Below are 230,686 nucleotides of genomic sequence, written 5' to 3' on the forward strand. Positions count from 1 at the left end.
AATAATCCTGCAATACGACAGAATAAGTATTGGGTAAAATACATGTAGACTGATGATCTTTATATTTAAAATTTATGATGATGAAAAATATATTACTCATAGCATGTGTATTTATAGGTTTGAGTGCCTGTGATACGCAACAAGACGTGATTGATACGGGGGTAGCGTCTCCTTATTTTGAAGGAACGATTATGGATTTTCTCCGTGCGGATTCGTATAACTGGGAGTTAACCGTGAAGATGATCGAACGTGCCGGATTGACGGATCTTTTCGAGGGAAAAGATGAAAATATACCTGAAATCACTTTCTGGGGGGTGAAAAGTTATTCTATTCAACGTTATATTTGGGACCAACAGATTAAGAAAGGAAAGAATGTTCAGTCGGTAAATGATATCTCGGTGGAAGATTGCCGGGCATTTATTTTACGTTATGTTTCTAAGGGGAAATTATTGAAGAAAGATATTGCCTATCGAAATACGGAATATCAAATTAGTGATGAGCGACAAGAAGGGAAAACGACAGTGATTTGCCTTGCCGGTAATCGCTTTTATGCCTATTTGGAAACATCTCCTTATGGTGGCGTTGCTGATGGTGGTGCGGTGACGTTGAAGTTGTATTCTTCGGTGTACGGGAAAATCCCGATGGCAACACCTGACATACAACCCATGAATGGGGTTGTTCATGCCTTGAATTACGGGCACGCTTTTGGAGAAATTTAAACTGTTGAAAATTTGGGATTATGAAGACTGAAATTAGAATAGGATTAATAGCGTTATTTATTTGGCTGACAACGCTCGGGTGTCAGGATGTGACCGTGGGCTACCTTTCTCTTGATTATGCCAGTTATTCGGTGGATTCTATGGTAGTAAAAAAAGAACTGGATATTACGCCTCCCGTGGAGGTGCCCAATCCCACGTTTGATATGTTTGTAAACGTATTTGGGATGGATCCGGGGGAGGTTATTGGAATGGGAATATATCCGACGAACAAAATTGGGGGAGGTGAGGATTATACTCGGAATTTGTATGATATTCCTTGGACATCTACTCCAGTGGAAGGTGTGGACGGGACGGCACCGGTCGAGGTGTATATCAAGAATGTTACAACGGACATGGGAGATGTAGAGCTTTTATTGGCGGAGGTTACTCTCTTTTCCACGGGGGTGTTTAGCCTTCCGTTGCATAATAGTGTCCCGAAAGGGCGGTATAAAATATCTTTGACATTTTCGAACGAAGGTTATTCCAAGGATTTAGATGACTGTTTCACGATTATAGTGAAATAAATATAGTGTAGTGTGTTAAGAAGAGAGGTGCCCGGTGTCTTCGGGTGCCTCTTTCGTTTTGAATGAAGAATTCTGTCCTTGTCTATAGCGCGATTGAACGATTAATTTTTATCTTTGTATTATTAAATGGAAAATTGGATGAAATGGGTGTGTCCGATTCGGAAATATTAACTGCCTTTCAGAGGAATATGAATGAGGGCGGGAAATTGCTATTTCAACGCTATTATAAGCCGTTGGTGCTATTTTCCGGCTCGATGCTTGATGATTGCAGTTTTCCGGAGGATATCGTGCAGGAGGTATTTTACCAGTTTATCAAGAATAACGCTTACCGGCACTTGACTCCGGAGGCTTTGAGTACTTATTTGTTCCGGTGCGTGAAAAACGCTTGTTTGAACAGGATTCGGGACCAGAAGGAGTTCGCGCAAGCGGAATTATTGAAGTATGATGCCATCGAGGAGGAAGCGACGACCGTTTCTTTGGAATTGATCGAGGCTATTCGCCAAGCGATAGAGAGGTTGCCGCAAAAGACCCGAATGGTGGTCATGTCTATTGTCGTTGAAGGAAAAAAATACAAGGAAACAGCTGAAGAGTTGGGGGTGTCCGTGAATACCGTGAAGACGTTGTTAAGTGGTGGTTTGAAACAATTGCGGCAGCAATTCCCTAATTCGCTATTACTGTTTTTCATCTTGGAGAAAAATAATTTCTAAAAAAACTTTCAAAATTGATTCACCCATTTTTTGATTCTTGTGTTTGTCTTATAAAATAAGTAGACGAATACGACACGATGAATAAGGATGAAAAAGAAATGCGAATCCGGGAGTATCTTTCGGGAGAATTAAGCAAGGCGGAAGAACGGGAGTTCAACGAGTGGCTTGCCGGGGATATGGACGCTCAACGAATTTTCGCGGAACGGGTGAAAGAGTTTCATTTGGTCCGTTGGGCGAAACGGTGGGAAGCGATAGATAATGATGAGGCTCGAAAACAGGTTGTGGGGCGGGTGCGCCGCCATCGCTTGCGGGTAGGAATTGTAAGGTATGCCGCCGTGATTGCCGTGATTCTGGTTTCCGGGTTGACGGTTTGGAATTGGCAACAACGGTCGCCGGAACCCGCTGCTTTGACTGTCGTTTCTGTTCCCGCCGCAAACGTGCCGATACTGAAACTGGCTGATGGCAAGGAGATACCTATTTCTCCCCGAAACACGGAGATCATTCGTTCCACCCGGAGGGTAGATATTCAACTGGCTGACTCCGGGAGATTGGAGTACGTGGCGAAGTCGGATTCGATTGCCGGACAGGTGGAGTACAATACTCTTGTTGTACCCCGGGGATGCGAGTTTAATCTCGTCTTGGCTGACGGTAGCCGGGTGTGGCTGAATGCGGGAAGTTCGTTGAAGTATCCCGAAACTTTTTCAAATGGGGAACGAAGGGTTTACTTGAACGGGGAGGCCTATTTCGAGGTGGAGCATGATGCGGAGGCCCCTTTTATCGTGAACACGGAATCCATGGATTTGCGGGTACTCGGGACGAGTTTTAATATAAAGGCTTACGATGACGAAAGCATGGTGATTACCACTCTCGTCACCGGGAAGATCAGACAGGAATTTCCGGAAGTGGGTAAGGATATCACGTTGACGCCCTCACGTCAATCGATATTTGACCGTGTTTCCGGGAAATTAGAAACGAAACAAGCCGATGTCCGGGAAACCCTCGCTTGGAAAGAAGGCAAGATTATCGCTAACGACGAGCGTCTGGAAGATATTTTCCGGCAATTGTCCCGTTGGTATGATTTTAAAGTGGTGTACACTCGGCCCTCACTGAAAGATGTCCGCTTTTATCTTCATTCCAACCGGTACGCGGAGGTGAAAACGATATTGGAATATCTCCAGACAACGAAAGGGATTCGTTTCACTTACGCGGATAAGACGATTTACGTGAGTCAATAAAATAAGGAGATGCCCTCACATCCCCTTACCTGTTAGCCCCTCAGCTAACATCTGTATTAATTTAATAATAAGCTAAACAAAGTTATGGGAAAAAAACGAAAAATTCAACAAACGCTAAGAAAAATGAGGACATTTGCATTATTTATGCTTTTGGGATTCTGCACTTGTCACGCTACCATTCGCGGGCAAGAAGCGCGTATCGATTTGAAATTGTCCGATGTAACATTGAGTCAGGTGTTCAAGAATATAGAACGGTTGACCGATTACATGTTTATTTACAAGTCGGAAGATGTACAATCCATTCAGAAAGTGTCTGTGGACGTGCAGCAAACTATGGTACGGGATATTTTGGGTATGTGCTTGAAAAATACCGGTTTATCGTACACGTTTAAAGGGGACGTGATTGTTATCCAGAACTCGAAAGAGCCGGAAAAGAAAGAGCTCCGGATAGTGGGACGGGTGACGGATGATAAAAAAGAACCTTTGCCGGGAGTGACCGTCAGTGTCAAAGGATTGTCACTGGGCACGGCGACGGATGGTGACGGAAAGTACGTGTTAAAACTCCCGGAAATGGAAAAGTTGTCGCTGGTATTCTCTTTTGTCGGGATGAAAACACAAGAGATAAAATACTCGGGACAGGATACGATTAACGTGGTGATGCAAGAGGACGTGGGACAGATGGAGGAAGTCGTCGTGACGGGTTACCAACAGATTGACAAGCGTCATTTGACGAGTGCGGTTAATTCCGTGAGAATGGAGGATATTGATGTCCCGGGAGCCAACCGGATCGATATGATGTTGGAGGGACGTATTCCGGGATTGCTGGTCATGCAGAACACGGGACAAGTCGGGGCCGCACCTAAATTACGTATTCGCGGAACTTCTACTATTCTGGGAAGTCAGGAGCCGCTTTGGGTGGTGGACGGGATTATTCAGCAAGACCCGGTGAACGTGGATCCGGCACAGTTGAATGATCTGGATTTCGTGAACGTGTTGGGGAATGCTATTTCCGGGTTGAACCCGAATGATATCGAACGAATTGACGTGTTGAAAGATGCTTCGGCAACGGCTCTTTACGGTGCGAAAGCGGCAAATGGTGTAATCGTGATCACCACCAAAGTGGGTAAAGTGGGGGCTCCCACGGTCACTTATTCTATGGACGGAACGTTTACACAGCGTCCCCGTTATTCCGATAGAGGGTTCTACATGATGAATTCCAAGGAACGGATAGATGTTTCGAGAGAGTTGATGGAGATGGGTGTACGTTATTCGGGGGTGTATAACGGTACGGATAATTGGATTGGTTATGAAAAGGCGTATCTTGATCATTACAAGGATGGAGTAATCGGTTTCGATGAGTTTACCCGACAGGCGCGAAGGTATGAAACGATGAATACCGATTGGTTGAAGATTTTGACGAAAGATGTCTTTTCTCACAATCATTCTTTGAGTATAAGCGGGGGAACGGAAAATATCCGTTATTACGCGTCCTTCGGGTATGCCGACGAGAGGGGAAACGTGAGGGGAGAGGAAAATGAACGTTATTCTTCCAGCGTGAAACTCACGGCTATGTATGAAAAATTCACGGCTCAAATCGGGGTAAGCGGTAGCGTGACGAACAAGAAATATAACCCGGACGAGTTGAACGTGATGAGTTATGCTCATAGTATGAGCCGGGCTATCCCGCTTCGCGCAGAGGATGGCGAATTGTGGTATTATAAGAAGGATGCGAGTCAATATTCCAAGTTTAATATCGTGAGCGAGATGGACAATTCCAGTAGGGATATTAATCAGAATACCGTGAATTTGACGGGGCAAGTGCGTTACAATTTCACGAAAGATTTGAAGTTGATCGCCACGGGTTCTTACTCGTTCAGTAACACGAGAGAGGAACTCTGGTTTGGGGAAAATTCAAATAAAGTGACCGTGATGAGAGGAAATCAGGATATGCTTTCGTCTTGTCCTTTCGGGGGAGTTTTAACGGAAACGGATACCCGTAGTAACGCGTACACGTTACGCGCACAGGTAGATTATAGTAAATACTTGGGTGAATCCGGTAAGCATTTCGTGAACGCGATGGGCGGTTATGAACTTTCTTCTACCAAATACTATAAAGAATCGCAGGAATTGCGCGGATATTATAAAGACCGCGGTAAAACATTCCCGTCATTCTCTATCACGAGCCGCGACGCTTCGGATTTTGGGAAATATCAGACATATTACATGTGGTTGATTAATAATTACCCGACTTACACGGATCAGTTGACAAATATGATGTCCGGTTTGGTAACTTTGACTTACGGGTATGACGATCGTTATATTATTAACGTGAATGCCCGCGCAGACTGGTCGAATGCTTTCGGGAGCCGGAGCAACGAGAAGTTCTTTCCCGTGTGGTCGGTATCCGGGCGTTGGAATGTATCGAACGATATCCTGAAGGGTGTATCTTGGATAGAGAATCTGGCCGTGCGTTTGTCTTACGGGTTACAGGGAAATATCCTGAACACGCAGCCGTCTCGTTTGATCATCAAGAAGGGCGATTATGACGATGCGTTGGGCGGATATGTTTCCACGGTTGACAAGTTCCCGAATCCCAATTTGAAGTGGGAAAAGACTCATTCGTATAACGTGGGTGTGGATTTTAGTTTCTTGAGTGGAAAAATCACGGGTTCATTCGCCTATTTCTATAAAAAGACGAAGGATGCTTTTCTCGAGAAGAGAGTGGCAAGCCAGAACGGTTTGACCAGCTACGTGGTGAATGCCGGGAGCGTGGAAAATAAAGGTGTTGAATTGGCATTGAATTTTACCCCGATAAACAACGCGTTGTCCAGCAATGGGAAACGGGGTTTCGTGTGGCGTATCGATCCGCAATTGGGACAAACGTTGAACACGTTGATTAATAATAAGATTAATCAAAACAATAGTGTGTTGCAGGATGAAATCACGGTAACGGATTTATTGAACGGTAATGCTTATGTTGCCGGGACACCGTTGAATACGTTCTATTCTTATCGTTTTAACGGTTTGGATAACACGGGAAGACCTACTTTCAAGGGATTGGAAGATAGCCAAAGAGAAGAATTGGCAGAGAGATACACGGATATGGCGAAGGCAGATAAGAAGGACGTGTGGATGGCGGTATTGGGTGAATCGGGAACGCGGGTGCCCGAGTTGCAGGGAGGAATTAACAACTATTTCGCTTATCGCAATTTCAGTTTGTCGTTTAATCTGACGTATAGTATTGGAAATAAAGTACGCTTGTTCAAGCTTTGTTCCGGGCAGTACGGTGCCATTAATCCCACTCCACACAATAATTTGCGGAAAGAGTTCGTGAACCGGTGGAGATACCCGGGGGACGAGAAGCACACGAATATTCCGGGTATCCGTACGGGGTTGGTAGCCCAAGGGAATACGGCGGATGTGGATGCCGATTATGGCTGGTGGCGTAACTACGCGGCGTGGTCGCCCGCGGCAACGAGGAATACTTCCAAATATGAATTGTATGATTATTCCGATTTGCGTGTGGTGCGCGGCGATTACTTGCGGTTGCAATCGTTGAGTTTTCGTTACGTGTTTGACGAGAGTTTGATTAAGAAGTGTGGAATGTCGAGTGCTTATATCTCTTTATCGGCGACGAATTTGTTCACGATTTGCGATAAAAAGTTGAAAGGACAGAATCCGGAACAATCGGGTACAAGCGATCTGGTGAATATTTCCGTGCGTCCGACTTATTCTATTAGTTTGAATGTTAGTTTTTAAATGGAGAAGAGATGAAAAAAATACTATATTATCCCTTGGTTTTATTGCTTTTCTTGTGTTCCGCTTGTGGAAACTTTTTGGAAGAGTATTCTCAGAATTCCTCGTATGTCGAGTCGGTGGATGATTTGGAAGAGTTGTTGTTAGGCGAAGTCTACATGAGGCGGGATATAAACAAGGTTACTATTGACGGCTCGATGTTGTATTTGCATATTTTGGCGGATGAATCGCAAGAGATGCCTTTACCGAGTACTTCGTATAGTGTGTCGCCTAAAACATGGGAAGAAATGTTCGGTTTTTTTACATACGCGGAAAATCCTTTTGTAAATAGTACCGGAACGGCTCGTGTTGATAAGGATTGGGCTTTGTTATACAGACGTATATCCGTGATTAACTCTATTCTTGTCGCGGCTCCGGATTTCGTGAGTGATGACGAGGAGATCGAGGCGCAACGTTTGCGGGTGACAGGCGAGTGTTATTATTTGAGGGCATGGAACTATTTCATGTTGGCAAATTTATACGGGGCTGCCTATGACACACAAAACCCGAATGACGGGGCAAGCGTGACGTTGAAACTGGAGCCGGCCGTGGAGGATACTAAGTTCGGGAGAGCAAACACGGGACGGGTGTACGAGCAAATTGTTGAGGATTTGAAGTCGGCAATCGAGCTTTTGGAGAAAGGTTCCGTGGTAGATTCTAAGGTACACGTGACGGTGGCTGCCGCTAACGCCCTTTTGAGCCGGGTATATCTTTACATGGAGCAATATGAACTGGCAGTGAAGGCGGCTGATGCGGTGAAAGGTTATGGTTTGTATGACTTAGTGAATGCTTATACCCCCGGAAGTGGAAATACATTTTTGACCGATGCGCTGCCCGAGGTGATTTATGCCCAAGGGAATTACGGCATGAATTATATACATGCCGGTACGGGGGCTGTCAATGGAAGCACTCCGTTAACTTTTAGCCATTCTTATGTCGTGTCGGATGAATTGGAAAGGTTATTTGATGATAATGACGTGCGGTACAGTGCATTTTTTACTCGTTCTTATGGTGTCGAGCGTTTGGTTTGTCGTAAATATCATCCTTTGTTGCAAACGGCGGTGACGGAAACCGATCCGATAACCGGAGCGAAGGTTTCTCCCGTCACCTCCGGGCAGGATATGAATGAAATAGGTTCTATCCGTTATGCAGAGGTCGTTTTGAATAAGGCGGAAGCACAGGCTTGTGCCGGGGATGCCGGGGCAACGGAAACTATCCGTCAATTTCTGCAGACCCGTTATTACACGATTCCTGCAATTCCTGCTTCCAAAGGGGAGTTGATCGAGTTCATTCGTCAGGAACGTAACAAGGAACTTTGCTTCGAAGGACATCGTTGGTTCGATTTACGTCGTTATGCCGTGAACTCTGTTCACCCGCAGGCGATTTCCGTGAAACACGTGTGGCATACCGCAACGCAGACAGAGGCGACTGTCGCCGGAAGCTATACGTTGAAGGGGTACGATAACACGACTAAAGGAAGCTGGATGTTGCCGGTGCCGGAGGACGTGATTAATTATTGTTTCCCAGTGTTATCTAATTTCGATCGTTTGAGTGGTGTAACAAAGAATTAAAGAGTGTACAATGAAAAAGTTGATATTATTATACAGCATGATGTTATTCTTGTTCGGGGCATGTTCCGATGAGGATAACCTGACTCCTACCGAGATTAAAAATTGGTTCGAGATTGTTGAGAAGGAAAATATGGATGTCGTGGATCAAAAGATTTATGATATCTACAAAAAGTTTGGCGTTGGTATATTCTATAATGACACCTTGGGTATGGAAGACCGCGGACGTCGGGATTCCGTGGGGAATATCATTTATTATTACGAGGTACTGAATTTGAGTTTTGACATGACGGGTACTATGGGGTCTGTCATCTGGACTCCGGTGGATGCGAGTTCTTTGGAAAACAAGAAACAGCTATTGCCGTTATTGGATTTCTTGGATGCCACGCTGTTACCTTTCGCGAAGGAGTCTAATATCCGTATTCCTGCCGTCATGATCACGGAAACCTACCGTGTTGCCAATAATGATAAAAACGTGTACCGCGGGTTTAATTATCTGGGGATTTCTATGGCTAATTTTAGCGAGGACCCGGATGATAAAAGAACTTATTTGGCAGATTTTATCAGCCAGACTTCCGCCAGCAAGATAGAAAATTCGCTTGATGAGTACTATGCCATCGCGGAAGCCGAGTTCAAACATTTGACTCCTACCCCGTGGAATATACAATACACGGGTCATTCAAGGACATTATGTCCGGAATTTAGGGAGTTTGATGAGAAAACGTACTATCTTGAAACTTATGACGAAGATTATCCCACTTGGAAACAAGAGAAAGAAAAATACGATGCCATGATCGAGGAGGGAGAAGAGTTGACGGAGGAGGATGAGGCTGCTTATTCTACTGCTATATGGTGGGTGGAAACGTACGAGGATGCAAAAGCAAATGAAGAAGAGATTCGGGAGAATTATGATCTTTATTGTCCCGAAGCACACGGAATAATAGGATTGACGGGTTATTATATGGTACCGTCAAAAGAGGGAGATTTAGCCCTGTATATGTCAGCCGTGTTCGCTTATTCCGTGGAAGAATTTAAAGGACTTTATGCTAAATTCCCGTTAGTGGTTGAACGTTTTGTCCTGTTGAGGGAAATATTGGAGGAAGCCGGTTTTGACGTGGACGGAGTGAGAGAATCAATGTAGTGTGTTCAAAGAGGTATGAGTCAAAAATGAGATTTATTTTTTGACTCATCCTTTATCTCGGGAGGATGTATAAAACAACCTCTTGTGCTATTCGTGTGCTTGTAAATTAGTATTGTATGTAATATAAAGCAATTTGAAAATGTCAGATTCTATTGTAAAAGTGGAGAAATTGTATCACCGTTACACGACACAATGGGCGGTACAGGATTTAAGTTTTGAAATACGGAAACAGGGTGTATTGGGATTATTGGGAGCCAACGGGGCTGGAAAGTCTACCACGATGAATATCATGTGTGGCGTGTTGAACCAAACTTCCGGTAATATTTTTATAAACGGGATTAATTTGCGGGAGAACCCGATAGAGGCGAAAAAGTATATCGGTTTCTTGCCCCAGAAACCGCCCTTGAACCCGGATATGACGGTGGATGAATATTTACATTTTTGTGCTCATTTGAGGCGGATGGACGGGAAGAAAGTCCCGGGAGCCGTGGAAGCCGCCAAGGAACGATGCGGGATCACGCATTTTAGCCGTCGCCTGTTGAGAAATCTTTCGGGAGGATACCAGCAAAGGGTCGGGATAGCCCAAGCGATTATCCATAACCCGAAGATCGTGGTGTTTGATGAGCCCACGAACGGGTTGGACCCTTTACAGATCGTGGAAATCCGTAATCTGATAAAAGAGATTGCCACGGATCGGGCGGTCATCCTGTCCACGCATATTTTGCCGGAAGTGCAGGTCAGTTGTGATGATATTATTATGATCACGCAAGGGAAGTGTGTTTTTTCGGGTAGTATCGGAGAGTTTGATAATTATATAGAACCCAATTCTCTGGTGGTTTCCTTGGATGCCGCACCGACGATAGATGCTTTGTTGGCAATACCGGCTATTACTCATGTCGAGAAATTGACGGAAAGACGTTACCGTTTGTTTTTCTCGGATGCGACGGATATCGCGGATCACGTGGTACACGCCGCTGTTGCGGGGGATTGGAAACTGACGGAGATTAATCTGGAACGGGGATCTTTGGATGAGGTATTTGCCCAATTGTCCGGGAAAAGCCGGGTGAGTAAACTGTAAGGCGTATGAGAGTTATTTGGAAAATAGCGAAAGCGGAACTACAAACGCTTTTCTTCTCACCGTTGGCATGGCTAATGCTGGTGGTGTTCGGTATCATGGTGTTCGGAGCTTTTAATGATCGGTTTGATATGTTGGTTCGGACGCAGGAGTTGGGAGATTGGATTGGACACGCGACACGACAACTGTATATAGACCGGGAAGGAATTTACGCGTCCGTGTTGGAGATACTGTATTTCTTTTTCCCTTTGTTGACGATGGGATTGATTAGTCGGGAACTGGGAAGCGGTAGTATAAAGTTACTGGATTCCTCCCCGGTAAGTACCTTTCAAGTGGTGCTGGGGAAATACCTGTCGATGTGTATATTTTCACTGTTAATGGTGGCTATATTATTTATTCCCGTCGTGTTGGGTATTTTTACGGTAGAGCATCTGGAGATGAAAGCTATCTTCACCGGGTTGTTGGGGATGTATCTGTTGATGTGTACGTATTCGGCGATCGGGCTTTATATGTCGTCCCTCTCCACCTACCCGATCGTGGCGGCAGTGGGAACGTTGGGAGTGCTTGCCGTTTTGAATCTGGTCGGGAGCGTGTGGCAGGAGTATGATTTCATGCGGGATATCACGTATTGGCTTTCTATCGGTAGCCGTATCGTGAGTTTTCTGGCCGGAATTATCGCCAGTGCCGACGTGATCTACTATTTGTTGATTATCTGTTTCTGTCTGGTATTAACATGGTTGAAATTGCGTTTTAAGAAGTTGACATGGCCGTATTGGAAACGGGGTGTTGTTTATGCGGGGCTTGTCGTGGTTGTATTGGCATTGGGATACATGTCTTCCCGCCCGAAGATGAGATTCTATGCCGATGGAACCGAAGATAAGCGGAACACGCTTTCGGAAGCCAGTCAAAAGGTGATGAATAATATAGAGGGCAAAGTGAAAGTCACTACTTACGTGAACGTGTTGCATAAAAACAGTGCTTTTATGATGCCGATTTCGATAAATGCGGATAAAGCCCGTTTTGAACAATATATGCGCTTTCACCCGGAAATGGAATTGGAATACGTTTATTATTACGGGAACACGAGATTCCCGAGTCAGGCGGCAAATGTATACGGGAATGCCGGGAATATATCAATGGATTCTCTTGCAAGATATATCTGCCGGATAAACAGGTTGAGCGAAGAAATACTTTTGTCCCCGGAAGAGGTGAGTAAGCTGAGTCCTATAGATTTGGCTCAGGAGGATTATCCTGTAATAAAAGTGATTGAAGTTGCGGGAAAAGGGATTAGACCGTTGCGCTTGTTCGAGGATATGCAGGTGTTGCCCTCGGAGGCGGAGATTTCCGCGGCGTTTAAAGGAATGAGTACGGAGTTGCCTTTGGTTACGTTTTTGGCGGGACGTGGCTCTCAAGATATAACCTCTCGCCTGCGGACGGGATATGACGGAATATTTAAAACGCATTATATCAGAGGGTCTTTGATTAATCAAGGTTTCCGGGTGGAGGAGGTGTCCGTCCGGGAGGGGCGGCTACCGGAAAATACATCGGTATTGGTTATCGTTAATCCTTTGGAATCTTATAGTGACGAAGAATTGAAGATGGTACACGAGTATATCGCTGGCGGGGGAAATCTTTTGTTGCTGGGCGATGCCGGGAATGAAAAGATCATGAACAGAATAGCGGCGCCCTTGGGGATTACTTTTACAGAAGGGTATTTGGTTGAGCCTCATGGTGATAATAGTGAAACACTTCCCCATATTGCCGTGTGTGAAGTGCAGGATGATGCTTTTAAAATTAACCCGAATTTCAGGGCGTGGAGGAAAGATCATATTCTGTTGCCCTTGAAAATGACGACAACCATTCGAGTAGATGAGTCCGGTGACACGGGATTTGAATTTCTACCGATGTTTACTTCGGCTCCTAACAGTTGGATAAAACGAGAAAAAGTGAATCTGCTGGAGGGAGAATTGAAACCCGACACGTCAAAAGGAGAGATACAGGCTCCCCGCGTGACGGTAGCCGCTCTGAGGCGTATGGTCGGAAATAAGGAGCAACGGGTACTGGTTACGGGGGATGCCGAATGGTTATCGAATATCGGCTTGTCTACCCAATACCCCGGTATCGATATAAATCCTTCCGGGTTGGCGATGACGGGAATGAGTTGGTTGGTTTACGAGGAAGCGCCGATAATACCTAAGCGGGGTTATGTTGCCGATTCGAGAATAAATTACCGGGATGTACATTTGGAGTGGATTTATTACCTGTACGTGTGGTTGTTGCCTCTGCTCATGGTGTTATTGGGTTTCATGTTGTATTATCGTCGTAACAAACAATAGATTTTTATGAAACAAGTTTATTATATAATGAAGGCAGAACTTCAGTCCCTGTTCTATTCTCCGGTCGCGTGGCTGATTCTGGTCGTTTTTTCAGTACAATGTGCCGTTTCTTTTTGCGATACGCTTGACCTCGTGACCAAAGCGACGGCGGAAGGGATGCAATTGCCCGGTCTGACTCGTTGGTTTTTCAACCGGGACTGGCAGGGGTTAGGTGTTTTTAAAGCCGGAATGCGTTACTTGTACATCTTTTTTCCCCTGTTGACCATGGGATTGATTAGTCGGGAAATAGCCAACGGTTCAATCAAACTGCTGGATTCATCTCCGGTAAGCGCGGTACAGGTTGTGATGGGCAAATTTTTGTCTATGCTCGTGTACTCGTTCATTTTGATTGCCGTGTTAATGATTTTCGTGATTTTTGGAATTTTCTCGATAGATAATTTCAGTTTCCCGGTGATTCTGGTGATGTTGTTGGGAATGATATTGACGATGGCAACTTATTCTGCTATCGGTCTGTTCATGTCTTCTTTGACCTGCTATTCGGTGGTGGCGGCAATCGGTTCTTTCGTGGTATTCTTCGTGTTGGAACGTGTCGGGAGTTTCGGGCAGAGTTGGGATGGAGTTCGGGATATCACTTCGTGGTTATCCCTCGCCGGACGAACAGATGCTTTCCTGAACGGTTTGTTCGTGAGCCAGAACGTGATCTATTTTCTGGGGATAACGACCCTTTTCGTGAGTTTTACAATATTGAAATTGTGGCTGTCCCATTTCCATTATAGTTTGTGGAGGCAGAGTGCTTGTTATCTCGGAATACTGGTGGCAATCGTGGGTATAGGATGGGTCACTTCGTTGCCTTCGCTGCGTTTCTACCGGGATGTGACGGAAAACGAGGCGAATACGATAGCCCCGGAAAGTCAGGCAATCTTAAAAGCATTGAAAGACAAGGGAAAATTAACGATCACCACTTACGTGAATTTGATGGATCGTTATCGCAATATCGGGTTGCCTGCTTCTATCACGAAAGATAAAGCCGGTTTTGATAAATATGTCCGTTTTAAGCCGGATATCGAGTTTAAGTACGTGTACTATTACGCACCGACAGATTTGCCTCATAATATACAGAGAATGAAGCCGAATCTGACTTTCGAGGAAACGGCGAGGGAAATCGCCCGTTTGAGCCGGGTAAATTTCAATATCTTTATGAACAAGGAAGAGATTGACCGGGTGGTTGATCTTGCCCCGGAACACTATCGTTTCGTGCGTTTCTTTGAACTGGAGGACGGCACTAGAAGCGTGTTACGTATTTACGATGATATACCCCCTTTGCCGGAAGAGAAAGAATATATGGTCGCTTTTAAACGCTTGTTGGGTGGTATGCCTGTTATCGGGGTGGTTGCCGGACACGGGGAACGTTCCATCTGGGACGGTAGCAATCGGGGGTATGAACGGGTGTCATCCAGTGTCTTTAATCGTTATTCATGGATAAACCAAGGGATGGACACGAGGGAGGTGACTTTGGATAATGACGTTCCGGATGATGTGCGGGTTTTGTTGATTGCCGATCCTAAAACGAATTACCCAGAGGAGGAGTTGGAACGGTTGGATAAATACATAGCCGGGGGAGGGAATTTGATTCTTATGGTCGAACCGGAAAGCCATGCGGAGACTCATCCCCTGTTGGAGCGTTTCGGTGTTGAATTGATGCCGGGATGTCTGGCTCAGAAACCTAATATCGAACTGGCGAATGTCGTGGAAACCTGTATAACGGATAAGGCATTTCGCTTTTTTGATGCCCGGCAGTTCTCGTGGGGAAAAATCGTCGTGGCTATGAATGGGGTAGCGGGTTTGCAATGGAATGAGAACAAGGGATATTCCGTGACTCCTTTTATGGAAACTTTTCCGAATGCATGGAATAAGGTCGGTAAAGTGGATTGGATTCTGGGACCTGTCGAGGCTGACCCGAAACAGGGTGAACACGTGGGAACTTATGCAACGGCATTGGCATTAACCCGAATGGTCGGGGGAAAAGAACAACGAATTTTTATTTCGGGGGATGCCGATTGGCTCGATAACCGGGAACTTCAACCGGGAGGGCGCCAAGGATTCAGAAGTCATTCTCCCGCCAGATTGAACGATATGCTTAGCGGGTGGATAACCGATGGGGTGGCTCCATTGAAACTTAGCCGCTTGCCGGAAACGGATACTTCCGTTTCTGTTTCACAGGCAGGAGCCGTGTGGGCACGCTGGTGTCTGGTATGGGGTGGTCCGTTGCTACTTGTTGCTATCGGGTGTTTTGTCTGCATTCGAAGGAACCGTTTTTAAAATATAAACATCAGTTGCATGAAGGCGATAGGTCATAACGTTGCCGGCTTTTGTCCGGAAGGGTGACCTTTCGCTTTCTCTTTTGGCGGGAGGTATAGGAAAAGCTAAGAGTAGTTTTCAAAAAGCAGGAGCAGGATAAGTAAATAATGTTTGCCGAGGATTTTCCGTAGTGATTTATAGGCGTTTTTCTTTAGGGTTTTTACCGAATTGACAGAAATACCAAGGGTTTCGGCTATTTCGTTGTTATTTTTGCCTTCGAGGCTGACGAGAATGACTTCCCGTGTTTGCGAGGGAAGTTGGTCGATGGCGGCACGTAGGATGCGTAGAGTTTCTTGATAGGTGACCTCTTCGAGGTAAAACTGTTCTTCTGCTTCCTCTTCTTCGGTTTTTATGATTTGGGCGTATTGAAATTCTATCTTTCTGTGTTTCAGGTGATCTAAACAAAGATTACGTGTGGTGATGTAAACAAAAGATTTTGCTTTCTCCATGGCGTCGAAGTCTGCACGCTTCTCATATAATCTGATAAAAGCATCTTGGGCGATATCCCGGGCAATGGCTTCATCTTCCGTGTATTTTCGGGCAAATTGAAATACCGGTTCAAAATATTCTTGGAAGAAGAACTTGAAATTGTTACTATTAGTCAACATTTTTATCCACCACTCGTGTTTTTACGCTTACAAATGTATAATTTTTTTGTGATTTTATTCACCCACTTAAAAAAGTCGGTCGTTATAGGGAAAATTAAGTGAAAGTTTATGGATCAGTTGACCGAACGTTATAAAATTGCCCGATTGATAGCCCGAAAGGTTTCCGGTACGCTTACAAGAGAAGAAGCTGAGGCTCTGGAGGCATGGATAAAGGTATCCGAGAAATATCGGGAAGAGATGATTCGCATCGAGAAACGACTGAAGGAAGATATACGACGGGGGAGAGAAGTGGATGCGGAGGCGGAATGGAAAGTCTTTCAACAGAGATTGCCCCGGAAGAGTTCTATACGTTGGTGGTGGTATTCTGCCGCTGCCGTGGTGGTCGGGGCGTGTGTGGTAGTGGGGGCTTTGCAATTATGGGATACAAAAGTTCCCATGCAGTTGGTTCAATCTGTGGAGAATAATATCAAAGAGTACAAGGCAAGACTGATTTTGGATGACGGGAGAGCGGTAAATATTACTGATACGATTTCCCAAATCATTGCCGTATCGGAAGGGGTGAATATAACGACTTCCGGGAGCGGGTTGAAGTATGAAATGAAAAAAGATTCACTCGCAAGTCCGGCTCGAGTGAAATACAATACGTTGCTCGTTCCCCGGGGAGGAGAGTATGAGTTGTTGTTACCTGACGGTACACGGGTGTGGATGAATTCGGAGTCGAAGTTGGTTTACCCGGTGCATTTTAGCGGGGACTTCCGGGAGGTGCAAATGGAAGGGGAGGTTTGTTTCAAAGTGGCGAAAAATGAGCGGCAGCCTTTTATCGTGAAGACACAAGGGATATCGGTAGAGGTGTTAGGTACGTTCTTTAACGTGGAGGCTTACCCGACGGATGAGGCGATAACGACTACTTTGGTAGAGGGGCGGGTAAACGTGTCGAACGGCAAACAGGATTACATCATGTCACCGAATCAGCAAGTGATTGCAGATGGTGGACAATTGGTCGTTCGTGAAGTGGATGCAGCTGAGGTGGTGCGTTGGATAGAGGGTGTGTGCTATTTTTCCGAGACTTCTTTGGAAGATATCATGGATAAGTTGGCACGTTGGTATGATGTCGAAATATTTTTTGCCAACGCATCAGCAAAAGAAGCTCATTTTTCGTTGGAGATCGAGCGCTATGATAATATAGCGGCAGTGCTGTCGAAGATAGAAAAAACCGGACGTGTGAAATTTAAAATTAATGGTCGAACTGTAATCGTGGAAGAATAAAAAAACAGAATGTACTGGCATACATTCCGTTTTTTGCTAATCAACCTCCATGGCGATGGAGAATATTGTTTAACGTTATCAACAAAAGTATGAAAAAAAAATGGAGAAGCAGTAATTTCTGTCGAAGGAAATTATTTAGAATCTTATTTATTATGAAGACGTGGATTGTTTTATTATTTGTTTGTACGATGCATCTGAATGCATTAAACCTTTACTCGCAACAGAAGAAGATGGATATCTCCATGAAAAATGTTTCTCTCGTGGAGATATTCCGGTATATCCGTCAGAATAGCGATTACACTTTCGTGTATGATAGTGATGCGGTGAAGCGGGTAAATGCTATCTCGCTGGATATGAAAAATGCGGCGGTGGAGGAAATCTTGGAGCAATGTTTCAAAGGAAGTTCTTTTGTCTATTTGATCGAGGGGAATTTGGTGATCGTTAAGGAACAGAAGGGGAGACAACAACAAACAAAAAGCATTCAGGTAAAAGGATTTGTTCAAGACACGAAGAAACAACCTTTGCCGGGAGTGACTATCAGTGTCAAAGGATTGTCTGTGGGCACGACGACGGATGTTAAAGGAAAGTATGTGTTGAAGCTCCCGGAAATGGAAAAGTTGTCTTTGGTATTTTCTTTTGTCGGGATGAAAACACAAGAGATAAAGTACTCGGGACAGGATACGATTAACGTGGTGATGGAGGAGGATGTTTCGGAAGTGGAGGAAGTTGTCGTGACGGGTTATCAAACTATTAATAAGACTCGAATGACGGGGGCTGTGGAGGTTGTCACGGCAAAAGATATAGCTAATAAAGGGTACGTTTCGGTCGGGGATGTTTTGAGGGGCTCTTTGGCGGGAATCAGTACTCGTAACACGTCCGGGAAGCCGGGAGCATACCCCGAGATTCGTATCCGGGGATTAAATTCTTTATACGGTGATATGAATCCGACTTGGATTGTCGATGGGGTTCCTTTTTACGGTAACTTGAATGATTTGATTCCTGAGGATATCGAGAGCATCACGGTGTTGAAGGATGCTGCCGCTACTGCTATTTACGGTTCTCAGGCAGCTAACGGGGTGATAGTGGTGAAGCGGAAGCAGGGGAGAGAAGAAGTCCCGATGATTCGCGTAACTTCGAGTTTCTCAATAGAGGCGGCTCCAAAGTCTAAATTGGATTTAATGAATTCGAAAGAGAAGATTGCTTTTGAACGTAGCGTGTACGAGGATTTTCCTAATCAAGCGGTGGGGGGAAGAGTAATCATGTTGTTGAAAAATGCGGATATGGGAAAAATTTCCCGTGAAGAGGCTGAAGAGGAAATCACTCGTTTGAGTAAGATTAACACGAATTGGTACGATGTGATATTTCGGACGCCTTTTTCTCACAATCATAATATCTCGTTTTCGGGTGGGAACGAGAAGTTGAAGTATTACGCGAGTTTGAGCGTGCAACAACGTCAAGGGTTAATCCCTTCCAATGATTACAGTAACTGGAACGCGATGTTGCGATTGTCCCGCGATTTTAATAAACGGCTGTATTTTTCCTTGAATCTTTCTTCTAATATTAGAAAAGATAAAGACGCGGATGCCGGGGTGAATATATTGCATTATGCGACTTTTGCCAATCCTTATGAACGTCCTTACGACGAGGAGGGAAATATGGAGTACGACCGCTCTTATTCTTATCAATTGAGTTCTTTGAAAGACGGTTATAAATCTGATTTTAATATCCTGAACGAGCTTTATAATAATACCTCGTGCACGAACGCTTTGAGTAATAATGTTTCTTTGGATATTGAGGTCAAGATATTGGATAATCTGAAATTTATCACCACGGGTTCTATTAATACTTATTTTGATAACACGGAGGTGGTGTATAAACCGGGAACTTACGTTGCACAAAATAACGCTTGGATGCGTACTTTATTCAGTGAATTGCCCGATAACTTGAACAACGGTTCGCTTCGACATAGGAATGTCAGAAATCATAGTTATACTTGGTCCAATCGCTTGGAGTATGTACAGGGGTTTAAGGAGAATCATTTTTTGAATTTGTTTTTGGGATATGAAATGTCTGAAGCCTCGGGTTATAGTAATTCTGTGCGTTTCCCGGAGTATGATCCCGAGAAGGGGTTGACGAATATACCGGAAATAGGGGCGGATAAGATTGCTTACGTGCAGCAAATGATTAAAAATTTGATGGACCAGAGTGAAGGGCGTAATCGTAGAGTGTCTTTTTTCGCATCACTGGGGTATAGTTTTAAAGATCGTTATGTTTTTTCTGCCAGTGCTAGGATGGATGGAGCTGACGTTATAGGAACTAAGAATCGATTTTCTCCCTTGTGGAATGCCAGTTTGAAATATAATCTTCATAAAGAGGATTTTATGACAAGGTTCGGGTGGATTAACGAATTGGCGTTTCGTGTTTCTTACGGGTACACGGGGAGTATCGATAAAACGGCGTTACCGTTTAACGTGCTTTCTTATTTGATGTCTTCGAAGTTTCTTGATATGGATATCCCTTCGTACATTTCTCCCAAGAATCCTTCTATTAAGTGGCAGAAGAAGCAGGACCGCAGTTTTGGTGTGGATATGGCATTTTTTAGGAACAGGATTCGGGCAACGGTGAATTATTATAATAACGTGACTCGCGATTTGTTGGATTCTAAAACATTACCTGTATCGGTGGGGATTAGTACGATTCGGTATAATAGTTCTTCCGTTCGAAATTATGGTGTGGAAGTTAGTTTGCACACGGTAAATATTCGTAAGCGGGATTTCACGTGGACGACATCTCTTAATTTCGCGAATAACAAGAGTAGAATAATAGAGTCGTTTTATAAAAACGTGCAGGATGTTCCTAAGGGGTACGGGCGCACGGAACCGGTGGAGGGGACTTCAACCAATTCGTGGATTGGCTACCGGTTTGCCGGTATTGACCCGTTGACCGGACACACGTTGGCTTTGGTGGATAATTCGAATCGTGAAAACCCGATTGGCTTCCAAAGAGAAGACGGGACTTGGGTGCTGGATATGGATGATGCGTTAAACGAGAAGGATAAGCGGCGTATTAAAAAGACTTTAGGTGATAGTTATCCACCGATATCCGGGGGATTCGGGACGGCTTTGAATTGGCAACAATGGACGTTGAGTACCCGGTTTACTTTTATGGCAGGGCATAAAATAACATCGGCTTATTATTCCGTGGCTAACGGGGGTAGTTTTTCATCGGCTTCTCAAAACGTGTTGAAGCAAGAGTTCAATCGTTGGAGGAAACCCGGAGATATAACCGATATGCCGGGGTATAGCACAACGGGAAACGTTGCTTCATTACAAACCGATTGGTATGATAGAAAATTGGAAAGTGGAGATTTTCTGAAGTGTACGGAGATTTCTCTGGGGTATTTTCTTTCTTCCAAAATCTGCAAGAAGTTGTTGCTCTCTTCTTGTCGGGTGAACTTGAATATTCGGGATATATTTACGATATCGAAATATAAAGGATTGGACCCGGAAAACTTTGGGGGATTTACTTATCCTAATTCCAGAAAATATATGCTTTCGTTGAGTGTCGGTTTTTAAATATAGAGATTATGAAATTACGCGTGAAAAGAATAAGTATGTTATCCTTGTGTCTGATCGGTTTCATGATGACCGCTTGCAAGGATTACCTGAATCTTATACCTAAGAATCAAAAAATCGTGTCTAACGTGGAAGACGTGAAAGCGGAATTGTTGTCGTATTGGGCGGCAACGACTTATTCCACGTTGTTGAAGACTTCCTATGGTAATTCTGCGCCGTTATCCTTGCCTATATTTAATGATGTCAATATTCAATTGGCTCTTTACGAGGATAATATGGATATGCTCGCTTTTAAAGAGCATTCGGATATAAATGACGGGTGTATGACATATTATTATCAGGATATCGATTGGAAAGGAACTAGTTTGGCTTCTTCTCTCTGGCAAAATTGTTATGTTTCTATCGGGTTTATGAACGCGATACTTGATGATTTGGATAAAGTGACGGCAACTCAAGCCGAGAGGGAAACGATAGGGGGTGAGGCTCGGGTAATTCGTGCTTGGAATATTTTGAAATTGATTCAGTTTTTCGCTCCCTATAAGGATAATAAGTTGGGTGTACCTTTAAATCTGGATTCGGAAAATGTGACACCGGGAGATAGGCGCACGCAAACGGAGATTTATGGGATTATTGAACGGGAGTTGAAGGAAGTCTTGGAATATACTACGCCAAGGGAAAAATGGAATTTCTTTTATTCTCCGAGCTTTGTTAAATCTTGTTTGGCCGAGATGTATATGTTTAGAGCGGGTTCTGCCGCAGCAAAAGATAAGGATTGGGAGATGGCCGAGAAGTATTCGGGAGAAGTGATTGCTACTTATGTTCCGGAGAATCGTGTTGAATTATTGATGGATATGTTTTCCGGCGAGAGTGTGTCTTATACTGTTGAGCATCCTTATTGCGCGTTGAAACTGGCAACTAGCCGTATGTTTAATATCGGAAGCCAGTATACGGGTATATGGGGGTCTAACAATGCCCAACAAGTAAGTTCGGAGCTTTGGTTGATGTACGAACCTGAGGATATTCGAAGAAAAGCTTGGTTCCGGGAGAATGAAGATGAAGGTAGAGTAAGACGTTGTATTTCCAAACCGGTTGTTTATTATTATGGTCCGGTTTGTGATATTTTGGTGTTATATCGTAAAGCAGATCTTTTCTTGATAAACGCGGAAGCGAAATGTCGTTTGGGGCAAGAGTCCGAGGCTGCACGCATGATTGAGGACTTTAGGAGGGCTCGCATCCCGGGATACAATACTTCTGTTACCGGTGATATATTGGCGGAGGTGTTGAAAGAACGGCGCTTGGAATTGTGTTTTGAAAATGGTTCGCGTTGGTTGGATATGAAACGTTTAGGGATTAGTTGTACTCGTTCGGGGTTTGATAAGGAAAGTAGCGGGACTAAAGAGTATACCCTTGATGCGAATGATTATCGTTATGCTTTGCCCATTCCCACCGATATCGAATTGGATTATAATGATATCAGTCAGAATCCGGGATGGACGAATTTCAACTAGTGAAAATTTATAATAGGTCGTTTATGAAAAAGATATTTTATTTGATACTGATTTCCTTGTTTATCGGGGGGTGTGAAAAGGATGACGATTTCTTTTTTGAAAATCCCGTTACGGAAGGAAATATTAAACTGGTTCGGTTGCGTGCTGACCACAATACTTTGCTGCCGGACGGAAAAGCCACGATGAAGTTTTACGCGGAGGCTTACAATATATTGGAATTACCTGATTATACACCAACTTACGAGGGGGATAGTGCGATTTACATACCGGGAATTGTTCGGGATACTTCGTTGATTCCGGCAGATCTTTTGCCGACAGGATTGTTTCGTTTGCTGGATGATTCCGGGAATGAGTATTCCGATTTTAGTTTTTCCACTACCGATACGCGGGAACGTACGATTCGTTTTCGCGTGGAAGCGGGGGAATTGACGAGCGAAGAAGTGGAAATTCGGGTAAGGCCCTTACCGCGGGAGAAGTACGAGGAAATAGAAATCCCCGTGATCTTTCATGTTTTGCATCCTGCTAAAAATCCGAGTATAGCACCTATTGATATTACCCCGGAAACTGTGGAGAAAAATGTAAAGCGATTGAATGACGTTTTTAATGGTGAAGCCACGACTGACCCTAACGGGGGGAATGCCAGAATTATTTTTAGATTGGCGGAATATGATAATAACGGGGTTAAATTAGAGAATCCGGGGATACATTATTACGAGATCGAGAGTTCTGTCGTTTTTAAAGAAAGCGATGATTATCAGATTTATGTTATGTCTAAGGGGAGCACGTTAATGTATGATTACCGGAACTATTTGAATATTTGGTTAATTAATGATCCTAGAGGGTCGTCTTTTATCGTGAGAGGACCTAACGTGATAGATCAGCCTGAAAATCCTATTCCCGGATTGAATGCCGGAGCCCTGTCGGCAACTTTTCCAGAGCGTCCCACGGATATTGGTTTCTTTGTCAACATGTCTCATTTCTTGAATCCGTTGCAATCCGCCGATTATTTTGAAATTTCAACGGCGATGGCTCAATATTTAGGATTGCTTACGACTCGGGGTGTGGAAGCATACGGGGAAACGAATTTCGTGAATGGCGATACTGATTATTGTTCGGACACTCCTTATTATTGGAATGATTTTTCTTCTGTTTTTAAAAATAATAGCAAGGGAAATAGCACGGATAAAAATACGTTATACTTTACCTCGTATAATGTGATGGATAGTTACAGTTACAAGAATTCCATTACGGTTGATCAAGTTGCTCGCGTTCGTTTGCATTTAGAGCGTTGTCCTTCTCGCTGGATGTATAAATCTAAATTCGCTTTTACCGGAAAGTTAGAGGATCGGAAATAATGATTAAAGATTAAATATAAAAAATAATACTATGAAAACATTTTTACTTATATTGATTTTGCTACTTGTTACTTGTTCTTCTCGTTTGTTCGCACAAGAAACCAAATTGACAATTGATTTGAGCCAATATTTTCAGAGGCCGAAGGTTAGTTTGTCCGGTCCGAATTTTAATGAAGTGCTGACTTACGATTCGTCTCGGAAAAGTGTGATATCCTTATCACTAAAAGAAGCTGCTTATTTCACTTTGAGTATTGATCTTAGTGCTAATACTCTCTATTTGGAACCGGGAAAAGATCTGATGATAAGCGTGGTCCCGAATGAAAAAGGAGAGTTTATTGCCATACATTTGGATCTTCGTTTTGAAGGAGAGAACGCAGATATTAATACTTATTTGAACACGTGTAAACTGGGCTCTATGGAGGATAAAGATTTTCTTTTAGATGAAACGACTTATCTTCGGAAAATAGAGCAACTTCTAAAACAAAATAAGAAAACAATTCACAAGTATAAATTGAATAAACAATTTGAAGAAAAAGAATTAATGCGTGCCCGTTATCAAGTGCTGGAAGGCGTGACGAGTTATCCGATTCAACATTTTTGGGAAGGGGGAAATAAAACAAGTGCTGTTTTTAAGGGAGGAGAAACTCCTATTGTAAAAGAATACATAGCTCGACAATTAATTGATGATGAAAAAGCGTGGCAAGTTTCTGCTTATAGAAAGTATGTGAAGTCAGCTGTAGCTATGTTGGCATTTACCGATTTTGGAGCTTCTTGGGAATCGATAATACAGGAGCGGTTGAGGGTATTGACACAATATTTTAAGAGTCCTCGAATCTTGGAAGATATGGTGCAAAATATGGCTCTCGTGTATGTCGAAAGCACAAGAGGTGATTCTTTGATGGGTTTCCAAACGGCTTATGATAAATATGTGTCTAAACCGGAATATAGGCAGGAGCTTGAAAAGGTGTATGCCATGTGGAATAAATTGAAAAAAGGGCAACACGTTGTTTCCAGTGGTGCGGTTTATGAGGATGTGGAAGGAAATACCGTCAGTTTGGATGATTTGAAAGGAAAGTATATTTACATTGATGTATGGGCAACGTGGTGTGGACCTTGTCGGGCAGAGATTCCTTTCTTGAAAAAATTGGAAGAAGAATTTCATGGTAAAAATATTCATTTCGTGAGTATTTCTATGGATGAACGGAAACGGAATTGGATTAAAATGGTGGAACAGGAGAAATTGGGAGGCATCCAATTATGGGGAGGACCGAGTGCTCAGATAGCGATTGACTATAAAATAAAGGGGATTCCTCGTTTTATATTGCTTGATAGGGAAGGAAAAGTGATTGATAATAATATGAGTCGTCCCTCTGAGGCTGTAACTAAGAAAGTATTGGAAGAATTAGAGGGAATTTAAATCGTGGAATTATGAATGTAAGATGGTTAATTGTCTTGTGTCTGTCGGTGGTCGGGGCGGCATGTGTACATACGATAGATGCGGAGGTGGAAAGTACACCTCGGGAAATTCATTTTAAAGTTCAGGCTTCAGCGCTTGCCCGTTCCAGCAAAGAGGTGTTCGCCGTGGGAGATTCTATCGGGATTTACGCGGTGAAACGTACGGAGGACGGGATTTCGGCGATACCCGCTCAAACGGGTAATCAAGCGCATAATGCTAAATGGGTAAAAACGGAGGACGGTTGGCAACCGGCTTCCCCGATAGATAAAGTACTTTGGAGTCAAGATAATGCACCCCTTGATTTTTATGCTTATTACCCGTACCAAAGAGAGGCTTTTGACCCTGCTGCAATAAATGTTCGTGTAAATTCGAAACAAAACTCGGAGGTGGCTGTTGAGGAATCGGATGTCTTGCGTGCGGCAAATACCCGAGGATTGAGCGAAGGTGAGGTGGAGCTTCAGTTTGAGCATATATTTTCTTTGGTTGAGGTGAAACTGGTGGGAGATAGAATCGTGGCAGGTTCTCCCGTGAAAGTAACCGCTAATGAGATAGCGACTAATATGCAACTTAATTTAGGGACAGGGGAACTGTCCCCCTTAACGACGGGAAGCGTGGCATTGTATTGTGTCGATTTGGAGCAAATGTTGTATAAAGCAGTGCTTCCCGCTCAGCAGGTGGAAGAAGGGTGTGCGTTTTTGCAATGTGAATTTGACGGTATCACGTGTATATATCGTTCTCCCGGGATAAGATTGGAACCGGCTTGTTTGCAGGAATTTGAAATTGAAGTGAAATAAGGGTTGTAAGTAAAATTCAGATAATAAAATGAAACGACAATATTATATATGGCTTTCCATGTTATTCTGTTTTTGGTTCGTGGAAGGATGTAATGATGATGATAGCACGTGTAATGATACTTCAGGAGCCGAACTTCATCTGTCAGCCTTGATAGACGGGATGACGGCGGAGGAAACTGCTTATCGGTTTCAAGGAGGGCAGGAAGTAGGTATTTGGTTATCAACTACCGATGTTTCTGGAAAATTGGCTAATGCCGATGGGGTACATAATATGCGTTTTTCTCAAAGTGCGGGAGGTTTGGTTGCTGAACCTCGTGCCACTTGGAACAATCGTTCAACAATTAACGTGTACGCTTACGCTCCGTATGATCGAGAGGCTCAAGATGCGCCTCATGCTTATCCTTTTCAGCTTAACTTGCGGCAAGATACCGTTTCGTTGACTCCGGATGGGAATCGGCAAAGTGATTTTTTATGGACGAAACATGCGGCAACTTACACGAGTGAACCGCTTTTGTTGTCATTTCACCACTTGATGAGTAAAATAATCCTGCACGTGAAAAGTAATACTTCCATGCCCGGGAGTTTGATAGGTGGGCAACTATCCGTTTGCAATACTCAAACCGCTGCCAATATAGATTTGGGAACGGGAACCGTATCTCCGGTAGGAGCAAAAGGTAATGTTGTTGCCCGGGAGCTTCAAGATATACCGAGCGGGTATGAAATGGCCCGGGAGGTTATTATCGTGCCCCAGACGATACATGTCGGGGAACAATTTTTGGATATCTTTACGCTCGGTAATTATTCTTGTGTTTGGAACGCGGACAAGGAGTTGGTTTTTGAATCCGGTAAACAGATTGTCATGGAGGTCGTGATTGACGAGGGAGAGTGTCATGTTCGGATAAAGGATATTTCTCCTTGGAAAGAGGGACAATCTCCAATCTTGGGCGAGGCTGTCGAAGATCTGCCAACATTTAAAGTGCTCGATTTTTATGACCGTCATGGAGTACAAGGAATTGTTATTGATGTGGACGAAACGGGAACACACGGATGGATAGTTTCCATGGATGAAGTGGAGTTAGCTTGGGGAACGGCTCCTATGGGCACTTACTTCCCGAATGCGTATGATAATAATAACGCACAAGCTAATTTGAATGCAGTCTTGGCGGTAGATCCTGATTTAAAGAATTATCCCGCTATGAAGTGGTGTAATGATAAGAACGTGGATGGGGTAACCGGTTGGGTGCTTCCAGCTCATAACGTGGTGAAAAAATTCGCACGATTAATTAGTAATCCAGATACATGGGCGCAATTTAATCAAGCAATTAGGAATTCTTCAGTCGCTAATTCGTCCCCGGTAAACATTGATTGGAATAGTTGGAATGATTATTATTATGCTTCATCTACATTGTCTATGACTGATAATGTGAGGAATGCGGGATGTTCAATGACGAATAATTATTGGTGGGGTACTTATTATGTCGATGCTAATCTTTTTCCTCAGGAAGCAATATTCTATGTCAGGGCATTTCGGGAGTTTTGAAATAGAATGTGATTAGTCCTTGGTGGCTTATTTATGTGGATGCGTTGTCATTTTCTGGAATTGTTGCATTTGATTTCTGGAAATGACAACGTGTTTTGTTATGGATACGGGTAGTAATATCTTTTTATGGACCGAATATGTTTAATGATTGAAAAGTTGTAACTTTGTGATGATTAAAATATCAGGTTATGGCAACGAAGAAACTTCCTTATGGTTTAAGTGATTTCCGTTTATTGCAAACGGATGATTATTATTACGTGGACAAAACTCGTTTTATCGAGGAGGTGGAGAATTCTCCTCGATTTTTATTTATGATACGTCCTCGTCGTTTCGGGAAGTCGTTGTGGTTGTCGATACTGGAAAGTTATTATGACGTGGCGTTCGAGGAGCGTTTCGAGGAGTTGTTCGGGAAATATTACATCGGGCAACACCCGACACCGGAGCGGAATAAATATTTGATATTGAGTTTTAATTTTGCCGGAGTGAGCCCGGATATCGATCGTTTGGAACAATCTTTCTGGGGGCATTTGGATCTTCGATTGATGGCGTTTAACCTGAAATACGCCCATTTGTTCCCCGCGGATTACATGGAGGGGTATCACCAATGCGTGAATGCGGAACAGCGCTTCGGTTACGTTATGCTTCGCTGCCAATTTGCGAAATTTTCTGTTTATTTGATTATTGATGAATATGATAACTTCACGAACGTGGTGTTATCGAAACATGGGCATGAACGTTATCACGAGTTGACGCACGCTGCCGGATTTTATCGGGCGTTTTTTAATAAATTGAAAGAGGCGACAACAGGTGGTGATGCCGCGGTAAAGCGGATGTTTATCACGGGAGTTTCTCCGGTGACGCTGGACGACGTGACCAGCGGTTTCAATATAGCACATCAAGCTAGTATGGAGGCTCGGTTCAACGAATTCCTAGGGTTCACGGAGAATGAGGTGCGGGAAATGTTGGAATACTACAAGAGCGAGGGGTGTCCGGTGGGGAATGTGGAGGAGCGTTTGGAGATAATCCGTGAATGGTATGATAATTATTGTTTCTCGAAATCTTGTTGCAATGTAAGGATGTATAATTCGGACATGGTGTTATATTTCGTGAATAGTTTAATCACGTCTGGTAGCACTCCCGATAGTCTGGTTGACCCGAACGTGAAAACGGATTACGCGAAGTTACGTTACCTGATTATTTTGGATAAAAAGTTAAATGGTAATTTTTCCCGGATTAAGCAAATTGCAGAGGATGGGGAAATTGTGTCGGATATATACCGGGATTTCCCGCAGAGGAATTGGTGAAACCGGCGAATTTCGTGTCGTTGCTCTTTTATTTCGGAATATTGACGATAGACCGGGCGGAGAGGGGAAAGGTTGTACTGAAAGTTCCCAATTTGGCGATACGGCAGATGTTGTTCTCGTATCTTGAACGAGGATACTTGGAGGCGGGTGTATTCGAGGTTAAGATGATGGAATTGAGTGATATGATGAGTGATATGGCTTATGACGGGAGTTGGCGTCCGGTATTCGAGTATTTCGGGAAAGAATTGCGAAATCAAACGTCTATCCGGGATTATATCGAGGGAGAGAAAGCCGTGCAAACACTCCATTTAGTGTATATGGGGTTGACGAATCATTTTACTATCTGGCCGGAGCAAGAATTGGGAAAGGGATATTGCGAGCTGTGGATGGCGCCGAATTTGGTGAATCATCCCGGAATGAAGTACAGTTACGTGGTGGAGTTCAAGTATCTGAAGCATGGAGCCACAGACCAAGAAGTTGCCAATAAACTGGAAGAGGCAAAAGAGCAATTGCGCCGATATGCCAATGACAAAAAAATAAAAGCCCAAGCCGGACTCACGGAAATACGTTATATCGCTGTCGTTTACCGGGCTTGGGAATTGGTTAAGTTGGAAGAGGTTTCTATGGCAAATATCGATACCCCGTGTGGTTGTTAATTTCAGAGTTATTGTTGATCGGGATGATCATAACACTCCAATAGTAATCACGGTTCGCAGAGAGCGTGTACTGCGGGTAGGGTCGGGAACCCCAACTATCGTCGCCCGCGACACCCATCATCCGATGGTCAAGACATACTTCCACGAAGTTACGGGGTAGGATCTCGTTGACGTGGGTTTGCTTGCGCTTGTGGTTTTGTGCCATTAGCGGATCATGGGATTCGGCTTTCGTGAAGTTTTGCCATTGGTAAGGGCTGGTGGATTCTTCACTATCGAAGTCCTCTATCCGATTGCGGGATACGTTGAATTCCATTAGATTCGAATCGGCTATAAAGAGGAGTCCTTTACCTGTTTTGTCTGTTAGGGCTAACCAACGGACATCTGTTTTGTGCCCGTTCTCCTGCGGACGAACGTAAGGCACGTACTGTTGCTCGGCGGTACTCTTGTAATGCCCGACGAGTGTCCCATGGTTGCGGTCGCGATAGTTCTCCTCGGGACCTCGTCCGAAATATTCCATTTGGTTGAGGTCTGACGGGACACGGAAGCGTGTACCTATTCTGGGTATTTCCGGGGCATTGGGATTAGCTTCCAGATGACAGGCCACGTTCAGGTAACCGAAGGGATAAATCGTGTAGGACACGTGGTAACGGGTGTTACTTTCCTGCAACCGATACGTGATTGTCAGATTCGTACTTATTGTCGAGGCAGAAGTCCAGATTCCGGCGATTTTAAAATTCTTGCCGGCTTGTTTCCACGCTTGCAGGCGATGGGGCATACCGTTGCCGTAGTCATTATCGGTGGGTCCCCGCCAGAAGTTGGGTTGGAAGCCGAAATCATCCGCTATATACTGTACGCCTTTCACCCGGTAAGAAGTAACGTACCCTTTTTGCTTGTGGAAGACAAATTCCATGTCCGGGTTGGAAATACGAATTTCCGGTCCGTTCTCTTCCATGGAAAGCACTGGTTCTGGGGCGGCTTGATAAACGGGTTTAGGTGTCGTTACCGGGATTTGGAATTGTTCGGAAGCCACGATGTAGCCTGCGGGAGCGAATAAGGCGGGCTTTTTGGTTTTCACGTGTAGATTCAAGAAATATTCCACGCCGGGTTTTATCTTTAGATTCCTAAGCGGGATGGTTACTTGACGGTCTTTACCCGGAGCGATATTTTGCGAGGGAAGAGTTCCCGAATGTAGAATTTCCGTGTCGCCGATCAACGTGTATTCAATGGCGAACTGGTTGAGGTTGGTGAAGTCATAACGGTTTTCTATTTTCACGACGCCTTTGCTGATATCGACCGCCTGAAACCAAACGTACTGATAGGCTTTTTTTACTTCCGTGAGTCCGGGGTGCGGTTCCCGGTCGGGACAGACAAGACCGTTACACAGGAAATTGCCGTCGGATGGAGCGTCTTTCCCGAAATCTCCCCCGTAAGCCCAGAATGGTGTATCGTTTTCATCTTTCACGAGTATGCCTTGGTCTATCCAGTCCCAGATAAATCCGCCTTGGAGATTGGGATAGCGATAGATCACGTTCCATAAATCCATGAAGTTTCCGGTACTATTGCCCATGGCGTGAGCGTATTCGGACATGATATACGGTCGGTCTGTTTGTGAATTACCCCACCGTTCGAGAGCGTCGGCACCCGGGTACTGGGGACAATAAATATCCGTGTTCCACTCGAGTCCGGCTCGTTCGTATTGTATCGGGCGAGAAGTATCCTGCGCTTTCAACCAATTGTAAGTCACGTAGAAATTGTACCCGTTCCCGGCTTCGTTACCGAGAGACCAGAACGTGATACAGGGATAGTTTTTGCTTGTTTCGTACATGTTCACGGTGCGATCCATGTGGGCATTCAGCCAGCGTGGGTTATTACCGAGCGTGCGACCTTTGCGAAGGTCATATCCCATGCCGTGGGATTCGATATTCGCCTCGTTGCACACGTAGAAACCGTACTCGTTACAGAGTTCATAGAAACGACGTTGTTGAGGGTAATGACAACAACGGATAGCATTGATATTATGGCGTTTCATCGTTTTGAAATCTTTTCGCATATCGGCTTCGCCGAGTACATGCCCCGTGTGTTCGTTATGCTCGTGGTAATTGACACCTTTGATGAGTACGGGACGCCCGTTCACAAGGAATTGGTTGCCCCGGATTTCAAATTTGCGGAATCCGACCCGAAAAGGAATAATTTCGGTTTGTTTGCCCGATTGTTCGATTTGAATAAAAAGTTGGTAGAGATGGGGTGTTTCCGCTGTCCATGCCTCTACTTGTGGAATCGTGGTGTCGAAATGAACACGGGCGATAGAATCGACGTTGACTATTTTCTGCCCTTCCGCTACTCGTGTACCCGACGGACTTTCCAATTGATAACGCACGGTGATTTGTCCCGGTTGTTTCGGATTTTTGTTTACCAAGGTTAGGTCAAGCCCGAAAAGTCCATTGGTATAACTGCTGTCCAAGTCCTGTCGGATGGAGAAATCCCAAGGATGAACGGGAGATTGCGCGAAGAGATAGACATCTCTTTCAATCCCGCTGATACGCCAGAAATCCTGACATTCAAGATAACTGCCCGTTGACCAGCGATAGACTTCAAGAGCGATCAGATTCTGCCCCGGTTTCAAGTAACGGGTGATATTGTATTCCACGGGATCTTTGGAATCTTCGCTGTATCCCACTTTTGTCCCGTTCACGTAAAGGTAACAACCGGACTTCACCGCCCCGATGTGCAGGAATATTTCTTTCCCGTCCCATTGTTCCGGCAATTCGAAGTATTTGCGATATGATCCTACCGGATTTTCTTCCGGCAGAAGTGGCGGTTGCGGGTTGCGGGGGCAAAACTCGTACGGGTGATTCGTATACAAGGCGACCCCGTACCCGTTGACTTCCCAGTTTGCCGGAACCTCGATTTCTTCCCAACCGGAATCATTAAAATCCGTTTTGTAAAAGTTTATCGGTCGTTTCTTGTAGGTAGAAACCCAGAGGAATTTCCATTTACCGTTCAAAGACTTGTAGTCTGCGGAAGCCTTGAAATCGTTATCTCGGGCTTTGTCAATATCCCCGTAAGTCATAAACGGGGTTCTCGGGTATTCTTTCCCGACAAAAGGGATCGTTTCGTCCTGCCATTCCGGCTTGTCCTGCATATAGGCTGTAAGACAAATGAAACAACAAAGAATAGTGAAGAATAGTCTTTTCATCTTTCGTGTGGTTTGTAGGTTACAAATGTAAAGATAGTACATTTTTGTTAAAAGATGACACGAAGGATGTAAAGTCGTAAGATTTTTAATAATATACCCCTTCATCTCTCCTTTGTACGGGGGATGAAGGGGCGTGGTTGTATCTGAACGTGTGTGCTAACGTTTAATCCCTTCAAAAATACTTGCTTTTTCCTGTGGCAAAAGTTTGCCCATCATTGTAAGGGTATTTGAATTGAAGGAGGGCGAAATCCTTGCCGAAACGTTATTAGAGCCGGGGGAGAGAGAAATAGTCACATACGCGGAAATACTCACTCCTTGGACATAAAAACTATAAATAACGCTTCCGTTCTTGTCCGTTTTCATTTTGACGTCCGATACATTCCCTTCGACCGTGAAACCGCCTAACCCGTTTTGAAGCGGACGGGGGGTATCGAAACTTACTTGTACGGTAGCTTTTTTATTTGCCATAGAAATGAAATTTCTCGTGGCACTTACGCTTGTTGATCTACCTCTTTTGAAGATCAAATGGTGGGCTTCCAGTACAAAATTATTGTTTTCCAGAGCCCGGATCGCTTCCTTGTACAATCGTTCATTTTCTTTTTGTTGAGCGATTTTACGTTCTTGTCTGGTTAGTTTGCGTTGCTCTTTAGCCGTCATGTTTTGTGCGGTTAGCGACGCGAAGGTGCCTAGCACGAGGGCCAGCATCATGAATAATGTAGTGATGTGTCTCATAATATAGTGTATTTTGAGATTTTTACGTGAAAGAAACAAGAAAGTTATTCCCCTGCACCCGGGAAAACCTGTTACGAGAGGGCGTTACTATTTCTTCATTATTCTGAAATCTATTGGTAACATCGGGTACATACATTTGTGACGCAAAATTTAATCAATGAAACTTTGAAAACATGAAAAACAATTTATTATTATCACTCGCGCTCGTTGTAGCTTTATTCTCGGCTTGTAATGAAAACTCCGATCCGGAAATCGGAGGTGGAGGCAATGAAGAAGAAAAACCGGTATTCGGAACGTATCTGACAGGAGATTTTCACCAACACACGGCTTACTCGGATGGTACGAATCCAATTAAATTTGTCTATTCTCAAGCTAAAAAATATGACCTTGATTTCTCCGTGAATAGCGAACACGGGGGTGCTTTCGGGGGTGATGCCAGTGAGGGGGATTTCGAGGGAGAATGCCCGAGATGGAGTGAAACAACCGTATTTAAAGGGGATGCAAACGGTAGAAACATGTGGCGTTGGCAATCGATAAAAGATTATAGTTGGTTACAGACAAAGGCTTTCGGGGATGCAAACAAAGATATGATTATCATGCAAGGTTTGGAATGGAACCCTGCGGGACACGAACATGCGAGTACGTGCATTATCACGGGACAATTTGATGGTCCCGATGCTTCGAGAAATGCTGATGCGATGGCACAGTTTGAATATATGTTTGATAACAATGACAAGGATCAGACTGGCGGCAATGAATACGGTTGGGTTAAGTCCTCGAAAGCAGGTCACGAAAAAACAATGGAAGCCGCGGCTTGGTTGCAGGCTAATCACCGGAAAACAAGTTGGATAGTACCTGCACACCCGGAACGCCAGAACAAATGGTCTATATCCGATTTCCGGGATTTGAATGATGTCGCACCGGATGTATTTGTTGCTTTTGAAAGTACTCCGGGGCATCAAGCATCCGCGAACCGTGGAGGAATAGGTAATTCATCTTCATTCAAAAAGAGTTATACTTACGGCGGTACCGGTATCATGGCAGCACAAGTCGGAGGACTCTGGGATGCGATGTTGTCCGAAGGGCGGAATTTTTGGTTAGTTGCCAATTCCGATTTTCATAAGCATGTCAGCAAGGGGGCGGATGATTTTTATCCCGGTGAATACCAGAAAACATATGTGTCTGTCAAAGAAAAAACGGCACAAGGTATTGTTGACGGTCTTCGCTCCGGCAATATATTTACGGTTCATGGTGATCTGATTGATAAACTTGAATTTTCTATCGGCTCGGCAACCATGGGACAAACGTATACTGCAAAAACAGAAAAAATCAAGATTAGTATTGTTGTTCGGGACCCTGAAACAAACAATAATAACATGTACACGTCGCTGACAAATCCAAAACTTGATCATATCGATTTAATCGCCGGCGAAATGCGTTCTAAAATAACTAAAGGTTCTGCGGAATACAGTATCGACAATTACGATAAAACGAAAGTTATCGCTCGTTTCGATGCAGTCGGTGGTGTAACTGACGCGAATGGTATCGTGAGCCAGAAATGGACAACCCGAGAAGGGGGAGTTAAAGTGATCGAGTACGAGGTGGAACTTACCAAGGATACGTATTTTAGGTTACGCGGAACAAATCATGGCTTGAATAAAGCAGGTGAAACCGATGCTAACGGAAATCCGTTAGTCGATACTCCCACGGCAAATAATGAAGCCGCAGCAAAAGTCTCTTTCGAGGATTTATGGTTTTACTCGAATCCTATCTTCGTGAAGAAAAATTAAGTAGTTAATAATCTACAAGGTACCCACTTGACTTTTCTATAGTTAGGTGGGTATTTACTTCCTATAAAAAAACCACCTACTTTCGTAAGTGGCTTATCTTCGGTGACCTCGGTGGGACTCGAACCCACTCTGTATAACATTAAAATACAACATATTAGATGCTTGCTGAATGTGATATGCACCTGTAAGGATACCAGATATAGATTAAACAATATTTTTCTTACAAATCATATTCTCTTTATTCTTCCCATCATAATGGAAATGTAGAGGCTGAATAAGTATCATGTTACTGTGTTCATAATTCAATCATTAATTTCTAGTTTATTAAAGTCAATAATCCATTTGTGCTTTTTGAGAAAGTTTGTTCCTAGTACCCCAGAAAACATCTTCTCTTTGGATGTGCAATAGGAGCATAGGCTTTGGTCAATGTAAAATAGTTCAGAATAAGTCTTTCCATTATATTCAAATTTGAGTATAGTAGATTCACATCCCATTATAACCCCATTTTTACATCTAACCTTCTTGATACCTTCTCTCTTCTGGAAAACATCTATAAACAAGTACAAAGGGGCTTTTATGGGGGCTTCTGGAGAGGGAAAATTTAAATTCAACCACTCATGAGATTTAAGCCTTTCCTGTGAAGCTGGATATTCCTCGTGAAAGAAGTCAACAAAGCAAGGAGCAAGTAGATTGTACTTACAACTAGTATCCACCAAGAAAGTGAATCCTATACCCTTGACTTGAATTAATATCATAGGTTGAGCCTTAAATTTTTCCATTGCTTCTCACTTCAAGTTTTTCAAAATCTACAATCCATTTATTCTCTATAAAGAATTGTACTCCAAGTACTCCATGAATTTGTATTCCAGTTTCTTCCTGCACTTGTTTAATAGCTTCAGAAGCATCCAATACAGAAAAAGTTGAAGTATAATCTTTTCCTTCAAAATTGAATGTGGCTTCAATGATAGGAGTTTCTTTGTAGTGTCCTTCTATTCCCATTGTTCTATATGTTCCCTCAAGCAGCTTTAACTCACTCTTGAAATGTTCATATACAAAATCAAATAAGGTGTTATGAGTAGCACCAGTATCAATCAAAAAACAAAGGTTATTTGTTTTTCTTGACATCAATATCAGTGGTAAACCTGCTTTTTGTAGACCAAATGTTAGTGGAAATTCCATTTTTTTCATTTATAATTAATCATTGTTCCATCTTGCATCTAAATCACCCTCATAAGCATCAGATAATCCACTTTCTATATCTTCTCTACTCCAACCATCATAATAAGCTTGCTCATCTCCATAAGGGTCACTCCAATTATCCACATCATTCATCCTCTCTTCTTCATAATCCCCAAAAGAAGTTCTGTGGGAATATATTTTTGGAGAAACTTTTTTAGGAATCACCTTAGCAATAGGCAATGTTGTTTTTCCTATGTCTGACTTTTCCATCAGTAAAGGGAATATCTTACCACTACTATTTACAACAATGGCTATTACAGGCTCTTTAGGAATCCCTGTTACTGCTACAAATCCTATATTACACCCATAGGTGAAAAGTACTTGATTTATATTGGAGAATGCTTTAACGTATAATGCTTCACAATTTGTCAATTGTTTGAATGCTTCCACTGAATAGGTATTGATATAGGTTAATCCATCAAAGATGACCTTATTTGTTAATTTATAAAGGTTTAGTTTCTCTTCTTTATCACCAATAAATGCCTTGATGGAAAAAAGATATTTTTCTTTTATTGCCCATATCCTATCATATTTGAATGGAACAACAATATTACCTAATGTATCTATGATTCCCCATTTATTATTTCCTTCTAAATAATGGTATTCTGTTACACGGGTAAAACCACAAGTAAACTGCGGGTCACACCAAGAATATCTCCCAAATGGTACAATTTGCTTATTCATATAATTGATGTAAGCATATTGATATTGAGAGTTTCTAACTAATGCCAAACCACAACTGAATGGCTGAATCTCTTTATATTGAGGAGGTATGACAATTTCACCCACTTGGTTCTTTACTCCAAACAAGTCCTCTTCTTGGAAAATGTGCAAGTTATTATCCATCTGATACTCTTTTTGTAGCCATAGCACAAAAAGAAGGTGTGAGCCAAGCCTCAATTGCAAGTCCAAGGTATTACCACACACCTATAATCACACAATATAAGGGAAGCCCACACCATATGGTATGAGTATCCACTACTTACTGTTGTGATTATTAGTCTTCAAGGTGGTAATTTTAGGACTATCACGAGTAAGAAGCAAACACTTCTTTTTCTAGTATGTCTTGATTAAACTTCTATTTCATTAGCAATCATTTAACTGTTACTACCGCAAAGTTATGACTTTTCAGCAATAAACAATCATTTAAAAGCTATTTTAGAAGGTTTTCAATCCATGCTAGTACCACGGGCATGAGCTTGTATCCTTGTTTGTGTTCAATACACTCCAGAAGAGGAAAGAAGTACTTCAATCCTTCATTCTTGATGGCAAATGTACCACATTTCTATCATTTGTCCCTGATTCTCATATCAATTCAATTTAAAAGCCCCAATCTTTACCAGAAAGGGGCTTGAAACAACAATAAAAACAATCACACGAGGGATACCCTCATTCATTCTTCGCTATAACACATATCATTATTATCCAGATAATAACATGAACAATAGCCTCGATAATCATATTCATTAGACCATATTTATCTTGTACAACTTTAAGCCTGTTATTTAAAAGCTACTCCAGAATAGGGTATTGTTAATAAACAGGGATACATCACCCCTTCTAGGCTCTATAAACCACCTTCAATGCGTAATCACGTCTTTTAATTCCAGTGACAGGTTGTATTCACTTCTCCTTTATTAGACAATGGAAGTGAATACATGGCTCACTTTAATGATACAATGTATTATTATATACCCAAGTGAGCAATGTCGAATTTTTCCAGTTTAACCTTATACGGTGTAACATCAATTTTTTCGACACTATAAAATTTCCCATCATAATGGATAAAATGTAACTGGTAGTTCCAGAAGTTGAGTTATGGTGAAGAGAGTTACTGGATAAACCATGAATACTCGTTTCTTTCATTTAGAGCCTTGTTTAGCCCTTCTGTCAATTGGGTGGCATTAAGAGCCCTATCAATGAAATTATCAATGTAGGATGACTTGTTAGCCCCTGTAAGAAGGTTGTAGACTCTCCACATGCTGATTTCCCTGTTACCTTCTTGAATGGCAAAGTTTTCATCATTGTAATATGCCTTGGCTACAAGTCCTATCTGGGTATCAGTCATAAGCATTGAAGGTAGCCTCTTCTTCTGTTCACTGGGTAGGAATTGATACATCCTGCTCTTTCCCAAGAACTGTGCAAACTGGCTTTCAGTCATGTAACAATCCTTGTAAGTAGCCATGTTGTGAAGGTGTTGGGCTGCATTATACTCGTGAATTAGCCTTATTGTGGCATTAAACAGGTCTGCAACACTCGTCACCTTCAACTCTGACTTGTACCCGTCGGTTGAAACACACATGTTGCAGCAAACCATGTTCTTGAAGCCAATAAACACCTTGAACTTCTCGATGCCCTTCTTGCTGTAAAGATTTTCATGATTGTAAGCCCTAACCCCTCCAACAGTGAGATTGAGCCTGTTGCCTTCTATATCCTCGTGAATGGAGGGGATTTGAATACAAAACATCATTCTTTCATAGTAGATGGTCTTGTCTTCTTCCAGCAAGTCTTTCACTGGTTTGTGAATGGCATCCGGTGTTCTACCTTTAATAACATGGCTAACCCTGATGGAGGGTTCTTCAATCTCTTCCCTTGGAAATGCTTGATTGGCAGCTTTCCAGACAGTTTCAATGAAAGAAGGGTGAGAGATGGTCACTTCATTATCCTTGCTGAATACGGGCACCACGCAATCATTTTTCAAGTGTTGCATGGTGGCTTCTCTAGTGTTTGCCTCGATGAAAGGTAGTTGCCCCTCTATTAATATAGCATCTTCTGGAGTCCCTTTCATTATTCCAGTTTCAGGAGCAACAGGTGAAGTGCTTGCTCCAGAATTGTAGGTAGTGATGATGCTTGGATAAATATTAGTTCTGACGGGCTGTAATAGCATTGTTTCCATATCTTGTAAAATTAGGTTGGTAATTGATACCGGGTTGTTTCATGGCTTCTTGTAGTTTGACTCTCCTCGTGGTGAAGTCACTTGATAATTGAATGTTCCATTCAGGGTAGGCATGGTAAATAGTGGTCAGTTCTTCAATGGTTCTGGCTTGGTTAATCTTGCTTTTAACTATCTCCATGCTTACCCCTTCATTGCACCAGTCTAAAATAGCCTGTCCTGTAGTGGGGGTAATGATAAACTCTGGTTTATTTACAAACAGTGCTGTTCTATCCTTTGATGCAATAACTTGATGCTTCATGTTGATATCAAACACTATGGTAAACTCGTAATCTATCCCATCTCTCATGACAGCTTTTAATCCTACCTTTTCAGGTACCATTTTACCATTCTTTTCACTCAAAACATAATCTTGTTTACACCTCATGGTGCAAATAACATGGCTTCGAGATTGTAGAATCTTTTGCATGAAGGCATTGATTCTTGGAGTTACTTTCTGCCAGTTAGTGAATGAGTTACCTTGCAGGTTGGCATGGTATTCAAGCAAGTAATCCCAGCATTGAGAGATTGAGTCAATTATAATCACTTCTATCCCTGCATCTTCACACGCTTTTATAGCCTCAATATAAGTTTCTGGGGTGAAGTTTTCACTTAGATTCAATACATTATAAGTTCCCAAGTGAGCGTATAAATCAGCACTTCCATTTTCACTATCAATAACTGCAATTTTAGTCCAGTCATTGCATAAGCCATAGGCTAATAGCAAGGCAGAATAGGTCTTTCCTGAGCCTGCACAGCCTTGAAGGGCAAGCTTTATCTTGGCTTGCTTCTTTGATGATACTCTTAAATTTAGCATATTCAAATACTATTAATGATTAACAATTTAGAAAAATAAAAGAGCAGCCAGACATTCATCCAACTGCCCTTCTGGAGTGTATTCATTAGCTATTACAAGGTAGTCAATGTAGTAGCCCCTCCTTCTCCTTTCTGGTGCAACAAGAAGAACATCTCTCCAGTTGTAGCGGAGCATACTTCAGAAATTACTGGTACTGTTAGTTCTCCTGTTTCTACCTTCCTTGAACAAGCACCAGTTTCAAAGCCATAGACAAAGAAACATTTGCCAGTGTGCTCATTCCTTTTCACTTCAATCTTTTCTACATTGTGGTGTGCTTTAAACTCTGCTACACTCATTGTTTTCACGAACTTTAAATCTCTTTCCATGATTGTGAATTTATTATTGTTGTAGGGGGGACTATCCCCACCTGAGTGATGGGGAGGGTGGATTGGTTGGAGTATATAGCATTCATGACTCCAGAATAGAAAAAAAATAATTTTGGACAGGTCTTTTTAATCAGTAAAAACAGCTATACATTACCATGTTCTATATATAATAATCCCCCTCTCTCTGGTTGAAAACAGGGGATTATTTGTACTTATCAATACATGGTACTAAGAATCTCGTATCCTTTAGTTTTTATCCCGTCAATATATCTACTTGTATCATTAATATTGTACCAGTATTTGAGGTCAGAACCTTTGGCAGTACTTGTGATTCCTACTTGCTTGTATATCTTTTCTAGGATAGCTTTTGCTTCTTTAGCTGGAATAAAATCTTTGCTTTCAAGTTCTTCCTTGAGAATGGGAAATACTTTATTCTTTAAGAGAATATTTTCACATTCAATTTTGAGTTTACTTTCCTTGAAGTTTAGAGCTTTAATTTTTGAAGCACCTAAAGTCGAGTAATACACCTCCAAACTAGGGTCAGCTGATCTCATTGATGCAATTATCAGCTTATCAGGCATGGAATTACTTTCTTTATGAAGACAATATTCTTCCATTTTTTCCTTGAATGAACCTTTAACTATCGCTTGTTTTAATTGTGTATCATATACTTTCCACTCTTGTTTACTTATAATCTTGAATCCACTATCTTCCAGTTGTCTCTTTACCATAATACCATTTTCATATCCGTGTTTCTATACCTTGTAACAATACTCTTCATTTAACTTGGCTAAATCATTGAACCTAAATGTATCTGTATTGGAATCATACATGGTGTAAGACTTCGAGTACTTGTCAATTTTTTGTAATTTAACAATATCATCAATCTTTTTAGGTCTCAACAGGTGAGAAGCCTTGTTGCACTCTTCGATTTCCTCTTTTGTTAGATCAGTTTTTTTTCTCATGTACTATTCAAACGTTGTATCATCAATATCTTCAATTCCAGTGTTGTATATGAAATACAATCTTTTTCTGAATGGATTACTTTCCAACCTTTGTCTTCCCGCTATTTGTACAAGATCAGTGCCTATATCAATGGTTGTATTCAATTTCCTGTTATCACTGATAACAAAAGTCGAAGCACATTCAGAGTAGAAATCACATCCTGCATAAGAGGTAGAAGTACAAAAGGTGAACATTTTGTGTTTTTCTCCTCTCAAGGGGATTCTACCCTTGTTAAACCCCTCTCCTAGTTCCTTTATTAACTTGTTATTATCTTCTGAAGCCCCGACAATGATGTTTACCTCCTCTGGTGATAACTCGCATTGTTTGATTATATTCAGAATGTTAGTAACAGAGTTTAAAAAGATGATGCATTCTTTTGAATATACTTGTTTCCCGTCAACAAGCAAGACAGGATAATCACCTCTTTTATACATTGAAACAATACCAACTCCAGCAGCCATAGGGGTAGGGGATTTTTCCCTGATAACTTCTACAGTTTCTTTTTCTTCCCATTTCAGTTGATAGTATACAACACCCTTTAATACATCTAGTTGTTCAATAAATTGGTCTAGTATTGGTGTTGCAGACAGGTAAGTAATGTGTGGATATTCCTTTAGGCTATCTAATAGCCTGAGGTTCACTTCTGACTTGAAAGAAGCATCTCCTAAAATGTAATGAAACTCATCCACCACCACTCTCCATGGCTTCTTGTTAGGAATGCACTCCCCAATCTTCTAAAAAGAATCATAGGAAACAAGAATCTTTGGTATAGTAGCCTGCTTGATATAATCTTCAATTTCTTTCTTGTGCACCCCTCCAATAACAAGCAAAGCATTAGGATATTGGGAGTTTTTGTTTTTTAATAGTTCATTCCTTGGGCTACAAATAATAGTGGGATGCTTGTCTGTTAATGCAATAGTGGTAGCACCACATCCAGTTACTTCTTTGTTAAGGATACCATTGGGTAATTCAAACCCTTCTATTTCACTGAGGTACTTGATACCTTTTTTAATAGAAATAATTTTTTTCTACATAAAAAATATGTTTTAAGTGGAACTTTTTTGCACTAAAAAACAAATTTATTAAAGGTGATCTCGGTAAAAAAAAGTTCCATCAAACTACCCATCACCTTAATTGATATACAAATATACGCAAAAAAGATGAGATGTCCAAATTTATGGTATTAAAAATCAATACATTAAAACATAAAATATTGAAGTAAGTCATTTTCGGATTTATTCAACCTGTTCTTGTGTGATGAGAATTTAGACTCTTTTAGGATTATGTATTCCTTCTTGGGTCTGGTGGTTTTGAAAAAACACCTGAATAAAGTGATAAGCTTTCTCCCTTTCTCTTTAAAGTCCTTATGGAGGTGGTAGTATATGATAGGCTGCATTTTAGCTTCAATTTCCTCGTTTGTGTATTTATTGCCTACTTTGAAAGTTTCGTGAACAGATAACTTCAATGGGTGCTCTTCATCCAGAGCCCAGAATACAACTGAATTATTGAGATTCTTGAAGCCTATATTATTACCACTTTTTAGCTCTTTCAATAGCTGGATGGCTTCCTCCATGTTGATATACTTGTACAGGGAGAGAACTTGCTTGTAAACTTTTCTTTGGGCACTATTCCCGTGGTAACTTTTCCTTGATAAAACTTTTTCATCTACTTGTTGGTTGTTATGTAGTTCCAGAATCTCATCCAGTACTTTTACTCGTTCTTTCTGGGTTAGTTCTTTCTGTTGTTTCTTTTCTTCCTCCTCTATCTCTAGTTGTTTCTTTGGTTTCTCGTTTGTATCATCAGGAATAGAGGTTACGTCATAATAGCTCTTTAATGCTGTTTCAAGAAATTTGGGTACTTTGTAGTGGTTTCTGTAAAGGTTAATTCTTAATAACAAGTAGTCAAGATTCATATAAGCTACTTCCCACGTGTTTTCAATATTCTTTCTTACAAGGGACACCGGAGAGAACCTTCCTTGTAACCTTCCTGTAACCTTCTCCTTTATCACGTTTTGTACTATTGCAAATAGTTTGGTTAAGCTCTTATCACCATCACTTAATTCATCAGCCACGTTGAGTAGTTTAACAATTTTACTTCCTCTTTCAATCATCAATGCAATTTCATTAAGCCAAGTTTCTTTATAGTACATAGTGTTGTGAACTAGATGATTACTAAGTGTTTCTTCTTTGGTTAGATTGATTATTTGCTTTAATGAAAAAAGGGTATTCCATTGTTTCGTGTCAGAAACAATAATCAAGTGAGCCTTTTCTGTTATCTCTTTCTTGAGTTTGTTAAAGCACCAAAAGATGATTCTTTTAGGAGAGCTTGGAGTTTCCCCTTCTTGTTCCACGTGGTATTTGCCTGCTTCTAATTGCTTGTTGGGAGAACATATGATGCCACATTCTTTTTGATATCTCTCTTCTAAATTCAATATACATAATTTGGATTGTCTTACAGAGGGGTATATCAGGATAACCTTATCCTGAACGGGTAATTTCTCTATGATAGTCTTAATTCTACCCGTGATATTCACGCAAGGATACAAGGTTACATTCTTGTGTAGAGGTTGTTGCCAGTGAATGATATGCCTTTTTTCTTCCTTCAAGAGGGGATGGGTGAATGCCAAATGATCTGTCGTGTAAATACATCTATTGGTAGGTGGAAACTTGATATAATAATCCAGAACTTCTGCATTCAATTGATTGCTAGTTGCTTGAAGTTCCTCCATGTTTCTAATCATGAAAAAATAATTGATTATTTCATCCTTGAGTAAAAATACTAATGTCTTTAAAGTGAATGATGAAATAATGAATTTTTTCCATTCTACATTGGCTTTATAACAGATAATTTCTTCTTTTATATTTCCGTGCAGACTATCTATACAAAGGCTACTCGTTGTCACTTGGGAATGTTGTAGGGCTTCTTCTGGTGTGGAGAATAGTATGATGGAGTTTCTTTGAGTGTGGAGTTCTAGGTAGGTTGCTCCTATATTGGGTACAGGGCACTCTATAATACCACAAGGAGTTTCATTTAATCTTTCAGATAAGTGAGAAGTGGTAGGGGTACATTCAATAACTATAGCCTCTTGTTCTTTTAGAATATTATCTGGAGTTTCCTGTTTTTCAATAGTATCTTGAATAATGATGTTATTACTGGATTCTATAGAGTATAATGTTTCTTCTTCATTAGAGAGAATTATATCATTATTACTTGTGATGTTTTCTTCTTCTCTTAATGTATAAATAGTTGAACTCTCTTCTATGTCTTCTGGAGTAAGATCAAAAATATCACTATATTGATAATCTGTATCATTAGTATCTATGTTTGTCATGTCTCACTTGTATTTAATTATAAAATATATAATACTAAGTGCGCAAATATACGCAAAAATTGAAGAATTAAAAGAGAAAGAATCCCTATAACCCAATCAACTACAGGGATTCTTTTTTAATCTCACTTCTGGAGCCTATAATGGTTCCTTGTGCTCTTGTTTGCTCTCTAGTTGCTTGGATAGCTGGAGCATATGGTTGCTGACATTTTTGTTTACTACTTCGGCATAAGATTTTTGAGTGATACTAATATTAGCGTGTCCCAACAATTTACTCACTATTTCGATAGGAACATTGTTATAGAGGAGGATAGTTGAAGCAAAGGTTTTTCTTGCCGTGTGATGCGTGAGTTTTTTCTTTATTCCCACTATCTCGGCTATTTCCTTCAAGTAGCTGTTCATCTTTTGGTTGCTGATAGTTGGTAATATGTACCCTTGCTCTCCCGCTTGATGATACTTTTGGATGATTTTTAATGCTTGTGGTAACAGGGGAATGTTAATCTCCCTTTGTGTTTTCAGTCTTATCATCTTTATCCATAGTTGATTATCAAACCCTTTTATGATATGTTCCTCTTTTAGCTCGAAAGCTTCATTGTAAGCCAGTCCAGTATACACGGAGAACATGTAATAATCCCTAACCCTTTCTAATCTCTCTTGAGCAAATTGGAAGTCTTCAAGAAGTTTTATTTCTTCCTCTGTTAGGTATATCAATTGCTTGACCTCTTTAAGAGGTTTATAGTTCCTGAAAGGGTATTTTGCACCATCATAATTAACTCCTATCCAAACTATTTGACAAACTCTTTGAATGATTTTATTGATTGTTGCAGGTTTATGATTCTTATTGACAAGTAGATATTCCTGAAAACCTTGGATAAAGTCATTATTCAGGTGTGTAAAAGCAATATCTTTAATGTTATGAATTTCTATCAGATAATCAAGTGTATGTGCGAATACCTCTTTGAATTTTGTTAGAGTACCTTTGCTATAACTTTTACCTATCAGCTTCTCCATTGAATCAATCTTCTTTTTGAACACCTGTATGAGTGTGACTGCTGACTCTTGATTTGCACCAGTGAATTTGGAATAAATATCATGCAGCGTGTAGTTTTCTTTCTTCTCTACCATAAACAGTGCTTCAATGTCTAATAGCTTACTTTTGATACTATTGAGATGAAGGTTGATGGTTTCTGCTGTTGGAGATGAACCTTTAGCTTGTTGTTTGATTTTATTCCATTGGTTATGGATTAAATACATTCCAGTAGAGTATTGCTGCCTTTCATTACCTATTGATATTCTACAATAAATAGGTGCTTCTCCTTTGATATTCATTTTTGAGGATAGTAAATAGAATGAAATCTTCAATTTTTGTATCATTTTTCATGTGATGTTACTATCTGGTATATAGTAAGATATATCACTTCTAGGTGTAATTTATTATGTTCACTATAATTACACCTGATTGTGTACCTAGCATATTCATATTTTATCTATTCTTAGAAGAAAGATGTTAAGAATTTATCAATAGACTAGATTAGCAATTAATCTTATATTATTGATTGTCAATGTATTTAATAGATATGAGGATAAAAAGAAAACCACCTACTTTCGTAAGTGGTTCATTTTCGGTGACCTCGGTGGGACTCGAACCCACGGCCCATTGATTAAGAGTCAATTGCTCTACCAGCTGAGCTACGAAGTCTTCCTTGTTGCGAGCGGTTTTAACCGTTTTGCGGGTGCAAATATGCAACAATATTTTTTAATCTGCAAGAAAATTATTCTTTAATGTTGTGATAAACGTTGGTTACGTCATCATCTTCTTCTAATTTTTCCAGCAATTTGTCGACGGTTTCTCTTTGTTCCTCGGTTAATTCTTTTGTATCGAGAGGGATACGTTCGAATTCTCCACTGGTAATCTCGTATTTGCTATCTTCCAGATATTTTTGGATAGCACCGAATGATTCGAATGCACCGTAGATAATCACGTGGTTTTCCTCGTCTTCAAAGATTTCGTCGGCACCGTAGTCAATCATTTCCAACTCGAACTCTTCGAGGTCGAAGTTTTCGGGGCGGGAGATTTTGAACACGCATTTGCGGTCGAACAAGAAGTCCAGACTTCCGGTTGTTCCCAGTGAGCCGCCGTATTTGGAGAAGCAGTGGCGCACGTTGGCAACGGTACGCGTATGGTTATCGGTAGCGGTTTCCACGACAACGGCGATACCGAAAGGTGCATACCCCTCGTACACGATTTCCTTGTAATCTGAAGTGTCTTTTGAAATGGCGCGTTTGATGGCACGTTCCACGTTTTCCTTCGGCATATTTTCCGCTTTTGCGTTTTGGATAAGGATACGCAAACGAGTATTATTTGCTGGGTCTGGTCCTCCTGCTTTTACGGCAATATCAATTTCTTTTCCTATTCTCGTGAACGTGCGGGCCATGTTGCCCCATCTTTTTAGCTTCCGTGCTTTACGGTATTCGAACGCTCTTCCCATATTATTGTGAATATAATTTATTATACGATTTGGAACGCGAATTTAGTTTTTATACTGAAAACTTAAAAGGAATTCCATGATTTTCTGGTATGAAAGTATCTCATTCGACGAGTTCTACGCTAAAATCATCAATATAAATACCCTCGTCGGGGACAATAGCCTTACCATAGGTGCGGATTTCCACCCGCAAATATTTTGCTCCTTCCGGGGCGGTGAATGTTTTGCCGTTGAAGACATTAATCCACCCGTCAGTTTGCTTCAGATAAGTTTGTGCTTGAATCGGTTTGTTGTATTCCGACGGGAGAGCCGTACTTTTGTTCTTTCGCCAGTAACAGTAATATTTCCACGAGAAATTAGCGGACGGGGCATTCACGAACATTTTAATCTCGTAGCGGGTGAGGGCTTCGACGGGAACATCTTGGTATAGATAAGTCTTTCCTTGCAGGAATACCGCTTGTTTTCCCGAGCGTGTTTTATCCCCGTTTACTTTTATTGCGCAGCTATCCCGCCCGTCTCTAAAGAAACGCCAGTGGTCGGGTTCTTTGTCGGGAGCTTTCCATGATTCAAATCCCCCGTTTTCCAATAAATTGATGCCATTTCCTTGTAATCCTCCTTCTTCCAATTCAAGAAAACTGCTTTCCACCCGGATGATTCGGTTCGTGTCTATGCTTTCCGTGAACGGGATGATTTTGCGTTTTTCTTTATCTCCCGTGCGATAGGTAACGGACAGGGTTGCTTCTCCTTTTCCGGCGGGAAAAGTCAAGAGTTCGACATGCCCTTGATTTGCTTCCCGATGCATCGGTTTCGTGATTGTCCCGAATGTATTCGTGTTTGAGCCTGTAAAATTGATGGCGGAGGGAACGAATGACACTTCAAAATTCACATTATCGACCTCTTCGGGTATACTTTCCAGCCTCACTTGCAATTGTGCCACCCTTCGATAAAGGTTTACAGTAAAGACTGCATCTTTATTTTCCGAGATACTTACACTTTGGAGAGACGTCAGTATATCATCCGCCTCTTCAAAAATCTCTCCTTTTTGAGGTAAACGAAGTAGTATATTCTCCAGTGTTTCTCCTGTATTGAAATTTATATCCGGGCAGTTAGCCACGCAAGCGAGGCGATAGCGTCCGAAGGGAAGTTTTGCCCGTAACGTGTTTTCATGCAAATCATTTCGGGTGAAATGTTCGTGACGGACAACACGGTTATCCCGGTCTATGGCGAACAGAGCCAGCGTCTCGAAAGCCGGGGTATGAAGAGATGCGTTACCGAGCGTGTAACTTTGGAACAAGAGTTGTGTTTCTTTTCCCGTGATTTGTTCGTCCCGATTACAGGAAAAAAACAGCAATAGCCCAAAGAAGATGATTTTCCTCATAAACGCTAATTTATCCTTACTTAACAAAAGTAAGGAATAAGTGCGAGAAAATCAAGAATTATATATCTTGATTAGAAAATAGAAATCCCGATATTCGTGGTGAATCTTTCGAGTGTTTCTATACCCATGTACGAGTTTCCGTGTTCGTTTAGTTCAGGGCTCCATACGGCGATACTGAGTTTACCCGGGATAATGGCGACCACTCCCCCGCCCACGCCACTTTTACCCGGCATTCCAACCCGGAATGCGAAATCTCCCGATTCGTCGTAGAAACCGCAGGTAAGCATCAAGGCACTGAGGCGCTTCGAACGGCTGACCGTCAAGATTTGTTCGTTGTTGTGCGGGTTCACCCCGTGATTTGCCAGAAAGAGAAAAGATTTTGCCAGATCCTCGCAAGTCATGACAAGGCTGCATTGATTGCAATACACGTCAATAAGCGAATCCACGTCGTTGTCGATGTTTCCGAAACTTTTCATGAAATATCCCAAGGCTTGGTTACGGCTGGCGTGTTCCTGTTCCGATTGGGCTACAATTTTGTCAAAATAAATATCTTCCGAGCCGGCGACTCCCCGCACGAACTGGAGTATCGCTTCTTTGGGACGGTGGTAGAGGTTCATCAATTTGTCCGTGACCACGAGAGCCCCGGCATTGATGAACGGGTTACGGGGAATGCCGTGTTCATGTTCAAGCTGGACGAGCGAATTGAAAGGAGTTCCCGACGGTTCCCGTCCCACGTATTGCCACAGGTCACTTCCCATGTGGCGCACGACCATGGCGAGCGTGAATACTTTAGATATACTTTGGATGGAAAACTTGGTCTGGTAATCTCCCGTGCCGATGATTTGCCCGTCCATGGTAGCTATGGCAATCCCGTACTGTTGCGGGTCTACGTTTGCCAAAGCCGGTATATAATTGGCGACTTCTCCTTTCCCGAAGAAAGGTTTTACCTCGTTATATATATTTTCGATAACTTCCTTGTAGTTCATAAGTTCAAAAACTTTGTTTTTGAGTTACCGCTTGCAAGTTGGCAGGTTACAAGTTGAGAAACCGGAAACTCGCTGGATTGCAACTCTAATTTGTATGTTTTTTGTGCGGCAAAGATAGAAAAGTTTTTGTTACATTAGTTTTCGGATGACTTTTCCCGAGTAAGTTTCCGTGAAATGTTCCCGGAAGTAAATCTTTTTAGGTACTTCGTACGGGTGCAATAGCTGTTTCAGTTGTTCCTGAAGTCGTTTTTTTTCTGCCTTGTCCCATGGTACATCTTCAATGACGAGAACGGTTCGTTGTCCCAGTCGGGTATCCTCCTCGGGTATAATAAAGAAACGTTGTTTCACGAGGAGGGCAATCTTTGCTTCGATTTTCTCGGGGAATAATTTTACACCCCCGGAATTAATCACGTTGTCATGACGTCCCAGCCATTCGAAACGTGTCGTGTCGACGAGATTTACAATGTCATTAGTGATAAAGGTTTGTTGATGCAAATGCGGGGCGTGGATGATTAGGCACTGCCTTTCGTCTGTTTCGAAATGCACGTCGCCTAAGGCAAAGTAGTCGGGTGATTTCTTTACGCCGTTAATATCCCGCAGGGCAATGTGTGACACTGTTTCAGTCATGCCGTAGGTGGAATAACAACGTGTGGGGGCTTGTTGTAGGCGTTCTTCCAGTACCGGGGAAAGGGCTGCACCCCCGATAATTACTTGTTTGATTCGGGAGAATTTTTCTGCTGTTTCCGGGGTGGTAAGACAGGTTTCTACCTGCATGGGAACCATGGCGGCAAAGTCAATGTCTTGTTCTAAATGCTTCAACGGGGATGACGAGGGGGGAACGACAATCAAATCGGCTCCCGCGAGAATACTGCGGACAATCATCATCTTCCCGGCGATATACGACGGGGAGAGGCATAATAATAAACGGGATTCGGAATGAATATCGAAGTACGTGTTTGTAATTTTAGCTGACGCCAGCATGTCCTGCTTTGACAACCGGATAGTTTTCGGTGTTCCCGTGGAGCCGGAAGTATGTCCGGTCACGTGGTCTTTATCGTCATACCATTCTTGCAGGAATGTGACTACATCCGGATTGTCGATAGCCTGCAATGCTTCCGGCGTGGTGTAGCGAATGCCGTTTATTTTGATTGTCATAATCTAAAATTCTATCGGGGTTACATCCCATGAACTTCGCGGGTTATACCGGATAGTCGAACCGGTTTGTTCCAGCGGGGCGGGAATATTATTCATGTAGAGTTGTCCGGTTCCCAGTCCTTGGGGCATACCCGTGGGGTGGGCTTTGAGAATATAAGCAGTCCATTGTGCGATGGCGTTGAGTCCGATATTGGATTCCAGCGCGGAAGTAATCCACCAGCCGATGCCGCGTTCCCGGGCACGTGATATCCATTCCCATGCGCCGGCGAAGCCTCCTGTTAAAGACGGCTTTATCACAACATATTGAGGATGAATCATGTCAAGTAACTCGCCTTTTTCACCCGTTTTGTTAATTCCTATCAATTCTTCATCCAGAGCAATCGGGATAGGGGTATTTCGGCATAAAATAGCCATCTCTTTCCACTGTCTTTGGCGGATAGGTTGCTCTATTGAATGGATGTCATAGCGAGCCAGTTCTTCCAGTTTACGGGGAGCCTCTTGCGGGGTAAAAGCCCCGTTCGCATCTACTCTCAACTCGACGGTTTCTTTGCTGAATTGTTTTCGGATATAGCGTAATAAATCTAATTCCTCCTCGAAACTGATAGCCCCGATTTTCAGTTTGACACAATGGAATCCGGCATCCAGTTTTTTGATAATTCGTTGGCGCATGGTATCCTTATCACCCATCCAGATTAAACCGTTAATCTCGATGTCTTTTTGTCCTTCGGTAAAAAGACCGGGATAGATAATGCGTTTGCCTCCGTTTTTTAAATCCGACAGGGCGGTATTCACTCCGAATCTGATAGAGCTCCAATTTTGTAGGTAGTGTATATGGCGTATTTTGCCAATATCCCGGCAGGTTTCTTGTAGTTTCCTCTCGTATTCCGGGCGGTCGTCCGCGCTTAATCCTCGGAATAAAGCACATTCCCCCAGTCCGTATATTTCGGGATGTTCCGAATCCCAGATTTTAATGAACCAAGTTTCTTTTTCCGTGAGAATGCCGCGGGAGGTTCCGGCGGGCTGTTTGAATTTCAGAATATATCTCGTGTACTTTGCTTGTAACATATCATTCTTCGGTTTTGTACAAGCAAAAGTAAGATATTCTGTAAATGAAAGCAAGGAAGAGGCTAAAAAGTCGGTTTGTACGAATTCCCTCCCCCTCCAACACCCCCTTCACAGGGGGTGAGAAACCGCTTCGGTAATCACTTCTTTTCGTGAATAATAACGAACCAAACAGTTTTCCCGCCTGTGTAGGGAGGCGTTAGGGTTAAATATTAGGAAGGGCGTTTAAAATCTTTTCGGCGTCCGGGGAAGAAGGACGGACAGCTTTGGGGTTAATAATCTTGCCATCCGGATCAATAAGAATGAAATGAGGGATACCGTTGATATTATAATCCCGTTGGAATTGACTCCCTCGCCCAAGCAAAAGTTGAACGCCGGAGAGTTCTCCCGATTTGACCATTTTTTCCCATGCCGCTTTGTCTTCGTCAGTGGAAAGACCGAGGAAGGTGATGTTTTTCCCTTCCATTTTCTTTTCCAGTTCTTTCAAGTAGGGCATTTCTCTTTTGCAGGGACCGCACCATGTTGCCCACATATCGATATATAAATACTTCCCTTTGAAATCCTTCAAGGAGTAAGTTTTGCCGTTAATGTCCTTTGCTTCGAAGTCTGGGGAAAGTTTTCCGGCAACGGCAATATTCCATTTGTCGTACTCCGTTTTATAGGCAGCCCGCAAAGTCGGGTCCGTCACGTAGGTATTGTAAATATTTTCCATTTCGGTGATATTGTTAATACCGTTTTTCTTTATCTGTCTGACTGCAATCTCGTTAAGAAGAGATTGTTTTAGCTTGTCATTTTTGAAATGTTGAGCGATATATTTCATTCGGGCAACATTTTTATTGTAAATGCCGGAGATTTCTTTATCCTTGCTTCCAAGTATAAGAGCGGACTCTATAATAAATTCCCTGTAAATGTCGAGGTCAATCAAACTCTCGTCCTCTTGTACATATTGTTCCAACGTTGAATAATACTCCTCGTTCGGGCGATAAGTCGTGTCGAACATGACATGCCCTATGGGATACATGACCAAACTGACTAGATATGAATATTTAATTCGTCCCTCTTCCAGTTTTGCAAATTCGGGATTTGTCGCTTCCAGTTTTCGGGCTTTCAGTAAGCTGGTAGCCTCGTCTATCTTCTCGTTGGCAAGGTTGATAATTCCGTCCAGTGAACGCTCGTAATCGGGGGGATTTATCGGGGTATAAGTGATAGAATTAAGGTATTCTATCGCCGGAGCGTTCTTCCCCTCGAATTTCATACCGTCCTTAAAATTGTTGGCATCAAAAGAAATCGTTACACGATCGCCTTTCCGGAAAAAAACATTCTTGGCTTCCTCGCCATAAAACAGCCGTGCGTATATCACATCGCCCTGCAATGTACAGGTAGCTTTCCCGTGTTTGTCCAAATCCATTTCCTTGATTATTTCCGGGCTGACAACAATGGCAATCTTAGAATAGGTCATGTTTTGCACTTTGAAGTCCACGACAATATCGTCGTTGTTCTTCTGTGAACAAGAGCAAGCGAGCGAGAGTAAAATAATAAATATAAAGATTCTCATTTCAAGTATATATTAATAATTAATCATAGATTTCCTGCATGGCAGCATCCAGCCATCCGCCTCTTGCGTTTACGTTAATAATCTTTCCCTTGTCGTCTACAAGGATAGAGGAAGGAACTCCGGTCAGGTTATAAGCTCGAAAGGCTGCTTTGGTATTATCAATAAGTTGTCCCCAAGGCATTTTTTCCTCTTCCATGGCTTGATGCCAATTCTTCGACTCACTGTCAATGGAGATACTCACGATATTTAACCCTTTGGGATGGTATTTACTGTACGTGTTACGCATGTGGGGAATTTCCGCACGGCAGGGACTGCACCATGATGCCCAGAATTCGATCAATGTAGTACATCCGGGTTTCACGAAATCCGATATTTTCTTTTTGCTTCCGTCCGGTGCCGTGAGTTCCCGGTCTATAAAGGGACCTCCTATAAATACCTGTCTGCCTTGAATTGTTGTCCGAAGAGCCTGCCCCATTTCCGAATTTTGCATTTCGGGCGATAGGCTGGTGAACAATCCTTCAATTTCTTTCAGGGAAAGGTCTGAATTTCTGTCGGAGAGTTCTTGCGCTATCTTAACGCTGATGGCGGATTCGGGGTGCGCTTTCAGGTATTTCATTTTAGCCTCTCTGATTGCGAGTCTTTTTTCCGTGACAAGTTTGGCGAGTTCGAGCGCTTTGGCTAAATCTTTCGTGCTGTAGTAGGCTTCCCCGTAAGCGTAAAACGTTTTACTCCGGTCATCTTCCATGGGCTGTATCTCGCTCAGGTAGTTCTGGTATTCAGTTTGTGTGCCGCTTCCGGAGATTTGGAACACGGGGTGTTTGCCGGAATAGTCGCAAGTGGCTTCAACCGCTGTGCTGTCGATAAATAACGAGAAGTTTATAATTTTACTACGAGTCTGTCGGTCATTGGGATCAAGGTAAATGTTAATCGTGCAATAACGCGGAACTTCGAATTTACCTTGGAATTTGAATTTGCCTCCCGATATTTTCGTGCTGTCGATAAAATGAGGTTGATTTGTATCATCCAGTGCCAGAAAAACGGGTTTCCCTTCCCATGCTTCGGGGACGTGTCCCGTGAGGGTATATCCGTCGTGTTTTGCACAACTGACGACGGATAGAATGAACGCGATAAATAAAATGTATTTCATTTTTTATTCTTGAGTTATAGGTTCTTTATAGATAATATCCACGATTCTGCCGAAACCGGAATGATACTCTTTGTAATCGGTTATTTGTGCAAGGTTATCAATGGCTTCGTACACTCTGAGTTCACCTCCGTCAGTACCGCCCTTGTCGCTACCCACGATCAAATCGTAAGAACGTCTGGCATTTTCTGCGTTCCTGTATAGATAGAATTTCAGACAAGTAATTTCTCCCGGCACCTCAAACTGGAATTGGGCAGAAGGGGTACTCGTGTCCAGATTCACCCGGTAAACCTTTCCGTCCACGGCATAAAACATCTGATTGTTCAAGGGACTGAATGCAAAATGTTCTGCTCGTGTGATATCAGTACAATTGGAGAGGTTCGCATAGTGGGTTTTTGTGTAGGGTGGTGTAGGCACTCCTGTTAGCATTTCTGCTAAATAGTCTCCTAACGTAATTCCATAAAGATGATAGACGCCATTATTTTCCAAAATCGTAAAAGTAATGTTGTTATACGAACCGGGCGCCATGGAAGATTCTGTATATTTACGTCCGGTATTTTCCATGTAGACGTAGTTATAGCCTATCGGGAATGAAAAGGAAACATCTTCTCCGGCTTCATCATCGCTCATATTCACGCAACCGGCAGTTCGATCTTGGGTAAAGTCCCCGTACATACCTCCCGGATGGTAAACAAATCGTTTGTGGTCTAAATCATAAAACATGAATACCGGGGCGAATTGCATAGAGTTCGTGATATTACATCCCACGTACGGTGCAACTTGTATATATTCTTTCGTATTATCGTCATTACGGAGATAATTCAATTTTGATTCCCATAATGCTTCGGTTCCATAACCGAAATTGCTACTGTATATTCCATCCGGTGTTACCATCATGCGAAAATATATTGCTGATGTGATATGAGTAGGTTTGGCATCGCTCATATCTCCCATTTCGTATTTCATAAGATACTCCTCTTTCCATTCGAAAGCATCTTTATGCAACCGGGTAGTTCCTTCTTCGGTAAGTAAATAAAATGGAGATATGGGGTCTACTTGTTGTTCTTCAGTGTTAAGGGCAATAAGTGCCAACGGTCCTTTCTTGAAAGGCATATCCGAATCGGCAAGCATATCCTTTGAATGTACCTCTTCTCCTAACACGGTAGAAATCATATCCAAACGGACATTGCCATTCTCAGAACATAGGAGAACCCATCCCTCGGACGTTGTCGTGACAACGGAGAGATTTGCCTGCTGTTGGTAAAATACGTCCAATTGTTTATCCTTTACTGTGTAAATCAATTTATAAGGACCGGGGCGTAAAGATATAATATCATTAAATTCTTTTGTGGTTGCCAACACTTCGCTTACAGCGTCATTTTCATCTTCTGCCTCGAATTGACGGATAGCCCGCCACTCGTATTCATACCGGTTTTCATCGGCTTGCAAGCCGTCTAACTGCACGGGGATAGACAAATTCTGGTATGCCAAAGCCGTAATGGAATTACCGATACCTTCAATTTTCACTTCCGGGATATCATGGTAATTATAATTACCTTTATCGTCTGCGCAAGCACTGATTCCACCTGCTATTGCAACAAGTAAAAAAAGTGATTTTATTCTATATAATATCTGTTTCATAGTTAGTCTTTTTATTGTAGTTAAAAGATTGTATCTCCATTCTCGTCAAAGATTTCAGGGTCGGGATTTTCCAATAACAATTGTTCCGCTACATATTTTCTCATTTCAGACATAAAATATTGGAATCGGAAGGATGAGATTTTTGACGTATCATTAAAGTCTGAGCGCGGGATGTTCATTACCCGACAAGTCAGAAAGAAACATTGAGGGGTAAATGGGTATATATAAGTGTACCAGGCAGCAGGTGCTGCTGTGAACAATTCCGAAAACTCTATTTTGTGACGTATGGCTGTAACATCCGTACCGCTTTGGATATCCGTGATCTCGTGCGTGATAATCGGTCTGAAATATTCGTTTTCTTCAATGGCGATCTCGATCGTTTTTGCTTCTTCCTGCAGGACGGTCGAACGCTTCAACGTAATTTCATAATTGAACGAACTGGCTCCCGCGGGTAATACCGGGTTGACGGGTAACACGAAATCGTCCCCTTCCTTTGCACTTCCCCCGACAACTTTGATGTTTACCGGGCGAGGTTCATCAATAGCCCTCCCGACTAATTGAACCGGAATAGATACGGTTGCTTCGTTCTGTGATTCCTCGATATACACGAACGTGAAATTCGTGCTGTCCGTCAGTATATTCCCCACTCTTATACGTTGGTTGAAATAGATACCTTCCTCTGCACTATAGGTATTAACTTCTTCTTCTGAACAAGCGGTTAATCCTAGAATGAGCATAATCCATATAAATATATTTCTTGTTTTCATGATTCGCGTATTATTGTCTGTTATTGATTTCAGTGTCGGGTAAAGGCACCACGAAAACTTGAGTAGATGCCGCTTGGCCTGCAGGTTTACTTCCACTGCTGTTCGTTTTGTTTAAGATTGTTGTAAACGTCCGTTTATAGAAATAGAATAATTGTCCTTCACCATACAACTCGCGCATGTATTCGTAGGTCAGGTTCGTTACGGTTAGTGAACCCAAATTCGTGATACCTCTTTTATTTCTCAACGTGTTGATATATGGAAGTCCGTCATCCAAAGTTTCCGATTCGCTTTCTGCGGCGATCAGATACATCTCTCCCAACCTTAACATTGGAATCATCGTGTTCTGTATTAATCCGGTGGTACTCATATCATTGTATTTATAGAAATACCGGGCACCGTTTGTCAATCCGGGAAGAGTAGCCTGTTCCCAGTTGGCCTCAAAACGAGTGTCGCTCGTGGTAGAGGAACCCGACGCCGAGTACAGGAAATTCAATAATTTTTCATCCATGGTAAATATAAACGACGGGTTACGGGACGGGTCGTAGTAATTCTTGAATAACAGAACCCGATTCGTGTTCGTTAAGGCAAACAATACCTCTGACGAGAAAATTCGGTCACTCTTTGCCTCCGTCCTTTCCGTGAACGGGAATGTCCCCGCTTCTGCCGCCGTGATCACTTTCTTGGCGTAGGTGGAAGCATTGGTTTTATCCCCGGCATAGAGATAAGCCCGTGCCATGAGCCCTTGTACCGCGTAGTAATTCATACGCAATGCCCGGTAACGCAGGAAATTGGATTCATTCCCGGCAGACTCCATCAAAGTACCTTTCGTGATGATCGGGTCATTTGCCAACGCTTTCTCCGCTTCCTGCAAATCGCCGATGATATATTCCATTACCTTGTTTGCGGGTAACAAATCATTCACGTTCGGTGATTGGTGCAGATAGTAGGGGATACACACGTTTTCCGGGTTATTCATGTAAACCGGTCCGAACAGGCGCAACATATCGAAGTGCAACATGGCACGCAACGCCAAGGCTTCCCCCCGGATAATATCGTAATTGATCCCCGTGAAGAGTGATTCCCGTCCTTCTATATTATCGAGAATCTTGTTACAGTTCATGATCAGTGCGTAAGCCTTCTCCCAAACTTTATCCAAACGTCCCCGCCAGTATTCCGTGCTGTATTTGTAACTGTTCAAATCAATATAATCCCCCCATTTCCCTTGGTCGTCGCCGATCTTGTAGGCTCCGCCCATGAGTTCGAGCATCTCCACCATGAGGGTACTTCCGTAAAGGTTCTCGTCGTTCAACTCGATGTACACGCCGTTCAGTAATTTCTGGAAACCGGCTTCCGAGTTTAACAGGTCTTCTTCCGCTATCTGGTCGTAAGGCTTCACGTCCAACCAACTGTCACAAGCCCCGAAAACAAGGGAGCAACATATAAGCGTGATTAATTGTATTTTTCTTTTCATAATTCTTCCGTTTAAAAGGTTGCAGATATAGAGAACGACATCGTGCGTGCGAACGGGTAGTCAATGCCTCGCTCGCTCTTTACTGACGAAACTCTGAAAATATCGTTCATGTTAGCTTGCACGGTTAATGTGGACAACCCGACATGCTTGATGAAAGGTTGGGTGAACTCGTAACCGACGTTGAAAGACTCTCCGCTCAGCGTGTTCTCGTCCATCACGAATCGGGAAGAAGTTTCGGTCGTTTGAAAAAGAGAGATTCTTTTGAATTTAGCCTCTTGTCCCGGGGTACTCCAACGGTCGTACAAAGCCCGTTTATCCTGATTATAATTGATCCCTTCCCGGTCAATATTTTCCACTTTTTCGTAGAGAGCGCTATTGAAAACCTGACCTCCTAACCGGTAACGCAGGTAACATCCGAACGAGAAACCTTTATAGTAAAGGGTTGTGCCGAGCACTCCTTCCAGTTTCGGTTCGGTATTCCCGACCACCACTTCGTCATTCTTGTCATACGCGAAGGTGTAAGTCCCGTCTTTCTTGATAAATAAATCCTGACCTGTCGCTGGATCGATACCTGCCGATCTTACCGCCCAAATATCGGTAGGGCTGCCGCCGTCATAGTATCTGGTCGTGTTCAGGTTCGCTTGATTCTGTTCATTCATCGACTGTAACTTGTTCCCTATCTTCGAATATTTTGATTTGGCGTGCGTTCCGTTGAGGCTGATATTCCATACAAAACGCTCTTGCGGGCGGTAAATGGGAGAAACTTTTAACGTTACTTCAATACCGTCTGTTTTCAGTTGTCCCATGTTCATCATAACACTCTTCACCCCGATAGAGCTCGGTGTCGTGATGGCTGCTACCAGCGGATCGGTCTTTTTCCGGTACAAATCCAAGGTGAGGTTCACTCGCTCGTTCAGCATCGTGATATCGGTTCCCAAACTGTAATTGATAGTTTCCTGCCATGCCAGATCGGGATTGCCCAAGCCTTCGAGAATAACTCCGGTTCCGAAAATATTGCTCATCCAGTGCGTGAAAGCGTAGGTCGAGAATGCTTGGTAAGAAGCGAAATTCTGGTTCCCCGGGTTCCCGACCGAACCTCTGAGTTTTAATAACTGGAAGAAATCGCAATTCTCCATGAATTTCTCGGCGTGGATGTTCCAGCCTAAACCGACAGACCACGTGTTTCTGAAACGGTTGTTTGTCCCGAACACGGAAGTACCGTCACTGCGGTAGTTGAAATCAAACAGATAACGGTTGTCATAAGCGTATCCCCCGTTGATATAAAAACTGGCGGCACGTGTTTTGCTTTCCGTGTAAGTCGGCTTAGAGCCTGCTGGGTAGCTGTTCGTGAAAGACGGGGCGTCAAATTCATCTTCCGTGAAGCCGATAGCCTTATAACCGTTTCGAGTGTTTTCCTTGGTGCTGAAATTGAATCCGGCAACAGCATTTACCATGTGTTTCCCGGCGAACAGGCGTCCGTAGGTAACCGAAATATCTCCTTCGTAATTCAAATTTTTCGTTTGAGCATTCGTGTAGAGTCCTTTCTCCGTCTCGCTCATCTCATCAAAATCACTGTGTTGCGGGGAAAGACGTACCTCGGCTGTCGAATTGTTTTTGGTAATTCCGAACTTGGCTCTTGCACGCAGGTCATTCGTGGCAAACCATTCGAGGATAAAATTATTCGTGAACCCGAATTGATCCTGCACGTCGTAATTATTCAAGTGAGCGTTCCACAAGGGATTGGGTACGGAATATTCTTCGGGGTCTTCCGTGTAGTATAAATATTTGTCGATACCGCCTTCGCTGTTGTATTTTCTGAAATAAGGATTGGCTTTTGCGTATTCCGAGAAAGGAACAGCCGGGTTATTCGTTTTCATGTAATCCAGTATAAATTTATTACTGAACTGGAATTTCCCGGTACGGTAAACCAAGTCGATATTTCCGCTTATCGTTTGACGGTCGGAACCTTTCATCACTCCTTGCGTGTTGCCGTAACTTAACCCCAGCCCGTACCGGATGCGTTCCTCGCCTCCTTCGGCATAAAGGTTGTGTTTCTGAACGAAACCCGTGCGAATCGGTTCGCTGAGCCAGTAGGTGTTAACACCGCGTTCGATGTCTTGTAAACGTTGGTTCCTGAGATTGTCCATTGCGATTTGGTCCATCGGGTCGCCACTGGTACTGGTGTACCTGCCCGCTCTGGTTTCAAATTCCAATTTCTCCCGTGCGTTCATTAGGTTGTAGTCCGACAAGTCAGCCATGGTGACGCTGAAATCACCCTTGTACGAGAGGGAAAGCACTCCTTTTTCCGGAACTTTCGTTTCGATAACCAGTACGCCGTTGGCGGCTCTCGAACCGTAAATTGCCGTGGAAGCGGCATCCTTCAATAGTGTTACGGATGCAACCCGGTTCATGTTCAAATCCATGACAGTCTGCAAATCCGTTTCGAAACCGTCCAATATAAACAACGGTTGGTTCGGGTCGGTACCGTACTCTTCTTTCAATCCCATGACACTACTCTTGCCCCGTATCTCCACGTCCGGCAACCGGTTCGGGTCTGATCCGAATTGATTATTGACATTAATCTTGAAAGAGGGGTCGAGAGTTCTGATACTTTGGAGTACATTTTGCGTTCCTGCGGCTTTCAAATCTTCCACCTTATACGTGCTTGCCGATCCGGTGAAACTCTCTTTCTTTCTCCGGTAGATTCCGGTCACCACCACGTCTTCGATTTTTTCAACGGCAGGCACGAGCACGATTTTCTGAAAATCCGCCATATTGCTTCCGGTAAATTTCTTTATTTGGCGCTCGTAACCGATGTACGAGAAAATAATATTATACTCTGCCGAATCGAGAGGAAACGTGAATTGTCCGTCCGTGTTAGTGGCAGTCCCTTTGGTTGTCCCTTCGACCATGACGGTTACTCCCGGTAATGATTCCTGCGTGTCGCCGTCTACGACAACCCCTTTCAATTCGATGATTCTCGTTCGGGGCTTTTGAGATTCCGCCGGACGTTGCGTGATGATAATCGTCTTATCTTCAATTTTGAACGTAAAAGGAGTTTCGTCCAAAACATATTCCAACGCCGTCTTTAACGGGGTATTCTTGAATTCTCTCGTGATTCGTTTATTGGAAGTACTGATTTGTCCGGCATTATAAAAGAATTCCATTCCCGTGGCTGTCCCGATTTTCTTCAAGGCATCCAGTAACGTGGAATTTTCCAGTTTTAAATTTAGTTGTGCCTCTTGAGCGTAACTTACCCGCGTAAAACTGCAAAGCACTATAAGCAGGAATACCGGCAGGAGGATCTTTCCCCGGAGTTTATCCCGGGGTATCATCCGGCTCAGACTAAATGATTTGTCTTTTTTCATGTTGATTTAGTGTTAATTGATATTTATTTATACTCGAGTTTTCATTTTTTTTAAGCATACAAAATCTTGAACTTTATTTTTCAATAAAGTTTTATTCTTGATATTGAGGGAGTTCCTCTAACTATGATTTATTAATCGTTATCTCCTTTCTTACCTACTTCAAATATATAATCCCGTTCTCAATAATACATTTGATATTACTTGTCGTTGTTACTAACCTCGTGATATAGTCGATTCCCCGCTCGTGTCGGATCATCCCCGAAAAACGGGAATCGTGGTGTTCCTCCGATACCTGAATATCGATACCGTACATTCTGGACAATTTTTTAGCTAACACACTTAGTTTCTCGTTGTTGAAATAAATTACGCCCTCTTTCCACATGGCGTATTCCGCGGCATCTACCTCGTGTTTTTTTACCTTGTTCGTTCCTTTGTCCACGCGAATTTGCTCGTTCGGTGATAAAGTCACCGTTTGATTGTTCGCCGGAACGTGATAAGCTATTTTACCGGAAAGTAACGTGGTCACGTTTTCCGTGTTGTCTTCATAAGCCGATACGTTGAAACAGGTACCGAGTACCCGAATCGATTCCCCGTTGGGAATCTCCACGTAGAAAGGTTTCGTCGTATCGCTTTTCACTTCAAAGAATCCCTCTCCGTTGATTTTCACCCTGCGTTCAGATTGGGAGTCAAACGTCGACGGGTACTCGAACCACGTGTCGGCGTTTAGCACGATACGTGTCCCGTCTGTTAATTCAAGATTGAAATGCTTGCCCGAGGGGACATATATTTTCAATACTTTAGCCTCTTGCAGCATGATCTTTTTCCCGTCGGCAGATTGCAGTGCGACATTCGAATGTTTGTCTACATTTATCTTTGCGTCGCTTCCCAAGTTTGAAATGGCAGAATCCCCGACAATCAACTGCACTTGTTCGTTGCAAACGGATACTCCCATGTTATCGAGTTGGGCGTATACCGGAACATCTTGCAAGGCAGTGGGACGGAACACCAGAAACAGGAACACGAACACGCAAGCCGCGGCAACACTGCCGGAAATCCAATACATCCGGCGGGTATTTCTTCTCCGGCGGATTCTGCTTTTCACGTCTTGGTAATTCTCGTTCAATATATGTTCCTCGCACTCCTCTTCCGGGAGAGAGTTCCAGATTTCATCCAGCAACTCATCTTCATTTTCCCCGATGGGGCGATTCAAATATTTGTCTGCATCTGTTTTCATTCGCACTATTCACTAAAGTATATATATAATACCTGACTTCCCGAAACTACGTATTCGGAAATACTATTTTTTTATTTTTCCCCGAAGTTTTTTCATTGCTTGGTAGAGAATGGTTTCTACCGTTCGGACGGAAATGCCTAATTCTCGGGCAATGTCGGCACTTTTCTTGTTCTCGATATGACTCATGATCACCACTTGTCGGCTTCTTTCCGGTAATTCATTCAGTAAAGCGGATAATTGTTGTTCGGGATCGGGATATTCTTCGTGTCGGATCACGTTTTCTTGTTCCTCTTCGCTTTTTTCTTTTTTGAGGTTTTCTTGATGTTGTAGGTGGAGAGATTGGGTTTTGAGATAACGCAAGGAATTGTTGTGCGCGCTGCGAAGAAGGTAATTGCGGAGAGATTTCTCCCGGTCAAGATTTTTACGGTTTTCCCATAAGGCGACAAAGATATTTTGAATAATTTCGTAAGCCGCATCGGAATCACCCACGATAGAGGCAGAATAGTTTCGAAGGAGAGCGAAATAGCTTTTATATATTTTCTCGAAAGCCGCTTCCTCTCCTTTGATTAATGCGTCCAATAGTGATTGGTCTATCTGAGCCTTTTCATTTTTAGCATTTTCAGTCGTATGACTACCTTTTTCTATCATTATCAATGTACTACCATGTGTAATTCTATATTATTAAACGTTCGTTTATTGATATTGTTTTTTGTGTTCTTTACTTTTTGATTGAATTTTGAATATTTGCTTATTTTCAATGTATTACGTTTGTAACTACAAAATATCTTTTTTCGTTTAATAAACGAACGGATATTGATACTTGATGATGACAAATTTTATAGCCCCTGCTGTCAAGGAAACTTGGGAAATTGTTGGAAATCCGGGTCCCTTTTCTCCAAAAAGGCATTTTTACCCTCTTGTGCCTCTTCCATCAGATAATACATGAGGGTGGCATCTCCGGCAAATTCCATTATCCCGTGTTGTCCGTCGAGTTCCGCGTTCAATGCCCGTTTAATCATGCGGATTGCCATCGGACTCCGTTGCATGATTGTTTTGCACCATTCCACGGTTTCGTCTTCCAGTTGCTCGAAGGGAACCACTTTATTCACCATACCCATCTCTTCGGCTTCTTTTGCCGTGTACTGGCGGCACAGGAACCATATTTCCCGTGCTTTCTTCTGTCCCACGTGACGGGCAAGATAAGAGGAACCGAATCCTCCGTCGAAACTCCCCACCTTCGGGCCGGTCTGACCGAAACGGGCATTCTCGGAAGCGATAGTAAGGTCACACACCACGTGCAGCACGTGTCCGCCCCCGATGGCGTAACCGTTGACCATGGCAATCACGGGTTTCGGAAGTGAACGGATAGCTTTGTGTAGGTCGAGCACGTTCAACCGGGGTACCCCGTTCTCGTCAATATATCCACCCACGCCTTTCACCTTTTGGTCGCCTCCCGAGCAGAAGGCTTTATCCCCTGCCCCCGTGAGTACCACCACCCCGATATCACCGCGTTCGCGGCAAATATTCATGGCATCCAACATTTCAAAATTGGTTTGCGGGCGAAAAGCGTTATACACTTCCTGACGATCAATCGTGATTTTGGCTATTCCCTCGAAGAACTCAAATTTAATATCCTCGTATTCTTTGATAGTAGTCCAGTTTCGTTTTGACATATTCTTATGGTTTTAATATTTACATACTGTAAGCTAGATTATTCATACTCTCCTCTGAAGTGATAGACAAGTTGTTTGAAAGAATCAAGTTTGGTGCCTCCCACTAAAATTTCTTTAGGAGAAACATTGAACATGATAAAATTAAAGGCTTTCTCAAAATCACCGCCGAACGTGTCGGCGAGGACTATCGTAATGTCCGGCGTGTTTCCATTGGCGGGAATGACAATGTTTTCCGGAATAAGTACAAAATGCACGGAGTATCCATCGTTGTCAATTTGTAAGAATTCGTATTCAGCTTTGACTTCCACTTCTTCAATGTCACGCAGGGTTTTGGCAACCTGCTTGTCGTCGATGATGTCGGCAATGGGAGCAAGCGGCATCACGAATGAAAGTGAATCGCGTGATTTGGCTTTGGCGTTGTCAATCTTTGTGATTTCATCCCCGTGATAAAATGCAACTTCGATGGAACCATGATATGTCCCTTTCATGTCGAATAGAGCTTGTCGGATTTGCTTGGCGCTAATCTTTTCTTCATCATCATTACACCCTGATAAAAGGATAACGAGAGAAAGAATGCTTAAAATCTTTAATCCGATTAATTTCTTTTTCATTTCCACGATTTAAAAATACGAAATTAATTCCAAGTCTATTTCAAAGCCTCGAAATATTTTTTCAGAATCTCGCCGTTTATTTCCCCCGGGGTCTCGACAATCAATACCGCCGGACGTTGTGACGGTCCGTAAAAAACGGGTAGGATTTCCCGTAAAGCAGCTTCATTGTCGGCCTTGTAAACCTCGAAATTATGGGTTTTTGCCAATTGTTTCAGGTTCACCTTATGCGGTGTTTCGAAATACTTTTCCACCTCCTGCAATGCCGACGGTCCCGGGAGGAAACGGAAGATTCCGCCTCCGCCGTTCTGCATCACGATGATTCGCAGGCGGGCTGGTATCTGTTTCATCCAAAGAGCGTTCGAGTCGTACAGGAAACTGTTATCCCCCACGATGAGGGTTGTCGTCCCGTCAAAAGAACAGGCTGCCCCGATAGCGGTAGAGGTACATCCGTCAATGCCGCTGGTTCCGCGGTTGGCATCCGAACGGGATACTTGGGAATAGCGGAAAAGCTGGGCGTAACGGATGGGAGTACTGTTCCCGAGTTGCAGGTGGCTATCGGCGGGCAACTCGGGCATCAACACGGAAAATGCTTTCAGGTCACACCACGGGATGCGGTTTATATATGCCTCGTGTTTCGTTGTCGCCGATTCCGCTTTTTGCAACCATTTCCACGCGTAGCCGGAAGCGGATATCAAGGGAAGCGGTGTTGACAGGAATTGTTTAAAAAACTCCCCGGTATTTGTTTGCAGGTGCCGTGTCATGGACTTGTACGTGTCCGGCGGGGTGGCACGTTCGTCTATATGCCAATGTACGCGGGGCGGATGCTCGCGGATAAACGCCTTTATCATGCGGGAGATAATGGCTCCCCCGAACGTGATGAGTAAATCGGGAGCGTATGCCCCGGCTTCCCCCGGACGCACGGTCGAGATAATGCGATCGATCGTCGAGAAGGAACAAGGAGTAGTCAAGTTAGCCACGCTTTCCGTGAGAACTACCGTGTTCGGGAATCCCGCGAGTTGTTCGATATGTCGTTGTAAAACCGGATCGGGTGCTTGAAATCCCGCGATGATCATCACGTTGGTCGAAGACGCGAATTCTTGCCTCAGTTGGTTTATAATTTCGTCCGGGAAAACATTTCTTGAAGGAGTCGCTTCAATGACACGTTCCGCCGGAAGTGTTTTTTGGTGAAACTCGTACAAGGGCTCCCGCAGGGGAATATTTATATGGACTGGACCTTTGCGGGGAAGTCTCGTCAGGTTGATAGCCTCGTTAATCATGCGGTTCGCATACCAATGCTCCTCTTCGTTTGCTATCGCCGCGGGCAGTTGGTAGCTTTTCTTGACAAAACGGTCGAGTGCGCCTTGTTGCCGGATTGTCTGGCTGTCATCCTGATCAATCCATTCCGCGGGGCGGTCGGCCGAAATGACGATAAGCGGCACTCCTTGATAATAAGCTTCTGCCACGGCAGGTGCGTAATTCAACAAAGCCGTACCCGAAGTACAGACAAGTGCCACGGGTTCACCACTTTGTTGTGCCATCCCGAGGGCAAAGAAAGCAGCGGAGCGTTCATCCGTGATAACACGGTGGAGTATGCGTCTTTCTCGGGCGATTGACACCACCAATGGTGCGTTGCGGGAACCGGGAGAGAGGACGACGTGGCGTACTCTTTTTTGCACGAGCAGGCTCACGAGCACGCGAACGCTCTCGATATCAGAATGTAGTTTTTCCATAGTTGATCTGGCGAATCAAATTGAGTAATGTATCGGCTTTTTGACAAGTTTCCTGCCATTCTGTTTCCGGGTCGGACAACGGGGTGATACCTCCGCCCACGTATAGTTTCAAGGCATCGTCGAATACCTCCATCGTGCGCAGGTTGACAAAAAGGTCAAACGCCCCGGTTGCCTGTAACGGGCCGAGGTACCCGGCATAATATCCCCGTTCCTGCTTCTCGATTTCGGTTATCACTTGCATCGCCCGTTTCTTGGGAATACCGCAAACGGCCGGGGTAGGGTGTAATTGTGTGACCAGTTCGTCGATCCGGTCGGGTGGAATCTGCTCGTCACTTCTGAAAAAGGTGCAAAGGTGGAACACGTTGCCCGCTTGAAGCGTGATCGGTCCTTCCGTTTCGAGATGGCGGGTGAAAAATTGCTTTAAAGTATTTTGTATATAATCGGTTACTATTTGTTGTTCCTCGATGTCTTTCTCTCCCCATTGCGGCGGGTTCTGTGCGGTAGACACGGGTTGCGTGCCGGCAAGCGACATGGAGAAAAATCCGTTGCGATCGTATTTCAAGAAAGTTTCCGGCGAAGCTCCCATCCACGCGCATTTGCCGGGAATGGCGGCAAAGAAAAGAAAGGCATGATGGTATTGCCTCATCTGTTCAAACAACACGGGAGCTATCCGCAGGGAATCACACGGGATGGTGATCGTGCGGGATAGTACCGTTTTCCGCATTCCCTCCCGTTTCAACGTGGCGATTAGGGTGCGCAATTCGTCCAGATACTCGAAATGCTCGCAATCCTGCTTGGTGAAAATACGTCCCGGCGTGTTGAACACGGTATTCCGGAGATTAACGATAGCTTCCTGATCCGTGAGATAATCCGTGAACGTCAGGTCTGCCTGTATGAAGAAGGGGAAACTCCATGACGCGGGATTAAAAGGGGTGATGATGAAGCCTTTCTCGCCCCGGTGTTTTTCGAATCCTTTAAAAAGGCGGATGTTATTGGTCAGTTGTGCCCCGAATACGACTTCACGCGAACCGGGCAGGCGATAAGAGTAGAAAGGAATATTATTCCTCAAGCAAATGGCTTGTGCTTCTGCCACGGATAATCTATTTTCTGTTTGTAGTGTCATGATGTACCCTAATCTTTACGCGAAAGTAACCAAAATTCTTCTGCGTTGCTTCATGATTCAAGTAAAAACTAACTACTTTTGTAAAACATGAATAAAAGTGGTGACAAACATAAATTCTTGGGCGGTTGGCGAGGGCTTCGTGAGTTATTGCCGAATAACTCGGGGGCTTTCTCCCAGGTGTTTGCGTCGCTGAAGAATCGTAATTTCAGGCTTTATTTCGGGGGACAATGCGTGTCACTCGTCGGAACGTGGATGCAGCAGATAGCCATGAGCTGGTTGGTATTCCGCCTGACGGGATCCGTGTTCCTGTTGGCGACGGTCACGTTTATGGCGCAAATCCCCGTGCTGGTCGTGACTCCTTACATGAGTGTCTTTGTCGATCGTTTCAACCGGCGGGCTTTGCTGGTCGTGACGCAATCGCTGTCTATGGTGCAAGCCTTGCTGATGGCATTATTGACGCTAACGGGCTGGCTCGAAGTGTGGCACATTATGGTGTTGAGCCTGCTTATCGGGTTGATCAATGCTTTGGATAATCCTACCCGCCAGTCGTTCTACCCGAGTCTGGTGCCTGCGGAGAAATTGGGTAACGCTATCGCCTTGAATTCCGCCGTGATCAACGGTTCCCGTTTGATAGGTCCTGCCGTGGGAGGTGTGCTGATCGGCTTGTTGGGCGAAGGAATATGCTTTCTGTTGAACGGTGTCAGTTATATCGCTGTGATTATCGCCTTGTTGATGATGCGGATAAAACCGAACCGGGAAACCGTCGTGAAACAACGGGTGTGGGAAGATATGCGGGATGGATTCCTGTACGTGGCACACGATATGCCTATCCGTTCGCTGTTGTTGTTGATGAGCGCGATTAGCTTTTTCGGTTTGCCGTTGATGACGTTTATTCCCGCTTACGTGAAGACCATTTTGGGCGGGGAGAGCGAGATGCTGGGGTTGTTACTGTCGTGCGTGGGTGTCGGGTCGTTTATTGCGGCTTTATATCTCGCGGCACGGAAGAGCGTGTTGGGATTGGGAAAAGTGGTTATGCTCTCCGGCGCGTTGCTGGGAATCGGTCTTGTCGTGATGTCTTTCGTGACCGTGCCGTGGGTGGCGGCTGTCTTGTGTGTGCCTGTCGGGTTCACGATCATCGCGGCGGTAGCTTCCATCAACACTTTGTTGCAAACGCTGTCGTGGGAAGATAAGCGGGGACGGGTAATGGGGTATATGGCTATGGCATTCACGGGTATGGCACCCGTGGGAAGTATGGTGTTGGGGGCTATCGAGAAGTTTGCGGGATTGCAGAATATTATCTTATTGTCAGGTGCCTGTTGTTTTATAGCTTCTTTGATTTTTGAACACTACCGCCCGATAGTACGGAAATATGCCCGTCCGGTTTACGTGGAAAAAGGTATAATCAAAGAGATTGCCGAGGGTATAGGTTCTGTTGAGGAATACAAATTCTAATTTCTTTTTTTTGTCTGATATTCAGTGGGAAGTTATGAGGAAGTACTATCCATTATATAGAAGAAATCAACTATAGTAGTAGATCACTTCCGGTTCATTTCCGTGTAAAAAACTTTAAGTAAGCTTTTATAACCCTTTATGAACGCTATTATAAATAGGGTTCGTATAGGGTTCATATAGGGTTCGTATAGCGTTCATGACGGAATTGAACCGGAATTGATACGCTATTATTATGGAATTTTCTACCGTATTCTTATTGTTTCGAGTATATTTTGCTTTTTAACTCGCGTATGTTATCTTTGTAGGACTTACTCTATCACTTTATGGACGAAAACGATATTTTGCTCGTGAAACAATTAAAGAACCGGGAGGAGAAGGCTTATGTTTTCTTGTTCGAGCAATATTATAACCGTTTGTATCGTTTCGCTGCCAATTATTTATGTGATCCCGAGGCAGCTCATGATATCGTGCAGGATTTGTTCACGGATCTTTTCGAGAAGAGCGAGGTGTTGAATATAACGACTTCGGTAAAGGCCTATCTGTTTATGGCAGTGAGGAATCGTTGTCTGAGTTTCCTTCGGAATCTGAAAATCAAAGACTCGTATAAACAGAATGTATTGGAAGCCCACCTGTATTCGGATACCGTGGATGCGATAGAGGATGGCTCCGTGTTGGACGAGTTGCAGGTAATTGTCGATAAGATGCCCCCGGGAATGAAAGAAGTTTTTCGTTTGCGTGTCACGGAGGATTACAAATTTAAGGAGATAGCCGAAAAATTAGGAATTTCGGAAAATAGTGCTAAGGTTCAGATGAACGGGGCTATCCGGATGATCCGGGAAAAATTGCCCTATCTGAAAGATCGTTTATTGTTGTTCGCTTTGTTTTAAGGGGCTAGAGTCGCTTTCGGCGAGTTGCAACTTGCCTTCTGCAAGTTACAAGTTGCTCCTCTAGTGTTTAAGACTGTATCCCAGCTCCTCCTCTGTTTATAGAGGAGGTGGCAGCGTAGCTGACGGAGGAGTTTATTAATTCAGTGATTGAATGATTCCAGCCACACAAACGATGTTTCATTAATTACTGAATCGGCAATCACTGAATCACTAAATCGAAGAATTCCCTCTATAAACAGAGGGAGAGTTGAGTTACTCTTTGTCTTCGGTAACTTTTTTAATCCGATTTTTTTTTATTTGCTAATTAGTTGTTAATTAGTGTTTTGTTTATTGGTGTGCGCTACCTTGAAAATTTTTATCAAAAAATAATGATATTTTGTCTTAACCTTTTTCTCTTTTGAGGCGTCTTAATAGAAATTAAACCCGAAAACTATGGAAAATAGAAACGATGAATCTTTGGAATGGACGCTAATTAGGAAGAGTCTTGCAGAGGATTTGACAAAAGAGGAGCAGGAGCAATTGAATGCTTGGTTGGAGGCTTCTCCGGAGCATCGGGCTTTTTACAATCGGATTTCTAAGTTTGACCGTTCGGAAGGTATCGCGGGATTGTCCGGGGAAACGTATCAACGTGACCGGAACTGGTACGTGGATAAATTTCGGCAGAATAAGCGGAAAAACAGTAAACGACGTCTGGTATATTTCACTCGCTACGCGGCGGTGTTTATCATGTTGTTGGGTGTGGGGCTGTATTTCTGGTACGCGAACGGTTCGCGGGAGGTGATGCCCGAGAACGTGTTGCCCGTGGCGGTTCACGGGAAAGCGCAACCGATTTTGGTAACGGGGGATGGAACACGGGTGAATTTGGCGAAAGAGAGCAATTTGTTGAAACAACTCGCAGGTGGAGTGGTTTCTTCGGGAAGGGATGGAATCGCTTACACGGAATCGACAAATCAGGGAAAGAAAGCGGATCACCATACGTTGATCATTCCTCGCGGGGGAGAGTTTCGGGTAGAGCTTGCAGATGGTACTGTCGTTTGGTTGAATTCCGAGTCTGAATTTACTTATCCGGTGATTTTTAATGACACGACGAGAGAGGTTTCTTTGAAAGGGGAGGCTTATTTCGAGGTGACGAAGGACAAGAAGCCGTTTAAGGTGAGCGTGAACGGGGTGGAAGTGAAGGTTTACGGGACACGGTTTAACGTGAACAGCTATGACCCGCGGCAGGTACAGACCGTGCTGGTAGAGGGACGAGTGGGGGTAAGGTCTTTGGAACATGCTTCGAGAGAACGGATGATGAGCCCGAACGAGATGGCGGAGGTGAATACGGAAACGGGGGAATGTGTGGTGACGGAAGTGGATGCGTCGGCGTACGTGGCATGGAAAGAGGGATATTTCTCTTTCGAGGGTGAAAGTCTGGAGCAGATTATGGAAAAATTGGGACGCTGGTATGACGTGGAGGTGGTGTTCGCGGCTGATGATGCCCGTTCCCAACGGTTCTCGGGACGGGTGGACAGGAGCGAGGATTTCCGGGACGTGTTGAATTTGCTTCAGCGTACGCTATTAGTGAAATTTCAAGTGGATGGAAATAAAATAACCATTACTAAATAAAGAGACGGAAAGTGTTACCAGCACTTCCCGTCGTAAATAAGTTAACCGCCTAAATTGGAGGTTTAGGCAATTGAATCATCAATTAATTTACAAGAGTATGAAAAATTCGCGAGAAAAGAAAGCTTTTGCGGGGATTTATTGCAAAGTGTTCGTGATTATGACGCTGTGTTTGTGCATGGTAACGAATCTTTGGGCTAATTCCTCTTCTGCATCACCGCAACGGGTGACTATTAATCTTAAGGATGCGGCGGTCAAGCAAGTGTTTGCCGAAATCCGTAAACAAACGACTTACAATTTCGTGTATAGCGACGATCAGATGGATAAGTTGAAGCCGGTGACGTTGAACGTGACGGCGGAGACGGTGGAGAACGTGCTGAACAAGGTGTTGGAAGGGACTCCTTACACGTACACTGTCGAGGGAAATTCTATCGCGATAGTGGCGAGAGATAACGTGAAAAAGGAAGTGAAAGAGATCCGGGTAACCGGTAACGTGAAAGATAAGGACGGTCTGCCCCTGCCGGGAGTATCCGTGATCGTGAAGGGGACAACGGTGGGTGTCGCTACCGATATCGACGGGAATTACACGCTGACTTTTGCCGAACGGCAGGATGTTACGCTTGTCTTCTCTTTCGTGGGAATGCAAAGCAAGGAAGTTCCTTACACGGGACAGAAAGAGATCAACGTGGTTCTGGAGGAAGAGCAAGTGAGTCTGGGTGACGTGGTCGTGATCGGTTACGGTACGAAGTCAAAGCATGACGTGACGAGTTCGGTGTCTTCGATTAACGCCGATCGATTGAGTAAGTTTTCCAGTAGCGCAACGTCTTTTGACGGGATGCTGGGTGGTGCGTTGAAAGGTGTGTTGGTAACACAAAATAACGGTGCACCGGGTGCTCCCTCGAAGATCAACGTGAGAGGTATTACCTCGCCCGTGTCGGGTAGTTCGAATGAACCGTTGTATGTGATCGATGATGTGCCGTTTTTCTCGCAACAAGGCGGGATGAGCCCGTTATTGGTGATTTCCCCGAATGATATCGAGAGTATCGACGTGTTGAAAGATGCCGCCGCTACAGCGATTTACGGTTCGAGGGGGGCTAACGGTGTAATTATCGTGAAAACTAAAAGCGGGAGACGGAATGAGAAGTTGACCGTGACGGCAGGTTATAGCGTGACGGTGGCGAATCCGGTGAAAAGGTACAAACCGTTGAATACGGCTCAATTTGCGGAAGTACAGGATATGATGATGAAATATTCTGCTGAGGCAATGAATGCCCAAAAGTCAGCCCAAATAGGCGGTGGTTACCGGATAGACGAGGGAACACGTGGGATGATGCTCGGTAATATGCTAACTATGGGTGATTTGGATGTTGTATATGACGTGGATTATTATACTCCGTTAAGTACGATATATAATGGTCTTTTGGAAGGAGTTATTGGTGATGTTAATACCAACTGGGTGAAAGAAATAGAGAATTCTAATGCCACGAATCAACAATTCAATTTGGGAATAAGTGGTGGAAGCCAAAATATTAATTATTCTTTTTCATTCAATTCGGTGAATCAAGATGGTATTTATATTAATGACGGTTTTAAGCGATATGGCGGTCGTCTTGCCGTGGATGCTAATGTTACCGACCGGTTGAGAAGTGGGGTGACTATGGGGTATTCGTTATCTAAGCGGAAAGATGCCACGGGAACTGCAGATGAGTTTTACAAGGTTTGGAACATACGTCCGGACGCACCGGTTAAAAAAGAAAACGGGGATTGGGGACAAATAGATCTTAGTCCATCGTGGGGGATGCCAGTATATGGGGCTAATCCGGTTGCTAAAAGACAGATAAGTAATAGGTCGGAGATGTATCAATTTATCGGGAGTGCCTATGCGGAATATCGTATTATAGACGGGTTGAAGGTCCGGGGAGATATTAATATTGCAAATTTTCAATCCAAGGGCAGTAGTTTTACTCCGGCTTTTACCCAAGAAGATTGGTCTGCTATTGGCGGAAGTGCATATCCATCTACCCGAGATGTAACGAATAGTGATGTTTCAAACACATCTATTAATTTCCGGGCAGATTATAGTTTGGATATTGAGAATCACCGTTTGAGTTTCATGGTGGGATATGGATGGGATCGTACTTTCTCGACAAGTGAGTACGCCGGATACCAAGATTTTGCGGACGATGAGGTGTTGAATAATATAGGATCAGCGGCTAGTGCTTCTTATTATGGGGACGGTAAATCGGTAAATGGTCTGAATTCCGTGTATGCCCGTATCGGTTATATTTACTCGGATCGTTATCTGGCTGAAGTGAATTTCCGTTCGGATGCTTCTTCTAAGTTCGGACCCGGTAATAAACGCGGGTATTTTCCTTCGCTTTCTTTAGGTTGGAGAATGAGTAACGAGCGTTTCATGGAAGATTTTTCCAAATTGGATGATTTGAAATTGCGTTTCAGCGTGGGACAGACCGGCTCGACGAATATAGACGATTTCGTTTATAAACAATTGTTTGGTAGGGCAAGCAACGATCTATGGGCACAAAAACCTTCGGTATTACCGAAAGGTGCGTTCCCGAATCGAGATGTGCGTTGGGAGATGACGACAGAATATAATGGCGGAGTCGATTTTTCATTTTTTAATCGTCGTCTTTACGGGAGTGTAGATGCTTATTACAGGTTCACGGATGGGGCTTTGAGTCTTTCTCCCGTGGCACTTGAAACGGGATCGATAACATATTATTCAAATCTGCTGGACTTGACGAATAAAGGATTGGAAGTGGAAGTGAGTAGCGATATTATTCGGAATGATGATTGGAGTTGGACTTCTAGTTTTAATATTGCTTTTAACCGGAATAAAGTGAAAGATTTGCACGGGGCTACACTGTCCTCTTCCCAAGTCGATCAAATTGTCGTGGGATATCCGGCGGGAGTGATGAAAGGATATGTCGTGGATGGAATATTTCAGTCGAATGAAGAGGTTGATCGCTATAATTACGAGGCACGTTTGGCAAACGGGGTTGACCCGACGGATAATAGTATTTATTTCCAAGAGTCAGGTACAAGTGCCGGCGATTATAAATATCGCGATTTAGACGGGGATGGACGTATCACGAGCGATGATAGAAAAGTGATAGCTAATCCGGAACCGAAGTTTTTCGGAGGTTTCTTTAATTCGGTTACCTATAAAAATTGGAATTTGGCGGTGGTATTCCAATTCTCTCAAGGCGCGGAAGCTATGTTAAATGATTTGTCAACGTCTGCTTATGGAAATTTAGGATATAGTATTCCCAGAGAATTTTATCATAATACATGGACGCCGGAAAACACGAATGCTCGGTACGCTCAATTACTGGTGTCAGATCCCGGGAAAAATTATAGAACTTCGGACCGTTACGTATTTAAGACTTCTTATTTGCGGCTGAAGAATATCACGCTTTCCTATAATTTGCCGAATCTTTGGGCAAAACGGGTTGGGTTGGAAAGTGCACAATTGTTCGTGAGCACATCTAATTTATGGACATGGTCGAATTGGCCGGGTTTGGATCCTGAATTGATGGGAGACGATGTAACCGTGGGTAGAAATCCGATCACGCAGGCTGTGTTCAGTAATGACAATTATCCTTTAAGTAAGACATTTACTTTTGGACTCAAGGTTAGTTTTTAATAATATAAATAGAGATGGTATGAAATTAAGATATTTACTATATTCCTTCATCGGGTTTTTGGGTTTAGCATCCTGTGATTTGACCGGGGATATTGATAACATAAAACCCTATTATCAGTTAGACGAGAGTTCTTTGATACGGGATGCGAAGTCTGCTGATCTTGCCTTACGAGGCGTGTACGAGTTATGGCGTAGTAGTGATATTAGTATGATTACTCCTAATATGGGATTATTGGCGGGGTCATTAACGGCAAGTTCTCTGACAGATAGGGCAGTGTTTAGTGATAATACGGTCAAACCAGAATCTGAAACGATCGCAAAATATTATAAAGGGCTTTATGCTATCGTGAATTATGCGAGTCTCGTAGGCGAACAATTAGAAGAGGGGAGAGCCGTAGGTTTGGATTCTGTCAGTACGTCACGGATGATTGGAGAATGTCGATTCCTCCGGGGAATGGCAAATTTCTTTTTATTGCGTGCTTACGGACAATTTTATGATGAAAATTCTACCCTTGGGATCATACTGGTAAAACGACACATGACGGAGAATAAAGCAGCTGTGAGGAGTTCCGTGGAGGATTCTTACAAGTATATTATGGAGGATGTGGAGGATGCAATTAAAATGATACCAGAAGAACCGACTGAACATTATTATATTAGTAATCTTACGGCAAGGGCATTTAAGTCGAAGGTTTTATTATATCAAAAGAAATATAAAGAGGCTGCCGATTTGGCAAAAGAGGTATTGGATGAAGCGGCAGGGTATGGTTACACGATGGAAACTAATTTTGCGGATATATTCAAGCATGGACATACTTCTTCTGAAGCCTTATTTGCCGCTTATGCTTGGGGTTTCAAAGAGAGGTTGATTACAAATATAAGGTCAACGAAGCCGGGAAGTTATCCCCAACAAGTTGCTGATGTGTTAGTGGGTGGGGTGAAAGATGGTGACTTGGTGACCGGAGCAGGATTTGATTTGCGGTTTGCTGTGACTTTTGCAACAAGTACTTATGGCCCGAATTTAAATGGAAAATATCCATTGAACGAGAGTGATCTGAATGGACAGTCAAATTCTTATTTTTATTTGCGTTTGGCAGAGGTTTACTTGATTCACGCGGAAGCCGCTATTCGCGGATATGATGATTATGTCGGTGCTCGGGCAAGTTTAAAGGAAATTACCGATCGTGCAGGGTATGATACGGATTACGTGAATACGATTCCTGATAATCAACTGCTGGAGATGGTGCGGCAGCATAAGATGTTGGAGTTAATTGCGGAGGTTTATGAAGAATGGTTCGATTTGGTACGCTATCATATAGAGGGCGACTTGAAGATTTCAGACGTGAAGCCGACCGTCGTTTCGGATAAGCAGTTGATTTTCCCGATGCCGCAAACAGCATTGGCCGGAAATAATTTGTTAGAACAAAATCCATTATAAAAAAAGTATATGAGGACAGTAATTATTGTTTTAGCGTGTTTACTGGCGGGATATTCCTGCCAGAAGGCACCCCGTTATGTTGTTAACGGGAAAATCTCCGGTAATGCGGAGGGTATGAAGGTGACATTGAATAGGATAGATTACCCGCAATTGGAATTGATTGACAGCACGGTAATTAAGGATGGAAAGTTTGTGTTCGAGGGTGTACTTGCGGAGCCGGGGTACTACACGATACAGATTGACAGAAATCCTAAGGGAGAGGAATTCTCACTGAGAAATGTCACGAATAGTCCGTTCTATTTGGAAAATTCAGTGATTAGCTTTTCGGGGAATATTGATAGTTTACCCACGATGTACTGGAGTAATAAACCGCAGAAGGCGCCGAAAGTGACCGGGTCGGCGATGGAAGACCTCTATCAGAAATTTCAGGCGGATGGACGGGAGTTGAGAAACCGTTCGAGTGATTTGTATGAACAGTATTTGGAAGAATATCACCGTCCGGCACTGGATGGTATTTTCAACAAGGAGAGAGGGATTGAGTTGGCTCGTGCCATGGAGAAGCTGGAAAAGCAGTTGGCTGACATGAAATGGGAATTCGTGAAGAATAATATTCAGACTGTGGTGGGTTTTGATATGGCTAAACAGTATTTTCAGGATATGTACGTCCGTATCACCCCGGGGCAGATAGATGAATTGGAAACCTTGGTGGAGAAGGCATGGCCGAACACGGAGAAGGCTACCGAGTTCAAGAAAATGGCGGAAGTCGGAAAGCGTATCGCCGTGGGAGCCAAGTACCCGGATATCGAGTTGGTGAATCCGGAGGGGAAGAAAGTGAAGTTGTCGGAATACGTGCCCGCGGGGAAATATGCGATGCTGGAATTTTGGGCTTCGTGGTGCGGACCCTGCCGGGGAGAAATCCCTCATCTGAGAGAGGTCTACAAGGAATATAAAGATAAAGGTTTCGAGATTATCAGTATCTCTATCGACCGGAACGATGCGGAGTGGAAAAAAGCCATGAAAGAGGAGAATATGGTTTGGACGCAATTGAATGATCCGGGAGAGTTTAACGGTCCGGTTGCTAAAGTGTATAACGTGCAGGGTGTTCCCACGTGTATTCTTTTGGATAAGGAAGGACGTATTTTTAAAACGGATATGCGGGGAGCGCAATTGGATGCCGTTCTGGAGGAGATTTATGATTGATAATGCAACAATTCGTTTATTATAAATATGCTTTGTTATCCCGCTACCGTTCAGTAGCGGGATAATTGTGTTATAAAGTGGTTTGTGGTAATAAATTGTGTCACCGTTGTTGGGAAATAATTATATTCTTTATCTTTGTCCGTGGATAAAGTGTATATACGGTGAAAAGTGAGTTCGACATATTATTTGAGAAGTATTACGAGCGTCTTGTCTTGTTTGCCGAGGGGTACGTGGGGGATTTGAAAACGGCGGAAGATATGGTGCAGGATGTTTTTTTGGCACTTTTATCCCGAAAGGATTTAAAGAATGTGGAGTATAGCCGTTCCTATCTTTATAGTTGCGTGAAGAACGGGTGCGTGGATTACCTACGTAAATTAAAGATTACCGATCCTTTGGACGTGAAGTTGTTTGATGCGGCTTACTACACGGGAGATTTTGACGTGTTGGAGCAGGAGAAATTGATTTGCAGGGTCGAGGAGGAAATTGAAAAATTACCGGAGCAACGGCGGGAAGTGTTGAAGTTGAGTGTCTACGAGGGGATGAGTTATCCGCGGATTGCGGAAGTCACGGGATTGTCTGTCAACACGGTAAAAACTCACATGAAAAAAGCATATCAAGATTTACGAGAGACTCTTTCTGATCAGCATGTACATCTTTTTTTGTCTTTTGTTCTGCTGAAGATGAGACGAAAAGCAATCTTAAAGTTATTCAATCCATAATTTTTTTCATTTTTCGTTCACCCTGTTTTTTCATTTTTACGTCATAGGTGTAAAAATTTAAACAGATGAGTGAATCGGAGTTTATAAATGTATCTCTTCTTTACCGGAAAATGACGGGGGAACTTCTTTCCGCGGAGGAACAGAAGGCATTTGACGCATGGTACGCCGAGAACAAGGAACATCGGTTGTATTATAAACGTTTTTGCCGGCAACAGGAGAAGATTATGGAAAGACAATGTTCCCGTGTCGATGTCCGGAAAGGATATGCTAGTAGTCGGGGAAAGCGACGTCGTTATATGAACCGATGGACTTGGAGAGGAATCGCGGCTTCTTTGCTATTGTCCGTGATGCTCGGAACGGTTTATTGGCAAAACGGTCGCACGAAGAATGTTCAAGAAGTTAATTCGGGTTCCCGATTTTCCCCCGGTCATAAGAATGTGATACTTTCATTGGGTGGGGGACAAAAAATCGTTATTGATTCCACGTTCTCGGAAAAAACTGTCGGACAGGATTGTGTAGCGATTCAAGTTGAGAATGGCGTTTTGCGTTATCGACAAAATACGGTTATTACGGAGGCTCCTGTTTTTAACGAGCTGGTTGTTCCGCCTTCCGGAGAGTATATCGTGGAATTGGTTGACGGCACGAAAATATACTTGAATTCGGATTCCCGTTTGCGTTACCCGACGTCTTTCACTGGAATGAATGAACGCAGGGTATTTCTGGAAGGAGAGGCGTATTTTGTTGTTTACAGAGATGAGAAGAGACCTTTTATCGTTGAAACTTTGCAGGAAGAGGTGAAGGTATTTGGAACGGAGTTTAACGTGATGGCTTATCGGGATGAGGATGTCGTGCAAACAACTTTGGTAAAAGGAAGCGTCGGGATAAATGTAAAAGGAGAGAGGAAGGATGTGTTCCGGAGAATAGTACCGGGAGAACAATTCCGTTTGCATAAACAGTCCGGGGAGGTGCGAATAGAGACGGTGGACGTATTCCCTTACGTGGCTTGGAAGGATGGGCTGTTTGTTGCCCGGAATGATGATTTGGAATCCATTATGCGGAAGGTGGCACGTTGGTATGATGTCGAGGTGTTTTATCAAAATCAAGGTTTGAAAGAGAAACGTTTTTTCGGTATCATGAAAAAACAGACTTGTTTGGATGAAGTGCTTGAAATCATAGCCAAAGCGGGTGATGTGCAATTTAACGTGAGTGGCCGGACGGTTATCGTGAAAGAGTAAAAATAAAACAAGAAGTTGTTTGCAGCAACTTCTTGTCAATAACAAATAGGGAACAAACATTTTGCAGGTGTTGTTCCCGGTAATGTTTCATTTAAGAATAACAAATGTATGAAAAAAAATCGTTGGAACGTTCCTATACGGGGGAACTGTTTTCGAAAAATGTGGCTTATGACAAGATTATTGACAGTTTTTTTGTTCGTGATGTCGATGAATGTATCGGCAAGCCTCTATTCTCAGAATAAGACGGTCAGTCTTAAATTGAACGGGGCGACTTTGGAAGAAGTGATTCAATCGTTGAAATTGCAAACGGATTACGGGTTCTTTTATAACATTGATAACAAGGATATCAAAAGCGTCAGGAATATTTCTATCGACGTGAAGGATATGGCTTTGGAGGATGTGTTGTTGCACGTGTTGAAGGGTACGAATCTGACGTATTCCATCGTGAATAACGTGGTTATTCTTAACACGAAAAACCCGGTTGTCACGAGGGATTCGGTTCAAAAAGAACACGTGTTGGTCGGTAGAGTGATAGACGAGAAGAAGGAGCCTATACCGGGCGTTACAGTAAGATTGAAAAACACGAATATCGGTACGGCAACAAATAATAAAGGGATTTTTGTTTTCCGGTTGCCGATCACGAAAGGTGCGCTGGTATTGAGTTTCGTCGGGTTTAAGACGAAAGAGCTGGAATTCAAGCTCCCCTCTGATACGCTTAGAATCACGTTGGAAGAGGATTTGGCAAGTATTGACGAGGTAACCGTGGTGGCTTACGGGGAACGGAAAAAGCGGGAAGTAGTGGGTGCTATATCTTCCGTGAAGGCGGATGATATAAAAGAGGTTCCGACGGCTAGTATCGAGAATCTTCTGCAAGGTCGGATGGCGGGAGTCGAGATCAACACGCAGAGCGGTGCTCCCGGTGGTGGCGGTAGTGTTGTTGCTATCCGGGGATATAATTCCCTGTTCGTGGGGGACGGTCGCGATTACGGGGAACCGTTGTACGTGATTGACGGGGTTCCTGTACATTCGTTTACTTCTCCAATCACGGGGACGAATGCGTTGGCAGAGATTGACCCGTCGACAATAGAGTCCGTCGAGGTATTGAAAGACGCAGCTTCTGCGGCAATCTACGGTTCTCGTGCCGGAAATGGAGTGATCCTGATTACCACGAAAAAGGGTAAAGCCGGTAGGGCCAGTTTTTCTGCAAATGTATCCTATTCTTACTCTATATTACCCGAGACTCCGGTACAAACGGGAGGGCGAGGCGAGAGGGCTTTTAATTTTGACGTGATGAAGAATGAACATATGGCCGGGTATAATAACGGGGAATATATATTCCCGCAGAATTATTTGGATTCTAAAACCGGTTTGGGATTATATGACCGTTGGTGGTACAACGCGATGAAGCGCACAAGCGGGAAAAGACAGTTACAGGATTCCTTGAATCCGTATTATAATAATTCCACGGATTGGTTCCGTTATGCATTCCGTGCCGGGGAAATCGTAAATGCGAATATTCAAGCAAGCGGGGGAAGTGAAACGATAAATTACCTCGTGGGGGCCGGCTATTATACTGAAAAGGGGATCATGTACGGGAGTGATTTCTCCCGTGTAAATCTGATTGTAAATTTAGGTACGCAACCTGCCCGGAATTTGAGTCTGGATACAAGGTTGTATTTCGCGTATACAGACCGTAGTCGCGGGGCCGGTACCGGTGGTACCATGTCCGGGTCAAAAATCGAGAGGTTGACGGTAGATCCCAAGACTACTTCTTCTCTTCTTGCCGCCGGGGGGATAAATGAGGAGAAATTGCTCGAAGAGTTGAATACTTCCATTGAGAAGAATGAATCTTACCGTTTGCGTGCGAATCTGAATTTAAGATACCAGTTGTACAAGGGATTGAATTTGTCTGTACTTGGTTCCTTGGATTACAATCAAGGAATGAGAAATAATTTTCGACCCAGTACTTTGGATCCGACAAACGGTCTGAGTTCTTCTATCGGGGAGGTCGACCGGAACTTGTTAATTTTGAACGAGAATATGTTGACCTATAAAACCTCTTTTAACGAGAAACACAATATAGACGCGTTGTTCGGTATTTCTTACCAGTCTGATCAGAACGATTATATCGCGGCGAAAGGATTGGGGGGAGCCAGTGACAAGATTCATTATATCGTGGACGAGGGAACATCTGTTGAGGTTAATGGGCAGACCATATACTTGAAAGAGGCTAAAACGGATCGGACAGAAAAAGTGTTGGTCAGTTATTATGCCCGTTTGGCGTATAATTATATGCAACGCTATCTTTTCGAGGCAACTTGGCGTAAGGATGGTTCTTCCGTGTTTGGGAATAAGGTGCGTTGGGCTACATTCCCGTCAGCGGCTGTCGGGTGGGCTTTTTCAGAAGAAAGTTTTCTGGAAGACGTGTCTTGGTTGAATTTTGGTAAGATTCGTGCTTCTTGGGGACGTTCCGGGCAACAGTTCGGGCAGGCATACTTGGCGCACGGCGTGATGGTTCCGAACGGGACTTTCTTGGGACAAACGACAATTTCTCCGAATCCCATGGGTGGAATGATTAATCGTCGGTTGACATGGGAAGAGAGTGACCAGTATGATTTGGGGCTGGATATGGATATGTTTGATTATCGTATAAAATTTAAGTTGGATTATTATTATAAGTTGACGAAAGGTCTTTTGTATTACGTTCCCTTGGGCGGTAACTGGAGTTTTATGACGAATCAATGGCAGAACGCCATGCGGGTTTCGAACGAGGGATTGGAACTGGAGCTGGAGGCTGATATCTTCCGTGAAACAGCCGTTTCTTGGAGGATGAAATTTAATATTTCCCGTAACTGGAATCTTTTCAAGAAGAGTTACACGGGGCGTGACGTGGAAAAATACGTTATCGGACGACCGCTTTATTCTATTTTCTTGTACGAGGATGACGGTTATTATCAGACGGATGATGAGATTCCTTATGTTTATGACCAAAGAGGTTACAAGCATAAAATGTATGTAGGTGCAAACGGAAGCGGTAATGCTGCTACCCGTTATGAGGAGGGAACAAGGAGAATTTTGGATATTGATGGGGATGGCATGATCGGTGCGGGAGATATGGTTTACCAAGGTAGTGCCTTGCCGTTGGCTTATGGAGGCTGGGTGAATGAAGTTAAATGGAAAGGGTTCGATGTGAACATTCTTTTCACTTACTCTCTTGGACGTAAGATGTATAGAACTTATAATCATAAATCTTTAACAGGAAACCCGGATGTTCCGATTCTGGAGAACGTGGGTAAAGTATCTTTTTGGGAAAAAGAGGGAGATATTACCGATTACCCGAGAAAGGCTGCTTATAGTGATATTTTGCAGCAATTTGGGGGGACTTTGGCTTCCAACTTGGAAAAGGTAAGTTATATCAAGTTGAAACAATTCACGATAGGTTATGATGTGCCTAAACAGGTTGTAAAGAAATTGAAGCTGTCCGGTGTGCGATTGTTCTTCACGGGCGAGAATCTTTTCACATTGACGAATTATTCCGGTTTAGATCCGGAGGTTGTGGATATGTACTCGGGGATGGATGATTTTAATTACTACCCGTTGGCCCGGAAGATATCTTTAGGACTTACCGTAAATTTTTAGATGAATAGGTTATGAGAAAATTGATAAGATTATTGGCTGCAATTGTGTTGTGCTTGAGTATTTCATGCAGCAGTATGTTGGACGTTGAGCCTGAAAATTCTGTTACCTTTACTAATTTTTATAAAAATGAACAGGATATAGCCGCGCTGACTCGCGGAATGCACGCGATACTGGCATGGTCGTTTCGAACTTTTAATACGTTGGAATATGCGGGGGTGAAAACGGATGCTTCTCCTTCCGGTCATTTCCCATCTCCCGATGTTTTTATGCGTTTTCATTTATGGAATTCTGTCGGGACAAGTTGGAAGAGTTTCTATGACGCGATTTATCAATGCAATTTGTTGTTTGATAACGTGCAACAACCCGTGTGCGCTCAAGATCGGATGGATTTTTATTATGGACAGGCAAATTTCATAAAAGGGGTATGTTATCTGCAATTGGCCCGTTATTGGGGAGATGCCGTTATTTCCGGACATACAGAGGATACTCAAGCTCGTCCTAAAAAGCCGATGATGGAAGTTTTGGATACGGCATTAGCTTGTGCGGAAAGAGCTTTCATGTTATTGAAGAAGCATGAAGAATTGGTGGATTATGCCGGAGCCAGAATTACCTCGAAGCAATACGGTAGTAAAGGTAGTGCGGCAACTTTGATAGCACACATCTACGCGTGGAAAGCTGCGATGGGGAAAGGTTTGAGTGATGAAGAAGTGCGTGCATGTTGGGAAAAGGTGGATACTTATGCATCCAAAGTGATCGACACGGACGAGTGCGGGTTTTATGAATTGGAGAATAGTGCCGAGTTATTGGTTGCGAATACTTTAAATACACGTAATGGTAAAGAGAGTATTTTCGAGATAGAATTGAATGCGCAAGATAAAACATTGGATGGGACTGTTTTTACATCCGCTCGTTGGTTTGTCGGTTTTCCTGTTGTTCCGGGAGCACTTCCGGGAGATATTAATAGTAATCAATGGAAATTGAAAATTCAAACGGTTCTCGATATGTACCCGGGAGCGGATGAACGCAAGAACGCTTTTTTTTATAAACCGGAATTATATTCAAATGATCCGGACAGCGCACGCGCCTGTGGCGGATATGCTTTCGAGTATAAATACAGAAAAGGGTTGTACAGTACTTCCACGACTTCTGAACAGACTTTAGAATTTGTGAATTTCGACGTGAACAGGATGGTTTGGCGTTTGGCCGATTTGATTCTGTTGAGGGCGGAGGCACGGATGCATTTAGGGAATACAAACGGTGCCGTGCAGGATTTGTGGAGAGTTCAGCGGAGATCAAAAGCCGTTGAATACGCGGATGGTGATTTGCAAATGGCGATCTTCCGGGAAAGAGAAAAAGAATTGATTTTTGAAGACCACCGTTACTTTGATATCATGCGAAATAAAGGATATTATAAAACAGAATTGCCTAAAAATAAAGTGTTTGTTCCTTTCCCGTTCCCTCACGAGGAAGAGGAGGAAGTGTATAGTTTATTGACGGATCAGGAAGTGGCGGATGGTGCTCTTTTTTTACCGATAGGGGATGGAGCGTTCTTTTTGAATCCTATGATGATTCAGAATACATATTGGTTTAATAGAAAATAAAGTTATAGCCATGAAAAAATTAATTATTGGACTGTTGTTAGCCACGTTTTGGGCTTGTAATACAAAATATAATTATATTGATACGGGTATTTCAGATGGAGTTCATGATTGTTCTATGCTGGAGTACTTGAAAGGGGATTCATATAATTGGGATACCATTGTATGTGTTATTGAACGTGCCGGGTTAACTTCTTTGTTTGAGGGAGAGGGACCCGGGGAGCAGATAACGTTTTTGGGACCGACCAATCATTCTATCCGTAATTGGATGTATGACAGCGCATACATTGATGTAAACAGTATCCCCGTGGATACGTGTAAGAAAATCGTGTTGCGCCACGTGATTAAAGGTCGGTACATGATGACGGATATTCCTCGCGGTAGTATCGGCACGAGTGCCTCTTCCGGACGTGACGGTGGTGTTGAAATGCCAACTCTGGGAGGAGGAAAGGTGTGGCTTTACACGGTGTCTACTCCTGCTCACGGGGTGGAAGATGCCGGTCCGCTGACTCTTTATTGTGTTTCTTTGGATTTTCAAAAAAGTATTCCGTTGGCTTGTCCGGATATTCAAACGAATACAGGTGTCGTGATTTCCTTGGATTATAATTTTTATTGTGGTGAATTATAAATGAATAGAATTATGGGAAAATATATTGCTGGTTTTTTATTGCTGGTTGTCGTGGCGATGTCATGTCATGATGTGAAAATTGGCTATTTGGAAACGGAAAATGCTGTTTATGTTCCAGACTCGTTGGTGGTGAATTTGGAATGGACAGTGGAGGAGTACATACGATGGGAGAATGAATCCGATTGGGTTTCCACGGGGATACAGGGGGTGTTGGGAACGGCTCCGATTACTTATCGGGTGGCAGATGTAAAGGTGGACGGAGAAGGTGATGCCGAAGCTATGAAAGCGGCTTGTACAATTAATGGCGGCGGGATTTTTACTATCCCGTTTCATCACGAAATCCCCAAGGGTGTGTATATATTATCAATAGAAATAAGTAATGAAGATTATCATTTCGTAAAGGATGATATTTTCAGGATTATAGTGAAATAGATATTATCGTAGACGTGCAAAGCTCGTAGTGACCGAGAAATAATGTGCTTGGAATTGTATCTTATAGAATACAATTTCAGGCACATTTTTCCGATTCATACTAATGATCTTCATGCCCTTTCAGTACCGGGAGGCTGATGTGGTATTTCACTGCGACAACACGGGCAAGGATGACGCTTCCGGCAGTGACGATTTGCGTGGTGACGTGACCGATGCCGAGGGCATCACAGGCGAAGTAGATAAAGCCGCCGAGAATACAGGCGATGGCGTAAATATCTTTTCGGAAGATAAGGGGTACTTCGTTGATGAAAATGTCGCGAATGACTCCTCCGACGGCTCCGGTAGTCATACCCATGATGATAGCTACCCACGTGGGGAATCCGGCGAGTAAGCTCTTCTCGATGCCGACCACGGTGAATAGCCCTAGACCGATGGCGTCGAAAATGAAAAAGGTATTATTTAGCCGGATCACGTGTTTCCCGAACATGATGACGAACAGGAGGGCGAGTCCCGTGACAATCAGGTAGGATGGTTGGTGCATCCAGAAAGGGGTGACACCCAGTAATAAATCTCGGGTTGTTCCACCCCCGATAGCCGTGGCTGCTCCCACAACATAAGCCCCGAACCAGTCAAAACGTTTGGCAGAAGCAAGACGGATACCGCTGATCGCGAAAGCGAAGGTCCCGATATAGTCGATAATGGTAGTGAAATCTATATGCATAATCCTATTTTTGAGGGGACAAAAATAGTAATAATGTATGTCGATTGCTCTCGTTATAAGATGTTTTACAACAGGATACTACATCCAATCTTCGCTTTTTACTTCTCCTTCCACGGAAAGGATAATTCGTTTGACCGGAATGTTGCGTGAGGCTTGTTCTCTTGCCTTCAATGCCATTTGGAATAGTCCGCCGCAACAAGGAACTTCCATGATTACCACCGTTAGCGTGTTGATCTTGGCATCGTCAATCATACCGCGAAGTTTATCCACGTGGGAGTCCGTGTTGTGGTCGAGTTTCGGACAAGCGATAGCCAGAATCTTGCCTTTCAGGAAACGCTCGTGAAAGTTTCCGGCGGCGAATGCCGAACAGTCGGAAGCAAGGAGTACATCTGCGTTTTGGAAATACCCGGCTTGCGGGTTAAGCAGATGTAATTGAACGGGCCATTGCCGGAGTTCCGAATTTCCGGCACAAGCGACCGGGGCAGCTTTCGTGACAGGTTTCAGTTCTCTTGCCATGGAGCCGGGACACCCGCATCCCAGTTTTTGGGCGGGATGTAATTCTTGCAGGTTCACGGGAATGTTATGACGTTTCAGGTATTCCACTCCCTGTTTTAACAATTCTGTTTCTCCATGTTCTTTCAAATGGTGTAAATGAGCCAGTATCACGTGTTGCCCTTTAGGAGCGATACGCTCCATGACAGCCTCTTCACTATAAGGTTCCGCTTCTCTCTCTTCCAGTTCAATAGCGCCGACGGGACATTCCCCGATACACGCACCCAGCCCGTCGCAATACAAATCGCTGATCATGATGGCTTTCCCGTCTATTAACTGTAACGCTCCCTCGTGACAACCTTGTACGCATAAACCGCAACCGTTACACTTTTCCTCGTCTATCTTGATTATTGTTCGTTTCATCTTGTAGTTGTTTTTGATTTCTGATACAAAGATAAGGCACGAGGGAGAGATATTTTGTAATGATTATTACAATAGGGGAATAAATGTTTTCTTTATTCGTTCGAGTCCCTCTTTTACCGTGGCAAGGGGGCAACCGATGTTCATGCGGAAGAATCCTCTGCCTTCTTCGCCGAAGTCGGTTCCGCTATTGAGCCCTATTTTTGCTTCCTTGAGTAATTTCTCTCGCACCTGTTCGTGTGTCAACCCGGTATCCCGGAAGTCCAGCCAGAGCAGGAATGAGCCTTCCGGGGGAATCATTTTTACCCGGGGAAGTTCCCGTTGCAGGAATTGGTCCGTGTAGGTGATGTTCTTTTCGAGGTAGCGGAGCATTTTGTCCAGCCATGCGTCGCCATGTTTATAGGCTGCTTCCAACGTGATATGCCCGAAGATATTTCCTAAATCCAAGTGCAGGCATAATATTTCCTTTTCAAAACGGCGGCGTAGTTCGGGAGATGAAATCACGATAACGGAATTCATCATTCCGGCGATATTGAATGTTTTACTGGGAGCCATCATGGTTACCGTAATGTCGGCAATTTCGGGTGACAGGGCTGCCATTACCGTGTGCTTGTGTCCGAACAGGGTAAGGTCGGCATGTATCTCGTCGGAGAGAATGGTTACCCCGTGTTGCAGGCAAAGATTACCCATGCGGGTGAGTTCATCTTTCGTCCATACCCTGCCTACCGGGTTGTGCGAGTTGCTGATGATAAGCAGTTTCACTCCTTCTTGCAGTTTCCGCTCGAAATCTTCCCAGTCGATGCGGTAATGTCCGTTTTCTACTTTCAGCGTGCTGCACACGAGTTCCCGTTGATTGTCTTTTACCACGGCATGGAATGGCGGGTAAACGGGTGTAAAAATAAGTACTTTATCCCCTTTCCCCGTGTACACTCGCACGGCGAGGGACAATGCAGTCACGATACCCGGGCTACTTAATATCCACTCTTGTTTTACCTGCCAGCCGTGGCGACGTGCCGTCCAGTCAATGAAAGCCTGTTTTGCTTCATCCGTTCGGAACGTGTACCCGAAAACTCCTTTTTCACAACATTGGCGTACGGCTTCCAGAATTTCAGGTGCTACCTGAAAATCCATATCTGCCACCCACATGGGGAGGATATCCGTAACCCCGAACACGTTTGCCAGATTATCGTATTTCGCGCAAGCCGTGTTCCGGCGATCTATTATTTGGTCAAAATTGTACATATCGTTTGTTTTTAAGTTGCTGCAAGTTACAAAACTCTTTCGTGAAATCCATGTTTATCGGCTTTTGAAAGCTGAAACAATTACTTCATGTTTAAGTAACAAGTACTTAACAACACTATGCTTCTTTTGTATGTGTCCCATGACACGAAAATCATTTACATGCGGGGTAATCATGATGATTTTCTGGATCGGGTTACTCCCTTGGCGGAAGGCTGCGGCGGGAATTGGAGCCTCTATGTCGAGGAGAAAGTTTTAGCAATGGAACGGTCGTTTATCGTGTTGGATGAGAGATGGGGGACATTTGACTACATTAGTGTAAGAGGTTAATCCATATAAAAATCCTTAAAGTTTAGAGAATTGAATTGTGTTATTCCATCATAGATGATAGCATATTTTAAGATCCTGTCTTTAAATATCCCTTTTAAGTGATTTATTCCTTTCATGAAATCAGGGTGGAAAGTTTTACTGCTTTTGATTTCGTAAGCGTAAAAATTATTTGCTTTTTTGTGTAATAGATCTACTTCTTTTTGTGCGTTATCTCTATAAAAGTATAGGTTAGCGGGTTTACCTTGATTAAAACGGTTTTTCATTGCTTCATTGATAACCATGTTTTCAAATAAAGCACCACGGAGAGGATGTGTTTTTAGTTGAGTTTCATTTTCAATTTCTAGGAGATAAGCCGCTAATCCTGTATCGTAAAAATAAATCTTGGGTGTTTTTACCAAGCGTTTGCCGATATTTTCGTAATAAGGAGGTAACATGTAAGCTATATAAGAGGCCGCCAATATGCTGAACCATGAGTTTATAGTGTGTGACGATGTTCCGAGCTCGTTAGCGAGAGCTGCAAAATTGCATTCGGAACCGATTCGTCCGGCTACTAAACGGATAAATTTTTGAAATAAAGTGATATCCTTGATATTGATTATTTGTCTAACATCTTTTTCCACGTAACTATTATAGTAATTCATGTAAAAACGTTCGCGTGTGGCTCCTTTCCCCCAGATTGCCGGGTAACAACCGTTTAATATTAATGTGTTTGTGTCTATTTCTTTGATACGATTACTTAATTCATGCAAAGATAGAGGTAATAATGTAAGTATGGCTGTACGTCCCGCTAATGATTGTGTGATTTTTTGTAATAGAGAGAAATTACTGCTACCTGTTAAAATGAATTTCCTGTTTGGATGTTCATCAACATAAACTTGAACGTATGAGAATAAATCCGGGTAGTGGTGAGCCTCATCTATGATAATTCCGCCAGAGTATTCATCTAAATATGCTAGTGTGTCTGTCTGAATTTGTTCCCGTGTGGATATATTCTCCAGATTTATATAGTGGTAATCGGGAAATAATTCTTTGCATAGCGTTGTTTTGCCACTTTGGCGTGGTCCTGTAATTGTTATTACGGGATATTCTGTCAAAGATAATTTTACTTCTTCTATTAACTTTCTATATATTAATTCCATATCTTGATATTTGTGCAAAAATGAAGTTCAACTTCATTTTTGCACAAATGTAGTGTATTTGTTTGAAATTGAAAATAATAGAAAGGTGTTTTTTCTTTTTTTAATTCTATTTTTTGAGTAGAGTACGATCATTTAATGGCAATTTTTATCGGCGTTTCAACCGGGCGACAACGATGGAACTAATCACTCCGCCCACGATACTTACTACCCCGGCGAAAAAATGATCCGCCATTTGCGACAACACTGAATTTAAACTTAGCGTCGAAAACATTCCTATTCTTACCTCCTGTCCGTATTCTTTCAGTTGCCGCAGTAATAACAGGGTTATTTCTTCTCCTTTTTCGATGTTGTTAATCACTCTCTTCATGTTAATTGAAAATTAAAAGTTGAAAATTGAAAATTGAAAATATAAATCACTGAATTAGTAAATCGTAAATCTAAAATTTAAAATCTAATGTATTGACTCGACGAATACGCCTTCCCGTCCTTCTCCTTGAAGAAACAATAAAGATGGGCTACCGTACCTCGCCACCGGTATAGGCGAAAAATAGCTCTTCCCTCACCCCTCGTCGCACGCACTTCTTCAAACACGGGAGTAAACGAGCGATCGCCGTACAACACGACCACCATTAACTCATCGCCCATCCTTGCCGGAGCCAACCCGGCATTTTCCTCCCACGTCAAGGTTACAACGTCCCGGTCATCCACCTCACCCCGAAGATTATTCACCTTCTGCAACATCCCCACCGCCAACTGCAAACGTGAAAAATCGGCAATCTTCCCGTCCGGTTTAAAAACCTTCATGTTCAGCCTCATGAAAAAATTGTAACCGCTCGCGGACATTCCCCCTGTCGCCACACGCCACACTTCCCGCAAGGGTGTCACCACCATGTGCCGATAAAAACAAATCGCCACCATAAACTGAGAACGGCAATCCATCTGTTCCGGCGTCTTCGCGTCCGAGTATTCCGCCGGGGTACTCCGCACCCGGGTATCCGCTCCTACCCGATAAAAAACCGTGTTCCCGACTTTTCCCGATATCAACTTATCTGTTTTAGCCATACTGATTAAATTGAAAACAATAACTAATAAACACTCTCGTTCGTTTCTCTTTCCTATCACTCTCCTTTCAAAAACCTTCCCGAAGGTCTTTAAAAGGACTTTGAAAGGAGTTTAAAAGGACTTTGTTCCCTGTCTTCCCCGGGATTACTCCCCGTCTTCCCGGGGAATTCCTCAGGTATCTCCGACCTCTTGTACCGCGTTCTTTAAAATTCTCATCATCTTTTATTTTTAAATCAACGATACAAAGATATTTCCCCCACGTCCCCCCGCCAACGAAATGACACAGACAGCCAAATAACTGTATAAACACCCCGTAACCTGACACAGACGCCTAAAACACGAGATTCATTTTCCACGTAAAAACAGTTTTAACTGCTCACGGCTCTCTCGGGAAAAAATTTTTCATTATACTGAAACAAAATCACCAATTATTCATCAATATACTGACGAATAATTCTTATTATTGAAGACATTCTCTATATCAACTTGAAAAGCATTTAATTATTATTGCATTTTTAATCAGTTTGAAGGGAAAAAAGTATTTTTGTATTGACAAAATGGTTGTAATATACAACTAAAATTTCAGAATCATCTTAACGATACATTATTATGATATTTGCTTGTGATGTGATATTATAAAACATCCACCGGAGCCCGTCGATAAATTTATCCACGAGACCGGTGAATATTAAATTACTCTATTACTCCTCGTTCCCCCTTTTCGGGTTCTCCCGGGAAGTATCCAGTATATTAAAACAAGCCAACACGTTTTTCCGGTAATAGTCCCCCATCGGGAACCATTTCTCCCCGGCTCGCAAGGAGTTACCCGCCCACGTGTCGACATAACGCAGGTTCAGGATAAAACCACGGTGTACACGGACAAGATAGGCATCCGGTAGTTGCCACTCCACGCTACCCAAACGGCACGCCACGGTAATCCGGGATTTATCTTTAAAATGAAAATAACAATAATTACCCGATGCCTCTATCCAAAGGATTTCGACATAAAAATATTTCTTGTAATACTCGTCCTGACGAATAAGCAAGCCATCTGCCACCAGCGGTGACACCCTCAAAGGTGCACTTACACCCGATAAATCTGTTTTCATAGACAATTAAATTTATGCCTCATGAAAAACTCACCGACGGGCAATCCTGTTTATCATGCTTTCAATGAATAACCGTAAAAATCAATATTTATTATCCGTGTGTTATGGCCTATACTCCACGTACGTCTTTAACTTGGGATGAAATCCGGAATATTTCCCGGCTCCGGGATTATAACTGGTTCTTCCTCTGTAAACAGAGAGGGGGGAGTGCCAAACAGATTAGGCTCTCCTCCACACAAACACTAGCGATATAATTACTTCTCATCATAGCAATTATCAAGGAATAACGATATTCGAAAAGAGGGAGATTTATTGTTCTTTCTCCCGGCTCTTCATTTTGGCTTCCTCCTTTTCGAGTAATCTCCTAAATTCATCCTTCGGCAATCTCCACGGACGAAAAGTACCGAATACGTCATAGCTAAACTTATTCAAGAAGATAGTTGTATATTCATTCCCACTCCCACTCGAACCCCATACACTTAAAAGCTTTTGACTATCAAATTCATAATTGGGATTCAAAACATGGAAATCTACTTCTTTGAATGCTTTACACTCCTCCCTTATCAGATTCCGGTAAAAGTTTTTTAACGTGTTCTCCGGGAGTCCTTCCAGTTTCTGAAACGTTTCATCGGGCATAGAAAACTCCACGGCAAAAACACGTCCATCTTTATCAACAAAAAGTTTAAGATCAAAGTCTTTTAAAGCTTTTATTTCCGGAGGATATATTTCCCAAAGTTTATCCTCCCAATCAGAAATAGCCTTGTTCACTTCATCGGAGTTCAGATTGTAATTAATTTCTCCCGGGTATTTACTCTCGAACCGCTGAAAACATTTCTCAAAATCAGAGATTCTCAATTTCCAATATATCTCTCCCGAATTATTATAGGTTGTTCTTACCGGAATCACTTCCAAACCGTTAACGACTCTCTTAGGCAAAGTGTCTACAACATGTGGATACCATCTCGCATTTGCAATCATGATGCAAGATAAGCATACTGACAAGGTCAAAATTATTTTTTTCATAATCATAAATTATTGGTTAATACCAAGTTCTTCACTACCACATTCACAACGACAATACTCCAAACTTCGGATATTCATTTTGAAGAATTCGCACTTTGAGTATTTTCCCGAATTCTAATTTATAATGAATCAGAGCTATATGTACCGAGACACATGACGATAAGCTGACCAGCGTACTTACGACAAAAAATAAGAGTAAATTCTTTCCCATAAACGTTATATCAAAAGTTTGAAAAGAGTACCGTTTTTTGACAAGCCTTAAAACGGTACTCATTTTACACGTAGCTTTCGCCTACTTATTCATCATAATTACTCCTCATCACAGTAATTATGAAGGAATAAGGATATTACAAAAAGGAAAAATTATTGTTCTTCCTCTTGGCTTTTCATTCTTGCTTCCTTCTCCTTAATCATTCGTTCTCTAAACGGGTTAAATGTGCCGAACATATCATAAACACCCTTTTTCAACCAGATGGTTGTATATTTCGGACTATCAAAATCTTTATTAGAATTCAAAACATGGAAATCCAATTCTTTGAAAACTGTACACTCCTGTTTTATCAAATTCCGGTAAAAGTTTTTCAACATATTCTCCGGGAGTCCTTCCAGTTTCTGAAACGCTTCATCAGGCATAGAAAACTCCACGGCAAAAACACGTCCATCGTTATCAATAAAAAGTTTAAGATCAAAGTCTTTTAAAGCTTTCATTTCCGGAGGATATATTTCCCAAAATTTATCCTGCCAATCATAAATAGCCTTGTCCACTTCACTAGAGTTCAGTGCGTAATTTATTTCTCCTCGGCATTTATTTTTAAAGCGCTGAAAGCACTTTTCAAAATCAGAGACCCTAAAATCCCAAAAAACGCCTCCCCATTCATAAGTTTTTTTTACCGGAATTATTTCCAAACCATTAACTATTCTCTTGGGTAAGGTATCCACAACGTGTGGATACTCTGCGTTTGCTACCATAATGCAGGATAAGCATACGAATAATGTCAAAATTATTTTTTTCATGTCTTTATGTTTTTAAGATTATCAAGTAAGTTTCTGTTGTTCAAAATTTATCATAAAACCAGAAATCCATCAATAATAGATCGTAATCATCTAATTCTTCTACTCTTATATTTGAGTCTTGAATGGTACATATAAGAGGGCGGGCGAACCTAATAAAATCTTTTTTAAAGTAAAATAAATTAACGTCATTTGCAAGGATTTTATCCAACCATTTTAAATACTCAAGGTAATTATCATAGCCTACGATTCCTTGATAATCATGTGATAATACCCCAGCACGTCGCATAAACAAATCTGTTAAAACCCTTACCTCGTACTCCTCCCGAGCAGCCCAACGTCCCTTCTGATATGCATCAATTGTATGAAAACCTAAAAAGTGTAATAACTCATGTACAATATTCCCTAATTTAAAGCGATTTGGCTTAAAACCTATTTCAGATTTTTCAGGATCAAACCAGGAATCCTTATCATTCTTATTTCCTATAACCAGTCGAAATTTAATACCCCTATTTATCATATCATCTATAAGGACACGTATTTCTGGAAAATTGAGATAGATAAATTGAAGAGAACTTTCTAATTTGCTAAGAGAAGACCTATCTACTAGTCCAGATTCTTTATAATCTATAAGATTCTTCACCCATTCCTCGTAGTTAGGTCGTGTTGGAGGGAATCCTCTACTACCCAAAACCTCTAACTCTTGTTCATCTTCTATAATATCCATCTCATTAACACAACTATTAAGAGATAATAAGATAAACAATAAAAATCCAATGTGTTTTAATAGTTTCATTTTCATAGTTTTTAATGTTTGCAATGTTTCAAATTAAAAGGAAGACGGTCTCTTAGATGAGATTGAAGACTGTCCTAGGCTCAAACTCGTTACGTTACAATATTTCCTTATCTCTTTTTTCAGTATTTTTCTTAATCTTTTTCCCGTTCTTTGTTGCAGAGATTTTTAGCTACGATACGGATTCCCTTATCGAGAATAAAGGTGCTAGGGAATGCTGTTTACTCGCTGTTCGACACATTCGATACCCCTAAAACCGTATATATTAACATACACGAAGACCGTCAGTAGCGTCAATATGATGGATACCACCAAAAACACACTCTTTCTTTCAATCAACACGTTAAGAATAAAAATTACACCGATAAGCATCAGCAGTGTTAAAATAAAATGCGATAGATCGAAAACCATTAACAATACACCCACAAAAAAGGCGACACTCCCAAAAATTAGTTTAAACCTCCTGTTCATAATCTTGATTTTTAGAAGTTGTTTTAAAGTAATTTAGTTCTCCCCAAAGGACATTTAGAATTTAAGATTCAAAATGACAAAGGATCATGAGTGAAAGAATCTTTAAATCTAAAATCTCTGCATCTAATATGCCCTAGGGGAGAACCGGGAAGGAGTTTTATTACTCCTTATCCTTTTTCTTTTTCAGCATCTCCTCGATCTTTTTCTCCAGTTCTTTGCCCCGGAGATTTTTAGCCACGATGCGGTTTTCCTCGTCGAGGATAAAGGTGCAAGGAATACCTTTTACTTGGTATTCAGCAGCGATTTCTGATTTTTGTCCTTTCAAATCAGACACGCACTTCCAATTGCAACCGTCCTGACCGATGGCAGCCAACCAAGCGTGTTTGTTGTCATCGAGTGAAACGCTGATGATTTCCAACCCCTTCGGGCGAAAGCGTTTGTAAATCTTTATCAGGTTCACATTCTCTGCACGGCAAGGTTGACACCAAGATGCCCAGAAATCAACAACTTTTACTTTAGCTTTCGTCTCATGCAAAGAAAGCACGCCTCCATCGGACAACGGGGCCGCAAAGTCGGGAGCAATGGCTCCTATCGCTAATTTCTGTATCTTTTCCAACTCGGTAGCAATATGTTTGCCATAAATAGTGGCTTTCGCTTTTTCTCCCAGAATATTGTAGCGTTCCTTCAACTTCGTCTCGTCAAAGGTTTGAGATAATTTGGCATAAACGATATAGGCAGCCACGTAAGTATTGTTGTACTTGTTCAACAAAGCCAGTTCTTCTGCCTCCACTTGAGCCATTATCTTTTTGAAATTCTCTTGCAACTTCTGCGCTTGCATGGGATTCGCCTTAGCTTGTGCTTGCAGTTGCTGTCCGCTTTGTGCCAGATACTTGTCTAAATCATCGAACTCTTTCAATATCCTCTGGGACTCCCCGCCGCCTTCCACGATCAATTCGTTTGCACCCGGGGTAACCGTGTAGTTCGCGTTCTCTAGCATAATGGTTGCCAATGCCGAGTTTTTCTGAACCGGCATCAGGTAAGCCAACGTCGTTTCCGGCATCCGCCCCGTGAACTCAAAAGCTCCATTCGTGATGACCGCCTCTCCGATATCGATCAGGCCCTTGTCCGTGAGAGCCATCAACAGCAATTTCCCGTTGACGGAGTTACCCAACTGGCCTGTAATTTTGTAACTATCTCCTTGTGCCACGGATAACGTGACACAAGCGAATAACGTACATATCGTAATTAAAATCTTTTTCATCTTGTCATTTTTAATTCCAAATCATAAATCTAACATCATAAATCTCTCTGTCTCGGCACTTTCAACACCGGTTCTTTCTCCGTTTTCGGGGTGGTTTTCTCGATGACCAAACCGTCCAAGATCATCCCTGCGGGATAGATCATCGAGGCGGGATAGTAATTCGAAACATGGTTCATCACCTCTTCTTTCGAAGATATTGCCGCGATCTTCTGTAACTTCGTCAAATCGGGCATACGGAATCCGGCTGTGCGGACACGGGTTTCTTTCCCGTCCTTGAGGTCAACACGGTAAACCACGGGTGCCGACCCGGCAATCCCTCTCGCGATATAAGCACACGATTGTCCGGCATCTTTCGCCGCTTTAATGAGCATCTTCTTCATCTTCTCGTGGGCAACACCTTTGTCCACCTGTACATGAATCGTACCGACGCCTACCGCGATGGTCGGGCTTTGTGGTGAAAACATAAAGCGAGCACTACCTGTCGATTCCGGGGCTTTCAACGTCGGGATTCGTCCGTTCAGCATCTTCTTGAATACCCCCTTCTCGACCAAAGTCATCTCTGCTGCCGGAGTAACACCGTCTCCGTCCATCTCGTAATACCCGTATAACGGAGTACCGTTATACTCTTTCATCGTCGTATAGTTCTTAATCGTCAATCGATTATCTATAATCTTTCCACCGAACTGGTCTTCCAATCCGCCGCGGGACGGCCCAAGCGCACGATTGGCTATCAATCCGCCGCGATACAGAAGATTGCCGGACAAAATCGTTGCCACGGCTCCTCCCTCGAACATAACCGGTCCGTTGTAGTACTCTTCCACTAGAGGAGCTGACTTTAATTGCATTAAACTTTCGGCAAACGCCCTCACCCGTTCTTTCATCTTCTCGACGGAAGGAATCTCTTCCGTACTCAACAACGAAAGTGAGAATGTGTCTCCAATCGTCGAGCCGTCATCAGCACGGGCCTCCGCGATAAACGACAAGGTCACCTGCCCACCCGGCTCTTTTAATTGTACGCCTTCCGTGGTTAACCGATAGATATCCATCTCCACACCACTAACAGCCACGCTGGAATTATAAATATCTTTATACTCCTTGAATACCGCCGAAGCTTCGGTTACCAACTGTTCTAAAGCTACCTGATCAATCTCGAACTTAGCCGTCCGTTCTTGTACGCGGGTAACAGCCGGTAATGGCTGCATTTCCGGCAAAGCAGCCATTTCGGGCGATTGCGGATTCCGTTGCAAGAAATTCGCCTTCTGCGCCATCATCCCCAACGAATATTTGTACATCATATCCGAAGACTCCCAGAATCCGCGACGAATCACGTCATAGTCCACTTCCGCCGGTAACTTGACCGGAACAATCTGTTCGGAATACTGCACATCATTGTTGCGTTGATAATCTCCCAACATCATTCGCGTTCCCCCGTTCATTTGCCACGGCGAAACACTTGAAAACAGAACACCTCCCAAGGCACTGACTATGGAGAAATGTCGGTAACGAGCCACCGTGTACGAAATATAGTAAGGCTTGGGGCTATTCGGCAAAATCAAGGCGGCGTTATTACGGTCCAATTCGGCACGCATGGCGGCAAAAATAGTCTGGTCAGTGTCCCCGGTCATTTTATTTTCCGGCTTCGGAGAAGGTAAAACCGGGGGAATATCCCGGGCTTGTTCCCGACGTTGCGTTTCTATCTGGCTCACGAATATCGTGGGGGATATTGCCGTTACGGGAACCCAACCCGATTCGGCCCCGCAAGAACCCGTGAACACACTCGGATCGTTGCCGGCAGCCGCAATGTTCGAGAACATAGACAGGGGTGTACCAATCAAATCCACGCCTCGCACCAGTTGATCCGGCCGACCGTCCACGAATACCCGATAGACTTCCAACGGGGTCACGTTGAACGAGTTCAAACTTCCCCCCTCGCCCGTGTAGGTGAAACCGCTGGTCACGGTGCGGAAATAGTAACCGTATTCTTTTCCTTGCTTCTTGGCTTCTTCCACCAGCATGGCACGTAATTCGTCTTCCGTGTAAGGATGATCGGTTTCGATAATCAAATTGGATTGTCGCGAAACGGGATCTCCTCCCCCGGAGGTACGCCCGTGACCGTTACTTACAGGAAAACCGTCCAACGGCACTCGACTCATAAGGAACTCTTTCAGCACGCCGTTCACCACGTTATTCACCCGACGCGCTTTCACACCCTCGTCATCGTACACGTAGTGACCGTATAAATCCGTGTTGGCATAGTGCCTTTGCAACGGATCGCAATACACTTGAAACTCCGCGGGCAACACTTGTTCCCCGACCATTTTCTTAAAAGTCTGACCGCCCGATTTCATACGGTGGCCTTCCAAACGGTGGCCGAAAATCTCGTGAAAGAACACACCGCTAGCTGGGCCCGAAAGCATGGCGGGACCCGTGTACGGGTCGGCAACCGGAGCATCCCGCAGTGCCAGCAAACGATGGATCATATCCAGCACGTCTGCTATCATCCGGTTGTTACCCGGTAACTCGTCCGGCTTGTAAGCGAAATAATTCACGTTCAACGGCAATTCCATCCCGTCAGCCGCTTTCAGAGAAGCCGTCAACATCACTCGGGTAGCCACCCTGTTCTGCACGACCACGCTCCCTTCGCTATTCACGAAATAGGTGCGTAACACCTGAAAACTAAAACTGGCTGATCCCTCACGCAACTCGGGGCAACTCTTAAACACCGCCGAAATCTCGTTCATCCGTTGCTCCCAGAGCTGCCGGGTGGTTTCATCCAAAGTGCCGTTAGCAACGGGTGCCTCGTAATAATGTTCCACGGGAGCCGCGGAAAAGCAGGGGGCTTTGTCTTCATCCTCCACGCTTACCGAAGTCCGGGTCTTTGCCTGATCATACACGGAACGAGCATACTCGTAACGTTGCAGGGTCTCCCGCCAAATCGCTTCCCGGATGGCATCCGTAGCATCGTCATCCAAAGGTAAAACCACTCCCCGTGCTCCTTGAGCGTTCGGACCGGCAGTACCTCCCTGCGTGTTGTATTTGAAATTGTCTAAATTCTGATCGCCCAATCGGATTTGCGGCACCAATGTTCTCATGCGGCTTTCATTGGAGTTCGTAACAGCCCCGAACGAACTTATAATCGTAACGGAATAGTCGTCCATCGTCCGCATATTCATATAATAGGGGATATTTTCCTGTTTTTTTAACTCCTCCATGCTGTATTGTAATTCCTGCTTCATCAGTTGCAAAAGTTTATCCTCTTGCTCCTGACCGAATACACCGGAGAAACTTAATAACAGTATCCCGCTAAAAAAGAGTCTGGTTAAATGACTTATTTTCAACATAGTTTCTTTATTGTGTTTGATGAACGACCGCAAAAGCGGTCGTTCATCCATAATTATTTATAGAGATCGATACCTGCCAAGCGGCATGACCAGTTTCCACTCGGATCGGAACCGTCCCGTATGGTTATTTTGATATGCTTCACCTCTCGGGTGTCCTCGGCAATCTTCAACAAGGTTACTTCTCCTGACACACGTCCCAGATCGTTACTGGGCAAAAAGGTTACATCTTTCCAAACAACCCCGTCAAGAGAGGTCTGTGCAACCATCATGTCCGGCAAGAAATAGGGAGCACTTCTATCATTTCTGGGGATTACAATTTGCGTTACCTTAATCCCACTTATCGCGGTTCTCTCCTTCAATTCCATGTACATTTCATAGGTACGCATCGACGATTGCGTACTCGTTTGCAAAAAAGTATTTTTATTGTTATCCAACAAAACATCCCAATCCGCAAAAATATCCTCCGTCTCGCAATAAATCTTATTGCCATCCTCATATTCCTTGAAAGCTGACGCAGGTATAATCTCCAAATCATCAGGAGCTGCAGAAAATTTACAATACCTCATAAATGAATATACTTTATCGAAATAATGCATTCCAGCACCCGATTGATTTCCGTAGTACTCCACCTCCAAACCCAATATATCATCTTCTGCTGCTTTCTCCAAAGCGGCATAACTATTTTTCGAATTCTTGAGTATCTGACTCCTGTTATCCTTAGTAGCCTGTTCGGTAAAATAGCGATTCTTGCCCACCACAAGTTTTTTCAAATTGGTACAAAAAAGTATATCTTCCAAAGATTCAACGGAATAATCAAACTCCAACTCCGGCGCATTTTCGATAAATTTCAAGAACTCATCTTCTTTTTCTTGTGTGTCCGTTGAGTAACCGTAACGTGCCGTGATGGCGTGAACGAATCCCGCACTGAAATTTTTCTTCTGACTAATCGCCGTCGGGTCAATGACAACCGAATCCAGAGAGTTTTCCAAAATTCCCGTCCGAAGTACATAGACCGTATCCATCGGGTTTGCACTCACATCATCAATCGTGACCAACGTATTGTAACTGTCCGGATTCTTAAACTTATAATACTTGGTTTCTCCCGCGGCGTTCTTGTATTGTAACTGCATATCCACGATGTTATCATTATACTGGTCGGAGAAGAATATCATTTTCCCTTTCAAAAAATAGGCCTTGAGAACTCCTTGCGAAAACGAGCGCATCAACTCGTGGTCCCGCGTGTAAGGCCGACCGGAATAAGCCTCTATCAAAGACTCATTCCCGAATTTATCCACGGCACTCACGTAAAACTGGTACGTTCCATCCGCCAAATCCGTCAACTCGAAAGAGGTTGCCGTACCGGGAAGATACACCGAATCTCTTCGGCCCTCGAACAACCAAGCCACCTTTATCTTGTCGATTGTGGCATCCGTACCGTTTACCCAAGTGACAATCAACCGTTCCCACCCCGGAGTAATGTCCAAGTCGGAACATTTCGCCACGTAACGGATTTTCCCGTCACCGGCAAAATCGCTATAAGTATCTTCCAAACTCTCGCTACACCCCGTCATGAAAGCTACCGCCGCGAATAATAAATTAATTATATGTTTTCTCATATTCATAGCTTAATTCTTTTTTATATAAACCTCCAATTCATGCAATGTAAAATAGTTGTCTGGATTCGGATTTGCCGCGGAATTGAGTTTTGATCTAAACGTTTCATGTACGATGATCTTCAGGTAACGATACTCGTTATCCTCCACGGGGAACAAAACGTCCACATATATCGGATCTGCATCCTCAAATTCCGCTAAAGTCTTCGGAAGGCCTATACCGGATGCATTTTTATTTATATGAGGAAAACTCCACTTATCACTTTCCGTTTCGGCTTTCGGGTTTTGATTCAAATTGCCCAAGTATATCCATCCGTCGGCATCCGGATTGTCCGTTGTGCTATTGCCATACACCGACAATTTACAAGGAAGTTTATCATCGTACCATCCGAGCCAGACGTCTCCTAAAGCAGCTGCCCCCTGAGCGTCCTTCGCCTGCGTGGGAATAAGAGCGTACAAACGAATCCAAGCCGGCGTTTTCTGCTCTCCCAAGTCAAGCACCATCGGTTTTTCAAAAGCATTGGGTCCTGCCAGAAAAGTTCCATACACTTCATGACCGGTATATCCTAGATTCGGATTTCTTTCTGACAGGAAGAATTCCATCCGCTCTTTTCCTTTCAAATCTCCGTCAAACAAATACTCCACCCCGGTTTTCGCTTTCGCATTTTTAACCACCGTAAGCTTGCTCGTATTAAAGTTATCTGCCGTCACCGGCCATTGTTCCGTCAAGAAGGCATCAATATTAGGATAAATCTCCTGTCTCACCCGGAAACCTTGAAAATCTTCCGTACGGACAACCACCGTGTAATTATCCATTTTTCGTTCCATCTCGAATTTGAGCGTATCGCCTCCCTGACGAATCGGGAAACTACTCAAAGGAATCGTATCCGGTTGGTGTGTCAACGGATTTTCGCCCAAATAGAAAACATGGGCCATACCGGTTGTTACCTTGGGAGTTTGATAGATGACCTGAAAGCCATTCCAAGTAGAACTCACCTCCAAGTCCTCAAAAAATACCCACGGTGCGCTGGGAAGGGTAGAGAAGCTATACTCCCGTTTTGCGGATTCCTCATTGCGATGATTGACAAAAGAGACTTGGGCCACTACGTCTTTTGCTCCCGTGAAACCATCCAATAGAAGCGAATCGCCCCCGTAATCGCCAACTTTCAATACATCATTTCCTTGCCAGTTCTTGTAGCGCACATTCATGGCAAAAATACTCCTGTCATTCGGCAGCGAATAACGCATCATCGCACCTCCTGCCACGGGTTCAAATTTGATTTCCAACCCCTCGGTCACCGGATTAAAAACAACGTCATCATCGTTGCAAGCCAGAAAACCGAGTATCAATAATAAAATCCATATCGAATTCTTCATCATCTTATTTTTAGAATTAAATTCCTACAATCGTACATCCAAAATCTACAATCATAAATCCCTTTACCATCCCGGATTTTGTTTCATTCCGGAGATCAAAATTTCCTCCGCTTTGAATGGAGTAAAATAATCCCGAGGGGCAACGAATTTGAAACTACGTCCGATCTCAATAGGTCCGTTTTCGTTATTATAGAACGTCGCTGTCGTTGTGCCGAGAACATTCCAGCCGTATGATTTCCCGTTCATCTCTGTTTGGGCGGTCATCCAACGACGAACATTCCAATAACGGTGCCCTTCAAAAGCGAACTCGATGTTATACTCTTGGCGTATGATTTCCCGCATACCCTCTTTTGTCTTTATTTTTCCGGGATTTGAAGAGTAATTCGTCCAAGCATCCTCGACCGTCGGAATCCCTGCCCGTACACGTACTTTATTCAACGGTTTGTACACGTGTTCTTCATCCGGCGCATCCAAATATTCGTTCCAAGCCTCCGCCTGCATCAAATACACCTCCGCCAAACGAATAACCGCCATGGTCTCGTTTGTTATGCCTTGGTAATAATTCTTGGTAGGAATCCATGAATAAATGTATTTTTTCACCCAATAGCCACAAATGTTCTGGTAATCGTTGCTGACAATCACATCCTGCTGCGAACTCCAAGGGCCTTCTCCCTTGCGGGCCTCCACGAGCAGGTTGTTGTCTTGACTCTGAGTGCTTACTCCGCGCTGCCAATACATCCGGTCTCCGGCAATAGAAGCATAGAAACGAGGTTCCCGACGCAAGTGAAGTCTGACCACGTCCGTATTCAACGGAACGACATTCTCGTAGGCAAGGGCACTCTCCGAGCCTAATTTATAGCGGTTGCCATAGTTCCAATAAACATCGGCAGTTATCGGTAACCCGTTTTCCGTGTAATACATCTCCACCATCTTCATCGAAGGAGAAAGGCAACCGAACGCGAGTGCTTCAAAATGGTTATTATCACCCACCAAACGCGGGAGTATATACATGTATATCGTTGTCATTCCACCTTTCCACTCCAAGAGGTACTCTTTATTACTAAACATTGAATACGTGCTTTGCTCGATATCATCCATGTGGTTCAAAAGGGTGGTTTTCTTACCGCTTCCTTTCGCCGGAAACTCCCGGTCTCCCTGCGCACAAATTTCAGCCGCCTTGTCGGCAGCTTCAGCCGCTATCCGCCATTTTTCCCGATCGTAGGTCGGATTAAAAAGCAACTCCCCGTTCTTGTTCTTGAAATCGGCATAAAATATATTTCCGTTGAAAAGCGGAGAGGCGGCATAAACCAGCACTCTAGCCTTCAAGGCATAAAGGGCTTCTTTGGTAAACGTGAATCCATAGATTGCCGAACGTTGGGAATGTCTCGGGATATCAGGTTCAGCCTCGTCCAACAAACGAACGATCTCCTTAAAACAGGTGTCCACGGGTTGTCGCGGCAATTGATAATCCTCCATCTCCAAATCCACGGGCATATTTTGCGGAATCAAACAAATGGGACCGTAAGCACGAAGCAATTCAAAGTAGATGTATGCTTTCAAGGCCTTCATATCCGCCTTCCACCAATCTTTATCCTCTTGAGTCATGTTGTACGTTTTGTCGACATTATCAATAAAAACATTGGCTCTTCGAATCAATTGATACATTTTCGCCCATATATTCCCGTAAGGATCTTGCGACATCTGCTGTCCGTTTGCCACGAGGAAGCCGGGGAGCAGGTTGATTGAAGTGTATAAAACAGGACTGGGCGTATACTCGTCGGAGGCAGAAAAAGCAAGGTTTTTATCCGAGCTTTGGAGCAAAGAAATTAAATCTGCGTAAACCCCTATCCACCAGCCTTCCACTTTTGTCCGTTGCTCAAAAACCGATTCGATGGTTTCGATGTCTTTCTCCGGCACCATGTTCAGGTAATCACACCCGGGCAACAGGAAAAGACCACAAAGTATAGATACTAAATATTTTTTCATCATCACGTGTATTTAAATTTAGAAACTGACATTCAACCCCGCCGACCAAGTACGTTGTATGGGATAATTGAATCCACTACTACCTAACTCCACATCCCATACTTTAAAATTAGTAATCAGGAAGGGATTATTGACGCGGGCATAAAATTTCACGTTTTTCATTTTTAATTTATCCAGCACATTCTTCGGAAGGTTATACCCCACTTCAATGGCGGTGCAACGCAAGAAGCTGCATTTCCGCATAAAATAGGTCGAATACCGGGGATTGCCGGCGTTAGAATATTCACCCTCTTGCGGATTATGCATATTAATGGCTTGGGTTGAGAGACGCGGCCAGAATGGACGTTCTTTCATATTGTCCTCACTCCAATGATCGTCATAAATGGCTTTCAGCATGGACCGATTATTCACAAACGGACCGATCTGCATCGGGTCCATAAAAAATGCCCGTTTCCCCGATCCTTGGAAGGCAAAATTGAACTCAACGTTTTTATACTGGAATGAACCGCTAAAACCGTAAACGACACGGGGTGTGGTCGGGTACCCGATATACGCGGCATCATTCACGTCGATTTTTCCGTCACCATTCAAGTCGCGGTACCGGATATCTCCCGGCATCGTCATTCCGGTACCTCCCTGGCTGGGCGAGTTGTCGATTTCCGCCTGCCCGCGGAAAAGCCCTTCGGCAATGTACCCGATCTGTTGGGAGATCTCTTTGCCTTTTTTTCGTTGCCATTCCGGCGTGTTGGTTGCTTGTTCAATCTCTAAATAAATCGCTTTGTTGTAAGTAAACGTACCGTTCAAAATCATCCAAAAATCAGGACTGAAAGCGTGTTGGATTTTACCGGAAAGGTCAAACCCTCGAGAACGGGTTTTACCCACGTTACCGATTTGCAGCTCCTCTAACCCGGTTGTTTCGGGCATCGTGTAGCGTTTGTCAATGATATTGTGACGAATTTCCTGATAAATATCAGCATTGAGTTCCACGATTCCATTGAAGAATTTTGTCTCCACGCCAAAATTCACCTGCTCGGCAATCTCCCACGTGATCTTGTCATTCGGGTAAGATTCTATGACAGCTCTCTCCACCGTAGCACTTGTTGCAGTTCCCGGATGCGCCACACTTATCGTTGACACGACGGGCAGATGGACAAAACGCGGATTCGAGATGATTCCGTCATTCCCGACTTCTCCCCAAGAAAGACGGAATTTCAAGTACGAAAGCCAATGAGCGGTATGATTAGCCAAGAAAGGTTCTTTCGAAGCAATCCAAGCACCTCCCACGGCAGGGAAAAAACCGAAACGATGTTTCTCGGCAAAACGCTCTGAACCGTTGTAACCGAAACTCGCCTCTAAAAAATATTTATCCCTGAACCCATAGGTACCGCGCATCGCCAAACCCAAATTTCGTTGGGGAATACCGTTCAAAATCGAAGATACTTCCGATGCCGTGGTCTCTTGCCCGCTAAACACAGCCGTCAAACTGGTCTGGTGCTCGCCCCAAGCGGCCACGTGCAATCCTCTCAATTCGTAACTCAATTGTGAAGTTTGACTACTTCCTTTGGTTTCATGATTCAATGTTCTGGACGATCCGTCCGGACTTATCGCTAACAATTGGTGCTTGCCGGTCTCGAAGTTATAATCTTTTATGTTATACTTATAGGGTTTGGTGTTATAGACGTTATAATAGTATCCCACATAATTCAAAGATACGGAAGCCCTCATTTCCAATCCCTTGAGGATAGGTGACAGATTGTGGATATACTCTGCCCGCGTTACTGCAGAATAACGGCGACGATCGTTATATCCCTTGTGAATCTCCATGTAAGGATTCGCATCCGGTGCCGCATTGGTGGCTCCGAAACGAATGTGCGGCCAATTATAGGTATCGTCAGCCGGATAAGTAGCGGCAAAATCTACCGGCGACACGTTGAAAGCCATATAATATGCCTGTGAAACATCGGCCTTGGGGCCCCTGTATTTATCAAAATTCGCGGAAGTATTGATGTTCAAACGAATCCCGGCACTCAAGTCTATATTTAAGTTGGTACGGAAAGAGAAGGAATTATTCTCAATGTTCACTTTGAACTGGTTCAAACGGTCGGTTTTCAACATACCCTCATCCCGCGTATAATTCACGGACGCATAGTATTGTACCACACGCGAACCACCCCGAATATTTAAACCCGCCCGGTGGTTGATCGAGTAATCCTTAAATAAGATGTTATACCAATCATTGGCAGGATATAACCAAGAAGGATAAAGATCGGAACCGGTACGATCAATGCGCTCCACGCTGTATTGAGGCGTTGCACTCGGATCGCGAGCGAGCAATGCCCGGTTATACATTTTCATGTAAGTGATTGGATCTACAACTTCAATCTCCCTAGTCGGTCGGCTCATTACCGCCTCGTAACGAACAGAGGTGTAAACATTACCCTCTTCTCCCTTTTTAGTTGTTATAAGAATTACCCCGTTTGCCCCGCGGGCTCCGTACATGGCTGTTGCCGAAGCGTCTTTCATGACGCTGAACGTCTCGATGTCCTCCGGTACCATACGGGAAAGATCCAATTTGGAAGATTCCACCCCATCAATCAAAATGAGCGGGTCAATGTTAGCATTCGTCTGGAAAGAGGTAATACCCCGGATATAGAACTTCGTGTTCATTTCATCTTCCGTCAAAGCACCGGGAAGTCCGCCCGTCTGCCATCCGATCATACCGGCAATCTTTCCGGCGAATTGAGTGGTCAAGTCGCTACTTGAGGATTTCAATGTTCTTGCATCTACGGTAGTAATCGCTGATACCACGCTCTCTTTCTTTTGTTCCCCAAATGCCACCACGGTTACCTCCTCGATGTTCTCGGCCGTGGGATTCAAACGGATGTTTATTTTGGTTTTCCCTTTGACCTCCACGACTTCAGTTTTGTAACCAATGTAAGAAACCCGTAAGGCATCTGTCGGGCGCACGCTGATCGTGTAATTTCCATCCACATCCGTGACAACTCCTTGGGTTGTTCCTTGAATAATCACGGTGGCTCCGGGGAGAGTATTCCCCTTTTCGTCCACGATTCTTCCGGTTACGGAAATCATTTCTACTTCCGGTTTCGTTTTTGCCCGGATAGAAATCAAACTTTGTTGTATTGTGTATTCCAGTCCCAGTTTGGGAAGAATTTCATCCAACAGTTGTTTGACTTCTTTGTTCTCCACTTTCACGGAGATTTTCCCTTTTGATTTTACCAATTCGCTGTTGTAGAAAAAGTCATAATCTGTTTGCTTTTTCAATTCGGCAATGATCTCGTTCAAGGTGACATCTTTCAGGTCAAGAGTTACCTTTGCCCTTTGTTGGGCTTGCGCGCTCGCCGGAATGGCAGTGTACACGCCCAGAAATAAGATTACGAGAAAATTTTTAAAGATTAACATCTTTCGCCATGGATTCCAACTCCTTGGTAATACATAGTCTCGCTTTTTTTTCATAGTTTTGTAAATTAATAATTTAACATTTTATACATCCGTTTCTTGCAAGGATTCCGGTTGTATGGGTGAATAATGACAGGTTGAGGATTGATCAGGTCTTCAACCTGTATTTTTTTATTTCTTTTGAATGATGATCCGTTCGTTCGTGACAATGAATCTGATGTCGCGCGTGTATTCCAGCATCTTGAACAAGGGTAAGAGATCGTCATATCGCTTTAATCGTCCGCTGAATTTTATTTTCTTTAAATTCGAATCAGCAAATTCGATATTCACGTTGTACCAACGGGTGAAAATTTGCATTAACTCTCCTAACGGCATATCTTCAAATTCATAGTAACCGTCTTTCCATGAGGTGTATTGTCGTGTATTCACGGGGAAATAGTCTGCTTTTCGGGTTTCTTTGTTGTAAGCGACTTGCATTCCCGGTTTCATGACAAAATTGTTATCGCCGCATCGTGTTTCAACTCGCCCCTCTACCAACGTCGTTTTTACCCATGCTCCTTCCGGGTAGGCGTTCACGTTGAAAGCGGTTCCCAATACACGTACGGCGACCTCTCCCGTGTGTACAACAAACGGGTGGCAGGAATCGGTTGTCACTTCGAAATAGGCCTCTCCGATTAAATCTACTTCTCTTGTTCCCCCGATGAATTGGTCGGGGTAGCGCAGTGAACTCCCCGCGTTGAGGTATATCTTTGTTCCGTCCGGGAGAACCAGATTATATTCCGCTCCCAACGGGACGTTCATCGTGTAGTATTCTGCTTCTCTGACTTTCGATTCGTTGGACTTGACAATCAAGGTTTGTTTGTCGGTACGCATCTCTTTATTGCTATCGGACACGATAACGGTATTTGTTTTTTGACTGAGAAGACGTTTTTTCCCGTCGGGCATAATCAGTTCTGCCGTCGGGCGATGGAGGGATAAACCGGAAATGTAGGTTTGATTGATGCCGGCTTCTTTGTCGGGTGTATTTTCTTGTCGGAAGATAAGGAAGAAACCGACCAGCAAGATGATTCCGGCAGCACAAGACGACCAATAGATGAATTGGCGTTTTCTTCTCGCTTGACGGATTCGTTTTTCTACTTTAGTAAAAGCGACGGCTTCTTTCTGGTGTTTATCCAGAATCTTTTTTTGATGTTCCAGTTTTTGAATGATCTTTTCGACCTTCTCGTTTCGGACAGTAGCGTGTTTCCATTCTTCCAACAATTGCTTTTCCTCCTTCGTAAGTGGTTCTTTGTTTAGGATTTTCGCTAATATGTCATCTATGTTTTCCTTCATAATTTGCCGTTGTTTTCTTATATATTTTCAAAACGGCAAAAAAGGGTGATATGAATTTAAAGTTTTTCTGTTAAAAGAAGTAAAATTGATAAGAAGTGTTCTTCTTGAAGGTTTTCACGCAAAAATTTGAGGGCGGTTTTCATCTGAGTTTTCACCGTGTTGATGCTTGTTCCCAATTCGTCGGCAATTTCCTGATACGATTTATCATTCAAGCAGGCCATCAAGAATACCTTCCGGCATTTATCGGGAAGACGGTCTATCGTGTTGTAAAGTAGTTCGATTTCCTCCTGATGTTCCTCCCTGGTCATATCCTCGTACGTGTCGTTTTCCTTGAAAAAGGAGGAGTGTGCGTCAAACCTCTTCTTGTATTCTTTCAAAAATAAGAATGCTTGGTTTTTGACCATCTTAAAGATAAATCGGTCTAAATCACCCGTGAAAGAATGAAGTCTTTTGTTGTTCCACAAGCTGAAGAAGCAATCCTGTACGATATCCTCCGCTGCCTCAAGATCGTTTAAAATATGATAACAGTATAGTAAAAGGTTGTCATAATACCTTTCAAAAAGAAGGCGGAACGCACCGCTTTCGTCTTTCGTGATTAAATCTAATATGTTATCGCGTGGATTCATTCGTTTTTTTACTTTCACAAATGTAGTGAACTCCAAGTTTGATGCAAATTATTTGGTGGAAATTAAGTAATTTTATGCAATGTGGTCGGGATGTCAAATGATTGGCTGGAGGAAAAACGGTATGGGATTTTTGTACCCTTTCTCCCGAAATGTGACAAATTATTCGATAAAATACCCCCGAAATGTGACAAAAAGAAATAAAAATAGCCCCCGAAATGTGACAATTGTATGGAAATTAGTATATTTGTCCTATGGTAGAAAGAATCATAATTGGGGAATTACGGGCGTGGAAAACTAAGATATCAAGGAAACCCTTGATTCTTCGTGGAGCTAGGCAAGTCGGGAAAACGACGGCAGTGAATTTATTTGCCCGAGATTTTAAACAATATATTTATTTGAATCTCGAAACGGCACGGGATCGCAATCTGTTTATTCAATATCCCTCTATTGATACGTTAATCCAAGCTATCTTTTTCGAAAAAGAAAAACTTTTGGAGGAAAAAGATACTCTTATATTTATAGATGAGATTCAAGAAGTTCCGGAAGCGTTGAGTATGTTGCGATATTTTTATGAGCAATATCCGCAATATTGTGTTGTTGCGGCAGGTTCTTTGCTTGAATCTTTGTTTGATACAAAAATTAGTTTTCCTGTTGGGCGAGTAGAATTCAAGGTGGTCCGTCCTTTTTCGTTTCAAGAGTTTTTATTAGCCATGGATGAGGGCAATGCTTTGAAGCAATATCATAAAATCCCCATGGATACTTTTGCTCACGACAAATTGCTATCGTTATTTCACTTGTATACGCTAATCGGGGGAATGCCGGAAATAGTATTATCGTATGCTGGCAGTAAGGATATTGTTGCCTTGACTTCCGTGTTTGATTCTTTGATAGGTACTTATTTGGATGATGTTGAGAAATACACGTCAACTGCGGGGCAAACTCAAATTATGCGTCACGCTATCAGATCCGTGTTTATGGAAGCGGGGAATCGGATAAAATTCAATGGTTTTGGTAATTCTGCGTATGGTTCACGAGAAATGGGAGAGGCATTGCGGACAATCGAGAAAGCAATGTTGATTCATTTGATTTATCCCACCACGCAGACCGGTGAACCTTTTATGCCGGATATGAAGAAAAGTCCCCGTCTTCAGGTACTCGACACGGGAATGTTAAATTATATGGCTCATCTTCAAAAAGAGATTTTTGGTACCAATGATTTGAACAATGTGTATAAAGGGCATATTGCAGAACATATTGTGTGCCAAGAGTTATTGGCGCATCAGGTATCATTGCTCCATAAACCTCTTTTTTGGGTAAGTGAAAAGAAAGATTCTGTGGCAGAAATAGACTTTTTAGCCTATTTAGACGGTAGAGTGATTCCGATTGAGGTGAAGTCTGGAGCAACCGGACGATTGCGTTCACTTCACTTGTTTATGGATGCTTACCGGGGTAATGTTGCCGTTCGCTTATACGCGGGTGAGATTAGAAAGGATATATTGACAACTTCAAGCGGGAAAAATTATACCTTATTAAGTTTGCCTTATTATTTGACGGGGAAAATCGGAGAATATTTGAGAGAATTTGCTTTATAAGCCGTCGTTTTTTTGATGTGTAACTTAGCCTTTAGAGAACCCGAATTCACAAAAATAAAGAGGGTAATTCTCTGTGAATTACCCTCTTCTTGTTTGTAGTGTTACTTCTTATTTCTTAGCCAAGTCAATCAAAATTTCAAGGACTTGGATAGCACTCTTCGATACCTTGGTACCGGGACCGAATACGGCGATAGCACCCGCGTCGAACAGGAATTGATAGTCTTGGTGAGGAATTACACCACCCACGTAAACGAGGATGTCTTCACGTCCCAATTTCTTCAATTCGGCGATAACGGCAGGTACAAGCGTTTTGTGTCCGGCTGCCAATGAAGATACCCCGACAACATGCACGTCGTTTTCAACGGCTTGTTTAGCGGTTTCTTCCGGGGTTTGGAACAACGGTCCCATGTCCACGTCGAACCCGAGGTCAGCGTAACCCGTTGCGACAACTTTAGCACCGCGGTCGTGTCCGTCCTGACCCATTTTGGCAATCATGATACGCGGACGACGTCCGGTCATTTCAGAGAATTGGTCTGCCAATTCTTTAGCCTTCCGGAAGTCTTCGTCTTCCTTGGCAACACTTGAATATACTCCGCTCACGGTTCTGATAACTGCTTTATAACGTCCGGCAACTTTTTCACATGCATCCGAGATTTCTCCCAAAGATGCTCTCTTCTTGGCTGCATCAACGGCTAATTCAAGCAAGTTGCCTTCGCCTGTTTCAGCACATTTGGTGATTGCTGCCAACGCGGCGTCAACCTCTGCTTGGTTACGGTTAGCTTTCAACTCGTGCAAACGACGGATTTGTGCTTCGCGTACGGCAGTGTTGTCCACCTCGAGGATATCGATCGGGTCTTCTTTTTCCAAACGGTATTTGTTCGTACCCACGATGGTTTGTGCACCACTGTCGATACGGGCTTGCGTACGAGCGGCAGCTTCTTCGATACGAAGTTTAGGAATACCGGACTCGATAGCGGCAGCCATACCACCCAATTTTTCTATTTCTTGGATATGTCCCCATGCTTTCTCTACCAGTTCTTGGGTCAGGCTCTCCACGTAGTAAGAACCTCCCCACGGGTCGATAGATTTACAAACGGTGGTTTCATCCTGTATATAGATCTGCGTGTTACGCGCAATACGCGCGGAGAAGTCGGTCGGAAGGGCGATAGCCTCATCCAACGCGTTGGTATGCAACGATTGCGTGTGTCCCAAAGCGGCACCCATAGCCTCGATACAAGTACGTCCCACGTTGTTGAACGGGTCTTGCTCGGTCAGTGACCAACCGGAAGTCTGGCTGTGTGTACGCAATGCCAGAGATTTCGGGTTCTTCGGGTTGAATTGTTTCACGATCTTTGCCCACAACAAACGTCCGGCTCTCATCTTGGCGATCTCCATGAAGTGGTTCATGCCGATAGCCCAGAAGAACGACAAACGGGGTGCGAAAGCGTCAATATCCATTCCGGCGTTTACCCCGGCACGCAAATATTCCAAACCGTCAGCCAAGGTGTATGCCAACTCGATATCGGCAGTAGCACCTGCTTCTTGCATGTGGTAACCGGAGATAGAGATAGAGTTGAACTTCGGCATATTTTTGGAAGTGTACTCGAAAATGTCAGCGATAATCTTCATGGAGAATTTCGGCGGGTAGATATAAGTGTTACGCACCATAAATTCTTTCAAGATATCGTTTTGGATGGTTCCTGACAATTGGTCGAGTGTTGCCCCTTGTTCCAATCCGGCAACAATGTAGAATGCCAAAATAGGAAGTACGGCACCGTTCATCGTCATGGAAACGGACATTTTATCCAATGGAATCTGGTCGAACAGGATTTTCATATCCATGATTGAATCCACTGCCACACCGGCTTTACCCACGTCACCGATTACACGCGGGTGGTCGGAGTCGTATCCGCGGTGAGTAGCCAAGTCAAATGCCACGGACAAACCTTTCTGTCCGGCAGCCAAGTTGCGGCGATAGAATGCGTTGGACTCTTCAGCGGTAGAGAATCCGGCGTATTGACGGATTGTCCACGGGCGCATCGGGTACATTCCGGAGTACGGACCGCGTAAATACGGGGGAATACCGGCAACATAGTCCAGATGTTCCATGCCTTTTAAATCTTCGGCCGTGTACACGGGTTTTACCGGTATCAGCTCGGGTGTCAACCAATTTTTTTCTATGTGATTAGCCTTTTCCCACTCGGCAGCGGCGGTCATGGCTTTCTCTGTTGACTTGATATCTATATCTTTGAAATTTGGTTTCATCTTTCAATTTTTGATTTATAATTTACGATTTACGATTCTTGATTTTTCAATCTAAAATCTAAAATCTGAAATCTAAAATTATTTAATTCCCAATAGTTGTTGGTATGCTTTCAAGTCTTCCAGCACGTTGCATTTCACGTGAACATAGTGCTTGATACCAACCTCTTCCAATTGAGGTCTGCTCTCCGGGTTACCGGCAACCACGATGATTGCCTTGTCTTTCAACGCGGCGTAAACTTCCGGGGCAATCGTTGCGTACTCGTCGTCAGAGCTACAAATTACCACGATGTCTGCCTTGTTATCGATACATGCTTTAGCACCTTCTTCAACTGTCTTGAACCCGTTGTTGTCCATTACTTGGAATCCGGCGCAAGCGAAGAAGTTGCAAGCGAATTGAGCTCTGGCTTTACGCATAGCTAAATTTCCCATCGGCAACATGTAAACCACCGGACGGTGTCCATTCTCTTTCGCGAACATGTCGGTTCTCAAGCGCATAGCCTCGAACGCTTGTGTTCCGCGGTAGGGTTTCAATGTTTCTACCACTGCATCCGGTGCGGTTTCGTCTTCCGGCTCTAGGATACAAGCGCAAAGTTCGCGGTCAATCTTTTCGTTGAAGTTCGGGAATTGGTTCGTACCCAAGAAGTTTTCTTTCCGGTTAGCGATATCCTGATCTCTTTTCTGCGCGGTAGCTTTCACGGCTGCCTGAACGAACCCGTTCTCGATTGCTTTTACCATTCCGCCTTGTTCCTGTACTTGGAGGAATAATTTCCAAGCAGCCTCGGCAATGAATTGGGTCAATTCTTCGATGTAGTATGAACCACCTGCCGGGTCAACGATCTTATCGAAATGAGATTCTTCTTTCAACAATAATTGTTGGTTGCGAGCCACGCGTTCTCCCAATTCGGAAGGATGGCATTCGTAGATATAGTCGTACGGGTGAACCGTGAACGAGTCAACACCGCCAAGTGTCGCGGACATGGTTTCCGTTTGTGTGCGGAGCATGTTCACGTTCGGGTCGTAAACCGTCTTGTTCCATTCTGATGTTTCAGCGTGGATATTCATCTTGCACACGCAGTCGCAGCAAGGATTGTAAGCCTTCACGATCTTTGCCCACAAGTAACGGGCTGCTCTCAGTTTGGCTATTTCCATGAAATATTTTGAACCGGTAGCGAAGTGGAAACGCACGCGGGGAGCGACGTCCTTCACGTCCATTCCGGCGTCGGTCAAATTGTTTAAGTATTCTACTCCGGCAGCCAGACTGAACCCGAGTTCTTGCACGATGGAAGCTCCCGAGTTATTGAACACATATCCACCCACTTCAATGGTCTTGAAGTTTTTCAGGGTAGCGGTACTTTCGGTTGCGGCTTTTACAACGTCAAACGGTTTGGCGTCGCAGAATTTACCTTGCAAAAGGAGTTTGCTGATCGGGTCGATGTTGATTCCACCTTTAATTTTCTCCGGATCAATGCCTTTTTCGGTAACATATTCCTTGAACAGATTCAAGATAGCTACTTTGTTGCAGCAAGCCACGAAATTGATTTCGATGCATTCCAGACAAATGTCTTTTAAAAGAGCGGCCATGTCGGCTTTCGTGAAATTCTTGCAATTGGAAAGTACGAAACCGAGAGAGTCAACACCTTTGTTCAAAATATCCAACGCTTTCTTGTTTGCTTCGGCAACATCCTCTACCATGATGTCTTGGCGTACAAACCATGCGTTGTTGTCTTTTTTATTACCTCTCACGAAAGGATATTCTCCCGGGAAGCACGCTAAGTTCTTGAGGTTTTCCATGTCTTCCAACCGGTACATCGGCTGCACGTTGAAACCCTCGTTTGTTCTCCAAACCAGCTTTTTATCGAAGTCAGCCCCTTTTAGGTCTGCAATGACTTTGTCCTTCCACTCCTGTGTCGTGTTGGGTGCAAATTCATTGAAAAGCTTTTCGTTTACATTCTCTGCCATAATAGATTTTTATGTATTTATTCTGTAACTGTTTGTTATTAAAAACGAAAGGCAAAATTAGGCGTTTTTGTATAAATAAAAAAGAAATTCTTCTTTATTTCTACCCCTTGATTGGATTATAAGTCTTTTTAAGAGTTAGGAAGAGGTTATTTATTTTAGATTTAATGATTTAGGATTTAAGATTGAGTCTGACAAGAGGTTTCGGGCGAGTTTTGGTTGTATCAGGCTGGCATGTTATTTCCCCGCGTGTTTCATTTCTTTACGGGAGGCTTTTTCACGTGGTTAGAATTACCCGGAGAAATACGGGCTGTACGAGCTTTGCGAGCTTGCAGGGTGGCTTGTATTTATAGAATTTTTGCAGGAATTGTTTCGGTTTTTGGTGTATCCCAGTTATGTATCGGTACTTGTGTTCCTTGGGGCATACTACTTGTACAATCCTTTACCCGGGGGAGAATTACCGCGAGGGGTAAAGTTTGACTTTGATGTCTGTCCCAAACGCGAGGGAGTGTCTTCTGCCCGTGTGTGTTAAAAAAGCATATTTAATACAAAAACGTGGGCTAAGAGTGGGCTAAGTGTAGGCTAAGAGTGGGCGATGTCGCCTAAAAGTCACCCTAAAGTCATAAGATAGCCGTTAAATAGTATAGCTTAACCTTAGATTTAGGATAGGTGGAGTGTTATTATGTATTGGTGAAAATTCCGTGAGAGTGTTGGGTAAATTCCATGTTCTTGTCTTTTGTCGGGAAAATATTATTTCGTAATTTGCGACGTTAATTTTAAAAGCAAAAAACACATGAAGAAAATTAGAGCAGCCATCGTCGGGTATGGCAATATCGGTCACTACGTGCTGGACGCACTGGAGGCGGCCCCCGACTTTGAAGTGGCAGGAGTGGTACGTCGGGATGCAGCGAATGTCCCGGCGGAGTTGAAGGACTATTTGGTCGTGTCGGATATTGCTCAAGTCAAAGATGTCGATGTGGCAATCTTGTGTACCCCCACTCGTAGCGTGGAGGAATACGCTTCCCGAATTTTAGCCATGGGAATCAACACGGTGGATAGTTTCGATATTCACACGGAAATTACTGGATTACATAAACGTTTGGGTGAGGTTGCTCGGAAACACGGGAAAGTGGCTGTTATTTCAGCCGGCTGGGACCCGGGAAGCGACTCCGTAGTACGTGCCTTGTTGGAGGCTTGCGCCCCGAAAGGGATTACATATACAAATTTCGGTCCGGGCATGAGCATGGGACATACCGTTGCCGTGAAAGCTGTGAAAGGTGTAAAAGCCGCTCTTTCGATGACGATTCCAGTGGGAACGGGTATTCATCGTCGTATGGTGTATATCGAATTGGAGGATGGATACGATTTCAAGACCGTGGCGGAAGCTATCAAGACCGATCCTTATTTCGTGCATGACGAAACACACGTGATGCAGGTGGAGAGCGTGGATAACCTGAAAGATATGGGGCATGGCGTGAATCTTACCCGCAAAGGCGTATCCGGCAAGACTCAGAACCAGTTGTTCGAATTCGACATGAAAATCAACAACCCGGCATTGACGGGACAAATACTCGTGGCTACCGCCCGCGCTTCCATGAAGCAACAACCGGGATGTTACACGCTGATAGAGATTCCGGTGATTGATATGCTGTATGGCGATCGGACGGAGTTGATCAGGCATCTGGTGTAAACTTCTATCGGGAAATATATATTAGCGGCTTCTCCGCCAGTGACAGATGGGGAAGCCGCTATTTTATATTGCGATTTCATTTATCCGTTCCAATTCCCACCCCCGAAACTGCATCACGATGCAATGCAAGGCTGTGCCTTGAACCAATTGTTTCACACGCGGAGCCACGGCGTATCTTTTTATCTGTTCCACGGCTTCCAGCCATTGCGTTCCGGCTTTTGCTTCGGAGTCTTTCGCGGATAGGTATTTTAATTCCAGTATGTAACTATGCTTCACTTCATAACGTTGTAAGTCAGGCATCAGGAACAAGTCGCAATAACCATGATTCAATTCCACTTCCGGGGCAATCAGGTAGTAAGCATTCGTGCTCAGGTAGGCGGTGAAGAATCCTTGGATATTACGTTCTCCTTCAATGGTGTCACGGACGGAGGAATTTTCTTTGTAGGTTTGGGCGATGAATGTCAATGCCTCGTGCCAATGACCGTCATAAGCCATGTCGTAGAACATCGAACCCAGCTTGTTCAAATTAATATATTTCCTGTCTTGGTACTCTTCCAGCATAAATTCGTAATATTGCTTACGGACGTTGTTGTTTGGAATCCCCAGTACCAAATCACTTCCGCGTGTGGCGGTGATGGTCAACATGCCATAATAGAACAACAGGCTGGGGAATATCTCAGGGTCTGCTATTTCGGCTGCCGAAAAGGTAGTTACTAGGTTGGTGACTATCTGCCCCTCTTCGGTTATTTTACGCAACACGCCTCTTCGGTCACCGTCCAAACGATCCAGTTGGATGAGCCGTTTCATTTTGTTGTAATCCGTGCGAGTGTTGGGGTCTATCATTTCTTTCGGTGATTTTCCAAGAGTCATGTAATGACGCAGGTAATAGAACACCATGTCACAATTGAATATCTTCGGGTCGCGTTCCAAGCTTTCTTCCGCGAAGCAGTAGTTATCATACCACGGCTTTATTTCCGCTATCATGGCTTCTATGTCTAGGTCAGTCGGTAGTTGTCCGGCATTTTTATAATATAGAATCATTTCGCGAACATCTTTTTCACTGAATCCCAGCATCATGTTGAATTGGAAGTCGGTACTGATATTCCAGCCGATGTTGAACCCGCTGGTTAGGTCGTCCAAGGTCACGGGACTGACCCCGGTCATGAAGATGCGCTCGAACATACCTTTGAATTTCTTGAAAATCTCGCGGTAGAACCCGCTAGCGTGTGTCAGGGCGTGATATACTTCATTGCCTTGTTCGTTGAGGACGACGTTGGTGAAGTTGTCATACTCGTCGATAATGAGGTAGAGCGATGCATCGGTATTGCGTGCTTTTCTGTCCAAAAAGTTCAACTTGTTGCTGAAGCCGGATTGTTCTTTCATCTCGCTTCTGAATCCCGGGTAATAGTATGACTCGTAAATCTGGGCGAAATCATCCAGACCACCACTGCAATAATCATCAAAGTTTTGAGCCAATGTCCCCCCGAACCCACCTACACGCGAGAAATCGAGGTAAAGTATTTGGAATTTTCCTTGTAATGGCGTGGGGTGCGAACCTATCCAAAGATTCCCGAATCGTTTCTGAAATGCACCTTTTTGATTGATATCGTAATACGCCCGTAGCATACTTAGGAAAATACTCTTCCCGAAACGGCGGGGACGGATAAAGAATAAATTGGAGGGTTGCTCTTCTAATAGGGGCAGGTACGCGGTTTTATCCACGTAATATTGGTTTTGTTCTACTACTTCCACGAAGTTGGAGATTCCATAAGGGATTTTTTTTATATTTTCCATAACTGCTCCAGTTTTTAGTTTGTACCCGTGAGTTAGTACAAAAGTAACTCTTTCTGCTTGAAAGAACAAGGAATGGGAAAGAAAGTTGGGAGGAATACGAAGTACCCACTGAAAGTCAGGAAAAACTTTTAGTGGGTGCTTATTTTGACATATCCTCTTTCTATATTATACACTCTTCTGAAGGAGGAATATGAGTATCTGTATTTAAATTATTCAACGGTAGTAGTCCCATTTGTTCCACCTGTCTCCCATTTTGATACTGCTGAAGTAAATTCAACACCTATTTCGTTTACTGTAATAGTAAGGGTCGTTATATTTCCGGCTACAAGTGATAGATTGTTGATCGTATAGTTTTTTGCGGCAACATGTTCAAATGTAAGATTTATTTTAGTTAATGTAGCGGGCAAGAGCATAAGGTCGGCTGTGGGAGAAACTCCATCGCCTGTCGCTAATGTTACTTGTCCAAAATCAAGATCAGCGTTTACAGGTGTTGCGTTTGCGTCTAAAGTCGATACTCCTGCTTCATCAAATGTCATATCCAGTGCTGTTGGAACATTTATTTTTGCTGCAGTTAAATTACCATAAAAAGTGGCAGCTTCACTTGTTGCTGCCTTCACAACTAATTTAAGACGCGCTAGTTTATGTTTGAATAAGAAGTTTACTGTTTTGTCTGTTGTTGAGAATGGTAATTTTACAGCATCAGCAATAATAATATCGGTTGTACCATCAATTGTATAGCTTACTTTTCCTGCTTCCAAGGTTTCTCCAGCCGGATAATATGCAATGAAGTTCGCAGCTTCTGTTGGGGATTTGAAATATTGGGCAGTAGTGATGTTTGTGAATGTACCATTTGTTTGAAGATCACCTGTCGTAGTAACACTTGCTACTTCATTAAATTTTGGAGTAGCTCCATCAGCTCCTCTTAATATTTGGATGCCTGTTATGGCATTTGTTACGAGACCAGCATCATTTGATTCTATAATGGCTCTAGACATCATATTAATTCCTGCACCAAAATTTATTTCCACCGGAGCATTCGGGTCAATTTCATCTTCTGAAGTTGTAGTACAACTTGTCATAGCTGCTATGGCAAGTAAAGAGAAAATCATTTTTTTCATATTTTGAAGTTTTAATTTTGCTTCTGCAAATGTGAGTTGTATTTGGAAAGGGGGATGAGTAATATGTAAAAAACAAATTCTATTTACTTTTTCGCTATCGTTTTGTATGAATTTTAAATTTTGTACGTATTCGTAATTTTCAGGAATATTCTACGTATCGCTGTTTCCACTGCTTGGGGGTAATGCCTTCGTTGAGTTTGAAGGAGGAGATAAAAGAGGAAAGCGAGTTGAAACCAACCAGAGAGGCTACCTCTTGAATTTGCATTTCGGGATGTTCGATGAATAGAATGGTCGCTTTCTGGATACGGTATTTATTGACGAATTGGTAGAAACTAAAACCGAATTCGTTATTGATGAGATTCGAGATATAAGTACGGTTTGTCCCGAGAAGTGCGGCAACGTCGTTTATGGTGAGGTTCCCGTTCGTGTATATTTCTTTCTCGTCGAAAAGATGAACGAGTTCGTCTTTCATCTTCTCTCTTTTCATCCCTAAGTTCTTCAGGTATTTTTCGGGAAGAGGGGGGAAAACGGGTGATATTTCGTCCTCTTGTTCTATTGTCAGTTCATCCGGACAGCTTTTTACTTCACACGGGGGAAGCGGCTCTTCCTTGACTTGCGCGTGTTGAGGGGTATAGCATATATACGGTTCGTTGAGGGCGTGGATGAAAAGGTAGGGCACGAAACAGATAAAACTAAGATGAACAAGGTAATTGCTCCATACCGCTTGGGTAAAAGATGTACAAAGCATGATTACAGCATAGAGAATAGCCAAGGGGATGGCATGATTCAGCCAGCGGAGGTCTATATTTTCTTTGGAAGAATAGTTTTCTTCCACGGTTTGAACGTGTTCTCGTTTTAATTTGAGGATACGCGAGGTGTACACGGTAATCATGGAAGCCTGAATCGTCAGACAGATATATCGAAAAATGGAAAAGAGAGAGTTTTTATCATAGAACTCTCGTTGAAAAAGGCTCTCTTTTTCTTCAAGAAGGAAAAGTAACAGACCCGCGACAAGCATGACGATACCCGGTATGAAATGTAACCAGATTTTCTCCCGGGCTATTTTTTCCGGTTTCGTGAGTTTCCGGAAATAGAAGAAATACATGGGGATCAAGAATAAATGGATCGTGATATCAAACCCGGGCAAGAAGAACTCGTTTGTTCGGTGCGCGTGTATATCTTGTATCATGTCGGGGATGAAAAGCAAGCCGGAGAGTGTGAACACGACTCCCAGTACCCGGCGGGGGTGCATTCCGGCTTCTTCACTATACGTGGCTCCCTTTAAGATCAGTAACGTGATACCGCAGAACAGGGGTATAACAAAAGAGAGGACGTATGAAAAATACATCCAGAATGTTGCCGAAAATAGACTATCATTCATCATGCCGCGCAATGTTGTCGATTTACCTTCTTTGACGTGGCAAATATAATACAAATTGTGTCTATTTCGATGGTGTTTGAGCGTTTGGCGTGTTAATTAACAAAAGGGATTAAAATTGGTTCCATGAAAATTGTCATTTTATGGTAAATCTTGTATATTTGTCAAGGTTTATAATATGTGAGGAATAATTTATGCAAAAAATGCCGGATAATACGATTTGCTCTTTATTGAAACATCGTCAGGAAAAGGGGATGGAGTATCTGTTTGCAAAGTATTATAAGCCGTTGGTGCTGTGGGCTGCAACTTTTATGAACGATATACCGAAATCAGAGGATATTGTACAGGATTTTCTTGTGAAACTGTGGGAGAATGAGGTCGGACGTAATTTGGTCCCTGAAACATTAAAATCTTTTTTGTACACATCTGTTCGTAATCTAGCTTTAGATAGGAAGGAGAAAAATGATCCGTTGCGTGAGGCTGTTGATTTGGCCTTCGTTCAGACCCCTTGGGAGGAATATGATCATTTTAAGGATAATATTTTGCAGATTGTAAAAGAGGAAATCGCAAAACTTCCTTTAAGAAGTAGGGAGGTAATTACTTGTGTTTATCTGGAAGGCTTGAGTTATAAGGAAACGGCTTTCAGATTAGGAGTTTCTGTTGCCACGGTAAATACTCTTCTCGTTAATGCTTTGAAAAAAATGCGGGATAATACGAATCACGCTACGGAACTATTGTGTTTTTTCTTTCTGTTCTCTCCGGGGGAGAGCCTATGCCCTCAAATGTAAATCAATCTTATTTAGTTTATAATATATTGTTTAGCAGTTTTTTCGCTGTTACACCTAATTTTTTCCAAAATAATTTTTTCCCCATTCAATGATATCGTGAATTGTTCCGTATTATTAATGATAAAGGTTATAAAATATGTTGAATCGGGATGAAATAGATAGTTTTTTGTTGCGTTATCTTTTGAATGAATTGAATGCAGATGAATGTAAACAAGTGGAGAAATGGCTTGGTTTGGAGGAATATAAGGAATATTTCCGGGAGTTTTGTTGTTCCTATATACACATGCAATGGGCGGTGAGGGACGATGCGGTGAGTGAAGATTATAAAAATTTTAGGAAGAGATATACGAGGCGTCGTCGATTGAAGACATTGATCGGGATTGCTGCCGGGATTACTTTATTGATAGGTGTCGGACTACAACAATTCGTACAGAATAACCATACGTTTGTTCCCGGTATAGCGAACAACATGGTTGTTCATCCTGGAGCGTCACGGGCTATTTTGCATTTATCTACCGGGGAGATGGTACCTATTGATACGTCTTTCCAAAAGTTAGAGGAAAAGGATGGAACTTGTATCGAGGTGCATGATAATGGTTCTTTGAATTATTTTAATGACTCGGTTGTTCCGGGGGATATTGAGCTGTTGAATCGTTTAGAAGTTCCTCGTAAAGGGGAATTCCAATTAGTTTTAGCGGATGGAACCCGTGTATGGGTGAATTCGGCGAGCGAGTTGTCCTATCCGTCAAATTTCACGGGTAAGGAGCGGGTTGTTTATTTGAAAGGAGAGGCATTTTTTGATGTTACTCGTGATGATGCACGTCCTTTTGTGGTGAAAGTAGGAGATTTGGACGTGAAAGTGTACGGGACACAATTTAATGTGAACACTCATCGGACGGGAATTATTCAAACCGTATTGGTAAAAGGGTGCATAGGGTTGAATAACGGGGAGAAAGAAATGATTTTGGAACCTGAAGAAAAAGGTGAGTATAATAGTGCAGACCATGCTATTCAAGTGGAAAAAGTGGATGTCTTACCATATATCGTCTGGAAGGAAGGGATGTTTATTTTCAGGAACGAATCGTTGGAATCTATTATGGATAAGTTGACATTATGGTATGATTTAGAGGTGATTTATGAAGACGAGGAGGTAAAAGAGGAGCGTTTGTCAGGAATTATGGAGAGGTATAAAAACGTGAACGAGTTATTCCATTTTTTCGAGAAAACGTCGGAAATAAAATTTACAGTATATGAAAATACTGTTTATATTAAGAAACAAAAATAGAAAAAAGCAGCAGAAAAATGTACTACCATTTACTGCTGCAAAGATAATAAAAGACAGAGCGATTTTGGAGACCGATACTGTCTATTGTATAATCTAATACGCGAATTTATGAAATGTAAATGGATCTTTATGCCCACGGGTGTGAAAAGATTGAAAATTGTACGAATTATGAAATTGTTTTTGTTTCTTATGTTGGTTTTTACTTTTGGAGTCCATGCTGCCGGATATTCACAGAAGCAGCTGGTAACTCTTGATTTGGAACAATGTGACGTGAATTCATTGTTTCGGGAAATCTGGAAACAGACGGGATTACGTTTTGTTTACAACGAGAAGTATGTTGCTGAGATTCCTCTTCTGGACGTGAAAGCCGAAAAGAGGGAGGTGAAAGAGGTGTTGGATGAGATTTTTAAGAATACTTCTTTCGAATGTATTTTCGAGAATAACGTGGTTTTCGTGTCAAAACGTGCAGAAGTGAAAAGCGAACAAAAGAAAACAAAGAAAGTTGTTCTGAAAGGTAAAGTAACGGATGAGAACGGGGAGCCTATGCCGGGTGTTGCCGTGTACATTGCCAGCACAAATATAGGGACAACGACGGATGTTAATGGACTTTATAATTTGTCGATGTATCAAGGTAACGTGACCGAAGTGATTTATTCTTTTATCGGAATGCAAAAAGAAACTTTTATGTTCCCGAGAAATAAGGACATGGTACACGATGTAACCTTGAAGGAGGATGTACAAATGATAGAGGATGTTGTGGTGATTGGTTATGGTACCAAATCTCAACGAGATGTGACGAGTTCCGTGGGTTCGATTCGTTCGGATCAATTGATGAAGAGTGGTGGCAGTGCCGCAAACTCGTTTGATAATATGTTGGGTGGTTCGCTGAAGGGTGTTCTGGTAACTCAGAATAGCGGGGCGCCGGGGGCAGCGGCGACAGTCAATATCCGGGGTGTTACTTCGCCTTTGGTGAAGTCAAGCAGTTCGAACGAACCTTTGTACGTGATTGACGGAGTACCTTTTTTTAACAGTAAAGATGGAATTAATCCGTTGTCTGTTGTTGCACCTGATGATATCGAGAGTATCGACGTGTTGAAAGATGCTGCTGCCACTTCTATTTATGGTTCGAGAGGTGCCAATGGCGTAATCATCGTGAAGACCAAGAGCGGACGGCGGAACGAGAAAATGAATATTAGCATCGGGTATACGCTTTCTGTTGGTAACCCGGTGAATGAGCATAGACCTTTGAATCGAAGTGAATTTATGGAATTGCAGGAGGAGATGTACAAAAATTCCATGAGAGCATTTAACGAGGGTAATTTTTATGCCGATCCTGCGATGCTTCCTTTCGGTAAAAGCACGTATAATATGGAAACGGGAATGTATGAATCGTACGGGGGATTGGATGAAAGTTATTTCGGTGCCGCGAATACGAATTGGGTAAAGGAGATTAAAAATAAAAATGCGTTGACGCATCAATATTCAATTGCATTGAGGGGAGGAGGAGAGAAAACGAATTATTCATTTTCTTTTAATGCCTCCAATCAGGAAGGGCTTTTTATAAATGATAAACTGGAGCGTTGTGGTGCTCGATTGTCTTTTGACACGGATGTAAACCAACGGATAAAGGCGGGGGCTTCGTTGGGATATACTTTTTCGAAACAAAAACAAGGTGACTCGAGTGGCGACCAGGCATGGACAGAGCGTCCCGATATTCCTGTTTATTCAGATGGTAAATATACCCGGATAGATGCTTCCTTGATTTACGGGTATGAAGCTTGGAATCCCAATCTTGTTGCTAAACGGAGGTTGGTACAAAATAAAACGGAATCTTATCAATTTATGGGGAGTTCTTACCTGGAGTACGAGGTCATCGAAAATTTGAAATTACACGGGGATATTAACATGAGTGTATTCCAAAGTAATGACGAGTCTTTTACCCCGAAAGCAGTTATGACCGAGATGATTGCTCCATGGTCTTCGCCATCAAAATCGATCTTGAATACGGGCGATTCGAGGATGGCTACTTCTTCAATTAATCTGCGGGCGGATTACCAGTTTAGTTATGGAGCTCATCGGTTTAACGCGATGGTCGGGTATGGTTGGGATAGGACTTTTAATAGAAGTACTTCCAATGATTACGAAGATTTTCCGGATGATAACGTGCTGAATAATGTAAATTCGGCCGTTACCGCCACGGGGTGGTCGAGCGGCAAGGCTACAACGGGATTGAATTCCGTGTATGCCCGTGTCGGCTACGTGTACGCTGATAAATATCTTGCTGAATTTAACTTCCGTTCGGATGCTTCTTCTAAATTCGGTCCGAGCAATAAGAGAGGGTATTTCCCTTCTATTTCGTTGGGATGGCGTGCGAATAAAGAGAATTTCATGAAACGATGGGATTGGATGAATGATTTGAAGTTACGCGTGAGTTATGGGCAAACGGGTTCGACGAACGTGGAGGATTTTGCATATATCCAATTCTTTAACAGGGGATCAAAAGATTTGTGGGGTCAAGAATCGACAATCGGTTTAAAAGACGTGATGCCGAATAAAGACGTGAAATGGGAGATGACTAGCGAGTATAATGTAGGTTTGGATTATAATTTCTGGAACTATCGTTTATATGGTAGTGTGGATTATTACAATCGTTATACCGATGGAGCTTTAGCCCCTGCTCCGGCATCCTTGGAAAGTGGTTTTTCTACCTATACGGCAAACATGATTGATATGTCGAATCAAGGATTGGAAGTAGAGGTCGGTGGCGAAATTATTCGCAAAGGTGATTGGAGTTGGATGTCAACATTAAATGTCGCTTTCAATCGTAATAAAATTGAAAAATTGAATGGTGCAACTCTTGACGCTACCCAATCCCTTTTTTATGTAGAGGGGAAACCTGCCGGGATTATGAAAGGATACGTGGTAGAGAAGATTTTTCAGACCCAGGCAGAAGTCGATGAATTGAATAGAATAGCCCAAGAGAAAGGATTTTCCTATTATTACCAGCAATACAGCGGTCCCGGTGATTATAAATTCAAGGATCTCAATGGGAACGGTACAGTTTCTCCGGATGATTATGCCGTGATTGCTAATCCTGAACCGAATTTCTTCGGCGGTTTCTACAACTCTGTTAATTGGAGAAATCTGAATCTTTCGTTTATGTTTCAGTTTTCCGAAGGAGCGACGGCTTCTTACGAAACGTTGAGAATGGAAAATGGAACCATGGCGATGCAAAGTATCCAGAGGGAATTGTTCGGGAACACGTGGACACCTGAAAACACGAATGCCCGGTATGCCCGGCTTGTTCCCGGTTCTACGGATAATGTTATGCAGAATTCCGATCGATATGTATTCAAAACGTCTTATTTGCGTTTGAAAAATATAACACTGTCGTATAATTTGCCGGTGGATGCATTGCGTCGTTTCAATTTGCAGAATGTACAATTGTTCGCGAGTGTATCAAACATATGGACTTGGACAAAGTGGCCGGGAATAGATCCGGAATCGGTTTCCGGCGGGGATCCTACCATGGGAGTAGGCGCCGGTAGTGTTTCAAATATTGATCCCTATCCATTGAGTAAAACGTTCTCTTTCGGGGTTAAAATACAATTCTAAGTAAAACGTTAATTATAATATCATGAAAATACTATATAATATTATTATTCTGGTGGCATTCTCGTTAGGAATGGGGGCTTGTGATCTTGCAGATAATATTGATGATATAAAGCCGCAGAATCAACAAAATAAGGATAACGTCATGAGTGACTCTGCGAGCGCGGAAGCATTGTTGAGAAATGTTTACCAACAATGGAGAGCGGGAAATATGAAAGACGTGCGTAATCATTTGTTCTTGTCTTCCGGGGCTTTAGTGGCTCCGATAACGAGTTATTTTATGAGTGGGACATCTTTCCAGTCAAATAATGTACCTTATGATGATGGGGTGATCGTTGGGGTTTACACTTCGTTATATAAGGTGGTGAATATGGCAAACGTGGTGAATGAGTTGCTGGAAGAAGGGAATGCTCCCGATTTGTCGGAGAAGCGTACAGAAGAAATGATTGCCGAATGTCGTTTCCACCGGGCAATGGCACATTTTTATCTTTTGCGTTATTTCGGTCAATTTTATGATATGACGTCGAGTTATGGTGTTGTCGTGCGGGAAGAATCTTACCCGGATCACCAGGTGGCGACGGCTCGTTCGTCTGTCGCCGATGTGTATACTTCTATCTTTAAAGATTTGGATTATGCTATTGAAAAAGCCCCTGAATATGTTTCCTCGGACAAGCATTATTATATTTCCCGATTAGTGGCGAAAGCTCTGAAGGCAAAAGTTCTTTTAAATCAAGGGGATTATTCAATGGCGGAAACAGTCGCCGGGGATATTCTGCGAGATGCCGGGAGATATGGTTATAGTCTGGAAAATCGTTACGATGATGTATTCGTGAATAGCTATAATTCAAAAGAAGTGTTTTTTGCTCTTTACGCTTATGGTTTCGAGGAAAGTTTTTCGGCAGGAGATATCGTGAGTAATACTACTTTCGGTAGTTATACCGAGAAAATTGCTCGACTGGAAGGTTGGCCGGAAGAGTGGGGATTTGATATTGAAACCGGATATGGTTATGATGAACGTTTCGGGTATGTCTATCGAGCAGAAGGACCGAATATGGTGGGAGGTTCAGGAGAAGAAGAACCATCACCTTGGCCGGAACCGGAACCAGAACCGGAACCAGAGCCTTTGCCTGATGTATATGCGTTAACAGACGATGAAATGCTGCCGGATGGTGAAGGAACTATGGAGCCGGATGGAGAGGGGGCTCCCGGTTGGATTACTCCGGGAGTGGTAAAAAGAAACCATAAATATCCCTATCGAGATATGCTTGATGGAGAGAAGGGGAACACGTATTTTTATTTGCGATTGGCAGAAATTTATTATATCCATGCCGAAGCGGCCGCGCGAAATAATCATTTCGATCCCGCGCGGAATAGTTTGAAAGAGGTATTGAATTTCGAGAGAGCCTACGTTTATCCGCAGGAAATTGAAGAGGTTCCTGATAATGAAATGTTAGAGTATATCCGTAAAAATAAATGGCTGGAGTTGTTTGCCGAGAATAATGAAGAATGGTTTGATATGATCCGGTATCACAAAGCCGGAGATTTAAATATAACAGATGTAAAGAGTACGATTACGAGTGACCGACAATTTATATTTCCGATACCGAAAAGTGCTTTGGCAGGAAATAATCTGTTGGTGCAAAATCCTTGATATGTATTATTAATTTAATTTATAGAAGATGATGAAAAGATTATTTTTAACATTAGTAGGTGTCCTGTTATTTTTTGAAGGCTTTTGTCAATATGGGCTTGCTGAGCCGGAAAAAGATGATGCAGTGGCTCCCGCAAAGTTCTTTATGCAGAAATTAGTACCGGATGATAAGAAAGGTTTTGTAATTAAAGGGGAAATAAGTAATAGTAAAGACGGGTTGAAAGTATGGTTGCTTAATGATCTGGCTTGGCCGGCACAGAAAGGAGATAGTGCGGTGATTAAGAACGGGAAATTTGAGTTGTCCGGTTATGTGGAAAACCCCGTATTGGTGAAGATTATTATTGACACGAAACCCGATGGTCCGGACAGCCCGGATCGGTTGTTGGGAACGGCATTTTTTCTTGAAAATTCGGAAATAACTTACTCCGGAGATATAAATACTCTGGAAACATATTTTTACAATCCGGATGCTAAGGATAAAGTTCCCGCGAAAATTGCAGGCTCAAAAGAAGATGAGCTTTATCGTCGTTATAAAAGTGAGGAAACTCTTTTGAGAGCAAAGTACACGGCGGTGAATGACAAGTATCATGATCTGTTTGAAGAGAAGAAAATTGAAGAGGCTATCCCTGTAGCAAAGCAAGTTTTGGAGGCTCGGGCTGATATGCGGGCACTTCGATTGAAGTATATCAGACAATATCCTGGTAGTGGTGTCGCGAACGAGCAATTAATCTGGCTCATTTATCAAGCCCAGTATATTGATTTTACCAAGAAGCAACTTGACCAACTGGAAAGTTTGATGGTGAAAGCTAATCCTAATAGAGCGGGAGAGTTGAAAGAAATGTTTGCACGTGCGAAGCAAACTGCATTGGGAGAGAAATTCATGGATTTGGAATTGATGTTGCCTAATGGTAAGATGGCAAAAATGTCTGAATTTATTCCCAAAGGAAAATATGTTTTATTAGACTTTTGGTTTTCAGGTTGTGGACCTTGCCGGGCAGAGATCCCTCATTTGAAAGAAGTGTACGAGAAATATAAGGATAAAGGTTTTACTATTTTGAGTATCGCGGCAGAACCGAACAAGGAAGATTGGTTGAAAGCTTTGAAAGAGGAGAATATGCCTTGGAGTCATTTGTATGACGGTGATCCTTCCGTGTATGAAGGACCTGTTTGTACTCATTATAATATTGGGGGGTTCCCAACAACGATTTTGTTGGATAAAGAGGGAAGATTCTTTAAAACAGATTTACGAGGACTGCATCTTGATATAGCATTGCAAGAGTTATTTGGCGGACCGTCCAAGTAAGAAGTTTGAGAGGTTGTGAGGCAAATGAGGCTGTCCGGAAAAGTACCTTATACTTGCTTTTCGGACAGCCTTATAGCGTTAAATTGATAAGTTAATTTTTTATATGAAGAAACTAATTTTGATTTGGCTTTTGTTATTGACTTGCTTTTCCGTAAGTGTGGCTCAAGATTCCGGAATCCGGTTTGAGCAGACAAAAAAATGGAAACAGATCGTGAGTAAAGCGAAAAAGGAAAAGAAACTTATTTTCGTGGATTGCTACACGGATTGGTGTGGTCCTTGTAAAATAATGGCTCATTCCGTATTTACACAAGACTCGGTAGGGGGCTTCTTTAATCAGTATTTTGTAAATGCAAAATTCGAGATGGAGAGGGATGAGGATGGTAAGATGCTTAGGAGCAAGTACAGGGTTGAAGCTTATCCTACTCTTTTATTTATCGACCCCGTGACGCAAGAAGAAGTGATGCGTGTAGTTGGAATGAGGACTGCTGATGCTTTACTTCTTTACGCGGCGATAGCTATGGATCCGGAACATGAAAAAAATACGGCAGGGCTGAAGAAGCGTTATCTTGCGGGGGATAGGGATGTTGATTTTTTGAAGCATTATTACCGTGTATTGGAAGAATCCATTTTACCCGAAAAGGAAAAGATAGCTAAAGAGTTTTTGGATTCGGCTGATATCGAGCGTTTGGTTGCCAAAGAGAATTGGGATATGTTTGTCCAATATATTAATGACCCGTTAGCAAAACCTTTTCGTGTAATTATGGCAAACCGGGAACGATTTTATGGAGAGTTGGGACAACGTGCGGTGGATTATAAATTAGAATACACGATAGAAGATGCTGCTGATGAGTTGATTAATTGGACGCCCGAAAAAGGGGATTTTAATGTGATGCGTAATGAAAAATTTATTCAATTCCTGAAATCTGTCGATAGTCCTGTTGTTCCGGGGGTATTGGCGAGTCTTTATGCTTCCGGTTGTGTACGTGAAGGGGATTATCAAGGATTGGTAAATAATATTCGGAATGCGCTCGAATATAATCTATTCAGAGGAAATAAAGAAAAAAAGTTTTTGGAGAGGAATGTAAAGGTTCTTGAGAATTGTACGGATCGCTCGTTGATTCGTGACGTGGTTCGTTTGTTGGATGAAAAATGCGGGCAGGCTATGACGTGTTACGGGAAAGCTGATTTAATGAAATTGAAAGCCGTTTTGCAATTGCAGATGGGGGACGAAGCCGGGGCGCAACAGAGTAAAGAACAAGAGGCGAAATTCCGGGCGGAAGGAGATGAACGAGGTGAGTGGATGGATTAATTTGTACTTTGTGCAAGTCTATCTGGGGTGTCTAATATGAATGGACAGCCTTTTTCGTGCTTTCATAAGATTTATTCTTTAAAAATTGACATCCTGCCGTAAACTTTGTACTTTCGTCCCCATCTATATTAGAATCAGGTTTCATGAATGATGAAAAACTAAAAGAAGAAGTTCGCAAGGCTTGCGAAATCTTACGAAACGGTGGGGTAATTCTTTACCCGACGGACACGATATGGGGTATCGGCTGTGATGCGACGAACGAGGACGCCGTGAAAAAGGTGTACGAGTTGAAGCACCGGGAAGACTCCAAGGCCATGTTGGTTTTGTTGGATGATGTCGGGAAATTGGCTTCTTATGTGACAGTACCGGATATCGCTTACGATTTATTAGAGGTGAATGACAAACCGATGACGGTTATTTACCCGGGTGCGAAGAATATGGCAAAGAATCTGATCGCGACGGATGGAACAATCGGCATCCGGATCACCTCGGAGGCTTTCACGAAAGCGTTGCTTTACCGTTTCCATAGACCCATCGTGTCAACTTCCGCGAACATCAGTGGTGAGCCTTCCCCGAAGTGTTTTGCCGAGATCAGCGACGCCGTGAAAGCGGCAGTGGATCACGTGGTGGATTACCGTCAGGGAGAAACCGCTAATCCCGCCCCTTCCAGTATCATCAAGCTGGGTGCGGGCGGAGAAATCCAAATCATCAGAAAATAATAATCCGAATTTTGGAAGTTGTGGATGGCATTCATTTTCAATTTTCAATTTTCAATTTTCAATTGTTTTATGGCTTTAATTTTAAATATCGATACGTCCACGGATATTTGCTCCGTGGCAATAGCCCGGGAGGGGAAGGTGATCGCGTTGAAAGAGAATAACGAGGGTTTCAATCATTCTACTTTATTAGGCGTGTACGTGGATGATTTGCTGAAGGAAAACAGTTTGACCGCGAATGATCTGGATGCGGTTGCCGTGAGTATGGGACCCGGTTCATACACGGGGTTGCGTATAGGGGTTTCTTTAGCCAAGGGAATCTGTTTCGGTGCGGGCAAGCCCTTGATAGCCGTGAGTACCTTGGAAGCTCTGGCGAATGTCATTGCCGCGGGAAAAAGCGAAGAAGGATATTATTGCCCGATGATTGATGCTCGTCGCATGGAAGTGTACACGGCGGTTTTTGACCGGGAGGGGATTGCCGTGAGGGATATTCATGCCGAAGTAATAGAGGAGGGTGCGTTTGCCGATTTGTTGGATGGGCATAAGATGTTTTTCTTCGGGAACGGGAGTGATAAGGTAAAGGAGGTTATACGCCACCCGAATGCTGAATTTATTCCGGGGGTAGAAACTTCCGCGGCTAATATGACACTGCTTGCCGAACGGAAATTCGAGGCGGGCGATTTCGAGGATGTGGCTTACTTTGAGCCTTTTTATTTGAAGGATTTCGTGGCTACCGTGCCGAAGCGAAAAGTTTTGTGATAAAAATTATTTGTGATGAATATAAAATTACTGAACCCGTCGCATTGGACGGATTACGAGTTGATAGATAGTGGTGCTTTCGAGAAATTGGAGCGTTTCGGACGTTACGTGATAGCACGACCGGAGCCGCAGGCTATATGGAATAAATCGCTTTCCGACGAGGAATGGCATCAACGGGCGGATGCTTATTTCAAGAAAGACAAGAAGAACGAGGATCGGGGAGAGTGGGTTTGCAAACCGAAAATGTTACAGCAGTGGTTCGTGAACTACCGGTACGGGGATATGGCTCTCCGGATGCGCTTGGGGTTGACTTCTTTCAAGCACGTGGGGATATTTCCGGAACAGGCGGAGAACTGGGATTTTATATTCGAGCAAGTGAAACGGATTGGCACGGGGGCGAAAGTGCTGAACTTGTTTGCTTACACGGGAGGGGCTACTTTAGCTGCGAAGAGTGCGGGGGCGGATGTTACTCACGTCGATTCGGTGAAACCCGTGGTGTCTTGGGCACGGGAAAACATGGAAGCCTCCGGTTTGGACGGGGTGCGTTGGATCGTGGAGGATGCTTTGAAATTCGTGCATCGGGAAGTGCGACGAGGGAAAAAATATAACGGGATTATTCTTGATCCGCCTGCCTATGGACGCGGTGCGAATGGCGAGAAATGGGTACTCGAGGAGAATATAAACGAATTGATAACCCTTTGTGGTCAGTTGTTGGAACCGACGAACAGCTTTTTGGTGTTGAATTTATACTCTATGGGACTGTCAGCCTTATTAGCCAGAAGCGTGGTGCGCCAGTTGGTCGGGGAATGTCGTGGCGAACAATTCGGTGAATTGTATTTTACCGATTCATTTGAAAAAGCGTTACCGTTGGGGGTGTATTATAGATTATGGCGTTAATAAGAAGAAGTTATGACACAAAAAGAAGCTGTACAATTATTTGAAGCGAGAAAAGTCCGTACCGTTTGGGATAGCGAACAGGAGAAATGGTATTTTTCTGTCGTGGACGTGGTGGATGTGTTGACAGATAGTCCTAATCCGCGGAATTATTGGAAAGTACTTAAACATCGATTGATTAAAGAAGGGAATGAGTCGGTTACAAATTGTAACCAACTGAAATTACGGTCATCGGATGGTAAATATTATAAAACAGATGTTGCAGATACTGAACAACTATTCCGGTTAATTCAATCCATTCCTTCCCCTAAAGCAGAACCGTTTAAATTGTGGATGGCGCAAGTTGCCAAGGAACGTTTAGACCAATTACAGGATCCTGAACTGTCGATCGAGCAAGCCATGCTGGATTACAAACGATTGGGATATTCTGACAATTGGATAAATCAACGTTTGAAAAGTATTGAGGTACGCAAAGAACTCACCGACGAATGGAAACACCGGGGTGTAAAAGAAGGGCAACAATTTGCGACGCTGACGGATATCATAACACAAGCTTGGGCTGGAATGACAACCAGAGAATACAAGCAGTTTAAAGGATTGAAGAAAGAAAATCTCCGGGATAATATGACTAACATGGAGTTGATCTTAAATATGCTTGCCGAAGCCACGACAACTGAAATCTCGAAAGAAAGAAAACCAGAATCCTTTGAAGAAAGTCAATGGGTTGCTCAACAAGGGGGACGAATAGCGGGTAATACCCGGAAAGAAATCGAAGCCCAAACAGGTAAGAATATAATTTCTCCATTAAATGCTAAGAAGCATTTGCAGCTTGATGATTCGGAAGAAAAGAAAAATGATCATCAAGAAACACCGGAACTTGAATAAGAATAAAAAAATCACTTACTCGAGAATCATTTATCGTCCTAACTTTATATCTTTGGAATCTGCGATTTAAAATAGTAAATCTAAAATTTTTAGATTTATGCTGATTTTCTTATCTTTGCACCCTCAATGAAAAATATTAAATCTAAAAAATAATACTAGATGGCAACTACCGCTGATTTTAGAAATGGATTATGCATCGTTTTCAAAGACGATTTATACAGAATTGTACAGTTTCAACACGTGAAGCCCGGTAAAGGACCCGCTTTCGTGAGAACCAAAATGCAGAATATCAAAACCGGTCGTACGCTTGAGAATACGTTCACTTCCGGGGTAAAAATTGATGTTGTGCGTATCGAAAGGCGCCCGTATCAATTCCTGTACATGGAAGGTGAAGACTATATTATGATGCATACCGAAACTTACGAGCAAATTCCAATCGCTAAAGATCTGATCAACGCTCCTCAATTCTTGAAAGAAGGCGATGCTGTTGAAATGGTTGTACATGCTGACACGGAAACTCCCTTGTATGTAGAATTATTGCCGACAGTTGTTCTCGAGGTAACTTACACGGAGCCGGGATTGAAAGGCGACACCGCTTCTTCTACGGCATTGAAAGCTGCTGAGGTTGAAACAGGGGCAAGAGTAATGGTTCCTCTCTTCATTAATACCGGTGAGAAAATCCGCATCAAAACAGAGGATGGAACATACGTGGAACGCGTGAGAGATTAGTAATTTACGATTTTAGATTTTAAATTTTAGATTGAAAAAAATAATTTGAAATTTAAAATCTAAAATTGAATTAGATTTCAATCTCTCCATTCGCTTCGGCTTGGAGTTTTTGGATAACCTTTTCGGCGGAGTTTTGCTCCGCTTCTTTTTTGGATGCTCCCACGCCTCGTGCCATGATAGTTTCGCCAATAGTAATCGTGCAGATGAATTTCGAGCGACGGGCGTTTCCTTCCAGTGTGTCGATTTTAAGGTCTGCTTTTTGTTTCTGTGCCCATTCGATAAGGCGGCTCTTGTAATTCTTATCGACGTAAACGAGGTCTTCCAAATTCACATAATGAGGGAAAATATAATTCTCGATAAATGCTTTTGTCTTATCGTAACCTTGATCGAGATAGATTGCCCCGGTGAAAGCCTCGAATACATCCCCGTAGATGTGTTTGTTTTTGGAAATATCCGATTTGGCGATAACCTCTTCGCTCAATCCCATTTTGATAGCGATGATGTTTAACGATTCCCTGCTCACGATCTTGGAACGCAGGCGAGTCATGAAACCTTCATCTTTGTTGGGGAAGAATTTGTACAGAATTTCAGCGACAATAGCTCCCAGAACGGCATCTCCCAGAAATTCCAATCGCTCGTAATTCAGGACAGCTCCGCTTTTCGTGTATCTTGATGCCGATTTATGCAGCAATGCCAAGGTGTACAAGCCTCTATTGCCGGGTATAAAACCCCATTCTGTAATAGACAATCCATAAAACTTTTCTTTCCGATGAAGATAAAGTTTTATGGATTGAATTATTTTACTAATCACTTTCCAAATGTTTTTAGTTAGTGATTATTTTTTAAACACTACGCAAGCATTGTGACCTCCGAAACCGAAAGTGTTACTAATGGCTACATTGATTTTTCTTTCTTGAGCCTTATTGAACGTGAAATTCAGCTTCGGATCCAGTTCCGGATCGAGATTGCTGAAATTAATGGTAGGGGGTACAATGTCGTTTTTCACAGCCAGGACACAAGCGATTGCCTCCAAGGCACCGGCGGCGCCTAATAAATGTCCTGTCATTGATTTGGTAGAACTGATGTTCAGCTCGTAAGCGTGTTCTCCAAATGCTCTCTGAATGGCCTTAGGTTCTGCCACATCTCCTAACCCGGTTGACGTCCCGTGCACGTTGATATAATCAACGTCTCGCGTGGTAAGTCCGGCATCTTCTACGGCGAGCAACATCACGTCACCGGCACCTTCTCCGTTCGGATCGGGAGCCGTCATGTGATAGGCATCACAGTTTGAAGCACCGCCGGCGAGTTCGGCGTAGATATGGGCACCTCTTTTAACAGCATGTTCGTACTCTTCCACGATCAGGCAAGCACCACCCTCGCCAATCACGAAACCGTCACGATCCGCGTCGAAAGGACGGGAAGCCGTTTTCGGGTCGTCATTGCGAGTCGACAAAGCCTTCATGGAGTTGAAACCGCCTACTCCCGGAGGGGTAATGGCTGCTTCCGATCCACCGGCAATGATCACGTCTGCTTTTCCTAACCGGATAAGATTTAATGCATCTACTAACGAGTGTGCGGATGAAGCACAGGCTGATACGGTCGTGTAGTTCGGGCCTTTCAGACCTTCTTCTATAGCGATCATAGCTCCGCCCATGTTAGCAATCATCTTGGGTATAAAGAATGGGTTGAATCTGGGTGTGCCGTCTCCCAATGCAAATGTTTTACATTCTTCGTAGAATGTATCCAATCCCCCGATACCTGCTCCCCAGATTACTCCGATTCTCTTTCTGTCCTCTTGCGAGAAATCGAGTCCGGCATCTTTCACTGCCTCTCTGGAACAAATCAGAGCGAATTGGCTGTAAAGATCCATTTTACGGACTTCCTTCTTGTCGAAGTATTCCGTGGGCTCGTAGTTTTTAACTTCGCAAGCGAATTGCGTGCGAAATTTAGATGCATCAAAACGAGTAATAGGACCGGCGCCACTGACGCCAGCTTTCAAGTTTTCCCAAAATTCAGCCACATTGTGACCTAAAGGGTTGATAGTACCAAGACCAGTTATTACTACTCGTTTGAGGTTCATAAAATCAATATTAAATTATTGAGCGTTAGCTTCAACGTATGCAATCGCGTCACCCACGGTAGCGATTTTCTCGGCTTGATCGTCCGGAATAGTAATATTGAATTCTTTTTCCAATTCCATGATCAACTCTACTGTATCCAAAGAGTCAGCGCCTAAATCATTTGTAAAAGTTGCACCCGGTGTAACTTCTGATTCGTCAACTCCTAATTTATCAACGATGATAGCTTTAACTCTGTTTTGAATGTCAGACATAACATTAAATTTTAATTAGACATTTTTTAAATTCACACTAACGTCTATAACAGACGTCATAACTCTCTAAGTTCGGGCGCAAAGTTAGAGAATTTATTTTTCCTAGAAAATTTTTTGGCATGAATAAACTCTTGCTTATCTTTATGCGTTTGATATTTAATAGATTACAAGATGAAAAAAGTTGCAATATTTGCCTCTGGATCAGGTTCTAACGCCGAAAACATCATTAATTATTTCGAAAACGACACCGAAAATGTCGTGAAAATCGTGTTTTGTAACAAACCGAATGCGTACGTTTTGGAACGGGCGAAACGATTGGGGGTTCCTTCCTTCGTGTTTAACCGGGATGAATTTTATCATTCCGACTTAGTAATAAACGAGTTGAGGCGTCTGGAGATCGATTTTATCGTGTTGGCGGGCTTCATGTGGAAGGTCCCGGATGCTATTATCGAGGCTTATCCCGACCGGATCGTCAACATCCATCCGGCGCTTTTACCCTCTTACGGCGGTAAGGGAATGTACGGCATGCACGTGCACGATGCCGTCATCGCGGCGGGAGAAAAAGAAAGCGGCATCACGATCCACTACGTGAACGGTCACTATGACGAGGGGGCTGCCCTGTTTCAAGCAAAATGTACCATCACCCCTGAAGATACCCCCGATACCTTGGCGGAAAAAGTACACGCCTTGGAATACGAGCATTTTCCGCGAGTGATAAAAGAAGTGTTGGAAAAACTCTAAAGAGTCTTTCTAATTTTAAATTTTAGATTTTAAATTGAATGATTGCCGATTGTGGAATTTGATGTTTGTCAATCGTGTAATTCATTTTCCATTTTCAACTTTCAATTTTCAATTATGACGAGGAGATTTACCGTATTACTGGGATTATTATTTATTGGCTTCATACTGCAAGCTCAAGAAGCGAGATTATTAAGGTTTCCGCATAGCGTGGGGAACAAGTTGGTATTTTCATATGCGGGTGATCTTTATATCGTGTCAGCCGAGGGCGGTACGGCACGTCGGTTGACGTCCCACGTGGGGTACGAGATGTTTCCCCGGATATCCCCGGACGGGAAATACATCGCTTTCACGGGACAGTATGACGGCAACACGGAAGTATTCGTGATCCCGGTAGAAGGAGGTGAGCCTCGTCGATTGACTTACACGGCTACGCTGGGGCGGGACGATTTGGGTGACCGCATGGGGCCCAATAATATCGTCATCGGGTGGACTCCCGACAGTAAGCGTATTCTCTATCGTTCCCGGAGATATACTTTCAATGACTTCACGGGACAATTATTCACGGTACCTGTCGAGGGCGGAATGTCTGAAGAGGTGCCTTTGAAAAACGGTGGTTTCGCCTCTTATTCTCCCGACGGGAAAAAACTGGCGTACAACTATATCATGCGGGAATTTCGTGCGTGGAAGCGTTATCAAGGCGGTATGGCTGATGACATACGGGTGTTTGACTTCACTACCAAGAAATCCGAAAAGATAACCGATAACGTGCGGCAGGATATCATCCCTATGTGGTCGCCCGACGGGACTACGATTTATTATATATCCGACCGGGACAACGTGATGAATCTTTACGCTTACAACGTGAGCACGAAAGAGGATAAACAACTTACCTCCTACAAGGAATATGATATAAAATTCCCGGCAATCGGGGATAAACGTATCGTTTACGAACAGGGCGGTTACATCTATGCTTATGACTTGCAGACGGGAAAAGAGGCTAAAATCACGATCCGTGTAGATAACGATCAGGTATATTCCCGTCCGAAACTGACGGATGTCAGCGGACAGATTACCACCGTGGCGACTTCTCCCGGCGGGGAACGGGTGGTCGTTGCCGCTCATGGTGATATTTTTTCGCTGCCTGCCAAAACAGGAATCACCTATAACCTTACCAACTCCTCGGACGCGAATGATATGCAGGCAGGCTGGTCACCCGACGGGAAATATATCAGCTACGTGTCCGATAAAGACGGGGAATTTAATATTTATCTCCGGGATGCCGCCACGGGTAAGGAACGGAAATTAATTAAAGGATTGAAAAGCTATATCTTTAACTACAAATGGTCGCCCGACTCCAAGAAAATCATGTGGAGCGAGAAAGGGAATACCTTGAATATCTCCGACGTGGAAAGCGGCAAGCGTGAGATCGTGGAGCAATCGGGTATCCGTTCGATGACTTCTTACAACTGGTCGCCGGATAGCAAATACATTACTTACGTGCGTCCGGAAGCCGCCATGGATAATATTATCGTTTATAACGTGGCAAATGGTGAAAAGCATCAAATCACGGACGGCTGGTTCGGTTCAAGTTCACCCAACTTCAGTGACGACGGCAAATACCTCGTGTTCGTGTCGGCACGTGCCTTTTCGCCCACGTACAGCCGTACGGAATGGAATCACGTGTACAACGACATGAATAAAGTATACGTGTTGCCGTTGGCAAAAAACGCCCCGGTGCCTTTTGCCCCGAAAAATGATGTCGTTCCGGTAGAAACGGGAACAAACGTCAAAGATAAAAAGACCGAAGAAGCATTGGTTTACGATTTCTCGAACTTGAACAACCGCCTTGTCGAATTGCCCGTGCTTGCCTCCAATCATTATAATAATGTCCATATGCTCGGCAACCGGGTATATTACAACCGGGGTGGTCGAACCATGTACTTTGACATGGGTAGCAAGCGTGAATCCGATTTGGGTGGATACGTGGAATTTTCTCCCGGTTACAAGAAGGCAATAGCGTTCTCCGGTTCCTCGTTCCAAGTGCTGGATGTTCCGGTCTTTTCGGCTGATGTGAATTCTCCGGTACCGACCAAAGACGTGAAAAAAGTAATCGACTACCATCAGGAATGGATGCAGATATACAACGAGAGTTGGCGACAAATGCGTGATTTCTTCTATGCCAAGAATATGCACGGGGTAGATTGGGAGCACGTGTATGAAAAATACAAAGTATTGGTACCTTACGTCAACCACCGTACGGATTTGACTTATATCATAGGAGAAATGATCGCCGAGTTGAACGTGGGACACGCTTATTCTGTCAACGGGCGGATTCCTGCCCCGGAGAGAATCAAAATGGGATTGCTGGGAGCCAAGTTCAAGAAAGACAAATCCGGCTATTTTCAAGTGACCAAGATTATCGAAGGAGCCAACTGGAATGAAGCAACCCGTTCCCCGTTGACGATGCCGGGCGTGGGTGTAAAAGAAGGGGAATATATCTTGGCTATCAACGGGAAATCGTTGAAGGACGTCGATAACCTGTTTTCCGAACTGGTTGACATGGCGGGTAAAACCGTTTCCCTGAAGGTAAACTCCGCTCCCGACGAGAAAGACGCCCGGGAAGTGCTGGTCACCCCGCTTGCCGACGAATCGAAATTATACTACTATAATTGGGTACAAAACAATATCCGCAAGGTGGCAGAAGCAACCAACGGCGAAGTGGGTTACATCCATATCCCGGACATGGGCGTTGACGGGTTAAACGAGTTCGTGAAGCATTACTACCCGCAGTTGAACAAAAAAGCCTTGATTATCGACGACCGCGGGAACGGGGGTGGTAATGTATCTCCTATGATTGCCGAGCGGCTGATGCGTACCCAGACATTCTATACCATGCACACGAACCAAACCCAAGGCGCCGTGAATCCCGTGGGTACCTTCCTCGGTCCGAAAGTCTTACTGGTAAACGAATATTCAGCCTCTGACGGTGATCTGTTCCCCTATCGTTTCAAGTACAACAAACTGGGTACCGTCGTGGGACGCCGCACGTGGGGCGGAGTTGTCGGGTATAGCGGCTCCATTCGTGTCGTGGACGGCGGTTCCATCGTCACTCCCTCGTATGCCCCGTATGCCGCTGACGGCAGCGAGTTTATCATCGAGGGTAGGGGTGTATCTCCCGACGTGGACGTGGAAAACGATCCTTACTTGGAATACATGGGCGATGACGAGCAATTAAACCGGGCCATCCGAATCATACTCGAAAAACTGAAAACCGGGAAAAAAGAAATCCCGGCTATTCCCGTCTTCCCGGATAAGTCCGGGAAGAAAAAATAAATAGGATTTTGGGGTACCCGATTTTCGTGTTTGAGTGTATTATATGTATAATGCTATAATTCATTCAAGTATGAAGATTGTATATCTATTTTTAACGTGTATACTCCTGCTTGGTTGCGGGAGCAAAGATAGTGTTTCATTAGAAGAGGAATCAGGTACAAATGAAGAAATTGAAAATAGTGAAGGAGGGAATACCGGGGAAGAAGGAGGAGGGGATGAAACGGAAGGCAAGGAAATGGACTTTTTGCCGGTAGAAAGCTTACTTTCGTTTTCTTTGCAGCACGAGGGTGATTTTTATTTTGCAGAGATGCGGGAAAACAATACATTCGAGATTTGTTTACCGTTTACCGCTAAAGGTGTTGCTTTATCAGGTATTTGCACGTTGGATTCCGGTGTAACGATTACTCCGGATCCCGGGGAACTTTTTGAATATGATGCGGAGAGGGTCTTCGTGTTGTCGAAAGAGGGATACAAAGATACGGAAGTTGTTGTGCGATGTCTTTACTTGGAAGATGCCAGTAAGTATTTCACGGTTTTCTTTTTGGGAGATCCGGAGTACGATATGCGTGGTTTTACTAAAGAGCAAGTGCAGGGAATGGTATCGGATATGTTGGCGTTGAAAGATAATAAGACATTGTTTTTTGAACCGTCCCTTGGAGTGAAAGTGAATTACGAGCCTGCTTTAGTGATGATATTGGGGGATATCGATAAGGATAGAAGTTCAGATACCGGCAACGGTTTTGTGGAAGTATTCGGGGAAATATATGAGCGGGGGATCCCGTGTGTTACCTTGTATGGGAACCACGATTGGGAACCGTTTCATTGGGGTGGTTTGGAGGCGTGGGATGGAACGGATTACGGTTTTTCTTATGATGGCAGGAAGGCTAATAATGCTTCGCTCGACGTGGTATCCCGTTCGCTAAAGGAATCGGAAAAATTGGGGGTGATGGAGGTGAAGAAATTTATGGCTTCGGATTATGGGCATTTCGGGTACTCGGAGGTGATGCCCTTTTCGTTCAAATTCAGAACGATTCGTTTTTATTGCGGGCAGATATTTTGGTTTCAACAGTGGTATAAGGCCAAGTTGCTCCCGAGTTCTCAGGCTACGTTCTATTGCACGGATGAAATCGTGGATGATTTGGAAAAGAACATAGATGCGGGGTGGGGAAAGGAACCTGCCGTGTGGTGCCAGCATTACCCGATTTCGAATCAAAGCGATTGGTGGCATGACCGTCAGGGATTTGTTATGAATCCCGGTTGTGACAAGAGTCGTTGGAAAGGGTATGATGCGAAAGTCGGCAAGATGAAAGAATTGATTGGGAAGACGAAGAATCCGGTATTTTTTGCCGGGCACACGCATGTACAACAGCATTACGAGCATCAAGTTCCCGCCTTTCACGAGTATGTTTGCGGTTATTTCCATGATAGGCATATTTATGTTGCCTTGTTTAAAGAAGGCGAAGGTCTTGTCGATGTGCGTTCCGTGTTATTTTGAGTGGTCACTTTTACGTAAATTTACTTGTGGATTGAAAATCGAGGGATACCGCAATTGAGAAAATATTGAATCGAGAAAAATAAATCTCGGCTATCCCCATCTTCCCGGACTTATCGGGGAAGATGGGGATGGCCGGGATTAGTATTTGATACAAAGTTTTAAAAATGGTTGTGGAAGTGACTTCTTGTCCGAAGTTATTGCTTTCATGGGGGCGGTGATGATATACTTATGTACAATGCTTTTTTATACAGGTATCCGGATTATTTTGTAATTTTGTAGCCTAAATAGAAAAGGAAATGAGTACAAAAGAGGTTGAGTGGGACGGAATACCCGTCCCGAGGCGGTATTGGGCAATCTTGGCGATTGCCATGGGAATCACGGTGTCCGTGTTGGACGGTACGATTGCCAACGTGGCGTTGCCGTCGATTGCCGGGGATTTGGATGCCACGCCGTCAATGTCTATCTGGATCGTGAACGCGTACCAGTTGGCGATAGTCGTGTCCTTGCTCTCGCTCTCATCCTTGGGGGATATCTGGGGATACAAGCGGGTATATATTGCCGGCTTGCTGATATTCAGCGTGACCTCGCTGGTGTGCGCTCTTTCTACTTCTTTGACGCAACTGACCGTTGCCCGTGTTTTCCAAGGATTCGGGGCTGCCGCGTTGGCGAGTGTCAACACGACTCTGATTCGTATTATCTATCCCCGTCGCTTCTTGGGGCGGGGATTGGGCATAAACGCCTTGGTCGTTGCCGTGTCGGCAGCCGGGGGACCGACCATTGCCGCCGGAATCCTTTCCATTGCCTCGTGGCCGTGGTTATTTGCGATCAACGTGCCGATCGTGATCGTGGCATTGATTTTGTCGTGCAAGTTTCTTCCGTCCAATCCGGTGAAGGACTCGGGACGCACGTTCGACTGGAAGAGCGGTATCATGAATGCACTGACCTTCGGGTTGTTGATTTTCTCTATCGAGGGATTCACCCACGATATGAACTGGAAAGTATTGCTCCCGATGATTGCGGCGGTATTCGTGATCGGTTATTTTTTCGTGCGACGGCAGTTATCGCAAACTTATCCTTTGCTGCCTGTCGATTTGTTGCGTATTCCGATATTCTCGCTTTCGGTGGGTACTTCCATTTGTTCGTTTGTTGCCCAGATGCTGGCAATGGTATCTCTGCCCTTTTTCTTGCAGCACACGCTGGGAAAGAGCGAGGTCGCTACCGGAATATTGCTTACCCCTTGGCCCTTGGCCACCATGATAGCGGCTCCTTTGGCGGGAAAATTGATCGAACGGGTTCATGCCGGGCTGTTGGGCGGAATCGGTTTGTCGATATTCGCGGGAGGTTTGTTCTTGTTGGCGGTTTTGGCGCATAAAGTCTCCGGGGTGGGAATTGCCTTGTTTATGGTGATGTGCGGTTTTGGTTTCGGGCTGTTCCAAACCCCCAACAACAGTATATTAATATCCTCTGCGCCGCAAAACCGGAGTGGCAGTGCCAGCGGTATGTTGGGGATGTCCCGTCTGACAGGGCAGACCACGGGAGCCTCCCTCGTGGCGTTGATGTTTGTCATGTTTCCCGTCAACGGAACTTATGCTTCTTTGTACCTTGCCGGAATATTTGCCTTCGTTGCCGCGGTGGTGAGTTTCACGCGGGTATCTTTGCCCGAACCGGAATTGTTACGGGGAAATGCCAAGAAAAAAAGTTAACGGGATAGTTTGGGCTTCTATTTTGCTTACATTTGTGGCATGTTATAGTGGACTGCAATGAATGGAGTTGATGTATGAATAATGCAAAAAGGATTTGGAGAGCGATTGTTTTTCTGGGAATAATATTTGTCGGGATAACCCCGCGGGCGCGTGGACAGGAACGCGACAGTACGGTCGGTTTGTCTTCGCGTAAGTTCGTTCATGGAGTGAAAGCGGAGGTGCGTCCGGAGTATATTTTTCAGACACATTCTTTTTTAGAAGGTGATAATCCGGAGGGGAAATTGATCCGGGGTGCTTTCTCGTACCATTTGAAATATTTTCTCCGTTACCGTCCGGGAAGTGTTGCCGCCCGTGCTTATGGCGACGTTTATCAAGGAATAGGTTTCGGGTATTATACTTTCGGGGAACCTCGCTTATTGGGTGACCCGTTAGCATTCTATCTGTTTCAAGGGGCTCGTGTTGCCCGCTTCTCGCCCCGGGTGTCTTTTCATTACGAGTGGAATCTGGGTTTGTCCGCGGGGTGGAAGACTTTCAACACGTACGACAATCCCTATAATAAAATCATAGGTTCGAAGGTGAATGCCTATATTAATGCTAATTTTTATTTGCGTTGGCAATTATCGCCGGGTGTGAGTCTGACTTCGGGCATTACCGTGTCGCACTTCTCCAATGGTAATACCGCGATCCCCAACGCGGGACTGAACACGATCGGCGGGAATTTCGGGGTGGAATGTAATTTCCATAGGAAAGATGATTTGAAGCCGTTGCAAGCGAATGATGTTTCTCCTTGCCGCCCCTTTCGCCGTCATGTAAGTTATGATTTTGTATTTTTCGGTTCGTGGCATAGTCAGGGAATCAAGACTGCCGACGGACTTTCGCCTTCTCCCGAATCTTACCCGGTGTTCGGGTTTAATTTTACCCCGATGTATAACGCGGGTTATAAACTGCGATTTGGTATGTCGCTTGACGGCACGTATGACGGGGGTGCGAACCTTTACACGGAGTATGACGTGTACGGGCAGATAGATAAGTCGCAGATTGTCAGACCGCCTCTTGGCGAGCAGTTCGCGTTGGGAATTTCCGGACGGGTAGAATACGTGATGCCTTTCTTCACCGTGGGAATCGGGTTGGGGACTAATTTTATCGGGAAAGGGGATTTGAGTATGTTCTACCAGATGCTCACGTTGAAAATCGCGATGTCTCAAACTTCGTTTCTGCACGTGGGATACAATCTTCGGGATTTTCATGATCCTAACTTCTTGATGCTAGGTATCGGTTTCCGGCTTAATAGTAAATCTTTCGCTTTTTAATATCTTGATTTAATGCTGTTTTCACGACAAGGAACTATCCAAGACAGTTCTGAATAGAGTATGAATAGGGCATCAATTCCGGAGCAATTCCGCTTGTAAAGTTTTTAGTAAGTTTTTAGTAAGCTATAAGAACGCTATTCTACATAGGGTTCGTATAGCGTTCCTATAGGGTTCGTATAGCGTTCATGATGAAAGTGATGCGGAAGTAATACCCCATTGAGGTGTAAATAGTGCATGTAATCAGTAGGTTATGGAAAGGTCATCCTTTGCCGTTCTTATCGCTTTTTAGGGATAAGGTTAGAAACACTCGGAAAAAGTAACTTGTTTTAACGAGTGCGTGTTGTTATATTCATTATATTTGTTCCTGTGATATTTGAAGAAAATGCAAAGAATCTTATTGCTTAGGTTCAATGTATTGAGGGATTGTCTTATATTTTTTAAGAGGAGTTTTTATGCCATTTACTCATTTTCACGTGCATTCGCAGTATTCGATTTTGGACGGGGCGGCGAGTGTTCCGGGATTGATAGATAAAGCCATTGCTGACGGGATGCCGGCGATCTCACTGACCGATCACGGGAATATGTTCGGGGTGAAGTTATTTTACGATTTGTGCAGGAAGAAAGGAATCAAACCGGTATTGGGTGTCGAGGCTTACGTGGCACGGGTGTCGTTGTATAGCAAGGAGAAACCGGTGGACCGTTCGGGGGAACACTTGATTATTCTGGCGAAGAACCTGCAAGGGTACAAAAATTTGGTGAAACTGTGTTCCGTGGCGTTCGTGGACGGGTATTATTACCGCCCGCGTATTGATAAGGCTCTTCTGGAAAAGCACCACGAGGGGTTGATTATTTCATCCGCTTGCTTGGGAGGGGAGATTTGCCAGAAGATTATGGCGGGAGATATCGAGGGGGCTGATAAAGCGGCCTTGTGGTACAAGAATTTGGTGGGGGAGGATTATTATCTGGAGGTGATGCGTCATCCGGCAGAATCGGCGAAAGAGAGGGCGGAGGTGTACGATAATCAGGTGAGGTGTAATGCCGAGATTCTGAAGATGGGCGAAAGGTTGGGCATCAAGGTGATTGCCACGAATGACGTGCATTTCTTGAACGAGCAGGATGCCGAGGCGCACGATTTGTTGATTTGCTTGAATACCCGGAAAGATCTCGATGACCCGAACCGGATGAGATATACCCGTCAGGAGTGGTTCAAGACCACGGCGGAGATGCAGGCTTTGTTTCATGACATCCCGCAAGTGTTGGAGAACACGCAGGAGATCGTGGACAAAGTGGAGGAGTATAAGTTGGATTCCGACCCGTTGATGCCGGTATTCCCGATTCCCCCGGAGTTAGGAACCGAGGAGGAGTACCGGGAGAAGTTCTCAGCGCAGGATCTTTTTGACGAGTTTACCCGTAACGAGAAGGGCGAAGTTGTTTTGTCGCAGGAAGAGGCGGAGAAGAAAGTGAAGAAATTGGGTGGGATAGATCGTTTGTACCGTATCAAACTGGAGGCGGATTACTTGAAGGTGTTGGCGATGAAGGGAGCCAAAAAGCGTTACGGGGAGGAGATTCCGCCGGATATCATGGAGCGTTTGATTTTCGAGTTGCATATCATGAAAACCATGGGTTTCCCGGGTTACTTCCTGATCGTGCAGGACTTTATACAGGCGGCTCGTGATATGGGGGTGATCGTGGGACCGGGACGTGGTTCGGCGGCGGGGAGTGCCGTGGCGTATAGTTTGGGTATCACGAATATCGACCCGGTGAAGTACGATTTGCTGTTCGAGCGTTTCTTGAACCCGGATCGTATTTCATTGCCTGATATCGACGTTGACTTCGATGACGACGGTCGGCAACGGGTGTTGGAGTGGGTGACACAGAAGTACGGGGAAGATAAAGTAGCGCATATCGTTACTTTCGGTAGTATGGCCGCCAAGATGGCGATCAAGGACGTGGCGCGGGTGTTGAAGCTCGACTTGTCGGAGGCGAACCGTCTGGCGAAGATGGTTCCGGAGGCGCCGAAAATGACATTGAAGAAGGCGTACAAGGAGAATCCTGATCTGGAGAAAGAGAAAGATTCACCCAACCCGTTGGTGGCGAAGACAATTCGGTTAGCGGAGATTTTGGAAGGCTCCGTGCGGCAAACGGGGGTGCACGCTTGTGGTATTTTGATTAGTCGTGACCCGTTGACGGATCATATTCCGATTATGAACACGGAGGGTGAGAGTCTGAAAACGACGCAGTATGACGGGCATTTCGTGGAACCGATCGGGTTGATTAAGATGGACTTTTTGGGGTTGCGTACCCTTTCTATTATAAAGACGTGTTTGGATAATATCAAGAAGTCCAGACATATGACGATAGACGTGGATGCCATTTCGTTGGAAGATCCCGAAACATTCGCTTTGTTTTCGCGAGGAGATACTACCGGTCTGTTCCAGTTTGAGTCGCCGGGTATGAAGAAGCACTTGCGTGCCTTGAAGCCGAACCGTTTCGAGGATTTGGTGGCGATGAATGCCTTGTATCGCCCGGGTCCGATGGAGTATATCCCCGATTTTATTAAGCGTAAGCACGGGGAGGCTCCGATCGAGTACGACCACCCGATGATGGAACCTTACTTGAAGGACACGTACGGGATTACGGTGTATCAGGAGCAGGTGATGTTGCAGTCCCGTGCTCTCGGTAATTTTACCCGGGGTATGTCGGATACTTTGCGTAAGGCGATGGGTAAGAAACAGATCGACACGATGAATGCTTTGAAGGCGCAATTCCTTGACGGGTGTAACGCTAATCCCGAGTTCGTGAAAGGTGCGAAGGAGGTGGGCAAGGAGGTCAAACCGCTGGTGGAGAAGATATGGGGTGACTGGGAGGCTTTCGCTTCTTACGCGTTCAACAAGTCGCACTCGGTTTGCTACGCTTATATCGCTTACCAGACGGGATTTTTGAAAGCGCACTACCCGTCGGAGTTTATGGCTGCCAACTTGAGTTGTAACCTGTCGGATATCACGAAGGTGACGATTTTTATGGACGAGTGCAAGCGCATGGGATTGCGGGTGTTGGCGCCGGACGTGAACGAGTCGGACAATGATTTCACGGTGAACCATAACGGGGATATCCGTTTCGGTATGGCGGCAATCAAAGGCGTGGGACTGGCAGCCGTGGATTCGATTATCGAGGAGCGGACGAAAAGAGGCGAGTTTAAGGATTTGTTCGATTTCTTCGAGCGGGTGGATTACCGGACGGTGAACAAGAAGACGCTTGAAAACCTGATTACAGCCGGGGGATTGGACAGTTTCGGGTTGGACCGGTCACAGTATTTTTATATGCCGGACGGGCACACGACTTTTCTGGAAAATCTGGTGAATTTCGGGCAAAAGAAACAACAGGATAGCATGTTGATGCAGGCGACGTTGTTCGGGGGAATGGACGAGTACGACGTGAAGAAACCGACCATCCCGTTGTGCGAGCCGTGGACGGACGTGGAAAAGGCGCGTAAGGAGAAGGAATTGATAGGTATATACCTAACTTCTCATCCCTTGGATTCGTATAAGTTGGAGATAAACGCGATTTGCACGCCGTTGGATAGTTTGACGGATTTGTCGCCGTTCAAGGACAGGGACGTGACGATAGCGGGTATTATCGTGAATATGCGGATCGGGAAAACGAAGAAAGGGAATGATTTCGGGATACTGACGATCGAGGATTTTACCGGAACTTTCGAGTTGCCGTTTTTCGGGGAGGATTTTATCAAGTTCAGAAACTATTTTATCATGGAAACGGCAGTATATATAAAAGGCAGAGTACAGGTGAAGAAGTGGGGCGGAGCCGGGGAGCTGACGTTTAACGTGGTGAGCATGGATTTGCTGAGCGTAATTAGCGAGAATCTGATTCGCTCGATCACTTTGCAGGTGGACGTGGAGAAGTTGACGCACGAGATCGTGACAGAGTTACACAATCAGTTCGTGAACGAGCAGGGAGATTTGCCATTGAGTTTTGTGTTGTATGATAATTCAGGGCATCGGGTGAAGATGTTTTCAAGGACTTGTAAGATAGGACGTTCAAGAGAATTGTACGAATATTTCGAGAATAATGATGCTATTAAAATGAAAATTAATTAATTTCGCCGTGTCGAAGCGTTGGATTTTACGCGAGTATTCTCCAACGCTTTTAGCATGAAAATATTATTATAAACTTTAAAGATAGAAGTATGGCTATTGCAGTTAATGATTCAAATTTCGAGGAAGTTGTGCTGAAAGCAGAGGTTCCCGTGTTAGTAGATTTCTGGGCAGAATGGTGTGGACCATGTAAAATGATGTTGCCTATCGTTGAGGAAATCTCTAAAGAGTTCGAGGGTAAAATAGTAGTTGCTAAGGTGAACGTGGACGAAAGTTCAGCTTCTGCTAAATATGGTATCCGTAACATCCCGACAATTCTTTTCTTTAAGGGTGGTCAGGTTGCAGACAAGCAAGTTGGTGCAGTACCTAAAGCTACATTGGTGGACAAAATCAATAAATTGCTTTAATGAGATATTAAAACCGCTGAAAGGCGGTTTTTTTATTGGAGATTTATGATTTATGATCTTGGTGGATTGTTACTTATAGGGTTGTTTTTAATAAAGTATATATCCTGCGATTCCTGCCAAAACGATCATGAGGATCGGGTCCATTTTGAATTTGAAGGTGGCAAGGAAAGCTATGGCGAAGATGATATAGCTTTTGTAGTCTACGAAGTTTTGTTTGTTCATGAGTAACAGGGCAGCGGCACCGATCAGACCGAGAACGGTGGTTTTCAGTCCTGTCATTGCCCAGTCGACGTATTTGTTTTGCCGGAATATGAAGAAGAATTTGGAGATGGTGATCATGATGAATAACGACGGCAGGCTGACGGCGAGCGTGCATATTGCCGAACCCCAGATGCTTCCCGTCGCGGTGTAGCCGATGTATGTGGCGGTATTGAAGGCGATAGGACCCGGAGTGCTTTGGGATATGGCAACGATGTCCGTGAAGTCCGCGACACTGATCCATTGGTGTGTTTCTACCACGTCGTGTTGTATCAGGGACAGCATGGCATAGCCTCCCCCGAAACCGAACAGGCCGATTTTGAAGAAGGTGATGAATAGGCTGATATATAGTTCTAGGTTTTCCATGTAATCAGTTCGTAAGGTTCATAAAGTTTATAAGGTTTGTAAAGTTTTTCATTTTTTCTTTATAAATTTTCCGTACGCGATGCCTCCCGCGATGGCGGCGATGATGATATATATGGGCGATACTCCTGTTTGCCACACGATAAGGGCGGCAAGGGTAGGGATGATGACGGTTTTGCGGGTGATTCCGGCAGATTTTCCCATTTGGTAGAGAGGTGCGGCGATGAGGGCTACCACGGCGGGACGTATTCCCTTGAATACTCTTTCTACACCGGGGTTATCCTTGAAGTCTGTAAAGATCATGGCAATGAGCAGGATCACGATAAAGGAGGGTAGTATGGTACCGAGGCTGGAAAAGATGACACCTTTTACCCCCCGTGCCTTGTACCCGACGAAGATTGCCGTGTTGAGGGCTATCGGACCGGGGGCTGATTGGGCGATGGCGAGCATTTCGACAAATTCACTCTCTTTCAGCCACGCCTTTTTCTCCACGACCTCTTTCTGGATTAGAGGGATCATGGCATAACCGCCTCCAAGGGTGAAGGAACCGATCTTGAAAAATGATATGAATATTTGCCAGTATGAAGCCATAATTTGTATTAAATATCTGTCGCGAAGATACGATAATCCCGTCTAAATTTCTTAATATTGTGGTATCGAAATAGCGTAGCGGAGTGAAATATATGCGGAAAAGTACAAAGAGGAAATTAATTGTCGTGTCAGGCCTTTTGCTGGGGTTCGGTTTGGTCGTGTGGCTTGGTGTTTTCCGCAACTTGGGGAAGTTTAATACCCTGCAAGCGGTGCCCGCGGATGCGGTTTTTAAGGTGAATATTCGTTCCGTGAATAGTGTTCATGAACGTTTGCGGAGGAATTTTATCTGGCGCTCGTTGAAGAGCTATCCGTATTTCGAGGAGTATCATTCGGATTTACAGTATATAGATTCTTTGGCGAATAGTTACCCGAAGATGAAGCGTATCGTGACGGATCGTCCCGTGACCATATCCTGTCATCAGGTGGCGCTGAATGATTACGATCTCTTGTATATTTGTGATTTGGGTAAGTTGAACGTGATTCGCCTGTTTGAATCGTGGTTGCTCGCGCTCGTTGAAGATGATGAAATACGGGTGAAACGGTTCAAGGACCCGAACGGGGAGATTCGGGAATTGACTTGGGCGGATTTGCAGTTTTATTTCACGATCAAAGATAATCTGTTGATAGCCTCGTTGTCCCGTTCTTTGGTTTCCCGTTCGCTTGCCCGTTGTAAGATAAAGAAGAATACCGGGATGGTGGCGGCATCGGGCGATATGATTCTGGATATCGATCATCGTCAATTGGGAAAATGGATTGCCTCGGTTATGGAAAAATCCGCGGTGGTAAACGAGGTCGCTTTATTGAAGAATACCCGGTTGATGTTGCAGTTGAATGATAAAAATCTGCGTTTCACGGGGAAAACGAATCCCGACTCAAGTAGCTTTTCGTTGCTGGATGTGGTGAATTCTCTCGAGGGCGGAACTTCTTCCGTGAAGAATATTGCGGGCGAGAATACGGCGGCTTATATCTCTTTCTGTTTCCCTTCGTTCGAGAAGGTGGAGTCTTTGTTGTTGGAGAATTACAAGACAAATAATCCGCAGTCTTACGCGGAGATCACGAAATCTTTGGAGAGGATGAATAAATGGTTGGGGGTGGATGTGTTGGATTTGTTTTCTTCATGGATAGGGAACGAGGTGACGATCATTAAGCCTCGTTTGGAAAGCGGGCAACGGGCGGATAATATCGTGTTGGCTGTCCGAGGGAAAGATATTGATCTGGCGAAAGATCAGTTGACTTATCTGGCGGAACAGATTCAGCGAACGACTCCCGTGAAAGAACGGGTAATTGAATATAACGGACACACCATTCATTATTTCCGCTTGAAGGGTTTCTTCAATCTCTTTTTCGGGGGGATGTTTGATAGGTTCGAGCGACCTTATTATACTTTTCTGGAAGATTACGTTGTTTTCAGTAATTCCCCGGAGACGCTTACCGAGATGATCAAGGAATACGTGTTGGGAAACACGCTGTCCCGTGACGAGAAGTATTTGCAGACGATGGAAAGTCTGGGGAGCAGGAATAACGTGTTCGGGTACGTGCAGGCTCCGAATACATACGAGTATTTGTACGGTTCTTTTAAAGCGGATTCCCGGGGTGAACTGGAGAAGAACAAGGGGGCGTTTTTGAGTTTCGAGACGGTGGGGGTTGCTCTATCCAAGAATGGAGATGCTTTTAAGACGCAAATTGTGGCAAATTATAATGCCAAGGCTCCCGAGGAGTATCGTATGCGGGAGTTGAACCGACAGTTCGAGAATCAGATTGATCAGATAGAAGCGGGGTTTTATTATCCTGTCGTGCCGGATAGTATCGCGATTGGTTCCCGGGAATATTACGAGTATTCAACTGATAAAGTGCTTTTTCGCGGGGCATTGAAGGACGGGTATCCGGACGGGGTATGGTGCGTGTTTAACAAAGCGGGTAAGTTGATCGGGCAGTTGCCTTACAGCACGGGCAAGATTGACGGGGTAGCACCCTTCTTTTACGAGAACGGCGAGTTGTTGGCGCAAGTGAGTTACAAGAAAGGGGAGATTAGTTATTATAAGGAATTTTTTCCGGACGGAACGGTACGGGCGGAAATCGGATTCCGGAAGGGCGTACGGCACGGGGAAGCCAAGTTCTATTACGGCACGGGATATTTGTGGTGCGAGGGACGTTACAAGAAAGGGCTGCATGCCGGAAAATGGCGTTACTATAAGGTGACGGGGGAGACGATTTATGATTTATGATTTATGATTTAGTGATTGACGATTCTGAGATTTTCTTCATTCTTAGATTTTTCTTAGTAAGTTCACCAGTGAATCTCTCACTTGTGTGAAGTGAGGCATGTTTTCGGGTGAAACGGGTTCTTTCGGGGGAGAACTCATTTTCAACGGATTGATGGGGGTTCCGTTTTTGTACACCCGGAAATCCAAGTGAGGACCGGTGGCAAGTCCGGTGGCTCCGACGTAACCGATGGTTTCGCCTTGTTTTACGCGTTTGCCGGGTTGAATGCCTTTGGCGAATTTGGAGAGGTGCATATAAGTGGTGGAGTAGACACTATTGTGTTTTATGGTCACGTAGTTGCCGCCGCCGTTTGCCTGATATGCTTTTTTCACGACAACCCCGTCGCCGATGGTGTACACTTCCGTTCCCGTGGGGGCTGCATAATCCACGCCGTGATGTGCCCTGTATCTTTTCAGCACGGGATGAAAACGGTTGTTGGAGAATCCCGAGGATATACGGGAGTATTTTAACGGGGCTTTTAAAAAGGTTTTCTGCAAGCTGTTGCCTTCTTCGTCAAAATAGGAAAATTTGTCGTTTTGCTCGAAGGGGATAGCGTAGAAGTCTTTGCCGGTGTTCGTGAAAATCGCCGCTTTGACATTGAAGTCACGTAGAGGTTTGTCCTCGACGTACGATTGCTCGTATATAACCCGTATCGAATCGCCCTTCGCCAAGCCGAAGAAGTCGATAGACCAAGCGTATATTTCAGATAACGTGATCGCTAAAGTGGGGTCGGTGTTTGCTTCAACCATGGCATTCCATAAAGAAGAGGTTATACCTACTTTGGCAGTGTGTTCTTTTTTTACCACGTCTTTTTGTCCCACGTACACTTCCGATGTTTCTTTGAAGTCGATCACCACGTATTCGAGGGCGTTCTTCTCGTATATAAAGAACTCGGGGGTGCGAAGACTGTCTTTAGCGAGGAAAAGAGTATAGTTTTGACCCCGTTTGATACTTCTCACGTCAAAAACATCTTTACAGCGTTGCGCAATCTCGTGTATTTTGGCAGGGGATACCTTGTACCTTGCGAGGATGAGAGAAAGGTTCTGGTTTTTCTCCACTACACCTTCCGCTATCTCGAAGTTATCGGAGGGGATGCCGTATTTATAATGTACTTGCTGTAACTCTGTCGTGTCCACGACTTCGTCAACAGCGTTGGCTTCCAGTATCGCTTCTTTATTTCCTTTGTTACTCGGCCAAAAAATGACAATCCCCAGTACAAGGCCTATGGCTGCCCAAATCCAAATCCATTTCGTCTTTTTCATCTTCTTTTCTTACATCCGGTTAATCGCGTCGGTTCAGGCTTGCAAGTTAGGTGATTTGCTTTTAACCTGCAACAGAGTGGTTCTTTTTTTATCCACATGTTGTCGTTTGTGAAAACTTTCTTAATGTTGTTATTAACAAAACGTTAAAGTTGATTTTTTATTGTTGATGCGATTTGTAATTTATTACTTTTGACGTGATGGAATGTCAAAAAGTGTTTTTATAATGACGTGAAGAAGATTTAGGAGAGAAAAGGGTAATATTTTATTAACCAGTTGTTTGAATGGTTGGGAAATCTTAAAGTTTTCATAAAATTGATTTTGGAATAACACTAAATCAATTCTGAAACGTCTATTTATAAAGTTTGCAAAAGTGTTGTTGTAAGAGCATATTAATTTTAATAACAAATTTATGGAAGAGCCAATTGTAAAAGTCGAACACTTGTCACATCGCTACAGCATTCAATGGGCGGTACGCGACATTAGTTTCGAGATTCCTGTACGGGGAATTTATGGTTTGCTGGGATCGAACGGTGCCGGTAAATCAACCACGATGAACATTATTTGCGGTGTTATCAAACAAACGGAAGGTAATGTTTTTATCAGCGGGATTGACACCCGTAAACATCCGGTGGATGCTAAACGTCATATCGGTTTCTTACCCCAGAAGCCCCCTTTATACGGTGACTTAACTGTAGAAGAATATTTACTTCATTGTGCCAGATTGCGCTGGGTTCCGGATGGTGAACTTAAATCTGCTGTAGAGGAAGTTTTGGCACGATGTGGTATCACTCATTTCCGCAAGCGTTTGATTAAGAATTTGTCAGGTGGTTATCAACAACGTGTTGGTATCGCTCAGGCGATTGTTCATAAACCTGCTCTAGTGGTGTTTGACGAGCCGACGAATGGGTTGGACCCGAACCAGATTATGGAGATTCGTCATTTGATCAAGGATATCGCGCAGGATCGTACGGTGATTCTTTCCACGCATATCTTGACCGAGGTGCAAGCCGTTTGCGATCATATCATGATGATCGAGGAAGGAAAGCTCGTGTTCATGGGATCCGTTGATGAGTTTGACAATTATATTATCCCGAATACCCTTTATCTTTCCATGGTTGATCCTCCGGCAACGGAAGAACTTGCCAAGATTGAAGGCGTATTGGGCGTGGAAGAATTGGGTAGCATGAAATTCCGTATTCGTTTCACGGAAGCGCAAGAGGTTATTGATCGTATCGTGAAGGAGAGCGCCGCTAAAGACTGGCGTCTATCCGAGATTCGGGTAGAGAAGAGCTCTCTGGATAGTATATTCGCGGAATTGTCTAAAAAAGCACATTAAATAATCAGGTTATGTTTAAAATGATATATAATATCGCGAGAACGGAATTGCAAATGTTATTCTATTCTCCTGTTGCATGGTTAATCTTGGTCGTGTTCGGCATACAGGCTGGTTTGATTTTTGCCGGTAAGATCGAGGGATTGGTAGTTTCTCAAGAAATGGGATATAGCGTCGCGGGAGCCACGTTTAATATCTTCGCTAATCCTTGGGGAGCTGTCTTTGTAAATATGCAGAATTACTTGTATTTTTATATTCCACTTTTGACCATGAGTTTGGTCAGCAAGGAATTGAGTAGTGGTTCTATTCGCTTGTTGTATTCTTCTCCGATTACCAATTTGCAGATTATCGTGGGTAAGTTCGTGTCCATGATGATTTACGGGCTTTTCATGATTGGTATTCTTCTTTTAATCACGCTTTGTAGCTGGTCTGTTATTAAAGATTTCGATTGGCCAATGGTGTTTGTCGGATTGTTGGGATTGTACCTGTTGATCTGTGCTTACGCGGCTATCGGTATTTTTATGTCCAGTTTGACTTCATACCAGATCGTGGCGGCTATCGGAACGTTTGCCGTGTTGATGGTGTTGAGTATGATTGGGGACTGGTGGCAAGAGTATGATTTCGTTCGCGATGTGACCTATTGGTTGGCTATGCCGGGTCGAAGCGGTAAGTTTATCGCCGGGTTGATTTGTAGTGAAGATTTACTTTATTTCATCCTTGTAGTTTGTTTGTTCCTTGCGTTGACGATTATCCGTTTGAACGCGGTACGTCAAAAGATTCGTTTCGTGATCACGTTGGGAAGAAATGTTGGTGTTATTCTTTTGGTTTGTGTCCTTGGATTTATCACTTCCATGCCGAAAATGAAGGTTTATTATGATGCAACCGCAACTAAAATGAATACGTTGACCCCGAATAGCCAAGAGATCGTGGCTAAATTGGACGGTGGAATGACTATCACCACGTATATTAATGCGCTTGATCCGGGTGCTTCGTGGTATGCCGCTTTCTATTTCCTGAAACCGGATATGGATCGTTTCGAACAATATCTGCGGTTCAAACCGGATATGAAGTTGAAATACGTGTATTATTATGACACGTGCGCGAATCCTCAGTTGGACAGACGTTTCCCGGATAAGAACCTTCGCGAGAAGATGGTTGAGGTTTGTAAGATGTATGGTTTGGATTCCAACAGATTCATGGGACCGGAAGAGATTCGTAAGAAAATCGATTTGTCCGGAGAAGGGAATACTTTCGTTCGTCAAATCGTTCGCGATAACGGAGAAAAAGCTTGGTTACGAATTTATAACGATATGCAACGTTTCCCGAGTGAACGAGAGATTTCTGCCGCTTTCAAACGGATGGTGATGGAACTCCCGAAAGTGGGTATCGTGCAGGGACATGGGGAACGTAGTTTCTATGGTGGCAAAGACCGGGATTACAGTGCGTTCGCGGACGATAAAAGTTTCCGTCATTCTTTGTTAAATCAAGGGTTTGACGTGGAAGAAGTTCGTTTGGACAAACAAGTGCCGGAACATATCAATATCGTGGTGATTTCCGATATGCGCGAGTGGTTGACTCCTGCGGAGGAAGCTAATTTGCAACAGTATATCGACCGCGGTGGTAATTTGTTTATCTTGGGAGAACCGAAACGTAGGGACGTGATGAACCCGCTCTTCGCGAAATTCGGTTTCGAGATGACAGAGGGCGTTCTGGTTAAACAGGATACGAATCTTCAAGCTGACGTGATTTTGTCTTACCCGACGAAAGAGGCGGCTGACAGTATCGCTTATGATTTCGGAACGATGCGTAGATATAGAATGGTGATGTCTACCCCGAGTGTAGCCGGATTGGAGCAAATCGCGGATAAGGGATACAAGGTTACGACCATGTTCAAGACGGATACCATTGGTGTTTGGAACGAATTGGAAACCACGGACTTTATCGACGACACGATTCGTTTGAATCCTGCTATCGGGGAAGTAGAGAAAACCTATTCCACGGCTGTGGCATTATCAAGAAAAGTTGGGGATAAAGAACAAAAAATTATCTTGACGGGTGATGCGGACTGTATCAGTAACGGTGAGTTCGGAAGAAGAGTTCCGACTGCGCGTACTTCTAACTATACTTTGGTAACGGGAGGATTCTTCTGGTTGTCGGATGGAGAGGTGCCTATCGACGTGAGACGTCCGCCGCTACCGGATGATAAGGTATATGTTGCGAAAACGGGAGCTTGGATTATCAAGTGGTCGTTTACTCTCTTGATACCCTTGCTTTTGGCTGCTGCTGGAGTTCTTATCTGGATTCGTAGAAAAGGAAGATAGTATGATTTCCGATTTTAGATTTATGATTTTAGATTTAAAATGGAAAAGATAAGAGAATTTGAAAATGTGGATATGTAATGATTCACATTTTCAATTCTCAATTTTCAATTTTAATTGATATAGAATGAGTTTTAAAATAGACAAACAAACGTTGGATGATCTGGCGATCTTCGGGAATAACCGGACCAAATCTGTCTACGAGATTTTTAACCGCACGCAAACACGCGGTGGGGCGAGAATTCTCGAAGAGATGTTCCTTTACCCTTTGTCGGATGCCGACCAGATTAACGAGCGGAGTGACGTGATTCGTTATTACCGCGATATAGAGGCGGTATTTCCTTTCCGGAGCGAGATTTTCGATACCATGGAATTTTACCTCGGTAATACAGACCGTCGCACGCAATTGATGACGCAGGATAACACGTTGGGACGCAAGTTCAAGAATTTGGTGGGAACGGACACGGAATATACCCAGTTACATAACGGGATTGTATGTTGCATTGAGTTGTTGAATACTTTGGGTGATTTTCTGAAGAATTCAAAGTCGGACACGGGCAACAAGACGATAGCCGATTTGACGGCGAATTTGAGAGGGTTGCTTGATAACGAGAAATGGGCGTGGTATACTTCCGAGAAAGGAAAGAAGAAATTGGCTTACGAACAAGCGGTGGTTTACGACCGCGTGTTCCGTTTCGAGGAACGTGATAAGATGATGAAGATTCTTTACTACGTTTACCTGCTCGACGTTTATATGGCGGTAGCGAAGGTGGCACGGGATCGCAATTTCGTTTTCGGTAAGGCTTATCCGAACGACCGTAATATCTTGAAGCTGAAGGGTGCTTTTCACCCGTTCCTGACAAAACCGGTAGGCAATGATATAGAGGTAGACGAGAATAGTAACGTGATTTTCCTGACGGGAGCGAATATGGCGGGAAAATCAACGTTTATGAAAACTTTCGGGATCTCTATCTTCTTGGCTCACGTGGGATTCCCGATTCCCGCTAAAGAGATGGAATTTTCCGTGCAGAACGGGATGTTCACGACGATTAATCTGCCCGATAACCTGAGCATGGGATATAGTCACTTCTATGCTGAAGTGTTGCGGGTGAAGAAAGTGGCACAACAAGTGCGTCAAACTCAACATCTGATCGTGGTATTCGACGAGTTGTTCCGGGGTACGAACGTGAAAGATGCTTACGATGCAACGGTGGCGGTGACGGAAGCTTTCGCCGGAATCCGAAATTGCACGTTTATTATCTCTACACATATCATCGAGGCGGGTGAGGTTCTTAAAGAACGCTGTGACAATATCAACTTTGTTTACCTGCCCACGAAAATGGAGGGGAGTAAACCGATCTATACTTACACGCTGGCTTCCGGTATCACGGATGACCGCCATGGTATGATGATCGTGAATAATGAACGGATTATTGAAATCATTAAAAACGGAGAGGCATGAGTTTTGAAACAGATAAACAGACGCTGGATGATTTGAACCTGCTAGGTAAGTACAAGAATAATTCCGTTTACAGCATGTTCGTGGGGACGATTACCCGCGGCGGGGAACGTATGATGGAAAATATGTTCCTGCACCCGCTGACGGATGCGAAGGCTATTAATGACCGTTCTTCTGTGTTCCGTTATTTCCGGGATCACGATTTCGGGTTCCCGTTCGAGAAGGACGAGTTTGACGTGGTCGAGCAATATATCACCGGTGCAAGTAGTAAAAACGGTTTCCGGAATATATTCCAACTTTTGAAAGCGAAGTCGATGCATTATATCAGTAATGATCCGGAATTCAATATTATCCGGGAGCGGATACTGATGTCGATCAAGTTCTACCGGAAGGCTCGCGAATATTTCGATAAACTGGCGACCGATGTAGCGGGTAATCCGTTCCAGAGCGTTGTCGAGAAGGGACGTTCGTTATTGAAGGATTCCCGCATTGATAAATTGTTAGGACATCCTCGTCAGGATAATCCGGGATTGGTCAATCTGATCGCTTTTGACCGGGTATTTCGTTGCTTGTTGAACAAACAGTTCAAAGAGGTTATCGAGTTATTGCAGGGTGTCGACTTGAACGTGGTCGTGGGTAGAGTGGCTAAAGAGAAGAATTTCTGCTTTGCGACGGCTGCCGATGACGGCGAAGTGCTGGTTGCCGCAACGGGTTTGCATCATCCTCGTATCGATGGTGCGATTTCCAATGATCTGGAAGTGACGAAATCCAAAAATATTTTCTTCCTGACCGGGGCAAATATGGCGGGAAAGTCTACTTTGATGAAATCCTTCGGTATTGCCGTTTACATGGCACACATGGGTTTCCCGATTGCTGCGAAGACGATGCAATTCCGTATACAGGACGGTATGTACACTTCTATCAATGTGCCGGATAATATTAATATGGGTTACAGTCACTTCTATGCGGAAGTATTGCGCGTGAAGAACGTGGCTATTGAGGTGAGCCGCAACAAGCGTTTGATCGTGATCTTCGACGAGTTGTTCAAGGGAACGAACGTGAAAGACGCTTTCGATGCCACTTTGGCGGTAACCGAGGCCTTGGCGGAAAGACGTAACAGTGCTTTCATGATTTCGACGCACATTATCGAGGTGGGACAGGAGTTAGGCAAGCATTGTGATAACGTGACTTTCGCTTACCTGCCGACTGTGATGAAAGGTAAGTTGCCGACTTATACTTACGTGTTAGAGCCGGGAATCACGAGCGACAAGCACGGTATGATTATTATTAATAACGAGAAGATTATAGAGATAATCAAGGGCGAGGTCGTGTAATAATATCATAGATAATATATCTAAAAAGGCACTTGTGTGCAAGTTTATACAACTGTTTTTAATCCGGAAGTCAAAACTAAGGTTAAAAATAGTTGTATATATTTGTATTTAGGTGCCTTAATTCATATATTTGTGTTATGGTAGACTAGAAGGAAAAGAAGTTTTTTCATTTTATGGATAAATCATTCAACAAGAGGACGAGCGAGAGGATAGATTTTAAGCGACTATTCGATTTATATTACCCAAGACTAATCTTATTTGCGGGTAAATATTTGAGGGATTTGAATGATGTAGAAGATTGTGTATTGGAAAGTTTTAGTTCTCTTTGGGAAAATAGGAAAAAAATAGAAAATCCGGAAAGTGTAAAATCATACCTTTATTCCTCCGTCAGAAATAGATGTCTGAATATGCTCCGTCATAATCAACTTAGGCGAATCGTGGATATTGAAAATGGAATGGATATTATGGATGATACTTCGGTTGAGCTTTCCATCATAGATTCCGAGCTTCATGCTATGTTGTTGCAGGCTATTCGTAAGTTGCCGGAAGATGCAAGATTAGTTCTCGAATTGAATACCTTCGAAAGGTTGAAATTGCACGAGATCGCTCAGAAAATGGATATCTCGTTGAATCAGGTAAAAGCATTAAAGACGAAAGCCTTGAGGGAATTGAAAAAAGAATTGGGTGGTAAATTCTTGATTATTAGCATTATAATTAAATTACTCTAAAAAAAACGTCGTTTATTGATGAAAAAATAATGTTCGCGTGTCTTATATATAGAATGTAAAATATATGAAGATACACGAGTATGAAATAACAGAATTGATTTACCGACAGTTTTTAGGTGAATTATCTGAAGAAGAAAATAATAAACTTCGTCACTGGATAGATAGCAATCCGGTACACAAGCAATACTACGAGAACTTGTTTACTTCTTATTCCTTGGAAAAGATAAAATTGCTTATGAGCGTGGATACCGAGGAGGCATGGAAAAGATGGAATAGAAGAAGTGGCCGACAGAAACGTTTTATTCGACTCTGGACTAAATATGCGGCTATTTTTATTCTGTTAATAGGGGTAATTCTGGTATTTTATTCACGAGGGTATCAGGAAAAGGAGCTGCTTCCTGTTGCTGAAAATATTACAGAAGGGAAGGTTGCGGCAGTGCTTACTATTGATGGAAAAGAAAAGATTGTTTTAGGGGAAAACACGTTGGTAGATATTCCTTCTCCTGAAGGGCAAAATGTAACTGTTGATTCTTGTAATTTGTCCTATGAGTTATTATCCGATAAGGAAGATGCTGTTATGCACACGCTAGACGTGCCTCGTCGAGGGGAGTATTTCGTAACTCTTTCCGATGGTACTCGTGTATGGTTGAATTCTTGCACTCGACTTTGTTATCCCTCTTATTTCACTGGGGATGAAAGAAGGGTAGAATTGGAAGGTGAAGCGTATTTTGAGGTCAGTAAAGATTCGACACGACCGTTTTGCGTGGTTACTAACGATACTCGGGTTAAAGTGTACGGGACTGAGTTTAATTTGAATACACGGGATGAAAAGAAGGTGCGTGCAACGTTAGTTCAAGGAAAAATTGGGATAACGATAAAAAATACCAATGAAGAATATCTGATTCGTCCGGGAGAAATGTTGGAATACGACGTGGAAACCGGAGAAGTAAAACGGGAGGACGTGAATACCTATTTATACACGGCATGGAAATCCGGTGAATTTGTATTTATCAATACGCCTTTGAAGGAAATCATGGAACGTTTATGTAGATGGTATGACGTTGAAGGCGTGTTTTACGTGAATGAACAAGTGAAAAATGTCTGCTTTACCGGAGTTGTCACGCGATTCTCGAGTATTGAGGATGTGCTTGATATTTTGGAGAAGACGGCGACGGTGAAATTTTTGATTAAGAATAAAGTAATTAGTGTAAGTGAAAAATAAAACTGATAGCTGCGGGAACAACTATCAGTTTGATAAAGAATGTTTTCCTTACCCTTGTTAAGTATAATTTTATTAATGAGCAAATTTATGAAAAAAGCAGGAAATTATTGGAATTCGGAATGACAAATTGAAAATTTTTAGGTGAAAGAAGTGTTCGTGAGATAGAAGTAACTCTGTTTCAATGGTAATGGTGTGTAATTATTAACAAGTGAAACAATGAAACAACTAAAAAAAATCAATTTTAGGAATACGAAGTATTCCGGATGTATAAATTTTGTATTGAATTATAAAGCAGTAGTGTTATTGTTGGTCTTTATATTTCCTCTTTCCGTAGCGGCACAGAATCAAAGAGTGAGTATAAATGTGACTAATGCGGATGTCCAGACGGTGTTTGGAATGATTAAACAACAGTCCGGATTGAATTTTATGTACAACACGGAACAGATCAAGATAATTAATCCCGTGTCTTTAAACGTGCAAAATGTTACGGTGGATTCCGCTCTTACCCGATTATTGACGGGGACACCTTTCAAATTTACTTATGAAAAAAACACGATTGTAATTTCTAAGAAAGAAGTGAAAGGTGAGTCGGTAGTCACGGTGTTTCAAGGGGTAGTTGAAGACGATGCGGGAGTTCCGATTCCCGGGGTAACGGTCTTGCTAAAAGGTTCCTCGGTTGGTGTGACTACGGATATCCATGGTAAATTTAGGATGGTTGTTCCTAAACGGGAAAAAAGCGCGTTGGTTTTTTCTTTTATCGGGATGAAAAGTGTAGAGTATGAGGTGAAAGATGATAAGCCTTTGAAAATAAGGATGGAGAACGAGGTTACGCAATTGGATGAAGTGGCGGTGTTTTCAACGGGTTATTATGATGTTGATAAGCGTATGTCAACCAGTGCGGTTACCTCTTTGAAAGCTGAGGATATACTTGTACCGGGTATTAGTAACTTAGACCAAATGTTGGAAGGGCATGTGCCGGGAATGATATATAGAATGAATTCCGGTCAAGTAGGGGCTACACCTAAAATAAAAATCCGCGGTACTACTACTCTATTAAGCTCAACAGCACCTCTGTGGGTTGTCGATGGAGTCATTTTAAATGATCCGGTCAATATAGATCCGAGCCAAATCAATGACTTGGATTTCGTGAACTTGTTGGGAAATGCTATTTCCGGTTTGAACCCGGAGGATGTGGAACGTATCGATGTGTTGAAGGATGCTTCAGCCACGGCTATTTATGGTCCGCAGTCATCCAATGGTGTTATTGTTATCACGACCAAAAAAGGTAAGGTTGGTAAACCGTCGGTTTCTTATTCCGTGGGCGGAACATTCAGACAACGTCCCCGATATACCGATCGAGCTGTAAACGTGATGAATTCACGGGAACGGATTGATTATTCAAAAGAAGTTATCGAGAAGGGATTGAAAATCGGTGGTTTAAGTAGTTGGGTAGGGTACGAAGCGGCTATATATGATTTGTACAACAAAGACATCACTCAAGAAGAGTTTGAGCGGCGTGTGGCGGAGATGGAAACCTGCAATACGGATTGGCTTGATCTATTGTTGAAAGATTCATTTTCTCATTCCCATTCTTTAAGTCTTTCCGGAGGCTCTGAGCACATGAGGTATTATACCTCTGTCGGTTTTAACGATGACTACGGGAACATTATTGGTGAGAGCAGTAAACGTTACTCCGGACGGGCAAATATTGATGTAAATTATAATAAATTCTCTATGCAATTCCAGATTAACGGGAATCTGCAAAAAAGAAAGTATACTCCGACGGAAGTTGGGATAATGAATTATGCCTATAACACGAGCCGGTCTGTCAAAGCGTATAATGATGACGGAACTTTGTGGTATTATCAACGCATGTCAACTAACAGTAAAGATAATTACGACCACTCGTTCAGTATCCTTAATGAACAGGAGAATAGCTCTAATAAAATTCAAACGGACCAATTGGGGTTAAACGTTGCCATGTCGTACCGAATCATAGAACCGTTGAAATTGCAACTGCAATTTTCTTACAATATTGCCCACACGGAAAATGAAATATTTTTCGATGAAAAGACGTGGTATGCGGGAGAATTGCGTAAGACGCTATTAACGACCAACGAGCCGCATGCTTATTATTCGCTTATGCCGAAAGGAGGAGAGATCCGACTTGATAATACTAAAAACAGCGGCTATAATTTGCGGGCTCAACTTACTTTCTCAAAATTCATGGATGAAGCTCAAGAGCATCAAATGACAGCCGTTTTGATTGGAGAGGCCAGTTCAAAGCGTTACACGGGATTCAAGATCACGCGGCGGGGGTATATGCCTGACCGCGGGTTGATTATAGACAAAGTGGTGAACAGCGATAAGAATAATCCTTATCAGGCTTATAATACTTGGCTGCAGGAGAGCGAAGCAGCGTTGGGAAAATTTAAAGACCAACTGACAAATCTCGCCAATTTGACAGGAGTTCTTACTTATGCTTATAAAAGCACGTATATTTTAAACGCCAATATAAGAATCGATGCCTCGAATGCTTTCGGGGAGAGAAGTAACCACCGGCTTTTGCCTATATGGTCTGTTTCCGGAAGATGGAATATGAACGAAAATATACTTCAAAATTGTAATTGGATAAATACATTGGGATTGCGGGCTTCTTTCGGTTACCGCGGGAATATGTCGAATGTAGGTACTCCCAAGTTACAATTGATCAAGAAAGGTCGGGATGATTTCTTTAAGGAATACTATTCAGAAGTGAAGGCATTCCCCAATCCTTTCCTGAAATGGGAAAAAACCTCTACTTTAGATATTGGGTTGGAATTTTCTTTATTCAATAATAAATTGAACGGATCCTTCAGTTACTATTATTCCCATACCTCGGACGCTTTCATGGATAAAACGGTATCTCGGATTAATGGAGTTTCTATGTATCAAGTAAACAGGGGGACTTTAGTTAATCAAGGATATGATATCGCTTTGAATTTCGTACCTATCAATACCATGTTAAATTCATCCATTGATGGCAAGAAACGGGGATTTATGTGGCGTATAGATCCTAATTTCGGAGCCGTTCTGAACCAGTTAATCAACAAACTCAAATACAAGAATAGGACTTTGCAAGATGAAATCACTTACCAGAACTATTTGGATGGAAACGTCTATATATCAGGTAAACCGGTGAATACGTTTTATTCTTATAGATATAAAGGTTTGAGTCCTGTTGACGGGCGTCCGATGTTTTATGACACGGAGGAAACTACACTCGTTGACGGTGAAGAGGTTGACCGGAAAGAAATTCTTGAACAGATGTCCCAAGAAGAAGCGTATATGACCGTGATGGAACATTCCGGTTGCCGGGAACCTTTCCTGCAAGGAGGTATCAGCAACTATTTCGGCTGGCGGTCTTGGGGGCTTTCTTTCAATCTTGCTTATAGTATTGGAGCCAAGGTTCGTTTATTCAAAATGTATCCGAATGTGTCTTCTGGTGAAACGATTGCCCCGGGACCGGAAAAGAATCTCCGGAGGGAATTTGTAAATCGCTGGAGGCGTCCCGGTGATGAGATGCATACCAATGTCCCGGGAATATTGGATAATAGCGAGTTTTACAAAACTTTGTCCCCTTGGTGGAGAGAGATGGATAAAAACCGTTTTGCTTCAAATATATGGGAAATGTACGATCAATCGAATTTGCGAGTAGTAAGCGGCAATTATTTGAAATTGCAAAGCATATCGCTTCGTTACGTTATTCCTGAAGACTTTTGCAAGAAATTGTCGTTGAAATCCGCTTACCTCAGTTTCTCCGGCACGAACTTGTTTACTATTTGTAGCAGGAAATTGAAAGGTCAGGACCCCACTCAATCGGGGAGTAGCGATTTGGTATTATCGGTACGTCCCACATACTCGTTCCAGTTAAATGTGTCATTCTAAATAATATCATTGTCATGAAAAATGTAATCATTATATTAATAAGCAGCATTTTAATGTCATGTGGAGATTTTTTGAAAGAATACTCTAAAGAATATACATACGCTACCTCTTGTTCTGATCTCGATGAGGTTCTGATTGGTGGAGGGTATATGAAGTTGGAAAAGGATTATACAGTATCCGCTAATACCGGGTATTATTCTTGGTTATTCGTCATGGATGACGATATTGAGGAGTATGTTACCGGTACTTATAAACCAAATGCAACTACTACCAACGTGGCATTTCGCCCTTTTTACGGGTGGGCTAAAGAGCCTTTTATGAATCCCGAGAAAGGTACGGTAATGACTGATGTGTGCTGGTCGCAATTATATGCCCATATCGCTCTGTTGAACGTGGTTATTTCTCAAGTTGGAGAATTTACTCAAGACCCGGAAAGCATGCGTCGCAGAATAACCGGGGAAGCCCAATTTTTACGGGGAGCCTATTACTATTTATTGAATAACATATACGCGAAACCTTATAACCGGGCAACAGCCGAAACAGACTTGGGTGTGGCCTTGAAACTCACGGAATATGTTGATGACCATTATTATAAAAGAAGTTCTAATGCTGCCGTCTATCAACAAATTGTTCAAGATTTGAAAGATGCGGCAGACAACTTGGTCGGGGTAGAACAGTCCACTATTTATCGGGCGAATGAAATTGCGGCACGAACTTTACTGAGTCGGGTATATCTTTATATGGGAGAGTGGCAGGCTGCCTTGGACGAATGTGATAAGGTGATTGCCTTAGGATGTCATCTACAGGATTTGAACTCGTTTAAATATACAGGCTCCGATACTGATAGGGATTTTGCGCTAAGTGTCAATTCACCCGAGATTATTTTTTCACAAGGACATGTTTACTTTGCTTGTTTTATGAAAGAAGCTATGGGGGCGGGAAAATACCGTGTGTCGGAGGACCTTGGGCAATTGTACCGAAAGTATGCGGGAGAAGGCGTGCAGGACTTGCGGCTTCAATGTTATCTTAGTGAAATCTCCGGCGTCAGAGATGCTTACTATGGGCAAAAAAACGTTAATAATGCTTCTTATGCCACGGTCGCTGATGAATTTGCCTTACGGGCGTCTGAAGTATATTTGAATAAAGCCGAAGCTGAAGCCATGTTGAACAAAGACGGGGCTGCAGCCGTCAACACGTTGACGATTTTGTTGAAGAATAGGTTTAAGGATAAAAAGATTCCTAACATTAGTCATTTAAGCGGGAAAGAATTGATCCAATTTATTCGGGAAGAACGTAGGCGAGAGTTCTGTTTTGAAGGGCAACGTTGGTTCGATCTTCGCCGATACGCGGTTTATCCGGAATATCCCGAAAAAAGCATCATTGTGCATCCCATGTATGATTCCGGCAATCCTCCCGTGTTAAACGGTACAGCCGAACTCAAGATGGGAGAAGATCCGGCTTGGGTAATGCCTATTCCCGATTACGAAATTGAGTATAACAAAGGAGAGTTAGTTCAAAATGAACAACGTATTGATAGATAACCATTAATCTTAAACGATATGAGAATATACATACACGTGGGAATTTTACTCCTGTTATTACAATTCTGCGGGTGTCAGAAAGAAGATGCATTAGAACCTGGCAACTCAATTAAAAACTGGCTTATCGTGGAGGATAAGCCGGGTGAACTCAATCAATTAAGGTATCAACTTTATAAGAATTATGGTATATCCTTGTATGTTAATGATACAATAGGTTTCGAATACCGGGGGGAGGATAGTTATGGGCAACCGATTATTTATTATGAATGTATAAGACCGGGATACGGTATAACGACCGATAGTTACTTGAATTACAAGCTGTCCTCTGACACTTCCGCAATGATCAAGGCTACGAGAATCATGTTGGAAACAGTGGCTCCGCGATTGCCTGAAAATGAAAAGTATCGTCCGTATACTTACTTGTTATGCGATTCGATTTCCATTTCGAACCAAAGTATGTTTTTTGGAGAATACAAGACTATCTATTCCGTGTCTAATTCTTTAGTAACTACTTCTATTAGCATATCAGATTTGTCTGCAGGAGATGAGCTTCAAGAAAAATTGTGGGCAGCCCATGTCATAGGTAAAGCCGTTTTCTCGGGAATTATGGCATTCGAGGAAGAGTTAGAAGCGTTTTATGATATTACTGACGAGGGGTCTACTTCCACGTTGTACGGGAAAGGAAATAAATCTTACTCGGGGATCACGGAACTTCCGGAAGCAAGGTTGAAAGAAATAAAACAAAAAGGATTTTTACACCCGGGGGCCACGAAATATTATGCCAAGCGTTTAGAAAGTGCTTATCCTTCGCAAGCTCAAGACGTGGAAGATTTTGCGGGGGTAGTTTATGTGTTTACGGAGGCAGAAATAACCCAATGGTACGGGGAGTATGATAAAATCATAAGAAAATATCGAGAAATGAAAAAAGTAGTGGAGCTATTCAAAAAGTAATTGGAGCGATAATAACACCCAAAAGAGAGTATATTATAGAATTATAAATAAAAACGAATAAGGAAACAAATGAAATCATTTATTTTTATGTTGATAACATTTTTATTCGTGTTATCATGTAACGGGTCTGTAAATGCCGTAAATAAGAAAAAGAAAAAAACTACACCTGCACCTGCCACGACACAAGTTGCAGTACCTAAAAGTAAAAAACTCAGTAAATACGAGCAGCTATTCAAAGATAAATCCCACGTGGCTACGGAAGGCGGTTTTATGACGGTGCACAAGGTGAAGGGAAAACTTTATTTTGAATTACCCTTGAAATATATGCAGAGAGAGATGCTATTGGCTTGTGCCCCGTCGTCAAGTAGCAGTACGACTTTTGCTACCTTGGGGTTCAAAAGCAATACTCCGTTGCACATCAAATTCGTGTTAAAGGATAGTTCTGTTTATATGTGCAAGGTGAACACTACGACCACCTTGGACTTGAAAGACCAACGGGAACAGCACGTGCTTCGGGAGAATTTCACCGATCCTATCATGGAGGTGTACAAAATAGACGCTTACAACCATGACAGTACCGCTGTCGTGTTTAACATGACTCCCGTGTTTACAGGTTATTCAAAACTTTCCCCGGTTACTCAAGGAGGAGGGGGACTTATTAGCAAGAGAGCGACAATAAAAAGTGCGGCTACAAAGTTGGAAGACATCAAGGCTTTTGAAGACAACATCGTTGTGAAAACATTATTTGCTTACGATGCAAGTCTTGCTATCATGGGTAATACAGCCGTTACCGTGCCGTTAACATTGGAAGCCACTCATTCTTTATTATTGCTTCCGGAAAACAAAATGCGTCCTCGCCTTTCCGATTTGCGCGTGGGAATATTCTTGGAAGGAAAAGTTCTGTTGTCTGATCACCAAGATGGCATGAGCCAATACACCTTAGCTCATCGTTGGCGTTTAGAACCGAAAGATAAAGAAGCGTATCGCCGGGGAGAATTAGTTGAGCCGGTTAAACCTATCACCTATTATCTGGACCCGGCTTTTCCCGAATTGTGGAAAGAAGCTATCCGGGACGCTGTAATGGTATGGAATCAAGCATTTTCCAAGATCGGGTTTAAAGATGCGGTACAGATAAAAGATTTCCCGATGAATGATCCTTCTTTCGATCCGGAAAACTTGAAATATTCTTGTATCCGTTACGTTCCTTCTTCGGAAGCTAATGCCATGGGACCTTCTTGGGTGGATCCTTCCACGGGCGAGATTATCAATGCTTCCGTGTTGGTATACAACAATATTATTCAGTTGATTAACAATTGGCGTTTCGTTCAAACGGCACAAATAGATCCTCGGGTACGGGCTAAAAAAATGCCTGATGATATCATAAAAGAATCCTTGACTTACGTGATTGCCCATGAGATCGGACATACGTTGGGATTAATGCATAACATGGCTGCTTCTTCCGCTTTTCCCGTGGATTCATTGCGTTCCGCCAGTTTTACTCAAAAATACGGAACTACTCCCTCTATCATGGACTATGCACGTTTCAATTATGTGGCTCAGCCTAACGATAAAGGAGTTAAGTTGACTCCTCCCGACTTGGGTTGTTATGACGAGTATGCGATCAAATGGCTTTACACTTATTTCCCGGACGAGAGTGATGCTTTAGGCGAAGCAAAAATAATTGAAAAGTGGGTGGATGAAAAGGTCGGAGATCCTTATTTCCGCTACGGAAGACAACAGGTGGATTTGCGTATTGATCCCTCGGCTATCGAAGAAGATTTGGGCGATGACCCCATGAAAGCCGGAACTTACGGGATTAAGAACTTGAAATATATTCTGAAAAACTTGAATACATGGATTACCGATGATGACGATTACAGCCATCGAGCAAGTTTGTATAGCCAGATCCGTGCGCAGTATTTGCGTTATATGATGAACGTGTTGTATAACGTCGGGGGAATCTATTTAACCGATGTGAAAGAAGGTACCCCGGGAAAGAAAAAATGTGCCGTTAAGCGGGAAACGCAACGAGCTTCCTTGAAATGGATATTCAACGAATTGAAAAATTGCGATTGGATTGACAATAAAAGCATCACGGAAAAACTAGACTTGTCTGTTCCCGCTTCTTCCACGATAAGATCAGCTGTGATGAAAAATTTGTTAGCTTCATACCCCAATGTTCTCTTGTCTGCATCTGTGGCGGAAAAACCGTACACGGGAATCGAATTCTTTGACGATTTGTACGCGGGAGTTTGGGAAAGTGCCATACAAAATCGTAAGGTGACCGAAAACGATCGTGTGATGCAGGAAGCTATGATTAATAATATTATCAATATGGCTAATCCCGGAGATGGGAAAGGATTGTTCGGGGTGACCTCGGAAACGGAATTTGCACCTTCCTTGGATGAAATTCTGGTATATGATTTGGATGAAACAGGTCTTGTCCAGTACTTTAAAGAAGAACTGAGAAAAATGGAATCCGAATATGGCAAAGGTTTCGTTGCCACCCAGTTGGGCATCACCCATTTTGGGCAAGGATACAAGTGGCAAAGGAAAGTAAATACCTCTGCGATCAATGATGCCAAAACCCGTAATAACGCTCTTGGTTTAAAAATTGTCAACCTGCTGACTCAAAAAGTACATACCGCACCGGATAGAGTTTCTCGCGAACACTATCAAGCCATGTTGACGCAATTGGAAAAGAATTTGAAAAATAAATAGTTCATAGTACTGGAGAATGAAAAGGAGCATATTCACGACACAACTATTTCTCGTTTTCGTGGGATTGTTTTGTGGGTGCACGCCATCCTCTTCTTCCTATCAATTTAACTTGGAAGGAAATGTACGGGGGATAGCAAATGGAAATGTGATTTTGATGAAAAGTTCTTTTGAACAGGATACTTTGTTGAGAGCTTCTATTAAGGATGGATATTTCAAATTGAAAGGGGAACTTCCCGAGATAGGTGTGTACTCCTTGAAAATAAACGACAGGTGGAATAGTTTTTATTTCGACGGGACCCGTATGACTCTCGATGTGGACTATTCCGGTCAGCAGGAGTGGAAATTAACGGGATCGCCGGCAGAGGATGCGAAAGCGAAATTCCAAAAGGAATGGTTAAAGGACAGGATTTCTCCTATGGCGGATTCGTTACAACAAGCGTTTGATGCTTTGAATTTGCAGGATGTGGATCAAGAAGAATACTACGACAAGCTAAGCGGTTTGCTGGAATCCCGAGATATAAGGTACAATTTGGTACGTGATTTCGTGAGAAAGTATCCTGATAATATTTTTTCTGCTTCTTTAAGCATCAAAGAGATGGGATGGAATTACGATTGGGGAAAAAGCTTGTATGACCTGCTCACTCCGAGAATACAGAAATCCGCTTTGGGTAAGCAATTGGAAGAAAAACTTCTGAAGTGTGAATCTATTGCCATCGGGAAAGATATGCCGAAATTTCCGGTTGAAACCCTTGATGGCATACAACAGGAATTCACGTGGGAGAAAGGGATTTGTGTCATTGACTTCTGGGCATCTTGGTGTAAACCCTGTCGGAGAGAGATTCCTTTCTTGAAACGTCTGTATAATGAATTTCATGACAAAGGGGTTCATTTCGTGAGTGTTTCCATGGATAAAAATCCGGCAAGATGGCAGCAAGCTTTGACGGAAGAAAAACTTCCTTGGCTAAATGTTCGGAATATGGACGGGTTTGAAAAGCGGGGAATCCGGTCGGAATTTCACTTTAACGGAATCCCGTACATCGTATTATTGGATAAGAATGGAAAGATTGCAGCCAAAGATATCCGTTTAAAACAACTTCGAGCAAAGATTATAGAATTGTTAGGCAATTGATAGTCTATCCGTGTATTGGTTGTAAAAACGGATTTACTTGACAAACGAGAGGTTATCTGGTTGTTAAAAAGCAGATAACCTCTCGTTTTTTTTGTAGCGTTGTATGCGGGTTTAACCCCGGAATGTTAAAATGTAAAACAATTGTTGTTCCATGTTTATATTTCGTTATTTTTGGACAATAAGATTATGCAATGGCGAGTATTGATTATTTTATAGTTAAGAGATGTTTAGTAATGAGTTAGTGGAGGTTGTGGATTTATCCGATGCCAAACAGTTTAAGAAGGGCTACGAGCGATATTTTACCGCTCTAAAATATTTCGCCATGCATTATTTGGAAGACGAGGATGTTGTCCTTGATTTATTGCAGGATTTCTTCTTGAGGTTGTGGGAGAAAAGAGAAACATTTAAAAATGAAGAAACATTTAAGGTTTATCTTTACCGGGGCGTGCGCAATAATTGTTTGACTTATATACGGAATAAAAAAAGAGCGGAGAAACGTATGCAGGGATACGTACCGGAGGAGATTGAAGAAGATTTTGTCAGTCGCGTTATAGAGGCGGAAGTTTTTTCTATGATAAATGAAGTTTTCGAGGAATTGCCGGAATCTTGCAAGAAGGTATATCGTTTAAGTTTGGAGGGAAAATCTCATCAAGAGATTGCAGATGAACTGCATATCGCTATAAATACAATTAAGCGGCATAAAAATAATGCGAATCATTATATTCGGGAACGATTAGAGAAGTTATTGATATTGATGATGCTACTCTCTTCAGATATTTAATTCGGGGAATATTTCAAAAAAAAGTGTTCGAAGTGTATAACACCTCCCATGATAAGTGGAGTCTCTAATATAAAAACTGGAACATAGAGTGCCGGAATTTATAATAGAGTAAATATGTATAGAGTATCTCGAATATTGTTGAAATATTTCACGTTTGGAACAAATGACGAGGAATCCCGTTTTTTGAACCAGTGGCGGGAAGAGTCCGATCGTAATGAATTGCTTTTTAATAAGATCGGTTCTCGTGGGTTCTTGGAAAATGCCATGGATCCGAAGCATCGGAAAATACGGGAAGAACAATGGAGATTATTGGAGAAAAAGATATTGTTTGCCAGACGTCGGGAACGCATGGTTAAAAGTGTACGATGGGTTGCCGCTATATTAATTCCAGTTCTGTTAGTCACGTTCTATCAGTTAGGGAATGAAGACGCCGGAAAACCGGGGATATGCGTCGCAAGTGACTCGCCCGTTGCTTCTAAAGCCGTGCTTCATCTGGCAGAAGGCGGGGAAATCGTAATTACGCGGGATACAGTTTTTCAAAAAGAGATGAAAACGGTGTTGCTTGAGAATCGTCTTGACACAATTCATTTCCTCCCGAAAGAAATGAATGACGTTTTTTCAGATAAAGAATATCGGCTCGAAGTTCCCCGTGGAGGAGAGTATGTGGCTCGTTTGGAAGATGGAACTATCGTGCATATGGATGCAGAATCTGAGTTAATTATTCCTCAGAAATTCAAGAAGGATTCAAGACAAGTCGAGTTGAACGGACATGCTTATTTCATAGTAACGGAAGATAGTACACGTCCTTTTATCGTGAAATCGGGAAATCTGAAAATTCGAGTGCTGGGTACGGAGTTCGATTTCGATGCTTACGAGGGGCAGGAAATTACAACGACACTGGTGAAAGGGAGCGTGGAAGTATCCTATGGGGATTCAAAATGCAGGTTGAAACCGAACCAGCAGGCAAGGCTCGGTATGAGTGGTAGGATGGAAGTTTCGGATGTCGATACGTATCCCTTTATAGCTTGGAAATATGAACGAATTGTATTTATTAATCAGACGCTTGAGTCTATCATGAAAGTTTTGGCAAGGTGGTATAATGTGGAGCCTGTCTTTCTTTCCAACGAGATTAAGCAAGAGTGTTTTACCTTGGATATAGAGAAGTACGGGGAAATAACTCCCGTGTTGAAATCAATAGAAAGAACCGACAAAGTATATTTTGAAATAGGTGATAAACAGATTCTTATCTATAAGAAGTAGATAAGGATAATTATAACGAATGTAGGAGAGGCTAAAAATATTTAGTCTCAAGGGGTTTGTATCGTTTTTTTTTAGATGATAATTTAATATGAACTAAAAACAATTTTATGGAAAAAAAAGACTACATGAAACGCTTGTGTTTTTATACACGGAAGATAAGGCGTATGCTGTCTGTATTGTTTCTTTTTGTGCTTATGGGGATAAATGCTTTAAGGGCAGACACGATTGTTGAGAAAGTCGAGTTGAATATCTCGGTGAAGAATGCATCTGTGCTTCAAGTTTTTGCCCAGATAAAACAACAAACGTCATTCAATTTTGTTTATAATGACCGGGATATTTCCCAGATCGGCTTGAAAACAATGGATTTAAAGAAGGCGGATATCGTTGCCGTGTTGGATAAATGTATCGAGGGAACGGATCTGGTTTATGAATTTATGGGTAATGTCGTCATTTTCAAGCGGCGTGCCGAGGTTGTTCGGGATAGCGTGAAGGAGGGTAAGATAGTGGGAGTGGTAAAGGATGAACGAGGATTTCCATTGCCCGGGGTTACAATACAGATAAAGGATATGAAGTTGGGTACGGCAACGGATAAAGACGGACGGTATGCTTTCCGCTTTGTCCTCGGTAAACAGATTGTCCTGGAATATTCTTTTATCGGGATGGAAACCGTGGAAATAAGATATACCGGTCAAGACACGATTAATGTTGTTATGAAAGAGAGTGAGGTTGCATTGGAGGATGTCGTTGTGACGGGGTATGCCAATCTTTCCCGACAGTCTTACACGGGAAACGTGAAAACGATGACGGCCGCGGAATTAAAGAAGATTTCCCAAGTAAATGTATTGAAATCCATTCAAGTATTGGATCCTTCTTTTCGGATTGCTGTTAATAACGAGATGGGTTCTAACCCGAACGTGATGCCAAAAATAAGTATTCGCGGAGATTCCGGTATCGGATTGACTGAATTGGATGAGGTGAATGTGTCTAAAACGGCATTGCAGAATAACCCGAATCTGCCGACATTCATTTTGGACGGTTTCGAGGTGAGTGTTAATAAAGTGTACGATATGGATATTAACCGGATTGAATCGATCACGTTATTGAAAGATGCGGCAGCCACGGCAATATACGGTTCTCGTGCCGCGAACGGGGTTGTGGTGATAACAACCGTTACTCCTAAAGATGGGCAAATACTGATTAATTACGGGTATAACCTGAATGTACAGGTTCCTGACTTGCGGGATTATAATTTGATGAATGCCAAGGAAAAAGTAGAGGCGGAAAAAGAAGCCGGATTGTTTGATCAGGAGTATTATCAGCAGGCTTACTATCATGCGAAACTAAGATTAATCGAGCGGGGGAATAACACGGACTGGCTGGCTTTGCCGCTTCGGAATACGGCGAGTAGTAAACATTATCTAAGAATGGAAGGGGGAACAAACGGTTTTCGTTATGGTATCGACGTGAATTATCAAGGGAATAACGGGGTGATGAAGGGGTCCGAAAGAAAAACCGTTGGATTGGGTTTAGAGTTACAGTATAATATCGGGAAATTGTTATTCAAGAATAGTGCCACGTACACGGGAGTCAATTCGGAGGAATCTCCTTTCGGTTCGTTTAGCAAATACACCACTATGAATCCCTACTATTCTTATTTGGATGAAGACGGAACAGTTGCCGAAGTAATAAAGACTGCAACACCGAACGGTACGACCAGTAATCCGTTGTATGATGCCTATCTGGGTAGTTTCGATAAAACGAAAAGCAAGGAATTTATAGATAATTTCTCTGTCCAATATTATCTGACGAATAAAATTCATTTCAAAGGTTCTCTTGCCTTGACTTACACGACGGGCTCTTCTAATGCTTATACCTCACCCGAAGCCGGGCAATATCACAACAAGCCTTATAAAGGGGAAATGACTGTTGGAAATACAACCGCGACAGTGATAGACGGTAGTGTATTCGGGTATTATAACGATATGATCGGGTATCATAATATTAATTTGTTTGCCGGTATCAACGTGAAAGAGAGTTCAGACGAGAGCCATAGCGTGTACGTGAGAGATATTCCGGCGGGTGGGTTTGCTAATCCGCAATTCGCGAGAGAATTTCCGAATGCCCCGACAACTTTTCAACAAAAAACTAGATTGTTCGGAACGATAGTATCTTTGAATTACACCTACCGGAATATTTATTTGTTGGACGCCACGTGGAGAATGGACGGAAATTCATCTTTTGGGAGCGAAACCCGTTTTGCGCCGTTCTGGTCGATGGGGCTGGGGTTGAATATTCATAATTACGCTTTTATGAAAGGAGTAAATTGGCTCTCGGAATTGAAAATCAGAGGTTCATACGGTGTTACGGGTAAGGCTAATTTCCCCGCTAACACGGCTCGCACGTTGTATACGATTAACAGCAAATCAGTTTATCCTACAGGGTTGGGAGGAAATATTACAGCCATGGGAAATAAAAACTTGAAATGGGAAAAAACGAAGATAACGGATTTAGGTACTACAATCAATATTCTGGACGGCCTTTTGGTGTTTACGGGAACGTATTATTTCCGCAGGACAGTAGATTTGATTGCTGATATGTACATTCCTTCATCTTCGGGATTTCTGTCTTACAAGGATAATATCGGGGAGATTACCAATAATGGTTACGAGATAAGTTTACGGGTAAAAGCATTAGCTAAATCTGACGCTCAACTTTATTTTACGGCTAATGTGGCATCCAATAAAAATAAGATAAAGAAGATTTCCGAGTCCTTGAAGTCATATAATCAAAAGATAGAAGAGAAGTATCAGGATAATGCCCATAAAACCGAAACCAAAAAACCTTTGTTGAAATACGTGGAAGGCGCTTCGACAACATCAATTTACGCCATGCGGTCATTGGGGATAAATCCGCAAACAGGAGATGAGATATTCCGTTATAAAGACGGGAGTTACGGTACGGAATGGCTCGCTTCGGAGAATGTTGCTATCGGGAATACGGAACCGAAAATGAATGGTACCTTGTCTTCAAACTTGTTATTGTACGGTGTGACGTTGGACGTGTATTTTACTTATACATACGGGGGACAGCAATATAACCAGACGTTACAAACCAAAATAGAGAATGCTGATATTGAAAATAACGTGGATAAAAGAGTGTTTACAGACCGGTGGAAAAAGCAAGGTGATATAGCCGGCTTTAAGAGCTTGAAGCAATATAATGTTCCCACGAATCCAACCAGTAGGTTTGTACAAGATGACAACACGCTGACACTCCAATCTGTATCTGTCGGTTATGAATTACCTTCGGATATACTAAAAAAGATTCGTTTTAGCCGGGTAAAGTTGGCTTTTAACATGAACGATGTATTCCGTGTATCATCAATCAAGCAGGAACGAGGTTTGTCTTACCCGTTTGCCAGAAGTTATAGTTTTTCAGTAAATGTAGGTTTTTAAAGATATAGGTCATGAAAAAAAGATATATAATAAATATTGTCTTGCTGGCATTTATATTCTCGTCGTGTGATAAATGGTTGGATGTGAAGCCGGAACTGGATATATATGAAGAAACATTATTCGAGAAGGCACAAGGGTATTATATCGCGTTGAACGGTGTATATATTGATATGTCCGGCAAGAATTTGTACGGGAAGGAGTTGACATGGGGTGCGGTGGAAGCTTGGGGACGTAGTTATAGTCTGAACGAGAAAGCGCATCGTCCCTACTTGGATGTGGTTAATTTCGAGTATGACAAGAGTGAGGCAAAGTCGATAGCCGCCTCTATCTGGTTGGATAGCTATAAAGTTATCGCGGAGGCGAACAATTTGATTCAAGGATTGGAAAATGACGGGGAAGTAAAATTCAAGTATGGGGATGTTACTAAAAATATGATTCTTGCCGAGGCTTACGCGATACGGGCTCTCATGCATTTTGAATTGTTACGTATCTTTGCTAAAGCCCCTATCGCTGACAATGGTGGGGAGTCTGCCTTTATTCCTTACGTGACAACATACCCGTCTATCGTGAATCCTCCGGTAACGACGAAGAACATTCTGAAGTATTTGATTGCGGATTTAGAGAAAGCTAAAGAGTGGATTAAACCTTTTGACACGGATGTACAATATCCCGGGGGAAAGATTTTTAGTTACTTGAACGAGTCCCGTGTTAAACTGGATAACGGAGCGGGGGAAGTTTTAGGTGTTGATGAGTTTTTCAATTATCGAGCCAATCGATTGAATTATTACGCTATATCTCAATTGCTTGCCCGAGTCTGCTTGTATGCCGGGGAAAATGATAAGGCGTTCGAACACGCGAATGAGGTGATAAACGTCGTGAACAAAGGAACGAATTTTAGGTTTGTCGCTCCCGGGTATATTGGGGACCCGATGGAGTTAAGTACGATTGAACCTCGGTTACACTCGGAAATACTTTTTGCTCCTTATAACTCGGAATTGTCTACTTGGACGGAAGGATATTTTAGTTCTTCAGCTAAAGATTGGCTTTTAGTGCTGAACGATAAAAGTGGAATTTTCTCGGAGAACGCGGATGATGTGCGTTTGAAAGCGATACCCCAAAACATGGTTACTAAATTTTCTTTGGAAGGAAGGGAAGAGAGTGATATGATTGCGGCAAAATCTCTAGAACCGGTACTTCGATTCCCCGAATGTTATTATATTGCGGCGGAGGCTGTTTTTGATAAAGACCGGGCTTTGGCTGTCGAGATATTTAATAAAGTTGTGGACGCCCGAAATAATTCGGTTTATAACTTGAAGACTGACGTGGATAAAGGTACTTTTATGGAGGCGTTGGTTAAGGAATACCGTAGGGAATTTTTATGCGAGGGGCAAATGGTTTATGTGTACAAGAGATTGAACCTGCCGTTAAGAGAGAATGGAACAACTGTCGCTCATAATGGGAAATTAGTTATGCCGGTACCGGACACGGAAGCCGGGGTGCAGTAAATGATGTGTAATATAAATGCAAACAATTATGCGAATCATATTTTTACTTCTTTTATTAGGTTGCTTGGCGTTTTACGGGTGTCAAGAGGAAAAACCGGAAATGTTTACTCCCGAAAGGTTTATCAAGTTCATGTTCGGGAGCGAATCCGGCGAGGATTACTACAAAGTCGAGTGTAATTTCGCGTACGAGAGTGATAATACCACGGAGAAAATTATTTCCGTCCCTGTTGAATTTCGAGGCTACAATTTGACTGAAACGTTGTATTTTGCCGTTAACGTGGATAAAGAAAAAACGACACTCCCGGAGGATTGTTTCATTTTGGAAACAGAACAACCGTTTCAACAGGATGGAGATTTTATTGACACGATGCGCGTGAAATTACAGCGAAAGGCTATATTAAAAGAAGGGAGTAAAATCCTGAGATTGCAATTAGTACCTAATTCGGATTTTCAAGTTTATATGGCAGATTCTCTGTTTATAGAGATTACTGTGCTGGATATTTTCTCGTGGCCAGAATGGTGGACAGATGATATCGCTAAAGCTTATTTGGGCGATTATTCTAAAGAGAAATATGATGAATTTGTAAAAGAAACAGGCATTCGTGATTTTGGGGTTTTGGATCCTTCGGAAAAGAGATATTACGCTATCATGTTTAAAAGAGCCTTGGAAAAAACACCTAGATACGAGTTGGATGGACGTTTAATGTCTGTTACGATTACAGGATGATTTTTATAGAATTAAGAAATATGTATTGTAATGGACCAAAAAAAATAGGTTATGAGAAATAAGATTTTAATGATATGCTTCTTAGGCTATATATTATTAACCGGTTGCATGGATGACAAAACAAATTTGAATTATAGAGATATTGTATTGCCTGATACCGTTATTATAACAAATATAGAGGATCAAGAAAGATTTTATCTTCATGAAAATACTATAGATGCCAGATTCAAGGTGACTGCGGGGGATGAATTGCAATTAGATTTGGAGGTGAAATACAACGGTGATGATGAATTGACTTACGAGTGGCGGATGGATGGTAAAGTGATTTCAACAGAGCAAAATTTACGGCACGTGTTCACGGAAGGAGGGAACGGGCAGTTGTTTATTTATCGGAAAAACGCTGGTAATGCCACGATCTATGGTTTCCTCGTGGAGATACGCCGACCTTTTAGTACCGGAATTGTCGTGTTGGGTAAAAGTAATGGTGTCACTCAAATGGATTTTGTCGAGCGTTATTGGGAGAAGAAAAACGTGGAACTTGACGGAAGGCTTTATTCTAATTTCTCGGTCACGGAATATATTCCACATGAAAACGTGTATCCTCTTTACAATGATGGAGAAGAATTGGGGCAAGATCCCGTGGAAATATCCCGTATTACGGGATTGGCTCCGGATCCGGCTGATCGATACAGTGCTTTGCAAATCTTGGACCGGGATTGGCGGAAATCCGTTGCCGTGAATTCTGAAGATATGAAAAAAATCGTTTCCATGAAAGATGAGTTCGTGGGGGAACCGACTAATTGCATTCCGGTAAATTTTGAAACTGTCGGAGCTACCTCGCTGTTGTTGGATAAGTCTGGGAAAATTTACACGCGTGTGAATTATGACGCGGGGAATCCGAACACGGGACGTTTTATTCTTGAACCATTGGTCTTTGACGACCCTTATGATGTACCGGATAAAGGTTCTGAAGAGATTAAAGCCGAACGTGTGACAGCGAAAGATCAATTAGCGATTATTTATGAAAAGGAAAGAAAACGGATTCTTGCTATGACAGCTTCAAACGGGTATAATCAAAAACTGGATTATTATGCGGTTCATGATTTATCTCGTCCAAGCAATATAGCTAGTTTACCTGACGGTTATGTGCTTCTTGATAATTTTGATAAAGAGATCTATGCGATACTTTTCCATGAAAGTTTTTTTAATAATAATACTTATGTTATCTATAAGGACGGTTCGGATTTTTATATACAAACGTTCGAGTTAAATACTGTTTTGTACACGGCAGAGCATTCGATAAATTATAAAGCTGTTTCTAATTTGAAATTACCTGTTGACGCGGCAAGATTGATAGAACAAGGACATGGTCTTGTGAAAATAGCGATGGATAAGCGCTATAATGACTTTATGTATGTCGGGGCGGGGAAGGCTCTGTATTCGATGAGTATGGAAGGTACTGCTATTTCAAAAATACATGAATTCACGGAAGAGGGCAATATGAAAGATTTTGTTATCACTGCAACGTGGAGAGGCGACGGGGACAATGCAGCCCAGCGATATTTCAACGGGCGCGTGTTTGGTGCTATTTTTGATAACGGGGATTTTAGGGTGTTGAAATTGTATGACGATCCGCAGAAACCCGGGGAGGTACAGAAACATTATTGGGTAAATAAAAATTTTGATGGGGGAGCTGTTGCGTTATATTACTATTAGTTTGCGAGAATTATAGTGTATGCTTTAGTGATATTAGGCGGTGTCGTGTACGACACCGCTTTTTTGTTTGAAGAAATACAATTATATTTGTCTTCGTCTAAAATTATATGAATATATGACAAATACAATCCGGAGCGGAAGAATATGTTTGTCGGATTCGAGAACATTTAAAGAGGTATATGAACAATATTTTGCCGCTTTAAAGTATTTCGCCATGCGTTACGTGGGGGATGAGGAATTGGCGTGTGATCTTTTGCAGGATATTTTTATTAAGTTATGGGAGAAAGGGGATAAGTTCGAGGACGAGTTACAGTTGAAGGCTTACTTGTACCGGGTGGTGCGTAACCATTGCCTGACGTTCCTGCGGGATAAGCAGAGGCAAGATAGACGAATGGAAGGTTTTGAAGTGGAGGAGGCGGAAGAGTCGTTCGTGTACCAGATGATCGAGGCTGAAATATATGCCTTGATAAATGATATTTTTGAAGAACTTCCGGAAGCCTGTCGGAACGTGTACGCGAAGAGTCTGGAAGGAAAGAGTCATAAAGAGATCGCGGAGGAGTTGAATATTGCCGTTACGACCATTAAAAAACATAAGACAAACGCGAATAACTATCTGAGGGAACGTTTGAAACATCTCCTTTGTTTTATGATGTACTTGTATCCGTGAATGCCGTGATTTTAAATTGATTTCCCCACGTTATTGCTCTTTTATAGTTTTCCCATCCCAAAATTTTCCTTCGAAAGGGGTGGGATGGAAATAAATAGAATAAAAATCCGGGTGAGGTCAGTTCCCGAGAGAGTTGGTTTCGAGGTAAAATAAGTTAAATAATAAGTATATATGATATATTTGTATTGTAGTTGATTTATATCAACTCCCATTCATCTCCTATTCAACTCCTATTCAAAGCCTATTCCAAAGGTAAAATAATAGAATTTAAATTGTATTTATATAAAATTTAATAACAGTAAAATACCTGATATATATATTATTGATTGTTGTAAGATAACTGAACAGGATAGATTTTTTTCTTGAAAAAATGCCATATTTCTATACTACCTTTTTTGTTTTTTGGAGTTCTTAGATAAGAAAGATAGAAAAATATTTTAAGATAGGAGTAATTGATGAATATACGGGAGATTGAGAGATTGATAACGAAGGCACTTTTGAATGATATTTCGGAAGATGAACAACGCCGGTTGGATGAATGGTTAAATGCATCCGGGCGGAACAGGGATTTCTTTGAAGGTTTGCACTCGGGGAAATATTTGAAAAGGGCTGTCACGGACCGTAATCGCGTGTCGCGGGATGATCGGTGGAAGCGGTTGAGAAGGGAAACGGTGGCTATCAGGAGTCGAAAGATTCGTTCACGGGTGCTTCGAGTGGCGGCGGCGATTATTTTCCCGTTGATGGTGGGTGGAATGATTTGGTTGATGTCGGATTCAAAACAGGGAGATTCTTCAACTTTATTGGCACACGAGGAGATTAAGGTCGGGAGTTCCAAAGCCGTGGTAACCTTATCCAACGGGGAGAAAGTTGCTCTTTTCGGGGACACGACGGTACGCGTGAATGACGGGTTGGCGGTGATGGTGAATCAGAAGGATACGCTGAATTTCATGAGAAATAACGAGGCGGTTGTCGCTGATAATAGTTTTACCGTGATCCAGATACCGAGAGGGGGAGAGTATATCGTGCGTCTGGAGGACGGTACGACCGTGTACCTTAATTCCGAGTCGGAACTGCGAATACCGGTGCATTTTAATTCGAAGGAACGCGTCGTTTGGTTGACGGGAGAGGCGTATTTCAGTGTCGAGCACGAGAAACAACGGTCGTTCACGGTGAGAACGGAGCGGGCGGATATTTCCGTGCTGGGAACGGAATTCGGGGTTCGGGCTTATGCTGACGAGGCGGATTTGTTGACAACGCTGGTGCAAGGGGCGGTAGAGGTGAAGAGCGAGAGTCGCGTGCACCGGATTGTACCCGGCGAGCAGGCGAAGGTGGATGAGGCTGGTAATATAGAGGTGAAAGAGGTCAACGTGGATGATTATATTGCTTGGAAGCTGGGACGGATCGTGTTCGTGAACGCCCGTTTGGAAGATATCATGAGAGAGTTGCAGCGCTGGTATGATTTCAAGGTTTCGTACAGCAGCCCGGAGCAGAAAGAGTTGCGTTTCACGATGGATATCCTGAAGTACAAGGAGGTTTCCGATATATTTGATTTGATGGAAAAAATCAAAAGGATCACGTTTGTCGTGGAGGGGAACCATGTGACTCTAAAATAAAAAGAGAACGGTACCGCAAATACCATTCCCTTGTGAGTCTGCTAACAGACTAATGTAAAATCAATAAACAAAGTTATGGAAAATAATTAAAAGAAAAAAAGAAAGCCGATCATTTCTGCCGCAAACAGAATTGAAGAGATTGTGAAATAGACTAATGTAAAATCAAACAAATTATTTTATGAAGAGAGATCATGAAAGTTTTCGGGGATATCCCCGGTGGCTATGCCAATTGTTGTTATCCGTGAAGATAGTACTGTTGTCAGTATCATTTTCATTCGCTCAACAAAACACGGATCGGGTTAGTGTGGATATGAAAAATGCTTCGTTGGCAGAGGTTTTTGACGAGATCAAACGCCAGACGAAGTTGAGTTTCATGTTCAGTAACGACGATTTGAAACATGTCGGAAGAAAGGATTATGCGGTAAAGAATGTTACCGTGGATTCTGCCATGCGCGAATGTCTGGAAGGTACCGGGCTGGAATATGAATTGACCAATAACGTGGTGGTGATACGGAAAGCCCCGGTAAAGGCGGAGAAAGTGCAACAGATCACGTTGATGGGAACGGTGCGGGATCAAAAAGGGGAAACGTTGCCCGGGGTTTCAATCGTCATCAAGGGAACGGCTTTAGGTGGGGCTACCGATATTGACGGTCGCTATTCGTTGGCTCTTCCCTTGACCAAGGATATGGTACTTGTATTCTCGTACGTGGGGATGTTGACGAAAGAGGTCGTGTACGACGGGCAGAAAACGATAGACGTGACGTTGGAAGAGAACGTGAAGGAGATGGAAGAAGTCGTGGTTACCGGTATCTTTACCCGGAAGGCTGAGAGTTACACGGGTGCGGCGCGTACCGTGAAAGCGGAAGATCTGGCGAAAGTGAGTAATATGAATGTCCTGCAAGCCTTGAAAAACCTTGATCCTTCTTTTCAGGTGATAGAGAGCAATCAATTCGGTTCCGACCCGAACCGGGTGCCGGAAATCCAGATGCGCGGTGCTTCCAGTTTCACGGACATGAAGGATAAATACCAGACGAACCCGAACCAGCCGCTTTTTATCGTGGACGGTTTTGAACAGACTATCGAGAAGGTGATGGACATGGATATGAACCGGGTGGAGTCTATCACGACGTTGAAAGACGCGACGGCAAAGGCGCTTTACGGTTCCAAGGGGGCGAACGGCGTGGTTGTTATCGAGACCAAACGTCCGGCGATCGGTAAGATGACGGTAAGTTATACCGGGAGTATGGATATCCAAGCCCCGGATTTAAGTAGTTATAATTTGTGTAACGCGTGGCAGAAACTGGAAGTGGAGCGTTTGTCCGGGGTATATACCTCGTCCACGAATCACCCGGTGAGTCAACAGCGGTTGGATGAATTGTACGCGGGATTGAATAAAGAGGTAGAGCGGGGTGTCAATACCTATTGGTTGAGCAAACCGTTACGTACCGGGATCGGGCACAAGCACTCGTTGAATTTCGAGGGTGGCGATGAGTTTATCCGGTATAATATTAACGTGAGTTACAACAACGTGGCGGGTGTTATGAAGGGTTCCAACCGGGAAACATTCGGCGGAGGTTTTACTTTTTCTTATCGTTACAAATCTTTGCTTTTCCGGGAACAACTTTCTTTGTTGCATAATAAAGCCGATAATTCCCCTTACGGGTCATTTTCCGATTACGCGAAACTGAACCCGTACTGGAGGGCGAACAATGAAGATGGGACAATTCGGGAGGTGTTGAACCCGGTAGAGGTGGCCTACGGGAGTAACCCGGTTTACAACCCGCTAATAAATAAAACTTTAAACACGAAAGACGAAAGTAAATACACGGATATAACAAATAATTTTTATATCGAGTGGAGTGTCTTTGATGATTTGAAAGCCACGGGGCGTTTCGGTTTCACTTCCCGCACGGATGAATCGGATATTTTTTACCCGAGGGATCACACGATGTTCCGTGATATCGATATCACGGACGACGCTTATTTCGAGAGAGGTCAATACACGAAAGGGAACGGGAAGATGACAACCCTAACGACGGATATCGCTTTGAATTACTCGAAGATTTGGGATAAACACGTGATGTTTGCCAACGCTCAATGGAGCCTCGGTGAAACGAAATCGGAATCCGTTACTTTTCAAGCGGAGGGATTTGCCAATGACAAGTTGGATTACATCACTCATGCCCAACAGTATCTTGCCGGAGGAAAACCGAGTGGAAGCGAGTCTTTGTCCAGAGAAACGAGTTTTCTGGCTTCCGTGAACTATTCTTACGATTCCCGCTACCTGTTCGACGGTAACTATCGGGCGAACGCGTCTTCGTTGTTCGGGGCTGATCGCCGCTGGGGACATTTTTGGTCTGTTGGTGCGGGTTGGAACATGCACAACGAGAAATTCTTGAATGACATTGGGTGGTTGCAACGTTTGAAATTGCGTGTTTCCACGGGCTACACGGGTTCACAGAACTTCAATTCTTATCAGGCGGTTTCTACTTACAAGTATTATTCAAACGAAGTTTACGATAACATTATCGGTTCTTACTTGATGAGTTTGGCTAATCCCGACCTGCAATGGCAAAAGACACAGGATAATAACGTCGGAATCGATGTATCATTATTTGGTCGTGTCGATTTGACTTTTGATTATTATATCAAGAACACGAGTAACTTGTTGACCCCGGTAACGTTACCGCCTTCCGCCGGGTTCTCTTCTTACACAGAGAATCTGGGAAAATCACAGAACAAAGGATTCGAGTTGCAGGTAAGCGTGCGCGCGATTAATGATGCGGATAAGGATTTGCACTTGAACGTGTTCGGTTCTTTGATGCACAACACGAACAAGATCAAAGAGATTAACGAGGCTCTGTCAAGCATGAATGATGATAAGGATTCCGACAAAGATTTCAATTATGATCAAAGTACGAAAGAAAAGACCACGAAACCGTCCGTTCGCTACGCCGAGGGACAATCGATGAGTGCCATTTGGGCGGTGCGGTCTTTGGGGATCGACCCGGGTACCGGAAACGAGCTGTTTCTGACAAAGGACGGGCAACTGACTTACACGTGGGATGCCAACGATCAAGTCGTTTGCGGTGACGAGTTGCCGAAATACACGGGAACATTCGGTTTTAACTTGGATTGGAAAGGTTTCTCTGTAAATACTTCTTTTTATTTCCGTTTGGGCGGACAGATGTATAATCAAACGTTGGTAGACAAGGTTGAGAATTGCGATATGACTTACAACGTGGACCGTCGGGTGTATACCGGAAGATGGACCACACCGGGACAAAAAGCCGAGTTCAAGAGAGTTACCGACCCGAATTATTTCACGCGCCCGACATCTCGCTTCGTGCAGGATTTGAGCGAGTTGCAAATGACTTCTCTGAATGTCGGTTACGATTTCAGAAATTGTAAGTTCATGCAGAATGGTATTATCGAGCGGTTGAAATTGTCTTTCTACATGAATGATGTATTTCGTCTGTCAACGGTGAAGACGGAAAGAGGTACGGATTACCCGTTTGCCCGTTCTTTCTCGTTCCAGCTGCAAGCGACATTCTAACAGGTGGTAGGCTATGAATATACTAAACAATTATTCGACTAGATTATGAGAAAAGGTTTTTTAAAATATAGTTTGTGGATTTTGGTTTGTTTCAGCATGGTGGCGTGTAACGACTGGCTGGACGTGAAACCGAAAACCGAGATGGAAGCCGAAGATATGTTCTCCACCGAGGATGGGTTCAAGGATGCTTTGGCGGGCGTTTATACGGCGATGACAAAATCTTCTCTGTATGGTAGAGAGTTGACTTACGGGATAGTGGATGTGGTCGCCCAGCAATGGGGAGGAATCGGCTCCAATCATCGTTACGCGAACGCGTTGAAATACGAGTACGAGGCAACGAACACGAAACCGATTATCGACACGCTTTGGAACGGGTTGTATAACGCCATAGCGAACGCTAATAGTATTCTGGCTTATATTGATAATTCAAAAGCCGTGTTCACGGGGGATAATAAGCAGATTATAAAAGGGGAAGCGTTGGCTTTGAGGGCTTTCATGCACTTTGATTTGTTACGTTTGTTTTGTGCGGATGCGACAAGTGCTTCCGCTGAAGACGGGATTCCTTATGTCAATGAACTCACGAAGCAGGTAACCGTGTCGGTTTCCCCGAAAGATGTCACGGAACAAATTATCAAGGATTTGAAAGAAGCGGCTACGTGTCTGGCAAATGATCCTGTGCTGACGGGACGGGAAGTTTCCGCGAGTGATGACAACGGTTATTTGATAAATCGGAATTATCACTTGAATTATTACGCGGTTATGGGGTTGATGGCACGCGTGTACATGTACGCGGGCAATCCGACCGAAGCCCGTAAGAGTGCCATTGCCGTGATCGAGGCTCACGAAAACCGGGAGTTGTTTCCTTGGAGCACGAGGGGCGACGTGTTGAACGAGAAAAAGGAGTTGCGTGACCGTACTTTTTCCACGGAACATCTTTTCGCTTTAAATATAAGGAAGTTGAAAGATTATATCGAGGGGTCTTTCACGGGTACGAGCGTGCCTTTATTGACGCGGATTTCCCCGGGTAGTTTGTTTGTCGCGGGGAATGATTTTCGTAGTTTCTTCTTCGAAACCACGAATTATATAGGGGATGTACCTTCTAAACTGTGGCAGATGGATGGAATTACGGTGGAAGGTCAATTGTACACGCCCAAGCGTGACCGTATGCCGATGATCCGTCTAAGCGAGATGTATTATATCGTGGCGGAGTGTGATAAGGCAACGCCTTCCGTGGCGGTAGCCCGATTGAACGAAGTGCTCGCTAACCGGGGATATGAAGACACGGAGTTGTTGGATGCTTCGGTTGTGAATAGCGGGGATGCCGTGCAGGAAGAAATCTTGAAGGAATACCAGCGTGAATTTATTTGTGAAGGACAACTCTTTTTCTATCATAAGCGGATGAAGGATGAGAAATTGAATGGCTACACGGTGAATTATGTATTCCCGAAACCGGAGAATGAACTGGAATTTGGAAAATAAAAAACAGAGATTATGAAATTCATGATAAGATATTTTTTATGGCTTCCGGTATGTTTGACCTTTGTGTTGACTGCCTGCGAGAAAGAAAAAATCCCGTATTACAATGATGTGGAGCGAGTGAATTTTAATTACACGAGTATGGGGTTACAAAGGGACACGATTGATGTCGTTTATGGCTTCGTGCTGGATGAATATACCGACATTGACCTTGAGATATTGTTGATGGGGTATGCTAAAAATTACGACCGGACAATCGGGCTGAAGATCACGAGCGAGAATGGAGCTGTTGCCGGGACTAATTACGAGATACAAGACCGGCTTGTGCTGCCTAAAAACGAGGTTTCCGTAAAAATACCGTTGAAAGTCTTGCGTTCAAGTGATTTGCTGGAGGACGGGGCTAAATCTTTCTTGGTTGAACTCGTGGATTCCGATGATTTGAAAGCGGGACTTCGGACAACACTTTTTATCACGGTTTCGGATGACATTCCGGAAGAGTGGGTAGGTGGTGAAAATTGGTTTATGAATAAAGTGAGTGATTATTTCGGGGAGTGTAATCAAACTAAATACTTGTTCGTTTACGAGCAGTTAGGTGTTTGGGATTTTTCAGCTTGGAATCTGATGGGATTCATGGGTAATGATGCGAAATTCTCGCCGGCGAAGAGAATCTTGAAAGAAAAATTGGCAGAGTACGAAGCCGAGAACGGGCCTCTGGTAGATCCTAAAACAGGTGATCGAGTAACATTCCCGGATTAACAATTAAACGATGATTTTATGAACAAGAGATTTATAATACAGATCATTTTTTTACTGGTTGCCATCTTCGGTTTATGTAATTGCTATGATGACAAGGGTAATTATGATTACAAGGAATTAACGTCGTTGCAGATCGACACGACAGGTATTAAGGCACAACAAACGGCGTATCAGTTCGAGAATTTTAAAGTACCCGTGGATGTGAAATATGCGGGGAACAAGGAAGATCTGTCGTACGAGTGGAAAATTTACCCGCAAGTCCCCCAGAAGGATGAAGATGTGACTAAATATGATTCGGCAGTCGTGTTGTACACGAAAGCGGTGTTCGATACGATTATTTACGAGATACCGGGCGCGTATTATCTGACCTTGACGGTGACCGACCATCTTCAGAATATTCAAGAGGCTTTCACGTTAAAGTTGAATGTTGAAACTCTCGTTTCCCGCGGGTTGTGCGTGATGGATGAGAATAACGGTATTTATGATTTGCATTTGATAAAGTCTGCCAAGTTATTGCCGGATATCTTGGAATCGGACGAACAGACTTATTATCATGTCTATTCCGGTGTTAATGATCTGGAAATAACGAATGGGAAATTTCTGGGATTTGTTTCTGTTGATGCAGCAACGGATAATAAAGCACTTTATTTCTTTACTGAAACCGGAGGTGTAACCTTGGATATTGATACATACGAGATTATGTCGAGTGATTATCCGTCGTGGTTCTCTTTCCCGATGAGTATAACTCCCGCTCCCGGGGCTTTTATGGTAACAAGTCGCCCGATAGAGATGCTTATCAATAACGGATTGGTTTACGTTTGGGATCATGCGTCTATGGGGGTGACAACCTTTGGCGACCGGTTGAACGGGGATTATGAAGCGGCTCCTTATTTGCCGCGTATATCTACCAGTACATTCTCAACCGTGATTTTCGACAAGAAAAACAAACGTTTTGCTCCTATAAATCAATTCGGTTCACAGGTGGGTGAGTTTGAATCTACTGCGAGTGGTGAGTTCGATTTGGATGATATCGGTGTTTCCAAAGAGTTGAAGTTTATGGATAACGGTTTCAATTCTTACACTTATGCTGTTTTTTACGACACGCAAACATCCGAGTACGCATTGTACGTGATGGATTTCTCCGGAACGGAAGCCTCGCCGGTGAAGAAATATGCGATGGATAACTGTGAAGGAATAAACGGGGATTCTTATTACGCTTTCGGAAATCAAGGAAACGTGTGTTTCTATTCTTCCGGTAGTGACTTGTGCCAGTATAAATATGCTTCGACAAATGCGGGAACTGTCGTTCACTCGTTTGCCGGGGAAACAATTACCGGGATTGAAGTATTTAAAAACTCCGGACATGCTCAAGACGGGAAACTGTTGATTGTTTCGACGTTGACAGGTGGCGGAGAAGGAAAAATCTACTTGGTAGGATTCAATGAATTGACGGGTGCGATCGTGGACGGAACCGATAAACCTTATGGCGGTTTCGGTAAGATCGTTGATATATTGTACAAAGAATAAATAAGTATAGAGAAATGAGGTTGTTTGAAAAGAATCTTTCAGACAGCCTCAAAAAGAATTATCCATGAAAAAGAATAGTAGAATCGGAACGTGGTTGAGTGTTGTTCTCCTGTTGGTGATGTTTGGATTGCCGGTGAAAGCACAGAAGTATAAATCGGTATTCAAGGATCTGACGTGGGAACAAGCCGCGGAGTTGGCTCAAAAGGAGGGCAAAATCGTGTTGGTCGACGCGATGATGAAGGCTCGTACTCCCGAAGACCGGAAGAAACGGGATGAGGCGGAGCGGAAATTGTTCTCCGTGCCGGGGATTATGGATTTCTGTAACCGGAATATCGTGGCCATTCATATAGATATGGGAACGGAGGCGGGGAAGGCATTTGCCCCGAAGCTGGTGATGAATATGTACCCCACTTACGGTTTCTTTATGCCGGACGGGGATATTCTGGGTGTCGTCAGTCCTTTTATTTTAGCACAGAAACCGGAAGTTTTTTTGGAAAAGGGACAAAAGGCGGTGAAAGAAGCGGAAGTAAAGAGAAGTAACAAACGTTCTATTCTATTCGAGGAAATCGGGTTCAAGGAGGCGTTGGTGAAGGCGAAGAAGGAAAAGAAGTTGATTTTTATCGATGCTTATACCGATTACTGCCAACCGTGCGTGATGATGGTGAAGAATATCTTCTCGTTGGATAAAGTGGCTGATTTTTACAACGAGAATTTTATCAATCTGAAGTTGGATTTCGGTAAAGAGAAGGAATTGGCACAGAAATACGGGACATCGGGGTATCCCGCTTTTGTTTTCGTGAACGGGGATGGTAAGCTCGTGTATTTGGCAGGTGGTTACACCGAAGCGGAACCTTTTATCGGGTACGGGCAGGAGGCTTTGAAAAAAGCACAGGGAATAGAATTTACCGCCGGGAGCTGGAACGAGATTCTGGCAAAGGCAAAACAAGAGAATAAATTGATATTTATGGATTGCTATACCTCTTGGTGCGGACCTTGTAAACAAATGGCTCAAACGACCTTTGTCGATCCTGATGTTACCGCTTTGTTCAACGAGAAGTTTATTAACGTGAAGGTGGACATGGAAAAGGGCGAGGGGAAAGAATTGAGCAAGCGTTATGGCGTGAGAGCTTATCCCACGTTGAATTTTATTCATGGTGACGGGGAAATAGTGCATTGCGTGGTAGGAGGATTGGGTGCGGATGAATTAATCAGGCAAGGGAAACTCGTGTTGGAAGGTAAAGGATTAAGTTATATGCAAAACGAGTATGCCGACGGAAACCGGGAGCCGGAGTTTATAACTTCTTATCTGGAAGTGCTCGGGATGGCTAACTTGGGAGAGGACGCACAGAAGGTGACGTTGGAGTATTTCGCCACGCTCGACCGGGAGAAATTGAACGAGAAAAAGTATTGGGATATCTTTGTCCGGTACGTGAATGATGTGGATAGTGATTTGTTCCGGTATGTATACGCAAACCGGGAACATCTCGTTTCACTTTACGGGGAACAACAAGTGAATCGTAAGATACAATCCGTGTGGGCAACCGGGGCGAATCGGTTCGTGCAGGAAAAAGAGGGCGCAAAGGTGTTGGATAAGAAAGGTTTTGAGCGTTACGTGAAGCGGATGAAAAAGGCGAAAGTTGACGGTTGGGAAGACATCGCGGCGAACGCGAGAATGAATAATGCCGAGAAGACCGGGGACTGGAAAACTTACGTGACTGAGGGTGACGCGCTGTTGAAAAATGGCAAGGTTTCGGATTTGTTATTGTATAACTGGGGGCTAAGGATAACCAAGAACTGCAAAGACAAGGAGTTGAGGGCACGTGCAGCCCGTTGGTTCGAGAATGCCGCCGCCGAATCGGCAAAAAAAGAAGCCGAGGGAAAAGCGGGTATGATGTCGTATCGTACCTATTTCGAGAAATTGGCGGCTGAATTAAAATAAGTCGTGTTGAATTTTAATGGATTTAATAATAATAGTATGAGGAAATTTTTAAGTGTAATGTTTGTGGCTTGTATGGTGATGCTTACAAGTTCTGTTTTCGCCCAAAAGACGATAACGATCAAGGGAAAAGTGAAATTCCCGTACAACCGTTTTAACATGGAAATCGTGGAACGTCAAGGCTTTGACAAGACGGTTCTTGATTCATGTAAAGTGAACGCTGACGGCACGTACGAGTTTAAAATGAAAGTGGACAAACCGGGGGTTTACACCTTGGATTGCCAGAAATGGCAGTCCGTGTCGTTTTGGGCAGAGGACGAAGATTTGGAAATTAATTTCCGCGGGGAGGATACCGCTAGAATTAAAATCAAAAATCCCCCTTACGTGTATATTAACGGGGGACCTAACAACGAGGTGATGAATCTCATGAACTGGGACGGTTACCGGGGGTACCAGTTGATGATCGGGATTTCTCAAGGAGTTTATCGCATCCCCGGGATTGACGATGCGGCAAAACAGGAAGTGTCCGGGAAGTTTTACGATATGTTGGGTGACGAGTCCCGTGCCCGTGCAAGATTCCTCGCGGAGCATTATGCCGACCGGAATAGCGTGTTGGCGGTACTGCCCGCGTTGCGTGGCGAGGAAGACGAGGCATTGGTAGAACAGGTGCTTGCCCGTTTGGAAAAAGTGAACCCGAATTACGCGCCCCTGCTTAGATTCAAGGCGGATAGAGCCGAGGCGAAAGCACAGAAGGAGCGTTTGGCTGAAGGGAAAATGGCTCCGGAATTTTCGTTCCCCACGCCCGACGGAAAGAAACAACTGGGACCGCAGGACTTCAAGGGCAAAATCCTCGTGTTGGACTTCTGGGCTTCTTGGTGTGGTCCGTGTCGCGCGGAAATCCCTCATTTGAAAGAGGCTTACAAGGAATACAGTAACAAGGGTGTTGTATTCTTCAGCGTGTCGATTGACAAGGATGATGCCGCTTGGAGAAAGGCAATGAAAGAGGAGAATATGCCGTGGGCGCAAGTGTGTGCCCCGAAAGCCGGGAAAGACGTGATGAAACAGTATCAGTTCTCGGGAATCCCTTATATCTTGGTTATCGATAAGGAAGGGCGTATCGTGGCGAAGAATTTGAGGGGAAAAGCCTTGACCGACAAGTTGGCGGAATTGGTTAGCGGGAAGAAAAAGAGTGTTGCCATGCCGGCAATGGGCATGTAAATAATACAAGAGTTTGAGGGATACATGTATAACGAGAGATATTATGCTTCTTTTCGATCGACACAGCAACCGTACGGTATTCCTCAACTCTATAAAAAAACGAGAGATGAAAAAGTTTTTGTGCTTAATGATGATACTTTGCACGGCAGGCATCGCCTCCGCGCAAATGACTGCGGCTAAAAGAATCCCGCCGGCGGTGGAGAAGAAAGTCGTTTTGAAGGCTTCCGCGCAAAAGGTATGGGACTATATGTCCGAACCGGGTAATTACAGGAAATTCTCGGGAGTGAAGACTTTTACCTGCGAGGAAAAGGCATTGAATGCCAAAATTGAATTGGAAACGAAAGCCGGAAAGAAAAGAAGTCAACACATCAGCGTGATTGACTATGACAATTTCAAAATCTGTTATTTCGTGACGAAATCCGACTATGCCGGGGAAAAACAATGGGTGTACGCGTTTGACATTTATCCCAAGGGAGATGGAAAATGTGAGGTAGTACTTTCGGTTTTCTTCGGGTTTGACGAACTTAGCCCGGAATTTAAAGAAGGTATCACGAAGGAGTTTGACGATATCGTTTCCGGTTTGAAAAAGAAGTTTAAATCATAAGGATGTCTAATTAATATTGTATGTAATGAAGAGATTGTACGTGATAGTCATTTTGTTGACCGCGATTGTTCTGGGTGCCCGGGCACAGGAACAGGGAATCCGTTTCGAACAAACCAAGGAATGGAAAAAGATTCTGAAGAAAGCAAAGAAAGAGAAGAAGTTGATTTTTATTGATTGTTACACTTCATGGTGCGGACCTTGTAAAATGCTTTCGGCCAATGTTTTCACCCGTGAGGACGTGGGAAATCAATTTAACCGGGATTTCGTGAACGTGAAGTATGACATGGAGAAAGATGCCGACGGTGTGATACTGAAAAACACCTTTGACGTGAAGGCGTTTCCGACTTTGGTTTTCGTGGACCCGAACACGCGACAAGTGGTGCATAAGATGGTTGGCGCCGGTTCTGCCGAGTGGTTGATGGAGGGCGGAAAGATTGCCAATGATCCACGGAATAACTTGAGCGGGTTGACAATGCGTTATGATGCGGGAGAGAGAAGTGTTGATCTGTTGAGTCGTTATCTGAACGCGTTGGCTTCTGCCTATATGCAGGAAAAACAGGGTGCCGTTGCCGCGGAATACTTGAATGCTTTGTCGGACGACGAGATCGTGACCAAGGAAAACTGGGATTTGATCAAGAAGAACGTGAGTGATCCGTTGTCAAAACCTTTGCGGCAGGTGATGGCTAATATCGGTCGTTTCTATGAAGTTGCCGGTAAAGAGGTGGTGGATTATAAATTGGAAATGGCAATAAAAGGAGCCGTGTCGGAGATCGCGTATTGGCGTCCGGGTAACGGGGATTTTGATGAGGCGAGAAATACCGAATTGGTCAAACTTCTCCAGTCATTGGATTATGCTTTCGTGCCGGGTTCTTTGGCAACTTTATTTACTGCCGAATATATAAGAAAGGGTGATTACCGGGGAATGTTGAACAGTATGCGGGAAGCCTTCAAGTACAACGTGTTCCGTGGCGGGGAAGATCAGATGTATTTCCAGAACAATATCGAGGCTTTGACCGGTTGTGACGACAAAGCCCTTGTGCAGGAAGGTATTGATTGGCTTGATGCTCGATGTGCCCGGACGAATGACTATTTCGCCAAGGCTAACTTGATGAACTCCAAAGCCCGCCTGTTGACTAAAAACGGCGATACTTTAGGTGCGGACAAAGCCAAAATGGAAGAAGAAAAATATAACAAAGAAGGGGAGAAAAGAAGCGGGGGAAAAGCTGTAAGGGCTATTCGGATGAACTGATTGACAGGTTTCGAAAGTCCGTTTTATTGTTTGTGTCATGCTGAACGCAAGGTCTTTTGTTGCGTTCAGCATGATGTTTATATCCCGAATAAAATGAATTTAAGATTGTTCCTTAGGATTGTCATGGCACGTTTGAAGTGAGTTTTTACCGTGGTTTCGGCAATATCCATTTGTTCCGCTATTTCTTTGATTTTCTTCTTTTCCACGATGTGCAATAACACGACTTCGCGTTGTTTGTCCGGCAATAATTCCAGTATACGGTTGAGTCGCTCGTGAATATCTTCATCGATTTCCGGGTCTTCAATATTTGAGAATAACATTGCCTCGATGATTTTGTCCTGATGTTTATATTGAATGTCAAGGTTCCTCAAATAATTCATGCATTTGTTTTTCACGATTCCGAGCAGGTAATATGAAACGGACTGCTTTTCATCGTACCTTTCCGGGTACGACCATAGGGATAGAAAAGCATCTTGTACCATGTCTTCTGCTTCTTTCCAGTCATAAAGATAACGCATGGCATAATGTTGCAGAGGACGGAATGAAGTCCGGTACAATTCATGAAAAGCCTTTACATCCCGCTTTTTTATTCGGGAGCCCAGTTCATCCTTTTTCGAGAATTCGTCCATCCGAGATAGAATATTTTTGACAAAGATAAATTTTTTTCCTCAATCATGTCATCCGTTTTTTGATCTCGTGTTAATTATAGACAAAACCGAATGATTGGATTGAAAATTATGGAGAAAAATCATATTAGTTGGGATATCTTGTTGCGAAAAGTTCGCCGGACGTTGTCGCCTGCGGAGGAGGCAATGTTTCAAGAATGGTTGACGAGGGACGAACGGCATAAGGAGTATTACGAGCGTATTCATCGGGTTTGGTCGGCTGACGAAACGACGTGTGAGTTGGATACGGATATATCCGTGATGATCGCGGGATTTGACGAGCATGTACGGAAAGAGCGGGATTCGAGGCGAAAGAAGATCGTCCGGTACGTGTATCGTTTTGCCGCTTGTTTATTCATCTTGTTGGCTGTTGGCGGAGGTATTTTGTTCTTGAATAAAGGAGAGAAGCAGCCGGATCGGTTGGCTAATGTGAATAAAGAATGGGTACCCGGTGGGAATAAGGCGATTATTCTTTTGGCTGACGGGAAAAAGGTGGATGTGGAGATGTTGGCGGATACGATGTTGTATAAGGTGGACGGGATTGAGGTACAGAAAGACGCGGGCGTTATCAAGTATAGTGGTCTTCAAAAATCGGAAGTAACGTACAACACGATTATGATCCCGAAGGGTGGTGAGTATCAGGTAGAATTGAGTGATGGGACAATGGTTTGGTTGAACTCCGATACGGAGTTGAAGATTCCGACCGTGTTTGCGGGAGATGAAAGACGCGTGTATTTATCGGGGGAGGCATATTTTGTCGTTACCAAGGATGAGCGTAAGCCTTTTATCGTGGAGACGGATTTGGGTAACGTGAAGGTGTACGGTACGGAGTTTAATGTCAAGCGTTACCGGGACGACGGGCAATTGAAAGCGACTTTGGTCGAAGGTGTAATCGGGTTCAGCAGTGATCGAATTGCGGAATTGAAACTTAAACCGGGTTACCGGTTGAGTCTGGCGGAAGGTTCCGAAACGCCGGAAATCAGAGAAGTGAAAGTGTATAACGAGATCGCGTGGCGGGATAAACGTTTCAGTTTTGAAAACGAGACGCTGGAAGAGATTGCACGGGAACTGGAAAGATGGTATAACGTGAAGATTGTTTTCACCGATCCGGCTCTGAAAGAATTGGTCTTTTCGGGGACTCTCAGTCGTTACGGGAAGATTGAAACCATGTTACGACTTTTCGAGGAAGGGGTTGAAGTGAAGTTCACGATTGAAAGTGACACGATAAAAGTGATAAGGAAGTAAAAAAGTAGAGAATGCATTCTGTAGTCGGCAAACTTTAGATGACATTCTCCACTGATTCATTAATATTAACGAATTAATAAAACAAATGTATGAAAAAAAAGACACCTGACAGGCATATTCAGTCTGTATTTTCACGAAAAATGTTGTTGGTGTTGCACTTGTTGTTTTTCGTTTCGTTGGCTCACGCGGCAACGGAGGATTCGACTCGTGTGGTAACCTTTAGCACTAAAGCTGAAAGCCTGAATAATGTTTTGATCAAATTCAAGGATCAGACCGGGGTTGAGATTCTTTTCAACCGGCAACTCTTGGGCGATCAGAAGTGTAAAGAATTGAATCTGGTGAACGTTCCTGTTGATGTGGCTCTCGGGAAGATTCTGGAAGGAACGGGATTCGAGTTCTCGAAAGTGGATGGCGTGTATGTTGTTAAAAAAAGTACGAAAAGTAGCGTTACTCGCGTGGAGCCGCGTATGATTTCCGGGACGGTGAAGGATGAGCGGGGAGAACCGTTGCCGGGGGTGACGGTTGTTGTAAAGGGAACTACGCTGGGATGTGCCACGGATGTGGACGGGAAGTATAAGCTGCCCGTGTCGTCGGACGGGGATATTGTTCTGGTTTTCTCGTTTGTCGGGATGCAGACGAAAGAAGTTACTTACCGGGGTGAGAAGGAATTGAACGTGACGATGGAACCCGACGTGGTGGAGATGGAACAAGTGGTGGTTACAGGTATCTTTACCCGTAAAGCGGAGAGTTTCACGGGTGCTGCCACGACTTTCAAGCAAGCGGATTTAAAGCGCTTGGGGAATCAGAATATCCTGCAAAGTTTAAAGAACATGGACCCTTCGTTCATCGTGACGGAGAGCGTGGATTTCGGTTCCGACCCGAATCGTATGCCGGATATTCAGATTCGGGGGGCTTCCAGTTTACCGAACATGAAAGGTGATTACAGTTCCAACCCGAATCAGCCTCTTTTCATTTTGGATGGTTTTGAAGCGACCACTGAGAAAGTGTTTGATCTTGATATGAATCGGGTGGCTTCGGTTACGCTTTTGAAAGATGCGGCAGCCAAAGCTATTTATGGTTCGCGTGCCGCTAACGGGGTGGTTGTAATCGAAACGATACAGCCGGAAAAGGGAATGTTGAAAGTGACTTATTCTGGGGACCTGAATATCACGGGACCGGATCTGACGAGTTATGATTTGTGTAATGCGAGGGAGAAATTGCAGGTGGAGTTGAATGCCGGACGTTATACGGCTTATTATCCGGAAGATACTCAATTCCGGATGGAGCAATACAATCAGATACAAAAAGATATCGCCCGGGGTGTTAATACCTATTGGTTGGCAAAGCCGTTGCGGACGGGTGTGGGACACAAACATTCCTTGTATCTGGAAGGGGGAGATGATTATCTGCGTTACGGGGTTGACGTGTCTTACAACAAGGTTGCGGGAGTCATGAAAGGTTCCGATAGGGAGAACGTGGCAGGAGCGATCACGTTGTCGTATCGTTACAAAAGTTTGTTATTCCGGAACGTGTTGAGCGTTACTTTCAATAAAGCGAATGATTCGCCTTATGGTAGTTTTTCCGAGTATACGAAATTGAATCCTTACTGGAGCCCTCGTGACGAGAACGGGAATCTGAAGCGGGTGTTGGGACAATTCCAACCGAGAGATTGGCAAACGGCAACGGTGTATTATAATCCCTTGTATAATACAACCCTCGGGACGAAGAATTTCTCAAAGTACACGGAAGTGACCGATAATTTTTACGTCGAGTGGCAGATGTTCTCGGATTTAAAGTTTATCGGTCGTTTCGGTTACACGCAAAAACAGGATAGCCGGGAAGATTTTTACCCGGGTAATCACACGAAGTTTGCCGATTGGACGGGAGATGATTATTTTAAACGGGGGTCTTATTATATCAAAGATGGAACGAACAAGACATTGAAGATTGACGCAACATTTAATTATTCCAAGCAGTGGGACAAACATTTGTTGTTTGCCAACCTGAACTGGAATATGCAGCAGGATAGTTATGATTACCACGGTATGGAGGCATGGGGATTTTTGAACGATAAAGTGGATCATATCGCTTTTGCTAAACAGTATGCGGAGAACGGTACCCCGACGGGAGATGATGCCACAATGCGGGAAATTGGTGTGGTAGGAGCTGTCAATTATTCCTATGATAACCGGTATCTGGCGGATCTTTCCTATCGTCTGAGCGGTTCTTCGGTGTACGGGGCTGACAATCGTTGGGGGAGTTTCTGGTCTGTCGGTGTCGGCTGGAATATGCACCATGAGAGTTTTCTAAGCAATCAGGAATGGCTGAATCAACTGAAATTACGGGCTTCAATAGGATATACCGGAAGTCAGAATTTCAACCCTTATCAAGCGATGGCTACATACAAGTATTTTACGAGTGCCGAGTATGATAATATCGTGGGCGCATATCTGATGGGTATGGCAAATGATAAGTTGAAATGGCAACAGACAAGGGACATCAATATCGGTTTCGATGCCCGTTTATTGGACGGGTTGACGTTACGTTTTGATTATTATATCAGTAACACGGATAATCTGCTGGTGGATTTTGATTTGTCCGGTTCTACGGGATTCAGTACGTTCAAGGAAAATCTGGGAGAGGTGCAGAACAGGGGATTCGATGCCACGTTGAGTTGGAAGTTATACAATAATATAGAGAAGGATTCCTATTTTACGGTTTTCGGTTCGGTTTCTTCCAACAAGAATAAGATCGTGAAAATCTCTGACGCCTTGACGAAATCGAACGAGGCACAAGATGATGACGACGTGAATCCCTCGAAACCGTATACCCGTTTTGAAGAGGGGCAATCCACGAGTGCTATCTGGGCGGTACGCTCGCTGGGGATTGATCCTGCAACCGGTAGCGAGATGTTTTTAGACCGTAACGGGAAGAAGACTTACGTGTGGAATATTAATGATCAAGTGGTGTGTGGTGAGTCCAATCCGAAGATGCGGGGTAATTTCGGGTTTAACGCCGAATACATGGGAATTTCATTGAATTGCTCTTTCAGTTACAAGTTGGGGGGTGATTATTACAACCAGACTCTGGTAGACCGGGTGGAGAACGTGGATATACAGTATAACGTGGACAAGCGGGTATTCACGGGAACATGGAAAGAAGCCGGTGATGTCACTTTCTTCAAGAAGATTTCCGATACGCCGACGACAACCCGTCCGACGGACCGATTCGTGGAGCGTTTGAACGAATTGTCACTTGCATCGCTGAACGTGTCGTATGATTTCCGGCATTTACATATATCGAAGTTCGTGGAACGTTTGAAAATGTCGTTCTATATGACGGATGTGTTTCGGGTATCTTCGGTAAAGGCCGAAAGAGGATTAGAGTATCCTTTCGCCAGAACTTATTCTTTGGGATTGCAGGCAACTTTTTAACGATAACAGAACAGGATTATGAGAAATAAAATAAATAATTACAGAAAATACCTGTGTTGCGGCTTGGTTTTGCTGATGTTCGTGTCATGTAACGATTGGTTGGACGTGGAGCCGAAATCACAGGTGAAGGACAAGGACCTGTATTCTTCCGAGAGCGGGTTCAAGGAAGCGTTGGCGGGTGTCTATAGTATCATGACACAGGAATATCTTTACGGCAAAGAGTTGACTTTCGGGATGTTGGGCGTACTGGCTCAGGAATGGGATTATCAGCCGACAGACTATACTGACGATAAGGATTATAAATATGGAAACACGAAACCGGAGATACGGATTGATTCCGTGTGGAACGGTTTGTACAACGCGGTTGCCAATGCCAATAAACTGCTGGAAGAGATTGACGGCAAAAAGTCGGTATTTTCGGGTGTGAATTATGACGTGATTAAAGGGGAGGCTTTGGCATTGCGTGCATTCCTGCATTTTGATTTGTTACGTTTGTTCGGGGCAAGCTATGCGGAGAATCCGGATAAGATGGCAATCCCTTACGTGACGGCTTACACGCCGGAAACCTTCCCGCAGAGAACGGTGAAAGAGGTTATCGGTAAGGTGCTGGAGGATCTGGAAGCTTCATTGGAGTACTTGAAAAATGACCCGATATACACGGGAAAGACCGTCACGGAAACCGACGACAACGGGTATTTACTTCATCGACAGATTCACTTGAACTATTACGCGGTGAAAGGATTGCAGGCACGGGTGTACCTGTACAAGAAAGATTACGCGAATGCTGCAAGTTGTGCCTCGGAGGTCATCGAGTCCGGTAAGTTTGAGTGGGTGAAACAGTCCAATTTGACGGACGAGAAAATGGCGGATCTTTCTTTTTCCACGGAACATTTGTTTGCTTTGAACGTGGTGACGTTGGGAAGCCGTGCCGAGAAGTATTTTTCCGGGAGTAATTCTGTCTTCGCGGTGAGCGAGTCAACATTATTGGGGTATTACGAGTCGGCTCAGGATTATCGTTATCTGTACCAGTTCAAAACCGGCACTGGGTTGAGTAATACGTTGCGCTACCTCAAAAAATACGATCAGTTGGAAGGGAATGGTACTACCGCTTGGTCGGCGTCTTACCGGAACAAGATGCCGTTGCTCCGTTTGTCGGAAATGCACTATATCCTTGCAGAGTGTCGTCATTATACATCCGGGGATGTGTTGGCAGCGTTGAATGAAGTACGGCGTCACAGGGGTGTTGCAGACTTGGGAGAGGCTGATGTGACGGATTTTGATACTGTTCTGTTGTCTGAATTCCGGAAGGAAATAATCGGGGAAGGACAATTATTTTTTCATTACAAGCGGTTGAATTTACCGATGATCAAAGGGACGGATGCGGACGTGATCGGTCAGGGTGTGTACAAACTGCCGATGCCGAAAGCAGAGTTACAGAATCCGGGTTGGGTAAGCAATAAATAAGAAGGTATTATGAAAAGACAAATGATATATTTGGGTGTTATCATCGCTTTGGTGTTGTGTGCCTGCGAGGAAGACGACAAACTGATGTTTGATGAGGAGTCGCGTGCATTGAATCTTTGGTTCGGAACCGAATCTTTGGAAGGAAGAGTGGATAGTACGGAATACAATTACGCGTTCCGCCCGCTGAATACGGAGTTGGACTCGGTAATGTTCTACGTGAAGTTGGCGGGAGTGCCGTTGAAAGAGGATTACACGTTTGAATTGGAAGTCACGGGAGGTGATGCCTCGACAGTGATTGCCGGGGAGCATTACGTGTTGCCGTCTTACGTGTTAAAGGCAGGGACTACCGGGGGAAGTTTCCCGATATATTTGAAGAATACGTCAGATTTTAAGAATAAGGCATTTTCGCTTTCTTTAAGTTTGAAGGAAAATGAACGATTTGAAACAGGGGCGAAGGAATATGCTTCCCTAAAATTGAATATCAAGGATAAGGAGGAAAGACCTCAATACTGGGATGACGATCCGGAAACTTATATGCCATTGAAAAATTTCTTTGGTACATATAGTCACAAGAAGTATCAGTTTATTATAAAGGTGACGGGAAAAGTAATTCTTCGGGTGATCTATCAAGGTACACCTACCCCACCTTACGAGATATCTTATTTTGAAGCCCAGTATTTGCAGGCGAAATGCAGGCTTGCCGTTGAGGAGTACAATAATAACCCGGAGAATCCGGATCGTCCGTTGTCGGATGAGTACGGACCGATAACTTTTTAAAGTGTAAGGCTATGAATTTTTTGAAATATATTATATCGCTGATTGTTGCCTGTACGGGATTATGGGCGTGTTACGACGACAAGGGTAATTACGATTACCGGGAATTGGACGAGATTGTTATTGATTCGACAGGCGGGTTGATTCAAGCGGACTATTCTATTGCCCGGATGGATGTTCTGGACATTCCTTTGAAGGTGTATTACAAGGGAAAACTGGTGAATGGTTCCGAGGCGCAATACCCGGAGTTGGAATTTAGTTGGGTAGTTTATCAACAGGGCATGGGAACCCCGATCGCGGATCGGGATACAGTCGCCGAACAGATTGAATTGAAGATTCCCGTGGAGTTGGAAGAGCGGAACTGGGAATTGGTGTTCACGGTACTGAACAAACAGACGAATACCCGGGAGTTTATGAAATTCGGGTTGAAAGTGAATGCGGCGTTGAGCGAGGGATGGATGGTGTTGTACGAACGGGATGGTAAAACGGATGTCGGTTTGATCGTGGATAAACTGATAGCCCCGAACGTGACTAGGGAACAAACATGGGTGGATATATATTCGACGTTCAATGATGTCCCTTTGGACGGTAAACCTGTTCGTTTGCTGTATTCCGTTTCCACGAATCCGCAGGCAGTAATAGCGGTGACCGATAAAGATATGGTTGGCGTGGCACCCTCTTCCTTCAGTAAATTATATTCATTTAATGATATGTTCTGGACAACTCCTTCTGTACAGGCTCCTGATTGTTATACCGCTTTTTACAATAAACGGGAATTAGTAATGAATGACGGGAAGATGCACACGGTTAATTTTTCCACGAGCGGGGCGAACCGGACGAATTTGTTTTTCGGGGTACCTTGCACCGGGGTGTATGGAAAACTGGCAAAATGGTGCGCGAATATGAGTTCCGGTTATAGCGGTGTCGTGTATGATCAGGAGAACCGGAAGTTTATGTGTATAAAATCGAATCGGACGGAGGTTGTCGCTTTGCCTATTCAGAGCGCAGGGATTGCGTTCGATTGTAATGATGTGGGATTGGAACTGGTCATGAGTGATTACGGTTGGAGTCATTATGAATACGTGATTATGAAAGACGGGCAAGAACATTATTATTTGTTGGCAGCCGATTTTTGTAGTATAATGACTCAAAATATGATAGGTGTCGGGAAGTATGATATGGCAAATTGTAAAGGACTGTCGGATGGGATTTCTTCTATGACCGCCGGATACAAGGGTGAAATACTCTATTATGCAGCCGGTAGTAAAGTGTACCTGTACGATTATAAGTCCACGAACAGTACCGGTGATGCCGTGTGGGAAGACCCGAAGGGGGACGAGGTGACTTGTATCCGGTTGCAGAAATATTATCAGGGTTCGATGATGATGGCAAATACTCCGCCTAATGCTTGTGAAGTGTTGTATATTGCCACGTATAACGAACAGGAAGGAAAAGGAACGGTGTACCAGTTAAGAGTAAATCCTTCCAGCGGTGCGGTGGATTTGAGTACTCAAAAACCGTTTTATGGTTTCGGGAAAGTGAAAGACATGGGGTGGAAAATAAAGTAAATTAATTTATAATTTAAAAGGATATGAAGTATTGTTATTTACTTACGATCGTAAGTACCATTGGGATGTTATTGATTGGTGTGGATGGCTCTCGGGCTCAAATGACAGTTGCTCAACCCATGCAAACGAAAGCAGAAGTAGAAACGGGTATCCGTTTTTTTGAAGGCTCTTGGAATGAGGCATTAGCCGAATCGAGGAAAACCGGTAAGCCGATTTTTATGGATTGCTATACCGTGTGGTGTGTACCGTGCAAAAGGTTGGCGCAAGAAGTATTTACCAAGCCGGAAGTTGGGGAGTATTTTAATTCCCGTTTTATCAACGTGAAGATGGATATGGGAACCGATCAGGGGAAAGAATTGAACAAACGGTACAAGGTGACAGGATACCCGACTTTACTTTTTTTGGATAAAGACGGCAATATGTCACATCGCATCGTGGGGGCTCCGGATGGGAAGATTCTGTTAAGGGAAGCTGTCCGGGCGATTGAAGGAAACGGATATACTTCAATGAATAGGATGTATACGGAAGGAAATCGTCAGCCCGGTTTTATACAGAATTACATGGAAGTGCTGGATGTTGCCGGGGAGGGAAAGAAAGCGGCAGATATCTGTTTGGAGTATTTTGACACGTTGGATAAAACCAAGTTGAAAGAACGGGAATATTGGGATTTGTTTATCAAATACGTGAAGGATGTTGATTCTGACGAGGCTAAATACGTGTACAAGAATCGGAAAGAGTTTATCAATTTGTACGGGGAGAAAGAAGTGAACCGGAAATTGTTCCAATTGTATAATGGAGGGGCTTATCGTTATTGGAAAGAGGAAGATGGGATAGGGGTATTTGACGAAAAAGGATTCGAGAAGTATGTCCGGGATTTGTTGAAAAGGGATATCGATCGGAAAGAACAGATTATCAGTGATGCTCGCATGAATTATGCCATGAAAGCGGGTAATTGGGCAGAATTTGTTCGTTTGGGAAGTGAGCGTTTGCAAGCCGGGGAAAATAGTGAATTTATTGTTTACAACTGGGGTTTGCGGGTAAATATGGCTTGTAAGGATATGGTATTGCGTGAAGAGGTGGCGAAGTGGATGGAGCAGTTTGCTATGGCTTGTGACCGGAAGCCGAATGCCAAGGAATCGGCGTCATTAAAGAATTCTTTTTTAACCGTTACCGATAAGCTAAGGCACCCGGAGAAGAATGACAAGAATTACCGTCCCACGATCACGATAACCGGAAAGGTTGCGGCATTACGCGAGGGGGAAGATATTATCAGGTTAATCAAGAAGGAAGGATTTTTCAAACAGGTGATTGATTCTTGTGACATTAAGTCGGACGGGACTTACGAGTTGAAAATGAGGGTAGAAAACCCTGGCGTGTATATTTTGGAATGTCAAGGTGGACAACGGGTTGAATTTTGGGCTGGAAAGGAAGATGTGCGTGTTGATTTTCCCGGTTTCGGGAATGCCAAAGTTAAAGTTATGCGTTCGATGTATATTCGTGTTACCGGAGGCGATAACAATGAGGTGATGGATAAATTGAATTGGGAGGCTTTTCGGAATATGCAATTTATGGGGAATCTGTCTCGTCCGGTGTACGGGCAAAAGGAGATTGCCGATCCCGTGAAACAGGAATTGTCCTTACAGTTGAGTGAAGTTGCAATTCATGATATGTGCGACCGTTTACAGCATTGGGCAGAGATGTATGCCGATCGGGAAGCCGTGGTGGCTATTCTTGCCAAATTGCGAGGAGAAGAGTATGCCGAAACGGTTCAGAAAGTCTTGACAACACTGGAGGCAAAATATCCGACTAGCGTGGCAGTGAAAGATTTTAAAGCGGCTCGTGCACAACAGGAGCTTATAAAACAAGGTGGAATGGCACCTGAATTTTCTTGTCCGACTCCCGACGGGAAAAAGAATTTAGGTCCGCAAGATTTTAAAGGGAAATATCTCGTCATGGATTTTTGGGCTTCATGGTGTGGTCCTTGCCGGGGTGAGATTCCTCACTTGAAAGAGGCTTATGCTAAGTATGCGGACAAAGGAGTGGCTTTTTTCAGCGTGTCTATCGACAAGAGCGATGCCGCTTGGAAAAAAGCCTTGGCAGAGGAAAATATGCCTTGGGAACAAGTATGCGCTCCACAAGCCGGGAAAGATGTGATGAAACAGTATCAATTCTCGGGAATACCTTATATTTTGGTGTTGGATAAAGAGGGACGTATCGTGGGTACCAATTTGCGAGGAAAAGCCTTGATGGATAAATTGGAAGAATTGGTAAACGAAAGTAAACCCAAAACATCCATGATGATGAGATAAAATTTTAGAGTCGGGGGATTTGCATAACGAGAGATATTATTGCTTCTCTTCTATCGCACGGCTTCATTGCAAATTCCCCGCTCTTGTTCTAGGCGTGTTTAGGTAGTTTTATGCTTTGCTACTTTCGTTATAAACAACACGAATAACCCGAGTCCGACCACGATTCCTACCGGGTAGCTGATGGCGGGAGCGATAAATAATCCGCCGACCTTGTAGGGGGCAATCATAAAATAGGTAGCGCACACGACACTCAGGAATGTTGCCGGAAGCGACATCATCCAATGCGGTTTGCCTTTCTTTGCCAGATAAGTGGCGGCTGTCCATAGGGTGATGGTTGCCAATACTTGATTACCTATTCCCACGTATTTCCAGATAGTGGAGAAATCCACGTTGCAGAGCAGGTAGGCGACCGCAAAAATTGGAATGGATACCATCAAGCGGTTCTTAATCGGTTTTTGGTTGAATTTCAAGGCGTCGGCGATAATCAATCGCATACTTCGGAATGCCGTGTCGCCGGAAGTGATGGGACAAACGACCACGCCAATGATGGCAATAATTGCTCCGAAGCGTCCCAGCCAAGAGTTACATATCTGGTTCACGATGATTGCCGGGGTTGCACCTCCTTCTGCTGCCGTATTCAGCCCTTCCGCTCCACCGAAAAATGCCATGGCTGCCGTGGCCCAGATCATGGCAACGATACCCTCGCAAATCATTGCCCCGTAGAAAATCGGACGCCCGTACTTCTCGTCTGTCATGCAGCGTGCCATCATGGGCGACTGCGTGGCATGGAAACCGGAAATGGCTCCACAGGAAATCACGATGAATAACATCGGGAAAAGAATATTGTGTTGCGGATCGGCATGCATATTGCGCATGGAATCGAAAGTCAGGTTCTCCAAAACAAGTTCTCCGCTAAATCCGCCGTAAAGCAAATAGGCTCCCACGCTGACAGCCATAAATATCAGGGCGGCACCCATGAACGGATAGATTTTACCGATTATCTTATTGATTGGTAATAAGGTCGCTATAATATAATAAGCAAATATGATGTATAACCAAGGCGTCATGCTCATCTTGGTCAGGCTGCCTAATAGTTCTGCCGGACCGTTCACGAAAGAAACCCCGACGGCTAGCAACAGAAAGCCCGTGAAGAACGTCATGAACTTGCGCACCCCGTTACCGAGGTATTTGCCCACGATGTCGGGCAGACTGGTCCCGTCGTGACGGGTAGATAGCATTCCGGAAAAATAGTCATGAGTGGCGCCCATGAATATACAACCGACAACGATCCACACGTAAGCCATGGGACCGTAGGCGGCACCGAGAATTGCCCCGAAGATGGGACCCAATCCGGCAATATTTAAAAACTGAATCACGAAAATACGCCAAGGCTTCAGTTCATGGTAATCCACTCCGTCTGCAAGACGTTTTACTGGGGTAGCGATAGTGGATGATGCCCCGAAAAATCGTTCAACAAATTTCCCGTAGGTGAAATAAGCGACGATTAGTAATCCGATTGAAATAATAAATGTTAGCATTTGCTTGAAATTTTTGCACGAACACAAAGTTATAAAAATGAGTTTGAAAAGTAAGTCTTTAAAGACGAAAAAAATGCACGCACGGGTAAAAAAGAAATGGCGACCAGTCTGGCATTGAAGGTAGTTGAGGTGCGCTAGATCTGATCGCCTGGCCTGGGACACGATATTGATATAATCCGTTCTACGGATTATTTCTGGATGTGGAATTGGATGTGGCCATTAGTGATGTGACATGACAAATGTATAGAGTGATTTTCTAATTACAGTAGGAATCAATGAGGATTTTCACCCCTGTAAGTTCTAAATATAAAGGAAAATTAGGCGTGTGTTTTTATTTTTGAAAATAAAGCATTGGTCTAATGTTGGAATCCTCATTTTTTGAAATGGAAGTCGTTTGGAACGATATTTACCGTAAATAGGGATGGTTTTCGATAATTTGATTTAACAAGAAAAAACGGAAATGATATTATAAAATGTTGTTTGGTTTATTTTGAAAATATCGTATCTTGGTCGAGTCATCCGAAGGAGGCGTATGTTATCGGCAAAAGAATATTTAAAAATACGGAAAGGAAAAATGAAACAAGAAGTTTTGCATGATAACTTATTGAATGCCATACGAACGAAAGTGCCTCACGAGGAAAATTTGGCGAGTGTTCTGGGAAATATATTATGTATTGGGAAGGAGGCGATATATCGTCGGTTACGGGGAGACGTTCCTTTCACGTTATTGGAAACGGCGCTAATCTCGAAAGAAATGAATATTTCGGTGGATAGTCTTTTGGAATCCGTGTCCCCGAAAAGCAGGCCTTTCCAGTTGAAGTTGACAGAGTTTTTTAACCCGTTGGAAACGGATTTCCTGATGATGGAGAATTACGTGGATGTATTCCGGACTCTTGACGAGAAAACCTATTCCGAGAGTGCATCTTCCACGAACATACTGCCGCAACCCCTTTATCAGGATTACAAATTTCTTTCAAGGTTCTACCTGTTCAAGTGGAAAGCCCAAAGGGACGGGTTGGATTCCGTGAAGACATTACATGAAATCGTACCGGAGGAACGGTTAGTCCGTATACAGAAGGATTTGGTCGTGGAGGCTCGTCGGGTAAAAGACACGAGTTATATATTCGATAACATGATATTCCTTTACCTGATCAATGATATCAAATATTTTGCTAGCGTGAACCTGATATCCAATGCCGACGTGCAGGAATTGAAAGAAGAATTGTTCCATTTTTTGAATTGTTTGGAACGCTTGGCGGCAAAAGGGAGATTCGATAACGGGAACAGGATACATTTTTATATATCCAATATTAATTTCGACACGACGTACTCCTATGTTCACACGCGGAAATATAACCTTAGTCTGATAAAGGCATTCACGTTGAACGGGATAGCGTCTTTGGACGATAAGACCTTCGAGAGCGTGAAAAGTTGGATTCTTTCCTTGAAAAGATTCTCGACATTGATATCCGAGAGCGGCGATTTACAGCGGATACATTTCTTTAAAAGTCAAAGAGAATTAGTCGCCACGTTGTGATTCGTGTCCCGTTGTCGTAAATCCGGCAATTACAATAAGGTCTATAAAACCATAAAGAGGGGGGATTTTAATTCCCCCTCTTTATGGTTTTATTAATTATAAATCGCTTCGAACAGAAATTTGAACGAGGGACTTGTAACCATGTGTTTATCGGCATTTCCGGCGTAAACTTCTCCGTTTGCCAAGTTCAGTTTCTTTACCGGTGCTCCTTCCGTGAAATCCAGACCTTTCAAGTCAAGCCAGAATACATTCGGGGTTATTGTAGATTCAAAGAAGTAAACCTTATTCTTTTGGTCTGAAACAGTTCTCCAACGCGTGGAGGAAATATTCGGTTGATCGGGAGTTGAAATCCCGAGAGGAACCGATACATTCCGGATAACACTGAATACTCCAGCCACGGCTTCCTGTTGTTTGTCTGTTTGCGGGATGGCATTGATGTAAAAGGAAGCCCTGACAAAACGGTCGGCTGCACGGTTCGTGCCCGGTAGCATCACCAGACCGCCGATTTGCTTCCAGTAATTGTTCAACGTGATTTGCTGTTCATAGGAAGGAGAGTTTGTCATCACTTGGTATTCTTTCCCCTCGTGTATGACCAGTTTGCCTTTGATGTATTCAAAAATGGCACTGTTACCCGAGGCATCCGAGATAGCAAGATGTAATGTTGATTTGGCTCCGTTCGGCATATCCGGTGCGTCAATGCGGAAAGTTTCCTTGCGCAACTCGTTTACCGCCTCGTCTACCGTGGCGAAATTGTCCAACACGTATTGTGTCCATATACTGATTCCCATTACCGGACGAGTGTCATTCGGACGGTAGTAATCGGATTCAGCCAGATACAGGAGGTTGGCAACCAATCCTTTCTCGTTCATCCCGTCGGAAGTACCGATATCATATCCGGCGGTGATGACACTACCGTATTTTGATTTCCAATGCATCGTGTTCCCTTTGTCGGCTCCCGCTCTCTCGATTCCTCTGGGAAACACGTAAATATTTGACTTTAAATCTTCTTTCCAGTCCATAGTCCTGCCTGTTACGACCATGCCGTTTTGTCCGATATATACCACTCGAGTACATGCATCGGTATACGATACCAGCGTTCCTGCCAGTAATAATGTTGCGATAAATAATGTTTTCCTCTTCATGCTTTCATGTTTTATGTGTTAAACGGAAATTACGTTTGACAAGTTTCTTAAAATTATATGAAAATCAAATATTATTCGCTGATAGAGTGAATCTTTATTTGGTAGAAATTCGATATATTTGTCATGTTAGAATCTAAACATCAAATATTATGAAGAATAAAATTTGTCAGAGTTGCGGTATGCCCATGATGGCAGAGGAGCAATTCGGTACTAATGATGACGGTAGTGTGAATACCGAGTATTGTACATATTGTTATCAAGACGGGGCTTTCACCGGCAACTACACCATGAATGAGATGATAGACCATAATCTTGAGTTTTTAGATGAATTCAATAAAGATGTGGAACGTCCGTTCACGAGAGAAGAGGCCAGAGCCGAGATGAGGAAATTTTTCCCCACGCTGAAACGATGGAAAAACTGAATGGTGCTTTAATTGACGGTTCAATGATTCGGGAAAATCATTGAACCGCCAGTCAAGGAATCAAAAGGATTTTTATTTCTGAAACAACCTGATAGCCTCGGCCTTGTCTTTTTCCAATTGTTCCCGAAGCTCCTTTATATCTTCGAATTTTCGTTCTCCCCGAAGGCGGGTAATCAGTTTTATCGTGATAGTCCGGTTGTAGATATTTTGGTTGAAGTCGAAAATATGAACCTCACAGGAAACGATGCCTTCTTTACTCACCGTCGGGCGTATCCCAATATTTAACATTCCATGGAAGACCTGTTCCCCGATGAAAACTTCTACGGCATAAACGCCTATCGCGGGGAGTAATTTTCTTTCTTCCGGGATTTGCACGTTTGCCGTTGGGAAACCTATTTCCCGACCTAATTTGCGTCCGTCCACGACTTTCCCGGTAATGGAGTAGGGGTAACCGAGAAAACGGTTTACCGTGTTGATATCGCCAACGGCCAAAGCGTTTCGTATTTTCGTGGAACTGACATTCACGTCATTCTCCTCGAATACAACTTCCCGTTCCAGAAAGAAACCGTATTTCAAGGATAATTCCTGCAAGCTTTCGAAATTCCCCGCCCGATTCTTCCCGAACCGGTGGTCGTATCCCACGACGAGTCCTTTGATATGAATCTTGTCCACCAGAATATTTTTCACGAAGTCTTGATAAGGTTGTTGGGAAAATTCGAGAGTGAATTTCAAGATAATCAAATGGTCTACCCCGTATTGTTCCAGTATGGCAATTTTCTCCTCGAGAGTTGTCAGTATACCCGGTTTCTTTTCCAGAGGATACAACACTTCCCGCGGGTGAGGTTCAAAACTGATAATAACGGACTCTCCGTCGATACGGTCAGCTTTCTCTTTCAAGTGTTGAATCACGCGGGCGTGTCCTAAATGCACTCCGTCAAAACTACCGATAGTGACAACCGGGTTCTTGATATTAATACCTTCGACTCCGTGGTGAACTTTCATTTCAAATGAGTTGAACAATTTGACGCGAAAGTAATATAAATAACCGAATAATGGAGTCTATAAAATTCATAAGGTTTATAAACTTTATGAACTTTATAAACCTTATGAACTTTATGAACCCGCTACTTTAGAAGCGATACTGTATCATCGTGTTGATACGACTCGCATTACCGTAGTCTTTGTTGAAGTCGTTACGGCGTCCGAAGACGTATTCGATACCACATGAACCGTATTCGCTGAAATCCCAGAATAGATTGGCGGCGGCGTATTGAGCGTATTTGTATGAGGTGGTCGGCATGCCGAACCGTTCCTCTACACGGGCGTAACTGTACATGATGTTGGAAGAAAGCTCTTCATTCCATTTGTGAGAGAAACCTCCATAGGCTCCCCACGCGCGGGATGCTTTCAATTTTCCCTCGGCGGTGGCACTGGGTACGAGGTCAAGACCTATACCGGATATATCCTGTATATAATTGGAAATACCTTTACCGCAAACACCTTGGAAACAGAAAGACGTGCTTTCCGAGAACTGCCAGATTCCACTTAAAGAGGCGCCCCAGCCCGTTACGATTTGGTCTTTGTCCTTGATTTCATCCTTGTAATACATGTTTCTTAATACCGCTCCGGCTTGCAAGTGACTGCCGTTTTTGAAACTGTATCTCACGTTAAGCGGGATGTCGGGAATCCTTTGATGAATATAATCCGTGAATTCTCCTTCCGTGTAAGACGGTTCCACGTATTCAAGGGCTAAAGAGGCTTGCCAATGCTCGTTGAAATCCCGCGTGTACCGGATTTGCGGTTGACGTAAGGCAACTTCACTGGTCGGGCCTTCCTCGTCGATTGTGGCAGGACCCGCGGAAATGTCACAGAAAGTACTCCATGTCTTACCAATAGTGAAGCCTCTGAATTTAATGAAAGCCTGTCTTAGGATAGGAGCGTTTTGTGAGCCTTCGAACTCCATTTCCATGTAAGTAACCAGTCTGCCGACTTCTGTATCGCCTACCAGTTTGAAGAATAACCGGGACTGTCCCACGTCGATACCGTAACGTCCGCCGGATTGATGACCTTTCAGGGCGATAGAGTTCGTTTCGAAGTAATTGTCATTGGGAACTCCGTTAAAATCGTAAATTCCCTGCACCTGTACAAACCCTCCCACGCCGAATACGAAGTTTTTATCCTTGTTGAAAAACACAAATCTCGGGGAAGCGGGATCGTTAAAGGATAGCGGAAAAGCTTCTTTCATCATTTTGTAAAAGTTATCCGCATCATTTTTTGCCGACACGGAAGTCACGTTGACTTGCGCTCGTGCTCCCGTGTAGATTCCACAAGAGATAGCAATCAACAATAGCAATGTCAATTTTTTCATAGTGCTACAAATTAGTTGGTTAATTTAGTAACACTATATACGGGGAAGGATAGTAAAAGTTCAGGTAATTCAGTGATTTGACCTTACGACCTTATGGACTTTAAGACTTTATGGACTAGAGGGCGTGTTTTGACACGCCCTCATCGAATTATATTTTGACCTCTTTCAGGATTTCCCGCAAGTCGGTCTTCTTCTTCAAAATGTCATATAATTGGTCGATAGCCACGCGTTCCTGTTCCATCGTGTCACGATAACGTATGGTCACGGCATTGTCTTCCAGTGTTTGATGGTCAACCGTGATACAGAACGGGGTTCCGATAGCATCCTGCCGACGGTAACGCTTACCGATAGAATCCTTTTCATCGTATTGGCATCTGAAATCAAGACGTAATAATTTCATGATTTCTTCCGCTTTCTCCGGTAGCCCGTCTTTTTTCACTAATGGCATAACGGCAAGTTTGACCGGAGCCAAGGCGGGCGGCAATTTCAACACGACACGCGCATCCTTTGAACCGTCTTCTTTCACGATCTCCTCCTCCTTGTACGCGGCGGAAAGGATTTGCAGGAACATACGGTCTACCCCGATAGATGTTTCTACCACGTACGGCACGTATGACTCGTTCAATTCCGGATCAAAATATTGTAATTTTTTGCCGGAGAATTCTTGATGTCGTTTCAGGTCAAAGTCCGTGCGGGAATGGATACCTTCTACTTCCTTGAACCCGAACGGGAATTTATATTCGATGTCTGTGGCTGCATTCGCGTAGTGAGCCAATTTCTCGTGATCGTGGAAGCGATAGTTTTCAGCCCCGAAACCGAGAGCCTGATGCCAGCTCATACGGGTTTCTTTCCATTTCTTGAACCACTCCAATTCCGAACCGGGGCGTACAAAAAATTGCATCTCCATTTGCTCGAACTCGCGCATACGGAAAATAAATTGGCGAGCCACGATTTCGTTGCGGAACGCTTTACCGATTTGAGCGATACCGAAAGGAACCTTCATCCGTCCTGTCTTCTGAACATTCAGAAAGTTCACGAAAATACCCTGTGCGGTTTCCGGGCGCAGGTAAATCTTGCTGGCACCTTCTGCCGTGGAACCCATCTCCGTGGAGAACATCAGGTTGAACTGGCGTACTTCCGTCCAATTGCAGGTACCGGATATAGGGCATACAATCTTATTGTCGATGATAATCTGACGCACTTCCGTCAGGTCGTTATCGTTCAACGCCTTTGCCATTCTTGCCGTGAGTTCCTCTTTTTTTCGGATATTCTCCAGCACTTGGGGATTTGTTTGGCGATATAACGTTTCGTCGAATTTCTCCCCGAATCTTTTTTTGGCCTTTGCCACGTCTTTCTCGATCTTATCCTCGTATTTGGCGATATGGTCTTCGATCAACACGTCGGCACGATATCTCTTCTTGGAATCTTTATTGTCAATCAACGGATCGTTAAATGCATCCACGTGTCCGGAAGCCTTCCAGATGCTCGGGTGCATAAAAATAGCGGAATCCAGTCCCACGACATTCTCGTGCAGGAGTACCATCGAGTCCCACCAGTATTTCTTGATATTATTCTTCAATTCCACCCCGTACTGACCGTAATCATACACGGCAGCCAACCCGTCATATATCTCTGATGACTGGAACACGTACCCGTATTCTTTACAGTGTGCTACCAGCTTCTTAAAAACATCCTCTTGTGCCATTTTAATTTTAGATTTATGATTTTAAATTTTAGATTCAGTTTGCGTTTATAATCGTAAATCTGTAATCTGAAATCGTAAATTAATTGTCTACTCCAATTTCTTTTATCGCTTCGGTCACGTTGATAGCGTAATCTCCGATTTTTTCACATTCGAAGAATATGTCACTGTAAACGATACCTGTCGCGTAATTATATTTCTTCTCCTCGATAGCCGTCAAGTGCTCCTGTTGCAGGATAGTACGGTAATCATTGATCGTTTGCTCCACCTCGTAAGCTTTTTTTGCTTTTACCTCTTTGTATTCAAGGGCAAGGTTGGCGCACATGACAACGAGAGCTTCGTCCACGATAGCCATCATGTGGCGTAACTTCTCGTCAAGAAAGTCTGGAAATTCTATATTCTGTTCATTCCGGCGACCGATAGCCTTTGCCACGTTCAACGAGGAATCCGCGATACTTTCAATTTCCGATACGATTCTAAACATGGCACGCAACCGTTGTGTATTTTCCGTGGAGAGTTTCGACTCGGAAACCTTGGTCAAGTAATCGGCGATTTCTACTTCCACCACGTCGCTCTCGTCTTCCAGTTTATCGATGCGGTTGAATTTCTTCTCGAACTCTTTTGTCGGCGTGTGCATGATTTCTACCACTTGGCGATACATGTCCAACGTGTTCTTTGCATAATGCGAAATCTCTTGTTTCGCTTGGAATAGAGAAGCATCCGGGGTAGAAAGCAACCCGATTTTAATGTGTTTCAGCGTGAACGCATCGTCTGCCGATTCTTTTGATTTAATCATCCGGGTAACCAACTGGGCAATCACTTTCGTGAACCAAATCAGTAAGAACACGTTAGCGACATTAAAACAAGTATGGAATAATGATAAGGCAACCGGCACGGAACCGACCTCCGTGAACGGGTTACCGATACCCAGAATTATACTGAGTTTTGCCACCCAGCCGAGGAATATCGGGAAGATGGCTAGTACCCATAATACCCCGAACACGTTAAACAGGAAATGTGCGAATGCGGCTCTTTTCGCTGTCGTGTTGGCAACCATGGCGGCAAGATTTGCCGTGATAGTGGTTCCTATGTTTTCACCCAACACCATGGAGGCGGCAATATCGAACCCGATCCATCCGTTGGCACACATGACCAGCGTCAATGCCATCGTGGCGGAAGAGGATTGTATCAATATCGTTAAGGCTGTTCCTATCAGCATAAACAGGATGTAGGAACCGTATCCCATGTCCGTGTAATTATGCAGAAAGTTTAGAATTTCAGGATTCTCGTGTATATTCGGCATGTTCTCCTGCAAGAAGTTCAACCCGATAAACAAAAGACCGAAACCGATGATTAATTCTCCCCAGCTCTTTCGTATCCGCTTTGCCGAGAACAGAAGCGGTAAACTCAGACCGATCAGGGGAAGCGACAGGCTTACCATGCTGACTTTGAAGCCGAGGATGGAAATCAACCATGCCGTGAACGTGGTTCCCACGTTGGCTCCCATGATAACCCCGATGGAACCGACAAGGTCAAGTAACCCGGCGTTCACGAAACTGACGACCATTACCGTGGTCGCTGACGAACTTTGAATGATTGTGGTAATTAGAAGACCGGTGATAACACCTTTCACGCGATTGGATGTCATTGCGGCGAGGATGGTTCTCATTTTATTACCCGCTACCTTTTGCAAGGCCTCACTCATCATCTTCATTCCAAAGAGGAACACACCCAATGATCCGATCAATTGCAAGAAATCGAGAATCGTGTAATTCATAAACAGTTATTTGTAATAAATAGAATTTGCGACGTAAAGGTATAACAATCTAAATAAAAAAAGCCCCCATGCGGGAGCTTTTTTTTATTTTAATTGTCGGTATTACATCATACCCGGCATCCCTCCACCCATCGGCGGCATTGCGGGAGCGGGATTTTCCTGTTTTTCCTCGACTAATACACATTCTGTCGTCAGGAACATTCCGGCGATAGAAGCGGCGTTTTCCAAAGCTACGCGAGCCACTTTCTTCGGGTCGATAACCCCAGTTGTCAACAAGTTCTCGTAAACACCCGTGCGAGCGTTATAACCGAAGTCTTTTTCACCCTCTTTCACTTTATTAACTACCACGGCGCCTTCTACTCCGGCGTTAGCGGCAATCTGGCGAAGCGGTTCCTCGATAGCGCGTTTCACGATCTCGATACCGGTAGTTTCGTCTTCGTTTTCGCCTTTCAAGTTTTCAAGAGCGGCAGTAGCGCGGATATATGCAACACCACCTCCGGGGATGATGCCTTCCTCGATAGCGGCACGCGTTGCGCTCAAAGCATCGTCGATGCGGTCTTTCTTCTCTTTCATTTCGATTTCAGAAGCGGCACCCACGTAAAGAACGGCAACTCCTCCGGCTAATTTAGCCAATCTCTCTTGCAGTTTTTCTTTATCGTAATCAGAAGTAGAATGTTCGATCAATTTCTTGATTTGGTTTACACGTTCCGCGATAGCTTCCTTGGAACCGCAACCGTTCACGATAGTGGTATTCTCTTTGTCGATGGTTACCTTGTCGGCACATCCCAGCATATCCAAAGTGGCAGTTTCCAACTTCAAACCTTTCTCCTCGGAGATAACAACACCGCCTGTCAAGATGGCAATGTCTTCCAGCATCTCTTTTCTGCGGTCGCCGAATCCCGGGGCTTTCACTGCCGCGATCTTCAAAGAACCTCTCAAACGGTTTACAACCAAAGTAGCCAGCGCTTCGCTTTCCACGTCTTCTGCGATGATAATCAATGCACGTCCGGCTTGAGCAACGGGCTCCAGAACGGGCAACAATTCTTTCATCGTGGAAACTTTCTTATCGTAAAGCAAGATGTACGGTTTCTCGAATTCTGCGTTCATCTTTTCCGTGTCGGTCACGAAATACGGGGAGATATATCCGCGGTCGAATTGCATACCTTCAACCACTTTCACTTCTGTTTCAGTTCCTTTGGCTTCTTCTACCGTGATAACACCTTCTTTCGTTACTTTTTCCATTGCCTCGGCAATCAAAGCACCGATATTGTCATCCCCGTTAGCAGAGATACGTGCCACTTGACGAATCTTATCGTAGTTTTCTCCTACTTCTTCTTTTTGGCTTTCCAAATTCTTCACCACTTCGGCAACGGCTTTGTCGATACCTCTCTTCAAATCCATCGGGTTAGCTCCGGCGGTAACGTTCTTCAATCCCACGTTGATGATGGATTGAGCCAAAATAGTAGCGGTAGTAGTACCGTCACCGGCATCGTCACCTGTTTTGGAAGCCACTTCTTTCACCATTTGAGCACCGATGTTGGCGTACGGGTCAGATAATTCGATTTCTTTTGCCACGGAAACACCGTCTTTCGTGATATGCGGCGCACCGAATTTTTTCTCGATAACCACGTTACGTCCTTTGGGACCGAGTGTCACTTTTACAGCGTTTGCCAACTCGTCAACACCCTTCTTCAATAAATCGCGGGCTTCAACATTAAATTTTATCTCTTTTGCCATAACCTTTTTAATTTTAGATTTTAGATTTTAAATTTTAAATTGAAAATCGATAGCGTGTAATTCATTTTCAATTCTCCATTTTCAATTGTTATAGAACCACTAGAATATCGGATTGATTCATGATCAAGTACTTCTTGTCGTCAATCGTGGCTTCCGTGCCTGAATATTTACCGAATAAAACGGTGTCGCCAACCTTGATTTCCATCGGTTCGTCATGCTTTCCGTTTCCGGTTGCAACTACGACGCCTTTTTGTGGTTTTTCTTTTGCGGAATCAGGGATGATGATTCCTGAAGCAGTTTTAGTTTCAGCCTCTACCGGCTCTACAATAATTTTGTTAAGAACTGTCTTAAGTGCCATAATTCTTAATTTAAAAGTTTATTATTAATTGAAATTATCTCTATTTTTAAAATCAAATACGTCATTGACGGTACACATTCCGTGCCAAACAAAAAAATGTCAGTATGACTGACATACTGACATTTTTTTTGTTTATAATATAAAATATAGAATCTTCTAGTTATTCTTGGGTATCTCCGCTGTTGTCATCCACTGGAGTCGTGCTAACCGGTGCGCCGAAATCAGGAACACTTTGAGTCGGTGCCGATTGGTTCAATTGTTCTTGAATTGCGGATTGTTTCCCACCTTGTTGACCTCTCGGGATCACCATGGCAGCCACGATACATAAAACGAGCATAGCGCCGGCTAGTGTCCACGTTGCTTTTTCAAGGAAATCGGTTGTTTTTCTTACACCCATGATTTGATTTGAAGAAGCAAAGGTTGAAGATAAACCACCGCCTTTTGAGTTTTGCACCAATACGATCAATATTAATAAAGCGCAAACAATAAAGATCAAAATAGAAACAACTAAGTACATATTAATTCGTATTATTATTTAAGTTCTCTTTTATTTTTTCAATCTGACTCGCGAAGTAAACACTTTTTTCCGGATATTTCAAACTTAATTTCGAATAAGTTGCGATAGCCTTGTCATATAATTGCTGACGGATGTATATTTTAGCCAATGTTTCCGAGAAAAATTCTGTTGTCGAATCCGTGTCAGTTGCCGTGATCTCGGGGGAAGGCACGTTTTCGCCCGTGAATTTGGCGATAGAAGGTTCCGTTTCAATAAATTTCTCGATCAACGTATCCCGTCGCTCCTCTTTTTGCTTCTTTTTGGTCAACCATTCGTTCGCGAGCTCGTCAAGTGATAACATTTTTTCTTCAGGAAATTCATTTTCCAGCTGGTAATACGGCATCGGTAAACGAGTTTTTTTCTCTTCTTCCCGATCTTCGAGAAGTTCGATGGCGACAGGTTCCTGCTGGTAAACTTGCTCGAGCGAAGTACTCTCAAGGGATAACAGGTTATGCAGGTAACGGTAGAATTGTTTGTGATCCGGGATGAAAATGGTATTTTGACGTAATTTCTCCGGGTATGCCGGATGTCCCGTATCATGTAACATTTTCAAGTACACGACACGTGCCGTTGAGAAATAAGGGTATTGCTCTATCAGTGATTCAACCTCCCCGATAAGCTCTCCTTCGTTACGTCCGGAACGTATAATATCTATTAATTCTTCCGTGTTCAAATTCTACCAGTTTACAAGTGCTTTATTAAACACGTCTTCGATAATCTTGTCCGTGATATTCTTTATTAATTCCGGTTCCGCCGCATCATAATTCACGTCTATCCCGTAATCCTCGTAATGCGAGAAACTACTGTCGAAATCGGACTTGCCAGTTTCGTCTTTCGTGTTCGTGTATTTCACCCGGATAGTGATCGTGAGGCGGTTCTGTGCTGCCACTTCATCCCGTTGGATATCCACCGGGCGTTGCGTAAAGCCCGTGATTTGTCCCTCGAACCGGATATCCCCGTTATTGTCTGTCACTTCCGTTAGACTGGTACGGTCCCTCAAGTATTTTTTCAATGCCTCCGTGAAATCAGAACCCAAGTTTGGTGCAAAAGGTGTTTTATTCGAAAAATAATCCACCGAGAAAGTCTTCTCCCCGTTGGTCAGAGATACTCCCGAGAAAGCGTATTTCACGCTTGACAACTTGCACCCGCTGAACGTCACGGCTAATAATAATATAGGTAAAATTCTTTTAATCATCTGATTCTTAATAATGAACTATGAGTAAATCTATCGTTTCGACAAAAATACGAATTAATTTTTTAATCGTAAGTCATAAATCGTAAATCATAAATCGTAAATCATAAATCGTAAATCATAAATTAATTGTCAATATTATATTCCTTCAATTTCCTGTACAGCGTTCTTTCCGATATCCCCAAATCTTGCGCTGCCAGTTTTCGTTTGCCGTGGTTCTTCTCCAAAGCTTTGATAATCATTTCTTTCTCTTTCTCTTCAAGGGATAACGATTCTTCAATAACGGCTTCCGTGTCCTCTATATGTCTTTCCTTCTCTGCCGAGAAAGATTTTGGCGGTTGTGGGGCAAGAAACTCTGATTGAGGTGTTTCGTAAAGCTCGCGTAACACGATCGAGGTCGGGGGTTCCGGCTCCGGCGTGATATGCTCTTTTTGCATAATATCGTACACCAGATGTTTCAAATCATTCATATCCTTTTTCATGTCAAAAAGAATCTTGTACAAGATTTCCCGTTCATTGGCAAAACTATGGTCGCTTTCCGGGATGGATGTTAAAGCCGGAAGGCTATTGTTGTGTGCCGGAAGATACCCTTTTAACGTCAGGGCATCCACCGATCTCTCCTGCTCGAGGATAGAGATTTGTTCCGTGATATTTTTCAGTTCCCGTACGTTACCCGGCCAACGATAGTTTTCAAGCACTTGCACGGCATCTTCTGTCAGTCTTACCGGGGGCATCCGGTATTTCTCCGCGAAGTCAGCGGCAAATTTCCTGAAAAGCAAAGAAATATCTTCTTTTCTATCCCTTAAGGGAGGGATGGGAATAGGAATCGTGTTGATCCGGTAATACAAGTCTTCCCTGAATTTCCCGTTTTTCACCGCCGTCGGGAGATCCACGTTTGTGGCAGCTATCACTCGTACGTTTGTTTTTTGTACTTTGGACGAACCCACGCGGATAAATTCTCCGGTTTCCAGTACGCGCAGTAATTTCGCTTGCGTGGAAAGGGGTAATTCTCCTACCTCATCCAGAAAAATAGTTCCCCCGTTACTTACCTCGAAATATCCTTTCCGGTCGGCTAAAGCTCCGGTAAACGAACCTTTCTCGTGGCCGAATAACTCGGAATCAATCGTCCCTTCTGGGATTCCGCCACAATTGACGGCAATATATTGTTCATGCTTGCGGGTGCTGTAACTGTGAATAATTCGCGGGAATATTTCTTTTCCTACCCCACTTTCCCCGGAAATCAGTACCGTGAAGTCCGTGGGTGCTACTTGTACAGCTTTCTCTATCGCCCGGTTTAATTTCGCGTCATTACCGATAATTTCAAAACGTTGTTTGATATTCCTGATATCCTCCATATCCCATTTAAATAATTAAAGATTCGTGATTTACGCCGCCGAACGGTAAAGCGTGAATCCCCTATCCATGAATTGTTCATCTGCAAAATTAGCAGATTAAACTGACAAAATAGCATAGAAATGGGAATAAATTTGAAAACGGGATTTCTGTTATGCAAATTATTTCCATATATTTGTAGCTATAATCGAACGTTTCATTATAGTTCTCTTATTTCTGGTACTGGATTTATGTTGAATTGTAAGGCGCTGATTATTAATTCATATTTCAGTCGTGAAAATGCGTAATGATTAATTTTATTAATATCAACAAACGTTGGTTTTATGATAGAGGAACCACCTATAGATATCGGTCGTTTAATTGGGGGTGATGAGAATGTTTTTCAAGCTCTGTTTGTTGATTATTACCCGTCATTAATCTCATTTGCAATGAAATATGTTGAGCGGGAAGAGGCAGCTCAAGATATTGTGCAAGACGTTTTCGTGAAGGTTTGGGAAACTCGCGAAAAATTGCGCGGTGTTGAAAATCTCTCCGCTTATCTCTATCAGATGGTACGTTTTAAATGCTTTAATCATTTGCGGGCGGAAAAGATTCGTCATGACGCGACCCGTTCATTTACGGAAGAAATGGATGTTGTCGAGATGAACGAGTATATAAAAGAGGAAACTTTCCGTATCGTGATGAGTATCGTCGAGGAACTTCCTCCCGGTAGTCGGAATGTCTTTTCCCGTGCGATACAAGGTTATTCCGCCAAAGAAATCGCGGATGAACTGGGAATCACGATAGAAACGGTGAAGAAGCAGAAACAAAATGCCCGTCGGGTATTAAAAGAACGATTGGGTAATCTTTTCATGTTTTTCTGTTTATAAGGTATTTTTTGATATCTCGGGTAATGTCATCTTGTATTTTACAATGGGATGTCAAGGTCTTGTTCTATCCGTGACCTATATGAATCGGGTATGAATCCCGTATTAATTCCGGTTCACTTCCGCTTGAAATGTTATTAGTAAGTTTTTGATAAGCTATTAAAACGCTATTATAGTATAGGGTTTTAATAGCGTTTTAATAGGGAATTAATAGCGTTTTACACGGAAGTGAACCGGAATTGATACGGGATTATTCCTGTTTTCGTGCAGGTTATAGGTATGATACGGGTAGGTCATGGGCGTGATTTTTTTTTGAAGGCGGCATACCTCCTTTTTCTTTTTGAAGTGTCATACAAATGTAAACGAGTTTAAATATGAAAAACGATAGAATACACGAGAAAATTCCCGGTTTGTTGGCAAAAGCCATCTCGGGCACGTTGAGTGAAGACGAGAGGGAGGCTTTGCAGGCATGGAGAGAGGCGGATGAGGCAAACGAGCGTCTTTACGGGGAAGTGGTGAATGCCGGGTATATAGAGCGTAAATGCCGGGAAACGGCACGGGTGGATGTCGTGGAGGGGTACATGGAAGTTCTGCGGAAGAGGAAACGTAATGTTCGGGTACGACGAATCCGGAGGATATCTACCGTGGCTGCCGGGATGTTGATACCGCTATGCGCTGTTGTCTTCTGGTTGGGTAACGAAGAGAAGAAAGATGTCGTTCCGGAACAAGTGGCAGAAGTTATCCGACACGGGGAGGTGAAAGCGGAATTAATTCTGGCTGACGGGACCACCAAAATGTTGAGCACGAACGTTACGGATTCTTTGCTTTTGCAGCAAGGCGCGAATGTTGTCATTCGGGAACAGGGAGTCAGTTACGTGGGGGATTCTTCTGATGTAGAGGTACGGTATAATACGTTGCGGGTTCCCCGCGGCGGGGAGTATTCAATCACGTTGTGTGACGGTACGGTGGTGTATTTGAATTCCGAATCGGAATTACGTTATCCCGTGAAATTCGCGGGAGGAGAACGGAGGGTTTACCTGTCCGGGGAGGCCTATTTCGAGGTGATGACTGACGGGGAACACCCGTTTGTCGTGGATTTGAAAACTTCTGCCGTGAAAGTCTTGGGTACCGGGTTTGACGTTCGGGCGTACAAAGACGAGGGGGAGATATTGACAACCTTGGTACATGGTTCCGTGGCGTTCTCTGTCGGGAAGGAATCTGTCGTGTTGAAGCCGGGAGAACAGGCTGTACTGGATAAATCGGGTGAGTTGGAAACGCGGGAGGTGGATACTTATTTGTACACGGCGTGGAAGGAGGGTGTGTTTGCTTTCAAGCAACAACGGTTGGAGGAGATTATGAATATTGTTTCCCGTTGGTATAACGTGAACATTTTTTGGGAGAATGCTTCTCAGAAAGAAGTTACTTTTACCGGAAAAATGCGTCGTTATGACGACTTTTCTAAAGTCGTGGAGATGTTGGAAATGACGGGGAACACGGAATTCGAGATTAAGGGAAATAATATTTTTATCCGGGAAAAATAAAAAAATGATATTTGACATACCTCCTTTTTCTTTTTGAAGTGTCATGGGGGTGTAGAACGATTGGAAAAAAGAGTTTACAGAGAGAAATAAAAAAGACGGGATATTGGCCGTATCCCGCCTTTTGAAACCGGACGAACCGGAAATTGTTTCATTAAACGTTTACAAATGTATGAAAAAAAATGAAATGCATGACCTTTCCTGGCGTGAAAGGTTGCTAAAAACATGCTTGATTATGAAATTTGTAGTCTTACTTCTGTTTGTATCGACGCTGCATTTGTCAGCGAGTGTTTATAGCCAAGAGGCTAGAGTGACGATTCATTTACAGGATGCATCCTTCGAGGATGTGGTGAAAGTGTTGGAAAATTCAACGAATTTTACTTTCCTGTATAGAGATCATCAAGTGGCACAAATCAAAAACTTGAATTTGCAGTACACGGAAGCTGATATCAAGGTGGTTCTGGACGCTTGTCTGAAAGGTTCCGGGTTGACGTATCGTTTGGTAGACAACACGATTGTGATTCAACCGGTGTACACGGCGGTTACGGATTCAATTGCCAAGATTACCGTGAAGGGAATCGTGAAAGACGAGAAGGGGGAAATTTTACCGGGGGTGACAATCCGCGTGAAAGGAACAACTATCGGTTTTGTGACGAATGCCAAGGGGGAGTTCGATTTTGATTTGCCGAAGCGGGATAGTCTGGAATTGATCTTCTCTTTCGTGGGATTTAAACGGCACAATGTGTTCGTGAAGGACGGGATGAAGCCGTTGACGGTGGTGATGAAAGAAGATTTGCAGACGGTGGATGAAGTGGTGGTGACAGGTATTTTTAATAAGCCGAAGGAGAGTTTCACCGGTGCTGTGACTTCCGTGTCGAAGGAAGAGTTTCGAGCGACTTACTCGAGAAATTTAGTGCAAACATTGTCTATTT

At 43.5% G+C, this 230,686-nt stretch carries 166 protein-coding genes and 1 tRNA gene (2 of these 167 only partly in view); 93 read left to right on the plus strand and 74 right to left on the minus strand.

From position 1 onward, the window contains the following. From CS948_RS09390 to CS948_RS09440, 11 genes are all read left to right on the plus strand, one after another. Window positions 1–48 carry the end of a RagB/SusD family nutrient uptake outer membrane protein gene (locus tag CS948_RS09390; RefSeq protein WP_099291423.1) on the plus strand. 1,500 nt of this gene lie to the left of the window's left edge, so 48 of the gene's 1,548 nt are visible here — the last part of the coding sequence; its start codon lies off the left edge, out of view; its stop codon occupies window positions 46–48. A gap of 32 nt (window positions 49–80) precedes the next feature. Further along, complete coding sequence (locus tag CS948_RS09395) at window positions 81–719, plus strand: hypothetical protein (protein ID WP_255301937.1); 639 nt, start codon at window positions 81–83, stop codon at window positions 717–719. Window positions 720–739: 20 nt separating this feature from the next. Continuing rightward, window positions 740–1,282, plus strand: coding sequence for a hypothetical protein (locus tag CS948_RS09400; RefSeq protein ID WP_099291424.1), 543 nt, complete (start codon window positions 740–742; stop codon window positions 1,280–1,282). A 188-nt stretch (window positions 1,283–1,470) separates the two neighbouring features. Next, window positions 1,471–1,989: an RNA polymerase sigma factor gene (locus CS948_RS09405; RefSeq protein ID WP_255301938.1), complete on the plus strand. Its 519-nt coding sequence runs from the start codon at window positions 1,471–1,473 to the stop codon at window positions 1,987–1,989. A gap of 77 nt (window positions 1,990–2,066) precedes the next feature. Further along, window positions 2,067–3,224: a FecR domain-containing protein gene (locus tag CS948_RS09410; protein ID WP_099291426.1), complete on the plus strand. Its 1,158-nt coding sequence runs from the start codon at window positions 2,067–2,069 to the stop codon at window positions 3,222–3,224. A gap of 123 nt (window positions 3,225–3,347) precedes the next feature. Next, window positions 3,348–6,983 (plus strand): SusC/RagA family TonB-linked outer membrane protein, encoded by a 3,636-nt coding sequence (locus CS948_RS09415; protein ID WP_255301939.1) that lies wholly within the window; start codon window positions 3,348–3,350, stop codon window positions 6,981–6,983. A gap of 11 nt (window positions 6,984–6,994) precedes the next feature. After that, on the plus strand, window positions 6,995–8,590 hold the full coding sequence (locus CS948_RS09420) for a RagB/SusD family nutrient uptake outer membrane protein (RefSeq protein ID WP_099291428.1): 1,596 nt from the start codon (window positions 6,995–6,997) through the stop codon (window positions 8,588–8,590). A 10-nt stretch (window positions 8,591–8,600) separates the two neighbouring features. After that, on the plus strand, window positions 8,601–9,728 hold the full coding sequence (locus CS948_RS09425; protein WP_141560918.1) for a hypothetical protein: 1,128 nt from the start codon (window positions 8,601–8,603) through the stop codon (window positions 9,726–9,728). A 139-nt stretch (window positions 9,729–9,867) separates the two neighbouring features. Beyond that, window positions 9,868–10,806: an ABC transporter ATP-binding protein gene (locus CS948_RS09430; RefSeq protein ID WP_099291430.1), complete on the plus strand. Its 939-nt coding sequence runs from the start codon at window positions 9,868–9,870 to the stop codon at window positions 10,804–10,806. 5 nt (window positions 10,807–10,811) lie between these two features. Further along, window positions 10,812–13,139 carry a Gldg family protein gene (locus tag CS948_RS09435; RefSeq protein WP_099291431.1) on the plus strand — a complete coding sequence of 776 codons (2,328 nt, stop codon included), beginning with the start codon at window positions 10,812–10,814 and terminating at the stop codon, window positions 13,137–13,139. Window positions 13,140–13,145: 6 nt separating this feature from the next. Beyond that, window positions 13,146–15,458: a Gldg family protein gene (locus CS948_RS09440; protein ID WP_099291432.1), complete on the plus strand. Its 2,313-nt coding sequence runs from the start codon at window positions 13,146–13,148 to the stop codon at window positions 15,456–15,458. Between the two features lie 104 nt (window positions 15,459–15,562). Here the strand turns inward: CS948_RS09440 and CS948_RS09445 are convergent, their stop codons facing one another. Continuing rightward, the gene (locus CS948_RS09445) at window positions 15,563–16,105 is read right to left on the minus strand and encodes an RNA polymerase sigma factor (RefSeq protein ID WP_099291433.1); all 543 of its coding nucleotides are present in this window, start codon (window positions 16,103–16,105) and stop codon (window positions 15,563–15,565) included. Window positions 16,106–16,213: 108 nt separating this feature from the next. Between CS948_RS09445 and CS948_RS09450 the strand changes: the two genes are divergently transcribed. The 9 genes from CS948_RS09450 to CS948_RS09490 all read left to right on the plus strand — a co-directional run bounded on the left by CS948_RS09450 (window position 16,214) and on the right by CS948_RS09490 (window position 29,559). Continuing rightward, on the plus strand, window positions 16,214–17,371 hold the full coding sequence (locus CS948_RS09450) for a FecR family protein (RefSeq protein WP_099291434.1): 1,158 nt from the start codon (window positions 16,214–16,216) through the stop codon (window positions 17,369–17,371). 152 nt (window positions 17,372–17,523) lie between these two features. Beyond that, window positions 17,524–20,946, plus strand: a complete 3,423-nt coding sequence (locus CS948_RS09455; RefSeq protein WP_176554991.1) for a SusC/RagA family TonB-linked outer membrane protein — start codon at window positions 17,524–17,526, stop codon at window positions 20,944–20,946. An 11-nt stretch (window positions 20,947–20,957) separates the two neighbouring features. Continuing rightward, a complete protein-coding gene (locus CS948_RS09460; RefSeq protein ID WP_099291436.1) occupies window positions 20,958–22,454 on the plus strand; it encodes a RagB/SusD family nutrient uptake outer membrane protein in 1,497 nt (498 codons plus the stop codon). 23 nt (window positions 22,455–22,477) lie between these two features. Then, window positions 22,478–23,809, plus strand: a complete 1,332-nt coding sequence (locus tag CS948_RS09465; RefSeq protein WP_099291437.1) for a hypothetical protein — start codon at window positions 22,478–22,480, stop codon at window positions 23,807–23,809. A 31-nt stretch (window positions 23,810–23,840) separates the two neighbouring features. Further along, the gene (locus tag CS948_RS09470; RefSeq protein WP_099291438.1) at window positions 23,841–25,226 is read left to right on the plus strand and encodes a TlpA disulfide reductase family protein; all 1,386 of its coding nucleotides are present in this window, start codon (window positions 23,841–23,843) and stop codon (window positions 25,224–25,226) included. 11 nt (window positions 25,227–25,237) lie between these two features. Continuing rightward, a complete protein-coding gene (locus CS948_RS09475; protein ID WP_099291439.1) occupies window positions 25,238–26,059 on the plus strand; it encodes a fimbrillin family protein in 822 nt (273 codons plus the stop codon). 28 nt (window positions 26,060–26,087) lie between these two features. After that, window positions 26,088–27,599 (plus strand): fimbrillin family protein, encoded by a 1,512-nt coding sequence (locus CS948_RS09480; RefSeq protein ID WP_099291440.1) that lies wholly within the window; start codon window positions 26,088–26,090, stop codon window positions 27,597–27,599. Window positions 27,600–27,787: 188 nt separating this feature from the next. Then, the gene (locus tag CS948_RS09485) at window positions 27,788–28,903 is read left to right on the plus strand and encodes an AAA family ATPase (RefSeq protein WP_099291441.1); all 1,116 of its coding nucleotides are present in this window, start codon (window positions 27,788–27,790) and stop codon (window positions 28,901–28,903) included. Continuing rightward, window positions 28,900–29,559 carry a PD-(D/E)XK nuclease domain-containing protein gene (locus CS948_RS09490; RefSeq protein WP_099291442.1) on the plus strand — a complete coding sequence of 220 codons (660 nt, stop codon included), beginning with the start codon at window positions 28,900–28,902 and terminating at the stop codon, window positions 29,557–29,559. The genes CS948_RS09485 and CS948_RS09490 overlap by 4 nt, the downstream gene beginning before the upstream one ends. Here CS948_RS09490 and CS948_RS09495 read toward each other — a convergent pair. After that, window positions 29,525–32,755: a glycoside hydrolase family 2 TIM barrel-domain containing protein gene (locus CS948_RS09495; RefSeq protein ID WP_099291443.1), complete on the minus strand. Its 3,231-nt coding sequence runs from the start codon at window positions 32,753–32,755 to the stop codon at window positions 29,525–29,527. The two genes, CS948_RS09490 and CS948_RS09495, sit on opposite strands and share 35 nt — an antisense overlap. Window positions 32,756–32,911: 156 nt before the next feature. Further along, window positions 32,912–33,487 (minus strand): DUF4251 domain-containing protein, encoded by a 576-nt coding sequence (locus CS948_RS09500; RefSeq protein WP_099291444.1) that lies wholly within the window; start codon window positions 33,485–33,487, stop codon window positions 32,912–32,914. Window positions 33,488–33,660: 173 nt separating this feature from the next. Between CS948_RS09500 and CS948_RS09505 the strand changes: the two genes are divergently transcribed. Then, a complete protein-coding gene (locus tag CS948_RS09505) occupies window positions 33,661–35,277 on the plus strand; it encodes a hypothetical protein (RefSeq protein ID WP_099291445.1) in 1,617 nt (538 codons plus the stop codon). A 302-nt stretch (window positions 35,278–35,579) separates the two neighbouring features. Here CS948_RS09505 and CS948_RS09510 read toward each other — a convergent pair whose 3' ends face one another. The 28 genes from CS948_RS09510 to CS948_RS09650 form a co-directional block, all read right to left on the minus strand. Next, window positions 35,580–36,056: a hypothetical protein gene (locus tag CS948_RS09510; RefSeq protein WP_099291446.1), complete on the minus strand. Its 477-nt coding sequence runs from the start codon at window positions 36,054–36,056 to the stop codon at window positions 35,580–35,582. Continuing rightward, window positions 36,043–36,456, minus strand: a complete 414-nt coding sequence (locus tag CS948_RS09515; protein ID WP_099291447.1) for a hypothetical protein — start codon at window positions 36,454–36,456, stop codon at window positions 36,043–36,045. The genes CS948_RS09510 and CS948_RS09515 overlap by 14 nt, the downstream gene beginning before the upstream one ends. Before the next feature lie 15 nt (window positions 36,457–36,471). Continuing rightward, entirely contained in the window at window positions 36,472–37,362 is an 891-nt protein-coding gene (locus CS948_RS09520; RefSeq protein WP_099291448.1) for a WG repeat-containing protein, read from the minus strand. A 985-nt stretch (window positions 37,363–38,347) separates the two neighbouring features. Further along, complete coding sequence (locus CS948_RS09525) at window positions 38,348–39,412, minus strand: DUF3871 family protein (RefSeq protein ID WP_099291449.1); 1,065 nt, start codon at window positions 39,410–39,412, stop codon at window positions 38,348–38,350. After that, on the minus strand, window positions 39,378–40,265 hold the full coding sequence (locus CS948_RS09530; RefSeq protein ID WP_099291450.1) for an AAA family ATPase: 888 nt from the start codon (window positions 40,263–40,265) through the stop codon (window positions 39,378–39,380). The genes CS948_RS09525 and CS948_RS09530 overlap by 35 nt, the downstream gene beginning before the upstream one ends. Window positions 40,266–40,357: 92 nt before the next feature. Then, entirely contained in the window at window positions 40,358–40,630 is a 273-nt protein-coding gene (locus CS948_RS09535; protein ID WP_099291451.1) for a hypothetical protein, read from the minus strand. A gap of 215 nt (window positions 40,631–40,845) precedes the next feature. Continuing rightward, window positions 40,846–41,361, minus strand: a complete 516-nt coding sequence (locus CS948_RS09540; protein ID WP_099291452.1) for a hypothetical protein — start codon at window positions 41,359–41,361, stop codon at window positions 40,846–40,848. 237 nt (window positions 41,362–41,598) lie between these two features. Continuing rightward, entirely contained in the window at window positions 41,599–42,330 is a 732-nt protein-coding gene (locus CS948_RS09550) for a hypothetical protein (RefSeq protein WP_099291454.1), read from the minus strand. 503 nt (window positions 42,331–42,833) lie between these two features. Next, window positions 42,834–44,966, minus strand: a complete 2,133-nt coding sequence (locus CS948_RS09555) for a hypothetical protein (RefSeq protein WP_099291455.1) — start codon at window positions 44,964–44,966, stop codon at window positions 42,834–42,836. A gap of 135 nt (window positions 44,967–45,101) precedes the next feature. Next, entirely contained in the window at window positions 45,102–46,337 is a 1,236-nt protein-coding gene (locus CS948_RS09560; protein WP_099291456.1) for a site-specific integrase, read from the minus strand. 252 nt (window positions 46,338–46,589) lie between these two features. Further along, a tRNA-Lys gene (locus CS948_RS09565) sits at window positions 46,590–46,662 on the minus strand. Between the two features lie 73 nt (window positions 46,663–46,735). Next, complete coding sequence (locus CS948_RS09570; protein ID WP_099291457.1) at window positions 46,736–47,452, minus strand: YebC/PmpR family DNA-binding transcriptional regulator; 717 nt, start codon at window positions 47,450–47,452, stop codon at window positions 46,736–46,738. A 100-nt stretch (window positions 47,453–47,552) separates the two neighbouring features. Beyond that, window positions 47,553–48,827 carry a FimB/Mfa2 family fimbrial subunit gene (locus CS948_RS09575; protein ID WP_099291458.1) on the minus strand — a complete coding sequence of 425 codons (1,275 nt, stop codon included), beginning with the start codon at window positions 48,825–48,827 and terminating at the stop codon, window positions 47,553–47,555. A gap of 71 nt (window positions 48,828–48,898) precedes the next feature. Further along, window positions 48,899–49,813, minus strand: a complete 915-nt coding sequence (locus CS948_RS09580) for a glutaminase (RefSeq protein WP_099291459.1) — start codon at window positions 49,811–49,813, stop codon at window positions 48,899–48,901. A 129-nt stretch (window positions 49,814–49,942) separates the two neighbouring features. After that, window positions 49,943–50,968 (minus strand): AMP-binding protein, encoded by a 1,026-nt coding sequence (locus tag CS948_RS09585; protein ID WP_099291460.1) that lies wholly within the window; start codon window positions 50,966–50,968, stop codon window positions 49,943–49,945. Between the two features lie 3 nt (window positions 50,969–50,971). Continuing rightward, a complete protein-coding gene (locus CS948_RS09590; RefSeq protein WP_099291461.1) occupies window positions 50,972–52,033 on the minus strand; it encodes an o-succinylbenzoate synthase in 1,062 nt (353 codons plus the stop codon). A 202-nt stretch (window positions 52,034–52,235) separates the two neighbouring features. Beyond that, complete coding sequence (locus CS948_RS09595) at window positions 52,236–53,585, minus strand: TlpA disulfide reductase family protein (RefSeq protein WP_099291462.1); 1,350 nt, start codon at window positions 53,583–53,585, stop codon at window positions 52,236–52,238. Window positions 53,586–53,604: 19 nt separating this feature from the next. Then, a complete protein-coding gene (locus CS948_RS09600) occupies window positions 53,605–54,732 on the minus strand; it encodes a TlpA disulfide reductase family protein (protein ID WP_099291463.1) in 1,128 nt (375 codons plus the stop codon). 3 nt (window positions 54,733–54,735) lie between these two features. Beyond that, a complete protein-coding gene (locus tag CS948_RS09605; protein ID WP_099291464.1) occupies window positions 54,736–56,370 on the minus strand; it encodes a PKD-like family lipoprotein in 1,635 nt (544 codons plus the stop codon). 20 nt (window positions 56,371–56,390) lie between these two features. Beyond that, window positions 56,391–57,137, minus strand: coding sequence for a DUF4843 domain-containing protein (locus CS948_RS09610; RefSeq protein WP_099291465.1), 747 nt, complete (start codon window positions 57,135–57,137; stop codon window positions 56,391–56,393). Window positions 57,138–57,147: 10 nt separating this feature from the next. Continuing rightward, the gene (locus CS948_RS09615; RefSeq protein WP_099291466.1) at window positions 57,148–58,608 is read right to left on the minus strand and encodes a RagB/SusD family nutrient uptake outer membrane protein; all 1,461 of its coding nucleotides are present in this window, start codon (window positions 58,606–58,608) and stop codon (window positions 57,148–57,150) included. 11 nt (window positions 58,609–58,619) lie between these two features. Next, a complete protein-coding gene (locus CS948_RS09620; protein ID WP_099291467.1) occupies window positions 58,620–61,976 on the minus strand; it encodes a SusC/RagA family TonB-linked outer membrane protein in 3,357 nt (1,118 codons plus the stop codon). Between the two features lie 154 nt (window positions 61,977–62,130). Beyond that, complete coding sequence (locus CS948_RS09625; protein WP_099291468.1) at window positions 62,131–63,210, minus strand: FecR family protein; 1,080 nt, start codon at window positions 63,208–63,210, stop codon at window positions 62,131–62,133. 63 nt (window positions 63,211–63,273) lie between these two features. Further along, window positions 63,274–63,858 carry an RNA polymerase sigma-70 factor gene (locus tag CS948_RS09630; protein WP_099291469.1) on the minus strand — a complete coding sequence of 195 codons (585 nt, stop codon included), beginning with the start codon at window positions 63,856–63,858 and terminating at the stop codon, window positions 63,274–63,276. 203 nt (window positions 63,859–64,061) lie between these two features. Continuing rightward, the gene (gene menB, locus CS948_RS09635; RefSeq protein WP_099291470.1) at window positions 64,062–64,883 is read right to left on the minus strand and encodes a 1,4-dihydroxy-2-naphthoyl-CoA synthase; all 822 of its coding nucleotides are present in this window, start codon (window positions 64,881–64,883) and stop codon (window positions 64,062–64,064) included. Between the two features lie 38 nt (window positions 64,884–64,921). Beyond that, the gene (locus CS948_RS09640) at window positions 64,922–65,494 is read right to left on the minus strand and encodes a DUF4840 domain-containing protein (protein ID WP_099291471.1); all 573 of its coding nucleotides are present in this window, start codon (window positions 65,492–65,494) and stop codon (window positions 64,922–64,924) included. Between the two features lie 35 nt (window positions 65,495–65,529). Then, the gene (gene menD / locus CS948_RS09645) at window positions 65,530–67,224 is read right to left on the minus strand and encodes a 2-succinyl-5-enolpyruvyl-6-hydroxy-3-cyclohexene-1-carboxylic-acid synthase (protein ID WP_099291472.1); all 1,695 of its coding nucleotides are present in this window, start codon (window positions 67,222–67,224) and stop codon (window positions 65,530–65,532) included. After that, window positions 67,205–68,347: an isochorismate synthase gene (locus CS948_RS09650; protein WP_099291473.1), complete on the minus strand. Its 1,143-nt coding sequence runs from the start codon at window positions 68,345–68,347 to the stop codon at window positions 67,205–67,207. Before CS948_RS09650 ends, menD begins: the two co-directional genes overlap by 20 nt. 87 nt (window positions 68,348–68,434) lie before the next feature. Here CS948_RS09650 and CS948_RS09655 point away from each other — a divergent pair, with 87 nt between their 5' ends. From CS948_RS09655 to CS948_RS09710, 12 genes are all read left to right on the plus strand, one after another. Further along, window positions 68,435–69,799 (plus strand): MFS transporter, encoded by a 1,365-nt coding sequence (locus CS948_RS09655; RefSeq protein ID WP_099291474.1) that lies wholly within the window; start codon window positions 68,435–68,437, stop codon window positions 69,797–69,799. Window positions 69,800–70,122: 323 nt separating this feature from the next. After that, window positions 70,123–70,686: an RNA polymerase sigma-70 factor gene (locus tag CS948_RS09660; protein WP_099291475.1), complete on the plus strand. Its 564-nt coding sequence runs from the start codon at window positions 70,123–70,125 to the stop codon at window positions 70,684–70,686. Between the two features lie 432 nt (window positions 70,687–71,118). Next, the gene (locus CS948_RS09665; RefSeq protein WP_099291476.1) at window positions 71,119–72,294 is read left to right on the plus strand and encodes a FecR family protein; all 1,176 of its coding nucleotides are present in this window, start codon (window positions 71,119–71,121) and stop codon (window positions 72,292–72,294) included. 97 nt (window positions 72,295–72,391) lie between these two features. Continuing rightward, window positions 72,392–75,955 carry a TonB-dependent receptor gene (locus tag CS948_RS09670; RefSeq protein WP_099291477.1) on the plus strand — a complete coding sequence of 1,188 codons (3,564 nt, stop codon included), beginning with the start codon at window positions 72,392–72,394 and terminating at the stop codon, window positions 75,953–75,955. A gap of 19 nt (window positions 75,956–75,974) precedes the next feature. Beyond that, a complete protein-coding gene (locus CS948_RS09675; RefSeq protein ID WP_099291478.1) occupies window positions 75,975–77,393 on the plus strand; it encodes a RagB/SusD family nutrient uptake outer membrane protein in 1,419 nt (472 codons plus the stop codon). Window positions 77,394–77,402: 9 nt separating this feature from the next. Beyond that, the gene (locus CS948_RS09680) at window positions 77,403–78,593 is read left to right on the plus strand and encodes a TlpA disulfide reductase family protein (protein WP_099291479.1); all 1,191 of its coding nucleotides are present in this window, start codon (window positions 77,403–77,405) and stop codon (window positions 78,591–78,593) included. Window positions 78,594–78,754: 161 nt separating this feature from the next. Continuing rightward, window positions 78,755–79,312 (plus strand): RNA polymerase sigma-70 factor, encoded by a 558-nt coding sequence (locus CS948_RS09685; RefSeq protein ID WP_099291480.1) that lies wholly within the window; start codon window positions 78,755–78,757, stop codon window positions 79,310–79,312. Between the two features lie 65 nt (window positions 79,313–79,377). Further along, window positions 79,378–80,547, plus strand: coding sequence for a FecR family protein (locus CS948_RS09690; RefSeq protein WP_099291481.1), 1,170 nt, complete (start codon window positions 79,378–79,380; stop codon window positions 80,545–80,547). Window positions 80,548–80,715: 168 nt separating this feature from the next. After that, a complete protein-coding gene (locus CS948_RS09695; RefSeq protein ID WP_176554992.1) occupies window positions 80,716–84,186 on the plus strand; it encodes a SusC/RagA family TonB-linked outer membrane protein in 3,471 nt (1,156 codons plus the stop codon). An 11-nt stretch (window positions 84,187–84,197) separates the two neighbouring features. Beyond that, window positions 84,198–85,787: a RagB/SusD family nutrient uptake outer membrane protein gene (locus tag CS948_RS09700; RefSeq protein WP_099291483.1), complete on the plus strand. Its 1,590-nt coding sequence runs from the start codon at window positions 84,198–84,200 to the stop codon at window positions 85,785–85,787. Window positions 85,788–85,797: 10 nt separating this feature from the next. Then, entirely contained in the window at window positions 85,798–86,412 is a 615-nt protein-coding gene (locus CS948_RS09705) for a fasciclin domain-containing protein (protein ID WP_099291484.1), read from the plus strand. A 12-nt stretch (window positions 86,413–86,424) separates the two neighbouring features. Continuing rightward, entirely contained in the window at window positions 86,425–86,844 is a 420-nt protein-coding gene (locus CS948_RS09710; protein WP_099291485.1) for a hypothetical protein, read from the plus strand. Window positions 86,845–86,944: 100 nt separating this feature from the next. On the opposite strand, the gene CS948_RS09715 is transcribed toward CS948_RS09710, so the two are convergent. The 3 genes from CS948_RS09715 to CS948_RS09725 all read right to left on the minus strand — a co-directional run bounded on the left by CS948_RS09715 (window position 86,945) and on the right by CS948_RS09725 (window position 89,719). Continuing rightward, the gene (locus CS948_RS09715; RefSeq protein ID WP_099291486.1) at window positions 86,945–87,565 is read right to left on the minus strand and encodes a trimeric intracellular cation channel family protein; all 621 of its coding nucleotides are present in this window, start codon (window positions 87,563–87,565) and stop codon (window positions 86,945–86,947) included. A 78-nt stretch (window positions 87,566–87,643) separates the two neighbouring features. Then, window positions 87,644–88,480, minus strand: coding sequence for an ATP-binding protein (locus tag CS948_RS09720; protein WP_099291487.1), 837 nt, complete (start codon window positions 88,478–88,480; stop codon window positions 87,644–87,646). A gap of 66 nt (window positions 88,481–88,546) precedes the next feature. After that, entirely contained in the window at window positions 88,547–89,719 is a 1,173-nt protein-coding gene (locus CS948_RS09725; protein WP_099291488.1) for a MalY/PatB family protein, read from the minus strand. Between the two features lie 117 nt (window positions 89,720–89,836). Between CS948_RS09725 and CS948_RS21650 the strand changes: the two genes are divergently transcribed. Beyond that, a complete protein-coding gene (locus CS948_RS21650) occupies window positions 89,837–90,046 on the plus strand; it encodes a hypothetical protein (protein ID WP_176554993.1) in 210 nt (69 codons plus the stop codon). On the opposite strand, the gene CS948_RS09735 is transcribed toward CS948_RS21650, so the two are convergent. The 16 genes from CS948_RS09735 to CS948_RS09815 all read right to left on the minus strand — a co-directional run bounded on the left by CS948_RS09735 (window position 90,043) and on the right by CS948_RS09815 (window position 111,607). Next, entirely contained in the window at window positions 90,043–91,185 is a 1,143-nt protein-coding gene (locus CS948_RS09735; protein WP_099291489.1) for an ATP-binding protein, read from the minus strand. The genes CS948_RS21650 and CS948_RS09735 overlap by 4 nt on opposite strands. 145 nt (window positions 91,186–91,330) lie before the next feature. Then, window positions 91,331–91,552 (minus strand): hypothetical protein, encoded by a 222-nt coding sequence (locus CS948_RS09740; RefSeq protein ID WP_099291490.1) that lies wholly within the window; start codon window positions 91,550–91,552, stop codon window positions 91,331–91,333. 77 nt (window positions 91,553–91,629) lie between these two features. Continuing rightward, complete coding sequence (locus tag CS948_RS09745) at window positions 91,630–92,247, minus strand: DUF6266 family protein (protein ID WP_255301940.1); 618 nt, start codon at window positions 92,245–92,247, stop codon at window positions 91,630–91,632. A gap of 701 nt (window positions 92,248–92,948) precedes the next feature. Next, window positions 92,949–93,356 (minus strand): LytTR family DNA-binding domain-containing protein, encoded by a 408-nt coding sequence (locus tag CS948_RS09755; RefSeq protein WP_099291493.1) that lies wholly within the window; start codon window positions 93,354–93,356, stop codon window positions 92,949–92,951. A gap of 309 nt (window positions 93,357–93,665) precedes the next feature. Next, window positions 93,666–94,379 carry a hypothetical protein gene (locus CS948_RS09760; protein WP_141560919.1) on the minus strand — a complete coding sequence of 238 codons (714 nt, stop codon included), beginning with the start codon at window positions 94,377–94,379 and terminating at the stop codon, window positions 93,666–93,668. 363 nt (window positions 94,380–94,742) lie between these two features. Continuing rightward, window positions 94,743–95,393 carry a hypothetical protein gene (locus CS948_RS09765; protein ID WP_099291495.1) on the minus strand — a complete coding sequence of 217 codons (651 nt, stop codon included), beginning with the start codon at window positions 95,391–95,393 and terminating at the stop codon, window positions 94,743–94,745. Window positions 95,394–95,433: 40 nt separating this feature from the next. Then, complete coding sequence (locus CS948_RS09770) at window positions 95,434–96,186, minus strand: hypothetical protein (protein ID WP_141560920.1); 753 nt, start codon at window positions 96,184–96,186, stop codon at window positions 95,434–95,436. Between the two features lie 204 nt (window positions 96,187–96,390). Continuing rightward, on the minus strand, window positions 96,391–96,555 hold the full coding sequence (locus CS948_RS21655) for a hypothetical protein (protein WP_176554994.1): 165 nt from the start codon (window positions 96,553–96,555) through the stop codon (window positions 96,391–96,393). A 259-nt stretch (window positions 96,556–96,814) separates the two neighbouring features. Further along, the gene (locus tag CS948_RS09780; RefSeq protein WP_099291498.1) at window positions 96,815–97,915 is read right to left on the minus strand and encodes a TlpA disulfide reductase family protein; all 1,101 of its coding nucleotides are present in this window, start codon (window positions 97,913–97,915) and stop codon (window positions 96,815–96,817) included. A gap of 35 nt (window positions 97,916–97,950) precedes the next feature. After that, entirely contained in the window at window positions 97,951–101,256 is a 3,306-nt protein-coding gene (locus CS948_RS09785) for a metallopeptidase TldD-related protein (RefSeq protein WP_141560921.1), read from the minus strand. A gap of 53 nt (window positions 101,257–101,309) precedes the next feature. After that, window positions 101,310–102,872 carry a DUF4998 domain-containing protein gene (locus CS948_RS09790; RefSeq protein ID WP_176554995.1) on the minus strand — a complete coding sequence of 521 codons (1,563 nt, stop codon included), beginning with the start codon at window positions 102,870–102,872 and terminating at the stop codon, window positions 101,310–101,312. A 9-nt stretch (window positions 102,873–102,881) separates the two neighbouring features. Beyond that, window positions 102,882–104,246 carry a DUF4959 domain-containing protein gene (locus tag CS948_RS09795; RefSeq protein WP_176554996.1) on the minus strand — a complete coding sequence of 455 codons (1,365 nt, stop codon included), beginning with the start codon at window positions 104,244–104,246 and terminating at the stop codon, window positions 102,882–102,884. A gap of 63 nt (window positions 104,247–104,309) precedes the next feature. Beyond that, window positions 104,310–106,232 carry a RagB/SusD family nutrient uptake outer membrane protein gene (locus tag CS948_RS09800; RefSeq protein WP_099291502.1) on the minus strand — a complete coding sequence of 641 codons (1,923 nt, stop codon included), beginning with the start codon at window positions 106,230–106,232 and terminating at the stop codon, window positions 104,310–104,312. Between the two features lie 18 nt (window positions 106,233–106,250). Further along, entirely contained in the window at window positions 106,251–109,706 is a 3,456-nt protein-coding gene (locus CS948_RS09805; protein WP_099291503.1) for a TonB-dependent receptor, read from the minus strand. Between the two features lie 114 nt (window positions 109,707–109,820). Beyond that, window positions 109,821–110,981 (minus strand): FecR family protein, encoded by a 1,161-nt coding sequence (locus CS948_RS09810; RefSeq protein ID WP_099291504.1) that lies wholly within the window; start codon window positions 110,979–110,981, stop codon window positions 109,821–109,823. A 56-nt stretch (window positions 110,982–111,037) separates the two neighbouring features. Beyond that, entirely contained in the window at window positions 111,038–111,607 is a 570-nt protein-coding gene (locus CS948_RS09815) for an RNA polymerase sigma-70 factor (RefSeq protein WP_099291505.1), read from the minus strand. A 251-nt stretch (window positions 111,608–111,858) separates the two neighbouring features. Between CS948_RS09815 and CS948_RS09820 the strand changes: the two genes are divergently transcribed. Further along, window positions 111,859–113,199, plus strand: coding sequence for an ATP-binding protein (locus tag CS948_RS09820; RefSeq protein ID WP_099291506.1), 1,341 nt, complete (start codon window positions 111,859–111,861; stop codon window positions 113,197–113,199). Between the two features lie 108 nt (window positions 113,200–113,307). Here the strand turns inward: CS948_RS09820 and scpA are convergent, their stop codons facing one another. Continuing rightward, window positions 113,308–115,464 carry a methylmalonyl-CoA mutase gene (gene scpA / locus CS948_RS09825; RefSeq protein WP_099291507.1) on the minus strand — a complete coding sequence of 719 codons (2,157 nt, stop codon included), beginning with the start codon at window positions 115,462–115,464 and terminating at the stop codon, window positions 113,308–113,310. Between the two features lie 78 nt (window positions 115,465–115,542). After that, complete coding sequence (locus tag CS948_RS09830; protein ID WP_099291508.1) at window positions 115,543–117,423, minus strand: methylmalonyl-CoA mutase family protein; 1,881 nt, start codon at window positions 117,421–117,423, stop codon at window positions 115,543–115,545. A gap of 790 nt (window positions 117,424–118,213) precedes the next feature. Here CS948_RS09830 and CS948_RS09835 point away from each other — a divergent pair. Continuing rightward, window positions 118,214–119,110, plus strand: a complete 897-nt coding sequence (locus tag CS948_RS09835; RefSeq protein WP_099291509.1) for a diaminopimelate dehydrogenase — start codon at window positions 118,214–118,216, stop codon at window positions 119,108–119,110. Window positions 119,111–119,173: 63 nt separating this feature from the next. Here CS948_RS09835 and CS948_RS09840 read toward each other — a convergent pair whose 3' ends face one another. From CS948_RS09840 to CS948_RS09850, 3 genes are all read right to left on the minus strand, one after another. Next, window positions 119,174–120,904: an ATP-binding protein gene (locus CS948_RS09840; RefSeq protein ID WP_099291510.1), complete on the minus strand. Its 1,731-nt coding sequence runs from the start codon at window positions 120,902–120,904 to the stop codon at window positions 119,174–119,176. A 209-nt stretch (window positions 120,905–121,113) separates the two neighbouring features. Beyond that, on the minus strand, window positions 121,114–122,022 hold the full coding sequence (locus tag CS948_RS09845) for a fimbrillin family protein (protein ID WP_099291511.1): 909 nt from the start codon (window positions 122,020–122,022) through the stop codon (window positions 121,114–121,116). A 139-nt stretch (window positions 122,023–122,161) separates the two neighbouring features. After that, window positions 122,162–123,406, minus strand: coding sequence for a helix-turn-helix domain-containing protein (locus CS948_RS09850; RefSeq protein ID WP_099291512.1), 1,245 nt, complete (start codon window positions 123,404–123,406; stop codon window positions 122,162–122,164). A gap of 188 nt (window positions 123,407–123,594) precedes the next feature. Between CS948_RS09850 and CS948_RS09855 the strand changes: the two genes are divergently transcribed. The 11 genes from CS948_RS09855 (at window position 123,595) to efp (ending at window position 137,331) form a co-directional block, all read left to right on the plus strand. Beyond that, window positions 123,595–124,188, plus strand: a complete 594-nt coding sequence (locus CS948_RS09855) for an RNA polymerase sigma factor (RefSeq protein ID WP_099291513.1) — start codon at window positions 123,595–123,597, stop codon at window positions 124,186–124,188. Window positions 124,189–124,324: 136 nt separating this feature from the next. Continuing rightward, the gene (locus tag CS948_RS09860; RefSeq protein ID WP_099291514.1) at window positions 124,325–125,473 is read left to right on the plus strand and encodes a FecR family protein; all 1,149 of its coding nucleotides are present in this window, start codon (window positions 124,325–124,327) and stop codon (window positions 125,471–125,473) included. A 168-nt stretch (window positions 125,474–125,641) separates the two neighbouring features. Further along, the gene (locus CS948_RS09865) at window positions 125,642–129,088 is read left to right on the plus strand and encodes a TonB-dependent receptor (protein ID WP_176554997.1); all 3,447 of its coding nucleotides are present in this window, start codon (window positions 125,642–125,644) and stop codon (window positions 129,086–129,088) included. 22 nt (window positions 129,089–129,110) lie between these two features. Beyond that, complete coding sequence (locus CS948_RS09870) at window positions 129,111–130,736, plus strand: RagB/SusD family nutrient uptake outer membrane protein (protein WP_099291516.1); 1,626 nt, start codon at window positions 129,111–129,113, stop codon at window positions 130,734–130,736. Window positions 130,737–130,764: 28 nt separating this feature from the next. Next, the gene (locus CS948_RS09875) at window positions 130,765–132,039 is read left to right on the plus strand and encodes a TlpA disulfide reductase family protein (protein ID WP_099291517.1); all 1,275 of its coding nucleotides are present in this window, start codon (window positions 130,765–130,767) and stop codon (window positions 132,037–132,039) included. 103 nt (window positions 132,040–132,142) lie between these two features. Then, a complete protein-coding gene (locus tag CS948_RS09880) occupies window positions 132,143–133,348 on the plus strand; it encodes a thioredoxin domain-containing protein (RefSeq protein ID WP_099291518.1) in 1,206 nt (401 codons plus the stop codon). A gap of 143 nt (window positions 133,349–133,491) precedes the next feature. After that, a complete protein-coding gene (locus CS948_RS09885) occupies window positions 133,492–134,067 on the plus strand; it encodes an L-threonylcarbamoyladenylate synthase (RefSeq protein ID WP_099291519.1) in 576 nt (191 codons plus the stop codon). A 69-nt stretch (window positions 134,068–134,136) separates the two neighbouring features. Continuing rightward, window positions 134,137–134,823 (plus strand): tRNA (adenosine(37)-N6)-threonylcarbamoyltransferase complex dimerization subunit type 1 TsaB, encoded by a 687-nt coding sequence (tsaB, locus tag CS948_RS09890; protein ID WP_099291869.1) that lies wholly within the window; start codon window positions 134,137–134,139, stop codon window positions 134,821–134,823. Window positions 134,824–134,838: 15 nt separating this feature from the next. Next, the gene (locus tag CS948_RS09895) at window positions 134,839–135,720 is read left to right on the plus strand and encodes a class I SAM-dependent methyltransferase (RefSeq protein ID WP_099291520.1); all 882 of its coding nucleotides are present in this window, start codon (window positions 134,839–134,841) and stop codon (window positions 135,718–135,720) included. A gap of 12 nt (window positions 135,721–135,732) precedes the next feature. Further along, the gene (locus CS948_RS09900) at window positions 135,733–136,602 is read left to right on the plus strand and encodes a Bro-N domain-containing protein (protein ID WP_099291521.1); all 870 of its coding nucleotides are present in this window, start codon (window positions 135,733–135,735) and stop codon (window positions 136,600–136,602) included. A gap of 159 nt (window positions 136,603–136,761) precedes the next feature. Then, window positions 136,762–137,331 carry an elongation factor P gene (gene efp / locus CS948_RS09905; protein ID WP_099291522.1) on the plus strand — a complete coding sequence of 190 codons (570 nt, stop codon included), beginning with the start codon at window positions 136,762–136,764 and terminating at the stop codon, window positions 137,329–137,331. A gap of 70 nt (window positions 137,332–137,401) precedes the next feature. Here efp and rnc read toward each other — a convergent pair whose 3' ends face one another. From rnc to CS948_RS09920, 3 genes are read right to left on the minus strand one after another with little or no spacing between them, the layout of a single operon-like run. Further along, the gene (gene rnc / locus CS948_RS09910) at window positions 137,402–138,142 is read right to left on the minus strand and encodes a ribonuclease III (protein ID WP_227216553.1); all 741 of its coding nucleotides are present in this window, start codon (window positions 138,140–138,142) and stop codon (window positions 137,402–137,404) included. A gap of 24 nt (window positions 138,143–138,166) precedes the next feature. Continuing rightward, entirely contained in the window at window positions 138,167–139,411 is a 1,245-nt protein-coding gene (gene fabF / locus CS948_RS09915) for a beta-ketoacyl-ACP synthase II (protein ID WP_099291523.1), read from the minus strand. A 15-nt stretch (window positions 139,412–139,426) separates the two neighbouring features. Then, window positions 139,427–139,663, minus strand: coding sequence for an acyl carrier protein (locus tag CS948_RS09920; RefSeq protein ID WP_018337766.1), 237 nt, complete (start codon window positions 139,661–139,663; stop codon window positions 139,427–139,429). Window positions 139,664–139,834: 171 nt separating this feature from the next. Here CS948_RS09920 and purN point away from each other — a divergent pair, with 171 nt between their 5' ends. From purN to trxA, 7 genes are all read left to right on the plus strand, one after another. After that, window positions 139,835–140,404: a phosphoribosylglycinamide formyltransferase gene (purN, locus tag CS948_RS09925; protein WP_099291524.1), complete on the plus strand. Its 570-nt coding sequence runs from the start codon at window positions 139,835–139,837 to the stop codon at window positions 140,402–140,404. A 114-nt stretch (window positions 140,405–140,518) separates the two neighbouring features. Next, window positions 140,519–143,737: a S41 family peptidase gene (locus tag CS948_RS09930; protein WP_099291525.1), complete on the plus strand. Its 3,219-nt coding sequence runs from the start codon at window positions 140,519–140,521 to the stop codon at window positions 143,735–143,737. Between the two features lie 70 nt (window positions 143,738–143,807). After that, a complete protein-coding gene (locus CS948_RS09935) occupies window positions 143,808–145,232 on the plus strand; it encodes a hypothetical protein (RefSeq protein WP_176554998.1) in 1,425 nt (474 codons plus the stop codon). Window positions 145,233–145,528: 296 nt separating this feature from the next. Next, complete coding sequence (locus CS948_RS09940; protein WP_099291527.1) at window positions 145,529–146,935, plus strand: MFS transporter; 1,407 nt, start codon at window positions 145,529–145,531, stop codon at window positions 146,933–146,935. A gap of 74 nt (window positions 146,936–147,009) precedes the next feature. Continuing rightward, window positions 147,010–148,245: an acyloxyacyl hydrolase gene (locus CS948_RS09945; RefSeq protein ID WP_099291528.1), complete on the plus strand. Its 1,236-nt coding sequence runs from the start codon at window positions 147,010–147,012 to the stop codon at window positions 148,243–148,245. A gap of 452 nt (window positions 148,246–148,697) precedes the next feature. Further along, on the plus strand, window positions 148,698–152,360 hold the full coding sequence (dnaE, locus tag CS948_RS09950; protein ID WP_099291529.1) for a DNA polymerase III subunit alpha: 3,663 nt from the start codon (window positions 148,698–148,700) through the stop codon (window positions 152,358–152,360). 89 nt (window positions 152,361–152,449) lie between these two features. Beyond that, window positions 152,450–152,764 (plus strand): thioredoxin, encoded by a 315-nt coding sequence (trxA, locus tag CS948_RS09955; RefSeq protein ID WP_099291530.1) that lies wholly within the window; start codon window positions 152,450–152,452, stop codon window positions 152,762–152,764. A gap of 87 nt (window positions 152,765–152,851) precedes the next feature. On the opposite strand, the gene CS948_RS09960 is transcribed toward trxA, so the two are convergent. Beyond that, window positions 152,852–153,388 (minus strand): chromate transporter, encoded by a 537-nt coding sequence (locus tag CS948_RS09960; protein ID WP_099291531.1) that lies wholly within the window; start codon window positions 153,386–153,388, stop codon window positions 152,852–152,854. 48 nt (window positions 153,389–153,436) lie between these two features. Further along, window positions 153,437–153,976 carry a chromate transporter gene (locus CS948_RS09965; protein ID WP_141560924.1) on the minus strand — a complete coding sequence of 180 codons (540 nt, stop codon included), beginning with the start codon at window positions 153,974–153,976 and terminating at the stop codon, window positions 153,437–153,439. 125 nt (window positions 153,977–154,101) lie between these two features. Here CS948_RS09965 and CS948_RS09970 point away from each other — a divergent pair, with 125 nt between their 5' ends. Further along, on the plus strand, window positions 154,102–156,201 hold the full coding sequence (locus CS948_RS09970; RefSeq protein ID WP_255301941.1) for a DUF3352 domain-containing protein: 2,100 nt from the start codon (window positions 154,102–154,104) through the stop codon (window positions 156,199–156,201). 42 nt (window positions 156,202–156,243) lie between these two features. Here the strand turns inward: CS948_RS09970 and CS948_RS09975 are convergent, their stop codons facing one another. Further along, complete coding sequence (locus CS948_RS09975) at window positions 156,244–157,500, minus strand: peptidoglycan DD-metalloendopeptidase family protein (protein ID WP_099291533.1); 1,257 nt, start codon at window positions 157,498–157,500, stop codon at window positions 156,244–156,246. A 409-nt stretch (window positions 157,501–157,909) separates the two neighbouring features. On the opposite strand from CS948_RS09975, the gene CS948_RS09980 reads away from it, so the two are divergent. The 27 genes from CS948_RS09980 (at window position 157,910) to CS948_RS10110 (ending at window position 200,209) form a co-directional block, all read left to right on the plus strand. Continuing rightward, window positions 157,910–158,836, plus strand: coding sequence for an ABC transporter ATP-binding protein (locus tag CS948_RS09980; RefSeq protein ID WP_099291534.1), 927 nt, complete (start codon window positions 157,910–157,912; stop codon window positions 158,834–158,836). An 11-nt stretch (window positions 158,837–158,847) separates the two neighbouring features. Then, window positions 158,848–161,154, plus strand: coding sequence for a Gldg family protein (locus tag CS948_RS09985; RefSeq protein ID WP_099291535.1), 2,307 nt, complete (start codon window positions 158,848–158,850; stop codon window positions 161,152–161,154). Window positions 161,155–161,278: 124 nt separating this feature from the next. Then, complete coding sequence (locus CS948_RS09990) at window positions 161,279–162,613, plus strand: DNA mismatch repair protein (protein ID WP_099291536.1); 1,335 nt, start codon at window positions 161,279–161,281, stop codon at window positions 162,611–162,613. Beyond that, a complete protein-coding gene (locus CS948_RS09995; RefSeq protein ID WP_099291537.1) occupies window positions 162,610–163,944 on the plus strand; it encodes a hypothetical protein in 1,335 nt (444 codons plus the stop codon). Before CS948_RS09990 ends, CS948_RS09995 begins: the two co-directional genes overlap by 4 nt. 173 nt (window positions 163,945–164,117) lie before the next feature. After that, a complete protein-coding gene (locus tag CS948_RS10000) occupies window positions 164,118–164,672 on the plus strand; it encodes an RNA polymerase sigma-70 factor (protein WP_099291538.1) in 555 nt (184 codons plus the stop codon). A 64-nt stretch (window positions 164,673–164,736) separates the two neighbouring features. Beyond that, window positions 164,737–165,894, plus strand: a complete 1,158-nt coding sequence (locus CS948_RS10005) for a FecR family protein (protein WP_099291539.1) — start codon at window positions 164,737–164,739, stop codon at window positions 165,892–165,894. A gap of 216 nt (window positions 165,895–166,110) precedes the next feature. Continuing rightward, window positions 166,111–169,821, plus strand: coding sequence for a SusC/RagA family TonB-linked outer membrane protein (locus CS948_RS10010; RefSeq protein WP_099291540.1), 3,711 nt, complete (start codon window positions 166,111–166,113; stop codon window positions 169,819–169,821). 14 nt (window positions 169,822–169,835) lie between these two features. After that, window positions 169,836–171,362: a RagB/SusD family nutrient uptake outer membrane protein gene (locus CS948_RS10015; protein WP_099291541.1), complete on the plus strand. Its 1,527-nt coding sequence runs from the start codon at window positions 169,836–169,838 to the stop codon at window positions 171,360–171,362. An 18-nt stretch (window positions 171,363–171,380) separates the two neighbouring features. Beyond that, window positions 171,381–172,313 (plus strand): hypothetical protein, encoded by a 933-nt coding sequence (locus CS948_RS10020; protein WP_099291542.1) that lies wholly within the window; start codon window positions 171,381–171,383, stop codon window positions 172,311–172,313. Between the two features lie 87 nt (window positions 172,314–172,400). Further along, complete coding sequence (locus tag CS948_RS10025) at window positions 172,401–175,034, plus strand: zinc-dependent metalloprotease (RefSeq protein ID WP_255301942.1); 2,634 nt, start codon at window positions 172,401–172,403, stop codon at window positions 175,032–175,034. Window positions 175,035–175,050: 16 nt separating this feature from the next. Next, window positions 175,051–176,163, plus strand: a complete 1,113-nt coding sequence (locus CS948_RS10030) for a TlpA disulfide reductase family protein (RefSeq protein WP_099291544.1) — start codon at window positions 175,051–175,053, stop codon at window positions 176,161–176,163. 223 nt (window positions 176,164–176,386) lie between these two features. Beyond that, window positions 176,387–176,944 carry an RNA polymerase sigma-70 factor gene (locus tag CS948_RS10035; protein WP_099291545.1) on the plus strand — a complete coding sequence of 186 codons (558 nt, stop codon included), beginning with the start codon at window positions 176,387–176,389 and terminating at the stop codon, window positions 176,942–176,944. A 114-nt stretch (window positions 176,945–177,058) separates the two neighbouring features. Then, window positions 177,059–178,204: a FecR family protein gene (locus CS948_RS10040; protein WP_099291546.1), complete on the plus strand. Its 1,146-nt coding sequence runs from the start codon at window positions 177,059–177,061 to the stop codon at window positions 178,202–178,204. A 107-nt stretch (window positions 178,205–178,311) separates the two neighbouring features. After that, window positions 178,312–181,659, plus strand: coding sequence for a SusC/RagA family TonB-linked outer membrane protein (locus CS948_RS10045; protein WP_099291547.1), 3,348 nt, complete (start codon window positions 178,312–178,314; stop codon window positions 181,657–181,659). An 11-nt stretch (window positions 181,660–181,670) separates the two neighbouring features. Further along, on the plus strand, window positions 181,671–183,164 hold the full coding sequence (locus CS948_RS10050) for a RagB/SusD family nutrient uptake outer membrane protein (protein ID WP_099291548.1): 1,494 nt from the start codon (window positions 181,671–181,673) through the stop codon (window positions 183,162–183,164). 28 nt (window positions 183,165–183,192) lie between these two features. Continuing rightward, window positions 183,193–183,891, plus strand: a complete 699-nt coding sequence (locus CS948_RS10055; RefSeq protein ID WP_176554999.1) for a DUF4843 domain-containing protein — start codon at window positions 183,193–183,195, stop codon at window positions 183,889–183,891. A gap of 51 nt (window positions 183,892–183,942) precedes the next feature. Then, window positions 183,943–185,607 (plus strand): PKD-like family lipoprotein, encoded by a 1,665-nt coding sequence (locus CS948_RS10060; RefSeq protein WP_099291550.1) that lies wholly within the window; start codon window positions 183,943–183,945, stop codon window positions 185,605–185,607. A gap of 115 nt (window positions 185,608–185,722) precedes the next feature. Next, a complete protein-coding gene (locus CS948_RS10065; RefSeq protein ID WP_176555000.1) occupies window positions 185,723–186,274 on the plus strand; it encodes an RNA polymerase sigma-70 factor in 552 nt (183 codons plus the stop codon). 455 nt (window positions 186,275–186,729) lie between these two features. Then, the gene (locus tag CS948_RS10070) at window positions 186,730–187,887 is read left to right on the plus strand and encodes a FecR family protein (RefSeq protein WP_099291551.1); all 1,158 of its coding nucleotides are present in this window, start codon (window positions 186,730–186,732) and stop codon (window positions 187,885–187,887) included. Between the two features lie 178 nt (window positions 187,888–188,065). Further along, window positions 188,066–191,443, plus strand: a complete 3,378-nt coding sequence (locus CS948_RS10075; RefSeq protein WP_099291552.1) for a SusC/RagA family TonB-linked outer membrane protein — start codon at window positions 188,066–188,068, stop codon at window positions 191,441–191,443. Between the two features lie 45 nt (window positions 191,444–191,488). Beyond that, window positions 191,489–192,922 (plus strand): RagB/SusD family nutrient uptake outer membrane protein, encoded by a 1,434-nt coding sequence (locus tag CS948_RS10080; protein WP_099291553.1) that lies wholly within the window; start codon window positions 191,489–191,491, stop codon window positions 192,920–192,922. A gap of 12 nt (window positions 192,923–192,934) precedes the next feature. Continuing rightward, entirely contained in the window at window positions 192,935–193,675 is a 741-nt protein-coding gene (locus CS948_RS10085; protein WP_099291554.1) for a DUF4843 domain-containing protein, read from the plus strand. An 18-nt stretch (window positions 193,676–193,693) separates the two neighbouring features. Continuing rightward, window positions 193,694–195,202, plus strand: a complete 1,509-nt coding sequence (locus tag CS948_RS10090) for a PKD-like family lipoprotein (RefSeq protein ID WP_099291555.1) — start codon at window positions 193,694–193,696, stop codon at window positions 195,200–195,202. A 64-nt stretch (window positions 195,203–195,266) separates the two neighbouring features. After that, complete coding sequence (locus tag CS948_RS10095) at window positions 195,267–197,141, plus strand: thioredoxin fold domain-containing protein (protein ID WP_099291556.1); 1,875 nt, start codon at window positions 195,267–195,269, stop codon at window positions 197,139–197,141. Window positions 197,142–197,177: 36 nt separating this feature from the next. Then, window positions 197,178–198,356, plus strand: coding sequence for a TlpA disulfide reductase family protein (locus CS948_RS10100; RefSeq protein WP_099291557.1), 1,179 nt, complete (start codon window positions 197,178–197,180; stop codon window positions 198,354–198,356). A 106-nt stretch (window positions 198,357–198,462) separates the two neighbouring features. After that, on the plus strand, window positions 198,463–198,960 hold the full coding sequence (locus tag CS948_RS10105; protein ID WP_099291558.1) for an SRPBCC family protein: 498 nt from the start codon (window positions 198,463–198,465) through the stop codon (window positions 198,958–198,960). A 25-nt stretch (window positions 198,961–198,985) separates the two neighbouring features. Beyond that, window positions 198,986–200,209 carry a thioredoxin domain-containing protein gene (locus tag CS948_RS10110; protein ID WP_099291559.1) on the plus strand — a complete coding sequence of 408 codons (1,224 nt, stop codon included), beginning with the start codon at window positions 198,986–198,988 and terminating at the stop codon, window positions 200,207–200,209. Window positions 200,210–200,286: 77 nt separating this feature from the next. On the opposite strand, the gene CS948_RS10115 is transcribed toward CS948_RS10110, so the two are convergent. Continuing rightward, window positions 200,287–200,838, minus strand: coding sequence for an RNA polymerase sigma factor (locus CS948_RS10115; RefSeq protein ID WP_099291560.1), 552 nt, complete (start codon window positions 200,836–200,838; stop codon window positions 200,287–200,289). A 90-nt stretch (window positions 200,839–200,928) separates the two neighbouring features. Between CS948_RS10115 and CS948_RS10120 the strand changes: the two genes are divergently transcribed. The 6 genes from CS948_RS10120 (at window position 200,929) to CS948_RS10145 (ending at window position 211,668) form a co-directional block, all read left to right on the plus strand. Beyond that, window positions 200,929–202,119 (plus strand): FecR family protein, encoded by a 1,191-nt coding sequence (locus CS948_RS10120; RefSeq protein ID WP_255301944.1) that lies wholly within the window; start codon window positions 200,929–200,931, stop codon window positions 202,117–202,119. An 89-nt stretch (window positions 202,120–202,208) separates the two neighbouring features. Then, complete coding sequence (locus CS948_RS10125) at window positions 202,209–205,553, plus strand: SusC/RagA family TonB-linked outer membrane protein (protein ID WP_255301945.1); 3,345 nt, start codon at window positions 202,209–202,211, stop codon at window positions 205,551–205,553. 18 nt (window positions 205,554–205,571) lie between these two features. Then, the gene (locus CS948_RS10130; protein WP_255301947.1) at window positions 205,572–207,017 is read left to right on the plus strand and encodes a RagB/SusD family nutrient uptake outer membrane protein; all 1,446 of its coding nucleotides are present in this window, start codon (window positions 205,572–205,574) and stop codon (window positions 207,015–207,017) included. Window positions 207,018–207,026: 9 nt separating this feature from the next. Then, window positions 207,027–207,794 carry a DUF4843 domain-containing protein gene (locus tag CS948_RS10135; RefSeq protein WP_099291563.1) on the plus strand — a complete coding sequence of 256 codons (768 nt, stop codon included), beginning with the start codon at window positions 207,027–207,029 and terminating at the stop codon, window positions 207,792–207,794. Between the two features lie 11 nt (window positions 207,795–207,805). Further along, window positions 207,806–209,359 carry a PKD-like family lipoprotein gene (locus CS948_RS10140; protein WP_099291564.1) on the plus strand — a complete coding sequence of 518 codons (1,554 nt, stop codon included), beginning with the start codon at window positions 207,806–207,808 and terminating at the stop codon, window positions 209,357–209,359. A 23-nt stretch (window positions 209,360–209,382) separates the two neighbouring features. Beyond that, window positions 209,383–211,668 carry a TlpA family protein disulfide reductase gene (locus tag CS948_RS10145; RefSeq protein WP_099291565.1) on the plus strand — a complete coding sequence of 762 codons (2,286 nt, stop codon included), beginning with the start codon at window positions 209,383–209,385 and terminating at the stop codon, window positions 211,666–211,668. A gap of 98 nt (window positions 211,669–211,766) precedes the next feature. Here CS948_RS10145 and CS948_RS10150 read toward each other — a convergent pair whose 3' ends face one another. Further along, window positions 211,767–213,206: a carbon starvation protein A gene (locus CS948_RS10150; RefSeq protein ID WP_099291566.1), complete on the minus strand. Its 1,440-nt coding sequence runs from the start codon at window positions 213,204–213,206 to the stop codon at window positions 211,767–211,769. A 574-nt stretch (window positions 213,207–213,780) separates the two neighbouring features. Here CS948_RS10150 and CS948_RS10155 point away from each other — a divergent pair. After that, a complete protein-coding gene (locus CS948_RS10155; RefSeq protein WP_099291567.1) occupies window positions 213,781–214,743 on the plus strand; it encodes a helix-turn-helix domain-containing protein in 963 nt (320 codons plus the stop codon). A 92-nt stretch (window positions 214,744–214,835) separates the two neighbouring features. Here CS948_RS10155 and CS948_RS10160 read toward each other — a convergent pair whose 3' ends face one another. Further along, window positions 214,836–215,885: a linear amide C-N hydrolase gene (locus CS948_RS10160; RefSeq protein WP_099291568.1), complete on the minus strand. Its 1,050-nt coding sequence runs from the start codon at window positions 215,883–215,885 to the stop codon at window positions 214,836–214,838. A 149-nt stretch (window positions 215,886–216,034) separates the two neighbouring features. On the opposite strand from CS948_RS10160, the gene CS948_RS10165 reads away from it, so the two are divergent. Continuing rightward, a complete protein-coding gene (locus CS948_RS10165) occupies window positions 216,035–216,307 on the plus strand; it encodes a zinc ribbon domain-containing protein (RefSeq protein ID WP_099291569.1) in 273 nt (90 codons plus the stop codon). Window positions 216,308–216,379: 72 nt separating this feature from the next. Here CS948_RS10165 and CS948_RS10170 read toward each other — a convergent pair whose 3' ends face one another. From CS948_RS10170 to CS948_RS10215, 10 genes are all read right to left on the minus strand, one after another. Next, complete coding sequence (locus CS948_RS10170) at window positions 216,380–217,309, minus strand: bifunctional riboflavin kinase/FAD synthetase (protein WP_099291570.1); 930 nt, start codon at window positions 217,307–217,309, stop codon at window positions 216,380–216,382. A 127-nt stretch (window positions 217,310–217,436) separates the two neighbouring features. Next, on the minus strand, window positions 217,437–218,675 hold the full coding sequence (locus CS948_RS10175; RefSeq protein ID WP_176555001.1) for a DcaP family trimeric outer membrane transporter: 1,239 nt from the start codon (window positions 218,673–218,675) through the stop codon (window positions 217,437–217,439). 148 nt (window positions 218,676–218,823) lie between these two features. Beyond that, on the minus strand, window positions 218,824–220,380 hold the full coding sequence (locus tag CS948_RS10180; protein ID WP_099291571.1) for a glycine--tRNA ligase: 1,557 nt from the start codon (window positions 220,378–220,380) through the stop codon (window positions 218,824–218,826). 79 nt (window positions 220,381–220,459) lie between these two features. Then, complete coding sequence (locus CS948_RS10185; protein WP_099291572.1) at window positions 220,460–222,154, minus strand: Na/Pi cotransporter family protein; 1,695 nt, start codon at window positions 222,152–222,154, stop codon at window positions 220,460–220,462. Window positions 222,155–222,256: 102 nt separating this feature from the next. Further along, a complete protein-coding gene (groL, locus tag CS948_RS10190; protein WP_099291573.1) occupies window positions 222,257–223,891 on the minus strand; it encodes a chaperonin GroEL in 1,635 nt (544 codons plus the stop codon). 88 nt (window positions 223,892–223,979) lie between these two features. Further along, window positions 223,980–224,249 (minus strand): co-chaperone GroES, encoded by a 270-nt coding sequence (groES, locus tag CS948_RS10195; RefSeq protein ID WP_099291574.1) that lies wholly within the window; start codon window positions 224,247–224,249, stop codon window positions 223,980–223,982. A 160-nt stretch (window positions 224,250–224,409) separates the two neighbouring features. Beyond that, window positions 224,410–224,766 carry a preprotein translocase subunit SecG gene (gene secG / locus CS948_RS10200; protein ID WP_099291575.1) on the minus strand — a complete coding sequence of 119 codons (357 nt, stop codon included), beginning with the start codon at window positions 224,764–224,766 and terminating at the stop codon, window positions 224,410–224,412. A gap of 1 nt (window position 224,767) precedes the next feature. Continuing rightward, window positions 224,768–225,478, minus strand: a complete 711-nt coding sequence (locus CS948_RS10205) for a hypothetical protein (RefSeq protein WP_099291576.1) — start codon at window positions 225,476–225,478, stop codon at window positions 224,768–224,770. A gap of 3 nt (window positions 225,479–225,481) precedes the next feature. Further along, window positions 225,482–226,000, minus strand: coding sequence for an LptE family protein (locus CS948_RS10210; protein WP_099291577.1), 519 nt, complete (start codon window positions 225,998–226,000; stop codon window positions 225,482–225,484). 122 nt (window positions 226,001–226,122) lie between these two features. Continuing rightward, a complete protein-coding gene (locus CS948_RS10215; RefSeq protein WP_099291578.1) occupies window positions 226,123–227,352 on the minus strand; it encodes a sigma-54-dependent Fis family transcriptional regulator in 1,230 nt (409 codons plus the stop codon). Between the two features lie 321 nt (window positions 227,353–227,673). Here CS948_RS10215 and CS948_RS10220 point away from each other — a divergent pair, with 321 nt between their 5' ends. From CS948_RS10220 to CS948_RS10230, 3 genes are all read left to right on the plus strand, one after another. Beyond that, window positions 227,674–228,219, plus strand: a complete 546-nt coding sequence (locus CS948_RS10220; RefSeq protein ID WP_099291579.1) for an RNA polymerase sigma-70 factor — start codon at window positions 227,674–227,676, stop codon at window positions 228,217–228,219. Window positions 228,220–228,590: 371 nt separating this feature from the next. Beyond that, entirely contained in the window at window positions 228,591–229,757 is a 1,167-nt protein-coding gene (locus tag CS948_RS10225; protein ID WP_099291580.1) for a FecR family protein, read from the plus strand. Between the two features lie 232 nt (window positions 229,758–229,989). Next, a protein-coding gene (locus tag CS948_RS10230; RefSeq protein ID WP_255301949.1) for a SusC/RagA family TonB-linked outer membrane protein crosses the window boundary here: on the plus strand, window positions 229,990–230,686 show its 5' portion. The gene runs 2,603 nt beyond the window's last position; the window shows 697 of its 3,300 coding nt (coding positions 1–697); it begins with the start codon at window positions 229,990–229,992; the stop codon falls past the right edge of the window.

This window comes from Butyricimonas sp. Marseille-P3923, from assembly GCF_900184685.1.
Lineage (GTDB): Bacteria > Bacteroidota > Bacteroidia > Bacteroidales > Marinifilaceae > Butyricimonas > Butyricimonas muris.

Coding starts and splice junctions, on each gene's coding strand:
- CS948_RS09395 (WP_255301937.1), top strand. CDS start 81: ATGAAAAATATATTACTCATAGCATGTGTATTTATAGGTTTGAGTGCC.
- CS948_RS09400 (WP_099291424.1), top strand. CDS start 740: ATGAAGACTGAAATTAGAATAGGATTAATAGCGTTATTTATTTGGCTG.
- CS948_RS09405 (WP_255301938.1), top strand. CDS start 1,471: ATGAATGAGGGCGGGAAATTGCTATTTCAACGCTATTATAAGCCGTTG.
- CS948_RS09410 (WP_099291426.1), top strand. CDS start 2,067: ATGAATAAGGATGAAAAAGAAATGCGAATCCGGGAGTATCTTTCGGGA.
- CS948_RS09415 (WP_255301939.1), top strand. CDS start 3,348: ATGAGGACATTTGCATTATTTATGCTTTTGGGATTCTGCACTTGTCAC.
- CS948_RS09420 (WP_099291428.1), top strand. CDS start 6,995: ATGAAAAAAATACTATATTATCCCTTGGTTTTATTGCTTTTCTTGTGT.
- CS948_RS09425 (WP_141560918.1), top strand. CDS start 8,601: ATGAAAAAGTTGATATTATTATACAGCATGATGTTATTCTTGTTCGGG.
- CS948_RS09430 (WP_099291430.1), top strand. CDS start 9,868: ATGTCAGATTCTATTGTAAAAGTGGAGAAATTGTATCACCGTTACACG.
- CS948_RS09435 (WP_099291431.1), top strand. CDS start 10,812: ATGAGAGTTATTTGGAAAATAGCGAAAGCGGAACTACAAACGCTTTTC.
- CS948_RS09440 (WP_099291432.1), top strand. CDS start 13,146: ATGAAACAAGTTTATTATATAATGAAGGCAGAACTTCAGTCCCTGTTC.
- CS948_RS09445 (WP_099291433.1), bottom strand. CDS start 16,105: ATGTTGACTAATAGTAACAATTTCAAGTTCTTCTTCCAAGAATATTTT.
- CS948_RS09450 (WP_099291434.1), top strand. CDS start 16,214: ATGGATCAGTTGACCGAACGTTATAAAATTGCCCGATTGATAGCCCGA.
- CS948_RS09455 (WP_176554991.1), top strand. CDS start 17,524: ATGAAGACGTGGATTGTTTTATTATTTGTTTGTACGATGCATCTGAAT.
- CS948_RS09460 (WP_099291436.1), top strand. CDS start 20,958: ATGAAATTACGCGTGAAAAGAATAAGTATGTTATCCTTGTGTCTGATC.
- CS948_RS09465 (WP_099291437.1), top strand. CDS start 22,478: ATGAAAAAGATATTTTATTTGATACTGATTTCCTTGTTTATCGGGGGG.
- CS948_RS09470 (WP_099291438.1), top strand. CDS start 23,841: ATGAAAACATTTTTACTTATATTGATTTTGCTACTTGTTACTTGTTCT.
- CS948_RS09475 (WP_099291439.1), top strand. CDS start 25,238: ATGAATGTAAGATGGTTAATTGTCTTGTGTCTGTCGGTGGTCGGGGCG.
- CS948_RS09480 (WP_099291440.1), top strand. CDS start 26,088: ATGAAACGACAATATTATATATGGCTTTCCATGTTATTCTGTTTTTGG.
- CS948_RS09485 (WP_099291441.1), top strand. CDS start 27,788: ATGGCAACGAAGAAACTTCCTTATGGTTTAAGTGATTTCCGTTTATTG.
- CS948_RS09495 (WP_099291443.1), bottom strand. CDS start 32,755: ATGAAAAGACTATTCTTCACTATTCTTTGTTGTTTCATTTGTCTTACA.
- CS948_RS09500 (WP_099291444.1), bottom strand. CDS start 33,487: ATGAGACACATCACTACATTATTCATGATGCTGGCCCTCGTGCTAGGC.
- CS948_RS09505 (WP_099291445.1), top strand. CDS start 33,661: ATGAAAAACAATTTATTATTATCACTCGCGCTCGTTGTAGCTTTATTC.
- CS948_RS09510 (WP_099291446.1), bottom strand. CDS start 36,056: ATGGAAAAATTTAAGGCTCAACCTATGATATTAATTCAAGTCAAGGGT.
- CS948_RS09515 (WP_099291447.1), bottom strand. CDS start 36,456: ATGGAATTTCCACTAACATTTGGTCTACAAAAAGCAGGTTTACCACTG.
- CS948_RS09520 (WP_099291448.1), bottom strand. CDS start 37,362: ATGGATAATAACTTGCACATTTTCCAAGAAGAGGACTTGTTTGGAGTA.
- CS948_RS09525 (WP_099291449.1), bottom strand. CDS start 39,412: ATGGAAACAATGCTATTACAGCCCGTCAGAACTAATATTTATCCAAGC.
- CS948_RS09530 (WP_099291450.1), bottom strand. CDS start 40,265: ATGCTAAATTTAAGAGTATCATCAAAGAAGCAAGCCAAGATAAAGCTT.
- CS948_RS09535 (WP_099291451.1), bottom strand. CDS start 40,630: ATGGAAAGAGATTTAAAGTTCGTGAAAACAATGAGTGTAGCAGAGTTT.
- CS948_RS09540 (WP_099291452.1), bottom strand. CDS start 41,361: ATGGTAAAGAGACAACTGGAAGATAGTGGATTCAAGATTATAAGTAAA.
- CS948_RS09555 (WP_099291455.1), bottom strand. CDS start 44,966: ATGACAAACATAGATACTAATGATACAGATTATCAATATAGTGATATT.
- CS948_RS09560 (WP_099291456.1), bottom strand. CDS start 46,337: ATGATACAAAAATTGAAGATTTCATTCTATTTACTATCCTCAAAAATG.
- CS948_RS09570 (WP_099291457.1), bottom strand. CDS start 47,452: ATGGGAAGAGCGTTCGAATACCGTAAAGCACGGAAGCTAAAAAGATGG.
- CS948_RS09575 (WP_099291458.1), bottom strand. CDS start 48,827: ATGAGGAAAATCATCTTCTTTGGGCTATTGCTGTTTTTTTCCTGTAAT.
- CS948_RS09580 (WP_099291459.1), bottom strand. CDS start 49,813: ATGAACTACAAGGAAGTTATCGAAAATATATATAACGAGGTAAAACCT.
- CS948_RS09585 (WP_099291460.1), bottom strand. CDS start 50,968: ATGACAATCAAAATAAACGGCATTCGCTACACCACGCCGGAAGCATTG.
- CS948_RS09590 (WP_099291461.1), bottom strand. CDS start 52,033: ATGTTACAAGCAAAGTACACGAGATATATTCTGAAATTCAAACAGCCC.
- CS948_RS09595 (WP_099291462.1), bottom strand. CDS start 53,585: ATGAGAATCTTTATATTTATTATTTTACTCTCGCTCGCTTGCTCTTGT.
- CS948_RS09600 (WP_099291463.1), bottom strand. CDS start 54,732: ATGAAATACATTTTATTTATCGCGTTCATTCTATCCGTCGTCAGTTGT.
- CS948_RS09605 (WP_099291464.1), bottom strand. CDS start 56,370: ATGAAACAGATATTATATAGAATAAAATCACTTTTTTTACTTGTTGCA.
- CS948_RS09610 (WP_099291465.1), bottom strand. CDS start 57,137: ATGAAAACAAGAAATATATTTATATGGATTATGCTCATTCTAGGATTA.
- CS948_RS09615 (WP_099291466.1), bottom strand. CDS start 58,608: ATGAAAAGAAAAATACAATTAATCACGCTTATATGTTGCTCCCTTGTT.
- CS948_RS09620 (WP_099291467.1), bottom strand. CDS start 61,976: ATGAAAAAAGACAAATCATTTAGTCTGAGCCGGATGATACCCCGGGAT.
- CS948_RS09625 (WP_099291468.1), bottom strand. CDS start 63,210: ATGAAAACAGATGCAGACAAATATTTGAATCGCCCCATCGGGGAAAAT.
- CS948_RS09630 (WP_099291469.1), bottom strand. CDS start 63,858: ATGATAGAAAAAGGTAGTCATACGACTGAAAATGCTAAAAATGAAAAG.
- menB (WP_099291470.1), bottom strand. CDS start 64,883: ATGTCAAAACGAAACTGGACTACTATCAAAGAATACGAGGATATTAAA.
- CS948_RS09640 (WP_099291471.1), bottom strand. CDS start 65,494: ATGAAAAAGAAATTAATCGGATTAAAGATTTTAAGCATTCTTTCTCTC.
- menD (WP_099291472.1), bottom strand. CDS start 67,224: ATGGAAAAACTACATTCTGATATCGAGAGCGTTCGCGTGCTCGTGAGC.
- CS948_RS09650 (WP_099291473.1), bottom strand. CDS start 68,347: ATGACACTACAAACAGAAAATAGATTATCCGTGGCAGAAGCACAAGCC.
- CS948_RS09655 (WP_099291474.1), top strand. CDS start 68,435: ATGAATAAAAGTGGTGACAAACATAAATTCTTGGGCGGTTGGCGAGGG.
- CS948_RS09660 (WP_099291475.1), top strand. CDS start 70,123: ATGGACGAAAACGATATTTTGCTCGTGAAACAATTAAAGAACCGGGAG.
- CS948_RS09665 (WP_099291476.1), top strand. CDS start 71,119: ATGGAAAATAGAAACGATGAATCTTTGGAATGGACGCTAATTAGGAAG.
- CS948_RS09670 (WP_099291477.1), top strand. CDS start 72,392: ATGAAAAATTCGCGAGAAAAGAAAGCTTTTGCGGGGATTTATTGCAAA.
- CS948_RS09675 (WP_099291478.1), top strand. CDS start 75,975: ATGAAATTAAGATATTTACTATATTCCTTCATCGGGTTTTTGGGTTTA.
- CS948_RS09680 (WP_099291479.1), top strand. CDS start 77,403: ATGAGGACAGTAATTATTGTTTTAGCGTGTTTACTGGCGGGATATTCC.
- CS948_RS09690 (WP_099291481.1), top strand. CDS start 79,378: ATGAGTGAATCGGAGTTTATAAATGTATCTCTTCTTTACCGGAAAATG.
- CS948_RS09695 (WP_176554992.1), top strand. CDS start 80,716: ATGACAAGATTATTGACAGTTTTTTTGTTCGTGATGTCGATGAATGTA.
- CS948_RS09700 (WP_099291483.1), top strand. CDS start 84,198: ATGAGAAAATTGATAAGATTATTGGCTGCAATTGTGTTGTGCTTGAGT.
- CS948_RS09705 (WP_099291484.1), top strand. CDS start 85,798: ATGAAAAAATTAATTATTGGACTGTTGTTAGCCACGTTTTGGGCTTGT.
- CS948_RS09710 (WP_099291485.1), top strand. CDS start 86,425: ATGGGAAAATATATTGCTGGTTTTTTATTGCTGGTTGTCGTGGCGATG.
- CS948_RS09715 (WP_099291486.1), bottom strand. CDS start 87,565: ATGCATATAGATTTCACTACCATTATCGACTATATCGGGACCTTCGCT.
- CS948_RS09720 (WP_099291487.1), bottom strand. CDS start 88,480: ATGAAACGAACAATAATCAAGATAGACGAGGAAAAGTGTAACGGTTGC.
- CS948_RS09725 (WP_099291488.1), bottom strand. CDS start 89,719: ATGTACAATTTTGACCAAATAATAGATCGCCGGAACACGGCTTGCGCG.
- CS948_RS21650 (WP_176554993.1), top strand. CDS start 89,837: ATGCTTCTTTTGTATGTGTCCCATGACACGAAAATCATTTACATGCGG.
- CS948_RS09735 (WP_099291489.1), bottom strand. CDS start 91,185: ATGGAATTAATATATAGAAAGTTAATAGAAGAAGTAAAATTATCTTTG.
- CS948_RS09740 (WP_099291490.1), bottom strand. CDS start 91,552: ATGAAGAGAGTGATTAACAACATCGAAAAAGGAGAAGAAATAACCCTG.
- CS948_RS09745 (WP_255301940.1), bottom strand. CDS start 92,247: ATGGCTAAAACAGATAAGTTGATATCGGGAAAAGTCGGGAACACGGTT.
- CS948_RS09755 (WP_099291493.1), bottom strand. CDS start 93,356: ATGAAAACAGATTTATCGGGTGTAAGTGCACCTTTGAGGGTGTCACCG.
- CS948_RS09760 (WP_141560919.1), bottom strand. CDS start 94,379: ATGAAAAAAATAATTTTGACCTTGTCAGTATGCTTATCTTGCATCATG.
- CS948_RS09765 (WP_099291495.1), bottom strand. CDS start 95,393: ATGAAAAAAATAATTTTGACATTATTCGTATGCTTATCCTGCATTATG.
- CS948_RS09770 (WP_141560920.1), bottom strand. CDS start 96,186: ATGAAACTATTAAAACACATTGGATTTTTATTGTTTATCTTATTATCT.
- CS948_RS21655 (WP_176554994.1), bottom strand. CDS start 96,555: ATGCTTATCGGTGTAATTTTTATTCTTAACGTGTTGATTGAAAGAAAG.
- CS948_RS09780 (WP_099291498.1), bottom strand. CDS start 97,915: ATGAAAAAGATTTTAATTACGATATGTACGTTATTCGCTTGTGTCACG.
- CS948_RS09785 (WP_141560921.1), bottom strand. CDS start 101,256: ATGTTGAAAATAAGTCATTTAACCAGACTCTTTTTTAGCGGGATACTG.
- CS948_RS09790 (WP_176554995.1), bottom strand. CDS start 102,872: ATGAGAAAACATATAATTAATTTATTATTCGCGGCGGTAGCTTTCATG.
- CS948_RS09795 (WP_176554996.1), bottom strand. CDS start 104,246: ATGAAGAATTCGATATGGATTTTATTATTGATACTCGGTTTTCTGGCT.
- CS948_RS09800 (WP_099291502.1), bottom strand. CDS start 106,232: ATGAAAAAATATTTAGTATCTATACTTTGTGGTCTTTTCCTGTTGCCC.
- CS948_RS09805 (WP_099291503.1), bottom strand. CDS start 109,706: ATGAAAAAAAAGCGAGACTATGTATTACCAAGGAGTTGGAATCCATGG.
- CS948_RS09810 (WP_099291504.1), bottom strand. CDS start 110,981: ATGAAGGAAAACATAGATGACATATTAGCGAAAATCCTAAACAAAGAA.
- CS948_RS09815 (WP_099291505.1), bottom strand. CDS start 111,607: ATGAATCCACGCGATAACATATTAGATTTAATCACGAAAGACGAAAGC.
- CS948_RS09820 (WP_099291506.1), top strand. CDS start 111,859: ATGGTAGAAAGAATCATAATTGGGGAATTACGGGCGTGGAAAACTAAG.
- scpA (WP_099291507.1), bottom strand. CDS start 115,464: ATGAAACCAAATTTCAAAGATATAGATATCAAGTCAACAGAGAAAGCC.
- CS948_RS09830 (WP_099291508.1), bottom strand. CDS start 117,423: ATGGCAGAGAATGTAAACGAAAAGCTTTTCAATGAATTTGCACCCAAC.
- CS948_RS09835 (WP_099291509.1), top strand. CDS start 118,214: ATGAAGAAAATTAGAGCAGCCATCGTCGGGTATGGCAATATCGGTCAC.
- CS948_RS09840 (WP_099291510.1), bottom strand. CDS start 120,904: ATGGAAAATATAAAAAAAATCCCTTATGGAATCTCCAACTTCGTGGAA.
- CS948_RS09845 (WP_099291511.1), bottom strand. CDS start 122,022: ATGAAAAAAATGATTTTCTCTTTACTTGCCATAGCAGCTATGACAAGT.
- CS948_RS09850 (WP_099291512.1), bottom strand. CDS start 123,406: ATGATGAATGATAGTCTATTTTCGGCAACATTCTGGATGTATTTTTCA.
- CS948_RS09855 (WP_099291513.1), top strand. CDS start 123,595: ATGCAAAAAATGCCGGATAATACGATTTGCTCTTTATTGAAACATCGT.
- CS948_RS09860 (WP_099291514.1), top strand. CDS start 124,325: ATGTTGAATCGGGATGAAATAGATAGTTTTTTGTTGCGTTATCTTTTG.
- CS948_RS09865 (WP_176554997.1), top strand. CDS start 125,642: ATGAAATTGTTTTTGTTTCTTATGTTGGTTTTTACTTTTGGAGTCCAT.
- CS948_RS09870 (WP_099291516.1), top strand. CDS start 129,111: ATGAAAATACTATATAATATTATTATTCTGGTGGCATTCTCGTTAGGA.
- CS948_RS09875 (WP_099291517.1), top strand. CDS start 130,765: ATGATGAAAAGATTATTTTTAACATTAGTAGGTGTCCTGTTATTTTTT.
- CS948_RS09880 (WP_099291518.1), top strand. CDS start 132,143: ATGAAGAAACTAATTTTGATTTGGCTTTTGTTATTGACTTGCTTTTCC.
- CS948_RS09885 (WP_099291519.1), top strand. CDS start 133,492: ATGAATGATGAAAAACTAAAAGAAGAAGTTCGCAAGGCTTGCGAAATC.
- tsaB (WP_099291869.1), top strand. CDS start 134,137: ATGGCTTTAATTTTAAATATCGATACGTCCACGGATATTTGCTCCGTG.
- CS948_RS09895 (WP_099291520.1), top strand. CDS start 134,839: ATGAATATAAAATTACTGAACCCGTCGCATTGGACGGATTACGAGTTG.
- CS948_RS09900 (WP_099291521.1), top strand. CDS start 135,733: ATGACACAAAAAGAAGCTGTACAATTATTTGAAGCGAGAAAAGTCCGT.
- efp (WP_099291522.1), top strand. CDS start 136,762: ATGGCAACTACCGCTGATTTTAGAAATGGATTATGCATCGTTTTCAAA.
- fabF (WP_099291523.1), bottom strand. CDS start 139,411: ATGAACCTCAAACGAGTAGTAATAACTGGTCTTGGTACTATCAACCCT.
- CS948_RS09920 (WP_018337766.1), bottom strand. CDS start 139,663: ATGTCTGACATTCAAAACAGAGTTAAAGCTATCATCGTTGATAAATTA.
- purN (WP_099291524.1), top strand. CDS start 139,835: ATGAAAAAAGTTGCAATATTTGCCTCTGGATCAGGTTCTAACGCCGAA.
- CS948_RS09930 (WP_099291525.1), top strand. CDS start 140,519: ATGACGAGGAGATTTACCGTATTACTGGGATTATTATTTATTGGCTTC.
- CS948_RS09935 (WP_176554998.1), top strand. CDS start 143,808: ATGAAGATTGTATATCTATTTTTAACGTGTATACTCCTGCTTGGTTGC.
- CS948_RS09940 (WP_099291527.1), top strand. CDS start 145,529: ATGAGTACAAAAGAGGTTGAGTGGGACGGAATACCCGTCCCGAGGCGG.
- CS948_RS09945 (WP_099291528.1), top strand. CDS start 147,010: ATGAATAATGCAAAAAGGATTTGGAGAGCGATTGTTTTTCTGGGAATA.
- dnaE (WP_099291529.1), top strand. CDS start 148,698: ATGCCATTTACTCATTTTCACGTGCATTCGCAGTATTCGATTTTGGAC.
- trxA (WP_099291530.1), top strand. CDS start 152,450: ATGGCTATTGCAGTTAATGATTCAAATTTCGAGGAAGTTGTGCTGAAA.
- CS948_RS09960 (WP_099291531.1), bottom strand. CDS start 153,388: ATGGAAAACCTAGAACTATATATCAGCCTATTCATCACCTTCTTCAAA.
- CS948_RS09965 (WP_141560924.1), bottom strand. CDS start 153,976: ATGGCTTCATACTGGCAAATATTCATATCATTTTTCAAGATCGGTTCC.
- CS948_RS09975 (WP_099291533.1), bottom strand. CDS start 157,500: ATGAAAAAGACGAAATGGATTTGGATTTGGGCAGCCATAGGCCTTGTA.
- CS948_RS09980 (WP_099291534.1), top strand. CDS start 157,910: ATGGAAGAGCCAATTGTAAAAGTCGAACACTTGTCACATCGCTACAGC.
- CS948_RS09985 (WP_099291535.1), top strand. CDS start 158,848: ATGTTTAAAATGATATATAATATCGCGAGAACGGAATTGCAAATGTTA.
- CS948_RS09990 (WP_099291536.1), top strand. CDS start 161,279: ATGAGTTTTAAAATAGACAAACAAACGTTGGATGATCTGGCGATCTTC.
- CS948_RS09995 (WP_099291537.1), top strand. CDS start 162,610: ATGAGTTTTGAAACAGATAAACAGACGCTGGATGATTTGAACCTGCTA.
- CS948_RS10000 (WP_099291538.1), top strand. CDS start 164,118: ATGGATAAATCATTCAACAAGAGGACGAGCGAGAGGATAGATTTTAAG.
- CS948_RS10005 (WP_099291539.1), top strand. CDS start 164,737: ATGAAGATACACGAGTATGAAATAACAGAATTGATTTACCGACAGTTT.
- CS948_RS10010 (WP_099291540.1), top strand. CDS start 166,111: ATGAAACAACTAAAAAAAATCAATTTTAGGAATACGAAGTATTCCGGA.
- CS948_RS10015 (WP_099291541.1), top strand. CDS start 169,836: ATGAAAAATGTAATCATTATATTAATAAGCAGCATTTTAATGTCATGT.
- CS948_RS10020 (WP_099291542.1), top strand. CDS start 171,381: ATGAGAATATACATACACGTGGGAATTTTACTCCTGTTATTACAATTC.
- CS948_RS10025 (WP_255301942.1), top strand. CDS start 172,401: ATGTTGATAACATTTTTATTCGTGTTATCATGTAACGGGTCTGTAAAT.
- CS948_RS10030 (WP_099291544.1), top strand. CDS start 175,051: ATGAAAAGGAGCATATTCACGACACAACTATTTCTCGTTTTCGTGGGA.
- CS948_RS10035 (WP_099291545.1), top strand. CDS start 176,387: ATGTTTAGTAATGAGTTAGTGGAGGTTGTGGATTTATCCGATGCCAAA.
- CS948_RS10040 (WP_099291546.1), top strand. CDS start 177,059: ATGTATAGAGTATCTCGAATATTGTTGAAATATTTCACGTTTGGAACA.
- CS948_RS10045 (WP_099291547.1), top strand. CDS start 178,312: ATGGAAAAAAAAGACTACATGAAACGCTTGTGTTTTTATACACGGAAG.
- CS948_RS10050 (WP_099291548.1), top strand. CDS start 181,671: ATGAAAAAAAGATATATAATAAATATTGTCTTGCTGGCATTTATATTC.
- CS948_RS10055 (WP_176554999.1), top strand. CDS start 183,193: ATGCGAATCATATTTTTACTTCTTTTATTAGGTTGCTTGGCGTTTTAC.
- CS948_RS10060 (WP_099291550.1), top strand. CDS start 183,943: ATGAGAAATAAGATTTTAATGATATGCTTCTTAGGCTATATATTATTA.
- CS948_RS10065 (WP_176555000.1), top strand. CDS start 185,723: ATGACAAATACAATCCGGAGCGGAAGAATATGTTTGTCGGATTCGAGA.
- CS948_RS10070 (WP_099291551.1), top strand. CDS start 186,730: ATGAATATACGGGAGATTGAGAGATTGATAACGAAGGCACTTTTGAAT.
- CS948_RS10075 (WP_099291552.1), top strand. CDS start 188,066: ATGAAGAGAGATCATGAAAGTTTTCGGGGATATCCCCGGTGGCTATGC.
- CS948_RS10080 (WP_099291553.1), top strand. CDS start 191,489: ATGAGAAAAGGTTTTTTAAAATATAGTTTGTGGATTTTGGTTTGTTTC.
- CS948_RS10085 (WP_099291554.1), top strand. CDS start 192,935: ATGAAATTCATGATAAGATATTTTTTATGGCTTCCGGTATGTTTGACC.
- CS948_RS10090 (WP_099291555.1), top strand. CDS start 193,694: ATGAACAAGAGATTTATAATACAGATCATTTTTTTACTGGTTGCCATC.
- CS948_RS10095 (WP_099291556.1), top strand. CDS start 195,267: ATGAAAAAGAATAGTAGAATCGGAACGTGGTTGAGTGTTGTTCTCCTG.
- CS948_RS10100 (WP_099291557.1), top strand. CDS start 197,178: ATGAGGAAATTTTTAAGTGTAATGTTTGTGGCTTGTATGGTGATGCTT.
- CS948_RS10105 (WP_099291558.1), top strand. CDS start 198,463: ATGAAAAAGTTTTTGTGCTTAATGATGATACTTTGCACGGCAGGCATC.
- CS948_RS10110 (WP_099291559.1), top strand. CDS start 198,986: ATGAAGAGATTGTACGTGATAGTCATTTTGTTGACCGCGATTGTTCTG.
- CS948_RS10115 (WP_099291560.1), bottom strand. CDS start 200,838: ATGGACGAATTCTCGAAAAAGGATGAACTGGGCTCCCGAATAAAAAAG.
- CS948_RS10120 (WP_255301944.1), top strand. CDS start 200,929: ATGATTGGATTGAAAATTATGGAGAAAAATCATATTAGTTGGGATATC.
- CS948_RS10125 (WP_255301945.1), top strand. CDS start 202,209: ATGAAAAAAAAGACACCTGACAGGCATATTCAGTCTGTATTTTCACGA.
- CS948_RS10130 (WP_255301947.1), top strand. CDS start 205,572: ATGAGAAATAAAATAAATAATTACAGAAAATACCTGTGTTGCGGCTTG.
- CS948_RS10135 (WP_099291563.1), top strand. CDS start 207,027: ATGAAAAGACAAATGATATATTTGGGTGTTATCATCGCTTTGGTGTTG.
- CS948_RS10140 (WP_099291564.1), top strand. CDS start 207,806: ATGAATTTTTTGAAATATATTATATCGCTGATTGTTGCCTGTACGGGA.
- CS948_RS10145 (WP_099291565.1), top strand. CDS start 209,383: ATGAAGTATTGTTATTTACTTACGATCGTAAGTACCATTGGGATGTTA.
- CS948_RS10150 (WP_099291566.1), bottom strand. CDS start 213,206: ATGCTAACATTTATTATTTCAATCGGATTACTAATCGTCGCTTATTTC.
- CS948_RS10155 (WP_099291567.1), top strand. CDS start 213,781: ATGAAACAAGAAGTTTTGCATGATAACTTATTGAATGCCATACGAACG.
- CS948_RS10160 (WP_099291568.1), bottom strand. CDS start 215,885: ATGAAGAGGAAAACATTATTTATCGCAACATTATTACTGGCAGGAACG.
- CS948_RS10165 (WP_099291569.1), top strand. CDS start 216,035: ATGAAGAATAAAATTTGTCAGAGTTGCGGTATGCCCATGATGGCAGAG.
- CS948_RS10170 (WP_099291570.1), bottom strand. CDS start 217,309: ATGAAAGTTCACCACGGAGTCGAAGGTATTAATATCAAGAACCCGGTT.
- CS948_RS10175 (WP_176555001.1), bottom strand. CDS start 218,675: ATGAAAAAATTGACATTGCTATTGTTGATTGCTATCTCTTGTGGAATC.
- CS948_RS10180 (WP_099291571.1), bottom strand. CDS start 220,380: ATGGCACAAGAGGATGTTTTTAAGAAGCTGGTAGCACACTGTAAAGAA.
- CS948_RS10185 (WP_099291572.1), bottom strand. CDS start 222,154: ATGAATTACACGATTCTCGATTTCTTGCAATTGATCGGATCATTGGGT.
- groL (WP_099291573.1), bottom strand. CDS start 223,891: ATGGCAAAAGAGATAAAATTTAATGTTGAAGCCCGCGATTTATTGAAG.
- groES (WP_099291574.1), bottom strand. CDS start 224,249: ATGGCACTTAAGACAGTTCTTAACAAAATTATTGTAGAGCCGGTAGAG.
- secG (WP_099291575.1), bottom strand. CDS start 224,766: ATGTACTTAGTTGTTTCTATTTTGATCTTTATTGTTTGCGCTTTATTA.
- CS948_RS10210 (WP_099291577.1), bottom strand. CDS start 226,000: ATGATTAAAAGAATTTTACCTATATTATTATTAGCCGTGACGTTCAGC.
- CS948_RS10215 (WP_099291578.1), bottom strand. CDS start 227,352: ATGGAGGATATCAGGAATATCAAACAACGTTTTGAAATTATCGGTAAT.
- CS948_RS10220 (WP_099291579.1), top strand. CDS start 227,674: ATGATAGAGGAACCACCTATAGATATCGGTCGTTTAATTGGGGGTGAT.
- CS948_RS10225 (WP_099291580.1), top strand. CDS start 228,591: ATGAAAAACGATAGAATACACGAGAAAATTCCCGGTTTGTTGGCAAAA.